Source organism: Cucumibacter marinus DSM 18995, assembly GCF_000429865.1.
GTDB lineage: Bacteria > Pseudomonadota > Alphaproteobacteria > Rhizobiales > Devosiaceae > Cucumibacter > Cucumibacter marinus.
Map to the genome: position 1 here is coordinate 189,108 of NZ_KE386978.1, position 225,952 is coordinate 415,059.

A 225,952-nucleotide genomic window follows, 5' to 3' on the forward strand; every position below is an offset into this window, starting at 1 on the left:
TATTTCCCGGCACTCGAAGATGCCGCCGGTGAGCTCATCCGTAACGCGGCTGTCACCGGCCAGCTCGACGAAACCCGGCTGGTCGAGCATCTCGAAAGCCGGTTCGGGGTGCGGGTCCTGCGCGGCACCAGTGGCGGCGACCGCCCCGGCGGAGCGGGCCAGGTGCATTACGATGCGGATGAAAAGGTGTTGTGGTTCCAGGCCAACACCATGGCCTCGACACGCCAGTTCCAGCTCGCCCGGCTCTATGGGGAATTGGCCGCCGAAGGGGTCCTGTCGGCGCTGATCGACGATACGCGCCTGACGACCGCCGATTCGCGGCGGCTGGCCTATCGGGCGCTTTCCTCCTATCTCGCCGGGGCCATGCTGATGCCCTATGAGGCGATGTATGAGCGCGCGGAGGCGGCGCGGTACGATGTCGACTTTCTGGCGCAGAGTTTCGGGACGAGCTTCGAGCAGGTCGCGCACCGCATCGTTTCGCTCAAGCGGCACGGGCAGGCCGGTGTTCCGTTCGGCTTTTTGCGCGCGGACCCGGCGGGGAGGTTGACCAAGCAGTTCCCCCTGCCCGGTCTTTTGTTGCCCAATGCCGGCCATGCCTGTCCGCTGTGGACGATCTACTCGGCTTTTCGCAGCCCGGGCGCCGTCACCCGGCAGATTGCGCGTTTCCCGGACGGGTCACGTTATCTGTTCATCGCCAAGACGTCGGCCCGCCGGGCGGCCACTTATCGCGACCAGCCATTCTACACCGCCATCATGCTCGCCTGCGACGCGCTCGAGGCCGACCGCACCATTTACGGGCAGGGGCTGGCGCTGGGCGATGATGACATGGACACGCTTGTCGGTCCGGCCTGCCGGCTATGTACGCGGCGCGACTGTGCCTATCGCCAGGAGGAGGCGATGCCGGGGCTCGACGGACACAAGGACGTGCGTGCACCTTTCACCCGCGACGATTTCGAGCGTGACGCTGCGCCGAACCGCTCATCAACACCTGCGCCGCGCGCCGATGGGGCAGAGCTTGGCGAAAGCGTGAAATAGGCATTAGATTGGGTGCAAACCGGCAGCAAGACCGGAACATGGGAGGAAGTGCCGGTGTCAGTGGACGTTCTGATTGCCGAAGACGAACCGAGCATTCTCGATTCGCTTGAATTCATTTTTCGCCGCGCCGGGTGGTCGATCTCCTCGGTCGCCGATGGCGAGGCGGCGATTGCCGCGGTGGGGGAAACCGCGCCCCGGGTGCTGGTGCTCGATGTGATGCTGCCCAAGCGCTCAGGCTTTGAAGTGCTCAAGCATATCCGCTCGCAGGCGCGCACCGCGGGTCTGCCGGTGCTGATGCTCACCGCCAAGGGCCAGCAGCAGGACCGCCGCACCGCCGAAGCGCTGGGAGCGAATGGTTTCGTCACCAAGCCCTATTCGAACGCGGAGGTGGTCGATGCGGTGCGCAAGCTGATGGGCGGTACGGCCTGAGCATGACCAATCGGCGCAAGTTCGAATCGATCGCGTTTTTCATTCCCGTGCTCGGCGCGGTCGTGATCATGCCGCCGATCGTGTTGATGTTCGACAGGTCGCTGCATGTATTCGGCTTTCCGATGATCATCGCCTTCCTGTTCACCGTGTGGATGGCGTTGATCGTTTCGGCCTGGGCGCTGAGCCGGGCCGCGCCCGAATTCGGTCGCCGACAGCGCGCCGACAATGAACCGACCCGAGAGGCGGACGAATGATCTCCGCCAATGTGGCGATTGCGACGGCGGTCGCCTATGTGATCGTGTTGTTCGCGCTTGCCTATTTTTCGGACCAGCGGGCCCGGTCAGGGCGGGGCAAGTTCCTGCGCTCGCCGCTGATCTATACGCTCGCCATCTCGGTCTATTGCACGAGCTGGACCTTTTACGGCGCGGTCGGTTCGGCGGCGCGCAACGGGCTCGAATATCTCGCCATCTATCTGGGACCGACGCTGGTTTTCACCGGCTGGTGGTTCGGGCTGCGCAAGCTGGTGCGCATCGGGCGCAGCCAGCGCATCACCTCGATCGCCGACCTTTTGTCCTCGCGGTTCGGCAAGTCGGGGCGTATCGCGGTGCTCGTCACCCTGATCGCGGTGACCGCGACCACGCCCTATATCGCGCTGCAACTCAAGGCCATCACCTCTTCACTGCAGGTGATTACCGGCGCCTCGGCCGTCAACGGGGCTGCCACCGGCGCCTTTGACGAGGTGCAACTGGCCCTTGTCATCGCCGCCTCGATGGCGGTCTTCACGATCCTGTTCGGCACCCGCAATGTCGATGCCAATGAGCAGCATCACGGGGTGGTCGCCGCCATCGCCTTCGAGGCCGTGGTCAAATTCCTAGCCCTCGCCGCCGTCGGCATCTTCGTTGTCTTCGGGATCGGTGGCGGATTCTCCGAGGTCTATTCGCGTGCCGCTGAGGCCGGCGTCACCCTTGAAGGCTCGGAGATGTTCTCCTCCCGCTGGGTCGCGATCAATGTGCTCGCCGCTGCCGCGATCATCTGCCTGCCGCGCCAGTTTCAGATCACCGTTGTGGAGAATTCGGACGAACGGCATCTGCGCACCGCGAGCTGGGCGTTTCCGCTCTATTTGTTCGGGATGAGCATCTTCACCATGCCGATCGCGATTGTCGGGCTGTCGATGCTGCCCGCGGGCGCCAACCCGGATCTGTTCGTGCTCACCCTGCCGCTCACCTTCGATCAGGATGCATTGGCGCTGTTCGCCTTTATCGGCGGGTTTTCCTCGGCCACCTCGATGATCATCATCGCCTCGATCGCGCTGTCGATCATGGTCTCGAACCATATCGTCATGCCGCTGGCGCTGCGCACGCCGAACAGCTTCGGGCTCGGGGACGGCAAGGGCGTGACGACGCTTTTGCTGAACAGCCGGCGCGCGGCGACCGTGTTCATCCTGGCGCTCGGTTTCATCTATTTCTGGGCGACACAGGAATCCGCCGCGCTTGCCGCGATCGGGCTCATTGCCTTTGCCGGGGTGGCCCAGTTCGTGCCGGCGCTGATCGCCGCACTCTACTGGCGCGAGGCCAATGCCAAGGGCGCGCTGGCCGGACTGGTCATGGGGTTCGCGCTGTGGGGCTACACGCTGTTCCTGCCGAGCTTTGAAAGCTCAAGCCCCTGGGTTGCCGATATCGTTGCCAATGGCGCGTGGGGGATCGCGCTTTTGAAACCGCAGGCGCTGTTGGGCATGCACGGGCTCGATCCGCTGGTGCATTCGGTATTCTGGAGCCTGTTCGCCAACACCTTCGCGCTTGTCACCATCTCGCTCGCCACAAAACAGTCGGCGCTCGAGCAGTTGCAGTCGGCGCTGTTCGTTGATGCGTTCCGGCGGCCGCCGGGCGGAGAATCCCGCTTTGCGCGTTCCTCGGCAGCGATCAACGATCTCTTCTTCGTCGCCCAGCGGGTGCTCGGTTATGAACGGGCGGCGGCCCTGTTCGACGAATTCGCGGCCCATACCGGGGTGCAGCGCCGGGCGCTGGAGCCCACACCGGAATTCATCTCGATCCTCGAAAAGGAACTCGCCGGCTCGATCGGCGCCGCCTCGGCGCATGTGATGCTGTCCCAGGTGGTGTCGGGCGACAATATCTCACTCGAAGAAGTCATGCAGATGGCCGACGAGACCCAGCAGGCCATCGAATATTCGCAGCAGCTCGAGCAGACCTCGGACGAGTTGCGCTCGACTGCGCGCAAGCTGCAGCGCGCCAATGAACGGCTGCGCGAGCTCGACCAGCAAAAGGACGAGTTCCTCTCCCAGGTCAGCCACGAAGTCCGCACGCCCATGACCTCGATCCGGTCGTTTTCCGAAATCCTTCTCGATCACCAGGATCTCAGCAACAAGGAACGCGAGCGGTTCCTGACCACAATCCACACTGAAAGTCTGAGGCTTACCTCGCTGCTGGACGAAATCCTCGATCTCAACGCGCTCGAGCGCGGGGAGCAGAAGTGGATCAACTCCCCGACCAGTGCGAACGCCGCACTCGAGCGGGCCATCGATGTGTGCACTCCGCTGATCCGGAAGCGCGAGATGGAGCTCAAGCTCGGTCCGCCGCCTGCCGAGGTTCACGTTAATGCCAATCCGGACCGGCTGTGCCAGGTGTTCATCAACCTGATTTCGAACGCGGCCAAATATAACGACGCGGACGAACCGTTCATCGAGGTGAAGCGGTCGGCGGACGGGCAGCAATTCCGGGTCGATATCCGCGACAATGGCCCGGGTATCCCGGCGAGCGAACAGAAACGCATCTTCGAGAAATTCTCGCGCGGACGGCGCGGCTCGTCGAGCGATCAGACCGGGGCCGGGCTTGGCCTCGCCATCAGCCGTGAGATCATCTCGAACATGGACGGCAAGCTCGAACTGGTGCGCCGGCGGGGACGCGGCGCCTGTTTCCGGGTCACCCTGCCGGTCATCGCCGAGGTTGAAGCCGCCGAATGAGTCTCATGCGTGCCGTGCTTTTTGCCGCCCTTGCGCTGGCGCTTTGTGGTTGCGACCAACCGCCATCCGAAGCCGCATCCGGCAACACCGCCGAACGGCCTCAAACCAGCACGTTCAATGTGCTCGCGGTGAGCTGGCAGCCGGCGTTTTGCGAGACCGCGCCAGGCAAGCCGGAATGCCAAAACCAGAACCCGGACCGGTTCGAAGCCGACCACTTCGCCCTGCATGGGCTGTGGCCCGGAGAACGGGGTACCGAATATTGCGGGGTGAACGAAGCCAATGAGACGGCCGACCGGCGCGGTCAGTGGGATCGTCTGCCGGCCCCTTCGCTGACCACCGCCACCGCCCGCGAGCTCGAAACCGTGATGCCAGGCACCCGATCGGCGCTCGAACGGCATGAATGGATCAAGCATGGCACCTGTTATGGCGGCGGGGCGGAGCTCTATTTCGCTGACAGCCTGGCCCTGTTGGCGGCGCTGAACGAAAGCGGCGTCCGCGATCTGTTCGCCGGCTCCATCGGATCGACGCTTCAGGCGGACGACATCCGAGCCGCGTTCGATGCCGCGTTTGGCGACGGTACCGGAGACCGGGTCACTGTCGAATGCGAAGACGATGGAGATCGTCGGCTGGTCGTTGAGTTACGGCTTGCGCTCACCGGCAGCATCGGCGCTCCACCCGCTCTCGGCGCATTGCTGCGCGCCGGCCCCACCCGCTCCCGGGGCTGCCCGCAGGGAATCGTCGATGCGGTGGGGCTGCAGTAGAGCTGCCGCCCCCCGGGGTGTTCTCCTGCCTCGCGCCGGCGGGCTGGTCAGGACAGGGCGAAGATTGCAGCTGTTCAACCCTTCGAGCGTAGCTCTCAGGGTGTTCGGGCGCTGCCGAGGCTCCACCGGAGCCTCGGCTTGGCTGCGCCAACCGCTTCTCACTCCCTCGCGCCGGAGGGCTGGCCGGGACAGGGCGGTGTGTTTGTATGGCGTTGCTGCACACTCTCCCTCATCCTGAGCATGTCGAAGGATGAGCCACTCGGGCCACCCTCGCCCTTCGAGGCTCGGTTTCACGTCGCACCTCAGGGTGAGGGCTTGGGGGTGCATCCTCCCGGGCCGCCCCGGACCTGATCCGGGGCCTAGACATTACACGAGGTCCCGGCTCTCTCTTTGTCTCACGGCGCGTACCGCTCCGGTCACGACGCTGGTCGCTGTGACCTCCGCTGCGCCTGCGACGGCGCGGCCAAAAAGTTGGCCGACAGCCCAGCGCGCGTAGCGCTCCGGGCGTTCTTCCCTTCAATCGGTTCACCGGACCGATTGCCCCGCAAGGCGGGACGGTCATAACTCCGCGGCTCTAGTGAGCCTCGTCCTTCTTCTCCCACGCTGATCTCCCCTTGTTTCCATCAGACACCCCAACAGGCCCGGCAGGCTGATGTCTCCAGGGTTTCAAATCAGCAGAGCGGGAGAGAGGCGCAGGGCGTCTCGTCGCAAAACTAAAACAATGAGACGGCCAGCGCCTCTCTCACCCGGGATTTTGGGCTTGGACTGCGTCAACGGGCTGGGGTCAATCCCCGCCATGTTTCCACGGTGCGCTGCCGCCGTAACGGCAGCCGGCTCCGACACAGTTTTGGCCTCCCCTGAAGCGACCCCCATCGAACCCGGACCCTTTCCGGCGGAAGGCTCGTATGCATCCTCGCTCCGTGCCGGCAGGTGGGTGGATGATAATCGGGTGTCAGAGGGCGGGGATAACTTTCGAGCGTTTGCCGATGGCAACGCAAAGCTCCGATGGAGCTTTGCGAGCGAAGAAAGGCCATGAGAGCTACGCTCGAATGGCGGAAACACCACCCCCACCCGTTCCAGCACTACCAAGGTTCCACCGGAACCTCGGTTTGGGCTTCGCCCAACCGCTTGTCACCCCCCGTCAAGGGGGAGGTGACATTGGGGCCAGCTCATTGGTCCCTTAACTCCATTGGTGAAGCGGGCACCGCCCAAACCCTCCCCCTTGCGGGGGTGAAGCGGAACCAGCAATCTCTCCAGTGGAGAGATTGCCCGCTGAACGGACCGGCATAGCCGGGCCGGGTGGGGGGCACACGCCAACCACGCCCTCGCCCTTCGAGGCTCGGTTTCACCTCGCACCTCAGGGTGAGGGCTTGGGGTAGTATCCTCCCGGGCCGCCCCGGCCTCCGAGCCGGGGCCTGGTTGCATTTGGCATCTTGCCATTCGAGCGTAGCTCTCATGACCTGCTCGCCTCCAATCGATCCACCGGATCGATTGGCAAGACGGCTCGCAGTCCCGGATCAAGTCCGGGACAGCGCAGAGCGTGTGGCACTGGTCACCTCCAACCCCCTCGTCACCCTCGGGCTTGCCCTTCGACAGGCTCAGGACGAGGGTCCATGACGCCTCTCAATCTGGCAATGTGCGCGTGGGTTTACATCATGGCAAACAAGCCGAGGGGAACGCTTTATGTCGGCGTCACCGGCGACCTTGTGCGGCGTGTCTGGCAACACCGCGAAGGTGAGATGGAAGGCTTCACCCGCCAACACGGTGTGAAGATGCTGGTTTATTTCGAAGAACACCCCACCATGCCGCTGGCCATTCAACGGGTGAAGAACCTCAAGCGCTGGGTTCGGCAATGGAAACTCGACCTGATCGAGGCATGAACTCGAAATGGGAGGATCTGTGGCCCCGCATCTTAGCGTAGCGGCGCGTTCCTCCACAGGCCCATTTCCCGTGCGTCAGCTCATCATGGACCCTCGGGTCCAGCCCGAGGGTGACGAAGGAGGGGAGGCAGGGCCATCACCCAATCTCCGTGTCACCCCCACCCTGTCTCGCGACGGATTTGGCAAGCCAAATCCTGCTCAACGTCCCTCCCCGCAAGGGGGAGGGAAAGGCAGATCACAGGCGCTGTCACATTCCGCCCGCGCCCTTCGTGGTTCGACACGCTCACCACGAGGGCTCAGGGTGAGGGCGTAGATGAGCATCGGCATCGGTCCACCACCCACCCACGTCACCACCCGGTTTATCCGGGTGGTCCATTCTGGATTGCCCGAACAAGTCGGGCAATGACGGCGGAGAGTGTGGCACTGCGCACCTCCACCCACCTCGTCACCCTCGGGCAGCCCGCCGGCGCGAGGCGGGTAAGACCCGAGGGTCCATGAGGCGCTGCAAGGGATTCAATGGTCGTGGATAGTCACAACGGCTTCCCGCGATGCACCTCATCATGGATGCTGTTCATGCCCAGTAGAGGCCCCCTCACCCGATCCTTCGGATCGACCTCTCCCCCAAGGGAGAGGTGAAACCCGTGCCAGCCTGGCAGAGGTCCGGGACAGCGCGAAGATTGCAGCTGTTCAACCCTTCGAGCGTAGCTCTCAGGGTGTTCGGGCGCTGCCAAGGCTCCACCGGAGCCTCGGCTTGGCTGCGCCAACCGCTTCTCACTCCCTCACGCCGGCGGGCTGATTGCCTCGCGCCGGCGGGCTGGTTGCCTCACACCGGCGGGCTGGTCCGGGATGACGGCGGAGGGGTTGGCACCTGGAGTACAGCAACGCCAGGCAGCCAGGACCACGGGTTCCTGTCACGTCAATTGACAAATTTCTTTTTCTATTCAAATCTGGGTGGTGATACAGTCCAATCAGGAGGCAGGGAATGGCCGCACCGATCGTGTTTTTTGATATCGCCGCACCGCAAGACGACGCACTCAAGGATTTCTACAAGACCGTCTTCGACTGGGAGACCGGCGGGCCGGAATTCTCGGTGCCGGTAATCACGCCCCTAAGCGGCACGATCCGCAAGGATCCGGCTGAGAAGCTCCTCTATGTCGGGGTGCCCGACATCAATGCGACGATGGAGGCCATCACCGCGAATGGCGGCAGCATTGATGCTCCGCGCTTCGAGGTACCAGGACTGGTCGTGCTTGGCCTGTTCAAGGATCCGGCGGGCAATCGCATGGGCCTTGTGGAAATGGATGGCGACAAACCAAAGGTGCCGTAATGGCCAGCCAGGCACTGATCTCTGACCCTGAAGCGGCGCTGGCGGCGCTGACGCCACTCCGGCAACGGATACTGGCGGCGCTCAGGGAACCCGGTTCCGCAGCGAGCCTTGCCGAGACGCTTTCCGCGTCCCGGCAGCAGCTGGGGTATCACCTCAAGGCGCTCGAGAAAGCCGGTCTGATTGCGCGGGCGGGCACGCGGCAGCGGCGCGGATTCATCGAGCAGCTCTTTCGCGCCTGTGCGGATGATTTCGTTCTCGATCCTGGGCTGATGGCCCGCTCGCTCGATGCCATCGACGCACAGGACAAGCATGCCGCCAGCCATCTGGTCGGCGCTGCCGCAACGCTTGTGCGCGAGGTCACCCGCATGCAATCGGCGGCGGAGGCCGAAGGCAGCCGGCTGCTGACCTTCACCATCGAAGCGGAACTCGGCTTTGCTGATCCGGCTGAACTCGACCGGTTCACCACCGGGCTGGCCGAAGCGATTTCCGAACTGGCAAAGAAGTTCCCGCCCGGCGAAGGCCGAAGGGGCTATCATCTGGTGGCGGGCGCACACCCTGCGGCCGCCCGCGGCAAGACATCAACCCCGAACTAGAACGCAACAATAGCGGGCAACAAGACATGGCGGACAACAAGGATACCGACGGCCCCACCGAAGAAAAGGTGATCATCGACATCACCATTTCCGCGCCGATCGCCGAGGTCTGGCGGGCGGTACGCGACCCGGGTGAGATCGCCAATTGGTTCGGTTGGGATGCGGACACCCTCGCAGACGAGATTACCTGGATCTTCGCCGATCACGTCGCGGTCGACGAGGTGGAGCATGTGCTCAATTTCGAGAGTTTCGGAGGGCTCGAGGACCGGTTCGAACTCAGCAAAACCGAAAACGGCACACGGTTGCGCGTGGTCAGGTCGGGTCCTGCGGGGCACGACTGGATGGGGATCTATGAGGATGTCAGCCAGGGCTGGATGAGCTTTCTGCAGCAATTGCGGCTTTGGCTCGAAAAGGCCGGCAGGACCGACCGGCGCACGCTCTATGTCTCGGGCGGGGCGACGGAAGGCGGGGCATTGCCGATTGCGGCCACCGGATTGCCGGCAAGGGCGGCCGCCGAACCGGGCGCGCCGGCACGCTTTTACCGGCCGGATGGCACAGCCATGACCGGCACGGTCTGGCATCGCACCGATTTTCAGACCGGGGTGATGGTGCCCGAATGGGGAAACGGGATGATCATCGCCACCGACAAGCCGGTCTCCGAACGCTATCCGCGTGGCGGCGGATCGCTGATGATCACGACTTTCGGGCTCGATCAGGCCACGTTCGACGCGTTGGTGGCCGAGTGGCATGACTGGTTCGCGGCGCGCTTTCCGACCGACCCGGTGTTCGAGGCGCCCAAGGCCGCCAGCAAGCCGGCCTGATCAGCGGTCGATACGGGTCGACAGGATGATCGAAGACAAGGTGCGTTCCACCCCTTCGAGCAGGCCGACCCGGTCGATCAATTCATCAAGCGCCTGGATCGACTGGGCCTCGACAATGACGATCATGTCGAAACTGCCCGAGACCGAATGCAGGGTGCGCACACCATTGAGTTGCCGCAGACCGGCCTCGACCTTTGCGGCCAGCTTGGGCGCGACGGTGACCAGCAGATGGGCGCGCACCGCCTGGGTCAGATAGTCTTCGGACAGGCGCAGCGTGTAGCCGGCGATCACGCCCTTTTCCTCGAGCCGGTCGATGCGGGATTGGACCGTGGTGCGCGACAGGCCAAGCCGCCGCGCTATCTCGGCGGTCGAGAGGCGGGCATTCTCGCGCAGGATGGCAATCAGGGCCTGATCGGATTCGGTCGTCGACATCGCGTCATGCTAGAGCATCGTGCGATTGTCTGGATACCGGATTCTCGCAAATGCGAAGTGGGGACAGGCCCGCCAAGACCTGTCCCCTTCCCCGCCGCCCGTCCGGCAAGACCGGATGGGCGTTCTTGCCGGCGCCCTCACTCAAAGCGGCCGGCAAGCTCGTGACCGGAAGCGTTTGTCCCGCCAAAGGAAAGGCGGTTGGCTCCGGGCCTGTGTTTGTCGCGTTTCCGAGCGGCGGACCGATGTCCACTTCACCTCGCAACGCTCAGAGCGTCTCCACCAGGGTGACGCGAAACGTGTGCATCTCGCCTTCCGCGTCGGCGAGCGAGACATATTCGCCCATCACGAACCGTTCTTCGCCGAAGCGGTATCCGGTCTCGTCATCATCATCGCGGTCGGGGTCATAGTCGAAGTACCAGCGCCCGCCGGGGCCATGGCGCAGCAGGCCGACGGCATCGGTCTCGCCATCGATGAACCGGCGCACCCGGCAGGCACCCGCATGGGCCTTCTGGGTATCGGTGTCGATGCGGTAATCCCCGTCGAGCGGCGCAAGGATATCATAGCCGTGTTCGGCATCGCCCTCGGGATTACCCGGCTCACGGGCCAGTTCGAGACGGATGTGGCGGAAGGATTTCGGCAAATCGTTCATTTGGCGGTCTCCGGGGAAATTGGCGGTTACGGGGGTCGAAAACTCAGTGTGCGATCAGCACCGGCACATGGGCGTGGGACAGGATCTGGCGGGTGGCGCCGCCCAGCACCAGTTCGCGGAAACGCGAATGGCCGTATCCGCCCATGACCAGCAGCGTCGCGCCTTCATTGTCGACGGCGTTGAGCAGGGCCTCACCGGCATCCTTCCAGCCGCCGATGTGGCGCAGTTCGGCCTTGGCGCCATGGCGGGCAAGGTAGCGGGCAATGTCGGCACCCGGCTCGCGGTGCTCGCGTTCGGGGGAGCCGTTTTCATCGACCAGGGCAACGACGGTCTTGTCGGCACCGGTGAAGAAATCCATGCCTTCCGAAACGGCGCGGGCGGTTTCCCGACCCGGCTTCCAGCCCAGAACGACAACGTCGAAATCCCTGGGCTTGCCATCGGGCGGGGTCAGCAGCACGCCGCGGCCGGAGTTGAACAATACCGCTTCCATCAAACCCTCGATGGCTTCGGAATTGGCGTGGTTGTAGGGCCGCGTGCCGATGAAAATATCTGCGGTCTGGGCTTCGTCGGCCATGGCGTCGCGGGCCTGGGAATACATCAGGTCCCGGTGGCGCAATTCATGCGGGCCAGCCAGCCGGTCGAGCTTATCATTGAGTTTGGCGGCGAGTTCGGCACCTTGGTCGACGGCTTCCTTCTGCATGGCGGCGATGGCTTCGCCATCGGGCAGATAGGCGCTGGAGACGGTTGTCACCTCTGGCAGGATATTGATGTAGAGACCGGTGATATGCGCGTTGTTGCGCGCCGCGATCTGCTCGGCATAGCCCAGGCGCACATCGTCCTGGTCGCTGCCATCGAGAAAAACCAGAATATCCTTGATCATTGTCGCGTCCTTCACCGTTCCGGCTGTGCGGGTGCCCATAATCAAGCAAACGCGCAAAGCCCTTGCGTTGATCCATGTCAATCGGGGGTGACGACGTCGCAAATGCCTTCAGGCCAAAAGAAAAAGGCCCCCCAGGCCAAAGCCTTGAGGAGCCTTTCCCGCGCCAGCCGGCCGTCCGTCATGCCTCGGACAACCGGCAGCGCCGTTCGGTTGAAGACAGGTTTAGATCGGGTAGTGCAACTCGCCTTCGGTGATGGTGATCCACCTCAGATCGGTGAATTCATGGATGCCGGCCTCGCCACCGAACCGGCCATAGCCGGAGGCCTTGACGCCACCAAAGGGCATTTGCGCTTCGTCATGCACGGTCGGGCCGTTGACATGGCAGATGCCGCTTTCGATACGGCGGGCGACGCCGAGAGCGCGGATCGCGTCCTTGCCGAAAACCGCCGCGGACAGCCCGTATTCGGTGTCATTGGCGACACGGACAGCCTCATCGACGCCCGACACGCGGACGATGGCGACGATCGGTCCGAAGGATTCCTCGGAGTAGATGCGCATCGCCGGGGTGACGTGATCGAGGATGGTTGCCTGCATGATTGCGCCTTCGCCCTTGCCGCCGGCGGCGATCACGGCGCCCTTCCCGACAGCATCATCGATCAGTTCGTTGATGCGGGTCACCGCCGATTCGTCGACAAGTGCACCGAGCGGGCACGAGCCTTCGCGCGGATCGCCGGCCTTGAGGGTCTTGGCCTTCTCGGCAAAGGCCGCCACGAACTCATCGGCGATCTTTTCGTCGGCGACAATGCGCTCGGTCGACATGCAGATCTGGCCCTGGTTCATATAGGTGCCGAAGGCGGCAGCGGCGACGGCCTGTTCGATATCGGCATCGTCGAGCACCACGAAAGGCGCCTTGCCGCCCAGTTCAAGCAGGGCGGGCTTGAGATGGCGGGCGGCGGTCTCGGCAATGATCTTGCCGACACGGGTCGAGCCGGTGAAGTTGACGCGGCGAACCGCCGGGTGGGCGATCAGGGCATCGACGATTGCAGCCGCATCGTCTGGCGCGTTGGAGATCACGTTGACCACACCTTCGGGCACGCCGCCTTCGCGCAGCGCCTCACCGATCAGGGCATGGGTCCTGGGGCAGATTTCCGAGCTTTTCATCACCACGGTATTGCCGCAGGCGATCGGGGTGGCCAGCGAACGGGTGCCGAGGATGACCGGCGCGTTCCAGGGGGCGATCGACAGCACGACACCGGCGGGCTGACGGATAGCCATGGCCATGGTTCCGGGTCGATCCGAGGGGATGACCTCACCCTTGATCTGGGTGGTGAGCGCGGCAGCCTCGCGCAGCATGTCGGCAGCGAGCCCGACATTGAACATCGCCCAGCCGGCGGTCGCGCCGATTTCGGTCGCCATGGCGGCAACGAAATCATCGGCCTTGGCCATCAGCGCATCGGCCGCGCCAAGCAGTGCCTTGCGGCGTTCGCCGGGCGAGGTTTTGCTCCAGGTGCCGAAGGCTTCCGCCGCGATATCGGCGGCATGGTTGGCATCGTCGACGGTGGCGGCGGCCGCAGTGGTCGCCACCTCGCCGGTCAGGGGGTTGCGGCGCTCGAAAGTGGCGCCGTTCGAAGCGCCGTCATGGGCGCCGCCGATAAGCAGACCAAGCTGATCCATTGTTCCTCTCCTCATTGTCCGACCCGCCGGATGCCGGGGAACGGCCGGGATGGCGGCCCCGGACGCACCTCGGGAATGAAAGGGGCAAGGGGTCGGGCCGATCCGGCATCCGGTCGGAATGCCCGCGGGATGAACGGGCATTGTTGCCATCACCTTACTGCGGTGTCCTGCCGGCTCAAATGGACAAAACCCATAGAAACTTGTACTTTCTGTGAAATTGGTCCGGTTAGTGCGCCCGCGCCCTGCCTCACCGACAGAAAGTCTCGATGAGCAATCCCAAAGTCAGCACGCCGCAGCGCCCGCCCGACCTGTTGCCGCCCAATCCGGGCGCGCTGCCCGACACCGAGTTCCATGCCCTGCAATCGACGCTGACCGAGACCGAATGGCGGTTTTCCGGCCGGCGTAACCGCGCCTTTCTGCTTGAAGCCGGCAAAGGCCGGCTGAAGGTGGCGCAAACCGAAACAGAACTCGCCGGGCCGTGCCTTATCTGGTTGCCGACCGGCCAGGAAGCAGTAATGGCGCTGAAGACAGGCTCGCGCGGACTGTCGCTCGCAGTCAGCGATGTGGCGCTCGGGCGGGCCATGCCGATGGGGCCGCTCTTCGCGCGGATCCGGCATATCGTTTATCGCCCGCTGCTGGGCGTGCCGGTCAGCGTGGCGGCGCAGAAGCGGCTGTCGGGCAGCTTCTCGGCGATCGAGAGCGAACTCAAAGGCAATGCGCCCGGCGCCGAGGACGCGGTGCGCTATCACATCGGTCTGGCGCTGATCGAGTTGTGGCGGCTCTCCAGTCCTGACCCGGTGGGCCAGCGCCCTTCCCAACGGATGATCCTTCATAATTTCCTGCAGCTGGTCGATCTGCATATGCGCGAACACTGGACGCTGGCGCGTTATGCCCGGCAGTTGGGGATATCGACCGAAAGGCTGTCGAGTGCGGTGCGGCGGGCCACGGGACAGCCCCCGCTCAAACTGGTTCATGCAAGGCTGATGCGCGAGGCCGAACGGCTGCTCGACGGGCCGGAACTGCAGATCGCGGAGATCGCCGAAACGCTCGGTTTCCGCGATGCGGGGTATTTCAACCGGTTCTTCAAGCGCAACAAGGGGATGGCGCCGGGCCAGTATCGCCGGGCACAGGAGCGGCGGCCGGGGGTGGCCGGGCCCAGCTTCGCCGACTGGCCTTAGGAAACCCCGGGTAACCACCCGCCCGGAAATGGCGGTTGCCCTTGATCGCCAAGCCGCCTATTTCCACCTCATCCTGACCGCCGGAGCTCCACCATGACCAGCCGCAATCTTGTGCTCACCCTCTCCTGCGTTGACCGGCCCGGCATCGTGGCCGCGGTCACAAGCGAACTGGCGGCGGCGGGCGGCAATATCGCGGAAAGCGCTCAATACTGGGACCGGCAGACAGGCAATTTCTTCATGCGGATCGCCTTCACGGTGCCGGGTGACGTCAACCGCAGTGCGATCCGCGAAAAACTACAGGATGCCATCGACCAATTCGGCATGACGCTCGATATCGTCGATACGGCGCACAAGCCGAAAATCCTGGTCATGGTCTCGAAATTCGACCATGCGCTGTTGCACCTGCTCTATCAGATCCGTGTCGGCTGGCTCGAGGCCGAGGTCGTCGCCATCGTCTCCAACCATGCGGACAGCGCCCGCACTGCGGAGATCGAAGGCATACCGTTCCATCACCTGCCGGTGACCCGCGACACCAAAGCCGAGCAAGAACAGGCAGTGCTCGACCTCATTGAGGCGACCGGGGCCGACCTCGTTGTGCTGGCCCGCTATATGCAGATCCTGAGTGATGATCTCTCCTCGCGCCTGTTCGGGCGGGTGATCAACATCCACCACTCCTTCCTGCCGAGCTTCAAGGGTGCCAAGCCCTATCACCAGGCGCATGAGCGCGGGGTGAAGCTGATCGGGGCGACAGCGCATTACGTCACCCCGGATCTCGATGAAGGCCCGATCATCGAGCAGGAAACCGCACGGGTGACCCATGCGATGACCCCGGACGATCTGGTGGCCGCGGGACGGGACGTCGAATCCCAGGTGCTGGCGCGGGCCGTGAAGTTGCATCTCGAACGCCGCGTGATGCTCAATGGGCACAAGACCGTGGTGTTTTCCTGAGAACCCCGAGATGGTTCGAATTGCGCACAAGTTCGAACAGCTTATGAAAGATGCGCCCCTTACTGCGACAACCGGACCGCAGAACAAGGGGAATCATATGAAGTTCGGATTTGCCGCCCTCGGGGTTATCGTCGCCGTGATCATCGCCGGCATCTCGATCGATTTCGCCGCCGATACCGGGCCGGCCGGAGCCAACGATCCCACCGCCGTCAGCAGCCACGTTACCGACTAGTCGATACGCCTGCCGGTGCCGGCATCGAATTGGTGCAGGGCGCCGACCGGCAAGTGAACCGTAAGGTCTGCAGCGAGGCTGACGCCTTCGTGACCACGCACGACCAGGATCATCACCCGATCGGTCTTCGGTAACCGCAAATAGACATGGCTTTCCCCGCCCACCGGTTCGATCAACTCGATGGTGCCGGTGACCGCGATGGCGGGGTTGCCATTCGCAGAGAGGGTCACCGCGTCGGGCCGGATGCCGATGGTGCCGGTATTCGCGCCAATGCTTTCAGGCAAGCTGCCGCCTGCCTCGGTCTTCAGCTCATCGGTCCCGAACAGGTTCATGGGCGGTGAACCGACAAAGCCGGCAACGAAGAGCGAGGCCGGGCGCTCATAGACCTCGGTCGGCTTGCCGATCTGTTCGATGCGACCGGCGTTCATCACCACCACCCGGTCGGCAAGGGTCATGGCCTCGAGCTGGTCGTGAGTGACGTAAACACTTGTCGTGTTGAGGCTGCGTTGCAGGCGCTTGATCTCGACCCGCATCTGGCCGCGCAGCTTGGCATCGAGGTTGGAGAGCGGCTCATCGAACAGGAACGCCTTGGGGTGGCGCACGATGGCGCGGCCCATGGCGACGCGCTGGCGCTGGCCGCCCGAGAGCTGGCGCGGCTTGCGTTCGAGGAAGGGGCCGATCTCGAGAATGCGGGCAGCCTCTTCGACACGGGCATCGATCTCGGCCCGCGGGGTGCCGCGGTTCTTGAGCCCGTATTCGAGGTTACCGCGCACGCTCATATGCGGATAGAGCGCGTAATTCTGGAACACCATGGCGATGTCGCGTTCGGCGGGTTCGCGTTTGTTGACCGGCCCACCGCCGATCATCACTTCGCCTTCGGTGACGGTCTCGAGCCCGGCAATCATACGCAACAGGGTCGATTTTCCGCAGCCCGAGGGGCCGACGAGCACCAGCAATTCGCCATCGGCGATGTTGAGATCGAGGGGATGGATGGCGGTGACATTGCCCGGATAGGTCTTCTTGACGCCCGCAAGATCGATGGCGGCCATGGCCTATTTCTCCGTTTCGACGAGGCCTTTGACGAAAAGGCGCTGCATGAGAATGACGACGAGAACCGGGGGCAGCATGGCAAGGGTGACGGTGGCCATGACGAAGTTCCAGTTGGGCTGGCTGTCGGCGACCTGGACCATGCGTTTGATGCCCATGACGATGGTGTAATAGCTCTCGTCGGTGGTGATCAGGAGCGGCCAGAGATACTGGTTCCACCCATAGATGAAGAGGATGACGAACAGGGCGGCGATGTTGGTCCGGCTCAAGGGCAGAAGGATATCGCGGAAGAATTTCATCGGCCCGGCGCCGTCGACGCGGGCGGCCTCTGTCAGTTCGTCCGGCACGGTGATGAAGAATTGCCGGAACAGGAAGGTTGCGGTCGCCGAGGCGATCAGCGGGATCGAGAGACCCGCATAGGAATTCAACAGCCCGAGATCGGCGACCACCTTGAAGGTTGGCAGGATGCGCACCTCGACCGGCAGCATCAGGGTGATGAAGATCGCCCAGAATGCGAGGAGCCGGAAGGGGAAGCGGAAATAGACGATGGCGAAGGCCGACAGGATCGAGATGATGATCTTGCCGATAGCGATCGAGAGCGCCATCACGAGCGAATTCCACATCATCACCCCGAGGGGCGGGGCACCGGAGGTGGAGATGCCGGCATCGAGCATGGTGCCGTAATTCTCGATCATCCGGTCGCCGGGCAGGAGCGGCACCAGCCCCGAGATGAACGCGTTTTGCGGATGGGTCGAGGCGATGAAGGCCAGATAGACCGGGAACGCCACGGCCAGCACGCCGAGGATCAGAATGGCGTGGGAGAAGAAGGTGAGCCAGGGGCGATTTTCAACCATCACTGCCTCCTAGTAAGCCACGCGCCGCTCGACGAAGCGGAACTGGATGACCGTGAGGCCGATGACAATGACCATCAGGATGACGGACTGGGCCGCAGAGGAGCCGAGATTGAGTCCGATGAACCCGTCCTCGAAGACCTTGTAAACGAGGATATTGGTGGCCTGGGACGGCCCGCCTTCGGTGGTGGCGTGGATGATGCCGAAGGTGTCGAACATGGCGTAGACGATGTTGACGACCATCAGGAAGAAGGTGGTCGGGGACAGGAGCGGCAGAACGACGGTGAAAAAGCGTTTGACCGGGCCGGCACCGTCGATGGCGGCGGCCTCGGACAGGGAGTGCGGAATCGACTGCAGTCCGGCAAGGAAGAACAGGAAATTGTAGGAGATCTGCTTCCAGGCGGCGACGATCACGACCATGATCATGGCATCGGTGCCCGAGAGCCGGTGGTTCCAGTCATAACCGAGCTGTTCGAGCAGGTAGGACATGATGCCGATGGTGGGGTTGAACATGAACCACCACAGCACCCCGGCGACAGCGGGGGCGACGGCATAGGGCCAGACCAGCAGCGTCGTATACGCATCGCGTGAACGGATCATCCGGTCGGCGGCAGCGGCCAGCAACAGCGCCAGCCCCATCGACAGGACCGTGGTCGAGACCGCAAAGACGCCGGTCACCGAAAGCGAGTTGAGGTAGTCGGGTTCGCGCAAAAGGCGAAGATAGTTCTCGACACCGACAAAGCTCGTCTTGAGGCCGAAGGCATCCTCGCGCAGGAAGGACTGCCAGATCGCCTGCCCGGCAGGCCAGAGGAAGAACACGAAGGTGATCGCGAGCTGGGGTGCCAGCAGGGCATAGGGCAGGCCGCGATTGGAGAAGACGACGCGCTTGGTTTGCATGCTTTGTCCGGATGGTGAGAGCCCGCACCGGGTTGGCGCGGGCCCTGCGAGACTTATGGGTGAAGGCGCTTACTTGTTGGCGGCTTCGAAATCGCGGATCAGCGCATTGCCGCGCTCGACCAGCGCATCGAGGGCGCCCTGGGCGTCCTTGCTGCCGGCGAGGAGCTGCTCGAACTCTTCGTCGATGATCGAACGGATCTGGACATAATTGCCGAAACGCAGGCCCTTGGAATTGGCGGTCGGGGCATTCAGCGTGATCTGCTTGATGGCAACATCCGAACCCGGATTGGCGGCATAGTAGCCCTGCTCCTGGCCGAGGTCATAAGCAGCCTGGGTGATCGGCAGATAACCGGAGAACTGGTGCCAGTCGGCCTGGACCTCGGGCGAAGACAGGTAGGAGAAGAAGTCGGCGACGCCGGCATATTCTTCGTCCGCATGGCCCTGCAGCACCCAAAGGGTCGCACCGCCGATGATCGAATTCTGCGGGGCACCTTCGACATCGTCATAATAGGGCAGCATGCCGAAGCCGACTTCGAAATCGGAGGCATTGGCCAGAACGCCGGCGCGTGAAGCGGAGGAGTTCATGTACATCGCGCATTCCTGAGCATAGAACTTCGGCGCGGAATCCGCACCGCCGCCCGGGCCGCCATACTGGAACAGGCCTTCGTCCTGCCAGCGCTTCATGTTTTCCCAATGCTTGACCTGGACCGGACCGTTGACGGTCATTTCGGTCTCAAGACCGCCAAAGCCGTTTTCCAGCGTGCCGATCGGCTGGTTGTGCCAGGCCGAGAAGTTCTCGAGCTGCACCCAGGAAATCCAGCCCGAGGAGAAGCCGCATTCGGCAGCGCCCGATTCCATGATGGTATTGGCGAAGCTTTCGAGCTCGCCCCAGGTTTTGGGCGCGGTTTCGGGGTCGAGGCCGGCTTTCTCGAACACGTCCTTGTTGTAGTAAAGGATCGGGGTCGAGGAATTGAACGGCATGGAGAGCATGTTGCCATTGGTGTCGGTGTAATAACCGACGACGGCAGGCAGGAAGCCCTCGGGATCGAAGTCCTGACCGGTATCGGCCATGAGCTCATAGACCGGGTAGATGGCGCCTTCGGCGGCCATCATGGTGCCGGTACCGACTTCGAAAACCTGCACGATGTGCGGCTGTTCATTGGCCCGGAACGCGGCGATGGCGCCCGTCATGGTCTCGGTATAGGTGCCCTTGTAGACCGGGGTGACAGTGTATTCATCCTGGGAGGCGTTGTAGCCGGCCACGATTTCTTCGAGCTTGGTGCCAAGCTCGCCACCCATGGCGTGCCACCAGGTGATTTCGGTCTGGGCGAAGGCGGTGCCCATGGTGAGGGTGGCGGTGAGGGCTGCAAGCCCGGTCGCGGCAAAAATGCGTGCCATCTTGATCTCCGTTGTTGCGGGAAACAGGCGACGGCACTGGTGATCCAGCGCGCCCCCGAACGCAGGAAAATGGCGTTAGCAATGGCGCTTGACGGGTAGATGAAGGTTCAACTGCAGATATATGACAGCGCCAGGCGAAGGGCATGGCCCGCCAAAGCGGCCACCCCGGGAATCCGGGCATAAGCGCCCGAACATGACCGGACCGGGTTAACGGCTTGTTTGCCATGTTTCCCCTAATGTTTCGCCCATGGGCGCGGATCGCAGGCTGCGATGAGGTTCCGCGCGGGTTTGGGGAAATTGAGGAGAGACCCGGCGATGACCAATTCGCACGGTGTGCAAGGCCGCAACCTTGCCGACGATCTTGAGACATTCGAATTCGACGAACACAGCAGCGCCGCCATAGCAGCCATCGGACCATCGATCGAGGCGCATCTGGGCGAGGCGCTGGAGCACTTTGCCGACAGCGGTGAGGCCCGCGCCAGCATTTGCGAGCGCGAAACAGCCAAATGGACCGGCTTCGCCGCGGGCAAGCCCGGTGAGGAAATCCTCGCGGCTGCCGCATCGGCCGGCCAGCATTACGCGGAAGCCGGCATCGAACCGCGCCAGGTCATCGCCACCTATGCGATTGTGGGCGAACAGGTCATCAAGAGCGTGATCGCCGACGCTCTGGCCGAAGGTGGTTCAAAATCGCGGTTCGGCTTCGGCAAGAAGGCCAAGGGCCCTGATGCCAAGGTGCTGGCCGAAGGGGTTGGCGCCGTGTTCAAGGCGATGCTGCTCGATCTGGAGCTCACGCTGTCGACGGCGCGCCAGTACCGTGACGTGCAGACCAAGGCCGCCCAGACCCGGGAGGCGGATGAGCGCTTCAACACCAAGGTGCGCCAGATGATCGACGCCACCGGCGGGGCGCTGAGGAAGATCGCCGATGGCGATCTGACCGCGCGCATCACCGAGGAACTCGATCCCGAGTTCGAAAGCATCAAGGCCGATGTGAATGCCGCCGCCGAGAAAATGGCGCATGTGATCGGCCAGGTGCAAACGACCTCCTCCGCGCTCAAGACCGCCACCGGCGAAATCCTCGCCGGGGCCAATGACCTTTCAGAACGCACGACCAAGCAGGCGGCGACGATTGAAGAATCGGCGGCGGCCATCGAGCAGGTGGCGGCGACCGTGGGCAAGAACACCGAACGCGCCAAGGAAGCCAGCTCGAACTCCGCCAATGTGGCCCGCACCGCGCAGGATGGCGGCGCGGTGATGGTGCAGGCGACCGAGGCGATGGAGCGGATCACCAGTTCCTCATCCAAGATCTCCAACATCATCGGCATGATCGACGACATCGCCTTCCAGACCAATCTGCTGGCCCTCAACGCGTCGGTCGAAGCAGCCCGGGCCGGGGAGGCCGGCAAGGGGTTTGCCGTGGTCGCAATCGAAGTCCGGCGGCTTGCACAGTCGGCTGCCGAGGCGTCGTCCGAGGTCAAGGACCTGATCTCGAAGAGCGCCGACGAAGTCGAAAGCGGATCGAAGCTGGTCGGCGAAGCCTCGGGCAAACTCAACGCCATGCTGGAAGCGGCGCGCGACAATGCCAAGCTGATCGAGGACATCGCCCGCGACAGCCAGGAGCAGTCGACAGCGATCGACGAGATCTCCATCGCCATCCGGCAGATGGACGAGATGACCCAGCACAACGCGGCGCTGGTCGAGGAGACCAACGCGGCCATCGAGCAGACCGAGGCACAGGCCGTGCAACTCGACGATATTGTCGATGTGTTCGTGATCGGCGGCGCGGGCGGCATGGCAGAGAAGACGCCGAGCCGGCTGGCCCCAGCGGCCAAACCCGCGCCCGCGAAACCCGCAACCAAGCCCGGCTATGCGGCGACCGCAGGCAACACCGCGCTCGATACCGATTGGGAAGAGTTCTGATCGGGAGCGGCACTCCAACCCGTTCCCCATCAATACTGGGGCCGCTCTGGCGGCCCCTTTTTCGTTTCAGACGAGCTTGTTGACGCCCTTGAGGTTGTCGAGGTTCTTGGCGGTCTTGGCCCTGGCCTCATTGAGAAGCCGGTCGAGGGCGGTGCGGGTTGCGGTCTGCGACTGGGCGACCGACTGCGACGTGAAGGTATTGGCGAAGGCCGAGGCGATACTGGCCATGCGCGCCTGATGTGCCTCGAAGCGCTGGCGACGGCGCAAACGCGTTTCCTCAAGCTGGTGCCAGAGGGACTGGCGCCGAAACAGACCGAATTTCCTGGAGCCAACGGAAAGCGCTGGCATTTTGCACCGCAGGACTGACGACCTGTCCATGATAGGGACAGGTGCTTAACGAAGCCTCAACACTTCAGCGGTGATTTTCCGATTATCGAGGCCCTGTCTCAGCCTGCTCCAATTCGATCAGCGTGCCGTTGAAATCCTTGGGATGCAGAAACAGCACCGGCAGGCCGTGGGCGCCGGTCCTGGGCTGACCATCGCCCAGCACACGGGCACCGTCCGCGGTCAGTTTGGCAGCAGCGGCGGCGATGTCCTCGACTTCGAAACAGATGTGGTGCATGCCACCGGCCGGGTTCTTTTCGAGAAAGCCGGCGATCGGCGAGCCTTCTCCAAGCGGCTCGAGCAGTTCGAGCTTGGTATTGGGCAAATTGACGAAGACCACCGTCACCCCATGCTCGGGCAGGGATTGAGGCGCCGAGACTTCGGCGCCGAGCGTGTCGCGATATTGCGCCGTCGCGGCATCGAGGTCCGGCACGGCGATGGCGATATGGTTGAGACGGCCGATCATCGGTTGACGGGCCTTCCTTCGATGCGGGCAAGGGCGGCATTGGCGGCTTCGAGCACATTGGTGCCGGGCCCGAAGATCTCGGCGACGCCGGCCTGGCGCAAGGCCTCATAGTCGCGTTCGGGGATCACCCCGCCGGCAAAGACCAGAATGTGTTCAGCCCCCTGAGCCTTGAGGGCCTGGATCAGCTCAGGCACCAGAAGAGTGTGCCCGGCGGCGAGAGACGAGGCGCCAATGGCATCGACGCCGCGTTCGACCGCATGGGCGGCAGCCTCCTGAGGCGTTTCGAACAATTCGCCCATCTCGACCCGAAAGCCGAGATCGGCAAAGGCGGTGGCGATCACCTTGGCGCCCCGGTCGTGCCCGTCCTGCCCCAGCTTGGCGATATAGATCGCCGGCGGGCGGCCATTGGCTGTTGCGAAGCCCGCAATCTTGTTCTGCGTGGCAGCATATTCCGGATCGCCGCGATAGGCCTCTGCATAGACCCCGGACACCACGCTGGTGGTCGCGTGGTGGCGGTCGAACGCCTTTTCCATGGCCATGGAAATCTCGCCCAAAGTCGCGCGGGCCTTGGCGGCGGGGATGGCCAGTTCAAGCAAATTCCCCTCGCCGCTTCCCGCCGCGTCCTCAAGCGCCTTCAGGGCCGCATCGCAGGCCGCCGCATTGCGGGTGGCACGGACTTGCTCAATGCTGGCTATCTGGTCGGCACGCACCTTGGCATTGTCGATATTCAGGGTCTCGATGGCGTCCTGCTTGTCGAGGCGATAACGATTGACGCCGACAATCACATCCTCGCCCTTGTCGATCCGGGCCTGCCGCCCGGCAGCGGCCTTTTCGATCTCGCGCTTGGGAAGACCCTGTTCAATGGCGTGGACCATGCCGCCATTGGCCTCGACCTCCTCGATCATCGCGCCGGACCTGGCGACCAGTTGCGCGGTGAGCGCCTCGACATAGTAGGAGCCACCCAACGGGTCGACGACATCTGAGACGCCGGTCTCATGATCGAGGATCAGCTGGGTGTTCCTTGCGATGCGAGAACTGGTCTCGGAGGGGAGCGCGATGGCCTCGTCGAAAGAGTTGGTGTGCAGCGACTGGGTACCGCCGAGCACCGCCGCCATCGCCTCATAGGCCGTGCGCACCACATTATTGAGCGGGTCCTGCTCGGTCAGCGAGACGCCCGAGGTCTGGCAATGGGTGCGCAGCATCATCGAACGCGGATCCTTCGCGCCGAGATCGCGCATGATGTCGGCCCACAATTTGCGCGCGGCGCGCAGCTTGGCCACTTCGACAAAGAAGTTCATGCCGATGCCGAAAAAGAAGGAAAGGCGTGGGGCGAAGCTGTCGATATCAAGGCCCCGGTCCATCGCGGCGCGGACATAGGCGACGCCATCGGCCAGCGTATAGGCCAGCTCCTGGATCGCGGTCGCCCCGGCCTCATGCATGTGATAGCCGGAAATCGAGATCGAATTGAATTTCGGCATATGCGCGGCGGTGTGGGCGATGATGTCGCCAACGATCCGCATCGAGGGTTCGGGCGGGTAGATATAGGTGTTGCGGACCATGAACTCCTTGAGAATGTCATTCTGGATGGTCCCCGAAAGCCGGGCCTGATCGACCCCCTGCTCTTCGCCCGCGCCGATGAACATGGCCAGCACCGGGATGACCGCGCCGTTCATGGTCATGGAGACGCTCATTTCGCCAAGCGGAATGCCGTCGAACAGGGCCTTCATATCCTCGATGGTGTCGATGGCGACCCCGGCCTTGCCGACGTCACCAACCACGCGCTCATGGTCGCTGTCATAGCCGCGATGGGTGGCGAGATCGAAAGCCACCGAGAGACCGCGCTGCCCGCGCTCGAGCGCCTGGCGGTAGAAGGCGTTGCTCTCCTTGGCGGTCGAAAAGCCGGCATATTGCCGGATCGTCCAGGGCCGGTTGGCATACATCGTCGCCCGCACACCGCGGGTATAGGGCGCCTCGCCCGGCATGGCGCCTGCCGCCTCCTCGGGCAGGTCGCCGGCGAAATAGGCGGGGCGGATGTCGAGACCGCCATAATCGTGCAGCAGTTCATCGAGCGGCTTGCCGCGCAGCTCGGTTTCGGCGAGCGCGGCCCAGGCCTCATAGGTGGCAGGTTTGATGCTCATGGTGCTTCGAACTCCATGATCACCTCGTCGACCGCCAGGATGGCCCCGGCCTCGCATTTGATCGAAGCGACGCGGGCACGTTTTTCAGCGCGCAAGACGTTTTCCATCTTCATGGCCTCGACAATGGCGAGCACCTGACCGTCTTCGACCACATCGCCTTCGGCCACATCGATGCGCACCACCTGGCCTGGCATCGGGCAAAGCAGGAGCTTGGAGAGATCGGGCGGCGCCTTGACCGGCATCAGATGCCAGAGGTCGGCGATATGCACCGGCACGACCTTGAAGGCGAGGTCAGCGCCGCGCCAGCGAATGCGAGCACCCGATGTCGTGAGGCTCAAACGCGCGGTGATCTCCTCGTCATTGACGATGGCTGTCATGGTGGCATCGACCGGCGTCCAGCCGGTGCGCAGGATGATCGGCTCATGATCGTCGTGGAACAGGGTCAGCTTGCCGGCCTCTTCCTCGACCGCATAGTCCCAGCGCGCGTCGCCCACCATGACCGCCATTTCCGGTAAATCGGCATTGGTATGGGCGCGGCGCTGGCGCTGATGCACTGCGGCGAGCGCCATGGCACCGAGTTTGCGCAGGGATTCGGGGTCGTGCTCGACCCCGGAGAACCCGTCAGGGAATTCCTCGGCGATATAGCCCGTGGTCAGCGCCCCGTCACGGAACCGGGCCTGGCTCATCACGGCCTGGAGGAAGGGCACATTGTGCCCGATCCCTTCGAGCTCGAAGCCGTCGAGCGCCTTTTGCATCACGTCGATGGCGGCGATCCGGTCCGGCGCCCAGGAGCAGAGCTTGGCGATCATCGGATCGTAAAAGGTCGAGATTTCCCCGCCCTCAAACACCCCTGTATCATTGCGGACGATCTCGGTGCCCGAGGCCATTTCGGCGGGTGGGCGATAGCGGGTCAGCCGGCCTGTCGAGGGCAGGAAGTTCCGGTACGGGTCCTCGGCATAGATGCGGCTTTCGATGGCCCATCCATTGAGCTTCACATCGGCCTGGGTGACGGGCAGCTTTTCGCCGGCGGCGACGCGCAGCATCAACTCGACCAGATCGAGACCGGTGATCAGTTCGGTCACCGGGTGTTCGACCTGCAGGCGGGTGTTCATCTCGAGGAAATAGAAGTTCTTGTCGCCATCAACGATGAATTCAACCGTTCCGGCGCTCTGATAATCAACGGCCTGGGCCAGCGCGACCGCCTGCTCGCCCATGGCCTTGCGGGTCGCCTCATCGAGGAAAGGTGACGGTGCCTCTTCGATCACCTTCTGGTTGCGGCGCTGGATCGAGCATTCGCGTTCGCCGAGATAGACGGCATTGCCGTGCCCGTCGGCCAGCACCTGGATTTCGATATGGCGGGGGTTGGTGACGAACTTCTCGATGAAGATGCGATCGTCGCCAAAGCTCGAAGCGGCCTCCGATTTCGAGCGCTCGAAGCCTTCGCGCGCCTCCTCATCGTCCCAGGCGATGCGCATGCCCTTGCCACCACCACCGGCACTGGCCTTGATCATCACCGGATAACCGATCTCATTGGCGATTCTGACCGCCTCATCGGCATCCGCGATCAATCCCATATAGCCGGGCACGGTGGAGACGCCGGCCTCGGCGGCGATCTTCTTACTGGTGATCTTGTCGCCCATATCGGCGATGGCGCCGGGGGGCGGGCCGATAAAGGTCACGCCCGCCTTGGCACAGGCCTCGGCAAATCTGGTGTTCTCCGAGAGGAAGCCATAGCCCGGATGCACAGCCTCGGCGCCGGTCTCGGCGCAGGCCTTGAGGATCCGATCCCCGAGCAGATAGCTCTCGGATGCCGGCGAGCCGCCGATATGCACGGCCTCGTCGGCCATTTTCACATGCAGCGCTTCCCTGTCGGCATCGGAATAGACCGCGACGGTGGCAATGCCCATCTCGCGCGCGGTCTTGATGACCCGGCAGGCAATCTCGCCCCGATTGGCGATGAGAATCTTGGAGAACATCAGAAAGGCTCCTTGGTGACTTGTGCGCCCTTCGGGCCGACCCCCAAGCATCCTTGAGGGCCGTCCTCCACGCTTCCTTGCGGGCCCTTCGGGCCAACCCCCACCCCAGCCCTCCCCGCAAGGGGGAGGGAGTTGGGCTGTGCCGAATGGGAAGCGTATACGGACCCATTTTCAGATCTGGTTACGCCGACCATCACGGCTTCTCCGGAGGCAATTGAGTGTTTTCGCTGTTGACGACACCCGCTTCCCCTCCCCCCTGCGGGGAGGGGTCAGGGGTGGGGGTACCAGAGAATAAGTCGAGTTCGGAAAACCGCTCCTCCAGAGCGGCAAACACGCCTTCTGGATTATTCAGCACGTCCCGGTTTGAGAAGCGAAGGACCGTGAAGCCACGCTCCTGCAAATAGGCGTTTCTGCGCGCATCGTGCTCCGGTCCACCTGCAGCGCTGTGAGTATCGCCGTCGACCTCGATCACCAGCTCGGCCTTGTGAGAGGCGAAGTCGGCGAAGTAGGGACCGAGTGCCACCTGGCGCCGAAAATGCAGTTCTCTGAAATTGTGGAGCAGTCGCCACATCGCTCTTTCCGCAGGTGTCGGGTCGTTTCGCATCTGGCGTTGGCGGGTGACGGACATCACAATATTCCCCCGCTCTTTGGTCGGTCCTTCGGGCCGTCCCCCACGCATCCTTGCAGGCCCTTCGGGCCGTCCCCCACGCATCTTTGCAGGCCCTTCGGGCCGTCCCCCACCCCAACCCTCCCCGCAAGGGGGAGGGAGCTGGGCCGTGCCGATTGGCAAGCGACAAGCATTTGAGCGATGACGTGTTTGCGAGAGACCATCAACTTCTTCCTCGTCGGCATGTGGGGCTTCGAGGCGGTGGCGGCACCAGCTTCCCCTCCCCCTTGCGGGGAGGGGTCAGGGGTGGGGGTTCCAATGGCACTCATCCCCTCCCCCTCACAGCGGAATGTTGTCGTGTTTCTTGATCGGTGTGGTGGCGCGTTTGTTCCTGAGGGTGCGCAGGGCGCCGATCACCCGGCGGCGGGTGTTGTGGGGCATGATGACATCGTCGATGAAGCCGCGCTCGGCGGCGACGAAGGGATTGGCGAAGCGGTCTTCGTAGTCCTTTGTGCGCCTGGCGATCTTGTCGGGGTCGCCCAATTCGGAGCGGTAGAGGATTTCGGATGCGCCCTTGGCGCCCATCACCGCGATCTCGGCGGAAGGCCATGCATAGTTCACATCGGCGCGGATATGCTTTGAGGCCATGACGTCATAGGCACCGCCATAGGCCTTGCGGGTGATGACGGTGACCTTGGGGACGGTCGCCTCGGCATAGGCGAACAGAAGCTTGGCGCCGTGCTTGATGATGCCGCCATATTCCTGCGCGGTGCCGGGCAAGAAGCCGGGTACGTCGACAAAGGTCAGGATGGGGATATCGAAAGCGTCGCAAAAGCGGATGAAGCGGGCTGCCTTTTTCGAGGAGTCGATATCGAGGCACCCGGCCAGCACCATGGGCTGGTTGGCGACCACGCCCACCGTTTCCCCGTCGAGCCGGACAAAGCCGGTGAGGATATTGCGCGCATGCTCGGCCTGGAGTTCAAGAAACTCGCCCTCATCGGCGATCTTGCGCACGACCTCATGCATGTCATAGGGCGTGTTGGCATTGGGCGGGATGATGGTGTCGAGGCTCGGCTCGGCCCTGTCGGTGACATCGACCGTCGGCCAGGCGGGCGGCTTCTCGCGGGCGCTCAAGGGCAGGTAGGAAAAAAGACGCCGCACTTCGAGCAATGTCTCGATGTCATTGTCGAAGGCGGCGTCGGCCACGGAGGAGACCCGTGTGTGGGTGGAGGCGCCGCCCAGTTCCTCATGGGTGACGGTTTCGTTGGTGACGGTTTTGACGACATCGGGACCGGTCACGAACATGTAGGAGGTGTCGCGGACCATATAGATGAAGTCGGTCATGGCCGGGGAATAGACCGCGCCGCCCGCGCAAGGCCCCATGATGACCGAGATCTGGGGCACAGCGCCGGAAGCCTGGACATTGCGCCAGAACACTTCGGCATAGCCGCCGAGAGAGGCCACACCTTCCTGGATGCGGGCGCCGCCTGAATCGTTGAGCCCGATCACCGGGGCGCCGTTTTGCACCGCCAGATCCATGATCTTGCAGATCTTTTCGGCATGGGTTTCGCTCAGCGAGCCGCCGAAGACGGTAAAATCCTGGGAGAAGACATAGACCAGCCGCCCGTCGATGGTGCCCCAGCCGGTCACGACCCCATCGCCCGGCACGATCTGTTCGCCCATGCCGAACTCGGTGGTCCGGTGGGTCTTGAACATGTCGTATTCCTCGAAGCTGCCGGGATCGAGCAACACCTCGATGCGTTCGCGGGCGGTGAGCTTGCCCTTGCCGTGCTGGGTGTCGATGCGTCTTTGGCCGCCTCCTAGTCGGGCCCCTGCGCGGCGTTCTTCGAGTGCCTTGATGATTTCCTGCATAGCAGCTCCCCCTTAGTGCTCGCGCTGCCGAACCGGCGAACCGGTTCCCACTTCGCCTGGCAGCGCTCGGGAGCCACCTCCGAGCCGTGCCCCGGCGCGGCGTTCTTCGAGTGCCTTGATGATTTCCTGCATGAAACAGCCTCCCCACAGCGCGCTACGGGAAAGCCTAGCGGTTTGTACCGGTCAGACCGAGACGGAAACAGGTCAATGTGTTACAATCACACCGGGTTTATCCTGTAACAATGTGAAATTGTGAAAGACCAAGACCATGAGCAAGCGCAAGGTCTTTGCCGGCGCCAAGCTAAGGGCGCTGCGGACGCAGAACCGGCTGACCCAGACCCAATTGGCCGAACGGCTCGAGGTCTCGCCCTCCTATGTCAACCAGATGGAGAGCAATCAGCGCCCGATCACAGCCTCGGTCATGTTGAGCCTTGTCGAGAAGTTCAATCTCGATCTCACCGATCTTTTGGCCGACAATGCCGACCGGATCGTCAAGGATTTGCGCGAGGTGATGGCGGACCCGGTGTTCGGCGATGCGATCCCCGGGTTGCAGGAGCTCAAATCCGTGGCCTCCACAGCACCCGATACGGCGCAGGCGCTGTTGCGGCTCTATGAAGCCTATCGCAAGGGCACAGAGCGGCTGGCGAGCCTTGATGCAGCGATGACGGGGCCAGGCGGCGAGCCCATGAAAAGCCCCTATGAAGAAGTCCGGGACTTCTTTCACTACGCCAACAATTATGTGGATTCGCTCGACCGCGCGGCCGAGGCCCTGGCCGCCGAGATCGGACTTGAAGCGGGCGACCCGCTGGACCGGCTGATGGCCTATGTGGCTGAAACCCATGAAATCCGGATCGAGACCATGGCCCCGCGCGGGGCGATGCTGATGCGCGATTTCGACCGCGGCACCCGGGTGCTGCGGCTGAATGGACGGCTCGAAGAGCCCAGCCGGTTCTTCCAGATCGCGGCGCAACTGGCGCTGATGGAACAAAAGACCGCCATTGACCGCATCGTTGAGGAAGCTCGGTTCAAGACAGAGGAAGCGCGCGACATCGCGCGTTTGGGGCTCGCCAATTATTTCGCCGGGGCGCTGAGCATGCCCTATGGCCGGTTTCTCAATGCCGCCGAGGCGCTACGCTACGATATCGAGGAGCTGAGCCAGCGATTCTCGGCCAGCCTTGAACAGGTCGGGCATCGCCTGTCGACGCTGCAACGCACCGGGCAGCGCGGGGTGCCGTTCTTTTTTGCGCGGGTCGATGCGGCAGGTACCATCACCAAGCGCCATTCGGCGACACCGCTACAGTTCGCGCGGTTTGGCGGCGCCTGCCCCCTGTGGAACGTCCATCGGGCCTTCGAGGCGCATGGGCAAATCATCCGCCAGCGGGCCGAGACCCCCGATGGCCAGCGCTATCTGTGCCTGGCATGGGCGCAGGAAAAGCGGCTCGGAGGCTTTCGCGGCCCTGTCCGGCGCTATGCCTATGCGCTTGGCTGCGCGGTCTCGGATGCCGACCGGCTGGTCTATGCCGAAGACCTCGATCTCTCGAGCGAAGCGCGGTTCGACCCCATCGGTATTTCCTGCCGCATTTGCGAGCGGCGCGACTGCGCGCAGCGCTCGGTGCCCCCGGTTGCAGCCCGGATCGAGATCACACCCGATCATCGCGAGATCGTGCCCTATACGATCGTCTAGATGGTGGTGGCGGGCACCCAACCCCTCGGCTAATCTGCCTTGTCTCAAGGGAGAGCCATCATGCCGTCATTCATTCGCTTCGCCGCTATTGCCCTGTTGGCGCTCGTTTCCGCCCTGCCTGCCCAGGCGCAGCAGATCGGGGTCGGCGTGGCCCAGGCGCCGGAGGCCGGCATGGGCGTGTGTTTTGGCGAAGGGGCGGACGCCACCCTCGCCTGTGCGCGGCAGGCCTGCATGGAGGAAAGCGGGCTCGGGCCCTCCGATTGCCTGAGGACAAACTGGTGCTACCCGGCGGGTTGGACGGCAGACATCTTCATGCAGCACCAGGAGGGCCTTCACTGGCATGAAGTGGCCTGCGGATGGAACGACCGGGCACAGCTCGAGAAGGCGGTGGCGGTCAAGTGCGAGAGCGAATGGCTGATCGAGTGTTCGATCGTGCGCATGTGGGACAATCAGGGCGAAGAGATCACCTTCGACTGAGTGTTCCGCCGTCGGATCGGGCCTTCGTTAAAGCTTTATCAGTTCAGGTTAACAAGGGGTTAGCGTTTCTCGAGGTCCCCGCGAGGCCTATGGTGCGGTCAAACAGCTGGCGGCGGCACCATGCTCAAACCTTACTTGACCTCGACGGATTCCTTTTCCGACCAAGCCGGTCTCGCACCGCTTGTGCTCGACGTCGACAACACCCTCATCAAGACCGATATCCTGCACGAATCCGTGGTCGCCTATATCAAAGGCAACCCCTTGCGGATCTTCAAGGTGTTCGGCTGGCTGATGCAGGGCAAGGCGATGCTCAAGCGCAGGCTGAGCGAAAACGTGCCCCTGTCGACAGACCATTTGCCGGTCAATGAAGACCTGGCCGAATATGCCAAGGACGCCCATGATCAGGGCCGCAGGGTCGGGCTGGCCACCGCTGCCGACGAACTGGTCGCCCGGCGGCTGGCGCGGCGGTTCGACTTTGTCGATTTCGTCATCGCCAGCGATGGCACCACCAATCTCAAGGGCGCCTCAAAGGCCAGGGCACTGACGGAACATTTCCCCGCCGGGTTCGCCTATGCAGGAGATTCGCCAGCGGATCTGACCGTGTGGCCGGAGGCCAGCTCGATCATCCTGGTGGGCACCTCGGCCACCACGACCCGCCGTGCCCTGACGCTGGGCAAGCCGATCGAGGCCGTCTTCGAACGCCCCAAGGTCGGGCTGCGGCAATGGGCCAAGGCGCTGCGGGTTCATCAATGGGCCAAGAATGCCCTGGTTTTCGTGCCGCTGGTGCTTTCGGGCATGGCGACAAACCCGGCCGCGCTCATCCAGTCGCTGATCGCCTTTGCGGTCATGTCGCTGATGGCGTCCGGGACCTATCTCGTCAACGATCTGGCCGATCTGGCCGACGACCGGGCGCATTGGAGCAAGCGTAATCGCCCGCTCGCCGCCGGGGTGATCGCGCTCAAGCACGGCGTGGTTGCGGCCGCCGGGCTGATTGCCGTGGCGCTGGCGCTCGCCAACACGCTTGGCCTGCCCGCGCTCGGGCTGATCGTCGGCTATATGGCGCTCACCTTGAGCTATTCGTTCTATTTAAAGCGCCAGCCCATCGTCGATGTCTTCGCGCTGGCGGTGTTGTTCACCCTGCGCATCGGCATCGGCATTGCGGCGATCGCGGTCGAGCCCTCGCCCTGGCTTCTGGTTTTCTCGATGTTCCTGTTCGGCTCGCTGTCGTTTGCCAAGCGGCAGACCGAAATCCAGCGCTCGGTGGCCAATGGCCGCAAAGCCGTCAATGGACGCGGTTATCTCGGGACCGATGCAGGCTTCGTTCTTTCCATGGGGATTGCCGCGGGCATGGGCGCGGTCTCGATCATGGTGCTCTACATCATGAACGATGTGTATGCGGCCACGATCTACAAGACCCCGGTCATGCTCTGGGTGTTCCCGGCGGTGTTGTTCATGTGGATCTCGCGGATCTGGCTGTTGTGCCACCGCGAACAGCTCAATGACGATCCGGTCGCCTTCGCTATTCGCGACAAGGTCAGTATCGGGCTGGGCGGCATCATGGGGGCGGCCTTCCTCTGGGGTTGGCTGATATGAGCGGGCCGATCGAGCGCCTTTTCCAGAACCAGGTCATTCGCTTCCTGGCGCTGGGCGGGTTCGCGGCGGCGGTCAACTGGCTGATCCGCATCCCTCTGTCGCTGGCGCTGCCGATCGAGGCGGCGGTGATCCTTGCCTATGCCATTGGCATGTCGGTGGGCTTCACGCTTTACCGGCAGTTCGTCTTTCCAGGATCGAGCCGACCCGTCACCCAGCAGGCGACGATCTTCCTGGCGGTCAACCTGGTCGGCGCGGTTGTGGTGCTTGCCCTGACCCTGATGCTGATTTCCGCGCAGACCGGCATGCCCTATGCGGAACCGATCCGCGAAGCGCTGGCCCATGGCATCGCCATCGGGGTCGGCGCCGTCGTCAACTTCTTCGGCCACAAGACGCTGACTTTCTCGCTCAGCGCGGGCCAGCGTGAAGGACGCCTATCATGACCCTCAAACGCGTGACCCTGATCGGCGTGCTTGGCGCCCTCGTTCTCGCCTTTCTGGCGATCTTTGCGCTCGCCGTGCTGCGGGAAGCGCCGGGCAGCAATTCCTATGCGTTGATGGCTGATGCCTGGCTGCAGGGCCGGTTCGATGTCGAGGCATGTTTCGATGCTGATTGCGCCGCCTTCGACGGCAAGACCTTCATCATCTTCCCGCCCATGCCGGGGGTCATCGCCCTGCCTTTTGTGGCGCTGTTCGGGGTCGATTTTCAGTTCTTCGTGCCGGTGTCGCTTCTGGGCTTCGGCCTCATTGCCCTGATGTGGTGGCGGATCGGTCTCAAGCTCACCGACCATCGGTCGCTGACCTCGGTCATCATGCTTTTGACCTTGTTTGCGACCCCGCTCGCCTTCGTGACCATACGCGGCGATCATGTGTGGTTCTTTGCCCAGCTCTGGGGGTTCGTGTTCGTCTCGGCGGCGCTGTTCTCGGCGCTCAATCTCAGAAGCGCGGTACTGACCGGGCTGTTCATCGGCATGGCGTTTTTGTGCCGGCAGATGTCGATCCTCTACCTGCCGTTTCTCTATGTGCTGCTGCTCGATGACGAGACGCCGCTGTTCCGCATCGACTGGGCGACCATCGGACGCGGGCTCAGGCTTGCCGCCTTCCCGCTCGCCGCCATCGCGGTCTACCTGACCTATAACTATCTGCGCTTCGGCGCACCGATGGAGACCGGGTACCAATATATGGACCCGACGCTTTTCGGGGAGACCAACGAGATCAACTCGTTCATCAACGGACGGGTCCAGGATATCGGGCTGTTTTCGCCCGCCTATTTCCTGTTCAACGCCGTCTACATGTTCATCTCCGGCCCGCATATCCAGTTCGGCGGCCCCTATCTGACCGAAATGACCGGGTTCGATTCAAACGGCGCGTCGGTGTTCCTGGTCGCCCCGGTGCTGCTGCTGGCGTTCCTGGCGCCCTGGGACCGCCGGTTCCTCTTCGGGTTCGGGACCGCCGCGCTCATTCTAGGACTGACCCTGTTCTATCATTCGAACGGGTTCTCGCAGTACAGCGCCCAGCGCTATGCGCTCGACTGGTTGCCGATCCTGTTGATCTTCGTGGCCCGCGGGCTGAAACCCGAGCATACCGGCGCCGTGGCGGTACTGACCGGCTATGCTATGGCGGTGACGCTCTCGATGCTAGCGGTTGGCGGCTTGCTGGCCGGAGCCTGACACCGGCCCTCACGAAAGCCTAGCCGCCTCACACGCTCGCGGCGATCAGGTCGCGGGTGTACTGCTCTTTCGCCTCGCCCGATCTCAGGGTCTCGCGGTCCATCACCTCGACAATCTCGCCATGGGCCATCACCGCCAGGCGCTCACACATATAGCTGACGACGGCGAGGTCGTGGCTGACGATCATGAAGGTCAGCCCCAGCTCCTTTTTGAGCCGGTTGAGAAGGTTGAGAATCTCGGCCTGGATCGACACATCGAGCGCCGAGGTCGGCTCATCGAGCAACAGTACCTTGGGATCGAGCGAGAGGGCGCGGGCGACCGCCACGCGCTGGCGCTGACCGCCGGACAGCTCGTGCGGATAGCGGAAGCGATGCGCCGGGGTCAGCCCGATCGCTTCGAGCAGCCGGTCGGTGCGCGCCTCGGAGTCCGGGATCTTGTTGATGCGCATGGGTTCGGCAATCGCCTCGCCGATCACATAGCGCGGATGCAGCGAGGCATAGGGGTCCTGGAACACCATCTGCACCGTCTTGAGGAATTGCCGGCGGTCGCCCGAGCGGGCGTCGATGCCGCCGATCGAGATGCGGCCCGACCAGGTTGGGGCCAATCCCATGGCGGCGCGCAAAATGGTCGATTTTCCCGAACCGGATTCCCCGACAAGCCCGAAGCTTTCACCTTCACCCACGGAAATGGAGACATTCTTGACCGCATCGACACGGTCGGGCCCCTCGCCGAACCAGACATTGAGGTTTTCGATCTCGATCACTTGGCGCCTCCGGTTTCGGCCAGCCAGGCGGGGTCACGGTCGAGCACGGGCAGCGGCTCGAGCGACCCGTTGATCCGCGGCATGCAGTTGAGCAACCCTTGGGTATATGGATGCGTGGCGTTTTCGAGGTCCTTTGCCGCGATCTCCTCGACCACCTGGCCCGCATACATGACGATCACCCGGTCGCAGAACCGGCTGACAAGCCCGAGGTCGTGGGAGATGAAGATGAGCCCCATATTCCGGCGGGTCACCAGTTCATCGAGAATATCGAGCACCCGGGCCTGTACGGTCACATCCAGCGCCGAGGTGGGCTCATCGGCGATCAGAAGGTCCGGCTCGCGCACCAGCATCATGGCGATCATGACGCGCTGGCCCATGCCGCCCGACACCTCATGCGGATAGGCCCGGAAGACCCGCTCGGGATCGCGGATCTGCACCGCCTCGAGCATGTCGATGGCGATTTTTTCCGCATCCGTCTTGCCGATCTTCGGGTCACCGGCGCGGATCGATTCAACGATCTGGCGGCCGACCCGCATGACGGGGTTGAGCGAATATTTGGGGTCCTGCAGGATCATGCCGATGCGCGAACCGCGCAGCTTGCGCATGGTCTCGGCGGGCGCGCTCAACACATCGTTTCCGTCGAAGCGCAGGGTCCTGGCGCTCACCCTTGCTGTCTTGGGCAATATGCCCATCAGCGAACGCCCGGTCAGGCTCTTGCCGGAACCGGATTCGCCGACGATGCCGAGCTTTTCGCGTCCGAGCGTGAAGCCGACCCCGCGCACGGCCTCGGCATAAGAACCGTCCTCCTGGCGGAAGGCTACACGAAGATCGTCGATTTCCACGAGCTTGCCGGTCATGGGCGTTGCCTCAAATGCGGATCGAGCAGGTCACGCAGCGCGTCGCCAAGAAGGTTGAAGCCAAGGCAGACGATGAAGATCGCCAGACCCGGCATGGCGGCAACCCACCACTGATCGAAGATGAATTTGCGGCCGGTGGCAATCATCGCCCCCCATTCGGGCAGGGGCGGCTGGGCACCCAGGCCGATAAAGCCGAGACCCGCTGCAATCAGGATGATGCCAGCCATGTCGAAGGTCATGCGCACAATGACCGAAGACAGGCACAAGGGCGCCACATGACGAACCATGATGCGGAGCGGCGAGGCCCCCGCGAGCCGGATCGCGGCCACGTAATCGGAATTGCGGATCATCAGGGTTTCGGCGCGGGCGAGGCGTGCATAGGGCGGCCATGCGGTCAAGGTGATCGCCAGTGCCGCATTGACGATGCCCGGGCCGAGCACAGCGACAAAGGCCAAAGCCAGCAGGAGTTTCGGGATGGCGAGGAACACATCGGTGATGCGCATGAAGATGCGGTCGGTCCAGCCGCCGAAATAACCCGCGGTGATGCCGACCAGAAGCCCGATCGGTGCGGAAGTGACGATGACCAGCAACACGATGAACAGGGTCAGCCGCGCGCCATGCAGGATCCGCGAGTATATGTCCCGGCCCAGTTCGTCCGAGCCAAGCCAGTATTCGGCGCCCGGCGGTGTGAGCCGTGCGGTCAGCGAAGGCAAATAGGGATCGTGGGTCGCAAGCCAGGGCGCCAGCGCGGCGGCGACGACCAGCAACACGGTGATCGAAAAGCCGATCATGCCGAGCCGGTTGCGGCCAAAACGCTTTGCAAAGCTCTTGAATTCGGCCCAGCGCGCTTCGGCGAGGGAGGCGCGGGCGCCGGTCTGTTCGGGGGTCAGGTCAGCCATTTTCCCCTCCTATCGCGAACGCGGGTCGAGCACGCGATAAAGCGCATCCGACGCGACATTGAGAAACACGAAGATCGCCCCGACAACCAGGGTGCCGCCGAGCACCGCTTCCATGTCACCGGATAGCAGCGAGGAGGCGATGTAATTGCCAAGGCCGGGCCAGGCGAAGACCGTCTCGATCAGCACCGAGCCTTCGAGCAGCATGCCGTAGCTGAGCGCAATCACGGTGACGAGCGGGATGGCAGCGTTCCTGAGCGCGTGACGGGTGACGACCACCGCCTCGCGCAGGCCCTTTATGCGGGCAGTCAGCACGTATTCGGCGTTGAGCTGCTCGAGCATGAGCGAGCGCGTCATGCGCGAGATATAGGCCATGGAATAGTAGCCCAGCAGGATCGCGGGCAGGATGATGTGGCTCAGCGCATTGGCGAAGACCGCGAAGTCGCCGGACATAGCGGTATCGACCAGCACGAGCCCGGTAACACGGGTATAGGAATACTGGTAGGAGATATCGAGCTGGCCGGGGCCGCCGACCCATTCGAGGCGGGCGTAGAAGACCAGCAGCGCCATCAACGAGAGCCAGAAAATCGGCACGGAATAGCCGATCAGGCCGATGACACGGATCAGATGGTCGGGCCATTTCTCGCGGTTGACCGCGGCAACGACGCCGGCGGGCACCCCGAGGATGATGCCGAGCACGATGCCGAGCGTGGCCAGTTCGAACGTGGCGGGGAAGAACCGCCCGATATCGACGATCACGGGACGCGTGGTCACGAAAGAGGTGCCGAGATCGCCGCGGATAACCTCGCCGAGATAGACGAAGAACTGTTCGTAAAGCGGCTTGTCGAGCCCGAGCTCGATAAAGACCCGGTCATAGACCGCCTGGGGCGCCTTTTCCCCCACAATGGTGAGGACAGGATCGATCGGCACGATGCGGCCGATGAAGAAAGTCAGCGCCACCAGCCCCAAAAGGGTGATGGCCACGGTCAGGGCGCCATCCGCCAGACGGCGCACCGCCCGCCACAGTCGCGATTGTCCCATAGTGAAGTTCCGCGCCGGCAGGGATTGAAAAAAGCCCCGGCGGGCACGCGGCCCGCCGGGACACTCGCCAGGATCAGCCTAGCTTATTTGGTCACGTTCCAATAGCGGTCGTCTGCGAAGGTGGTGCCGAGCACGATGCCTTCGACATTCGAGCGCACGCCGACGGCCCGAAGTTCCTGGAACATGTAGAGGAAGGGCGAAGTATCGGTATGCTCCTTCTGGATTTCCTCATACATTTCCTGGCGCTTCTGGGTGTCGAGCTCACGCACCGCTTCCATGGTGCGCGGCGAGAGATCGCCCGCATCCCAGCCGAAGCGGTCGGCCAGACCTTCGGACCCGTCCGGGGCATCCTCGACATTGACCGAGAAGGCCTTGGCGTTGGAATGGGGATCGGGATAATCCGGGCCCCACAGCCCCATCCAGATGTCGAGGTCGGCATTGCGGTAGCGCGAAAGCCACTGCGAACCGTCGACGACTTCGAGATTGAGGTTCACGCCCGCCGGCGCCATGGTCGCCTGGGCGGCCTGGGCAAAGTCCGTGTACGGGGGCGAATTCCAGACGACGACACCGAGATCGACCGGGGTTTCAAGACCGGATTCCTCAATGAGAGCCTTCGCCTTTTCAAGGTCGTAGCTATAGGGGTTGTAGTCGGTCGCCCCCAGGAACCCGCGCGGGATCATGGTCTGGTGAACTTCCATGGTGCCGCGGGAGATGGTGTCGACAATGCCTTGATAATCGACGAGGTACTTCATGGCCTCGCGGAACTTGTCATTGCCGAGTGCTTCGTTGCGAACATTCAGACCCATATAGTAGATGGTCGCCGACAGACCCTCGAGCTTCTTGATCTCGTCATTCGAGGCCAAAGCGTCGTGGTCATCCGGGGTCAGCTTGTTGGCGATGTCGATATCGCCCTGTTCGAGCAGCAGGCGCTGGGTCGCGCTTTCACCCACATGGCGGATGATGATGCGCTGCAGCGGTGCGGGCTCGCCCCAGAAATTGTCGTTGCGTTCGAGAACGATGGCTTCCTTGGGGTCCCAGCGTGAGACGATATAAGGGCCGGAGCCGACCGAGGGCACGCCGTTCTTGAGCCAGGCGTTACCGAAATCGTCGCCTTCGACATGCTCTTCGACAGCCGCCTTCTCGACAATCGCCGAGGCATAGGAGGACAGGCAATAGAGCAGGAAGCTCGGAGCGTAGGGTTCGGCGATCTTCACGACGAGAGTGTTCTCGTCGGTCGCCTTGACCCACTCATCCACATTTTCCGGGGTAAAACCGAACTGGGTGATGATGAAGGCGGAACGCTTGTTCATCTTCACGATGCGGCGGATCGAATATTCCGCATCCTCGGCAGTAACCGGATTGCCGGAAGCGAATTTGGCATCCGGGTTCATGTGGAAGGTGAAGGTCACCCCATCTTCGGCCACTTCCCAGCTTTCGGCGAGCACGCCGAAGATCTGGGTGGGATCGTTGACGTCATAGCTGACCAGGGTCTGATAGACCTGATTGGTGGTCAGAACACCGCCGATCTCGCTGACTTCATGCGGGTCGAGGGTGATGACATCGTCGATCACGTCGGCCACGACCAGCGTGTCCGCAGGCGTTTCGGCGAATGCCGGACTGAGAGCGGCCGGCGCTGTCGACAGGGCCAGCCCCAGCATGAGGGCAGGCAGCAGGCGCTTTACTTTCATAACCTCCTCCGTGTGGTGTTTTCCGGGGCGCACGAGGTCCCTGTTACGGCCCGGTCTTTGGTGATTGCTCCGATCAGGATGCAGGGATCGCCGGGCCCGGACGGGTCCGGCGGGCGAGTTTATCCTCCGTCATAGAGCGGCATGGTGCCGACCCATAGTTCCACCGCCGGTTTGTCGCCGACCGTCGAGATGTGCTGGCGTATGGACTGGAAATGCAGCGTGTCGCCAGCGTGGAGGAAGTATTTCGTGCCGTCGAGCTGATAGGTGATCTCGCCTTCGAGCAGGTAGACGAATTCCTCGCCTTCATGACTGAACAATTCGGACGCATGGCCCGGCGGGCGATAGACGAGGCAAGCGTTGATGATGGCGCCGGGGAAGCCCGGACCCAGCTTTTCGTAGAAGCGATCCTTGTCGCCAAGCGAGAAGGCGGTGCGTTCGCCCTTGCGGGTCACGGGCTGGGTCTGATCGGCCAGGCCGAGCAAGGTGTCGGTCGAGGCGCCAAGGGCACGGCACAGCCGGCAGAAAGAGGCAAGCGAGGGGGTCGAGCGGCCGCGTTCGATCTGGGAGATGAAGGATACAGACAGCCCTGTTTCGTTGGCGACCTGCTGGATGGTCTTGTCGGCGGCGCGGCGGAAACGGCGCAGTTTACGGCCCACTTCGGCGTCAAATTCGCCCATTTCCTGGTCTGTCTCGACTGGCGGCACCGGCTCGTCCATGTTCCCTCCCTGCAGCCCGTAAAGGACGCAGCGCAATACCTTCACCCGGTCCCTGGCCGGCACTCCGCTTCGGAGTTGTGTGGTATCACTTCACATTTTTCACTATTCGTACATATCCCAACAGGTCTTGGCAATGGGGTGAAAGGGAGTGGACCCGCCCGGAGTCGATGTTTGGGGTTTTCGCCGCGGCCTTGCCTCGGCTATCAAGCGCTGTCATCAACCTGCAGGGGACGGGGCCATCACAACGCTCAGGGATCTGATGGGAGCGCCGCGCTGGCTGATCGGATCGGCGCTGGTGCTGCTTGCACTCAAGCTCTGGTTGTTCTTCTCCCTCGCGCCGGTCGGGGACGAAGCCTATTACTGGCTCTGGGGTCTCAATCCGGACTGGTCCTATTTCGACCACCCTCCTCTCAATGCCTGGGTTTTGGGTCTGTCACATGCGGTTGCCGGCTGGTCGCTCTTCGCGCTCAGGCTGCCTGCCATCGTGGCGCTTTTCGGATGCTTTTTCGCCTTCTGGCTCTGGGCCCGGAAGCTGACCCCACAAGATGCTTCGCGCACATTCTGGATCGCGGTCATCCTGTTTCTGGGGTCGACAGGTTTCTTTGCCACCACCGTGCTGGTGTTTCCCGATTACCTCGTGGTGCTGCTGATCCTTTTCAGCGGCTATCTGTTTTCGCTGTTCCTGTCGGGCGATACGGCGGGACGATCTGCGCTTTTTGCGCTTTATGGCGGGGCCGCGACGCTGGGCCTTGCAGTGCTATCCAAATATAACGGCGCGCTCTTCGGCTTTGCGCTCGGGGCGGTGATTGTCCTGATGCCGCGATATCGGCACCACCTCACCAATCCTCATCTCTATCTTGCCGCCTTGCTGGCAATATTGCTGCAGGCGCCGGTCCTGATCTGGAATTTGTTGCACGCTCAGGCCTCGTTTGCCTTTCATACGAGCGAGCGGTGGGAGGGAGGCGCGGGTCTGGCGCTCTCCCAGGTTCAGCTCTGGCTGCTGATTTATGTGCTCCTATCAATCCTGTTCTACACGCTTCCGGTCATGTTCCCGGCCCTGTTCGGGATGGCCGTCAAGCGCGCGGGCAACCGCTTCGCGGGAGCCGGCAAATCGTTGATGTACGGAACCTTCACGGTGTCCACGCTGGCCATCTCGGCATTGGGAGTCTTCGTCCGCGTGGCGAGCTACTGGAACGTGGTTGCCTACATTCTCTTGGTACCGCTGGCCGCAGCCCACATCCGGTCGCGGATCACGATCACGGTTGCTGTCGCTTTCGGCGTGGCCATGAATATCCTGCTTTCGATCAATTACGTGGTTGTCCCCATCGCGCCTTACTTTTTCGAGGAGCACGACTGGGAAGCCATCGTGGTGCATGGCTGGGACGAAGTCGGGGAAGCCGGACGGGCGCTTCAGGCGGAGCTCGATCCCGACTTCCTCGCCGGCACACGCTACACGCTTGCCTCCCAATTCGCCTTCCAGCTTGAAAATCCTGTCGTGACGGACCTGCAAGACCGGCACTCCCAGTTCGATTACTGGCAAAATCCGGCAATCGCGGAAGACGCTTCGGCGCTGATCCTGGCAGAGGGTGACTTCACCATCGAGCCCTATCGCGACCGATTCCTGTCGCTCGAAGAAGTCGCCACGATCCCGGTCGAACGGTTTGGTAAGCGGCTCAACACCTTCCGGATCTATTATGGCACGGGCTACCGGCCCGAGGGCGAGGCCCCGCCGGCGGAGTAACCGGCAATGCTGTTCAAAGCAAAGTACCAGGTCCGAACCGGAGTGAGTAGCCGTCCCGCCGTTCGAGCATAGCTCTCATGGCCATCCTGCCTTCAATCGATCCACTGTATCGATCGATGCGCTGGCGCAAAGCGGATGCGGAGTGGCAGAGAGTCCGGGAGAATGTGCAAATGTGACGCCAGGAGCGTGACAGCGCGACCGGGCTTTCGCCCGCCCTGTGGCAGCATGTGAGCCCAGCGAACAAAGCGTAAGACAGGGAATGGCGGAGAGAGGGACGAAGTTCGAACTCGGAGATTTTTGCATTCCTGCCATTCGAGCATAGCTCTCATGGCCTTCCTGCGCTCGCAAACCTCCACCGGAGGTTTGCGTTGGCAAATGCCAACCGCTTGGAAGTGGCGGAGAGAGAGGGATTCGAACCCTCGAGACGGTTACCCGCCTACACGCGTTCCAGGCGTGCGCCTTCGACCACTCGGCCATCTCTCCGCAATTGGCGCAAGGCGCCGGCGGGCGAAACGGAAGTCCCGTCTGGCCCGGGCCGGCAATATACCGAGACCGGGCCCGACCGCAAGAGGGCGATCACCCGTTTTGCCGCAAAATCCGAATGAACCGCACAACCGACCGCCTGAGGCCGCGCCGGCGGCGTGCATCCAATCGCCGCGCTGACGCGTTCAAGGATAGCGCCAAGGGTGCACGAGCAGGCCCGCATGGCTTGCGCAGCGCATTTGCGGCGCCTAACTAGTGGCTGCGCGCCACGCTCGAGCTGTGCTAGAGGCGAAGAGCGGCGGGCGCGAGGGACGCGCATATGAAGTTGATTTTTCGCATTCTGGCGACCTGGCTGATCGGGTTCGCGCTGATATTGCTGGTCGTTGACGGCACACGCATGCTTGCCGCGGAGGCTTTTGTGGTGACACCGTTCATCGAAAGCTGGCGCGGGGTCGACGCCAATGGCGTTGCCGGATTCGAAAGCTTCATTCGCGGGCAGGCAGGCGACTGGCTGTGGATCGGCGTTGCCGCGCCCCTGCTGGCCCTGCCCGGCTGGGTGCTGTTCGGCGTGCCCGGCCTGCTGTTTGCCCTTGCCGGCAGCCGGCGGTCCTCGCGGCGCTATAGGAAATTCGACCAGTTGTGAGTATGGTTTCACCAGATGCCGCCCTTCCGGGTGGCGGGCGGATGCGGTCAAAAGACTGGTCCGGGCGGTGACAAGGCCAATCGCAAAGGGTGACATCAATGGCGGTGATCAGGGTTCTGTTCCGTATCATTGGCACGATCATCCTGGTGATCGGGCTGGCGGGTCTTGCCGGGCTCGGCGCTGCCATTTTCCACGATATGTGGCGGGCCCCGCTGGGGCAGGTCTGGGTGGAGCAATCCTGGCTCGGCACCAACAGCCTTTTCACCATCGGCTCGCTGTTGAGCGGCGGCGAACAGGACCCGGCGCAATGGCATCCGGGCGTTGTCACGCTTCTGGGCTGGCCGGCATGGCTGGCGCTTGGGCTCGTGGGGTTTGCGGCGCTGTTTCTGGGCGGCGTTCTCCTCAAGTTCACCCGCCGCCGCCAACGTCAAAACAACATGCTTTGAGCCGGGGCCGTGATTTCGCGTTCCGAGTTCGAGGCGATCTGCAGCGCCCTGCCCGGCACGAGCCATGTCGTGCAATGGGGTGGGGCGAGCGTGTTCAAGGTCGGCGGCAAGATCTTTGCCATCCAGAACCAGTGGAATGATCCCGCGATCGCCTTCAAGGTTCCCGATGAGAGCTATGCGATGCTGACCGAGCAAGCCGGGATCCACCCCGCGCCCTATCTGGCGCGCGCCAAATGGGTGCAGGTCTCCGCAGAAGCCGGATTCACCAGCGCGGACTTCAAGGCCTATCTGACCCAGGCTCACAGCCTGATTGCCGCCAAGCTGACAAAAAAGCTGCGCGAGGATCTGGGACTTGGCTGACGCTCAGCGCGGCGCGGGCACGAACCAGCGCAGCCTCGCCCCCGGATCACTCTTTTCTTCCAGCCAGTCCGGCAAATGGCCCTGCCGCAAAGCAACTGCAATGCTGTCTTGTGCCGCACCCGCGAGGCCGTCGAGTTCGGGCACACCTTCACAGATCACGATGTAATCCGCCTTGCGCCTCTCGAACACTGCACGGGCTTCCGCCTCGGTGCCATTGAACACGGTGAAGGTATCGCGAATCGAAGCGGCATTGCGATGATAGGGCGCGCCGAGCGCCTCATGCGGGGTATAGATGAGGATGTGCGGTCCGAGATCATTGGGCGCAATCACGCGGGATTTCGGCAGCGCGGCGAGATCGGAGTAGGTGTCTTGCATCAGGCAGGCCGCGCGATCGGTCGGCGTGCCGTCCGCATGCCCGACAATGCGCTGGTCCTGGGGCGGCGCCAGCGTGTTGATCGCCAGCCCGACCGGCAGGCCGGCAAACAGCAGCCATGCGCCGGCAAGACCGAGAACCGGCAGAACGCCGCCCTTGTTCTGATAATGGGCGCGGGCAGCCAGAATGACCCAGGCGCCTGCCGGTACCGCAAGAATGGCGGCGAGGCGCGAGCCCCGCATCTGGATCACCATGACCAGAACCGCCAGCAGCAGGAAGCCAAACAGGATCAGCCATTCAGCGCGGTTGGCGCGCTCGCGCCACAAGATGACGCTCATGACCAACACCCCGGCGAGCGGCGGCAAGGCGACCGAGGCCGTGAAGCCGGGTTGGGTTTCGAAGGACTGCCAGATCGGCATGGCCTCGGTGATGCGGGGCAGCCAGTTTTCGCTCAGCCAGGGGTCGAGCCCGGCATAGGGCCCACCCAGACATTGGGGATAGAGCCAGACCGTAGCCGCGATGACGACAAGCCCCAGCGCCGCGGTGACCGCGAACCGGCCGATCCAGCCACCGGGTGCAGGAACCAGGGTGGCGAGAAACAGGGCCAGCCCTGCCCCCCCGGCAGCGACGAGATAGGTGGCGGAAAGTGCATCGCACGCCCCGACAAACCACAAATCGTTTGGCATTGTCGTGACCATGGAAACCACAAGCCCGGCCAGGAGCGCGAGACCGAAACCGCGCACCGCGCCTGAATGATCCGGCCGGAACACGTGGATCAGGCCGAAGGTCAGAATGGCCATGGCCACAAAGGGCAGCGTCTCGGTGCCGATGGCGATGGTAAGCGCAGTCGCAAGGCCGCTGATGATGGCAAAGCCACGCACCCGCCAACTGGCGACCGCGGCGAAGGCAATCAGCAGCGTCAGCACGGCCTGGGCGTTGTGGTGATCGACCCGGCCCGGGGAGAACTCGACCATCAGGGTCAGCGACAGGGCCGGCAGTATGTAACCGGGCAGTGCGCCATCCGGTCCCAGCAGCCATGTGCACAGGCGAGCCGACAGGGCGAGAAGCGCACCGAGCAGGATCAGCGGCCAGGCATAGGCGGCGAACACGATCGCGCCATCGCCGAGAAAAGGCCGCGAAATCAGGATGAGAAGGGCAATCGGCGCATCGATGAAGCGGGACCAGTGAATGATGGCACCGGCATCGCCGCCAAGCCGGTATTGGGTGGTGTCGAACCAGTTCTGACCGCCGAGGAGATCCAGGGCCTGGGTGATGCGCAGCGCATCGTCGGTGTCGCCGAAAAGCGGGGTTCGCGGCGCCTGAATGACCTCGCGAATGATGAAGAAGGCCGCGATCGCCAGATAAAAAAGCGCAAATCGAAGGATTTGTTGCGCCACAGGGCTGGCATTGGGCTGCCGGGTGGCCGTATGGGAAGGCATCGTCACGGTGGCATCCTGCTGCCGGTGCGCATGAGAAGACCAAGGCTTACGCCTCAGGGCTTAAGATCGGCTAAACCATGGACCCATCACACGAGACCGAAACCGCAACGCCCTTGCCCGTCAAACACCCGTTGCTCCGCCGGCTTACGGGCTTTGTGATCGCGGGCGGCACCGGCTTCACGGTCGATGCGCTGGTGCTGACGCTGCTGAATTCGGGCTTCAGCATCGACCCCTTCAGAGCCCGCATCGTGGCGATCGCGGTGGCCGCCTTCGTGACCTGGCAGATCAACAGGAACTTCTCCTGGGGACGGGCGAAGGACGGAGCCGCGCGGGAGGGCTCGCGCTATTTCGCCGTGGTGATCGCGTCAGCACTCGTCAATTACGGCGTCTATTCGGCCGCGCTGCTCATCGTGCCCGGGCTCTGGCCGTTCATCGCGCTTGTCATCGGTACCGCGGTGGCCATGTCGGTTTCGTTTTTCGGGTTCGACCGCTTCGTGTTCAGGCAATAAAAAAGGGCGGCACCGAAGCACCGCCCCTTGCAAGGTCGCGTCAGCCAGCCGGTTACGCGCCGGGCTGCTTGACGATGCGCAGATAGGGCCGCACGGCGTTCCAGCCATCGGGGAACTGGCCCTTTGCGTCTTCGTCCGACACTGCGGGGACGATGATCACGTCTTCACCGTTCTTCCAGTTCACCGGGGTTGCCACCTTGTGCTTGGCGGTGAGCTGCAGGCTGTCGATGACGCGGAGAACCTCATCGAAATTGCGGCCGGTCGAGGCCGGATATTCGATCTTCAGCTTGATCTTCTTGTCCGGGCCGATGACGAAGACCGAGCGCACGGTCAGGCTGTCGTCGGCATTGGGGTGAATCATCTCGTATTTGGTAGCCACAGCGCGATCGTGGTCGGCGATCAGCGGGAAATTGAGGGCGGCACCCTGGGTGTCCTCAATGTCCTTGGCCCAGCCCGCATGATCTTCGATCTTGTCGACGGAAAGGCCCATGACCTTGACGCCGCGCTTGTCGAATTCGGGCTTGAGCTTGGCGGTGTAGCCGAGCTCGGTGGTGCAAACCGGGGTGTAGTTCTTGGGATGCGAGAACAGGACGGCCCAGTGACCGTCGATATAGTCGTGGAAACGGATCCGGCCTTCGGTGGTGTCCGCTTCAAAATCCGGCGCTGTGTCGCCAATCAGCAAAGCCATTGGTTCGTCCTTTCATGGCGCTATCAGGTTCAACACTATTATCGGTATTCCCGGACGCGATTTAAATCACTCCTCGGGAAAACTCTTTTCTTCTTCTAGCGCTTCGGGGTGGGTTGCCGTTGCGCCAAATCGACGCGATGGCGCATGGCTTTCCGGGACGGGCCACAGCCTAGTTGAGAAAGGCGAGTGCGCCGGTCGATTGGGCATTGTCATAGGCCCAGGCCAGGATGAGCGGCGAGAAGGCAAAGGCAAGAGCGACGGGACCGCGCGCGGACAGGAGCCGCGCGGCGACATAAAAGATGAGGACCACGGCGATGTTGAACAAGACCGAGGTCGATCTGAACTCTAGCAGGTTCGCAAACAGGTCCATGCCCATTGGCGGTCCGTTACCGGCCGCGCTTCCTCTCATGCCCCCCGCGCGCGAGTTTGCGCCCGCCGTTTTACCGATCCGTTAATTCACCTATTCGGGGTTTAGCCTGCCCGACATGGATTTGTTACCGATCACTCCCGGCTCACGGGGGCGTCATCGGTTGGACGGGCACGCGTCACACTGTTTGCCGCCAGATTTCAGCGCCCTCACGCGGTTCCCGCCGGCCAATCAGTGATCAGTGTTGAGACGGCGTGAAGCGGGTTTGATTTGCTCGCACCCCGGACTTGGTTCCAGTTGAATGCTCAACAATCGCGGGAGGTAAATATCATGAGAATTGGACTTGCCATGACAAGCGGGCTCGCGGCCTGTGTTCTGGTCGCCGGACTGGCAGGAACTGCCCTGTCGCAGGACGGTGAAGATGCCATGATGGAAGACAGCATGATGGCGGACGATATGGCTCCGTTCGGGGGTCCTCATGACGTCGATTTCGCGTTGACCCTGTGGGACAAGATGGCCGCTGCGAGGCTGGTCGGTGATGACCGGATGGTCTCAAGGCCCTTTGAAGGCAACGAACCGCATGGCGCCATTCAGGAAGTGGTCGCCACAACCGTTGAAATGGATGGCCGGTCGGGCCGGCTTCTGGTCAAGCAGAACCATATGGGCGAGGGCGCGGATCGGGACAGTGTCTATGAAAATCCCGATGAATGGTTGCAGGCCGTAACCATCATGTTCAAGCGCGAAGAAGGCTACGATCCGGATAACCAGGACTGGTTCTGGGCCAAGTATCTTCCGGACGGCACCCTCGACAAGAACCCGGCAGGCGTACAACTCGCAGGGCGGGTCGCCAAAGGCATGGATGCGGGGTGTATCGCCTGCCACAGTGCTGCCGGCGGCGCGGACCTTGAAGTCCTGACGTTCAGCGACTGAAGGTGATCACAGGATTGACCGCGGCACCCGGGCGGCTTCGGCCGCCGGGGTTTTTATGCTGATTTTACAGAATTTTACTGCCGATCCCGTTCACACAAACCGCAAGCTCTTGTGAGCGGGTGTGACGGGCATGCGAGCGCGTCTGGCCCTAGGGTTCGTTTGCGAATTCACACAAACCGTCAGGAAACGGAACATGAAACCCACAAGCAAGATTCTCATCGCAACGCTGTTCACCACCGGGCTCATGCTGGGGAGCGCAGCAGTGCCCGCCATGGCCCAGGACGGCGACATGTATGGCGGCCTCTCCGAAGAGGAGTTCATGGCCAAGTGTGACACCCTCATGCATGACGACATGATGATGGAAGAGGACTCCATGAGCGAAGACGACGCCATGATGGAGGACGATGCCATGATGGAAGAAGAGCATGACGACGCCATGATGGAAGATGATGCCATGATGGAAGAAGGGCACGACGACGCCATGATGGAAGACGATGCGATGTCGGAAGACGATGCGATGTCGGAAGACGATGCCATGATGGAAGAGCATGACGACATGATGCTGTCGGACGAGGACTTCATGGAGCTTTGCAAGGCCGCCGAAAGCGCGATGTAAGCCAGGCCCTTCAGGAGGACGGGCTCACCGCTCTCCTGCCCAGACCAAAATGCAAGGCCCGCCGGTCACCCCGGCGGGCTTCTCATTTGTCGACCAAGATCCCTTGGCTGGCCAGGCGGCGCTGTCAGTGCTGGTTGCGCACCCTGTCGGCCTTGCCAAGCACGCTTTCGAGCCAGCGCACGGCGAGCGAAAGGGTGATGGTCAGCACCAGATAGAGATAAGCGACGATGTTGTAGGTCTCGAAAAACTTGAAGGTCGAAGCCGAGTAGACCTTGCCGAGCTGGGTAATGTCCTGCACCCCCAGAGCCGACACGAGCGCTGAATCCTTGATCATCGCCACCAATTCGTTGCCCAGCGGCGGCAGCACGGTGCGCGCGGCCTGCGGAGCGATCACGAAGCGGAATGTGTGCCAGCGTGAAAGACCGAGGGCCCGGGCGGCTTCGACATGGCCCTGATCGACAGACTGGATACCGGCCCTGAAAATCTCGGCGATGAAGGCGGAATAGGAAATGGTCAGCGCGATGATGGCGCGCCAGGTGAAGTCGAACTGACGCACGGTCAGTTTGCCGATCAGCCCCAGTTCGCGCAGCGGGGTAAGCACCCAGTTGACCCCCTCGACAATCGCGGGGGCGCCGACAAAGGCGATGTAGAACAGCAAGACCAGCATGGGCACGCCGCGCACGATCTCGGTATAGAAAATCGCGACCTGCCGGACGGGTTCCAGCTTGGAATTGCGCGCCAGCGCGACGATAGCGCCCAGTAATACCGCCAGGGTGAACGCAACCGCGGTGACGAACAAGGTGGTCCCGATACCCCCGGACAGCGCCCTGAAGATCAGCGCATAGTCGGCGTCGACGGTAATCGCCCACAACCCGAGCAGGCCCAGGAGCGCCGTTGCCAGCAACCACCAGGGCAAGGGTCGGCGCTGCTTGCGCGGGCGATAGGCTTCGGGCTGGGGGGTGGCGTCGGGCATGAGCCTTTTGGGGAATGGCCCGCGCCGGAAGCCGGCGCGGGTGCGCATTTAGGGAAACATGCCTGCGCCGATGCGTGACGCAGGCGTGGCGCTTATTGCGCGGCGTTGTATTCGAAGAACCATTTCTGGTTCAAGGCATCGAGAGTGCCGTCTTCACGCATCGAGGCGATCGCCGCGTTGACCGGTTCGACAAGATCGGAACCCGGGGTGAAGATGAAGCCGAACTGCTCGGTGCCGAGTGCGTCGCCCACCTGTTTGAAGGCACCGGGATTAGCCCCGATATAGCCGCGGGCCGAGGTAGCATCCATCAGCACCATGTCCACATCGCCCGATTTGAGGGCCTGCACGGAGGCGCCGAAAGTCTCGAACAGTTTGATGCGCGGATTGGCTTCGTCACCGTCGAGGACTTCATAGACCGCGACATAGAAGTTGGTGGTCCCGGCCTGGGCACCGATGGTCAGGCTTTCATCGGCGGAAAACGAAGCCGGGCCTTCGATGCGCTCCTCATCGGCGCGCACCAGCATGAATTGCTGGGAGGTCATGTAAGGCGCAGAGAAGTCGATCTGCTCTTCTCGCTCCTCGGTGATGGTGATGCCGTCCATGCCGACATCATACTGGCCCTCGCGCACGGCCTGGATCATGGTGTCCCAGCTCGCAAGGTTCCAGTCGACAGTGGCGTTGAGACGCTTGGCGATCTCGTTGAAGGCATCATATTCCCAACCGATGCCTTCGCCCGTCGCCGGATCGGCGAAGTTGAGCGGGGTGTAGGCATTTTCGGTGACCGCAACGATTGTGCGGCCTTCGAGGTCCGGCAGGGCATCCTGCGCGTTTGCCGGCAGCGCCAGCGCGGCGCCAAGGGCAAACAGGACCGGGGCAAGGGTAAGTTTCATCATGGGCTCCCTGTGATGGTCTTGTTGTTTGATGAATTCCGATCAGACAGCGGTGATGCGCCGCCGGGCTTACCCGCCGGCGCGGATCGATCGCGATTGCAGCCGGGCCGTGGGGTCCGGAAAGAAATCAGCTTTCGTCTTCGACCGGTGCGCCGGGCGCGTTCTTCTTGACCGACTCGACGCAGTTCTTGGCGCTCGACTTCGAGGTGTAGGTCTCGGAGCGAACCATGGTTTCGCCATTCGAGGCAACGAACCGCACGAAGAACTGGTCGTCCTTGGAGGCGACGATCTCGAAACGGTAGCCTTTGGCGTCCTCGTCCTTTGTGAGATCGGCAACCGCAGCGTCGGGTGCGTTCTTCTTGATCGAGTCGATGCAGTTCTGGGCGCTCGATTTCGAGGTGTAGCTTTCCGACCAGACCATGATCTCGGCGTTGTAGACGAACTGGACGCCGAACTGGTCGTTCTTGCGGGCGACGATCTTGAATTTATGCATGGCGATTCCCCTCTGGGCATTTGTCCCGGAACGATAGCGGACTGACGCCCAAGCGCAAGCGGGAGCTTGCAAATGGTGAAATCCGACAGGTGTGGTGCGTGTCGATCAAGGCCGGTCCGTGTGACCCAGATCGCGGGAAGGATCGACGATGTCGCGCACGCGCTGTTTGAGCGTCTTGATGTCGGGGAAGCCGCCATCGGTCACCCGGTTCCAGATGACGTTGCCATCGACCTCGATGACGAAGACCCCGCCGGTGCCAGGGACCAGGCGGACCCCGCCGAGGTTCGAATGAAAACTGGACAGCAATTCCTGCGCCATCCAGCCGGCACGCAGGAGCCAATTGCACTGGGTGCAGTAGGTGATGGTGATCTCGGGCAGCCTCCCGGCTGTGCTTTGGCTCATGACGGGGTCTCCGGTGATGGGCGCAAGACGGTAAGCGCCTGTTGCTCGATCTCGCATGTCACCGGTGCCTCGAGCCGCCGGCGCTCCCCGTCAACGGTAACCGAAAGGACACGCTTGCGGCCACCCAACACCACCTTGTGCGCCGGATGGGGCTCGAGCAGATCATTGGTGTTCCAGCGGCCAACCATGGCTTGAAGAATCATCCAGGCGACCTGCCAGGACGCGTTGAGCTTGGTCACATAGACAACCAGCCGCCCGCCCTGGGGGTCTTCGGCAACGGGCAATTGCCCGGGTGCTTCGGCGAGGCCGTTGACCGTGACGGCATAGCCTGCGGTCCGGAAATCGAGCGGGGTGCCATCGATTTCGATGCGCATTCGCCGGCGCGGCAGGGTGCGCGCGGCCCGGTGCAGGGCCCGCACACCGGCCAACATCTTGCCCAGCCGGCTGGCATAGGGCACCGCATCACGAAACCTGACGAAGCGGGTGTGCAGGCCCCCCGAGACATGGTGCAGAAACACCTGACCATTGACCCGGCCAACATCGATGCGGTCAGCATGATAGGTGTCTAGCGCGGTCAAGGCCGGCTCGGGATCGGGCCCGATTCCGATGGCGCGGGCAAACAGATTGAAGGTCCCGAAGGGCAAGGGCAAAAGCGCTTTGCCGGTCTCGACGCAGTAATGGGCGCAGGCCGAAACCGTCCCGTCACCGCCCGCCGCAACTACAAGATCGGTTCTCTTGTCGGCGAAGACTTCTTCGAGCGTCTTTCGAAACGACTTTCCGTCCGGTTGGACGACACTGACGACTTCTCCCAGAGGCGCCAGGGTTTCGGCCCAGTCGCGTTTGCCGCCATCGAGATTTCGCCCGGCGGCGCCATTGGCGACAACAGCGATGGTGTAGGCGTGTTCCGAAGGAGAAGTCATTGATGGCCTGTCACGGATTTGCCTTTATCGTTATGCCTTTGCCCCGAATGGGCCGGTAACGGGAAAGCCGTCTTTTTCCCGGGCCTCCGCCACCTATCTATGCGTCGACACTCAGACGGGAACCAGTCCGAATGCGCAACACCATCGTCAATCTTATCGCCAGGCGCGAATGGGAACTCGCCGTGATCCTCGTCATCGTTCTCAACGCCATCACGCTCGGGCTTGAGACCTCGGATGCGGTCATGGCGCGATGGGGCGGCATCCTGCATGTGATCGACCGGGTGGTGCTGGGCTTGTTCGTGATCGAGATCTGTCTGCGGATCTACGCCCATCGGCTCAAATTCTTCACCGATCCCTGGGGGGTGTTCGATTTCACCATCGTTGCCATCTCGCTTTTGCCCGCGGCCGGGGCGTTGTCGATCCTTCGCGCCTTCCGCATTCTGCGCGTGCTGCGGCTGGTTTCCATGGTGCCCTCGCTGCGCCGTGTGATCGGCGGGCTGATCGGCGCATTGCCCGGCATGGGTTCGGTCGTCATCCTGCTGAGCCTCATCTTCTACGTGTTCGCGGTCATGGCGACCAATCTGTACGGCGAGGATTTCCCGGATTGGTTCGGCACGATTGCCGCCTCGCTGTACTCGCTGTTCCAGATCATGACGCTTGAAAGCTGGTCGATGGGCATCGTCCGCCCGGTCATGGAAGCGCATCCCTATGCCTGGGCGTTCTTCGTTCCGTTCATCATCTCGACCGCCTTCACCGTGCTCAACCTTTTCATCGGTGTGATCGTTGCAGCCATGCAGAAAGAAACCGATGCGCTGGCCGAGGCCGATCGCCAGGCGCTGCATTCAGAGACCGAAGTGGTACTCACCGAAGTGCGGGCGCTGCGTGAGGAAGTCAGTGCCCTGAAGGACGCGCTGCGCGAGAACCGCCACTAGCAAGCCTCTCCCGTTCCGGCGCGGCATCGATCGCGGCTTGACGCTTCGCCCGGATTTTTCTATAACCATTTTGTTCTAAAACTATTTAGTTATATAATATGACCGAAGCCCAACTGGACGCCACATTCGCTGCGCTTGCCGACCCCACACGCCGTGCAATCCTCGCCCGGCTGGCCAAGGGGGACGCGTCGGTCAACGAACTGGCCGAGCCCTTCGCCATGAGCCAGCCGGCGATCTCGAAGCACCTCAAGGTGCTGGAGAAGGCCGGGCTGATCTCGCGACAACAGATCGCCCAAAAACGTCCCTGCCATATCGAGGGGGAAGCGATGGCGGGCGCCGTGAGCTGGCTCGAGCGATATCGGGAAATCTGGGAAGGCAATTACCGCCGGCTCGACGCCCTGCTCGCAAGCATGCAGGCCTCATCCGGGACCGGGTCCAAAGACGCCTGAGCGGCACAAAGGGAGCATTCCATGCCCAAGATCACCACCTGTCTTTGGTTCAACTTCAACGCCGATGAGGCCATCGCCCACTACCTCAATGTGTTCGGGGACGGTGAGATCCTCAGTGAAAGCCGCTATGGCGACGCCGGTCCGGGACCGTCCGGTAAGCTGATGACCGCGAGCTTCCGGCTGTTCGACCAGCACTTCATGGCACTCAATGCCGGCCCGGATTTCCAATTCTCTCCTGCGATCTCGCTGTTCGTCGATTGCGCCGACCAGGCTGAACTCGACCGATATTGGGACCGGATGATCGCGGCGGGCGGCACGGCAGGCCAGTGCGGATGGTTGACCGACGCGTTCGGGCTCTCCTGGCAGATCATTCCCAGGCGGCTGGGCGAGTTGATGGGCCACAGCGACCCGGCCATTGCCGGCAAAGCGGCTGCGGCGATGATGCAGATGCAGAAAATCGATATCGCGGCGCTCGATGCAGCCGTAGAAAGGTGAAGCCATGATCCCCGTCACCACCCGCTATCCAAGCGTCGCCGTCACCACTCCGACGCCCCGGAGCATCGAGATCAAGCGGGACTTCGCCGCGCCGCCCACGCTTGTGTTCGACGCCCACACCAAGCCCGAACTCGTGCGGCAATGGCTATTGGGTCCGGACGGCTGGACCATGCCGGTCTGCGATATCGACCTCAGGGTTGGCGGCGAATACCGCTATGTCTGGCGCCGTGCCACCAGTGGCGACGAAATGGGCCTCAGCGGCCGGTTCACCGCCATCGAAGCTCCTCACCTCACCCGGGGTGTCGAGCTGTTCGACGAGGACTGGACCGGCGGTGAGGCCGAGGCCGAAACCCGGTTCGATGCCATCGACACGGGCACGCGGATGACGCTGACCATCACCTATGCGAGCGAAGAAGCACGGGATGGCGCGGCGGCGTCAGGCATGGCTGACGGACTTGAGGCCGGCTATGCGCGGCTCGATGCGGTGCTGGAAGGCTGAGTGAATTGCCAGCGAGGGCAAAAACGACGCAAAACAGAAATCTGTGCGATTCAGAGAATTGAGGTTTGCGCAAGCCGGGATTTTTCTTGCCCCGGGCTTTTTCGCCTTCTGCCCGATTCGCCGAGACGGTATGTTCAAGTGATTCGCCTGCTTTGGCGGGCTCACCGGCGGATCCATTTGTGAGGCAAGGGCATGGTGCCGGAACGGTTCCGGACGCGCACAGTATTACTCGGCGGCGCTAGTTTAACGACTATTCTGGGTGCTTCGCCGGCCTTTGCGCTGAACCTTGCGTCAATTTCATCCAACCAGATTCTTTCTGTCACACCTTTTGCCATTGCAGGCGGGGCGGCGGCCTTTGGCGCGGTGTCGGCGTTCTTTGCCTACCGGGCGCGGCGGCGCGGCAATGCGCTCGCCAATTATGCGCGGCGGCAATTGCGGGACATGCGGGCCCATCTCGACGAGCTCGAGGGCCTTCTGGCCGGCATGCGAGAGGTCACGCTGATCTGGCGGGAGCATGCCAGCGAGCCCCAGGTTTTCGGACCGGTCAGCCTGATCATTGACGGGGAGAACGACCCCGCCGCCATCCTCGATCTCGAACGCTGGCTGCCGCGGGACAGCGTGACCGGGCTTTCGGCCCAACTGGCAACGCTCAGGGCTGCGGGCGTCGAATTCTCTGCCGGCGTCAGGGCGCTTGGCGGGGCGGAATTCGAGATCACGGGCCGGCTGGTGGCCGGCGCGCCGGTGGTACGCATTTCACCCAAGCGAGGTATCGAGGCCGAACCCTTTGCGCTGGCCGGCAGCTTGAGGCGGCGGCCCACCATTGAGAGCTGCACGGCGCTGATCTCCTGCCTCAACCATCCCGCCTGGATCCGGGACAGCCGGGGCGCACTGGCGTTTGTGAATGCGCCCTATCTCGACATGCTCAAGACGCTGGGCAAGACGCCGGGACCGGACGGCCAACTGCCGGAACTGTTCGACCGCGCCTCCATCGAACGGCACCGCAAGGCGCGGCGTGAAGGAGAAGGACCGGTTTCGCTCAGCGAAACCCATCCCCAGGCCGGGCCGCTCGATGTGACGCTTTTCTCGCTCGAGGACGGCGCTGCAGGCTACGCGGTTCAGGGCGCAGCCTCCAACGAAGCGCAGAACGATCCCGCGCTCAGTTTCCTCACGGCGGCCATCAACGAGCTGGCCACGCCGGTCGCGGTGTTCGATGCGGATGGCAAGCTCACCCACTACAACAAGGCCTTTGCCGATCTGTGGGGGCTCGATCAGGCCTGGCTCGAAACCGGACCCAATGAAGGGCAGATCCTCGACCGGCTGCGCACCAGCGACATGCTGCCGGCGGAAGCCGACTACCGCGCCTGGCGCAAGGAGCATCTGAAATCATACGGGCTCGAGGCACCGCGCGAATCCATGTGGCATCTGCCCAATGGCCAGGTCCTCAACGTCATCGCCTCCCCCGCGCCCAAGCATCGCGGGGTGATCTATGTCTATGAGAACGTCACCGAACGGCTGGCGCTCGAAAGCCAGCACAATTCGCTCATTGAAGTGCAGCGCGAGACGCTTAACGGGCTTTCCGAGGCGGTGGCGGTGTTCGGCACGGACGGAAAGCTGAAGCTGCATAACCCTCAGCTCTCCGGGCTCTGGGGCGTCGACATGAAAGCGCTGTCGACCCATCCGCATATCGATGCGATCGCCAAGGCCTGTGCCGAAGTCATGCCCGAAGATGGTGCCCGGATCTGGGGCGAACTCAAACAGGCGGTCATCGACATGGACCCCAACCGGCGCGACGCCCATGGCCGGTTATCGCGCGCCGATGGCAAGTTGATCGACTACGCGATCGTGCGTCTGCCCAACGGACAATCGCTTGTCAGTTTTGTCGATGTCACCCAGGCCGCACAGTACGAACAGCTCCTGAAGGAGCGAAACGAGGCGCTTGAGACCGCCGACAAACTCAAGGACGCCTTCGTCCAGAACGTCTCTTATGAATTGCGTTCGCCGCTGACCAATATCATCGGCTTTTCCGATCTCCTCGCCAATGAAGAGCTCGGGCCGCTCAATGACCGCCAGCGTGAATATACCGCCTATATCCGCTCCTCGAGCGAGGCGCTCGGCATCCTCATCGACAATATCCTCGATCTGGCCAGTGCCGACGCCGGCATTGCCGAATTGCAGCCGGAAATCCTCGACATCGAGAAGCTGATCGAAAAGGCCCAGGCCGGTGCACTGGCAACGTCGGGTAGCGAAAGCCCGGTCAATATCGAGGTCGACATCGCCGACGATCTGCCGGTCTTCATCGCAGACGAGACCCGGATCGTGCAGGTCCTCTATAATCTGCTGTCCAACGCCGTGCGCTATTCCGATCCCGGCGCGACGGTCAAAATCGCGGTGTCATCGCGCGGGGGCGAGCGCATCATCTTCACCGTGGACGATGAGGGTGCAGGCATTCCCGAGGAGCTCGTGCGCTCGGTCTTCGACCGGTTCGAAGGTCATGCGGTGCAAGGCCGGCAACGCGGCGCCGGGCTCGGGCTCGCCATTGTGAAAACCTTCGTGCACCTGCATTCGGGCACGGTCCAGATTGCCGCGCGCGAACCGCGCGGCACACGGGTGATCGTCAACCTGCCGGCGCGGCAAAGCCGGGTGGTGCCCGCCGAAGGCGCCAGCCCCGCCGAATAGGCGCGGCATCATGTTCTGCGTGATCCTTGCCGGTGAAGCGCAGACCGCGGCGCTGGCCGCGGCTCTTGTGCCCCATCTTTCATCAGGCGAACGGATCCTGCTCGAGGGCGGGCTGGGGGCAGGAAAATCAAGTTTCGCCCGTGCCCTGATCCGACAGCTTGCGGGCGATCCCGAACTCGACGTGCCAAGCCCCACCTTTGCGCTGGTTCAACCCTATGACACCCCCGCGGGTCCGGTGATCCATGCCGATCTCTATCGCCTCGGCGATCCGGACGAAGCCATTGAGCTTGGCCTGTTCGAAGACCGGAGTGCCTTGCTGATCGTCGAATGGCCGGAACGCCTGCCCGGCCTGTTCGATGAACCGCACTGGGTCATCCGGTTCGATCTCGCATCGGACCCGGCGGCGCGACGCACGGACATCATTCCCCCGCCCACCACTGACCGGGACCGGCTTGCCCGAAGCCTTGCCGGCTTTCCCCCGCCAGTATGACGGTGATGCCGGATGCGATCCTGCTTGCGGCCGGGCGTGGCACGCGCATGGGCGCGCTGTCGGATCAACGTCCCAAACCGCTCACCCCGGTTGCCGGGCAGCCTGTCCTTGATCGCATCGCTGCCAATCTCGCCGCGGAGGGCATCACCCGTTTCACGGTGACCGCACATCACCTTGCCGCACAGATCACCAGTCATATCGAGGCGGTTGCTGCCAGCCATCCCGATCTTGCCTTTGAAGTTTCTGTCGAATCCGAGCTGTTGGGGGTTGGCGGTGGCATCCGCCATGCCCTGCCGAACACATCGAGCGATCCGGTGCTCATTGCCAATACCGACGCGTTCTGGCCGGCAGGCAGTGATCGTCCGGTCGCGCGGATGACCACCGTGAGCCGTGACGGTCCTGTGCTGCTTTGCGCCGAACCCGCGCGCGCCGTCGGGCATCGCGGCGCACACGATTTCGTGCTCGACACCAATGCCCGTCTTTCCCGGGAAGGCAGGGGCAAACCGGTGATCTATGCCGGGATGATGCTGGCGCCGCGTGCGTTTCTCATGGCCCTGCCGCAAGGATATGGCCCGATCACTCCGCTCCTCGATCAGGCGTTGGCCGAGCATAGCCTTCACGGCGTCATGCTTGAGGCGCCGTGGTTGCATATCGGGGACCCCGAGGCCATTGTCGAGGCCGAGCAATGCCTTGTGAGGGGACGCGGTTGATGCGCCGCCAAGCGCTTTTTACCATCGCGCCGCACGCGCCGTTTCTGCCGACGCTGGTCGAGCGGATCTGCGATGGCACGCTGACCGGCGGGGCAATTCCCACCCCGCCCTTCGGGCTGGCGGACATCACCGTGTTCGTGCCTTCCCAGCGCGTGCGCCAAGCGCTGATCGCCACCTTCACCGACAGGCTCGATGGTGGCGGATTGCTGCCCGATATCCGCCCGCTGGGGGAATCAGATCCCGAGGAAGCGGCGTTCCTCGATACCGACTGGCCGCTGCCCCCGGCCACCCATCCATCTCTCAGACAGCTCACCCTGGCCCGGCTCGTGGGGCGCTGGGTCGAGGTCAATCCGTCAGGCTTTGCCAGCCCGCCCAGCGCCGCCGAAATCATTTCGCTCGCCGGATCGCTCGGTCAGCTCGTCGACCGGCTGCATATCGAAGAGATCGATCCTTCGGTGTTTGCCGGGCTTGTGCCCGAAGACCGGGACGTCGCCGTTCACTGGCAGGAGACGCTGGCGTTTCTCTCGATCGCGCTGACCGCATGGCCCAAACACCTCGAAGACATTGGCGGGGCGGATCACGCAGACCTGCGTCGGCGGAACGTCGACAATGAAGCCGAAAATGCGCTTAGCCGCTTCGGCGAACGCCCCGTCATTGCAGCCGGTTCGACGGGTTCGATGCCGGCCACCGCAAGACTGCTCGCTGCCATTGCCGACCTGCCAAACGGCGTGGTGGTCCTGCCCGGGCTCGATACCGACCTCGGGCCGGACGATCATGCCGCGCTTTTGAACAAGCAGGCCAATCCCGAAACCAACAGCCAGTATGCGCTGATGCGGCTGTTACGGGTCTTCGATTCCGGGCCCGGCGCTGTCGAAGAACTGGCCGACACCATCGCGCCGCGTACGACCATCGTGCGGCAGGCCTTGGCGCGCTCAGAGATGAGCGGCGCATGGTCGGGCTGGCGGGCGGCGCATGGCGACAAAGTGATTGCAGAGGCATTTGGATCGGTGGCCCTGATCACGGCGCCCAACCAGCACGACGAAGCGCGGGCCATTTCCGTGGCGGTTCGCGAAGCGCTGAACGAAAACCGGGGCCGCATCGGCATCATCGCGCCCGACCGCGATCTCGCCCGCCGGATCGCACGGGAGCTCGAACGCTTCGGGATCGAGATCGACGACAGCGCCGGCATTCCTCTCAGCCAGTCGGGTGCCGGACGGCTGGTGCGTCAGATGCTGGCGCTGGCGGGGACGAATTGCGGCCCGGTGGAGCTTGTCGGGCTGCTGGGCGCAGCCCCCGTCACCCTGGGGTTCGAACGCAAGCACCTCGACGACCTGCGCCGCGCCCTCGACAAGGGCGTCCTGCGCGGCCGGCGGGTACCGCCCGGCCTTGAGGGTCTCACCAGGCTGATCGCCGACAATGCCGGCAAACGGCTGGATCACGCGGCCATGCAATATGACGAGGCGACCGCAGAGCAGTTGACCGAGCTCGTTGGGCGACTGGATGCGGCCCTGTCGCCACTGCTCGAAGTTTTCGCAGAGCAGCGCCCGCATCTGCCGGCTCTTGCCCGCGCTCTTGGCAAGGCGCTCGACGCATTGCGGGTGCCGGCGGATGGCATTGCGCGGGCTCCGCTCGATGGCGGGCCGGAACTCGTTGCCCTCATCGACAGGCTGAGCGCAGGAGAGGACGGGTTTACCGCCACCGCGCCGGCCCTTGGCGACGCTTTCGTCACCCTGATGGGAGCGGAAAAGGTTCATCCCCCCGCGCCAGCGCGGCGGGATGTCTCCCTGTGGGGCCGGATCGAAGCGCGGTTGATGAGTGCCGATCTGATGATCCTTGCCGGGCTCAATGAAGGCGCCTGGCCGGACGACGCCGATCCCGGCCCGTGGCTGTCACGCGGCATGCAAGTCGATGCCGGGCTCGAGCCACCCGAATTCCGCATCGGGCAGGCGGCCCATGACTTCGAAATGGCGCTTGGCAACCGCAACGCCATTCTCACCCATGCCATCCGCGTTGGCACGTCGCCCGCCGATCCCTCGCGGTTTCTCAAACGGTTGACCGCGTTTGTCGGGAAGCCTGCGAGCGAGACCATGCAGGAACGCGGCGCACGCTGGCTCGATTTCGCGGCGCGGCTCGACGATGCCGGTGCGCCGGTCCCCGCCAAACGCCCGGCCCCCTGTCCGCCGGCCGCGCTGCGGCCCAAACGTCTCTCCGTGACCGAGATCGAACCGCTCATTCGCGACCCTTACGAGATCTATGCCAAGCGGGTCCTGCGCCTCACAAAGCTGCCTGGGCTCGGCGAGGTGATCGATGCAGCGGAACGCGGTACGCTGATCCACGGCATATTGGGGGATTTCATCGAGAAGGGGCACGACCCGGCCGCACCGGATGCGGAGGTCGTTCTCAACCGGTTGGCCGCCGAGCGGTTTGAAGCGCTCAATGACGTCCCGGCACAACGTGACATCTGGCTCAGGCGATTTTCTGCCATCGGCACGGCCTGGCTCGATTGGGAGCGGGAGCGGGCGGCCAATGTCGACCAACGCTTTGCGGAGACGAAGGGGGAGACAGCGCTACAGGTCTCGGGCGCCGACTTCACGCTCTATGGCCGGGCCGACCGGATCGACCGGATGAAGGACGGGCGGATCGAAATCCTCGATTTCAAGACCGGCTCTATTCCCGACAAGAAGACGATGACCGGATTTCTGGCACCCCAGCTTCCGATCGAGGCGCTGATCGCAAGGCGGGGCGGGTTCGATACAAAGCTTACCGGCGCGCCGGCGCGGCTGGCCTTTCTCAAGCTGGCGCATGGTCCGGTGCCGCTCGCGGTCACCGAATTCGCGACGGACGGCCAGCCGCTCGACAAGATCGTCGATGACTATTGGCACCTCCTGCAGGCGCATATCGCGCATTTCCTCTTCTCCGATACGACGCCGATGATCGCGGGGCTGATGCCGGACACCAAGGCGCGCTATGTGCGCGACTACGCCCATCTGGCCCGGGTCCGCGAATGGGGCGGGACGGAGGGCGAGGACGAATGAACGACAAGCTCGCCATCCCCGACGATACGCGGCATGCCCAGGCCCGGGCCGCCGACCCCACGTCCAGCGTCTGGGTGTCGGCCAATGCCGGGGCCGGCAAGACCTTCGTTCTGACGCGGCGGGTGCTGCGGCTTCTCTTGGCGGGGGTCAAGCCGGACGAAATCCTCTGCCTCACCTATACCAAGGCCGCCGCCGCCGAGATGCGCGGGCGCGTTGCCAAGGCGCTCGGTGAATGGGCCCTGATGGCGGATGAAGCGCTCGTTGCAGAGCTCGCCAGTGTCACCGGCCAGCCGCCCGACCGGGTCACGTTCGAGCGCGCGCGGCTGTTGTTCGCGCAGGCGCTGGAGACTCCGGGCGGGCTCAAGATCAACACCATTCACGCCTTTTGCGAGGCGGTGCTGCACCGTTTCCCGCTCGAGGCGGGCCTGCCCTTCGATTTCACCGTGATCGAGGATGCGGAGAAAGCCGGGCTCGTGCACGCCGCGCGGCAATCTGTGCTGGCGGACGGGCTCAATGGCGACGTAGCGCTCACAGAAGCCGTCGAGACCCTGTTTGCGGCGGCCTCGGACACGCGGCTCGAAGACGTACTCGATGCAGCCCTCGCCTTCGGACCGCGCCTCACGCGTGCGCTGTCCGACCCGGCGCGGGCCGAGGCCAATCTGCGCAATTTGCTGGGATTGAGTGCCCAGGACGATGCGGCCAGCATCGCGAAGCGCATCACCGGCGACGCGATCATTCCGCACAGCGAATTTGCAGGGGTCGCGGCGCATCTCGATCACCTTGGCGGCTCCAAGACGCTGGCGGGCAAGTTTGCCGCCGAAAGCGAAATGCCGGAGAGCCCGGAAGCCGTTTTCGCGGCGTTTCTGACCAAGGCCGACCTCGCTGCCCCCAAGAACGAGAACGTCACCGCCGCGCTGCAGAAAAGCGACCCCGATCTCGCCGACCGCATTCGCGCCGAGACAGGGCGCGTGGCCGGACTCGTGCCGGTCTACGCCGCAGCGACCGCTTTCGAACGGTCCCGCGCCCTGATGTCGATTCTCAAGGCCGTGCTCGAACGCTACGAGGCAATGAAGCGCGGGCGGGCGCTGGTCGATTTCGACGATCTGATCGACAAGCTGCGCGACTTGCTGACCATCCGCTCGGTCGGGGCCTGGGTGAGCTACAAGCTCGACGCCGCGATCACCCATATCCTGGTCGATGAAAGCCAGGACACCAATCCCGAACAATGGGACATCGTCAGTGCGCTGACCGAGGAGTTCTTTTCCGGGGACAGCGCCGTCCAAAAGCCGCGCACCGTGTTCGCGGTGGGCGACGAAAAGCAGTCGATCTTTTCGTTCCAGGGCGCCGCGCCGCATCTGTTCGCGGAAACCGGCAAGCGGCTGGCCGCACGGGCGGCGGATGCCGGGGCCAGGTTCGAGCGCCTCGAGCTCAAGACCAGTTTCCGCACCGTTTCGACCGTGTTGAGCGCTGTCGACCGTGTGTTTGCGGCCGGGGAAGCCCATGCCGGGCTCGAAGCCGATCCCCGTCCGACCCGGCACATCGCCGCGCGGACCGATCGCGGCGGGCGGGTGGAACTGTGGCCCCTGGCCGCGCGCGCGGAGGCGCCTGAAGAACTCGATCACTACCCGACAGAACCGATCGACATGCGCAGTCCCGAACGGCGGCTCGCCGCCGATATCGTGGCGCGGATCGGGGTATGGCTGGCTGAGAGACGTCCCCTTGCAGGGCGCGGGCGCGCCATCACGCCGGGCGATGTGATGATCCTTGCGCAGAAGCGCGGTACGCTGTTTCACGAGATCATCCGTGCGCTCAAACAGGCCGGCATTCCCAATGCCGGCGCCGACCGGCTTTCGGTCACAAGCCATATCGCGGTCGAGGATTTGCTGGCGCTCGGGGATGTGCTGATCAATCCCGGGGACGATCTCAACCTGGCGACCGTTCTGCGGTCGCCGCTGTTCGGCATCTCCGAAGCGGCGCTTGAAGCCCTGTGTGCCGGTCGCGGCGACAGAACCGTTTGGCGTCAGCTGGGGGAATTGGCGCAAACCGAAGACTGGGCCGCGGCGGCCCATGCGCGCCTGCGTGCCTGGCGGGCGCGGCTCGACCGGCAGCGGCCTTATGATTTCTTCGCCCGGCTGTTGTTCGCCGAAGGCGGGATCAAGCAGTTCCATGCCCGGCTCGGCATCGAGGTCGATGATGTGCTCAATGAATTTCTCGATATGGCGCTCGATCACGAGCGGACGCGCGATCCGTCGATGGTCGCCTTCATTGCCGGGCTCAGGCAGACCGAACGCGGGGTCAAGCGCGAGTTGAGCGAAGCGGGCGACACGGTGCGGGTGATGACCATTCACGGGGCCAAGGGGCTCGAAGCGCCCGTTGTCATCCTGGCCGATGCGGCCGATGTGCCCGCCGGGCGCAACCTTGCCCATCCGGTCGCGGTCAATGCCCCGCAGGACGATCCGAGCCGGCACTTCGTGCTCTGGCTCGGGGGTGGCAAGGGCTGCGCGCCGATCGACATGGTCAAACAGGCGCGGCGCGATGCCGAGTTCGACGAATACCGGCGCAAGCTCTATGTCGCGCTGACCCGGGCAGAGGATGAACTTTATCTCACAGGCAAGGCCGACAAGGATGGCGGCGCACCGGCAAAGAGCTGGTACGGGCTGGTCAAGGCGGGCCTCTTGCCCCATGGCGAGGAAACCCATGATGCTGAAGGCCGACCGGGTCTGGTTTTCGCGGGCAGCGTTGGAGCACAGGAAGCGGGGCAAGGCGGGGCCATTGCTGGCAGCGATCCCGCCCCCCTGCCCGGCTGGCTCACCGAACCGGCGCCTGCGCCCTTGAGCATTCCGGTGGTTTCGCCTTCTCTTGCGGGCGATCACGACCTGAGGACAGCCGGTGGAACCGGTGACGCGGAGGCGGCGCGCCGACGGGGGATCGCGGTGCACGCGCTTCTCAACCAGCTGCCCGCCATTGACCCCGCTGAACGCGGGTCCGTCGCGCGCAAGGCGCTTGGCGCGTTGTTGCCGGATCAGTCCGAGGCCCATGAGGCCCTGATCGACAAGGCGCTGGGGTTGATCGAACATCCGCCCGTCGTCGGCTTGTTCGGCCCGCAAAGCCGGGGTGAAGTCACCATTTCCGCTGATTTGTCCCTTCCGCAGGGACCGGTGCGCCTGTCGGGCCGGATCGACCGGCTCATCGACAGCAGCACGCTGACCATCATCGATTTCAAATCCGATGCCGCCCCGCCCGACGATGGCATTCCCGCTGCCTATCTGACCCAGCTGGCGCTTTATCGCGCCGCGCTTGAAAAATCCTTCCCGGGCCGCGCGGTTTCCGCAGGGATTTTGTGGGTCGAAACCGGCGCGGTGATAATGGCGAATGCGCCGGAGATGGATGCGGTGACAAATTCGTTCACCCCCGCGTGACGGCCTTGAACCGCCCGGCGACTCTGCCTAGCTTATCATTAAACGCGTTTCGAAAGGATTTTCTTATGACGCAGCAGGTCACCGAACAGAGCTTTGCGCAGGACGTACTTCAGTCCGACGTGCCCGTGCTTGTCGATTTCTGGGCCGAGTGGTGCGGCCCGTGCAAGGCCATCGCCCCGGTTCTCGAAGAGATCTCGACCGAGATGGCAGGCCGGGTGAAGATCGCCAAGCTTAATGTCGACGAAAACCCGGGTATCGCTGCCCAGTTCGGCATTCGCTCGATCCCGACCATGATCCTGTTCAAGGATGGCACCGCGGCCGACATGAAGATCGGTGCGGGCGAGCCCAAGGCCGGGCTGGTCAAATGGCTGGAAGGCCACGCGGCCTGATGGGCCTCAAGGCAGTCAGTGACGGCGACTTCGACAGCGAAGTCATGGCCAGCGACGTTCCGGTGCTCGTCGATTTCTGGGCCGAATGGTGCGCGCCCTGCAAGGCGATGGACCCCGTACTGGAAGACGCCCAGTCCGAACTCGGCGCGCGGTTGAAAATCGTGAAGCTGAACTCGGAAGAGAATGTCGGCACGGTCACGCGCTTCAATGTGCGTTCGATGCCGACCTATCTGGTGTTCAAGAATGGCGAAGTGGCCGACATGCATGTCGGCGCGACGCTGTCGCGCGTGGCCATGATCAAGTGGCTCGAGGGTCACGCGGCCTGACGGCCAGAAGAAGTTTTGCTTATCGCAAAAGGGCGGGTCACAGGACCCGCCCTTTGTTTTTGGTCACACGGAGGCGGCAAATGCCGAAAAATCGCGCCGCAACACAGCCAGCTTGGGATCGATATAGGCCCTGCAGAACGGCTTGCCCTGGTTCCTGACCGCATAGTCGCGGAATTGTTCAGGCGAAGGTTCGAACACCACAAACGGCAGGACGCGCGTCACCAGCTTCTCGTCAAAGCCGGCTTGCAGGTGCGAGAGCATTTCTTCGGCCTCGCCGCGCTGGGCGTCACTCGTTGCGTAGATCGCGCTGCGGTATTTGCCGCGCATGGTGTGGTTGGAGGTGCTTGAATGGGTGTGCAAATGGACCTCGACCAAGACCTCGAGCGAAATGGTTGCCGGGTCGAAATGAACGATCACCGCCTCGGACAGCGCCTCATCAGGCGGAACCGAGGCGATATAACCCTGTTCCACGTCTGAAACGCCCTTGAGCGCGGCAAAGACCGCCTCGGTGCACCAGTGGCACCCGCCGCCAAAGCCGATGGTGTGAGAGTTGGCGATCGCCATTGGTGGCCTCACTTTTGCATAGGTATGGGCGCTTTTCCCTCAGAGCGCGCAACTCTCAGGGTGTTCGCGCCGAGAAAGGCTCCACCGGAGCCTTTCTGCCTTGCGGCACGGCGCTCACTCGGCCGCGTCACGCTTCGGCAACACCCAGCCGGCGCGCGGGAAATGGCAGGTATAGCCACCCGGATTACGCACCAGATAGTCCTGGTGTTCGGGTTCGGCTTCCCAGAAGTCGCCAACCGGCTCGACCTCGGTCACCACTTTGCCAGGCCAAAGGCCCGAGGCTTCGACATCCTTGATGGTGTCGAGGGCGACCCGCTTTTGCTCATCGTCTTCATAGTAAATCGCCGAGCGATAGCTCATGCCCACATCATTGCCCTGGCGGTTGCGGGTGGTGGGGTCATGGATCTGGAAGAAGAATTCGAGCACGGCGCGATAGCTCGTCACCTCGGGGTCGAAAATAATCTCGACGGCCTCGGCATGGGTGCCGTGATTGCGATAGGTCGCATTGGGCACATCGCCGCCGGAATAACCGACCCGGGTCGAGACGATGCCGGGCTGCTTGCGGATCAAATCCTGCATGCCCCAGAAGCAGCCGCCAGCGAGTACAGCACGTTCAGTCATGTCACATCCTCCACTTGGTCGAGATAGTCGCCATAGCCCTCTGCCTGCATGTCGTCGCGATGAACGAACCGCAGCGAGGCCGAATTGATGCAATAGCGCAGGCCGCCGCGATCGACGGGGCCATCGTTGAACACATGGCCGAGATGGCTGTCACCATGGGCGGAGCGCACCTCGGTGCGGACCATGCCGTGGCTCATGTCCCGCAATTCGCTGACATTGGCCGGTACGATGGGCTTTGTGAAACTGGGCCAGCCGCAGCCGGAATCGAACTTGTCTGCGGAAGCGAACAAGGGCTCACCCGAAACGATATCGACATAGATGCCCGGTTCCTTGTGATCGTCATATTCACCGGTGAACGGACGCTCGGTCCCGTTCTCCTGGGTCACCCGGTACTGTTCCGGGGTCAGGCGGGCAATGACGTCGGGGTTCTTGTTGTAGCTTGTCATTGTCTCCCCTTTCTCGGTGGATGGTGAGCTCTTCGTGCGCGCCGCTCAGAGCGCTTCTCTCCTAATGGTAACGCGCAATGGTCTTGACCAGTAGCGTCAACGCGATTGTGAGGAAGATGGATGTCGCCGTGAACGCATCACGTGAAGTCAACGCGGCAGCGTGCCGTTCTGTTTCAGCACCGCGCCGGCGAGATAAAGCGACCCGCCAATCACCACGCGCTTGGCGCCCGGTTCGAGAGAGCCCAGGGCTTCGGAGATCGAGTTCGCGGCGCGGGCCTCGAACCCCCCCTTGCGCGCCACCTCGGCCAGGTCTTCCGCCGGAATGGCGTTGGGCTCATCGGGAATGGTCACGGTGACGATCTGTTTGGCAAGACCGGTAAACGCAGCCACATAGCGGGCGGCGTCCTTGGTCGAGAGCATGCCGAGAACCAGGGTCAGCGGCAGGGAGCGCTTCTCATTGAGATCGCTCAGCGCCCGAGCCAGGGCTTCGGCGCCGGCCTGGTTATGGCCGCCATCGAGCCAGAGCTCGTCTTCAGCGCCGATCAGGGATTTGAGCTCGCCTTCGAGCGGCATCATGCGGGCGGGCCAGTCGACCTGCCTCAGCCCGGCGGCCATGGCGGTACCATCGACCGGCAGGTTGAAATGCCGGATGGCGGCGACGGCCAGCGCCGCATTGTCGATCTGGTGGGTCCCCAAAAGGCGGGGACGCGGCAAATCCTCGAGTCCGTCGAGATCCTGATAGACGAACCGGCCGGCCTGTTCGTAGCCATCGAAATCATGACCGGCGACAAACGGAGCTATGCCGAGATCGAGACAGCGGGCCTCGAGCACCTTGAACGCTTCCTCGGGCTGGCGGGCAATCACCGCCGGGCTGCCCGGCTTGAAGATACCCGCTTTCTCGCCGGCGATATCGGCCAGGGTCTCGCCGAGAAACTGCATATGGTCGAGCGAGATCGAGGTGATGATGGTGCCAAGCGGATGGTCAACCACATTTGTGGTATCGACCCGACCCCCAAGCCCGGTTTCGAGCAGCAAATAGTCGGCGGGGGTCTCCGAGAAGAGGATATAGGCCGCCGCCGTGGTGATCTCGAAAAAGGTAATGCCTTGCCCGGCATTGACCGTTTCGGCGCGCTCGAAAGCCTCGATCAGCTTTTCATCCGGGACCAGTTCGCCCGCAAGCCGGATGCGCTCATTGAAGCGCACCAGATGGGGGGAGGTGTAGACATGCACCGATTTGCCCGCCGCCTCGAGCATGGCCCGCAGATAGGCGACGACCGAACCCTTGCCATTGGTGCCTGCCACATGGATCACCGGCGGCAGCCGGTCTTCGGGATGACCGAGATCGGCCAGGAGCCGCTCGATCCGCTCGAGGCTGAGATCCATCAATTTGGGGTGGAGCGCGGTGAAGCGCTCCAGAAAGGCATCGATGCGGGACAAGGCGGGTGAACCGAAACTGGCGGCCGGGCCCGTCGGCCCGGACCGGTGATTGGGGTGTTATTCGGCGTGGGCGCCGATCGGGGGATTGTCGAGCAGCTCGTCTTCTTCCGCATCCCCTTCGGCGGCGACAACCACGTCGCGCATATTGACGACATTGGCCGGCTTGTCGCCGATCTCGTCAATGGCCGGCGCCTTCATGAAGATGCCGGTCAGCGAACCGATGACATTGCGCATGTTGTGGCGGTGCACGACCATGTCGACCATGCCGTGTTCCCGCAGATATTCGGCAGTCTGGAACCCCTTGGGCAGCTTTTCGCGGATCGTGTTCTCGATCACACGGGGACCGGCGAAGCCGATCAGCGCACCGGGCTCGGCGATGTGCACATCACCCAGCATGGCGTAGGAGGCCGTCACCCCGCCGGTGGTGGGATTGGTGAAAACCACAACATAAGGCAGGCCGGTTTCACGGAACCGTTCGACGGCAACCGTGGTGCGCGGCATCTGCATGAGGGAAAGCATGCCTTCCTGCATGCGCGCGCCGCCGGAGGCTGCGAACAGCACGAACGGGGTCTTGCGTTCGCGGGCACGGTCGAGACCGGCGACAACCGCGGAACCGGCGGCCATGCCGAGTGTGCCGCCCATGAAGTCGAAGTCCTGCACCGCGGCAGTCAGATCGCGGCCGAACAGCTTGCCGTCCGCCACCAGGACCGAATCCTTCATGCTCGTCTTGGTGCGGGCATCGCGGAGCTGATCGGTATAGCGCTTGATGCCGCGGAACTTGAGCGGATCGACAGGTACGTCGGGCACCTCGACCTCGGTGAAGGCGGCATCGTCGAAGAAATGACCGAGCCGGTCGCGGGCCTTGATCTTCATGTGGTAGCCGGAATTCGGCACCACCCACTGATTGGCCTCGAGATCGCGGTAGAACACCATCTCGCCGGATTCGGGGCATTTCACCCACAGATTCTCGGGCGTGTCCTTCTTGTTCAGAAAGGAACGAATCTTCGGCAAAACGCCGTCATTGATCCAGTTCATGCTTGCGCCTTCCTGTTACGCGATACGCTTGTCGCCCGCCATTGCTGCAGGCTTGGCACGGGCGCGGTTCAGGCCCGCGCGTGCAGTGTGCCCCTAATATAGGCAATTTTTAGCATCTTATCAGCTTCTGGCGCGTTTTACACCCGCGCTCAGGGTCCGGATCAGGTCGTGCACCGCCGTTACCGTACGGTCCGACCCCTTGCCGTTCTCATCGAGATTCTTCTCGACTTCACGCACGATCGCCGTGCCCACGACCACGCCATCCGCGGTGCGGCCAATCGCTTCGGCGTCTTCGCTCGTCTTGATGCCGAAACCGACACAGACCGGCAGGGCGGTGTGGCCCTTGATGCGGGAAACCGATTTCGCCACCGTTTCCGTGTCGGTCAGCGCGGCGCCGGTGATCCCGGTCATCGAGACGTAATAGACAAAGCCCGAGGTGTTGCGCAAAACGACCGGAAGCCGCTTGTCGTTGACCGCGGTCGGCGGCACCAGCCGGATGATCGAGAGGCCAGCGCGCAGGGCGGGCACGCACAGTTCGGCATCTTCCTCCGCCGGCAGGTCGACGACGATCACCGCGTCGATGCCGACTTCCAGCGCATCGCGGACGAAAGCCTCGACCCCGTAGATGTAGATGGGATTGTAATAGCCCATCAGCACGATCGGGGTGTCCTGGTCCTTCTCGCGGAAGGCGCGGACCATGCCGAGCACTTTTCTCAGCGTCGTGCCAGCCTTCAATGAGCGGTGGCCGGCGAGTTGAATTGCCGGGCCGTCGGCCATGGGGTCCGAAAACGGCATGCCGAGCTCGATGATGTCGGCGCCGGCCTCGGGCAGGCCATCAAGGATCGCCTGGGAGGTTTCCATATCGGGGTCGCCCCCCATGATATAGGTCACAAGCGCCGGGCGGCCCTGTTTCTTGAGCGCTGCGAAGCGCTTGTCCATGCGGTCGGTCATATCCGAAGTCCCCGAAAACGGCCCGCAGCATGTAGGAGGCAGCCTTGCCGGCTGTCAACTCGCGGGCCGGCGCCTTGCGCCTTAGCTAAAGTTCCACACCCAGATGCTTGCCGACGGTGAAGACGTCCTTGTCGCCCCGGCCGCACAGATTCATGATGATGATCTGGTCCTTGTCCATTTGCGGCGCGCGCTTGATCACTTCCGCCAGCGCATGGGCCGGTTCGAGCGCGGGAATGATCCCCTCGAGCCGGGTCAGGGCCTGGAACGCATCGAGCGCCTCGGTATCTGTGATCGGCACATAATCGACGCGGCCGGTGTCACGGAGCCAGGAATGCTCCGGGCCGATGCCCGGATAATCGAGACCGGCGGAAATCGAGTGGCCTTCGAGAATCTGTCCATCCGCGTCCTGCAGGAGATAGGTGCGGTTGCCATGCAGTACGCCGGGCTTGCCGGCGCTCAGTGACGCGCAATGCTCATCGCCCTCAAGGCCCTTGCCGCCCGCCTCGACACCGACGATCTGAACCTCGGAATCGTCGAGGAACGGATGGAACAGGCCGATGGCGTTGGAGCCGCCGCCAACACAGGCAACGACCATGTCCGGCAGCCGGTCTTCCGCCTCAAGGATCTGTTCGCGCGCCTCGGTGCCGATGACCGACTGGAAGTCGCGCACCATTTCCGGATAGGGGTGCGGGCCGGCGGCGGTGCCGATCAGATAGTAGGTCGAATCGACATTGGTGACCCAGTCGCGCAGGGCCTCGTTCATCGCGTCCTTGAGCGTGCCGTGACCGGCTTCGACCGGTATGACCTCGGCGCCCAGCAGCTTCATGCGGAACACGTTGGGGGCCTGCCGCTCGATATCGGTGGCGCCCATATAGACCACGCAAGGCAGGCCGAACCGCGCGCAGACCGTGGCCGTCGCCACCCCGTGCTGACCGGCACCGGTCTCGGCGATGATGCGGGTCTTGCCCATGCGCCTGGCCAGCAGGATCTGCCCCAGGCAGTTGTTGATCTTGTGCGAACCGGTGTGGTTGAGCTCGTCTCGCTTGAAATAAACCTTGGCGCCGCCCAGCTCCTCGGTCAGCCGCTCTGCGAAATAGAGCGGCGACGGCCGGCCGGTATAATGCTTGCCGAGATATTCGAGCTCCTCGATGAAGGCCGGGTCAGCCTTGGCATCCTTATAGGCGGCCTCGAGTTCGAGGATCAGCGGCATCAGGGTTTCGGCGACGAAACGGCCGCCGAACAGGCCAAAACGGCCACGCTCGTCGGGCCCGTTGCGCAGGCTGTTGGTTCCCAGTTCACGGTTCATAACGCTTCCGCCTTCCTCGCATCGGTCGGTTCAAGGGCCGCTTCGGCGCTGCGGACGGCAGCCATGAAGGCCCTCATCAATTCGTGGTCCTTGATCCCTTTTTCGCGCTCGAGCGCGGAGGAGAGATCGAGGCCGAAGGGTCTGACCATCTCGATCGCCTCGCCCACATTGGTGAGGCTCAAGCCTCCTGCAAGCATGAAGTCGAGATCGGGGTCAACGTTTTCCAGCAGCCCCCAGTCGAAAACATTGCCATGGCCGCCCGGCCGGTCAGCACCCTTGGGCGGCTTGGCATCGAGCAGCAGCCGGTCTGCGACCGTCGCATAATCGGGCATCGGCTCGAGGTCGGCAGCTTCGCCCACCTTGATGGCCTTCATCACCTTGAGCCCGGATTGGTCGCGGATTTCGGTAACACGCGCGGGCGTTTCGTCGCCATGCAATTGCAGCCAGTCGGGGCGCAGGGCGGCGACTTCGGCGACCAAGGCATCATCCGGGTTCACCAGCAGCACGCAGCTCTCAGCCCTGTCGCGGGTGGCTTCGACCAGCGCGCCGATATCGGCAAGCGGCAGCGCGCGCGGGCTTTTCGGAAATTGCATGAAGCCGACCATATCGACACCGAGCGCGACGGCAAGATCGAGATCGGCCGGGGTCTTCAACCCGCAATATTTGATCGTCAGGGCCATCATGCCCTCGCTGGGAAGTTCAGGAACGGAAGGGGTTGTTTACTCTTCCTGCTCGCTTTCGAGCAAGCCGAGAGTGTCGTTCTGACGCTGGTCGCGCCTCATGCTTTCGGCTTTTTCCCGCCAGCTCTCGGCTTCGCGGCGATAGCTGCGCTCGGCCTTTCTGTGCCGGCCCTGTCCGAACCAGTCGCCAATCCCGCCCAATAGGACGCCGACAACCAGGGTCGCATAGACCAGAAGAAACAGCGGCATCTCGAACGGCGCGATCAGGGGAGCATCGGGCGCAATAGGATCGAGCCCCACCGCCACGGTGTGGCGATTGGCCAGTGCGAACACAACCAGAATGATGCCAAGCGGCACCAGGACCAGCCAGCCCACAACGCGTTTCCACATATCAAACCCCTGCCTGCCTGGCGCGAGCGCTATTTGTTGAGGCGCTCGCGGATCTCCTTGCCGGCCTTGAACTGGGGCACGTGCTTTTCCGCCACGGCGACCTGTTCGCCGGTTCGGGGGTTCCGCCCCATACGGGCGGGACGGTTTTTCACCGAGAAAGCACCGAAACCGCGCAATTCGACACGGTCTCCACGCGCCAGCGCGCCTGTGATTTCATCGAGGATCGCATTGACGATATTTTCAACGTCCCGTTGAAACAGATGCGGGTTTTCCTCGGCGAGTTTCTGGATGAGTTCGGACTTAATCATACCGGCCTCCCTAATCTGACGCTAACTCTCTGAGAGATCGCGCAGATTGGCTAACGTGAAGGGTGCCAAACCGATTGCAGGCCGTCAAGCGCGGTATAGTCCTCGCCCCTTACCCCCAACCATTGCGCAACCCCAGCGAGCGCCTGAATGCGGAAGGCCTCAAGCGGACCAGGGGGCAGTGGATAATGTGTGAGTACCGGCAGACCCTGCGGCACCTGGCGCTCTTCGGCCAGCCAGTCGAGAGCCTCGATCTCGCCACCAATGGCGTCAATCAACTTTTCCTGAACCGCCATCTGGCCGGTCATGACACGCCCGTCGGCCAGCGCCAGAACGGCATCGCGGTCGAGCCCGCGGCGCTCTGCGACAAGATCCACAAACCAGTCATAGCCATCATCGACCACCGCCTGCAGGCTGCGGCGGACGGCAGGGCTCATCGGTTCGTCGGGTTCGGGTTCGGCCTTGAGCGGGCCGGTCGCCACCTTGTCGAGATCGATGCCGATGGTGTCGAGCAAACGCGAGGCGTCAACATGACGGAACAGGACGCCGATCGACCCCACCACCGCCAGGCGGCGGGTGAAGCTGCGGTCGGCAGCAATCGCAGTCATATAGGCCGCCGACGCCCCGGTCTGGTTGATCACGGCAACGACCGGTTTGGTTTCGGCCACCGCGCGCAGGCCCTCATAGAGCTCCTCGCCGCCGGCGGTCGCCCCGCCGCCACTATCGATATCGACGATCACGGCCTTGACCTGATCCATCTGCGCGAGCGCGCGAATGCTTTCGCGGCGCGCCCGGTCGGGCATGATGGTGCCGGTCACCGAAATGCGCGCGATATGGTCGCGGTCGATCGGATCGCCAAAGGTGCCCAGCGCACGTCCCGCGAAGGCGAGAATGGCGATGGCGATGGCGATACCGGCAACGACACGCCAGCGCCGGCGCGACGCGCGCAGGTCGCGCCGCATCATGATCTCGTCGAGGGTGCGCGTCTCGGGCGCTGAACCGGATGGTGTGGCCCCACCTGTTGGTTGCGTGTCGCTCATATTGCCTTCCATCGCCGCTTCGCCATTCCCTTAGCGGGAATTGGCGGGAGGCGAAACCGCAAAGCGGGGAGACGCGACGCCGCACATCCCCTCGGGCAAACGAAAAGGGCGGCCCGAAGGCCGCCCTTGTTTTTTGGTCGTGAGGCCTGAACGGCCTACTTGTTTTGTCGTGAAGCCTTGGCGGCTTACTTGTCGTCTTCGTCGTCGCGGCCCTTGAGCGCAGCGCCGAGGATGTCCCCGAGCGATGCACCGGAATCGGACGAGCCGTACTGTGCGACCGCTTCCTTCTCCTCGGCGATTTCCAGCGCCTTGATGGAGAGGGTGATGCGGCGGGTCTTCTTGTCGAACTGGACGACGCGGGCGTCGACCTTTTCGCCGGCAGCGAAGCGTTCGGGACGCTGATCGCCACGGTCACGGCTGAGATCCGAGCGCTTGATGAACGCAGTCATCTCGGTGTCGCCGACCTGGACCTCGATACCGCCGTCCTTGACCGCGGTCACGGTGCAGGTGATGACGGCGCCCTTGCGGATGCCCGAAGAGGCTTCCTCGAAGGCTTCCGAGCCAAGCTGCTTGATGCCGAGCGAAATACGCTCCTTGTCGACATCGATGTCGAGCACCACAGCCTTGACGACGTCGCCACGGTTGTAGTCCTCAAGCGCTTCTTCGCCCTGACGGTTCCAGTCGAGATCGGAAAGGTGGACCATGCCGTCCACATCGCCGTCGAGACCGATGAACAGACCGAACTCGGTCTTGTTCTTGACCTCGCCCTCGACTTCGGTGCCGATCGGGTGGCTGGCCGCGAACGCATCCCAGGGATTGTCGAGGCACTGCTTGAGACCGAGCGAGATGCGGCGCTTTTCCGGATCGACCTCGAGCACCATCACTTCCACTTCCTGAGAGGTGGAGACGATCTTGCCCGGATGGACGTTCTTCTTGGTCCAGCTCATTTCGGAAACGTGGATCAGGCCTTCGATGCCCGGCTCCAGTTCCACGAATGCACCATAATCGGTGATGTTGGTCACCCGGCCAGTGAACTTGGCGCCCACCGGATACTTGGCTTCGATGCCTTCCCACGGGTCGGCCTGAAGCTGCTTCATGCCCAGGGAGATACGGTGGCTCTCCTGGTTGACGCGGATGATCTGCACCTTGATGGTCTCGCCGATCGAGAGAACCTCGGTCGGGTGATTGACGCGGCGCCAGGCGATGTCGGTGACGTGCAGAAGCCCGTCAATACCGCCAAGGTCAACGAACGCACCGTAATCGGTGATGTTCTTGACCACACCTTCGACGACCTGACCCTCTTCGAGCTGCTGGACGATTTCCGAACGCTGCTCGGCACGGCTCTCTTCGAGAACGGCACGGCGCGAGACGACGATGTTGCCGCGGCGCTTGTCCATCTTCAGGATCTGGAAGGGCTGCGGCACGTTCATCAGCGGGGTGATGTCGCGGATCGGCCGGATATCGACCTGGGAACGCGGCAGGAAGGCAATCGCGCCGTCGAGATCGACGGTGAAGCCACCCTTGACCTGGTTGAAGATCTGGCCTTCGACCTTTTCGTTCTTTTCGTAAAGGGCCTCGAGACGGACCCAGCTTTCTTCGCGGCGGGCCTTCTCGCGGCTCAGTACCGCTTCGCCCATCGCGTTTTCAACGCGGTCGACATAAACTTCGACATCGGAACCGACATCGAGAGTGCCGTCACGGCCAGCGGCGCCGAATTCCTTCAGCGGCACGCGGCCTTCGGTCTTGAGACCAACGTCGATCACCGCAAGATCCTTTTCGATCGCGACGATCTTGCCTTTGACAACGGTGCCTTCAAGCGGCTCGTTGTCCTGGAAACTTTCCATGAGCAGGGCTTCGAAATCTTCCTTCAAAGCCTGTTGCGTTTCAGCCATGTGAACTCCTGGTTCGCGCCTTGGTTCGAGTGTTGGAAACGCCCACAAACGGGAAATGCCCAAATACCGGTCACCCGGCATTCGGCGCGAGGGGCATTACAGCCCGCCTGTCAGCGATAGATCCCGCGCCGTGCCAACCATTCTGGCCGATCGTGTGCGCATCGCGGCAAGGTTTGGATTTGACGGTCCCGGTCAGTCCCGGGTGTCGGCCTTGCGCGCTCCGGCATCCTCAACAATCGCGAGGGCCGCGCGGAACGCGGCTTCTATATCCAAATCCGTCGTATCGAGCAAGTGCGCATCGTCAGCGGGTTTCATCGGCGCATCGGCGCGGCCGGCGTCACGTTCGTCGCGGCGGCGGAGATCGGCAATCATATCGTCAAGCTCGGTGATCTCTCCGGTGCCGCCCAGTTGAGCCAGCCGGCGGCGGGCGCGTGTCTCCACATCGGCGGTGACGAACAGTTTCACATCCGCCTCGGGACAGATCACCGTACCGATGTCGCGCCCGTCGAGCACGGCGCCGCCGGGTTGATGGGCAAATTCGCGCTGCAGGTGCAAAAGTGCCTGACGCACGGCGGGCATGGCCGCAACCTGGGAAGCAGCCTGTCCGATCCCTGCGGCGGACAGCGCATGCGGTTCGATGCTGTCGACATCGAGATGGCGGGCCAGCTCGACCGCGCGGCGGGTCGAATCCGGGGCGTCTTCGTAAAGCAGCCAGGCCCGACCGACCGCTCGATAAAGAAGCCCGGTATCGAGATGGGGCAGCCCCAGATGACGGGCGAGCCTGGATGCGATGGTGCCCTTGCCCGAGGCAGCGGGACCGTCGACCGCGACAATCATGCGCCGGTGCCTGTGTCGAAGCGGGCGCCCATCGTCTCGAACAAGTCAACAAAGCCGGGGAAACTGGTATCCATCACGCGGCGATTGTCGATCGAGACGGGCTGTTTCGCAACCAGGCCCAGGATCAGGAAACTCATGCCAATGCGGTGATCGAGGCTGGTGGGCACCATGCCGCCGCCGGGCACCGGTCCGCCCCGGACCGTCAGTGTGTCCGGCCCTTCGGTGCAATCGACGCCATTGAGCTTGAGCCCGCGCGCGGTCGCGGTCAGCCTGTCGCTTTCCTTGACCCGCAACTCCTCGAGCCCGAGCATGACCGTTTCGCCTTGCGCGCAGGCGGCGGCAATGGCCAGAATCGGGTATTCGTCGATCATCGAAGGGGCGCGGTCGGCGGGCACGGTGACGCCTTTGAGGGCGCTCGATTTCACCCGCAGGTCGGCAATGGTCTCGCCGCCGGACACCCGTTGGTTGGAAAGTGTGATATCGCCGCCCATCTCGATCAGCGTGTCGATCAGCCCGATCCGCGTGGGGTTCATCATGACGTTTTCGATGGTGATGTCGGAGCCTGGTACGATGAGCGCAGCCACGAGCGGGAATGCCGCCGAGCTCGGGTCGGCAGGCACCGTCACCCTCTGCCCCGTGAGTTTGGGCAGGCCCTCCAGTGCAATGCGGCGCGAGCCGTCCGGCTGGTCGATGATCTCGAGCTGGGCGCCGAAGCCGGTCAGCATGTTTTCGGTGTGGTCGCGGGTGCGGACCGGCTCGATCACCACCGTGGTGCCGGGAATGGTGAGACCGGCCAGCAGCACGCAGCTTTTGACCTGGGCCGAGGCCATGGGCAGGGCGTATTCGATGGGTACAGGGGTTTTCGGACCACGCAGCGCCAGGGGCAGCTTGTCGTCCTCTCCTTCGATGACCTCGGTCCCCATCAGCCTGAGCGGATCGAGCACCCGGCCCATCGGGCGGGAGCGCAGGCTGGCATCACCATCGAAGCGGGTGGTGAAGTCATGGGTGCCGACGAGCCCCATGCACAGGCGCACGCCCGTGCCGGCATTGCCAAAGTCGAGCACCTCTTCCGGCTGTCGGAAAGCGCCGAGCCCGGTGCCGGTGACGTGGTAGCGGCCGTCGATCTTCTCGACGCTGGCGCCGAGCTGCCGCATCGCCGCCGCGGAAGCGAGGACATCCTCGCCCTCGAGCAGTCCCTCAATGATGGTTTCGCCTTCAGCGATTGCGCCCAGCATCAGCGAGCGATGGGAAATCGACTTGTCGCCGGGGACGCGCACATTCCCGGTCAATGGCCCCGAACTCGCTGATGCGAGGGGTTCCAAGGTGGTGTGGGCGGACATGGTTTGAATTGCCTGATAGAGCCACGGGAAGCGGTCCCTGCCTTAGCATGCAGGTGCCAAAATGCAAAGTCGGGCCGGATCGCCTGCCTTTACCGCATTTTTGGGTTTGACAGAGACAAATCGAATCCGTAACCCAACCCACCACATTCAATCGCGCGACGCGCTCAACAACTGGCTGAGGAAGCAACATTGGCCAAGACCGACCGTGGAACCAAGCGCCACTGCCTGAACTGCGGGTCCAAATTCTACGATCTCAATCGGGACCCGATCGTGTGCCCTGTCTGCGGGACGCCGTTTGAGGTTGCGACCGCCAAGGCCAGCCCGGCCAAGGCGCGCAAGGAAGAAGTCGTAGAAAAAGAGACCGTCGAGGAAGAAGAACCCGTCACCACCACGACCGGGCCGGAAGTGATATCGCTCGATGAAGCCGGTGCCGGTGACGATGGCGACGACGACGATGATGACGACACCGACAACATCCCGGATGTGGATGATGTCGACGATGTCGATGATCTCGGCGACGATGACGACGACACCTTCCTTGAAGACGATGATGAAGACGACGGCATCGGCATCGACGTGCCCGTCGACAAGGACGACGAAACCTGATCGCAGGGGCCGGCAGCCGCCTCCTGGCGGGTGCGACCGCCGGTCACATTTTTAGGCTTGCGTCCGAGGCCGGACCTCATTAGGTTCCGGCGCGCTGGCACCGGGGTTGCCCGGTCCGGCACACTGGGCAGGGGCGATCCCCTGCTGATACCCGATCCGGAAACCGGATCATGATGGGGCCATAGCTCAGCTGGGAGAGCGCCTGCATGGCATGCAGGAGGTCAGCGGTTCGATCCCGCTTGGCTCCACCAAACTACTTCTTCGCAGCATCATGAATTTCTGGCGCGGCTCTGCGGTCGACCCGGCTTTTGCTTGCCGATTCTGGTTTTGGTTAAATACCCAGAACGCGTACGCGGCAATTTACGCCTCGATTTCCTGAGACCGTTTGTTATGGTCCACCCATGAGCGAGAGACGCAAAGACATCCACAATTCGGACATTCCTGTGGTCTGCCGAAGCTGCGAGGCCCGGCACAACGGGATTTGCGGCGCGCTCGATCCGGGGGAACTCAGCCAGCTCGCCAAGCATACCCGCATGGCCCGGCATTCCTCGGGCAGCGAACTTGTGGGCGACGAAGAAGAGGTCACCTCCTATGCGAGCGTGATGAAGGGCGTCGTCAAGCTCACCAAGGTGCTCAAGGATGGCCGCCAGCAGGTTGTCGGGCTGCAGTTCGCGCCGGATTTCCTGGGCCGGATCTTCGGGCATGAAAGCCATGTGAACGCCGAGGCGGCGTCGGATGTGGATCTATGTCACGTGCCCAAATCGGCACTCGAATCGATGATGAAGGAAAACCCGGCGCTCGAGCACAGGCTGATGCAGCAGGTGTTACGCGAGCTCGACGAGGCCCGCGACTGGATGGTGACGCTGGGGCGCAAGACCGCGGCTGAAAAGGTTTCCAGCTTTCTTTACCTGATCGCCACGCATATGGACCCGGCCATCGACGCGCAGGGGCGGAAAAGTGCGACATTCGACCTGCCATTGTCGCGGGCCGATATTGCCGATTTTCTCGGCCTGACCATCGAGACCGTCTCGCGCCAGATGACCAAATTGCGGTCTGATAATGTGATCGAGGTCACCAATAACCGCCATGTCGTGGTGCCGGATCTCGAGCGGCTCGAGCTGCGCTGCGGCTGAACCGCAGGCGCAGTCAGTTCTCGCCCTATTCGATGGCCCAGCGTTCGCGCCAATCACCGCCGGTGGCGTTGTGATTGTCGTTTGACTGTACCAGCGCCGGCCACAGCACATCTCGTTCCATGGCGATGTGGCGGCGCAGACCTTCGAAGAACCCCCTGAGCACATATCCAAGCGCGTCGGGCGAGAGGTTCGCTTCGCCTTCTCCGAGCTCGAACAAGGCCAGCTGCACTTCTTCGGCCAGGTACTGGTCGGAGCAATGATCGAGCTTGAGGTGTTCGATCATGCGATGGATGACCGGATCGCGGGCACCGCGCTCCAGCTCGGGAAACACGACCTCTTCCTCCAGAGCGTGCCAACGCTGCATGAGGGTTCCAAGCGCCCGCGCGGTGCGAACGCAGCGTTGCCGATCGACACTATCGGGCAGGGAATCGGCGATCTCCTCCAGCGCCGTGCACAATGCGTCCTGTTCCGCATGTGCCTGCGCTAGTCGATCCAACATCTCGATTTTCGACTCACCGGTCATGCCCTTTTGGTCCTGGCTGCTATTCTCATACTGATTCGTGGCCCCGCTTGCGGCATTGAGACCGGGTGTTCGGATCACCGCCGCCAGGGTTGCGAGTTCGAAGTTGAACATGGCCGGACCGGTGCGACCTTGATCTGGGTCAAAGCACCCGGAGGCAGTCCGGCTTAGGAAGACATGCAATTGAGGCGAGGCGGACCGATTCACGCGAACCGGGCCGCCCCATTGGGGATTAGCCATGAAAAATCTGTCCGAGACCGTCTTTTTGGCGCTCGCGGCCTTCTTGGCCTTGTTGGGAGCCGCATTCGCGCAGGACGATCTGTTCCGCGCGCATGCCTGGATCCTGTTCTTCGTTCTGGCCGGTGCCACCGTCTATGTGATGCGCAATGTGCGCTTCGCCGTGACGGCGCCGGCTGCCGCGCCAACCGAATACATGGACGGTCCGATCAAGCTCGGCTCGATCCTGACCATGTTCTGGGGGATTGTGGGCTTTCTGGTCGGGGTGGTGATCGCCGCGCAGCTGGCGCTGCCCGCTCTCAACTTCGAACCGTGGTTCAATTTCGGCCGCATGCGCCCGCTGCACACCTCCGCGGTGATCTTCGCCTTCGGGGGCACGGCGCTTCTCACCACCAGTTTTTATGTCGTGCAGCGCACCACGCGCGCACGCCTGTTCGGCGGCAATCTCGCCTGGTTCGTCCTGTGGGGCTATCAGCTGTTCATTCTGCTGGCCGCCACCGGCTATCTGCTGGGCGTGACCCAGTCGCGCGAATATGCCGAGCCTGAATGGTATGTGGATCTGTGGCTGACCATCGTCTGGGTCGCCTATCTGGTCCTCTATCTGGGCACGCTGATCAAGCGCAAGGAGCCGCACATCTATGTGGCGAACTGGTTCTACCTCGCCTTCATCGTCACCGTGGCGATGTTGCATGTGGTCAACAACCTTTCGCTTCCGGTATCCTTTTTGGGTGCCAAGAGCTACTCGGCGTTCTCCGGGGTCCAGGATGCGCTGACCCAATGGTGGTACGGGCATAATGCGGTCGGGTTCTTCCTCACCGCCGGCTTCCTTGGGATGATGTATTACTACATGCCCAAACAGGCCAACCGCCCGGTCTACTCCTACCGGCTGTCGATCATCCACTTCTGGGCGCTGATCTTTCTTTACATCTGGGCCGGTCCGCATCACTTGCACTATACCGCCCTGCCCGACTGGGCGCAGACCCTTGGCATGGTGTTCTCGGTGATGTTGTGGATGCCGTCCTGGGGCGGGATGATCAATGGCCTCATGACGCTGCAAGGTGCCTGGGACAAGATCCGCACCGACCCGATCATCCGCATGATGGTCATCGCGGTCGCCTTCTACGGCATGTCGACCTTCGAAGGACCGATGATGTCGATCAAGTTCGTGAACGGTCTTTCGCACTATACCGACTGGACCATCGGCCATGTGCACTCGGGTGCGCTGGGCTGGAACGGCATGATCACCTTCGGTGCGCTCTACTTCATGGTGCCGAAGCTGTGGGGCAACCAGCTCTACTCCATGCGCATGGTCAACTGGCACTTCTGGCTCGCCACCCTCGGTATCGTCGTCTATGCGGCGGTGATGTGGGTCGCCGGGATCACCCAGGGCCTGATGTGGCGCGAATATGATGACCAGGGCTTTTTGGTCTACTCCTTCGCGGAAACCGTCGCGGCGCTGAAGCCCTATTATGTGCTGCGCACGTTCGGGGGGCTGCTCTATCTCTCGGGCGCTCTTCTGATGGCCTACAACCTCTACATGACCATCCGCGGCAAGGTTCGGAACGAAAAGCCGATCGCCGGCGCCGTCGTTGCCCAACCCGCCGATTAGGAGTGCGCGTCAATGTCATTGCTTGACCAACACAAGAAACTCGAACGCAGCGCCACCCTGTTGCTGGTGGGGTCCCTGGTCGTCGTCTCGATCGGCGGGATCGTGGAAATTGCGCCGCTGTTCTATCTCGACAACACCATCGAAGAGGTGGAGGGCATGCGGCCCTACACCCCTCTCGAGCTGGCCGGCCGCAACGTCTACATCCGGGAGGGATGCTATGTGTGCCACTCCCAGATGATCCGGCCGTTCCGCGACGAGGTGGAGCGCTACGGGCATTATTCGCTCGCCGCTGAATCGATGTACGACCACCCCTTCCAATGGGGGTCGAAACGCACCGGACCGGATCTGGCACGGGTGGGCGACCGTTACTCGAATGAGTGGCATGTCGAGCACCTGGTCGATCCGCGGGCATTGGTGCCTGAATCGATCATGCCGTCCTACGGGTTCCTGCTGAATGCCGAGCTCGACTATGAGCAGATGGCGCAGCACCTCAAGACCCAGTCGATGGTCGGCGTGCCTTATTCCGAGGCCATGATCGAGAACGCGGTGTCCGACCTCGTGGCGCAGACCGATCCGTTCGGCGACCCGTCCGGGCTCACCGAGCGCTATGGCGAGGTCCGCATCGAGGATTTCGACGGCAATCCCGACGAGATCACCGAGATGGACGCACTGGTCGCCTATCTGCAGATGCTCGGCACGCTGGTGGATTTCTCCGCCTATGACGCGCCGGCCAATTACCGCTAAGGGAGGGGCAAATGAGCTACGACACTTTTCGTCACTTCGCCGACAGCTGGGGACTCATCTATCTGTTCGTGCTGTTCGTGGGCGTGATCGTGTTCCTGTTGCGGCCAGGTGCCCGACAGAAGGCGGACGACGCGGCCCAGATCCCCTTCCGTGAAGACTGAGCCGTTTGAGGGCAAGATAATGAGCAAAAAAGAAATCGACGAACTCAGCGGCACCCAGACTACCGGACACGAATGGGACGGTATCAAGGAACTCGATACGCCGATGCCGCGCTGGTGGCTGTGGACCTTTTACGGCACCATTGTGTGGGCGATCGGCTACTGCATCGCCTACCCGGCCATCCCGCTTGTGAATTCGGCCACATCGGGGCTGCTTGGCTATTCGAGCCGCGCCAATCTGGAGGCCTCGCTCGACGATGCGCAGGCCGCGCAGGTGAGCTTCATCAACGAGATCAACACCTCGGAGCCGAGCAAGATCATCGCTGATGAAGAACTGGCACGCTTTGCACGGGCGGGCGGGCGCTCGACCTTCAAGGTCTATTGCTCGCAGTGCCACGGCTCGGGGGCCGCAGGCTCGGAAGGCTATGCCAACCTCAATGACGATGAATGGATCTGGGGCGGCACGGTCGAAGAGATCTATACCACAATCGCGCATGGCGTGCGGTATGCCGGCGACGATGCAACCCGGTTCAACGAGATGCCCGCCTATGGCGACGGTATCCTGACCAATGAGCAGATCGGGCTGATGGCCGACTATGTCTTAAAGCTCTCGGAAACCGGCACACAGCCCGTGGAGATGGCAGAAGCACACACCATCTTCGCGGAGAATTGTGCGGCCTGCCACGGCGCCAGCGGTGCCGGCGAACCTCAGCTCGGTGGTCCGGCGCTCAACAATGGCATCTGGCTCTATGGCGGCGACCGGGACACCATCGTGGCGCAGATCAGCGCGCCCCGGCACGGGGTCATGCCCGCCTGGGAAGGCCGGCTGTCCGATGCGACCATCAAGCAGCTCGCGGTTTATGTGCACGGGCTGGGCGGCGGCCAGTAAGGCACCGCCTCACCCACGAAATCAAAGGGGCCGCCCGGATGGGCGGCCTTTTTCAGTTCACGTGTTGAGTTCGGCAAGCGCCGCCAACAGAGCCTTGAAGGCATCCTCCCCGAGGCGCTGGCGGTATTCCGCCTCGATCCTGACCTTCACCCGGTTGCGCTCGGCGAAATCGCGTGCACCGAGTTCGGTCAATTCAATGCGCCTGGCGCGCTTGTCTGTCGGGTCCGGCACCCGGCGCACAACGTCAAGCACCTCGAGCTGATCGACGAGTTGCTGCACGGCCTGCTTGCTCATCCCCATGCGTTCGGTCAATGCGCGCTGTGAAAGCCCGTCAGGGCCGAGATGGGCGAGGACCTCGCCCGCGGCGCTCTGGTGCCAGGGATAACCACGCGCCGCCATCTCCGCTGCCATACGCGAGCGCCAACGGCGCGCCGCCCGCCACAGGGCGATGCCGACATGATCAATGACCGCCAGATCCGATCCTTTTTCCTCGGCTCGATCCATTTCCCCTGCGTCAGTTTCGTTAGTCAAGTTTCTTGACTTTCCTTGCATTCCGCCATTTAGTCAATGCGCTTGACTATCAGGCCGGCGCGCGGGGCGCCACGCGCCGGCAGATTCACACCACAAGGAATTCTCATGAATATCGCTGCGAACGCTACCCCTCTCACACCTCAGACCATTTCGGTCATTCTCACCGGCAACACCGTTTATGCGCGCCGGACCGACGGCGCAGAGGCTCCAATCCACTATGGCGCCGATGGCATCGCCCATATGCGCCATTTCGAGCATGGGTTGATTTCGGGACCCTGGTCGGTGACCGAGGATGGCTACAAGGTCGAGTGGAACAAGGGTGTCGGGATCATGGAATGGCATCTGACCCATCGGCCGGGCGAAATCGCCTATCGCACCGATGCCGGTGAATTGCGCGCTATCGTCACGCGAATCATTGCCGGGGATACTGAAGCGCTGGCTGGCTGAGACACTTCTGGGCTCGTGCCAGTTGGCCGCCTTCCGCCGGACACCGAAATTCCGCCCGGCGCTCAAAAATTTCTCCCGATCTTGACATGGATCAACCCGGCCAACGGTGTTTCGTGGCACTCAGGATCAGCAGCACCGGGCAGGCGGGTCCCCCTGATCAGCTAATCCGGAGCGGGACAAGGCGCGGCGGATGCGGCGTCCAGGCCGCGCGCTTGCAGGGTCCGGTCCGTTTTTTCCCGTTTACGGTCCGGGCCCACAATCAGGGCTGTCCGTGTTGCGATGGGGGTCGGCGCGGACAGCCTTTTTGTTTTCTGTCTCGATTGCCACTAGACTCGAATTCGCGCTGCTTCGCCGGTCGGTCTTGACCCAGATCAAGGCCGAGAGGGACGCTGAGGCGCTAGAGATGGAGCACCGCCGCCCAAACCGCCAAAAAGGCACCGGATATGCTCGACACCCCCTCCAAGAAGTCCGCCGGTATCGAAGATTTCGATGTCGATGCCGTCAACAAGGCCGGCACGCGCCAGCCTCTCTATACCGCTCGCAAAAAGATCTTCCCCAAGCGGGCCAGCGGCAGCTTCCGCCGATTCAAGTGGCTGGTGATGCTGCTCACGCTGACGGTTTATTACGTCACGCCCTGGCTGCGGTGGGACCGCGGCGACTTCGCGCCCGATCAGGCCGTGCTGGTCGATCTGGCCAACCGGCGTTTCTATTTCTTCTTCATCGAGATCTGGCCGCAGGAATTCTATTATGTCGCCGGCATGCTGGTGATGGCCGGGGTGGGCCTTTTCCTCATTACCTCGACCGTCGGGCGCGCCTGGTGCGGCTATACCTGCCCCCAGACCGTGTGGGTCGATCTGTTCCTGGTGGTGGAGCGCTTTTTTGAAGGCGACCGCAATGCGCGGATCAAGCTCGACAAGCAGAAGATGAACCCCAACAAACTCGCCCGGCGGCTGGCCAAGCATTCGGTCTGGCTGTTGATCGGGGTGGCGACCGGCGGGGCGTGGATATTCTATTTTGCCGATGCGCCAACCCTTCTGGGCGATCTGGTGCGGTTCGATGCGCCCTTTATCGCCTATGGCACCATCGCGATCCTGACAGCGACGACCTATACTTTCGGCGGGCTCATGCGCGAACAGGTGTGTACCTATATGTGCCCCTGGCCGCGCATCCAGGCGGCGATGCTCGACGAGCATTCGCTCACCGTCACCTATAATGACTGGCGCGGCGAACCGCGGTCCAAGCATGCCAAGAAGGCCGCCGCCGAAGGCAAATCGGTCGGGGATTGCGTCGATTGCAATGCCTGTGTCGCGGTGTGCCCGATGGGGATCGATATCCGCGACGGACAACAGCTCGAATGCATCACCTGCGCCTTGTGTATCGATGCTTGCGACGATGTGATGGACCGGCTCGGCAAGGAGCGCGGTCTGATCTCCTATGCGACGCTGAACGACTACAACATCAATATGCGCCTTGCCATGGACGAAGGAGATCGCATCGATCCCAACCGTGTGCTCAAGGAAGGCGGCGGCTTCATCGACAAGGTGAAGCTGACCAACTGGCGGTCGATCATCCGGCCGCGCACCATTGCCTATTTCATGGTCTGGGCGGCGATCGGTCTTGGCATGCTCACGGTGCTGTCGTTGCGCGCGCGGCTCGATGTCAATGTGCTGCACGACCGCAATCCGCTTTATGTGGCGCTGACTGACGGCACCTATCGCAATGGCTATGACGTCAAGATTCTCAACATGACGCCCGAACACCGCGAGGTGACGATCACCCTTGAAGGGCTGCCGGGCGGTGAGATGTGGCTTGCGGGCCAGGCCAATGAGCCGCAGCAGGCGATCACCATGACGCTGGAACCCGACAAGGTGCTGCCGGTGCGGCTCTATGTTGCGGCCGACCCGGCCTTGCTGGACGGTCCCCACACCAGCTACACCATACATGTCGACGATGCGACGCGCGGCGAAACCGCGTCGGCCCGACTGAAGTTCGAAGCACCCGAGGAGGCATTCCAATGAGTGCCGGGACACGCAAACCGATGCAGTTCACCGGCTGGCACATGCTGGGCGTGATGGTGCTGTTCTTCGGAACGATTGTCGGGGTCAATCTGTTCATGGCGACCTCGGCCTTCCGAACCTGGACCGGACTTGTGGTGCAGAATTCCTATGTGGCGAGCCAGGGCTTCAACGAGCGGCTGGCGGCCCAGCGCGAGATCGAGGCGCTGGGCTGGACGCCGGACCTCACCTATGACGGAGAGACCCTGCGGTTCACCCTGACTGCTGGGACTGGCCTTCCGCTCGACATCGCCGGCCTGACTGCCGACATTCATCGCCCGGTCGGCGTCCGCGGCGAACAGATCGTTACCCTCAAGACCGATGGACGCGGTGGCTATGTGGTGCCGGTTGAGCTGGCCGACGGTGTTTGGAACGTCCAGCTGCGCGGTGAAGTGCCCGGTTATCCCGAATATGAGCATTATGCCCGCCTTACGGTTGGCGGAGGCGCGTAAATGACCTGCTGCGCGCCGGGAGCCGAAAGCGCGGCGGAAGCGCTTGGCGATGGGCCGGAGAATGACGACGCGGCGCTGATGAGTGCTTCGAGCCGGCTTTCCGAAGGGCGTTACCAGCTCGAGCTCGCCGTGCCCGACATGCATTGCGCGGCCTGTATCCGAACGGTCGAGACCGGGCTCAAATCCTTGCCCATGGTGGAGACAGCGCGGGTCAACCTCTCGACCAAGCGCGTGCGGGTGATCTTCGACCCGGCGAAGGGCGAACCCAGCCGGCTCACCTCAGCGATATCGAAAAGCGGATACGCGCCGCTGCTGCTCGATCCGGGCATGGCAGGCGGCGGTGACAAGACCCTCAAGACGCTTACCCGTTCACTGGCGGTTGCGGGCTTCGCAGCCGGCAATATCATGCTGTTCTCGGTTTCGATCTGGTCGGGCGCCGATGCGGTCACCCGCGACATGTTCCACTGGATTTCGGCGCTGATCGCGGTGCCGGCAGTCGCCTATGCCGGACAGCCCTTCTTCCGCTCGGCGCTCCGGGCGCTACGTGGAGGCCATCTCAACATGGATGTGCCGATTGCCCTGGCCGTGTTGCTGGCGCTGGGCATGAGCATCGTCGAGACCATTGCCGGTTCGCCCCATGCCTATTTCGATGCCTCGGTGACCTTGCTGTTCTTTCTGTTGATCGGACGGACGCTCGATCACCTGATGCGTGAGAAGGCGCGCAGCGCCGTGACCAATCTGGCCCGCCGGGCTCCCCGCGCGGCCATGCTGATCCGCGATGACGGGCAGCATGAGAAGATCGAACTCAAGGAAGTCGTGCCGGGGATGCGGCTGTTGGTGGCCGCGGGCGAGCGCGTGCCGGTCGATGGCCGCGTCGTCTCAGGCCGCAGCCAGATCGACATGGCGCTGGTCTCGGGCGAATCGGTGCCCGAAGCCGCCGGCGAAGGCACCGTGTTGCTCGCCGGTGCCACCAATCTCGACGCGCCGCTGATCATCGAGGCCGAACGGCCCGCCAGCGAGAGTTTCCACGCTCGGATGATGGCGCTGATGGAAGCCGCCGAAGGCAGCCGGGCCGGTTATCGCCGCATTGCCGACCGCGCCGCGGCCATCTATGCCCCTGCAGTTCACCTTCTGGCCCTGGGCACATTTGTCGGCTGGGGCCTGTTCTCGGGCAATTGGCACACCGCAACGATCAATGCGATTGCGGTGCTGATCGTCACCTGCCCCTGCGCGCTGGCGCTGGCCGTGCCGATCGTTCATATCGTTGCCGCCGGGCGGCTGTTTGCGCATGGCATTCTGATGCGTGACGGCGCGGCGCTCGAACGTATGGCGGAAACCGATCTCGTGTTTATCGACAAGACCGGCACGCTGACCGAGGGCCGGCCGGTGCTGACCAGCCAGTCGCTTGGCGGGGTTACGGAACTGCGGCTCGCTGGCGCGCTGGCCGCTCAATCCCGGCATCCCTATTCGCGGGCGATCGCCCAGGCTGCAGGCCCGGTGCCGGCGCTTGAAGGCGAGGTTCGCGAAGTGCCGGGAAAAGGCATCGAGGCTCACACGCCCGAGGGCATTCTGCGGCTTGGCGGCGCGCATTTTTGCGGTGCTGCGATCATGGAAGAGAGCAACAGCGCGTCCGGCGAGAGCACTGTCTATCTCAGCCGGGATGGGGCGCTGATCGCGGCCTTCTCGCTGGCTGACGAACCGCGGCCCGATGCCCGCCCTGCCATGGCGGCGCTTGAGGCGGCCGGCGTGCCTGTCCGCCTTATCTCCGGCGATCGGCCGGGGCCGGTTGCGGCGCTGGCACATCGCGTGGGAATTTCGGACTTCACCGCCGGCATGACCCCGGCAGACAAGCTGGCGCTCATCGAACAGGCCAAGGCCGAAGGCAAGCATCCCCTCATGATCGGTGACGGGATCAATGATGCGCCTTCCCTCGCGGCCGCCCATGCCTCCATGGCGCCGTCCTCGGCGGCCGATATCGGTCGCAATGCAGCGGATTTCGTGTTCACGCGTTCGGGCCTGTCGGCCATTCCCTTCGCCCGCGATCTCGCGCGCCGTTCCGCACGCACGGTAAAGCAGAATTTCGGGCTGGCTGTCGCCTATAATTGCGTGGCGGTGCCACTGGCGATTTCGGGCCAGGTCACCCCGCTGATCGCGGCACTCGCCATGAGTTCGTCCTCAATGCTGGTTACGCTGAACGCCATGCGGCTGAGGCTCGGCAGCGGACCCGCCAATACGCCGGATACAGCCGAAGAGACCCAACCCGCCGAAGCCGGGGTTCGCACCCCGGTGGCGGCCTGAGGGGTCATATGAGCGGGTTGCTGTTTCTCATACCCATTGCGCTATTGCTTGGTGCGCTTGGCCTTGGCGCCTTTTTATGGAGCCTCAAGAGCGGGCAGTTCGAGGACCTTGAAGGTGCGGCCCACCGCATTCTTGACGAAGAAGCGGACGATCATCCCGAACCGGACCGGGAAGAGGAACGCTAGGCCTTGGGTGGTGATATCGCGATATATCTCGTTCTCGGCGTCATGGTGGTGGCGCTCTATTTCGTCTCCGGGGCCAGCAAGCGGCTTGTGGGGCGGGCGGACAGTGCCGGCCATTCGGCCCTTTCCGGAATGCCGGGCTTCAAGCCCGAAGCAGGACATGTGTCGGGTGACGTGGGGCTGGCAATCAATCGCGAGACCGGGCAAATGGCCATCTGGCGCCGCGAAAGCGGCCCGCGCATGGTTGCCCTGTCCGAGGTTGCGGGATTTCAGGTCGGCACCGATCCGCTGACGGCCAAAACGTGGAAACTCACCCTGATCTCGTCACAGAGCGGGGAAGCCTTTTTCCAGATCGACCTGCCTTCGGCCGACGAGGCCATGCAGTGGGATGCCGCGCTCGAGCAATTACTCGGTGCGACCCACCGGCGATAGATTCTGGGTCCCCGCCTGGCCGGTTCCCCGCCGTCCCCAGGGAATGAGCGCCCATATCCGCTCATGGACGATGAAGAACACGAAGCCCGTGGCCGCGGCGCTCAGCGCAAAGCCACCCGCCATGGCAATGTCTCCCGACAGCAGGAACGCCAACCCGGTCATGGTGACCAGACCCATGGCCTGCCAGGTGAATGCCTTGACGATCGAACGCAGCGGGGAGTCCATAACCTAACCTGTTGTACCTCTTTGATTTCCGACGCCCATCAGATGCGCCCGACGGCTCGGTTTTGACAAGGTGAGCTTGGTGACGGTATGAAGCGCTTGGACAATTTTTTCGGCAAATGGTGATGTTTCTCACCAGTTGTTTGAGGTTTCACCATGGACAAGCGCGAACGGGCCGAGCTCTTTCGAATCCGGCTCAAAGAGGCGATGGCGCGACGCGAACTCAACCAGTCGGGCCTTGCCCGTGCTTCCGGGCTTGACCGGTCGACCCTGTCCCAACTCCTCGTTGCCGACGAACCGCGACTGCCCTCAGGCCAGGCGCTCGGTGAAATCGCGTCGGCATTGCAGGTGTCGGCAGACTGGCTTTTGGGCCTGACCAGCCATCGGGGCGTGGCGAGCGAGATTCTCGAACAGGCCATGCAGGTGACCGAGGCCGCCCGGCACCCGGTCGATCAGCAGGTCTTCACCTGGATGGCAGAAGCCGCTGGCTCAAAGGTGCGGCACGTGCCCGCGGGACTGCCGGATATCTTCAAGCAGGATGCGGTGTTCGATTTCGAATATGCGGAGCCCGTGCGCCGCACTCCGGCACAGGCGATCACCGATGCGCGCGACCAGCTCGATCTGATCAGGCGGCCCGATTACGACCTCGAGATCTGCCTGTCGCGGCAGACCATCCAAGGATTTGCCCGGGCCGAAGGGCGTTGGCAGGGCCTGCCCCTCGAGGCCCGAATCAGCCAGCTGGAGGGCATGGCCGAGCGCGTCGACAGCTTCTACCCCGCTGTGCGGTTCTTTGCCTTTGATGCGGGCACTCATTTCTCGGTGCCGTTCTCCGTCTATGGCCAGAAACGGGTGGCGATCTATATCGGCCAGCGCTATCTCGCTTTCACCGCCACACGCTATGTGCGCGAGATGTCACGTCATTTCGACGATCTCGTTCGTTCGGCCACCATCCATGCCCATGAAATGGCGGATTGGCTGGCGGCCGAAGCGAAAGCGATTCGTTGAACACCCGCAGATCAGTCGATCAGCTCGTAGCGGATGGTGGTGACCACCCGGACGTTCTTCTCGATCTGCGTGTTGGAGCGCGCATTGGGGATTTCGACAGCATCCGAGATCTGGAACACGCCCTGATTGGCATCGAGAATGCCGCCGACTTCAGCCTCGGATTCGGTGGCGAACTGCTGGGCCGCCTCACGGGCGCGCTGGGTGGCCTCGGTCAGCATTTCGCCCTTGAGGTCGTTGATGCCGGTAAACACGAAGCTCGGTCCGGCATTGTAGCTGTCCGATGAGAAGACCACGCCGGCGCGGATGAGATCGCCCACGGCGCGCGCCGCATCGGCGAGCTTTTCGACTTCCTCGGAGGTGATCAGCAGATCCTCGGTCAGCACGAAACGCACGGCGTCGGGGGTGTTGCCGCCATTATAGCCGGCGAAGCGGTCTTCGACGGCGATGTTCTGCACCGAGATGTCTCCCTCGGCGAAACCCTGATCGCCTGCGAACTGACGAACCGCGCTTTCGGCGGTCTCAAGCGTCGCGCGGGCATCGGCAAGGGTCGGACCGCTGGCGACGAACCGAATCGGCCAGAAGCCGATATCGGCGGTGACAATGCGCTCGGACAGCCCCTTGACCGTCACGGCGCGCTGGGGTTCACGAGACTTGACGAAGCCTTCGGCGACGAACCAGCCCGACAAGGCCAGCCCGACAGCGATAACGAGAGCCGAAATCAGATAGACGATACGCATGGATAAGGTCCCCTCGACCGGTAGCCCCCCGGTCGAACCCTACTCCACGCCTCAAATATGGTGCGATTGCGGCATCGGAAAAGACAGACGGCGCGCCGGGTTGGTTCCCGACGCGCCGTCCGCTGTTTGCGTCCCTGTAAACGCAACTCAGGCCGTATCGCGCCCTTCCTCGACCGCATGGCAGGCCACGGTGGCCCCGCCAGCCGGCAGCATTTCCGGCGTTTCGCTGCGGCAACGGTCATTGGCCAGCGGGCAACGCGGATTGAAGGCGCAGCCCGGGGGCGGGTTGAAGGGCGACGGCAATTCACCTTCGAGCTTGATGCGCTCGCCCCGGCGCTCAGGATCGGCGACCGGGGTCGCAGACAGGAGCGCCTTGGTATAGGGGTGACGCGGATGGGCGAAGATCTCGTCTTTCGAGGCCTTCTCGACCGCCCGCCCCAGATACATCACCATTACGTCGTCGGCGACGTGGCGCACGACCGACAGATCGTGGCTGATGAAGACATAGGTCAGCCCCATCTTGTCCTGCAGGTCTGCCAGGAGGTTGAGGATCTGGGCCTGGATCGAGACGTCGAGCGCAGAGACCGGTTCGTCGAGCACCAGCACCTTGGGATCGAGCATCAATGCGCGCGCCACCGCGATACGCTGGCGCTGACCGCCCGAGAACATGTGCGGGTAACGCCCGTAGTGTTCGGGCCGCAGGCCCACCTCCCGCAGCATGTCGAGCGCCTTGATGCGGCGTTCGTCTGCGGAGAGCGAAGTGTTGATCTTGAGCGGTTCCTCGAGAATCGTTCCGATCTTCTGGCGCGGATTGAGAGCACCATAAGGGTTCTGGAAGACGATCTGGACGAGCGAGCGCAAGGCCCTGAAATCGGTGTCCTCGGTGCCGCTGACAACGCGTCCGTCAATCGTGAGGCTGCCGTCGGTCGCCGGCTCGATCATCGTGATCAACCGAGCGAGGGTGGACTTACCGCAACCCGATTCACCCACGACAGCGAGGGTCTTGCCGGCGTCGACGGTAAAACTGGCGGTGGCCAGTGCCTTGAGGATGAGCGGAGGCGAGAACGGCCCGCGCCGAACCTGGTAGTGCCGCGCGAGATTGGTGGCTTCGATGATCGGGCTCATGCGGCGGCGCCCTTCCTGTTGAGCGGATAATGGCACAGGGCCTGGCCGAGTTCATCGGACTGATGCGGCGGTACGACCTTGCGGCAGGTATCGTCGGCAAAGGCGCAGCGTGGATTGAACAGGCACCCTTCGGGCCGGTCCCCCTGCCCTGGCACGACACCGGGGATCGAAGGCAACCGGTCACCGGTGGCCCGGTCGGGCAGCGCATCGAGCAGTGCCGAGGTATAGGGATGGTGCGGGGTACGGAACAAACCCTTGACGTGCTGACGCTCGACCTGCTGGCCGGCATATTGCACCACCACACGCTCGGCGGTCTCGGCAACCACGCCCATATCGTGGGTAATCAGGATGAGGCCCATGCCGTGATCGCGCTGCAGATCGCGCAGCAGATCGAGGATCTGGGCCTGGATGGTCACGTCGAGGGCGGTCGTGGGTTCGTCCGCAATCAGCAATTTGGGCTGGCAGGCGGTGGCCATGGCGATCATGACGCGCTGGCTCATGCCGCCCGAGAGCTGATGGGGGAAGGCGCTCATGCGCCGTTCCGGCTCGGGAATGCCCACCGTCTTCAACAGATCGACCGCCCGGGTTTTCGCCTTGCCACGGTCCATGCCCATATGCTGGCGCAGCACCTCGGTAATCTGGAACCCCACCGTGAAACAAGGATTGAGGCTGGCGATCGGCTCCTGGAAGATCATGGCGATTTCCTTGCCGATGATCTTGCGCTGGTCGCGCCTGGGCATTTTCAGCATGTCCTTGCCTTCAAAGGTCAGGACATCGGCTGTCACCGTCGCGGTGTTGGGCAACAGGCCCATCAGGGCGAGCATGGCAACCGATTTGCCGGAGCCCGATTCGCCCACAATGGCGAGAATCTCGCCCGTATCGACACTGATATCGACGCCGTCAACGGCCTTGAACGGGCCGGAAGCGGTGTCGAAGGTGACCGAGAGATTGCGAAGTTCAAGTAAGGCCATGGGCTCAGCTCCGCTTGAGTTTCGGATCGAGCGCGTCGCGCAGGCCGTCACCAACCAGGTTGATCGCGAGCACCGTGATCAGAATGGCGAGGCCCGGGAAAGTTACCACCCACCAGGCGCGCAGGATGAATTCGCGCGCTTCGGCGAGCATGGTGCCCCATTCCGGGGTCGGCGGTTGGGCGCCCATGCCCAGGAAGCCGAGCGCGGCCGCATCGAGAATGGCGGTCGAGAACGACAGGGTCGCCTGCACGATGAGCGGTGCCAGGCAGTTGGGCAGGATGGTGACGAACATCAGCCGCAAATGACCGGCCCCGGCCACGCGGGCCGAAATCACATATTCGCGGTTGATCTCGCTCATCACCGCGGCGCGGGTCAGTCGGGCAAAATGCGGCTGCAAAACGAGCGCGATCGCGATCATCGCATTGGTCAGGCCCGGCCCGAGAATGGCCACCAGCACCAGGGCCAGCAAGAGCGAGGGAAAGGCCAGGATGATATCCATGACGCGCATGATCACCGAGTCGACCCAGCCCCTGAAATAGCCGGCAATCAGACCGATCAGAATGCCGCCGGTCAGGGCGATGGAAACGACCACCACACCGATGAAAAGCGAGAACCGGGCGCCGTGCATCAACCGCGAGAGAATATCGCGGCCGACCGCGTCGGTGCCCAGGATGAAGGCCGCATTACCCCCTTCGGACCAGAAGGGCGGTGTCAGCAGCGCGTCGCGATATTGCTGATTGGGCGCGTGCGGTGCAATCACCGGCGCCAGCAATGCGACAACGACCAACAGGACGAAAACGACGAGGCCGATCACGGCACCGCGGCTTTCGGCGAAATAGTGCCAGAACTCGCGCAGCATCTGCATGCGCGCCTGGCTGGCGGACAGCTTGGCAGGGTTGAGGGCAGCGGTTTCGGCGGTGGTCGCCGCGGTCTGCGCGTCCTGACCCTTGCTGTCTGCTTTGAGGCGTTCAGCCATGAGCGTTTCCTATCTGTGCCGGATGCGCGGGTTGATCAGCCCGTAAAGGACGTCGACCGTGAGGTTGACCAGCATGACAAGCCCCGCGATCAGGACGAGACCGCCCTGCACGACCGGGTAGTCCCGGCGCGAGATGCTGTCGACCATCCACTTGCCGATACCCGGCCAGGAAAAGATCGTTTCGGTCAGGATGGCGCCCGCCATCAGCACCCCGACCTGCAGGCCGATGGTGGTGATCACCGGGATCATCGCATTCCTCAAGGCATGCAGGCCAACCACGCGGCGCGGCGCGAGGCCCTTGGCGCGGGCGGTGCGGACATAGTCCTCACCGAGCACTTCGAGCATGGCCGAGCGCGTTTGGCGCGCGATCACTGCCAGCGGGATCGTGCCCAGCACGATGGTGGGCAAAATCAGATGCGAAACCGCCGATTGGAACGCTCCCTTTTGTCCCGACAAAAGGCTGTCGATGGTCATGAAGCCGGTGACCTGCGGGAAGAAATACAAAAGCGAGATCCGCCCGGAGACCGGCGTCCAGCCAAGGACACCCGAGAACAGGATGATGAGCAGGAGCCCCCACCAGAAGATCGGCATGGAATAGCCGGTCAGCGCCGCGCCCATGGTGACCTGGTCAAAGACCGAGCCGCGCTTGAGGGCCGCGAAGATGCCCGCCGGAATGCCGATGACCAGCGCGAAGATGATCGCGAAGATGGCCAGTTCGAGCGTGGCGGGGAACAAGGTGAGAAACTCACCCAGAACATCGCGCTTGGTGGAGATCGATGTGCCGAAATCGCCCTGCAGAAGCCCCAGCACATAATTGAAGTACTGGATGAACATGGGCTGATCATAACCGAACTGTTGCTGCAGCGCGGCATAGCGGTCGGGGTCCATGCCCCGTTCGCCGGCGAGCAGCAGGATCGGATCACCGGGCAGCACGCGCACGAAGCCGAAGGCAACGACGGTGATGCCGATGAAGGTCGGCACGATGAGAAATAGCTTGGAGAAGAAAAAGCGCAGCATTGGCGTCTTTATGGTCGAGGGGCGCCGGAAGACCGGCGCCCCAGGAGAAGTTCGAGGTTCTTATTCGGCGATATCGACGCCGTCGAACCAGTGACCGCCGAGCGGGTCCATGATGTAGCCCGACACGCTGTCGACCATCGGCATGAACACGACCGAGTGGGCAATCGTGGCCCAGGGCGCTTCGCGCTTGAACACGACCTGCGCTTCTTCATAAAGCGGAATACGGTCGGCCTGCGAAGACTGCACCTTGGCGTCCTGAATGAGGGATTCGAATTCCTCATTGCACCACTGAGCGCGGTTGGAACCACCGACACCATCACAGCCAAGCAGAACGGCCAGGAAGTTGTCCGGGTCACCATTGTCACCGGTCCAGCCCAGAAGCACTGCACCGTCACGATCGACGGCAGAGGAGCGGGCCAGATACTCGCCCCATTCCATGGAGACGATTTCGACGTCCACACCGACTTCGGCGAAGTCAGCCTGGATCAGTTCAGCCATACGGCGAGCGTTCGGGTTGTACGGACGCTGCACCGGCATCGCCCAGATCTTCATCGACAGATCGGAAACGCCGGCTTCATCCAGCATCGCCTTGGAGGCTTCCGGATCATACGGATCGTCTTCAATCGCGTCGTTGTAGGACCACATGGTGGGCGGAATCGGGTTCTTGGCAGCGTCGCCCGAGCCCTGGAACACGGCGTCGAGAATGGCCTGCTTGTTGATGGCCATGTTGAGCGCCTTGCGGACCTTCGGATTATCGAAGGGTTCCTGCTGGGTGTTGTAGGCGAGATAGCCCACATTCAGACCCTGCTGTTCCATCACGGTGATGCCGTCAGCCGACTTCAGGCCTTCGATATCGGCCGGGGCCGGATAAGGCATGACGTGGCATTCGCCGGCCTGCAGCTTCTGGGCGCGAACGGCCGGATCGATGGTGATCGCGAAGACCAGGTCATCGATGGGCTGTTTGCCGTTCCAGTAGTCCGCGTGCGCCGCATAGCGGATCGCAGCATCCTGCTGATAGGCGACGAACTTGAACGGACCGGTACCGATCGGCTGCTGGTTGAGCTGTTCCATCGCACCGGCTTCTTCGAGCTGGGCGGCATATTCAGCCGACATGATCGAAGCGAAATCCATGGCGAGGTTGGCAACCATCGGGGCTTCCGGCCGGTTCAGCACGAACTTGACCGTCATATCGTCGACCTTGACGATATCCTTGATCAGGCTCGGCATGGACATGCCGTTGAAGTATTCCCAGGAGATGCCAGCGGCATATTCGTGCCACGGGTGATCGTCCTGGAGCTGACGGTTGAAGGTGAACAGCACGTCGTCCGCATTGAAATCGCGGGTCGGGGTGAAGTAGTCCGTGGAATGGAACTTCACGCCGGGACGCAGATGGAAGGTGTATTCCAGCCCGTCCTCGCTGACATCCCAGCTCTCGGCCAGACCCGGAATGGTTTCCGAAGTGCCGCGCTTGAATTCGACGAGACGGTTGTAGATGGGCTTGGAAGAAGCATCGAAGGTGGTACCGGCGGTGTAGGGTGCCGGGTCAAAGCCTTCGGGCGAGCCTTCCGAGCAATAGACGAGTGTTTTCGCCATTGCACCGGTCGCCACTACGCTAAACAGCGCTGTCGCGGCGAGCAGTTTCCCGTATTTCAGCATGAAAGGTTTCTCCCTCTTTTGTCGCGGTGATGTTTCCGCGATCTGGCGACAACAAAGCGAATTTTTGTCGCAAAGACAATCGTTGCGGAAAAGAAATTCGCTTTTATCTCAAGTAGTTCAGCAATGCTGTCCCATCTTGAAATGAAGTCAAAGAGATATTTCACACGTTCACTAATCCGATATTTGCACGTCACGTGCAAATGGATCTGGGATCGTGCCGATGACTTGCATTGGATACGGGATCCGCCGTCATGCCTTGCAATCAGGACATGACGGCAGGAATTCCATTTCATCGGAGGGAGGGGAACCCGTGGCAGCGCTATGCGTTAAATTATCGCGCAGCGGGCATCACACCTTGGTGATGCAGACCGGAACATGGCCGTCATTGAGGAAGCCGAGCCGATGCGCGGCGGCCTTGGACACATCGATGATGCGGCCGTTGATGTAGGGACCGCGGTCGTTGATCCTCAGAACCAGGGTCTTGCCATTCGCCCGGTTGGTCACCTTGACGCGGGTGCCGAAGGGCAGGGTCTTGTGAGCGGCGGTCATGGCACCGGGATCCATGATCTCGCCATTGGCGGTCTTGTTGCCGGGAAGGGAGTACCAGCTCGCACCACCACATTGATCGCCCCCGGCGGACTGAGCCATGCTGCCGGAAGCAAATACGCCGATCGCCGCAACTGCGGCGAGCAAAGTTCTGTTCTTCATAATCGTCCAAACGCTGTTCAAATCAGCGCGGGCGCTAGAGGTGGGATGGGGCGAGAGCGTGGACAGAATCAGGCAAGAATAGGGCAATAGCCCTTACCTATGAGCCTGTTGCCTTCAAGCCACAGAATCGGCGCTGAGACGAGCCTCAAGATGATCCTCGAACAACAGACCGGGCTTTGAACCCGATGCGCGCGGGTAATCCTGTTCGGCGCTCAGGGATAGGGTGAGAAAGTTGACGAATGATTGAGACGCCAGGCGATCGGCAAAGCGATAATGTCCGGTGTTGATGCGATCGATCAATCGTTGCTTTGTAAGCGAGAACTTGTTGCTTGCGCCGGGTCCGTTTGAGATCGAAACGGCCTGTTTGTAGTAAAGATGCAGCGGCGCCCCGAGATGAAAAGCGGCTTCGGTAAATTCAAAGGCCTTCATCACCAGGTCAAGATCGACAAGGCAAGGCAGGTCCGGGTCATAAGCGATATCGACCGCCTCACGGTCCCAGACCAGCATGGAATCCATGGAGAGATTGGTCCGCTTGTAGCGGTGCGCCGGCAGCAAAGCGTCCTCTCCGGTGACACCGACCGTACGCGGATAGCCCCCGCCACCATCAACGATCTGCAGGCCGGTCGACACCAGCGGCCCGTGGGATAGCGCCTCGCGAACCCGTTCGAGCTTTTGGGGGTGAAAGGCGTCGTCCGCATCGAGAGGCCCGACAAACCGACCGGTCGCCTTGGCGTGACCGGCGTTGCGGGCATTCGAGGAGCCGGAGCCGGTCTTGCCGGTGGTCCCGAATCTTATTCGCGGATCGTTCAGGTCTTCTTTAGCCAATTGCGTGGCATAATCGGCCCCGTCATCGGATATGATGATGAGTTCCCAGTCCGGTTCCGACTGTGAAAGCACGCTGCGCACCGCCCGGGAGATGGTCGTTTCGGCCCGGTATGCGGGCATAATGATCGAAAATGCTGGCATCGGCCCACCTCTCGTACACGCCCGCGCGCCCTTGAACCGCGGCACGGACCGGACCATATCTGTAGGCGTCCGGCGGCGCCGAAACAATTGGGTCCCGGATTACGTTGCTTAGAATAAGGACGGGAGCCCCTGATGAGGGGTCATGTAAAATGACGCGTATGTCGCTGTTTTCCTCGCCATTCATGCTCGGCTTCGACGAGATCGAAGCCCGCATCGACAGGCTGGCCAAAGCCGCCGATGGCTATCCTCCGTACAATATCGAACGGGTCCAGGACCGCGATGGTTCTGAAACCTATGTGATTTCGCTTGCTGTCGCCGGATTCTCCGAGACCGAGCTCGAGATCACGGTCGAAGGCCATCAGTTGACGATTGCCGGTCGACAGAAGGACGATGCCAGCCGGGAGTTTCTGCATCGCGGCATTGCCGCGCGGCAATTCCAGCGCAGTTTCGTGCTGGCCGACGGCATGGAAGTCGAGGGCGCCGAACTGAAGGACGGCATGCTGACCATCTCGGTGACCCGCCCGCAAGCGGAAACCGCCGCGCGCCGGATTGCAATCCGGACCGGCCTGCCCGGAACCGAGCCCGCCAAGAACTAGGGGCCAGAAGTGAGGGGCAAAGAGTTAGGAGTGCGACATGAATACGCGTGACAGAAACGATATCCATTTTGCCGGTCCGCAGGACGACAAGCCGGTCGGGAATGATTTCGACGCCTCGGTCGAAGACATCCTGCGCAGCCTGAGCGCCGACGAGTTCGCCGCGCTCGGCGACGATGAGGTCGTCTATCGCCGGGTGATGAACGGCACCGATCTCAAGGCGCTGTTCCCACAGGCCGCTGAAGCGCCCGACGGGCAGGACTTCTTCGTTCTGTTCGGTGCTGATGGCACGCCACGCTTCGTGACCAACGATCAGGGTCAAGTCTATGACTGGCTCGAACAGTCCGGCCTCGAAGTGGCGACCGTCCAGTAACGGCGCCAATCGGCAAGAGACGAGGCGCTAGACACAAAGCGCAAGACACCAGACACAAGAGCGGGGCCGGTCCTCGGCCCCTGGCGTTGTTGAAACGACAAAACCCGCCTTGCCGGGCGGGTTTTTGGTTTTCAGCACTGCCGCTGGTTCGGTGTCGATCAGGCGGCCGAGTGGGCCGGGTCCTGACGCGACAGCAGGTCGTAGAGCCGGTCCGTGTCGCGGGTGGCCCGCAGTTCCGAGACAAAGCCGTCGGCGCGCATGGCACGGGCGATGCGCGAAAGCGCCTTCAGATGATCGGCGCCGGCGCCCAGGGGCGCCAGCAGCACGAAGGCGAGATCAACCGGCTGGTCGTCGAGCGCATCGAAATCGATGGGCTCGTCGAGCCGGAAGAACAGGCCCGTCAGCTTGTCGAGGCCCTTGAGGCGCCCATGCGGCACCGCAATCCCCTTGCCAAGACCGGTGGTCCCGCATTTTTCGCGATCGACAAGGGTATCGAAGATCTCATGCGCCGGCAGGCCGGTCTTCTCGGCGGCGCGTTCCGAAGCGAGCTGGAGGAGCTGGCGCTTCGAGGACACATGCGCACACGGCACGACGCAATCCTTTGAGAGGATGTTCTCGAGTTCCATTGAAAACCTTTGGCGATGGGTGCTTCGGTCAGGCGCTACTGGGCGCTCAGGGCTGGGTCAATCCAGCCGATGTTTCCGTCGGTGCGGCGGTAAACCACATTCACGCCGCCATGTCCAGCGTGGCGGAACACAACCACGTCAGACTGTGCGAGGTCGAGTTCCATCACCGCTTCGCCGACTGACATCATTCGCAGATTTCCCGTCGCCTCCGCGATGACGGGCGGGGAAAAGTCCTCGTCCCACTCTTCTTCGCTGGGAGCCGCGAGGACGTAGGTCTGGGCCTCCAGGGCGTCCTGATTCGGTCCGCGGCGATGGGATTTGAGCTTCCGCTTGTATCGTCGCAGCCTTTTTTCAATGTGTCCGGCCATATCCTCATAGGCCGACGTGGCGTCTCCGGCGGTCGCACCCGCCTGCAGCATGACACCGGTATCGAGATGCACCACGCATTCGGCTTTGTAGCCGCTTCCTTCATGTACAAGGGTCAGGTGGCCGTCATACCCGCCGTCAAAATATTTGCCGACCATGGCCTCGAAATGGTCCTCGGCCTTTGAACGCAAGGCGTCGCCGATATCCATATTTTTTCCTGAAACACGAAGGCTCATATTGGTTCTCCCAATGCGTGGCATTGCTAATCGCGGAACGGCGCAACCGACCCGCCGGGACCGAGTCTAGCCCTCAGCCGATAGGCTAGGCAATCGCCTGTGATGCTGTGCATAATTGAGGGGTTAGCCACCCGCCTTGACCGAGGTCAAACCCGATGCGTGCGGCTAACCAGCTGCGCGCGAACGCTTTTCGCGCCGGCGCTGGACAGAGGACCCAAACCCCATCGCCTCGCGGTATTTGGCCACAGTGCGGCGCGCAACCGCGATTCCCTGCTTGGATTGCAGGATTTCGGCTATCGCATCGTCGGAGAGAATCTTGCGCGGATCTTCAGCTTCGATGAGCTGGCGGATGCTATGGCGCACCGCCTCGGCGGAATGGTCATCCCCGCCACTGGCCGAACCGAGAGCCGTTGTGAAAAAATATTTCAGTTCAAACAGGCCGCGCGGCGTGGCGACATATTTATTCGAGGTGACCCGCGAGACGGTCGATTCGTGTACCTCGACGGCATCGGCCACCATTTTGAGCGTCATGGGCCGCAAATGCGTCACCCCGTGGCGCATGAAGCCGTCCTGCTGCTTGGCGATTTCAGCCGTGACCTTCAGAATCGTCTGGGCGCGCTGATCGAGGCTTTTGGTCAGCCAGCTGGCGGTCGACAGACAATCGGTCAGAAACTGCTTGTCTGCGCCTTCGCGGGCATGCCGGCTGACCTCGGCGTAATAGGTCCGGTCAACGATCAGGCGGGGCAAGACCTCTGCGTTGAGCTCAACCTGCCAGCCGCCGTCCCGGCCGGGCCGGATGAAAACATCGGGCACCACCACATCCACCGGCGCACCGTCATAGGCGAGGCCGGGGCGCGGATCGAGTGCCCGGATTTCCCCCAGCATATCGGCGATATCATCGTCGTCGGCGCCAAGCAGTTTCTTGAGCCCGGCAATGTCATGGCGCGCGAGCAGATCGAGATTGTCGATCAGCCCGGCCATCATCGGGTCGAGGTGATCGCGTTCACGCAGCTGGATGGTGAGGCATTCGGGCAGAGTGCGGGCGAACACGCCCAGCGGCTCACACCCCTGCACGGCGCCGAGCACGGCCTCAATATCCTCGAGATCGACCTTGAGCTGGGTGGCCAGCGCGCCGAGGTCGGCGCGCAGATAACCATCATCGTCGAGACTGTCTATGAGCGCCCGGCCAATCTGCCGGTCGCTTTCGGTCCGCAGGATCAGGGCGATCTGGTCGGCAAGGTAGTCGCCAAGCGAGGGCCGTGAAGCGACATAGGAATCGATTTCGGGGGATTCCCCATCGTAAGACCCGGCAGGTTCGCGCAAGCGATTGAGACTCTGGCGGAAGGAATCCTGCCCGACCTGCTCGGGAAACAGATTCGAGACTTCGGTATCGAGCACATCGGCGATGTCTCCTGCCCGGCCGATCTCGCCGCGCTCGGGTTGACGCGGCGCTTCGACGCTGATCGCCTCGGCGGCCTCACGTTCATCACGTTCGAGCAGAGGGTTGCGCTCGAGTTCGGCATCGACAAAGGCATTGAGTTCGAGCTGGGAGAGCTGAAGGAGCTTGATCGACTGCATCAGCTGGGGGGTCAGCGTCAGCGTCTGGCTTTGGCGAAGGTCAAGCCGCGGCGAAAGCGCCATATGGTCTCCGTGCACCCTTATCCGGCGCGGCCCCCAATTGGCGCGCCCGGCGCGAAGATGGCATGATTTGCCAGCCGTATACAAGTTTCGTGCCAACCAGCAAATCGCTGGATCGGATCAGCTGTCGAGGGAAAACCGTTCACCGAGATAGACACGCCGCGCGTCTTCGGACTGGGCTATGGTGTCGGGGCGTCCCTGCACCATGACCTTGCCGTCATGAATGACATAGGCACGGTCGACCAGGCCCAGGGTTTCGCGGACATTGTGGTCGGTGACCAGAACGCCGATACCGCGCCTGGTCAGGTGTTTGACCAGTCCCTTGATATCCCCGGTGGCGATCGGATCGACGCCGGCAAAGGGCTCATCCATCAACAGGTAGCGCGGCTCGGCTGCCAGGGCCCGGGCGATTTCGACGCGACGGCGTTCACCACCGGACAGGGTCATGGCATTGGCCTTGCGCAGCGCCTCGAGCGAAAACTCCTTCAACAGCGCATCGAGCCTCTGCCGGCGCTCCTTTCCGGACATCCGTCGGCCTTCGAGAATGGCGAAAATGTTGTCCTCGACACTCATGCCGCGGAAGATCGAGGATTCCTGCGGGAGATAACCGATACCAAGCCGGCCACGCTGGAACATCGGCAAGCCGGTGATCGGGCGCCCGGCCAAAAGGATTTCGCCGGCATCGGGCCGCACAAGCCCCATGATCATGGCAAAGACCGTGGTCTTGCCGGCACCGTTGGGGCCGAGCAGGCCCACGGCCTCGCCCCGCTTCAGCGCCACCGAGACGCCATCGATCACCCGGCGATTGCGAAATCGTTTTTCGAGCCCGTGGGCAATCAGCCAGGCCTCGGTTTCCTGACCGGTGTCGGGGCGCACGCCTCCCGGAATCGCTTCTGTGTTTGTGGATTGATCCGCCACGTTCAGCCGCCGCCGAAAATGCCGGTGACACGGCCGCCGGTGCCATCGCCCGCGAACCGCGAAGTGCCGGCGCGGATATCGATGACCAGCTTCGGGCCGGTGACGGTGGAATCATCGTCGACGACCTTGACGTTGTCCAGCAGCGTCAGCACGCGATCCTTGACCGCAAAATTGGCGCGCTTCGAGGTCGCGGTCTGGCCGTTCATCTCGATGCGGACGCCGCCATTCGCATCGACAGTCTTAAGATCGGTGGTACCGCCTTCGCCGTAGCGCACCTCGGCGCGCGGCGCCCACATGTGAAAATTGCCCTGTACGATGACGACATTGCCGGTGAAGACCGCGAGTTTATTTTCCTCGAAAATCTCGAAGGTGTCGGCATCGACGCGGATCGGTTCGTCGGCCTGATCAGCAAGTGCGCCAAATCCGCCGACATTCTGGGCGGCCGCCGTGCCGGCCTGCAGGCCGAGACCCAGCCCGATGACCAGGGCGAAAAGCGCGCTTCTGGTCATGATGTTTCGAACTCTAGCGAATTGAGAAACACGGTTCACGGCGCTGCGGTCTCCTGATCGGCGGTCGGTTGCGCTTCAGCTTCTTGGGCTTCGGCTTCTTGAGCTTCGGTCTCTTGTGCATCGGCCTGCCGGGTTTCCGGCATGATCACCAGCTTGACCCGTTTGAACAGCCATTCACCCTTGTTGGCATCGTACCGCATCGAGGCAGCATCAAGGCTCGAGCCGTTTTCGAAGCGCATGGCGACGGTGCTTTTTGCGGTGAAGACCTGATCCGGCAGCGACAGGGTGGACTGTTCGAACCGGCCTTCGAGCCCGTCAGTGGTGATCAGATCAACAGGCGCGGTGAAATCGAGCACCTCACCCGCCATGTCGAGCATTCCGCTGTCAGCACCGGCGAAGGCGCGGTCACCGGCGCCGAAATGAAATTCGGCACTGATGCCGGACAATTCGGTGAATTCGGTCGAGGCGACCGCCGTGCGCGCATAGTCGGCTTCGAGCTCATAGGTGCCACCGTCGGACAAGGCACCGGCAAGCCTGGGCCTCTCGATGACCAGCTTGCCGCTTTCGACCCGCACGCTACCGAAGCCGAAACCGCCGATTATGAAGCCGATCCAGCTCGGGGCCGTGATTACCAGAAGCACCACAAGACCGAACGCCGGTACCGCACCCCGCAAGATCTGCACGAGCCGTCGCCGCGCGGCGATGCGCGAAAACTGACGGTCGAGCGGGATGTCGGCGGTGCTCATGGGTTCTGGGAAACGGGCTCGGGTTCAGCGTTCGGGATCAGCTATGGGCGAAGATGTCGGTTTCCGGCCAGCCGGCGAGGTCGAGCCTGGCCCGATGGGGCAGGAACTCGAAACAGGCCCTGGCGATGTCCGCCCGTCCTTCGCGCCGCAGCATGCGGTCGAGATGGCGCTTGATGTCATGCAGGTAGAGCACGTCGCTCGCGGCATAATCGAGTTGGGCCTGGGTCAGAGTGTCGGCACCCCAGTCGGAGCTCTGCTGGACCTTGGACATGTCGACATTGATCAGTTCGCGCGCGAGATCCTTGAGCCCGTGCCGGTCGGTATAGGTGCGCACGAGCTTCGACGCGATTTTGGTGCAATAGACCGGTTCGCACATCACGCCGAAGGCATTGTAGAGCGTGGCAACATCGAATCGCGCGAAATGGAAGATCTTGGTGACGCCGGGATCGCCCAGCAGTTTCTTGAGATTGGGCGCGTCCGTCTGGCCGAGTTCGATCTTGACCACATCCGCGCTGCCATCGCCGGGCGAAAGCTGAACCACGCAAAGCCGGTCTCGCAGGGGGTTGAGACCCATGGTCTCTGTGTCGATGGCGACTTCGCGGCCGTAATTGGACAAGTCGGGCAAATCGCCCTGGTGCAGTCTGACAGTCATAGGGGGCCCATTCGCGCCGGTGTTGCAGGACTTGTTGCATGACTTGTTGCAAGTCGTATTGCATGACTTGTTGCAAGTCGTATTGCAAGACGCGTTCCAGCCATGGCAACAAGGCTGGCCGCGTTCGCGCATTGTGATGCCACAGACGGCGGGTGCAAGGCAAAAAAACCTTGCCGCCTCGAACCTTCTCTCAAAAGTCGGGAAGCCGCACATGTATGTCCTGGGTTCGATCAATCTCGATATCGTCTTGTCGGTCGAGACGTTGCCGGCCCCTGGTGAGACGGTCTCCGCCAGCGGCATGGACCGGTTTTCCGGCGGCAAAGGCGCCAATCAGGCGATCGCCGCTGCGCGGGCCGACGCGAAGGTCAGCCTGTTTGGCGCCGTGGGGGAAGACGAAGCCGGCGCCACGCTTGTGGCCTATCTCGAGGACACTGGCATCAACACGGAAGGGGTCGTCCGGCTTGCGGATACGCCGACCGGGCAGGCCTATATCGGGGTCTCGGCCAAGGGCGAGAACGCGATCATCGTCGTGCCCGGCGCCAACCACGCCTTTGACAAAAAGCCTGGCGCGTTTGAACTGCATACCGTCTTTCTCAGCCAGCTCGAAATGCCCGTTGCAGCCATCAAAGCGCTGTTCGAGGCCGCAGCGGGACGCGGGCTCCGGGTTCTCAACGCTGCCCCGGCCATTGATGAAGGGCGGGACCTGTTCGCGCTGACCGATGTTCTGATCGTCAATGAGACCGAACTGGCGCATTACGCCAATGCCGCCGAGGTCTCGGCGCGTGACGGGGATGGGCTGGTGGCGCAGGCGCGGGCACTGATGGTGCGGGACGACCAGACGGTCGTCATCACGCTCGGCGCCGAAGGTGTTCTGGCGGTCACCGCCGATGATGCGATCCGCGTGGAAGGACGCAAGGCCGATGTGGTCGACACGACCGGGGCCGGGGATTGCTTCTGCGGCACCCTTTGCACGGCGCTTGAGGAAGGTCAGACCCTCAAGGACGCAATCCGTTTCGCCAATGCCGCGGCAGCAATCGCCGTCACCCGGCGTGGGGCCGGCCCCTCCATGCCTGCGCGCGCCGAGATCGAAGCCTTGCTCGCAAAAGGCTAGAGCACATCCGGTCCGACGGCATCGTGGTCGACATCCTTGACGTTTTCCATCGAGACATAAGTGCTGGTGTGCGCGACATGCGGCAGGGCCGAAATCTTCTCGCCCAGAACGGCGCGATAATCGGCAATATCGCGGGTGCGCACGCGCAACAGATAGTCGAATGACCCTGCGATCATGTTGCACTGCTCGATCTCGGGCATCTTCATGACCGCCTTGTTGAAGGCGTCGAGCGCGCCAGCGCGAGTATCGGTCAGCTTCACCTCGACAAAAGCGATATGGGCGCGGTCGAGCTTCTCCGGATTGATGATCGCACGGTAGCCGAGAATGTAGCCCGCCTGTTCCAGCCGTTTGACCCGGGCTTGACAAGGGGTCTTCGACAGGTTCACCCGCCGTGCCAGCGCGGCAATCGAAAGGCGCCCATCGGCGCTCAGTTCCTTCAGGATCCGTTCGTCAATCCGGTCGAGCCGTTCGATATCAGTCATTCTTGGTCCATTCGTCTTCCAACATGCGACAGAAACAGGCGAACAACCTACCCAGGAGCATATTTCAGGTCGAAAGACTATGTGGTGAAACGGCATAATGGTTCAAGTCCGGTCGTGATGCGCGCAAGGCGCCGGCCGTCAGACCCCATGCAGTTCAAACCGCCCCGAAAAGGCGAGAACGAGAGAGCCCCGATGGACCTGCCCGCAAGCCTCGCTGAATGCCGCGCCCGCCTCCGGGCCCTTCACCGGCCCGACGAGGCCGCAACCGTCAGAGGGCTGATTGAGGCAGCGAAATTGTCGCCGGAAGCGCGTGAAGCGATCACGGTGCGGGCAATCGATCTGGTCGAGACTGCGCGCAAGGCTGACCGACCGACAATCATGGAGGACTTCCTCGGGGAATATGGGCTGGGCACCAAGGAAGGCATCGCGCTGATGCAGATCGCCGAGGCGCTCTTGCGCGTGCCCGACGACCGCACCGTCGATGCGCTGATCGACGACAAGATCGGGTTCGGCGACTGGGGCGCGCATTGGGGACGGTCGGGCTCCCCGCTCGTCAATGCGGCGACCGGGGCGCTGATGCTGACCGGCGGCCTGATGTCCCGCGATACCGAAAACCCGCTGCAGGTGCTCAAGTCGCTTGTCAAACGGCTGGGCGAACCTGTGGTGCGCGCTTCGGTGACCCAGGCGATGCGCATCATGGGTGGACAATTCGTTCTCGGGCGCACGATCGACGAGGCCATGAAGCGCGCCGAAGCCAATGAAAAGATAGGCTATTCCCACTCCTATGACATGCTGGGGGAAGCCGCCCGCACGGCAGCGGATGCAGAACGCTATTTCGAAGAATATGCCAAGGCCATCCGCGCCATCGCCAAGGGCTGCAAATCAGGCGAGGTGCGTCAGAACCCCGGGGTTTCGGTCAAGCTTTCGGCTCTGCATCCGCGCTATGAGGTTGCCCAGCGGGACCGGGTGATGGCCGAACTGGCTCCACGCTGCCTGGCGCTGGCGAAAATGGCCGCCGACGCGAATATGGGCTTCAATATCGATGCGGAGGAAGCCGACCGGCTCGACCTTTCGCTCGATGTGATCGAGACGGTTCTGCGCGACCCTGCCCTTGAAGGCTGGGACGGGTTCGGGGTCGTGGTGCAGGGCTATGGCCCGCGCTGCGCGCCGCTCATTGACTGGCTCTATTCCCTCGCCTCTTCGTTCGACCGCAAACTGATGGTGCGCCTCGTCAAGGGCGCTTATTGGGACGCGGAGATCAAGCGCGCCCAGGTCGAGGGTGTCGAAGGTTTCCCGGTCTTCACCCGCAAGGCGGCGACCGATGTGTCCTACATCGCCTGTGCCCGGAAGCTGATGCGCTATCGCGACCGGATTTATCCGCAGTTCGCGACCCATAACGCGCATTCGGCCGCCGCAATCCTGCATCTCGCCGATGAGGAAGGGCTCGACCGCACCGAGTATGAATTCCAGCGCCTGCACGGCATGGGCGAGCGGCTGCATGAAGCGCTTGTCGAAGGCGAGAAAGTCAATTGCCGGATCTATGCGCCGGCCGGCCAGCACCGCGACCTGCTCGCCTATCTCGTCCGTCGGCTTCTGGAGAACGGGGCCAATGGCTCCTTCGTGCATCAGATCGCGGACAAGAACATCCACGCATCCGATGTGGCGCGCGATCCCTTCTCGGTGATCGAAGAACTCGGCGACGCCATCCCGCACCCGGCCATCACGCCGCCGCCCAACCTGTTCGCGCCGGAGCGCGCCAACGCCAGGGGCTGGGACCTCACCGATCCGGACACGCTCTACGCGCTTGATGGCGAGCGCGGGCCCTTCCGTACTCATCGGTGGGAGGTCACTCCGGACCTTGCCGGCGCCTATCCGGATCTCGCCTCTTCGAATGCGCCCTCCGAAGTGCGCAATCCCGCCAATCCCGAAGACATTGTCGGCACGCTCATCGAGGCCGATACCGACACCGCCGAAGCCGCCATCGCGCTGGCGGAAAAGGGCTTTACCAAATGGACTGCCACCCCGGTTGCCGAACGCGCTGCTGCCCTTAAACGCGCTGCCGCGCTATATGAGAAGCACGCACCCGAGCTGTTCGCGCTGGCCGCACGGGAAGCGGGGAAATCCCTGCCCGACGCGGTGGCGGAAATCCGCGAGGCGGTCGATTTCCTCAACTATTATGCGCATCAGGCCGAGACCGCCTCACCGGCACCGGAAGGCCGCGGCGTGTTCGCCTGCATTTCGCCCTGGAACTTCCCGCTGGCGATCTTTACCGGGCAATTGACTGCGGCGCTCGCCGCCGGCAATGCCGTGATCGCCAAGCCCGCGGAACAGACCCCGCTGATTGCGGCGCGGGCCGTTCAATTGCTGCATGAGGCGGGTGTGCCCGCCGAGGCGCTGATCTATCTGCCGGGCCGGGGCGAAGTGGTTGGCGCCGCGCTCACCGCGGATCCGCGCATCGCCGGGATCTGCTTCACCGGTTCGACCGATACTGCCAAGCTGATCGACAAGTCCGCTGCCGAGCACCTGGCGCCGGATGCACCGCTGATCGCGGAGACCGGCGGTCTCAACGCCATGATCATCGATTCCACCGCGCTGCCCGAGCAGGCTGTCGATGATGTGATCGCCTCGGCCTTCCAGAGCTCGGGGCAGCGCTGTTCGGCACTGCGCATTCTCTACATCCAGGAGGATATCGCAGACCGGTTCCTGTCCATGCTTTACGGCGCGATGGACGAGTTGCGGCTCGGCGACCCCTGGCTGCTTTCGACCGATATCGGCCCGGTGATCGATGATGAAGCCTTCACCGACATCACCGGTTACCTCGAAGCCCACAAGAGCGCGATCGTCAATCAGATCGACGTGCCCGAAACGGGCACCTTTGTCCCACCCAGCGTGATTGAGGTGTCCGGCATCGAGGCGCTCGAGCGCGAGGTGTTCGGTCCCGTGCTGCATGTGGCGCGTTTCGCCGCCAAGGATCTCGACAAGGTGATTGCGGCGGTCAATGCCAAAGGGTTCGGGCTGACCTTCGGGCTTCATTCGCGCATCGCGCGGCGGGCCGACAAGGTCGCGATGTCGGTCAAGGCCGGCAATGTCTATGTGAACCGGAACCAGATCGGGGCGATCGTGGGGTCGCAGCCCTTTGGCGGCGAAGGCCTTTCCGGCACCGGCCCCAAGGCGGGTGGTCCGCACTATTTGCCGCGTTTCGCGCGCCCCGAGCCCCGCAAGGACACAACCGCCGAAGGCCCGGCCGCCTCGCGCGAGCGGCTGGACCTGGCGCTCGCCGATCTTACTCGTCGCAAGCCTGCGGACGCCCCCGTCGATGCCACGCATCTGCCTGGCCCGACCGGGGAAAGCAACATATTGCGGCTCTTCCCGCGCGGTGTCGTGCTGTGTCTGGGCCCCGATGCAGAAAGCCTCACCGTTCAGGCAGAGGCGGCGCTGAGCCATGGCAATGTTGCCATTTTGTGTGCGCCGGGGGCGGGCGAAGTGGCGCGGAGCCTGCCGGCGGATGCGGCGGTGGTTGCAGTCGATGGCAGTTTCGATCCGGCCATGCTGGGCGATTTCGACATCGAGGCCGTCGCCTGTTTCGGCAGCGATGCGATGCTCAAGCCGTTGCGGGTGGCACTCGCGGCGCGCCAGGGGCCGATCCTGCCGCTGATCACCGATCATGCCGACCTCACCCGCGTTGCGTTCGAGCGCCATTGCTGCATCGACACCACGGCATCGGGAGGCAATGCGGCGCTTCTGGCGAGCCTGTAATCGGGGACACTGTCACCGGCCTGTCAAAATTATCTTGGTCCTATCAAAAAAATTTTGATAGACACGGATATGGCCTCGACGACCCCCGGCGCTGAGCGCGTCATGAGCGAGAATACCGGCAACGAGCCCGCCCCGGCGGGTCATCCCCGTGTCGGTCCGCTGATCCGGTCTTTGCGCAAGAAGCGGCATCTCACGCTTGCCCAGCTGGGTGAGGCCGCCAGCCTGTCTGTCGGGTTCCTGAGCCAGGTCGAACGCGACCATGCCTCGCCTTCCCTGACCGCACTCAACCAGATCGCCAAGGCTCTCGGGGTCGGGATCGACTATTTTGTCGCCGCCCCCGCCACGCAGAGCGCGCTGACCCGCGCCGGCAGGCGCGAGGCGTTCTGGGTCGATGAGGACGGCATGGTCTATGAGCGGCTGAGCGCCAGTTTTCCGGGCTCGGAAATGACCTCCTACATCATCACTGTCCCACCCGGTTTTGCTTCGGAAGTGTCGCGGCATGAAGGCGAGGAAATCGCCTATCAGCTCTCGGGCCATGTGCATTTCACCCTCGAAGGGCGCAGCTTTGTCATGCAGCCGGGAGACAGCCTGCATTTCGTTTCCACCCGCCCGCATCGCTGGGCCAATACCGGCAGTGAGCCGGCACGGGTGTTCTGGTCGGGCACTGCGCCCATCGACCAGCGCGAAGATATCGAGGCGGCGGGCGGCTCCATCGAGCGGCTGCCCGGCACCTCCAAATCGGAGAAGCGGCCATGATCGGCTATATCATCCGGCGGCTTTTGATGATGATCGTGACCCTGTTCGCGATCATCACGCTGACTTTTTTCCTCATGCATGCCGTGCCCGGCGGGCCGTTCACTTCGGAAAAGCAGGTGCTGCCTGAAATCCAGGCCGCGCTCGATGCGAAATACCACCTCAACGACCCGATCTGGCTGCAATATTTCAATTATCTCAAGGGTATCGCCGTCCTGGATCTGGGGCCGTCGTTCAAATATCCGGGCCTGACGGTCAATGAAATGATCGTTGAGGGCCTGCCGGTCACGATGAAGACCGGCGTGCTGGCTCTGCTGTGCGTGGTCGCGCTCGGGGTGCCGCTCGGCATCGTCGCGGCGCTGTTCCGCAACAAATGGCCGGACACGCTTGTCATGGTTTTCGCAACCATCGGGGTCGCCATTCCCTCTTATGTGGTGGCTACCGTCACGCTTTATATCTTCGCGCTCCGGCTCGGCTGGGTGCCAACCTTCGGGCTCGACGACTGGCGCGGGTTCATCCTGCCGGTTCTAGCCCTCTCCGGGTTCTGGCTCGCCTTTATCGCGCGGCTGTCGCGCTCGAGCCTGCTCGAGACCCTCAACGAAGACTACATGACCACCGCCAAGGCCAAGGGGCTGCATCCGATGCAGGTCCTGTTCAAGCACGGGCTGAGGAACTCGCTCATTCCGATCGTCACCGTTCTCGGGCCGGTTGTTGCCAATCTTCTCACGGGTTCCTTCGTGATCGAACAGATCTTCGCCCTGCCGGGCATTGGCCGGCATTTCGTCCTGTCGATCACCAATCGCGACTACACCACCATTATGGGCATCACGATCTTTTACGCCGCCTTTCTCATGGTGATGATCTTCATCGTCGACATGATCTATCTGGCGCTCGATCCGCGCATCAAGCTTGGAAAGGCATCGTCATGACCGACACGATTCCTTCCGAAGTGGCCAGCAAGGCGCCCGCCGCCCCGCCATCTGTCAGCCAGATCCCGGCCGACAAATGGCTCAAGGTCGGCCCCGATGCCGGAGACGCGGAATATATCGCCGCGCCAAGCCTCACCTATTGGCAGGACGCCCGGCGGCGGCTTTCGCGCAACATCCCGGCCATGCTGTCGCTGGCCTTTATCGTGCTGTTGCTGGTCGCGGCGATCATCGGTCCGTGGTTCTCGCGCTATTCCTATTTCGAGCAAGATCTGGCGCTGTCCAACATCCCGCCCTTTTTCGAGACCTACGAGGTCGAAACGGGCACCGGCGAGACGGCACGCTTCTTCCTCAATTCGGGGAACTTCAAGGTCTATGGCGTGGGTCCGGGTGGCGAGGTCGAAGGGCTGTTGCGCGCCACCAAGAAGGACCTCATCAACAAGCAGCACCGCTATGAGTTCGGCGAAACCGCTGTCCTGATGGATTTCAAATCCCTGCCCGCCCGCATGCTCGACGCGGAAACCGGCGAAGTGATCGGCACCTCGGGCTGGTCATGGAACGCCACCAACTGGTTCGGCACGGACCAGCTCGGCCGCGATTTGCTGGTTCGCCAGCTTTATGGCGCCCGGATTTCACTCACGGTCGCGTTCGTCGCCTCGCTGGTCAACTTTTTCATCGGCGTCTTCTATGGCGGGATTTCCGGCTATTTCGGCGGTGCGGTCGACAGTGTGATGATGCGCATCGTCGAGATCATCGCCACGATCCCGCTGACGCTCTATGTGATCTTGATGATGGTGGTGCTTCAGAACGGGCTGCTATCCGTCGTCGTCGCTATCGGCACGGTCTATTGGGTGGATATGGCGCGCATTGTGCGCGGGCAGATCCTGTCGCTCAAACAGGCCGATTACGTCGCCGCGGCCCAAACCATGGGCGCGAGCACAAGGCGGATTCTCACCCGGCATCTGTTACCGAACACGATGGGGCCGATCCTTGTGACGCTGACCATGCTGATCCCCTCGGCGATCTTCATCGAAAGCTTCATGAGCTTCATCGGGCTCGGGGTCACGCCGCCGCTCGCCAGCTGGGGCACGCTCACATCCGAAGCCGTCGAAACGCTTCGCGCCTATCCCTATCAGCTCTTCTTCCCTGCCGCCGCGATCTCGCTGACCATGTTCGCCTTCAACTTTTTAGGCGACGGGCTGCGTGATGCGCTCGATCCGAGGTTGCGCAAATGACCATCACCGCTGCGCACACAAGCGAACCGATCCTGTCGGTCAAGAATTTGTCGACGAGCTTTTTCTCCGACCGCGGGGAAGTCAAAGCCGTGCGCGGGGTCTCCTTCGACGTCTATCCCGGCGAGATCCTCGGTATTGTCGGGGAATCAGGGTCCGGCAAGTCGATCACCTGCATGTCGGTACTCAGGCTGTTGAAGGCCAATGGCCGGGTGCTCGACGGGTCTGCCGTGTTTGAAGGCAAGGACCTCACCACCCTGCCTTCGCGCCAGATGCGGGCGCTGCGCGGGAACGACATTTCGATGATCTTCCAGGACCCGATGACCTCGCTCAATCCGACGCTTACAGTCGGCGAGCAGATCATCGAAACGATCCGAGCGCACCGTCAGGTTTCGCGCGCCGACGCTGCAAAGCGCGCGATCGAACTGTTCGACCTTGTGAAAATCCCCTCACCATCCAAGCGGCTTAAATCTTATCCGCATGAATTTTCAGGCGGCATGCGCCAGCGCGTGATGATCGCGATGGCGCTGTCTTGCGATCCGAAGCTTCTGGTCGCGGACGAACCCACCACTGCGCTCGATGTCACCATCCAGCGCCAGGTGCTGCAGCTTCTCAAGGAGCTGCAGTCGCGCCTTGGCATGGCGGTCATCCTGATCACCCACGATCTTGGCGTCATCGCCGAGGTGACCGACAGGATCCTGGTCATGTATGGCGGCATGGTGATGGAGACGGGCCGGGTCGCGGACCTGTTCGAAAGCCCGCGCCACCCCTATACGCAGGGACTTCTCAAATCCATTCCAGACCTTTCGAGCGGCGAGCATCAGCGCCTGAGCCCGATCCCGGGCTCACCGCCCGACATGCTGCATCCGCCTGCGGGGTGCCCGTTCGCGCCCCGCTGCACCCATGCCATGGGCATCTGCACCGAGGCGGTGCCACAGCTCTACTGCGCCGGCGATACGCCGGTCCTGCGGGCCGGGCAGGCCGCGCGCTGCTGGCTGCATCACGCTGACGCACCAGAAGTGCCCGAGGTCAACGCGAGAGAGCATGAGGGGGCGGCATGAACGAGATCGCGAAGACTGACACGCCGAAAGCCGAACCGGCCGCCACCCCGCTCGTCACGCTCAAGGGCCTTGAGAAGCATTTTGATGTCACCAGCGGCCTGCTGGGACGTCACAAACAGGTGCTCAAGGCTGTCGACGGAATCGACCTCGAAATCCGCCGCGGCGAGACGCTGGGGCTGGTGGGTGAATCCGGCTGCGGGAAATCGACCCTCGCCCGTGCCCTCATCCGGCTTTACAGGCCGACCGGCGGCAGGATCGAGTTCGATGGCACCGACATTGCCGGGCTCGACCGCCAGGCACTGATTCCCTATCGGCGCCGCATGCAGATGATCTTCCAGGATCCCTATGCCTCGCTGAACGGGCGCATGAGTGTCAGGGACCTGATTGCCGAGCCGCTTGAGATCAATCGCATCGGCACCGAGAAATCGCGCACCGAACGGGTGCACGACCTGCTGACGCGGGTCGGGCTCAACCAGAGCCACGCGACACGTTTCCCGCATGAGTTTTCAGGCGGCCAGCGCCAGCGCATCGGTATTGCCCGGGCGCTTGCGCTCGAGCCAGAGCTGGTGATCTGCGACGAGCCGATCTCGGCGCTCGACGTGTCGATCCAGGCGCAGGTCGTCAACATGCTCGAGGACCTGCAGGAAGAGTTCAAGCTCACCTATTTGTTCATCACCCACGATCTGTCGATGGTCCGGCACATCTCGGACCGGATCGGGGTGATGTATCTGGGCAAGCTGGTCGAACTCGCCGACCGTGACGCGCTCTATGAGGGCCCCAAACACCCCTATACGCAGGCGCTGCTCAAATCGATTCCGGTGCCTGACCCCAAACGCAAGGGCGCAGATGAAGGCATGCGCGGAGAAATCCCCAGCCCGATGGATATCCCCTCGGGCTGCCGGTTCCGCACGCGCTGCCCGCTTGCGACCGACAAATGTGCGGCAGAAGAACCGCCGCTCAAGGAGATGGGAGGCGGTCACCTGGCTGCCTGCCATTACGCCGAATGAAGAATCACAGGCCGCGATAACGATAAGGGGCCAAATGGCCCGAAAAGCGGTCTTGATAAGCGTGAGGGGGGAAACCCCTCGAACACAGAGGAGAGAAGCATGTTCAAGCGCTTGATAGGCTTGACGGCAGTCGCGGCCTTCGCCCTTGGTGGTGCGGCCGTCGCCCAGGACAATACCCTGGTCTATGTCGTCAACAATGAATCCGACACCTATGATCCGGGCACGACGACGGAAACCTTCGCCACGCCGATCATCGTCAACACCTTCGAAGGCCTGGTGCGCCGCGACGAGAACGGTGCCGTGGAGCCCGGCCTCGCGGAAAGCTGGGAAATCTCGGATGACGGGCTGACCTACACCTTCCACATTCGCGAAGATGCGAAATGGTCGGATGGCGAGCCGCTCAATGCCCATGATTTCGTGTGGGCATGGAAGCGTGTTCTGACCCCGGCCGCGGGCGCCAAGAACGCCGCTCAGCTGTTCCTGATCAAGGGCGGCGAGGAGTTCTACAATAATGGCGGCGAAGGCGACGTCGCGATTTCGGCACCCGACGACCGTACGCTGACCTTCACGTTGAACCAGCGCGTCCCCTACATGATGCAGCTCCTGCCGTTCTCGGTGTTCCATCCCACCCGTGAGGATGTGGTGACCGCCGATCCGGATGGCTGGACCCGCGATCCCGAGACCTATATCGGCACCGGCGCCTTCCGCGTCGCCGAATTCAATCTCGGCGAATCCGTGGTTCTCGAAAAGAACCCGAACTACTGGCAGGCGGATTCGGTCGAACTCGACAAGATCGTACTGCGCCTCATTCCCGAGCCCTCCACCGCCCTTGCTGCGATGGAAGCCGGTGATGTCGACGGCATCGAATCGGTGCCCGCTTCCGACATTCCGCGCCTTTCGGTCGAAAGCGATGCGTTCATGGTCGTGCCCGCGCTCGGCACCACCTACGCCTTCTTCAACCCGAACCAGGCTCCGCTCGATGACGTCAAGGTCCGTCAGGCCCTCTCGATGGCCATCGACCGCGAGCAGATCGTCGAATTCGTGCTGCAGGCCGCCGATACCCCGGCGATCTCGCTGGTGCCTTATGGCATGAGCGTTGCGGGCGAAGACTTCCGGGATGCCGGCGCCGATTTCGGCCTGTCGACCACCGCCGATGTCGAAGGCGCGAAGGCCCTGTTGGCCGAGGCCGGTTATCCGGATGGTGAAGGCTTCCCCGAAACCATCTTCGTGACCTACACCTCGCCTCCGATCCAGAAGCTGCTGGAAGCCATCCAGCAGATGTGGAAGGAAAACCTCAACATCGACGTGAAGATCGAGGCCACCGAGTGGCAGGTCTACTACCCTGAAGTGCAGAAAATCGAATACCAGATCGCACAGATGGGCTGGGGCGCCGACTATCCGCACCCGATGACCTTCCTCGATAATTTCACCTCCAACAGCCCGAACAATCTGGCTGGCTGGAAGAACGAGGACTATGACGCGGCCATCGCGGCGGCCAAGGCCACTGCCGAGCCCGCCGAATCGCTGGCGGAGATGCGCAAGGCTGAGGCGATCATGATGAATGATCACGTCATCCTGCCGATGTATCACCGCAACCAGTACATGATGATGTCGCCCGCGGTGAAAGGCTTCTGGCGCTCGTCGCTGAATGAGCCGATCTTCCGCAAGGCCTCGATCGAGCGCTAGGCACTCACTTTCCGATCGCTCAATTCCCTTGACGATCGCGGCCGCCGCCCGGGCCTCCCGGGCGGCGGCTTCTTTTCTGGGCGGCGGTTTCCTTTCTGGGCGGGTTCCACCCGAGGCGCCCGGGCCTCCCGGACGGCGGTTTCTTTTCTGGGTGGGTTCCACCCGAGGCGCCCGGACCTCCCGGGCGGCGGTTTTCTTTTTGACCGCAGGGGTTTATCGTAGTCCCGGCGATCATAAATAAACCGCAATCAAAGCGCGGAATCGATGCCGGTGAGCGTTGTTCCGGCAGCGCCCCACGCGAGCGAGCCAAGCCCGCCAAGCGAAAGGCCATACCGCCCGTCAGTCCCTTGCAGGTGAGACGCGCCGGCCAACCTCAGCCAGCAGACTTGTGCCCTGATAGTCCCCGCGCGCGGGGCGGGTTACCGGATGAGCGCGGCACCGCAATCAGGCGTGACGCCTCTTCACTGGAGTGGGAAATGGCCAAGGACAGCAAGTCCGGCAAGGCCGGCGGCAAATCGGGCGCAAGCTCGATCAAGGTGCCCGCCGGCAAATCCGGCAAGAAATAATTTCTGCCCTATCGACAGCGGAGGGCGCCGCAAGGCGCCCTTCTTCTGTTTCACAATGAGCTTTCGAGACCAGTGCCGCCTTACATATAGGCGATCACCAGTCCGGCAAAGATCACCGCGACCGTCACGGTCGAGATGACCAGAACAGCCAGAACAGGAAAGCCTTTTCGGGCCTGTTTGGCCTCGGTTTCCGTGACGCGGACGCCATCGCCCTTTTGGGTTTCTTGCGCAGCCATGGTGCTTTCCTTTCCGCCGGCCCTGATGCCGGCTAAGGGGTCAACGCATCTGTTCGCGCCAAGTTCCAACACCAATACTCGCCTTCCAACATCGATACTCGCCATCAATCGCCGTTTTTGCGGCCATAGACATAGCCGGCGACTGCCGCCGGCAGCAGCGAGGCGGCGAGCGGATGACGGCGGATCAGCCCCGCGGGTACCGCATCGATCATGTCGCGGGTCGCCGCATAGGGTGCAATTGCGCCGATCCGGGCAGAACGCCGGCGCACCCGCGACCAGAGTACGAAGCGCGCGATGATCAGGAACAAGGCGCCGATCACCGCCGTACCTCCGGCGAAATAGAGCGCTGCCATGACGGGGCCGACACGCTCAGCGACAGCGAGGTAGCCGGCACCGATGCCAAAAGTGAGCGCCAGTGCGCCCATCAGCCCGGCGACGCCGTAAAGGGTCACCATCGCCTTGACGCTTTGGCTCAGGGCGCCGGCTTCTGCCTGGATCAGCCATTTCAGTCTTTCGGCGGCCATGGGGTTCACCGGGTCAGAAGCGCAAGGACAAAACCGAGGCCCGCTGCGGCCGCCATGGCGGTCACAGGTTTATCGCGGACATTTTCGATCAGGTCGCGTTCGAGCCCGCCAACGCGCCGGCCAAGCTCCTCGGCAACATCGTTGCCGGCGTTGAGCACGTCGTCCGTGCGCTGACGCGCCTCGCGCTCAGCCTGTTTGACGCCATTGGTGCCGAGTTTGCCTACCGAGGCATTGAGCGCCTTGAAGTCGTCCTGGAGCTTGTCGAAATCGGCACGCAGCTTCTCATAGTCTTCATGAAGGCTGGCCGCGCCATTGCCGTTTCTGGCCTGGTTCTGTGCCATGACTTTTACTCCTTTGGCGGTTTGCCGTTTGGGTTGCAAGACAAACGCCGCCCGGGCCCTCAGGGTTCCAAGGCGGAACCACGAAGGTGACTGGGGCGTTGCTTGAGGGCAGTTGAAACCAGCCAGCAGGCACTCCCCATGCAAATGTCACCGCGCACTACCGCCCGGTTCAGCCGGGGGTTCGACCCCGATTTGACTCTTCACCGCGCAAGCCAACTCGCCATGCTGGTAGTGGGGCTGGCCGCGTTTGCGGGGGTTCTGTATGTGGGTCGCTTCGTGCTGGCGCCGATGGCGGTGGCGGTGGTTGTGGGGCTGATGCTCGGGCCGCCCGCGGCCCGCCTCGAGCGGATGGGTGTGCATTCGCACGCCGCCGCGGCGCTTGTCGTTGTGGCATCGCTTCTCGTTATCGCGGGCGCGCTTACCGCTTTTGCCGAACCATTGCGCCAGTGGGTCGTGCGGGCACCTGCGATCTGGGCCGAGCTCAAAAGCGAATTGTCGTCGCTGCGCGAGCCGCTGGCGATCATCTCGGGCCTTCAGGACCAGATCAAGGAAGTCACCGGCGCCGACAGCACACAGATGACAGTGGCCCTGGAAGACAACAGCACGGTGACCGGGCTCGTTGTGTCGGTGCCTGCCATTCTGGGCCAGATCGGCATCTTTCTGGTCGGTCTGTTCTTTTTTGTCGCCACCCGGAACCAGATCCGCGACGGGGTGCTGCGCATGTGCCTCCAGCGCCGGTTGCGCTGGCGGGTGGCGCATGTGTTCCGCGATGTCGAGCGCTATGTGTCCCGCTTTCTGATCTCGATCACGCTGATCAATATCGGGGAAGGCATCGCGGTGTGGCTGGCGCTTTCCGCCTATGGCGTACCCGCCGCCCCGCTCTGGGGGGCACTGGCGGGCCTTCTCAACTATATTCCCTATATCGGGCCGGCCGCGGTCGCGCTGATCCTGTTCGGGGTCGGGCTGTCGACCTATGACGGCATCGTCAACTCGCTTTGGCCGGTCATCATCTATCTCGGCATCAATTTCATCGAAGCGCAGTTCGTGTTTCCCGCCGTGATCGGGCGCACGATGACGCTCAACCCGTTCATTGTCTTCTTGAGCCTGACCTTCTGGTTGTGGATCTGGGGTCCTGTCGGCGGGTTCGTCGCGGTTCCGGCGCTGCTGGTGACATTGGCCGTGTGGCGGCACATCATGCCGCAAGCCAGACCCGTCACTATGGAGAACATTCATGTCCCCGAACGACGAACACGCATCAACGCCGCGCCCTGAGGCACCAGATTACAGCGACCTTGGACTCACGGCCTGCCTCATCAATACCACGCTCAAGCGGGCGCCCGAGCCTTCCCACACCGCCCGTCTCCTCGCCAATGTCGAGGCGATCCTGGCTCATGCCGGGGTCGCGGTGACCTCGCTCAGGGCCACCGACTACGACATCGCCTTCGGGGTCCAGCCGGACATGCGTGAGACCGGGGTGGCCGACGAATGGCCGGACAAGGTCTGGCCGCATGTGCGCGACGCGGACATCCTCATCATCGGCACTCCCTTGTGGCTGGGTGAGGAGTCCTCGGTCTGCCGTGTGATCATCGAGCGGCTTTACGCCCATTCCGGCCAGCGCAATGAAAAGGGCCAGTACCGTTTCTACGGCAAAGTGGGCGGGGCGGTGATCACCGGCAATGAAGACGGGGTCAAGCACGCCTCGATGACCGTTCTCTATGCGATGCAGCATGTGGGCTACACCATTCCCCCGCAGGCCGATTGCGGCTGGATCGGGGAGGCTGGGCCAGGGCCCTCCTATGGCGATGATGGCGCGGGCTACGACAATGATTTCACCCGCCGAAACACTACCTTCATGACCTGGAACCTCATTCACCTCGCCGCGATGCTGAAGCAGGCTGGCGGCGTCCCGGCTTATGGCAATCAGGTGCCGGCCTGGGACGCGGGAGAACGCTTTGGCCACCCACCCATTCCGGGCAAGGGCTAGCCTTTGAGGCGACGGGTTCAGATGAAGGGGCGCGGCGTGTCACCAAGGCCCTGCCAATCGGCCAGATCGGCCAGCTTTTCCGGCTCGAGAATGACGCAGCCGTCCTCGGTCCATTTGACCAGTTGGTCGGTGGCGAGTTTCTTGAGCGTCTTGTTGGTATGCACCAGCGAAAAGCCGAGCGTGTCGGCAACGTGTTGCTGAGTAAGGGGTAAGGCACCGTCGCGCCCGAGCGACAGACCGCATTGCAGCCGGCGGTCATTGAGAAAACACAGCAGATAGGCGGCGCGCTGGCGGGCGCTGCGGCGCCCAAGGCTGAGAATATTCTCGTCGAGCATCTGCTCTTCACGGGCGGCAAGCCAGGTCACATCGAAGGCAAGGCCCGGATGGGACCGGTAGAGATCGAAAAGTTCCCGGCGGTCGAAGACGCAAAGGGTCATCGGCTTGAGCGCCTCGACCGAATGCTGCATCTCGTTCATCACTGCCGATTGGAGGCCGACAAGGTCGCCGGGCATGACATAGTTGAGGATCTGGCGGCTGCCGTCCTCAAGGGTCTTGTAGCGGAATCCCCAGCCTTCCAGCACCGTGTAGAGATGCGGTGAGTTGGAGCCTTCGGTCAGCACCGTGGCGCCGGGCGCCACCGTCAGCTCGCCGCGCTTGAAGCGGGAGACAAAATCGAGCTCTTCATCGCAGAACTCGCGAAATGCCGGAATCTTGCGCAATGGGCAGTGAGTGCAGTCGCGCGCCCTCAAACCTGGTCCATTGGTGATCTCACCATTGGTGGTCACATCTCTTCTCCCGCCCGTTGTGGTGAGCAAAAAACTTGTCGTTGCTATGTCTTAGTTTAATGACAGGGCGACGATCGGGGCAGAAGCTGGCGCCATGTCTATTGAACTCACTCCCGATCATGGCCTTGTTGAGGACCCCGTCTTGCCCATTGAGAGCCTGAGAGGCAAATCCATCCTTGTGCTTGAGGACGAGGTTCTGATTGCGCTCGATCTCCAACGCGCACTCGAGGATGCCGGTGTGGGCCGCGTCCTCACCTTCGACGATCAGGAGGCTGCGCTTGCGCAGGCGATCCTCGAAGAACCGATCGATCTGGCAATCATGGAAGTCAGAATCCGGGGTCTGCCCTGTTTCGAAACCGCCGAGGCCCTTCGCGCCCGCAAGATCCCGTTCATCTTCGTCACCGGCTATGGAGCTGAAATCGAGGAACATGGCGGGTTCGAGGATATCGATGTCGTGGCGAAACCGTTCAGGGACGAGGAAGTCACCGGCGCACTCGAACGCAGTCTCAAGCGTGCCGGTCAGATCTAACGCTGAAATCCACTTTGCAGTACCTGCTCGGCGACGGCATCCGGCCCGTAGGGGCTGGCTTCGCTATCGTCGAGGCCAAGGATTTCCTTGAGCCGGATGCGGGCACGACTGACACGGCTTTTGACCGTGCCGACGGCACAACCGCAGATCTCGGCGGCCTCTTCATAGGCAAAGCCCGAGGCACCGACGAGAATGATCGCTTCACGCTGATCATCGGGGAGCTGGGCAAGCGCCTTGCGGAAATCCTCGAGGTCCATTGCGCCGTCCTGGCCGGGATGGGTGGCCAGCTTGGCGGTGAAAGCACCGTCGGGGTCGCCGATCTCACGACCGGCCTTGCGCATCTGGGAATAGAACTCATTGCGCAAAATGGTGAAAAGCCAGGCCTTGAGATTGGTCCCGGGCGCGAAGCTGTCGCGCTTGTCCCAGGCTTTGACGAGGCATTCCTGTACCAGATCGTCTGCCCGGTCGGGCTTACGGCACAGTGACACCGCGAAGGCGCGGAGATTGGGAATGACCTCGATCAGACCGTCTCTGAAACTGGGGGTTTCGGTCATCAGGAATCAATCCTCTTTGTCCTGGGAGGTGCCGTCGGCGTCTTCTGGCTGCTGGCTCCCGCTGGACTTTTCCGCGTCTTCGAGACGGCCGAGGAGGTCCATGAAGCGGTCAGGCACTTCTTCGGACATCACATCGTCATAAAGCGCACGCAGCTTCTTTCCGATGGCCGAGTTGGGGCCCAGCGCATCGTCCTGCCGCCCGGGCGGGGCGGCAACGGGTTCGTTTTTGGTCTCCGGTTTTGAGCTCATATGGTCCTGGTCCGCTTGTTGGGTGGTGTTCCCGCATTTAGGCTTAAACTCGCCACCGCGAAAAAAGTTGCATGCCCTCGGAACTTTTTTGACCCCACACCGTTTTGGATACGTTGCCGCGCGCGAGCGTGGCCTTTCGGTGATGATGAAGGAGCACCTGATCTATGTCACTTTCCTTGCGAATTGCGCCGCATTTGCCGTATCTGCGCCGGTTCGCGCGCGCGGTCACCGGTTCCCAGACCAGCGGCGATGCCTATGTCTCAGCGGTGCTCGAAGCGCTGATTGCCGATGTCGATCTGTTCCCCGAAGCGTCGAATGACAGGATTGCGCTGTACAAGGTCTTTATCGCCTTGTTCGATCGGCTCAATGTCGAGATCGATCAGCAGCAGGACAGCTTCGGCTGGGAGAAGCGCGCCGCCAGTAATCTCGCCCATATCGCCCCTGCCCCGCGCCAGGCCTTCCTGCTCGAGGCGGTTGAAGGGTTTTCCGCCAAGGAAGCCGCCGAGGTCATGGATATCGACGATGCGGCGTTCACCGCGCTGATTGACGAGGCAACCCGGGATATTTCCGATCAGATGCGCACCGAAATCCTCATCATCGAGGACGAGCCGCTGATCGCCATGGATATCGAACAGCTCGTTGAAGGTCTCGGGCATTCGGTGACCGGCATTGCGCGGACGCGCGACGAAGCACTCGATCTGTTCCGCAAATCGCCACCGAAAATGGTGCTTGCCGATATCCAGCTCGCCGATGGCAGCTCGGGTATCGATGCGGTCAAGGACATGCTAGCCGATGTCGCCCTGCCGGTGATCTTCATCACCGCATTCCCCGAACGGCTTTTGACCGGCGAGCGGCCGGAACCGGCATTCCTGGTGACCAAGCCGTTCAATCCCGACATGTTGAAGGCGCTGATTTCGCAGGCGCTGTTCTTTGAGACCCAGGCCAAGCAACTGGCGTGAAAAGCGTAAGGGGACGCGCCGGAATCAGGGAACCAGAAGGGCGTCAAAGCGTTTTTCCTGGAGGTTACAACCCGGAGAGATCCAATGCTTTATTACGCACTCGTTTTTCTCGTCATTGCCCTGATCGCGGGCGTTCTCGGCTTTTCCGGGGTCGCCGGTGCCGCTGCGGGTATCGCCCAGGTGCTGTTCTATGTTTTCCTGGCATTCCTCGTGGTGTCCCTGGTCATGGGTCTATTCCGCCGCAACCGGAGCCTCTAGGCGCGGCGGCTCGCTTCTACCCGGCCAATCGCCGGGACATTCATGCCCGTTGCGCTTCCCCATGGCGGGGGAGCGCAATTGTTTCGAGTAACCGCGATGTCTGATCCCAAGCCGGAGGAAATCGGCAAGCTGCTTTACAGGGCCCTCGCCGGCACAAAGGTCGGCGTCGTCTATCTCGATGCCGATGGCCACATTGCATGGGTCCACAATCTGCCGCCTGAATTCAGTTCCGGCAATGTCATAGGCAAGTCCCTCTCCGATCTGTTCGGCGCGCCAACGGCCGAGCATCTCGACGCGGTCCTGACCTCATTGGAACCCGGTCAGAAAGCGCAGCGTACCGAGATCGCCACCGATCTCGAAAATCGATCGGCCTGGTTCGAATTCTATGTCGAACCTGACGAGGCCGACGATGGCGGCCGCCCCGGCACGCTCATCACGCTTCTGGACGTCACCGAAAACCGTCGCCGCGAACACGCGGTGCGATCCCTGCTGCGTGAGGTCAGCCATCGTTCGAAAAACCTCCTGGCGATCATTTCCAGCATTGTGTCGCAGACCGCACGGCATGCACCGAGCCTAGACCGGTTCCTCATCGATCTGAGGGGGCGCATCCAGTCGCTGGCCGCCTCCCAGGACCTGATCACCAATTCGGACTGGCGCGGTGCGCGGCTGTCCGAGCTCGTCGATCACCAGGTCGCGGTCTATGCCGAGGATGCCCGGCATCAGGTCACCAGCGAAGGTGCGAACCCCTATTTCGTGCCCGGGGCGGCTCTGCATATCGGGCTGGCCCTGCACGAACTGTCCGTCAACTCGGCGCGCTATGGCGCCCTTGGCAATGGTCGCGGTTCTGTGAGCATCACCGCCCGGCTCGGGCAAAGTGCGAACGGGAATCCGCCACCGCTGATCCTGCGCTGGCACGAACAATCCCCTGGGGCGGAAAGCCCTGGAGCAGTGCGGTTCGGCATGACGGTCTTGCGCAAGGTGACCCCCGCCTCGGTGGACGGCGATGCGCACCTGTCGATCGGTAACGGCACGGTCGATTACGAGCTGACCGTTCCCGCACCCTATTTCGAGCTCTAAGGGTCCGAACCGTCGGATCCGCCCACATTAAACGCCCCGCCGGAAACCCGGTCGGGGCGTTCAACTTGTCAGGGGCAGCCCGGGAGGAGCCGCCTGGTCTATTGGCGGTTCTGCCATTCGTCGATTTCGCGCTCGGCTTCATCGATGGTCTTGCCGTAGCGCTCCTGGATCTTGCCGGCCAGTTCGGTGCGTTTGCCCTTGATCACGTCGAGATCGTCATTGGTGAGCTTGCCCCAATGGGACTGCACCTGGCCGCGGAATTGATCCCACTTGCCTTCAATCTGATTCCAGTTCATCGCGTTTCTCCGTTTGTTGATCGCTCTATCGGGAGGGACATAAGAGAAACGCGCCGAGACCCTCTCTCGTTCCAATGAGGGAACCATAATCGGGGCTGTCGCATTCATCCTGCGACCGGATTGCAGGGCCCTAGAAGCCGGGGCTGTCCGCTATCCACCAACCAAGGAGAGCTTCGATGACCCTTTCGACGATCCTCATCATCATTCTGATCCTGGCCGTTCTCGGTGCGATTCCGAGCTGGCCCTATGCGCGCGGCTGGGGCTATGGCCCGTCCGGCGTGCTGGGCACGATCCTGGTGGTCGTGATCATTCTGGCTCTATTGGGTGTCTTCTAAGGCCGGAGAAACCGACAGGACGAAACGGGGCGCCGACGGCGCCCCTTTTTCTTTGCCGATCAACCCGCGCTTTCGGGATTGGCCCCCGGATTGTCGCGATGGGCGCCAGCCTTGTCCTGCCCCTTCCTGCCGCGCCGCCGCCGCGGTTCGGGCTCAGGTGCAGCGAAAGGAACACGCATTTCCACGCGCACGCCCTTGTTTGCAAATTGCACGTCCAGACGACCTGAGAGTTCACCTTCGAGATTGGCGCGAATGAGCTGTGAGCCAAAGCCTGTGCCGCTCGGCGCCGTGATCTCGCTGACCCCGATTTCCTCCCAGACCAGTTCAAGTTCGGGCGAGTTGCGGCCACCGGTCATCACCCAGCCGACATTGAGCCTGCCCTCGGCCTCGGAGATCGAACCGTATTTGAGCGCATTGGTCGCCAGTTCATGGAAGGTGAGCCCGAGCGCCTGGGCATGGCCGGGCTGCAGCATCACCCGGGGACCTTCGAGCTTGCATTGATCCATCTGGCTGCCAAAGACCTGCTCGAGCTCCGCAGTGAGCAGATCGCGCAAGGGGATCTGTTCCCAACGGGACCGCGTCAGCATGTCCTGTGAGCGGGCCATGGCTTCGAGCCGCTCCGAAAAGGACCGGATAAAACCTTCAGTCGTTTCAGCGCTTCGGGCGGTATGCCGCGCCATGGCCAGGATGCGCGAGATCGAATTCTTGATCCGGTGCTTCATTTCCTGAAGCAGCAACTCCTTGTCGGCCAACGATTGGGCATTGACCTCGGCCAGCTTGGAGGCCGTGGAAATGGCTTCAGCCTGGATGCGCGCAAGAAGCGCAAGCGAACCGGCCAGCAACAGTCCCACAATCGCCACCAGCCCCGCCGTCACGCCCGGTGTGCGCGGCGAAAATGCGGTGGTCGGTCGCATACGCAGGTGCCAGGTGCGGCCGCCGACGACGATGTTGCGCGTCACGGTGGCGATGCGCCCGCCTTCGGGCTGCACCCGCGTGCTCGACGAATAGAGCAAAGGCGCGTCGGCATCAGGACCGTCAAAGGCTTCGACGCTCACCGGCAACAGCAGGGGCCGTTGAAGCGCGGCATCGAACAGGTCCCCGGCCCGGAAGGCCTCATAGACAAAGCCGCGTACCCGCCAGGGCGCATCCGAATCTCCCGCGGTGAGCGGATCCACATAGACCGGCAAATAGACCAGGAAGCCGTTTTGCGGGTCTTCGCCGTTCTCCTGGCGCAGCACCACCGCGCCGGTTGCGACGTGATTGTCCTCGGCGATCGCCTGTCGCATCGCGGCCCGGCGCACCGGCTCGGCGAACATGTCGTAACCCACCGCTTGGGCATTGCGGTCATTGAATGGCTCGAGCAGCACAATGGGAAAGCGGAAGTCTTCGGTGGTGGGCGGATAGACCTTGAACTCGCGCCCGTAATTGCGTGCGATCTGGGTTTCCGCGACTTCTTCCTGCCCGACCGGAATCATGCGCGCGAAGCCTATGCCCTGCACCCCGCGATGCAGGTTTTCGAGATTGAGATCGGTGACGAACTTGGCAAAGGCGGGCCGATCCACGTCAGCGCTCGAGGCGCGGAACATGGCGCGGGTGGCCGTCAGGATCGAGAAATGCTGTGCGATCCTGCCTTCAACCGCCTGGGTCGCTTCGTCAGCAAGCGATTCGAATTTGAGCTGGTCGGCATGGCGCTCCGACATCTCGATGGTGATCGCCAGGCTACCGGCGGCGGCCAGCACGAGCAGAAAGATGATGATCGGCACAAAGCGGTTCATTGAGTGTCCGTATCGAGCGTTATCTGGCCTACCGGGCGGCCGGTCGACAAGCTCTAGCAGCAGAATATGGAAATACAATCGCTGAGAGGCCAATCAGTTGCACTGCAAGGCGGAACTGAATCGAAGCCGCTTCGTTTATCGGTAGAAGCGGCTGCCTCCCCGTCCGCGTCTGGCAACGTAATCGGGGGAAGCAGTCGCCTACATCAACGATGCAAAGGAATACTAGCATGATGAACAAGCTGATTGCCAGCACGGCACTGGCGGCGATCATGATCGCCGTCCCTGCTTATGCGCAGGACATGAACCAGAATATGGACGACGCCAATCAGCCGATCTTCCAGACCGAGCCCGGCACTCCGATGGAAAGCGTGGATGGGTTCTTCTCCCCGAGCGAAGACCAGATCCTGGCTTCCGAGCTGCTTGGTCAGGGCGTGTTCAGCGGCGTGGATGAGAATGCCGAGCGTGTCGGCGACGTCAATGACGTCGTGATGGGCCCGGGCGGCCGCGCCGAAGCAGTCGTGATCGGGGTCGGCGGTTTCCTCGGCCTTGGCGAAAAGAATGTCGCGGTCGATTTCAGCCAGCTGACCTGGACGGTCAATGCCAATGGCGACCAGGTGTTGATCACCTCGATCACGCGCGAACAGCTTGAAGCCGCCCCCGGCTTCGACGTCGCCTCGGTCGGTCCGCAGGACGATACCCAGATGGCCACTGATCCGATGACCACGGATCCGATGGAACCTGCCGCTGCCGAAGACCAGATGGCTGAAGACCAGATGATGGAAGAGCCCATGGCCGGCGGCAACAATGGCGGTGAGGTGGATTCCATGGCCGACCAGGATATGGCCGACCAGGATATGGCCGACCAGAACGACGACGCCATGATGTCCGAAGACTCCATGTCGGAAGACGACGCCATGATGGAAGACGACACCATGATGGAAGGCGACATGGGTGCCGACTGGCAGCCGGTCACGCTCTCCGACATCAGCGCCCGGGACTTGCTGGGTGCCGCTGTCTATGGCGGCAATGACGAGGATCTCGGCGAAATTTCCGACATCATTCTCGATGCTGAAGGCAATGCGAACGCCTTTGTGGTCGATGTCGGCGGCTTCCTCGGCATTGGTGAAAAGCCGATCGCGGTTTCCTTCGAGGAACTCAAGATCATGCAGGACGGCAATGGCAACCTTTCGGTCCACACGCCGTTTACCCAGGAAGAGCTGGAAGGCCAGGAGGCCTATGACCAGACCACCTATGTGGACAATCCCGAAGGCCAGACCCTGACGGTCCGCTAACCGGGACTGCACGGCGGCCCTGCCGCTCACCACGATCTGCCGCATCCGGGGGGTTACCTTCCGGGTGCGGTCCGGCGCCTCAGTCGGGCGCCAGCAAAGGAGGAACCCATGAGTTTCCGCAATCCCCGCCATGTGACCACAACCGGTGAGAACCGGCGTTTTCCGATGAGCCCGCTGACCATCATTTCGGGTCTGGTTCTGCTCGGCGTTTTTGCCGCGATCGGCATCCTGCTGCTGACGGCGGTCTAATCAGGGGCTCTCTCAGCGGCGCATCCGCCTTTCGAAAAGTCGGATCATGGCGAGCGTCACAACGATCTGCCAGACAACGCCGATCCCCCACAGAATGGGCCATCCCGCTGATCCCTCGAGCGCCAGCCAGTAGGCCTTGTGCACGAGGAAGGGCGGGAACAGCGCCAACCCCCATTGCCAGGGCTCGGGCACGAAAAAGCCGAACAGGATCAGCAACCCGCCCAGGCCGACGAATTTGGCCATGGCAAAGCCCTGGACCTTGTTTTCCGCGGCAATGGCATAAAACAGAACGATCAGCGGTGTGGCGAGGCCTGCCCCGATTCCGAACAGGATCAGCGACACGCCCCCAACCACTGCCTGATCGATCACCAGGATCTGGATCGGCACCACGATGGCGGTCAGCAGCGAGGGCAGCACAACGCGATAGCCAACATAGCTGCGCAGGCGCACCGGGGTGACCATCAGCGCCTGGAGCGTATGGCCATCCTTTTCATCCAACAACACGAAGCCGAAAATCGCGCCGGTGATCAGCGCACCGTCGAACAACGTCATGTAGCTGACGATCACCGGGTAATAGGCACTCAGCGAATTGGCCACATAGGCATTGGGCAGCAGTCCCGCCTCCGCCAGATACACATCGGCCCAGGGCAAGAGAAACCGCAACACGATGGCGATGACCGCAAGGACAGCTGCCATCATGATCAGGAACCCGTCACGGCGAATGAGCCGCGCATCGTTCGTCAAAAGTCCGGTCAGAAGTCTTTGCGTGGTACCGGCCATGATGGCCTCCTTTTGAGCCCCGTCAGGCGTTTTTGGCGACATGCCGGTCGAAAGCGGCGCGGGCCCAGATGGCCACGACCGCCAATTGCAGCGCCGAATAGCCGAGCGCGTAGACGAGTTCCCAGGTCTCGAGCGGTCGAAACGCGCCCAGCATCAGCATAGTCGGGGCGCCGGTCGGAATGATCAGAAACGCCCAATGGGTAAACACGCCCATGAAGTAGAAGAGCGGCAGCTGCAGCACGGTCGCGACGGCCGACATCGGCACGAGATAGGCCGTGATCGAGGTGTAGCGAGCGGCCATGATCACCCCCATCAAGGTGAAAATGACCCCGATCAGCACAACGGCCAGGGCAAGAACCGGTAGGTTGGGCAAGGTCACCTCACCCCCCTTGAAAGCGATATAGGCCATGGCGCCGCCGATCATGACGACGGCCTCCAGACTGGCGAGAACGGTCAGCGAGACGATCTTGGCGCCGAGATATTCATCCATGTTGAGGGGCGAGGCGATCAGCGCCCGCAAGGTGCCTTCATCGCGCTCGAACATCTGCATGGCCCCGACATAAAGGAATGTCGAGCCGCCGACCGCCAGCAGCATGACCGCGGCGACCGCGATGGCAAGGTGTTCGGCCGGGGTGAGGTAACCCAGCGCCAGTGCCGAGAGCACGGCAGCGCCGATGCCGATCACATAGAGCCCGGTGCGCCACTGAACCAGCATGTCGTTGCGGATCGCGGAGACTAGCCGGGTCATGCCACAAGCTCCCGGCCGGTGACGTCGATGAACACTTTCTCGAGGGTGGTTTCCTGGCTGTGCACCGTCTCGAGCCGGGCGCCCGATCTGAGAAGCGCGTTGAATTCATCATTCTCCCCCAGCCCGTCGAGGGGAAACTCGGCGGCCTCGGGCGCTTGGGCGCCGTTGGTGTATTCGACGCGCAGCATGCGCCGGCCATGGGCCTTTTTGAGCGCCTGGGGGCTGTCGACGGCCTCAATGGCGCCGTCGGCGATGAAGGCGACGCGGTCGCACAATTCGTCGGCAAGGTTCATGTTGTGGGTGGTCACGAAAACGGTGGTGCCCGTTTCGCGCAATCCCAGCACGAGGTCCTTGATCTTGCGGCCATTGACCGGGTCGAGCCCGGAGGTGGGCTCGTCGAGGAACAGCAGTTTCGGAGAATGGATCAGCGCGCGGGCGACGTTGAGCCGGATCTTCATCCCCTTTGAATAGTCGGAGACCCGCTTGTCGGCGTCCGCACTCAGTCCGACCATCTCGAGCACTTCGTCGGGGCTGCGGGTTTCGCCGGCGTAAAGAGAAGCGAAGAAACCGAGGTTCTCCCGGGCGGTCAGCTTGAGATAGTGATTGGGGAACTCAAAGCTCACCCCGATATGCTGGTAGTAGTCCTGCCCCCAGTCCGAGAGCTCGCGGCCCATCACTTCGATCGAGCCGCGGTAGCCCGACAACAGGCCGATCAGAATATTCTGGGTTGTCGATTTGCCAGCGCCGGAGGGGCCGAGAAATCCCAGGATCTCGGCGTCTTCGATAGCGAAGTCGATGCCCTTGAGCATGTCGGCCTGCGTGCCAGGATAGCGATAGCTCAGATTTGAGACACGGATCATGGTCTGCCCTTTGTCAGCCTCAGAATGAACAGGTCGCGCAGCATGGCGCGGGTGCCTTCATAATCCTCGGGCTGCAATTCGAGGTGGTGGATGAAGGTCATGATGATGAAAGTGAAAAGCGCCTTGAAATCGCTTGTCGTGACTGGCGGCCCCACTTCGAGCGCGTTCCATCGCGCTGCGAAATCCACGAGCCGCGCTTCCTTGCGGGCATAGCCCTCAGCGATCACTTCGGCGGGCAGGCGGCGCACGAACTGTTCGACGGCCCCGGCTTCGGTGACCATGCGGACCATGGGGTCGTTCTCGACCATTTCGACCGAAGCGTCATAGAGCCGGGCGGCCGGGTTGGCGCCGGGATTCTCGAGTACGCCGGTGATCTTTGCCCAGGCTTCGTCCTCCCGCGAGACGGCGATATCGGCGAACAACGCTTCCTTGTTTTTGTAAAAGGCATAAAACGCGCCTTTCGAAATGCCGACATCGCGCGCCAGATCGTCAACCGTTGTGCCCTTGAGCCCCTGGCGCTGAAAGCGCTTGAACCCCGCCGTGATCAGGGCGGCGCGGATACGCTGTTTTTCCGTGTCGGTGAAGGCGGCGGGCATGGAGTGCCTTTTCGATTCCTGGTTGCGGTCAGGCCAAGGGGCCCGGTCGGTGCGTCTGACTTTCCGGAAGACAATACTCGCCATACTGAATTACGCAATGACCATTTTCATCTTTTTCGTCATTGCGTCCGTTGCAGGACGATCTGGTGGCACGTTTCGGTTCGGAAACATCGGATTTCGGGATAGGGCTATATTGAAAGATGCCCAGGAATCCGGGCGATACCGGTTCGGGTCCGTCTTGCGCCTGCGACCGGTCGACAGTCCTCATACCGGCGACCTTGAAGGGACGCCGCTCGTCGTCGCCGCCAGTCCAGGCCAGGAGTGACCGGTGTGCAATCGGCCAAAACTGCTTTGGGATTCAGGCTGGAAGCAGCTAAGAGCAGTGTCTCACCCTCCTCTTGCGGCAGGAAAAACCATGCCCTCACTCCACAAAGGCAGCTGCCAATGCGGCGCCGTCCGGTTCGAGATCGCCGGTGAATTCGAGCATTTCTTCCTGTGCCATTGTGGCCGCTGCCGGAAGGACACCGGTTCCGCCCATGCGGCCAACCTGTTCTCGTCGCAGGCAAATCTCACCTGGCTGTCCGGCGAGAAGCTGGTGAAAACCTATCGGGTGCCGGGCAGCCGGCATGAAAAGAGCTTTTGTACCGAATGCGGGGCCGCAATGCCCCGGCAGCAAACCGATGGCGCAATGCTTGTGGTGCCTGCCGGCAGCCTCGACACGCCCGTTAATCGCCGGCCCACGGCGCATATCGCGATGGCCGATCGGGCCGATTGGGACAACGGGCTGGAGACCGTTCGCAAGCTCGAGGGCATGCCCGGCTGAGCCAGAATCGAGGTCAGAACCGAACGTCGAGATTCATCTCTATCCCGATGCTTGTGGTGTCGCCCAACCGGTCGAGTTGCACGAGCCCCGAGACCAGGCTGGCATCGGCATCGAAACTGTGGGTGTAGCCGATTTCCGCGCCGGTGCCGCAAGCCCGGTCAAGGGTCTCGACATAGACGAACTCGCATGCGAGGCGCGGGGCCAGCGACATCACCGTGCCGCTTTGAGCCACCGGCAAACCGTCGAGCGGCAAGAGCATTTCGGGGCGTAGCATGATCGTGCCGATGGTCACCGCATCCGCATCAAGGGTCAGGGTCTCATCGATCAGACCATAGGCGGTGCCGGTGAAGCCGACATCGCCAAGCCTTGTGTGACCGAGCGAAGCGGAAATCTCGGGCCGGATCTCGGCACGCGGCATTTCGATCACCCCGGTCAGGGCGGCGCCGATGGTGCCGGTTGTCGACAGATAATCGCTGACGAGATCGAGCGTCCCATCGCTCAGTTCGAGATGGTTCTGCGCCAGCCCCAGCGTGACAAACCCGTCGAGGTAAAGGCCTTCGGCCAGGGCCGCCACCATGGTGCCGCCAACCGTCACCCCGATTGTGTCCTGCCCGCCTGAATAGGTGCCCTCAAGCGCTGACCGGCCGAGCTCGATCCCCATGAACGCGCCGAGCATCAGGTCGTTGCCGATCATCTGGTCGCGGGAAAGGCGCCCGGTGAGCTGACCGGAAATCGAGCCGTCATCGTCGCGGCTCAGGTTGAAATCGCCGAACAGGCCCAGCGCCGCACCGCTGTCGGTTTCAAGGAAGGGCTGGAATGCCGCGAGATTGCCGCTGGCGGCACCGTTCGCCGCCGAGAAGGTGCCGTCGATCATCGCCGCATAGCTGTTGAGCATCGGCATGGTGTCTTCGCCGCCGCCATTGCCCTGCTGACGATGGTCGATGAACCGGTTGCGGGCGCCGGTGGAGGCCCGGCGATTGGATTTGAGCGTGTTGGCAAGATTGCGGATCGCTTCCTTGCGTAGCGTCTCCCGGATCACCGCCTCATCATCCTCGAACCTGGTGGCGGGCGAACCGGCCTCAACCACAAAAGGTGTCGCGGCAGTGTTGAGATTGCCTGCCATATCCATCGTCACCCCTTCGGATACCGACACGGTGACCGTGCCGCCGCCATCGGGTTCGACGGTCACGGTCCAGACGCGGTTGGTTGTGGTCTCCACAAAACCCGTGATCGTGCCCCCGGTGACGCCGACATCGCCTGCAACGATCGGATCGACGTCTTCTGTAAACGTCACGGTGACGGTGAACGCCGCGGTCACGCGGTCCGTTGGACCATCGAGGCTGACACCGGGGCGGGAGCCATCGACCTCGACGCCGGCATCATCGGTCGAGGCCGAGGCGAGGTAGTAGTCGTCCCCGCTATAGCTGGCGGCAATGGTGCGATTGCCGGCGGTCAGCGCCGAGGTCTTGAGTTCCGCGGTCCCGCCGGGGCCGACCGGCGCACTCCCAAGCCCAACAGATCCATCGGCGGTGAAGGTCACCGTGCCGGTGGGGGTTCGGCCACCATCCGCGGGTGCCACCGTCGCGGTCAGGGTCAGTTCCTCGCCCTCTCCGATCAGCACCTCGTCGGCGGCAAGGCCCGTCGTGCTGGCCTGTTTGTCGACCCTCAGCGTGCCGGCGATGGCGTCGCCGAGATAGGTGTCGTCGGCAGCCTGGGTGACGTTGATCGTGGTGGTGCCCGGCTTGAGGAAACTGAGCGTGCCGCCGCTCTGGCCAGCAATGGTGGTGTCGCCGATGACATAAGAAAGAGTGCCGGTATCGGTGTTGTCCGAGGTGAGCCAGGTACCGAAGATCGTTGCCGGATCATTCCCATATGTCGCAACGATCTCCGGAGACCCACCCAGCCAGCGTAAATTCGGATCGGCTTTGATCACCTCGATGTCGATGGTGTCTTCGGCGGTTTCACCGGAATCGAGGGTATTGGTCGCAGTGACGGTATAGGTCGCGCTCGCGGTCGCGGCCGTCGGTGTGCCCGAAATGCTGCCATCCGCGGGATTGATCGCGAGGCCGGCGGGCAGCGCCGGATCGACGCTGAACGCGATTATGGCGCCATCACTGAAATTCGCCGCTTCGGCGGTGACCGGGGTAATCGCGGTGCCGATGACGGCATCAAGGGAGTCGGTTGAAAAAGTCAGCTCGGGCGTCAGCGGCACTCCGATCGGCATCGTTGTGCCGGTGCAGCTCCCCTCCACGACCGCCAGAATGCGAGGATTGGTGTCGTCGCCTGCAACATAGCCGCTGACAGTGCCACCCGCAGGGATGACCCCCCAGGTTCCATAGCCGCTCGGGCTCGGCCAGGCCGTGAATTCGTAGGTGTGCAGCCGGATATAGTTATCGTTGATGACCTGGTTGACATAGTCGATGGTGAAGGTCGCAATCTGCTCCCTCGTCAGGCTCGTCGGGGTTATGTTTTCCGAATACCAGGGTGTCGCGGTCACGACCGGCAACAGGTCGGCCATCGTGCCGGCGCAGAACTCGATATCGACCTCCCCGATCAAGCCGGCATCAAGGTGGATCGTATAGACTTCCTCATATGCCGGCGCGGCATATGCCGGCGCCGCACCCAGAAACTGCGCGGCGGCGATTGCCAACACGGCAAGCCCGGTTTTCAGCCGATTTGATCGATTCATCGTCCCCACATCCGGTGGATAGCGCCGGGCCGCCACCGCGATTGCCCCCAATTCCGAATCGCACAGAGGGCTCGAATCTAGGCATTGCCGATTCCGGGGACGTGGGACGTTTGTCCGATGGCAATCGGTTTTCTGTTCATAATCGGCACCTTGACCAAGCAATCGGGCGGGTGACCCTAGCAACGCCAACAAAGGGCCGAATATCGTAGCCCTCGATGTCCGGTCCGTTTCGGGGCGCTTGCTTCGGGCGCTTGGCGTTGGCTGACCGGCGCTGCGGGGGAAACACAATCAGTTCTGATCTCGAGGAGATAATCGAGAGAATCTATTCGGCGGCGGTCGGCGATACCGCGTGGCCGGATCTGTTGTGTAACATTGCCGATCTCGGCGGCATGGAGCACGCCATGCTGGTTGCCGTCGATCCGGAAATGGACCGCGCCTCGGTGATGGCACCCCGCGCCGATACAGCGCATATCAGCGCCTATGTGGATCACTGGTGGCGGCATGACCCGGCCTCGCCAAGGGCGGGCAAGACCGCCAACCCGGTACCGACACAGGGTGAAGCCTCGATCGAGGCCGAAAAGCATGCCGGCTTCTATTTCGAATTCCTGCGCCCCGCCGGACTGGGAGTGCAGGCCATCCTCGCCAATCTGGTGCGTGAAGAGCGCGCTTTCGTCAATTTCGCCATGCCCGCCTCAGTCGGCGATGATGAAATTCACAGTCAGGCGCTTTCGACCGCGCGCTTGTTGAGCCCTCACCTGAGGCGATCAGCGCGGATTTCGCGGCGGCTGCGGATGATGCGGGCGGAATGGCGCGCAGTCACGGCGGCAACGCCGGTCATCGAGCAAGGCGGGGTGTTGATTCTCGACGCTGCGCGCCGCGCCCTTTTTGCCAGCCCCATGGCCGAACGGATGATGATTGATCCGGCCTGTCCCCTGCAGTCAAAGGACCAAAGCATCGGGTTTGTGGACCCGCGGGCCGATGCCGAGTTCGGGGCGGCACTCAAGACACTACTTGGGGGACGGATGCCGGTGGCGGCGGCGCGGCGCCTGCGCGTGCACGGGACCGGTTCGCAACGCTTTGAAATCGACATTCTGCCCAATCGCTGGAACAGCGATTGCCCCTTCGGTTCGCGTCCTTGCGCCATGGTCACGATACGCGCGATCGCCGAAACACAAGACGCGGGCGGCCAAAGGCTGATGGCGCAATTCGGGCTGACGCCGAAAGAAGCGGAAATTGCCATCGAAGTGATGAAGGGCGACGGGCGCGCCGCCGTGGCTCAGCGATGCGGCATCTCGGTGAACACGGTGCGCACCCATCTCGAACGGATCTTCGGGAAGACCGGGGTGCGGCGCCAGGCCGAGCTCATCGGCGTGCTGATGAACGCGCTCCACGAGAAAAAAGAAGCGCCACCGCCTGCGCAGTGACGCCCCTCGCCGGTCGTCTGCCGTTGGGCAGCCCGTCTATTGGCCAAGTTCAGCGAAAAGGTCGGCCATGCGCGCCTTGGCCTTGCCGGGATATTTGCCGGCCTTGACCGCATCGAGATTGCCCAGGTCACCGTCAACCACGATCAGAGCGACCATGCCCATGGGGTAATGCGGTGTGCATTTGACAGCATAGACGCCCGCGGCATCGACGGTGACCGTGAAGTCCTTGCCAAAGGCGCTTTTGAACGCTTCGGCCCCCTCGGGGATGAGACCCTTGATGGTTTCCGCATTGTGTCCCTTGTCCGTGGCCACGAAGGTGACCGTGTCGCCGGGCGCGGCCTCGATAAGCGCCGGTTCGAAAACCATCGCACCGGCCTCGCCCTTGTTGAGCATCTGGACCTGGTGATCGGCCGCCATGGCCGGGGTCAGGATCGCCGGGGTGAGGGCGGTCAACAGCGCGAGGGCGGCGGCAGCGATGGGCGTCGTCAGTGTGTTGCGGGTCATTGGTCTTCTCCTTGGGTACCACGCGCCGCTTTCGTTCAACCCATCGGGCAATACGCTTGCGGGTAATGCCGTTTGGCCGGCGCGTCTTGAGCGTGCTGATAACCCCGCACCGGCAGCGCTTCTTTGATGAAGCGCAAACACGGCGTGCACCGAGAAGGGCCCGGGGAAATCAACCTGCCGTTGTTTGCGCTTCATCAAAGACCGTTGCCTTCAAGAGGCCTAGGAACAGTCTCGTTCGGACCCGAACGGGGTCCGTTTGGCCAAGGAGAAGAAAGATGACCAATACCAACATCCGGCGCCGGACGTTTTTGACCGGCAGTGCTGCCGTGCTCGGCGTTACCGCCGCCGCCATGGCCACCAAGCAGGCCTGGGCCGACGAAGACGTCGCCGGGCTCGAGACCGAAACCATCGAACTGGCGCGGCCGCCCTTCGTGCATGCGCATAACCAGACAGCGCCCGGCGCACCCAAGGTGAAAAAGTTCACCATGACCATCGAGGAAAAGAAGCTGGTCATCGACGATTACGGCGCCACCGTGCAGGCGATGACCTTTGACGGGTCGGTGCCCGGTCCGCTGATGGTTGTGCATGAGGGCGACTATGTCGAGCTGACGCTGGTCAATCCCGACACCAACACCATGCCGCACAATATCGACTTCCACGCCGCGACCGGCGCGTTGGGCGGCGGCGCTCTGACCTTTGTCAGCCCGGGCGAAAAGGTTGTGTTGCGCTTCAAGGCCACCCGGCCCGGTACCTTTGTCTATCACTGTGCCCCGGGCGGTCCGATGATCCCCTGGCACGTTGTGTCGGGCATGAATGGCGCCATCATGATCCTGCCCCGCGACGGGCTGAAGGATCCCGAAGGCCGGGCCGTGCGCTATGACAAGGTCTATTATATCGGCGAACAGGACTTCTATATCCCGCGCGACGCCGACGGGAACTTCAAGGAATACGATACGCCGGGCGATGGCTATGCCGATATGGTTGAGGTCATGCGCACGCTGATCCCGACCCATGAAGTGTTCAACGGCGCTGTCGGCGCGCTGACCGGCGACAACGCGCTCACCGCCAATGTCGGGGAAACCGTGCTGTTCGTTCACAGCCAGGCCAACCGCGACACCCGCCCGCACCTGATCGGCGGGCATGGCGACCTCGTGTGGGAGACCGGCAAGTTCCGCAACCCGCCGCAGCGCGACCTCGAGACCTGGTTCATCCGGGGCGGATCAGCGGGTGCAGCGCTCTACACCTTCCTACAACCCGGGCTCTACGCCTATGTGAACCACAACCTCATCGAGGCCGTGGAACTGGGCGCCACCGCCCATGTGCAGGTCGAGGGTGAATGGAACGACGATCTGATGACCCAGGTCCTCGAACCGAGCCCGATCAACTGACCGCACAGAGGCCGGCCCGCTGTTCCCGCGGGCCGGCCTTCTTCCCCATGGGAGGCGATGATGACAACGGCTCAACCAACTGCCCGGATTTTTCCAGGTGCCCTGCGCGGGCTGACCGCGCCGCTGATTGCGCTTGCCGCGGCCTCGGTGCTGTTGGTCGCCATCGTCCTGCCGGATACAAGACAAACAACGGACAGCGGCATCACCGCCCCCGAAACCGTCACGCTCGCACCGGCCAGCTTTACCTACCGGCCGGCAGGGGCCTGGCTCAAGGAAGGCGATCCCGTCGACGCCCCGGCGGTCAGCCATTCGCTCACCGCGCCGCTGGTCATCACCCGGCACCTGATCGCCGCGACAGACTATGCGCTGTGCGTCGCCGATGGCGGCTGCGCGGATAACGGGCTCAAGCAAAGCCTGAGCAGCGACGGGCGCCCCCTGCCCGCCACCATGATCAGCTATGACGATGCGACGGATTATGCGCGCTGGTTGTCGGTGCAAACCGGCGAGCGCTGGCGTTTGCCCACCGATGCCGAGTGGAGTTTTGCCGCCGGCAGCCGCTATCAATTCGAAGGGCTCGACGAGACCTCGGATATCGACAATCCGGCCACGCGCTGGCTCGCCGGTTATCGCCAATCGGCGGAACGGCAAGCCGACGCCCAACCGCAACCGCTCGGGCATTTCGGGAAGAACGAGCACGGGCTTACCGATATGGCCGGCAATGTCTGGGAATGGACCGACACCTGCTTTGCCCGGGTGCGGCTCGATGCGACCGGCGCGGAGCTTTCGGTCGTCAAGAATTGCGGCGCGCATGCGGTGGCGGGCGAACACCGCACATCGATCACCAATTTCATCCGCGACGCGCGAGCCGGCGGCTGCGCCGTGGGTGTGCCGCCGGACAATCTCGGTTTCCGGCTGGTGCGCGAACCGGTCGGGACGTTCGACCGGCTGACCGCGGGGTTACGCCGGCTCTGGGACTAGTGTCCGCACTCAATAAGGTTGCGGGTGTGGTGCGAGCCGGATTTCGCCTTTGGCAGGGCGCGGATTGCACCGGCAAATCCGTGTGATACCCTGCCCGCATTCCTCGCCGCCACACAGTCCCGGGCTCTCTGTCATGCCAGCACTCGACCGCAGCCTGATCCGCTCCATGGCGCTGTTCGAGCGCATGAGTGATGACGAACTCGACGATGTGCTCTCCAAGGCCAATGTGCGGCGGGTTCCCTCGGGCCAGGCGGTGTTTGAACAGGGCAAGACCGCGACCGAGTTCTTCGTTCTGCTGAATGGCCGGCTCAAGGTCAGCCGCGTGACCCCCAATGGCCAGCAGGTCATGGTGCGTGTCGTCAATCCCGGCGATCTTTTCGGCATCGCCAAGGCCCTGCAGCGGCCCGATTATCCCGGCACCGCCGTCGCCGCCGGGGAGAGCCTGGTTCTGGCGTGGCCCATGGCAAACTGGGATTTGTTCGTCGATCATCATCCGAGCCTGGCGGTCAATGCCATGCAGACGATCGGGCAACGCCTGCAGGAGGCGCAGACGCGCATTCTCGAAATGGCAACCGAGGACGTGGAACGCCGCGTCGCCCATGCGGTTCTCAGGCTGGTACAGCAATCGGGAAAGAAGGAAGCCGAGGGCATACGCATCGATTTCCCGGTCTCACGGCAGGATGTCGCAGAGATGACCGGTACAACGCTGCACACCGTCTCGCGGCTGTTCAGCGCCTGGGAGGCGCAGGGGATCGTCAAGGGCGGGCGGCAGAAGCTGCTGGTGCGCGACCCGCACGGCTTGATGCTGATCGCCGAAGGCCGCGAGCGCTAGGCCCGGATTTCAGGGGCGGCCAAAGGGCCACCAGCGCGGGCCATTGTCCGGTTTCGGCATGGTGGTGCCGAGATCGATCGCCTCCCGGATCTGCTCTTCAAGCCATTCAAGCGCAATGCCGTGTTCTTCGGCCGCATCGACAAGCGTGTGAAAGCCGCCGATCGGGCAGCCCACACAGAGCAACCGGAGATCGAGAAACACGCGCACCGTCTGCGGCCAGCGGGTCATGATCTCGGAAACGGTCATATCGTCGAATGCGTCTGCCATCGGTGCGGCCTCCTCACCCTCTTCCTAGCGCGGGCGACCGGCGCGTACTTTGCGGCGGCGCAAAGAAGACGCGCGAAGGACCGGCTAGCAAGAGCGGGCAAAAGGAGTTGTGCCATGACTGTCCCCGCCGCCCGTTCCCATACCGAGGCCAATCTGCGAGCCGAGCTCCGTCCGCCAAACGAAAGGGCCCCCCGCGCCGGCATTCCGCGCGGCATTGCCCGTCAGGGTCCGGCCATCCTTTCCTATGGATTTCGGCCGTTCTTTCTCGGGGCCGGGGTCTGGGCGATGCTGGCCATGATCCTGTGGACCGGCGCCATCGCCGCGGGCTGGCCCATTGGTGGTGCCTATGGCGCCATTCACTGGCATGCCCATGAGATGCTGTTCGGTTATGCGGGGGCCGCGCTCGCCGGGTTCATGCTGACCGCGATCCCGAACTGGACCGGACGGCTGCCGGTTTCGGGCGCACCACTGCTGGTTCTGGTTCTGCTGTGGCTTGCCGGACGGTTGGCGCTGCTGGCCCCGACCGAGGCGGCGCTGTGGCCCGCCATTTCCGTTGACCTCGCCTTCTTCCCGCTGCTCGCGGCGATTGCCGCCCGCGAGATCGGGGCAGGACACAACTGGAAGAATTTGCATGTGGTCGCGGGTCTCGGGCTTTTGACCATTGCCAATGCATGGTTCCACTGGGCCGTGATCGGCGGCGGGGACACAGGCCCCGCTTATCGGCTGGCGATTGCCGTCTGGTTGCTGCTGATCTCGCTGATCGGGGGGCGGCTGGCGGTCAGCTTCACGCGGAACTGGCTGGCCCGGCAGGGCGACGCCAAATTGCCGGCCTCGTTCGGTCGGTTCGACCGGATGGTGCTGCTTGTCGGGCTTGGTGCCTTCGGGCTTTGGATCGCCATTCCCGAGAGCCTGTGGACCGGGGTGCTTGCCGGAACCGCCGCGATCCTCCACGCCTTACGGCTTTTGCGCTGGCGCGGGCTCGCCGCGTGGCGCGAGCCGCTGGTCCTGGTACTACACGCCGCCTATGGGTTCCTGCCGCTCGGGCTGGCCGCGATATCGGCTGCCGCCTTCGGTCTGATCGGCCCGGTCACCGGCCTGCATGTGCTCACGGTCGGCGCCATCGGCACCATGACCCTTGCGGTCATGACCCGCGCCACGCGCGGCCATACCGGCAATCCGCTCGCCGCGAGCCCGGTGACGACGCTGGCCTATTCGGCACTGATCGCCGCCGCCATCTTGCGTTTCGCGGTCGATTTTGCGCCCGATGCCTATCTCACGGTGCTGACGACCAGCGCGCTTCTCTGGCTCCTCGCCTTCGGGCTGTTCCTTGCCGAATACGGTCCGATGCTGATCCGCCCGCGGCGGCAGGGGCGGTGAAGCGCGCTCCGACAGGATGGCATCACGACGCCGATGCAGCGTTCAGCCCCCCAACCAGGCGGCCAGGCTGTCCAGCGTCTGCAGGCCATATTCCACCGCGCCGAAGCCGACGACTGTCTGGCGGCGTTCACGGCTCGGATGAAGCTGGCGCATCGTCAGCACGGTCTTGCCGTCGGCCTGCTCATCGAATGTGACCGTCAAATAGAAGCGGTCCGGGTCGTTCGGGTCCGGACTACCGTAGTCCGCAACGATTTGCTCATCCGGCACGATCTTCAGAAAGCGCATGAGGCAGGGGAACCGCTGCTCCCGGCCTTCAAATACGCCTACCATGTCGAAGCGCCATTCCCCGCCCTCGCGGATATCCGTCTTGTGGTTCTCGATGCTGAGGCCTTCGGGTCCGTACCACTGCGCGAGCGCCTCGGGATCCATCCACGCGGCAAAAACCTTGTGGCGCGGGTGCTTCAGCACCTTGACCAGCACGATTTCACGGTCGAGCGACCACGTCTCGAACAGCTTGTCCATCGTCATTCCCTTCGGTCTTGTCGAGGTAGGCTTCGAGCCGGTCGAGCCGCTGGGCCCAGCGCCGGCGCTCCGCTTCCATCCAGTTCGCCGCCTCCTCGAAGCGTTCCGGCTCCAGCCGGCACCAGCGGCTGCGCCCCCGCTTTTCGGTGGCGATCAATCCGCAATCCTCCAGCACCTTGAGATGCTGCGCGAAAGAGGGAAGTGCCATGTGGAAAGGCTCGGCCAGCGCGGTCACCGGCAGTTCGCCTTCCGCCAATCGCGACAGCACCGCGCGGCGGGTCGGGTCGCTGAGGGCGTGGAAGGCCAGGTCGAGGGGGGATGAATGGTGGGGCATATGACGGGGGTAATGCGGCAGCCTGTCCCGGTCAAGGATAAAAAGGCACTTGCCTTAGTGTTCGAGTTTTTATAGGAAGGCACTTACCTTAGTATTATTCAGGAGCGCACCAGTGGCAGTTCGCATCGACCTCCTCATCTCGCTCGACGGGTTCGCAACGACGACGGACCAGACCCCTGAAAATCCCTTCGGCCCAGACTGGTCGCGTCTCGTGGGAGCCTATGTCGCCACAAGGACGTTCCGAGAGCGCGTCTTCAAAGACACGAGCGGCAAAGGCACGACCGGTATCGATGACAAATATGCCCAGGATTATTTCGACAATATCGGCGCAGAGATCATGGGAGCCGGCAAGTTCGGCCTGCATGACCATCCTAACGATCCGGATTGGAAAGGATGGTGGGGCGACGAGCCGCCATTCCACTGTCCGGTCTTCGTGCTGACACACACGCCCAGGCCATCATTGCAGATGGCTGGCGGCACCACGTTCCATTTCCTCGCAGCCGATCCGGGCGAGGCGCTGGAGCGGGCGACGCGGGAGGCGAAAGGCAAGGATGTGCGGATCGGTGGCGGACCGACCATGGCCCGCGACTATCTCGAGGCCGGGCTGGTCGACCATTTGCATGTGGCCATCGCGCCAATATTGCTCGGGCGCGGCATTCGCCTCTGGGACGATCTGCGCGGCCTCGAGGAGGGCTATTCGGTGACGTCGGAAACCGCCGAGAGCGGCACCATTCATCTCACATTCCAGCGTTGACTGACCGGCGTGACGTTGATCGTCAACTCTCAATCGGCCCCTATGCGTCAGGCAGCCTCGCTTCTTATCGCAATGACAACGACGTTGCGGCGAATATAGGAATTGAAATGGTATCCTCGCGCCGAATAACAACTTGTTAAATATCCATCGAATTCGGCTTCACCGCCATCAGAATATACAAGTTCTGATAGGCGCGAATAGAAATACCACTCCACTCAATTCATGTATTATCTCCGTGCATAGTTTTGAGCGGATATCGGTTGTATGTTGAGAAATGACGCTCAAAAACTTCTTCTGCGATTAGGTCCACATAAATTGACAATTCATCATTATACATACTTCGATCTAACGTAATATGCGAAATAATATCGAACTTATGAGCTTCAAAATCGACTGAACTTAGCTTGAAAACAGGACGATTATTATAGTATTTTGTCGTTATACAATATCTATATCGATAAAGTAAAGAAACACCCTTCGCACAATCCGTTCTGGAGGACAACTCACGATCTATATTTTCCGTATTTTCAACAATTATGCCATAATATTCGCCGCTATTTATAGATATACATTGAATATCAATCGGACAATCACGTTGAACGGAGTAAATAGTAGCGTCTTCAAAAGAATTGGACGTAGTATATATTATATCCAATTTATCTAAATAAATATCCCTAAAACAGTAAGAGCATATTCTATCTTGATCGGTCTGAAGCGATATAGGCGCGACAAAAGGAAAATATATCTCTTTTACATCATGATATATTTGTTCATGAGGCACCAACTCATGCCGAACCCGATCAAAACTTATTGATGTAGCAATGTATCTTAATGCAACTTCTCCAACAATAAAAGAACACATTACCACGAATATTGAAATAAAGAAGCTTTTGTTGTTCATTTTGTTTACATAGCACCTTCTTTGAGAATCTTTCTTTTTTAAATTATCTCTATTTCTGATTCGAATGGAGTCTTTTGTCAGAATTCGAGTCCTATGATATTTGCGTGCTGTGTGAGCAGATTGTTCGATATTACATTCACTCCGATAACCTTCCCTCCCTTGACCATGCGCGCGACCATGCCGTTGGTGCCGTGGATAGTAAGGGAGATGGCGTTGTTGTTCTTGACCCGGTTCTTGACCCGGTTCTTGGCCCTGTCTTTGGCCCAGTTCCTGACCTGGCGGATGAGGATCGCGGCAACACGACCGCCCAGCAAAGATTTGCAGATATCGGGCATCACAAAGAAGCGCATGCAGGTCGCGATCAGGCCCTCATCGCTCAGGTGGTGCGGTCCAACGGCCAGGTCGAAAATGCCGACCAGATCAGGGCGATATGGGCGACCATAGCAGGCGTCAAGCCTGCCCGGACCGAGGCTTTCCTCATCCTGATCGCGCATTATGGCATTCCCTCATCCCCGATACATCGAGGTTAGACAGCCATATTGCGTTTGTCTTCCGTCTATTCCGCAAGATCTGACGCCGAAGCCCGAAGAGATCGGTGGCCCGACATTGCGTGGCCAGCCCCCGCAATTGTGGCTCTCACCCGGCAGGCTCGCCTTCGGGCTGTGCTCAAGCCACGACGCCCCGATGCTGATCCGCCCGCGGCGACAGGGGCGGTGAAGCGCGCCCCACAGGACGGCATCACGCAACTGATGAGGGAATTTGGCGATCTCGGCCGGCGTCCCGTGGCAACAGGCAGCATGTGTGCTGCATCAGACAGACCCGCATCAGATTATGGTCTGCCCCGTCGACTTCCAGTCTTCGACAAACTGCTTCAATCCCTTGTCTGTCAAAGGATGATGAGCCAGCTTTCGAATGACCGTGGGTGGGATGGTCGCTACATCTGCTCCGGCGACAGCAGACTGCGACACATGGTTCACCGACCTGATCGATGCCGCCAGGATCTTGGTTTCAAAGGCGTAATTGTCGAATATTGCCCGGATGTCCCGGATCAGTTCGATGCCATCGATATTGATGTCGTCCACGCGCCCGATAAACGGCGAAACATAGGTGGCCCCGGACTTGGCGGCCAGAAGGGCCTGATTGGCCGAAAAGCAAAGCGTCAGATTGGTTTTGATGTTGATGCGGCTGAAATGGGCGCAGGCGCGAAGACCGTCAAAGGTCAGGGGTAGCTTCACCACGACATTTGGCGCAATGGACGCCAGATAGGTCCCTTCCTCGATCATCGCTTCCGTCTCGGTCGCGGCGACTTCGGCGGAAACCGGGGCGTCCGTGATGCTACAGATTTCGGCGATCGTCTTTGTGAACTCCTGGCCGGATTGTGCCACCAGGCTCGGGTTGGTCGTGACCCCATCCAACAGGCCGGTCTCCATCAGCTCCCTGATTTCCTCAACGTTTGCAGTGTCGACGAAGAATTTCACGGCGTTCTCCATTTTTTGCATGATGCGTACGGTAGCGGCATGACGTCCTCGCTGGGGCTCTTGGCTCTGCCCAGGCTCGTTGCCGTTGGCCGCAGGGCGGGGTTCACAAACGTGTTTGAACGAGGCGCCGTGGCGGCTTGGCACCGGGCACTTGCCGCAGGGTTCCGGACCTTTGGCTCAGATCAACGCACGCGCCGCCCGTGGTGCAGGCCCTGCGCGGCCACTTGTGACGCTGCTGGCCGACAGCCGTTTCAATCCCCGAACTCATTGAAACTTTGGGTCAATTCAATATCTGCTCGGATGCTGTTTCGCAGGATGAGCTGGGCATTGACGAGGTCATTGCTCTCCGCCCGTCGCAACGCGGCTTCCTCATCCAGTCCGTATTTGGTCCATCGATGCAGGAGCCGCTTCTTCAGCTCTTCCAAAGTGGGACGGACGAACACCGTCAATGCGAAGGCCTCATTCAACTTTGACCAGGGATCCGAGTTGAGAAGCAGATAGTTGCCCTCGATGACGACAACCGGGGTCTCCGGGTGAATTGCGATCGAGTTGGCGATGGACAGGTCCAGTTCCCGATCGAACTTCGGATGGTAGGTTTCGCGTCGACAGTCGGAGAGGTTGGCGACGGCCTCGCAGAACCCGTTTGCGTCAAAGGTTTCCGGCGCACCCTTTCTCGAAAGCAGGCCCCGGGATTCCAGCAATGCATTGTCGAGGTGATAGCCATCCATGGGTAGAAGCGTCGCGAAAGGTGGTTTGACCGGGGCGTTGTTGTTCAATTGATCGACCACCAACTGAGCCAAGGCGGATTTTCCTGACGCCGGGGGGCCGGCAATGCCGACCACCGTACGGACGCCAGCCCGCATTCGCTCACGAACATCGCGGCATACCCGCTCAGCATCCCGGGCCAGCGTTGTCTGCTTCATGAGGCTATCGGAACGTCGGCGGGCTTCATGGCGCCGGTCATCAAGGCGACGGCATCGGACATGGAAACGTCCTTGGGATTCACAACGCACAGGCGGCATCCCAGCCGATGAACGTGAATCCTGTCCGCAATCTCGAAAACATGCGGCATGTTGTGCGAGATCAAGACGATCGGAATTCCGCGTGATCGAACGTTTTGAATGAGCTCCAGCACGCGGCGGCTCTCCTTCACGCCAAGGGCCGCAGTCGGCTCGTCCAGTATGACGACATTTGAACCGAAGGCAGCAGCCCTCGCCACAGCGACGCCCTGCCTTTGCCCCCCGGACAAGGTCTCGACCGTCTGATTGATATTCTGAATGGTCATCAGGCCCAGCGCAGAGAGCTTCTCGCGCGCGATCTGACGCATTCGTTTCTTGTCGAGCTGACGAAAAACCTGACCCATCAGGCCGGGTTTGCGGAGTTCGCGTCCCATGAACATATTGTCGGCAATGGACAATGCCGGCGACATGGCCAGGGTCTGGTAGACGGTCTCGATTCCGTGTTCGCGCGCATGAATTGGCGAACCGAATGACACCACCTTCCCTTCAAGTCTTATTTCGCCCTGATCGGGCCGGATCGCCCCGGAAAGTGCCTTGATCAGCGTGGATTTTCCCGCGCCGTTATCGCCTATCACTGCCAGGATCTCACCGGGTCTCAGATCGAAGTCGCAATTGTCCATGGCAGTGACGCGGCCGTATCTTTTCGTCAGCCCGCGTGCCGAAAGTACAGTTTGGCTCATCACACACTCTTCCTGATGTATTGATCCACGGTTACCGCCGAAATGATGAGAATGCCGATCAGCAGATAGGTCCATTGAACGTCGGCACCAAGTAACCGAAGCCCGAGGGTAAAGACGCCGACAATGAGCGCGCCAAAGAGCGACCCCGCCAGGGACCCTCGACCGCCAAACAGGGAAATGCCGCCGATCACCACCGCGGTAATGGATTCAATATTGGACAGTTGGCCGGCTTGCGGTGAAACGGAGCCAAGCCGTCCGATCAGGACCCAGCCCGCAAACGCACATATGAGGCCTGCCAGGGCATAAACCGAAACCCTTGTGAACTTGACATTCACGCCGGACAATTCGGCCGCTTCGGGATCGTCGCCGATGGCATAGACATGGCGCCCCCAGGCGGTTTGCGACAGGACGTAGCTGAGGACTGCAACAAGACCGAGCATGAAGATCACGCCATAGGTGATCGCCGCGCCGCCAATCCGGATCGTCCCCCCGAAGAACTGAAGAAAGGCAGCTTGCTGGGCAATGTCCTGGCTTCGAATGACTTCGCTGCCTGAGTACAAGAAGTTGGCCGCCAGCGCGATCTGCCACATGCCGAGCGTCACAATGAATGGCGGAAGCTTCACGAAAGCCACCAGCATGCCGTTGACGGTGCCGATCAGGGTTCCGCAAAGCAGGCCGCAAAGCGCCGAAATTTCGGGTGGCAGACCCAGGTCAAAAGTGAATTTCCCCATGATCACCGAGGACAAGACCATGATGGCGCCGACCGACAGATCGATCCCGGCGGTGAGTATGACAAGCGATTGGGCTGCGGCAATGATTCCGATTATGGAGACTTGCTGCAAAATCAGCGTCAGGGCGAAAGGAGAGAAGAAGCGGCTGCCATTCAAAATGCCGAAGATCACCATCGAAGCGATCAAGACGATCAATGGCACCGTCGCCGGATTATTGTGAAGGAAATGGGCAACCCGGGTGCCGAAGGAATCGTTGAAACCCGAGAAGTCGGCAACGGATTCCTCCTCAGATTGACCGAGGTTTTCTTGATCTAGAGCTTTGGGCAACGGTCTCCTCCGATCGCTGGAATGTACGGGCCACTATGCGGCCCGCACACAACGTTTGTGTACTAGCCCCAGCAGAGTTCGCGGCCCTGTTCGACACTGAGCTGGTCGAGGCCGTCCACGGGTGCGTCCGTGACGAGCCCAACGCCGGTGTCAAAGAAGTCCTTGCCCTCGGTTGCAGCGGGAAGTTCGCCCGACGCAGCGTATTCGGCAATCGCCTCGACGCCGAGGCTGGCCATATCCAGGGGGTATTGCTGTGCCGTTGCGCCGATGACGCCCGATGCGACATCCTCAATGCCGGGGCAGCCGCCATCGACCGAGACGATCAGCACATCGTTCTCGCGGCCGACCGACCTGAGGGCCTCATAGGCCCCAGCGGCCGCAGGCTCGTTGATGGTGTAGACCACGTTGATCTCAGGATCGATCGCCAAGAGGTTCTCCATCCCCTCGCGGCCACCCTCGGCGTTGCCATTGGAGAGTTCCTGGCCGGAAATGCGACTGTCGGTCTCATCGCCCCACTTTGAGGGGTCCCCGATCTCAACGCCAAAGCCCGTAAGGAAGCCCTGGTTGCGCAAGACACCGACCGTCGGCTGGCTGATGTTGATGTTCAGAAGGCCAATCCGGGCATCGGAGGTGTCACCCATGGTTTTGGCCGCCCACTCGCCGATCAGGACGCCGGCCTGGAAATTGTCGGTGGCGAAGGTCATGTCGGCCGCATCCAGCGGGTCGAGCGGCGTATCGAGGGCGATCACGGCGAGGCCCGCATCACGCGCTTGCTGAACCGAAGACGTGATCGCCTTGGTGTCTGACGCCACCAGCAGGATTCCGTCGACGCCCTGCGCAATGCAGGTTTCGATCGCAGCGACCTGGGTTTCATGGTCGCCGTCGAACTTTCCGGCGTAGGAGTACAACGCCACGCCGAGTTCGGCAGCTTTCTGGAACGCGCCCTCTGCCATCTTCACGAAAAATGGGTTGGTGGCATCCTTGGTGATCAGGCAAACGCTCGAGTCCGAAATACTCGATTGCGCGAATGCCGATCCAGCCAGGCAGGTCGAAGCCACCAGCGCAGCGACCCCGGTTCGGATGTATTTCATGGTTCTCTCCCTTTGGTTTCAGATTCCATCGCCTTGAGCCCCGGATTCGAGTGACTTGGCGATGTGCGAAAGCGAAGTTCCCAGGCGCTTTGCGAGCGCTGTGCTCGGGGCCTGCAATTCGGAATTTCCTCCCTGCGACGGACGTCCGCCTCGATCACCTAGCGCCTTCAACCATCGCCTGTCAATAATTACTTCTCTATGAATTAATAATTGATCGAGCAGGCCGGTCGGGCAGGGCAAAGGCCGAGGGCCGGGCTCATATGGTGTTTCCAACCAGCTCTGATTTTCTGCTAGAGATACGGAATGGATGACGCGGAAAAAGAGAAGCGGCTGCTTTCTCACCCTCAAAAAGGGTCAAACCAGATTGCGGTGAGAAGTTACAATGAGCGGCTGGTGCTGCAGTTGATACGAGAGCACGGCAGGTTGACCAAGGCTGAGGCAACTCGTGCCACGGGCCTGTCCGCAAACGCAGCGTCTGTCATCTTCCGGGCGCTTGAAAGCGAAGGGCTGGTTCTGCGGGAAGAACCCATTCGCGGGCGCATCGGTCAGCCCTCTACGCCGCTTCGCATTAATCCTGAAGCGCACCACTATGTGACGTTGCGCATTGGCCGCCGCAGTCTGGAACTGGCCGTGGTGAACTTTGCCGGCCAGATCGTCTCGCGGAAACACACGCGACAGCCCTTCCCGACTCCCAAACTGACATTGGATTTCCTCGACACCGAACTCGCGGAGGTTCTGGCCAACGCCAAAGTCAGTCGCGAGTCGGTGGCCGAGATGGCCGTCGTGATGCCCTATGAGCTTTGGAGCTGGACCGAGGAGTTTGGCGCCCCAAAAGCGGAGATGGAGGCATGGCGGCGTTTTGACCCGGTGAAGGAAGTGCAGAACCATGTGCCCTGGCCGGTTGTCGTCGAGAATGACGCAACCGCGGCCTGCCGGGCCGAACTCATTTTTGGTTCTCACACGGACAAGCGGGACTGGATCTACTTTTTCGTCGGCACGTTCATTGGCGGCGGGGTGGTGCTGAACAGCAGCGTATTTTCGGGACGGCGCGGAAATGCCGGCGGGTTTGGTCCGATGCGCGTGCCCGACAGCGAGGGCGGTGATCGTCTTGTGGACCATGCGTCTCTCGTCGTGCTGGAGAGGGAAATCGCCGCGAAAGGGGGCAACCCCTTCGATCTATATGATGCGGAGAAGGGCTGGCACGCTTTTGAGGACGAGGCGCAACGATGGATAGGCCAGGCGGCCACAAATCTCGCACATGCGATCGTTTCCTCCCTGGCGATCATTGATTTCGAAGCCGTCGTGATCGACGGTGTTTTACCGGCAGCAATCAAGAAACAGCTGGTCGATCAGATCAGGCAGGAACTGGAAAACTCTGATCTGCAGGGCGTCCACATGCCACGCGTCGAGGCAGGACAGATCGGCGCCGATGCGCGGACCATGGGCGGGGCGGCTACGATAATCAATGCGAAATATATGAATAATCAAAATATTTCAATGAATTAACTCGTGATCGAGTAATCGGCCGCGCCGACGCGCTTTCGATGATTTTCGTGAAACCTGAAGACCCTGGGTCTTCTTATCCGGTTTGATGGCCGGCTCGATCCTTCGATATTCGGCACTCTGCCGCCTTTTTTCGCTCAGTGACAGCAGGGCTGACCTCGACGCGTTCACCCATCCAGCTGACTTGCGAGGGATTGCGACGCGAAACGGCTTGCGCCTGCACAGCCATGTCCATGTCAGGATCAGAAATCGCTGATTGCGCAGAATCCGAGAGGGATCCCGCTTCCCCTCGGCGTCCCCCAAACGCAAAAAACTCACAGGTCCGGCGTTGGCACCGGTCTGTCTTCATCTATGAGAAGGGAAACGACTACGTTCAATTGCAGCAAAGCTGGCCCCACTATCAGGCCCCATAATCGGCAGCCTGGACAGAACGGGCACCATCAGAGGCTGAGCGATATGCGACCTATTCACAGTTGTTTGGCGGAGTCGTCGCAAAATACAGTGGTTTTTGTAGTCTAGCTAAGTGACGGCCCACACCCAACAAGTGTCCGGGCACGATTGTCTGCTACTTGGAACCGCCTTCGCCGAACGGCACGTTTTGGCCTCCATAACGCCGAACACGGATGTTGCACTGCTCTGCGTGGCCAACAAATCCTTCCAGCATGCACAGCCGAGAGCCATATGAGCCCACCAGCGCAGCTGCTTCATCGGTCACGACTTCCTGGTAGCTGTGCGTCTTGAGGAACTTGCCGACCCAAAGTCCGCCCGTGTACCGGCCGGCGCGGCGTGTGGGCAATGTGTGATTGGTCCCGATCACCTTGTCGCCAAACGCAACATTCGTCCGCGGTCCGAGAAACAGGGCACCGTAGGAGTGCATCCGCTCGAGATACCAATCATTACGGTCCGTCATAACCTGAACGTGCTCGCTGGCGATTTCATTGGCGAGTGCGAGCATCTCTTCGTGATCCTGGCACAGGATGATTTCGCCATGGTCTTCCCAGCTGACCCGCGCCGTCCCGGCGGTGGGCAGTGTGTCCAGCAACCGATCGATTTCTGCGAGTGTCTGGCGAGCCAGTGTCTCCGAGGTGGTGAGCATCACGGCAGGCGAATCGTAACCGTGCTCGGCCTGCCCGATGAGATCGACAGCACACATTTCCGCGTCGACAGTCTCGTCGGCGATCACCATGGTTTCGGTGGGTCCGGCGAAAAGATCGATTCCAACCCGCCCGTACAGCTGGCGCTTCGCCTCGGCGACATAGGCATTGCCTGGCCCGACGATCATGTCACACGCATCAATGGTTTCGGTCCCCAGCGCCATTGCTCCGATCGCCTGGATGCCGCCCATGACATAGATCTCATGAGCACCTCCCAGATGGATCGCCGCGATGACCGCAGGGTTGGGTTTTCCCTCGAATGGGGGCGTGGCAGCCACAATTCTCGGCACGCCGGCTTCGTCCGCGGTGGCCACACTCATATGTGCCGACGCGACCATGGGAAACTTGCCGCCGGGAATGTAACAGCCGACGGAGCGAACCGGGATATTGCGATGGCCCAAGATAACCCCGGGCATGGTCTCCACGCGGAGATCTTGCATGGTTGCACGCTGCGCCTGTGCGAAGGTGCGGACCTGTCTCTGGGCGAAACGAATATCGTCCATGTCGCTTTCGGAGACCTGAGATACCAGCGCCTCGATCTCGCTGCCGCTGAGGCGATAGCTTTCCGGCGTGTAACGATCAAAGCGATCAGACATCTCGCAGACGGCCACGTCGCCGCGCGCTTCGATATCCCTAAGCGCCGTTTCAACCGTGTGCCGGACACGAGCGTCCTCGTCAGCTCCATTCCCTGCCGGTCTGGCTGATTTCAAGTGTTTTGCCATGTCGAATTCCTTGTCCTCGCGCCACCCAGATCAGGCGGGATCGATGCCCATCATCTTGCGCAGCTGGCGCCGTTCCAGGCGCGGTGCTGCGAAATCATCAAATGCCCGGTCGGTCAGTTCGATGATGTGATCGCGGATGAAAACGGCACCTTCGCGGGCGCCAGCTTCAGGATGCTTGAGGAAGCACTCCCATTCGAGCACCGCCCAACCTTCGAAGCCGTGAGCGGTCAGCGCTGAAAACACAGCCCGGAAATCAATCTGACCGTCCCCCAGCGAGCGAAAACGTGCCGCACGATTGTGCCAGGACTGAAAGCCGCCATAGACGCCGCGGCGATCGTCTGTTCGCAATTCCGCATCCTTCACATGAAACATCCCGATGCGTTCGGCATAGGTCTCGATGAAACCCACATAGTCCATGCCCTGCAGAAGGAAGTGGCTCGGGTCATAGAGGATCTGGCACCGGGGATGCTCGCCGACGCGCTCGAGAAACATCTCGAACGTAATACCGTCATGGACATCGACACCCGGATGAACCTCGAAACACAGGCCGACGCCTTGCTCGTCATATGCATCGAGAATGGGTCGCCAGCGACGCGCGAGCTCGTCGAACGCCTCTTGGGCCAAATTGGCGGGAGGTGTGGGCCAGGGATAAAAATACGGCCATGCCAACGCGCCCGGAAACGCCGCCTGATGCGTCAGCCCCAGTCTCGCAGATGCTTGCGCCGCGAGATACATCTGGTCTACCGCCCATTCCTGCCGCGCGGACGGTTTGCCTCTGACCTCGGATGGAACAAGTCCATCGAACAGTTCGTCATAGGCCGGATGCACCGCCACGCAATGGCCCTGCAAGTGTGTCGAGAGCTCGGTGATCTCGACCCCTGCCTCACTCGCCACACCCAGAATTTCGTCGCAATAGTCATGGGACGATGCCGCTAATCCGAGGTCGATGAGCTCAGTGCGCCAAGTCGGAACCTGCACTCCGACAAAGCCCTTGTCTGCCGCCCAACGACAGATCGAAGCGAATGAATTGAATGGAACCTGGTCTCCTGCAAACTGCGCAAGGAACACTGCGGGACCCTTAATGGATTGCTTCGCGCTCATGATGCGGTCTCCCGGTTGGACTGCGGGGAAACGGTGCCCAGTCCCGCGGATCGGGCGGCACCAAGGGCAGCGCCGAATGGACCGGCTTCTGGTCCCAAATAAATTTCGAATCCCGGCATTCTTTGCCGGCGCGCGTCAGTGAAGGGACGGTGGGTACGCCATCCCCCGGCCATGACAGTGCATCGGGCAGGTCCACAGGCCCGTTCGAGTCTCTGCGCCATCTCAAGTGCCGAATCTGCGACTGCGCCGTTTGCGGCGCACCAGATCTGCTTGAGGTCACCTTGCAGCACTTCGCCTGTGACGTCCGATACCAGCGGATTGGGCAGTTCGACTTCCGGGGTTGAGGGGCACTGATGGTCCGAAAGGCTTCGGAAGTCGATGCCGGCGGCATCAGCAACCCTCATCAAGGCGCGCGTGGTGCCCTGGCTGGCCGTGACAGCAAGGTGGGAATCGAGGACATGGCGTCCCACCATGAGACCCTGCTCCACCATGCTTGCAAGATCGTCCCGGCTCACACCTGCCGGAATACTGCGCACCAGCGTCTCCGCGGTGCCGCAGGAATCGAACATGACATCTGGATCCAAGGCACCCACCCCCGCGCAGGCCACGGCGTGATCGTGCCCGGCAATGAAGACTGCAGTCTGATCAAAGCCGACACTTGCTGCGCGCCCGACCTGCTCGGTTGAAGGCCCGATTGCGGGCAACACTGTACGACCGTATCCGGTCCAATCCGCCAGGAGTGGCGACCATTCGGCATCGAGAACGTCGACCAGTCCTGACTGGCAGGCAAGGGAATACTCAGCACGCGGGCACCCCGTCAGCGCAAAAGCCGCCAGGTCCGCCATACCGAGCCAGACAGCGCCGCGGGGAGGCCGAAAGCCCTCGTCATGCAACTGGCGCAGCCGACACAGGCTCCAGGACGGATCGATCGGCAAACCAGCAATGCGTGCGAAACGCTCCTGTCCAATCTCGGATTCGAGCCGGTCCGAGAACGGCGCCGTTCGCCTGTCGTCCCAGGAGATTACAGGAGTCAGGCAATCACCAGACCGAGTGTCGACGAAAGCGCCCGACTGACCCATGCTGGTAATGCCGAGTGCACCGACCCGGCTGCCGTGGCGCAGCTTTTCTGCTGCTTCGAGCGTCCCCGTGACCAGAGACTTCACTTGGTCGACCAGAACACCGCCATCGAGCTCGCGACCCGACCTGGACTGCACCCAGGGCGTTGCGAACCGGTCTTCCGCGACGACGGTCCCTTCCATGTCGACCACCATGCATTTGGTGGCCGTGGTCCCGATATCGAGGCCTGCAGCAAGAGGGTCGCGTTGGTTCATGAAGCCCACTTCGCGGCCACCCTCACCCTGTCCGCCGCCTCTGACAGGCGCTCGGCAGGCAAGTCTCCTTTGCGTACGGCTTCAAGAACATATGCCACCAGGTCGGGCAGATGCGGTCCCGATGCCACCAGCAACAGATCACTGCCGGCCTTCAGGGCATTGACCACACAGGTCTCGAGGGGGTCGTCGCGCATAACGGCGGCGGAATCGAGATCGTCGCTGATGATCAGACCGCCGAATCCAAAATCGCCGCGCAACATGTCGTGCACGACAGGGGAACAGGATGCCGCCTGGTCCGGGTCAATTTCGGGAAGCGGTGCGGGGCCGACCATGACGGCTTTCACACCCGCCTGGATGGCGGCCCGGAACGGTGCGGCATTGGCAAGTATCTCACTCCTGTCCAAGGTTGTCTTCGCGGTCTTGTCGATTGCCGGATCGCCCGAGATGTCGGAAAAGCCCGGGAAGTGCTTCGCGGTCGCGACGACATGTTGGGACTGCACGCCTTCGATGAACCCGATGGCAAGGCGCGAGATCGTTTCGATATCGTCTGCCATGGTTCGGCCATCAAGCCAGACGTTGCGGCCCGTCACCCGGTCAACGATCGGCGCCAGGAACAGATTGACGCCGATTTTCCGGGCTGCCTGCGCCGTCTTCGCGCACTGGTCACGCAGTTCCTGATCCGAAAGTGCATGGGCCTCGGCCCGGCCGGGCAGGTCTGGCACAAGGTGCTGCAGACGCCGAATGCCGGCCAGCTCCTGATCGACCGCCAACAGCAACGAGCCTTCTGTCATCGCGGCGGCGGTATCGGCAAAATCACGGATGTGCTGTGCGGTTTCACCCGACTGCCGCTCCTCGGACATCTCTCGCGCGACATATTCTTCCCGCCCCTCACCAGCGAGGAGCGAGCATCCACCACGAGCGATGTGGTTCTTCAAGACAGAGGTTAGTTCCAAGTCCGCAAATGCAGGCAGAAACACTGCATGCGCATCAGCTGCCAGGTCACGTGTCATATGTCCGTTCTCCGTTTCGGCTTCAACGCTTGGCGCCGGTAAACACCGTTGCGAAATGCTCAAAGGTGTCCGCAATGTCTGTCACTGCCTGTGCAGCCGTCCATGTGCCTGATGAACGGTTCTCGATGCCACGCGCCCAGCAACTGCGACCGACCGCGAAGCCGACATAGCCGTCCGTGCCTGCGGACATGCGCAACCAGCCGTCGACCGTCTCGGTATCGGCACCGCCGCCCAGCACCACAGCCTTGACGTCATCACGTCCGGCTGCCCGCATCTGTTGCATCGACTGTTCATAGGCTTCAGGCGATCCCATTTGCTCCAGTTTCCAGAGTTCGGGATTGGCGCCAGCCTGTTGAAGTTCATCGATGGCCCTCAGGATGAGCCCTGGACGCTCAGCCGCAACGAAATGATCCTTACCCGCGGCCAGCTGTTCGTTGGTGGGCAGAACCTGCAGTTCGAGCATGAACGGGCGCGGATTTTCCGAAAGCCAGTCGAGCAAGGGCTTGATTCTGGCCATCTGGTCGGACGCGTTGGCCGCAACCGGGTTGTAGTTGATCAGGGTTTGAACGAAGTCGGGATCAACGGCGGTGACATGCGCGGGCATGTCAGTGCCGTACTGAATGGTGTAGTCGCCGACGGTTCCATCATCGACCGGCATGAAGCGCAGAATGCCGTTGTCGCGCGCGCGTTCCAATACTGGTGCGCCCAGTTCCTCGTCCATCAACAGGGCTACTTCGTTGCGCGCAATTCCCCGATTGACCGCTTCGAGGAGCCCATCAAGGATCAGATGCTTGGCATAGGTAACCCACTGATCACCGTCGGTGAAGCCTGTCGGTGTGTTGGTGTCCCACAAGCCCCGCAGAATATCGCGGTGATCGCAAGGAAGGACAAAGAGTTGCTCTCCGAGAGATGCGTTCATAGCCCTAGCAAGTCTCCAAAAATGTGTTGGTTAAACGTATCACCATATGGCATGAAGGACGAAGTGATGTCAACGCCTCCTATGGCGGCGATGGCGGACTCCGAACGGGAAGGCTGGAGCAGAGACACGCCTCCGCCTTCTCTGCGATATTGAGAAGACGACTGCAGGAGACATTCAGATGAGCCATTCAGGCGATCAAATCGGATGGGGCATGGTGGGCGCCAGCTTCATGGCTTCCGAATATGTGATCCGCGATCTTGAGAAGCGCGACGACTCGAAGGTTGTCGGCTTCCTCAGCGGGTCACCGGAACGGGCCGCTCAGTTCTCGGCGAAGACCGGCGTCGAGCAAAGCTACTCCACTCTCGACGAACTGCTGGCAGATGAACGGATCGATGCCGTCTACATCAGCACCCAAAACCATCTTCATGCGCCCCAGACGATCGCAGCGGCGCAAGCGGGCAAACATGTTCTGTGCGAGAAGCCACTTGCGACGTCCCTGGCCGAGTGCCGCGAAATGATCAATGCCTGCAAGGACGCCGGCGTCGTGCTGGCCACTTGTCACCACCTACGCGGCAGCGCCGTGATCATCACAGCCAAGCAGATGGTGGACGCCGGCGAGATCGGTGAGATCGTCGCCATGCGCGTCTTCCACGCGGCCTATCTGATCGAGAGGCTGCAAACCTGGCGGCTGCATGACAAATCCGCAGGTGGGGGCGCCATTCTGGATCTCACACCGCACGACGCGGACCTCGCACGCTTCTTCACCGGAACCGAGGTGGAAAGCGTCACCGCATCGGCGTCCAGCTTGGGCATGGCTACAAACGGTATCGAAGACAATGCGGCCGGCGTGATGACGCTCACAGATGGTCGGCAGGTTCTGTTTCACGATGCTTTCACCGTTCCCCACGCCGGATGCGGCTTCGAGGTGCACGGTACCAAGGCCAGCCTGATCGTTCATAACTCGATTAATCGCGAAGGATCGGGCGAGTTGACCCTGCGCGAGAACGGCCGGACCCTGCGCGAGATAAAGCCGGATGCATCCCTTGCCGCACTCGAGCCGTTCCAGCGGACACTTGATCACGTCGCGGGCGCAATCTCGGGAAATGCCCGGGTTTTGGCAACGGGCGAAGACGGCATGAAATCCCTCGCGGTGGCGTTGGCAGCAAAGAAGTCCGCCGAGTCCGGCCGACGCGTACTCCTGTCCGAACTGGACTGAGCAGCAGGCCTTCAACGCAAGCGCAGTGCCGCGACTGAACTCAGTCGCGGCGCAGACTCTTCCCGCTTTCGACATCGAAGAGGTGAAGGTTGGCGGGGTCGAACTGAATCGCAACGTTCGATCCGAGCTCCGGCACCGGTGTCGATCGCGACAAACGGATCTGCAGCATCATATCGTCGGGGATATCATTGCTGCCCGTTTCCGTGCGGTCGAATTTAATGGCATCGCCGAACCCAACGTGAGCGATGCGCTCCGCACCCAGGCTTTCAACAAGTGAGACCCGCAAGTCTTTGAGCGTTCCGGCTGCCGCATCGACGACTATGTCCTCGGGTCGCAAACCGACGATGACCTGTTTGCCTGCACCGTTGGCAATGTTGAAGTCCGTGCTCAATCGGCCATCGAATTTCATTGTTTGTTCGCCGACCACCAGAACCGGAGTGGTGCCATCCTGAGTCAGGCCAGCCCTGAACAGGTTCATCGGAGGCGCGCCCATGAAGCCGGCGACGAAAGCGTTTGCAGGACGATCATATATGTCGTCCGGCCGCCCGTATTGCTGAAGTACACCGCCGCGCATGACTGCAATGCGGTCCCCCATGGTCATCGCTTCAACCTGGTCGTGGGTCACATAGACCGTCGTGGTGCCGACCTCTTGCTGCAAACGGCGAACTTCGACCCGCATGTGAACGCGCAGTTTGGCGTCGAGATTGGATAGCGGCTCATCCATCAAGAATGCATTCGGATTCCTGATCAGGGCCCGTCCCATCGCGACGCGCTGGCGCTGGCCGCCCGAAAGCTGGGATGGCCTGCGGTCGAGGTATTCCTCAAGACCAATCAACTTAGCCACTTCATCGACGCGCTGTGCGATCTCCGACCTGGCAAACCGGTTGATCTTCATTCCGAATGCGAGGTTGTTGCGCACGGTCATGTGCGGATAAAGCGCGTAGTTCTGGAAAACCATCGCGATATCGCGCTCACCGGGATCTGCCTGCGTCACGTCCCGATTGGCCACGGTAATCCGCCCGCTGGTGACGGTTTCGAGCCCTGCGATCATCCGCAGCGCCGTCGTTTTGCCGCAGCCCGAGGGGCCAACGAAGGCAACGAACTCACCTTCGCCGATCTCGAGGCTGAGATCGCTCACCGCGTGAATATCGCCCGCGAAGGTTTTTGTTACGTTTTCGAGCTTGATCATATGTCTATCCTTTGACGGCGCCCGCAAGCATTCCGCGTACGAAATAGCGCTGAAGCGCCAGGAACACGGAGACGGGAACGATCATGGTCACGAAGGCGGCCGCAGCGAGCAGATGCCAATCGCTACCCCTGGCTGCCAGCAGTTTTTGAAGGTTCATGGTGACGACCTGCACATCGGGATTGCCACCAAGGAACACCAGAGCGACGAGAAAGTCGTTCCAGATCCACAGGAAATGGAACACACCGAACGCCGCGATGGCCGGAAGGGCCAACGGAAACACCACCCGCCAGAAGATCTGGAAGTGATTGGCGTTTTCCATCTTGGCCGCCTCGATCAGCTCCGCGGGAAGTGCCGCGATGAAGTTTCGCAGGATCAATAGTGCGATCGGCATGGCGAAGCCGGCATGGGTTATCCAGATTGCGATCAGCGAATTCGACAGGTCGAGCGCTGTCCAGGCCCGCAGCAAGGGAATGAAGGCGAGCTGCAAGGGCACCACGATCATCATGATGAAGAGCGCAAAGAAGAATTCACGGAATCTGAACTCGATCCAGCTGAAGGCATATGCGGCGTAAGCGGCCACGAGTATCGGGAAGACCACCGCCGGCACGGTGACGGCAATCGTGTTGACAAAAGCCTGCCCCATGCCCTCGCCGGTGATCACGCGAGCATAGTTGTCGAGGGTCCACTGCGCGCGATTAAAAGGATCAAGCAGGGTGGTCCACCAGCCGCTGGTCTGGATCGCGAACTCTGTCCGAAACGATGAGACAAACAGGCCAAGCGTCGGCGTTATCCAGAGTACGCAAAGAACGATGATGGCCAGGCGGACCGCTATTGTTCCGCCAATCCGTCGTGCGCGCTTTGATGGCAACTCGGCTATGTCGGCCATCAGTTATGCCCTTTCGAAGAAAACTGTTTCAGATTGGCGATCATGACCGGGATCACGAGCAGCAACAGGATTACGACCAAGACGGCGGCCAATGGCCGATCCCGGAAAGTGAAGGCAAGCAGGTAGAACCGGTTGCCGATCACGTCCGTGTCGAAGCGACCGCCGGTCAGTGAATAGACAACATCGAACACCTTCAGGGTCAGCAGTGCGATCGCGGTCACCACCGTGAAGATCGTCGTCTTGATCTGCGGCACGATAATTCGCCAGAAGATCGTAAACCCAGAAGCACCTTCCAGACGTGCGGCCTCGATGGTCTCATCCGGCACACCCTTGATCGCTGCCGACAGGTTGACCATCGCAAATCCCGCGAACAGCCAGACCATGATGAACATCAGTGCGAAGGTATTCAGCTTGTAGTCGCTGACGATCAGCCAGGGCCTCGGTGTGCCTCCGAGCATCACGACAATCTGGTTGATCAGTCCAACCTGGGGCGTGTCCGGTGGCGAGAATGCGTAGACAAGCCCCCAGATCGTGGCGGCCCCGACAAAGCTGATCGCCATGGGCACGAAGATGATGGTCTTCACGAAGCTCTCGACCCGGCGCGACAAGCGGTCGGTCAGACCGGCGGCCACGAGGCCGATGAGCACACAAGCAAAGGGGACGAAAACGATCCAAAGCAGCGTGTTGAAGATCGTGGCGCGGATGGCAGAACTGTTGAATGCGCGCTGATAGTTGGCGAGACCAACCCAGTCTCCCGAGCGGGGGTGCTGGAACGACTGGAGAATGGTGAGTGCCGTCGGCAAGAGATAGAACAGAAACAGTAGAATGACGGCCGGGCCAGCGAAGACGAATGGGGTCGCGAACTTCTGGGCGCGCGGGCTCAGCCTCTCCACCAGCCATCTCGAAATGACAAAATACAACAGCGTGACCGCCAGCGCCGCGACGGTCCAAAGCAATGTGATTAAGATACGTTCCATCGAGTATGCCGCTCTTGATCTTTCGTTCGCCTGGCGTCTGGTTTTCGAGTGCCGGGCGAGCAAGTCTACTACGTGCGGGAGTAATCTTTGCGCTGGAAAAGGAGCCGGGCGGCGGCGCGGGGAGGAGTGCCGCCGCCGCCCGTACCGGGTTAGTTCGCGAAGGAAGCGTCAATCTCGGCGAGGATCTCGTCGAGGCCTTCACCGCCCTGCTCGATCCAGCGGGCAATGCCACCCCAGGTCGCCAGCTGCGCCTGTGGCGGGAACTGGTCGACGGCATTGTCACGCACGGTCGGGGTGTTTGCGAACCATTCGGCGTGCTTGCCGATCATGTCGACCGGGTACCATGCCGGGTCGGTATCGGCATTGATGGCCAGGAACCCGGCGCCACTTTCAAGGAAGGGCTTCAGGGCTTCAGGCTGGGTCAGGAAGCGAGCAAACTCACGCGCTTCGGGGGTATCGTTGAGGATGCCCACGAAGTCCGAGTTGGACACCAGCATGTCGGGAAGTTCGGTGTCCGCCTTGGGGAACAGGAACTGGCCGAGCACATCGCTGGGTGTCTTGTTGTAGGGCTCGGGGAAGACCGAGATGCCGAATGTCGGGATATGGCTGATGACGCAATTCGGCTCATCAAGGAACATGGGCGTCGACTGCTGATCCCAGGGGGTCGAGAGCATGCGGTCGCTTCCGCCGAACACCGCATCGTTGTCGAGCAGGATCTTGCCCACTTCTTCGAATGCAGCCTTGATCCGCGGATCCGAGAATTTGATCTCGTTGGTCGTCCAGCCCTCGTAGACCTCAGGTGGGTACATGGCCAGGATCATGTCCATGACCCAATCCGCGCCAATCCAGCCGGTGGCAGCAGAGCTTTCCATGGCAACACACCAGGGCGTGTAGCCGTCGGCCTTCATCTCGTCGGTGAGGGCCAGCAGGCCTTCCCAGGTGTCGGGGATGCTGTATCCCTCATCTGCGAAGACGTCTTTGCGGTAGAATATGGAGCTGTTGACCAGCCCCCAGAATGCAAAGCCGGGGCGACGATCGGGAAGATTGGTCATGTCCAGCAGAGATGCGGGGAACTTCTCTTCAACATAGGCCATGTCGAGGACGTCGTTCAGATCCACATGCGGCTGAATCTCGTCCACTGCCAGCATCGTGCCGCTCTGCGGATACAGAACCAGATCGGGGGCGTTGCCGCTTTCTACACGCGTGAAGATCTGGGTTTCGAAGTCACCCAGGCCCTCATGCCGAACCACAATGCCGGTCTGTTCAGTGAACTGGTCAAAGGCCGCCTGCAGTTTCTGGCCATCCTCGCCCGAAATCGAGGACATGATCGTTACCGTCTTTTCCTGTGCGAACACGGGACCGGCAAGGGCAGCAACCATCAATGTCGCGAGCGCCCCTTTTGTAGTCGTTGATTGTAAGTAGTTGAATTTCATCTCGTTTCTCCCTGATCTTCCGGACAGGGGCGATTTGCCCCTGCATCATGTCTCCCGGATCACCCTGAACGCTCGACCACGCGAGTCGACCCGAACCTGCCCCTTCCTGTGGGGTTGAGCCTTCGGATCTCGCTCATTAGTTTATCGTATAACCTGCGTTGCGATTGTTGTCAACAAACCGGGCGGTCATTGGACATCACGTCGATGATAAGGCTATTAAGCCGTACTGGCTGGATGAGACATTAGAACCAAGGTTGGACCAAGATGGTCACTATGAAGGACGTGGCAAAGGCGGCTGGCGTTTCTCAAGCCGCTGTATCCTATGCCTATTCCCGACCTAACAAGGTTTCGAAGGAACAACGCGAACACGTTCTCAAGATCGCCCATGAGCTTGGATATGCCGGCCCCAACGTCTTTGGACAAAGCCTTCGACGTGGTCGAGTGGGCGCGATTGGCGTGATCGTTCCGGACTCGCTTGCTTATACGTTTGAAGACCCGTCGGCGTTTCTCATCCTCAAGGGCATATCGGAGACCGGTGATCTGGCCAACGTTCCCCTGACTGTCCTGCCCATCGCCCATGCGCACCAGGGACAGAGTATCGAGGTGAGCTCGTTTGCAGGCCAGCCCCTGCCCGAAACCAGCCCGGCGCTACGCGGTCTGGTCGATGGCCTGGTCGTTTTTGCCCTGTCCGATGACGATCCGGTCGTGGCGGAACTTGCGCGGCGGGGCACGCCCCTTGTCACGATCGATTCACCCATTATCGAGGGAGTGCCCTACATCACCGTTGATGACCGGGGCGGCATGAGAAGCCTTTTCAGCCACGTGATCGAAGTTGCGACCTCAGACATCCTGATCGCGATCGACAAGCTTTCTCCGAACTATCCGAGCGGACCGGTATCGCTCACCGAGGTGTTCGAGCAGAGCTATCGTGTGCCTCGAGAACGTCTCCTCGGTATCAGGGATGCGGCACTTTCGGCCGGGTATGACCTGTCGAAAGCCACCTTCTTCAACATCGGCAGCTTTCACGCGTCGGACGCGGCCGATGCATTTGACGGCCTGTTGTCCAAGCACTGCCCCTCGGCCATTGTGGGGATCAACGACGTCGTTGCCCTGGCAGCAATAGAAAGCCTGCAAAGGGTCGGCCAGTCGGTTCCGGGCGGCGTAGCTGTCGCCGGCTTTGACGGCAGCGCTGCGGCGGAAGCCGCCCAGTTGACCACCGTACGCCAACCGATGGCGGAGAAAGGGCGACTTTCGGCGAGAATGCTCCTCGAGATCCTCGATGGTAAGGAAACCTTCTCGCGCGAACTACCTGTCGAACTTTTGATCCGCGACAGCACACGTCTGGCACGGGCCGATTAGCGCTCGCGATCGGCGCACCCAAATTTGCCCTGATCGCATCACTGCGGGTGAAGTTCCACGGCCAGCCAGACGCTTTCAGTATCTGTATAGTAGCGATGCCAGGGATAGACCCACTGGTTGGGGCCGCCCACGGTACAGAAGGCCTCATGGGTGAATCCGGGCGTCATGATAACGTCCTCGTAGATAGTCGAGGCTTTCCGGTCCCGGAACTTCTGCATGCGGCCCTGCCCCATGATCTGCGTATGCACCTCCAGGAACGGGTGCTCGTTATGAATGAAGCAGTCGGTCTCGTTCGGAGACCACCAGCATTTCAGCTTGATCTCGAAAAGCTGCTCCCGTCCTCCGCCGCATGTCTCCCGCGTGAACTGTCTCGGGTCGACCTTCACCTGCCCAACACTGTCGGAGGGTGAAAGATAGAGAGGCGTCTGCCGCGGAAAACCGTCAAAGACATCGCCAAACCATTGCCAGCCTCGCAGCATCACGCCTCCGAAATTTTCAAGTTCCGAGATCTTGAGCACCGCGATCCGTTCGGCTGAGCCGATCAGCTCGTTGACAAGCATCGTTGAACGCCAAGGATGGAGCGCCGTCGGCACTTGCTTACCGATGAGAACTGGCTCGGCCGACAGGTTCACCACGATGCCATCTGCGACGTAATCCTCGACATTCTCGACGATGCGCGCATCGAAGTGACGATCCGCAAAGGCGAGATCCCTTTCACGGTTCTTTTCGATCATGGACGAACGCTCCCTTTTTAGTTTAACGTATAAGTAGCACGATTCTGCTGAGTGGCAAGCCACAAGCTGCAAGTGCTGGAATCCAATCACTTCAAACGCCGGCACAGGCCCGACCGAAGCCGGCATCATCAAATTTGCCCAAGATCGATCGGGAAAGACCATGACAAGATCAAAACTGACCGGTGGCGAAGTCGTCGCCAAAGCACTCAAGGAGTATGGTGTCGAGTATGTTGCGGGCATACCGGGCCATGGCAATTGGAGTCTGACCGACGCCTTCCTGCAGGAAGACTGCCAGATCCCGTTTATCCAGGTGATGCACGAGCAATCGGCAATTCACATGGCGGACGGCTATTGGCGGGCCAGCGGCAAGCCCATGGCGGTCACGACGTCTGTTGGGCCGGGCGCAGCCAATACCGTAATCGGCCTCGCGACCTGCTTCGCCGACAGTACAGCCGTTTTCTATATCAACGGCAGTCCGGCCACCCACATGAAGGGTCACGGCGTAATGCAGGAGATCGACCGGCACAACGAGAACGCCTTTCCCCGCATCATGGAACAGGTCACCAAGCGATCCTACAAGCCGGCGCGCGTCGACGAAGTGCCTTTCGTCATGCACCGGGCCTTCAACACGATGCTTTCCGGACGTCCCGGACCGGTTCATGTCGAACTTCCGATGGACACGCAGTGCGAGGCCGACGAGGTCGCCATCCATCCCCTTGCCGAGCGCATGGCCATGGGCGTGGCCTATCCCGACCCGCGCGCGATCGAAAAGGCCGTCTCGCTGCTGCTGAGCGCCGAAAGGCCGGTGATCTGCGCCGGCGGCGGGGCGATCTCTGCGGGCGCTTCCGAAGCCCTTACGGCACTGGCGGAGCGGATTGGCGCTGCCGTCAGCTTCACCTGGAACGGCAAAGGGGCGATCAGTGAAGACCACGCCTTGTGCGTCGGCGCCGTCGGTCAGACCGGCACCAGCTCGGGCAACGGGATTACAGCGAGCGCCGACCTGGTGATTTCGGTCGGCTGCCGGTTCACCGACTGGTCGGCATCGAGCTATGCGAGGGGCGTCAGTTTCTCGATTCCGCCGGCGAAGCTGATTCACATCGATCTCGATCATCACGAAATCGGCAAGAACTATCCCACAGAGGTCGGAATCGTCGCGGATGCCCGCGTAACCCTCGAAGCAATGCTGGCCATGATTTCCGATGCCGACTCCGCCAAAGCGGTCGAGAAGAAGGCGGTTTTCCTCGCGGATATTGAATCGGCCAAACAGGCTTGGGCCGAAAAGCTGGCCCCGCGCCTCAACAGCCGCGAGGCGCCCTTTACCTCGCAGTTCCCGCTGAAGGTTCTTCGGGAAGTGATGGGGCGGGATGGCATCGTGGTCGCGGGATCCGGCAATACCCAGGGCGCGGTCAAGCAGAGTTTCCCCGTCTATCAGCCCCGCACTCATCTGACCTCCGGCTCGTACTCGCCCATGGGCTGGGCCGTGCCTGCAGCCTTTGGTGCCAAGCTCGCTATGCCGGACCGGCAGGTCGCGGCAGTCGTCGGTGACGGCGATTTCATGATGTGCGCGCCGGAACTGGGTGTCGCACAGATGCACAAGATCGGCACTGTGATCATGGTTCAGAACAATTCGGGCTACATGTCGATCCGTGGTGGACAGCGCAAGTTTCAAGGCCGGCATATCGGGTCCGAGTTCAATCGCGATCATGGCAATGGCGAGCCCTATAGCGCGGACATTGCCGAACTCGCCGAAGCGTTCGGGGTGCCATCCTGGAAAGTGACCGAAGCGGACGATCTCAAGCCTGCGCTGGAAAAAGCCTTCGAAACCGACGGCCCCGCCTTGGTCGAGGTCATTACATCACGCGACGCTGCGGGTCCCTTCGCCGATGGCTGGTGGGACTTCCCCTCCCCTGCCTACTACGAGAAGGAACAGGCTGCCTATGAAGAGATGCGCCGCAAGGAACAGCATCTCTAGCCTGCGTTGGATGGTTCACCGTCGCGGGAGGCGGTGAGCCATCCATGATCGACTGGGCGGGGTACCGGCATTAGCCGCACCCTGCCTTTTCAACGGGAGAAGGGGTTCAACTGCGGGCCCCTTCTGCAGATCGCCGCGCTCTGCTGTTTCCACATGTCCTTGGGATAATACGAACAGATCCTGCCTGGTGCTTCTCCGGCGTGCAACGCCTGGCATGAAAAAGCCCGCACAGGCAAAGAGATCAAAGATCGGAGCCGGTGCGGGCAAGCTGAAAATGGCAGAGGGCGATCAGCTCTTGCCGCCTCTCCAGGCGGGACCATGCCCAAGCGCTGATGAGTTCGCGTCGGCAGCGATGATCGCGTCCCTCACCATCTGCGTCGAAAGGGGCACGGATGTGCGCAGCGTCGAAGCGCCAGCCTTCAGCGCGACTTCTGCCACAAGGTCAAGGTCAGCATCGCTGGCGTCGATCAGTCCCACGTCCTCGAGCCGTGTCGGCAGGCCGACGCTCTTGAGAAATTCGGCTGCTTCGACAAACTCCTCATGGGGCCGGCCCTCGAGCACCAACATGCACAGGACACCAAACGCCACCTTCTCGCCGTGTAGATAGGCATGTGCCGCATCCAACTCAGTCAAGGCATCACTGATGCCGTGCGCAGCCGACACGCCACAATTTTCAAAGCCCAGACCACTTAGAAGCGTATTCGCTTCGATAATGGCTTCCACCGCCGGCGTGAGCGCGCCGCGCTCCACGGCCTGCCGGGCGGAAAGCCCATCCCGGAGGAGGATCTCATGACATTTTTGCGCAATCGCGATACCGGCCGCCGTTGGCGGATGACGATGTCCAATGAAATTGTCACATCGCGCCTCGAGGTTGGAACGCGCCTCGAACCAGGTCGAGAACGCATCACCGATACCGGAAATGAGATAGCGCGGAGGCGCGGCGGCGACGACTGCGCTGTCGACCAGAACGAGGTCTGGATTGCGCATCAGAAACAATCCTGTATCGAGCACGCCCGCTGAAGTGTACCGCACCGCAATGGCACTGCAGGGCGCGTCCGTGGAGGCAACCGTGGGCGCGATGATCATTGGCAGTTTCAAATCGACCGCAACCACCTTGGCGGTATCCATGGTCTTGCCGCCACCAATACCAACCACGGAATGGCCACCGGCATTCTTGGCAGCCGTAACGGCCCTATCGATTTCTTCTGCGCTGCATTCGCCACCAAACAGTTCGAAGTGCGCCGTCACACCTGCCTTTGCGAGCGATTCGCGAAGCTCTGCACCCATCAAGTCATCAATGAAACGATCGATAAGTATGAAAGTGGTCGGCCCATAGGCATTCAGATACTCGCCAAGTGCCCGCAGTGCGCCCGGTGCCTGGACATATTTGCCCGGACCGCCAAACCCGCGTCCGAGCGACGCATTGGATGCGCTTTGTTGAATCATCACTCTCTCCAGATTGTTTGTGATAGGTATAACCAACCTTGAGATCGGTGTCACGACGCTTGTATGTCCGTGCCACCAAACAAGTGGATTCTGAAGTTGTTTTTGCATGTGTAGGCAGCGTTCTGGCACCGGTGAACACTGTTTTGGTGGCCTGCAATGGGCTTCTTCGCTAGGAGATCGCGGCCGCGTTGGGGAGTGACTGAAGACGAGTACTGCGGACACTTTTCAGGCATTCAAGAGCAGCTGGAACCACGCTCAAGTCGAGCTTGTGCGGCCGGCTGCGTAACCAACGCGGTGATGACTCCTGCAGGAGTATGCGATCGCCAGCACTCGTCGACCTCAGGTATTTGTCCCGCGCGAAGTTCAGCGCCACCGGGCTCGCAACTCGAATGCGTCTCACGCAACGCCATGCGGCGTGTACTCGATCTGATCGAGAAGGCGGCGCGAGTGCAGATTGTCGGCGTCGGGGCATCGTCGCTGGTTGCCCGCGATCTCACCTACAAGCTGCAAAGGCTCCACCGCATGGTGATCTTCGATGCCGACAGCCATGTGCAGGTGGCCAATGCCGCCACTCTGACGGCAGGTGATCTGGTGATCGCGCTATCGCAGTCTGGCGACAGCCTCGAGACCCGCCGCATCGTGGAAACCGCAAGCAAGAATGGCGCGGGCGTGCTCACGATCACCGGTGCTCAGCCCAATCGGCTGGCCGAACTTGCCGATGTACAGCTTTATGCCGTTGCCGAAGAAGAGCGTCACCGCTCCTCGGCCATCTTCTCACGCGATGCGCAGCTCGCACTGATCGATCTGCTGTTCATTCAACTGGTTCAGACAAGCGATGCCGCCGGCCCGCTCATTCGCGCCGCCGAAGAAGCCGTGTCCATCCTGAAGAAATGAATCTGCCCGATACCCCCTACGATACCCGCACTCATGCGAAACAAGGGTTAGGAGCGTTCGCTATGTTCACATCTATCCCGCGGAAATGCCTAGAAACCTGGCACTTTCGAGGATCTATGTTCATCTGTGAGAAGGGTGGATGGTGCCCAGGAGAAGACTCGAACTTCCACTTCCATACGGAAACTAGCACCTGAAGCTAGCGCGTCTACCAATTCCGCCACCTGGGCACGCCGGGCTCACGCCCGGAATGGGGTGCATGACTATTGCGGGTTCAGGAGTTTGTCAATCAGGGTTTGGCGGTCAAATCGCGCAAACCGGCAATATTTTTCGGGCCGTGCCGGCGCCTGCCGGACGCCCTCGCTGGACGGGCAAAAAACAGGACGGTCCGGCCCCGGCACCGGCGCTCCAGAAGGGGGCGGAGGCGCCGATGTGAAGGTTCGGGACCGGACCGCCCCAGTCAAACGCAAGAGCGCGTCAAAGGCTCCGTCCGTCCCAGTGATGAATCCTGCCGCGGTCGATTTCGACCCCCTCGAGGCAGTTCACATTGACCATATAAAGCGCCTGACCCTCCGCATCGGTGCCGCGGGCAAAGCTTTCAATGCCGCAGACCGCGCAGAACAGATGCTCGATCCGTTCGGTATTGAAGCGATAGGGGGTCAACGCCTCTGCCCCGCTGATCAACCTGAAATCGCGCGCGGGCACCGACTGCATGACCCAGCCGAGCCGGGCACAGCGCGAACAATTGCAGTCGCCCAGGCTGTCGAGCGCGGTCACCGCCTCGAAACGCACCGCCCCGCAATGGCATCCGCCATGGACGGTTTCGGCCTCGGTGAACGGTGCGGTTCTGGTGTCGGTATCAGGCATGGGACAATCTCATTGGCGTGGCATCCTCCGGGACAGCGGCGGATGCGAAAAGATCTTGCCGCGACGTTCTTGCCGCGACGTTCTTGCCGCGACGTTCTTGCCGCAAGCCAGTGAACGCCACCGGACGCACCCGCCACGCAAGGTGCAAGGCGCAGCGGGCCGCCGGTGACAATGGCCTAAAGCAGGTCTCAAAGTACGCGAACAAATCAAGAACATTTGCCGATGCGAGTCAAGCCGGCATTGCCGGCGAACCGGGCGCTCATGACAACCCCTGCCAGTGCCGGCCCGAACGCGCGTCGTTGCCTGTGCCACAGGCGTTGCCCAAAGCACCGCGCGCCGCTTGAACGCCCCTCTTGCCCGCGCCCCCGGCTCTATGACAAAAGAGCCCCAACGCACGGGGCGGCGCGTCCTGTGATACAGTCAGCCTTGTCGGCATATAGTCAGTCTTGTAGTCAGTCTTGCCGGTCAGCCGACCGGGACATGAGGAGCAGCAACCATGGCGCATTCGGGCATTGACCACGCGGACCGGGGTCTGGTGACGGTCTTTGGCGGATCCGGGTTTATCGGCACTTATCTCGTGCAGAAGCTGGCGCGGGCCGGCTACCGGGTGCGGGTCGCCGTGCGCCGTCCCGATCTGGCCGGACATGTGCGCCCGCTGGGCGCGGTCGGGCAGGTGCAGCCGATCCAGGCCAATCTGCGCTATCCCGATTCGGTGCGCCGGGCGGTCGAAGGCGCCGATATCGTCGTGAACCTCACCGGGGTTCTGGCCGAAGCCGGCAAGCAGAAGTTCCGGGCCGTGCACACCATGGGTGCCAAGACAGTAGCCGAAGCCTCTGCGGCGGCGGGCGTATCGACGCTGGTGCATATGTCTGCGCTCGGCGCCGACAAGGAGGCCGCTTCGGCCTATGCGCGCTCGAAAGCGCTCGGCGAGGAAGAGGTGATGAAGGCCTTCCCCAAGGCCGTGATCGTCCGCCCCTCGATCGTATTCGGGCCGGATGACGGGTTCTTCAACCTTTTTGGCACGCTGGCGCGGCTTTCCCCGGTGCTGCCCCTGATTGGCGGCGATACGAAATTCCAGCCGGTCTATGTCGGCGATGTCGCCGAGGCGCTGTTCCGCGCCGCCACGGGCCAGGTGAAGACCGGCCAGATTTACGAGCTCGGCGGCCCGGAAACCGAGACCATGAAGCAGCTGATGCAGCGGCTGTTGAAAGTGATCGGGCGCAAGCGGATCCTTTTGCCGATCCCGTTCGGTCTGGCAAGCCTGATGGGGTCTGTGCTCGGGCTGCTGCCCTGGAAACTCCTCACGCGGGATCAGGTAACCCAGCTGCAGAGCGACAATGTGGTCTCCTCGGAGGCCGTTCGCCAGAAGCGCGATATCGATGCGTTCGACATTGAGCCGGCGGCGATGGATGCGATCCTGCCGACCTATTTGTGGCGTTTCCGCAAGCACGGTCAGTTCGAGACCAGGAAGACCGGCTCCCCGGCCACGCTCGACCAACAGGGCTGATCCTCTTCCCTCAAACTGAGTCGAGAATCGCCTTTTCGTCGATGCCGCCGGGCAGCGCGCCATAAAGCGTGCCGCCCTCGCCGGCGAGCCTTGCGCGGATGAAGCCGTCAGCGGCGACATCGCCGGATTTCAGGAGCTGGCTGGCGGCAAACAGCAGTGCCAGTCTTTCGGTCAGCACCCGCGCCTCGCGCTCCCCGATCCCGCGATGGACAAGGGCAAAACAATCGGTCATCGCCGCATCGAACCCGTGATGGGTGCCGACGGCCAATTCGATTTCGGCGGCCAGCGCATCGAGGGTTTCGGGCGCCTTTTCGATCGAGCGCAGCACATCGAGGCAGATGATGTTGCCCGAGCCTTCCCAGATGCCGTTGAGCGGCGCCTCGCGGTAAAGCCAGGGCATGGGGCCGTCCTCGACATAGCCTGAACCGCCAAGGGTCTGCATGGCTTCGAGCACAAAGGCAGGACAGCGCATATTGGCCCAGAACTTTGCCAGCGCCACGCCAATCCGGGCGAGCGCAGCCTCCGCCTGATCGCTCCCGGAATTGTCAAAGGCGCGGGCGACCCTGAGGCCCATCATCAGCGCGCCACGCCAGTCGAGCGCCAGATCCGCCAGCACGGCGCGCATCAGGGGCTGATCGGCAAGCGGCTTGCCGAAGACGATGCGATTGTCGGCCCACCATTTCGCCTCCACCAATGCCCGCCGCATCAGCCCGGCCGGGGCCATGGCCGTGTCGAGCCGGGTGTGGTGGACCATTCTGAGGATGGTGCGGACGCCGTCCCCTTCCTCGCCGAGCGGGATCGCGAAGGCGCCCTCATAGCGGATTTCGGCCGAGGCGTTAGCGCGGTTGCCGAGCTTGTCCTTGAGCCGGTCGATCGCAATGGCATTGCGCGTGCCATCGGGCAGGATGCGCGGCACGAGATAGCAGCTCAGCCCTTTCTCCGCCTGGGCCAGGGTCAGGAACCCGTCCGAGGCCGGGGCGGAACAGAACCATTTATGGCCATAGAGCCGCGCGTGTTCCCCGTCCCGTTCGGCGCGGGTGGTGTTGGCGCGCACATCGGACCCTCCCTGCTTTTCGGTCATGGCCATGCCGATGGTCAGGCCGGACTTGTCCACCGCCGGCCTGTCGGCTGGATCGTAGCGCGCGGCAAGGCACCCTTTGACCCAGGCACTGAACGGCGCGCCACCGGCCTCAAGCACAGGGATGGCAGCATAGGTCATGGTCATGGGGCAGCACGTGCCCGGCTCGATCTGGCTGAGGAGATAGACCATGGCCGCATGCGCGCTGTGACTGCCCGGTTCGGTGGCAGTGTGCGCCAGCGCCGCGTACCCCACCTCGAGCCCTTCACGCATGAAATGATGATAGGCGGGGTGGAAGTCGATCCTGTCTATGCGGTTGCCGAAGCGGTCGAATTGCGTCAGCTGCGGCGGGTAGCGATTGGCGTCACGTCCCAGCGCCAGCGCCTCCTCGGTGCCGATCGCCTCTGCAAAGGCCTTCACCCGATCCGCATGGGCCGGCGCTATGCGCTGGATCTCGGCACGCAGCAGCCCGTCACCATCCCAAAGGGCAAGGTCGCCATAGGGCGCGGGCTGGTTATTCGCCGTCGGCCAATCGGGTGTTCCGGTTTCCGGCATGAGCGGACCTCCCTCCGGCGGCCATTTCGCGCCCGGGGAGCCTGCCCTGTCAATTCCGGCTTTTTGTCCCGTGTTCTACCTGCCTTGTCGGTCAGCCGCCCCAGCCCAGTGCGACGATGCCGATCAGCCCGATGCCGCCAACCAGGATCCGCCAGATGGCAAAGGGGGTGAAGCCAAAGCGTGAGACGAAGGCCAGCAGGTAGCGCACCACCAGCGCCCCGGCAGCGAAGGCGGCGACAAAGCCGATCAGGATATTGGTCCCGACATCGGCGGTGATGACGTCGATATTCTTATAGAGGTCGTAGACAAAGGCCCCGGCCATGATCGGCAGGGCGATGAAAAAGGTGAATTCGGCCGCCGAGCGCTTGTCGGTGCCGAACAGGAGCGAGCCGACAATGGTTGCACCCGAGCGCGAAACGCCGGGCACCAGCGCCAGCATCTGGAAGATGCCGATCACCGCATAAAGCCAGACCGGATAGGTGTAGATATCGTCATAGCGCGGCCTCAAGGGCAGGCGGTCGACGATCAATAGGATCACCCCGCCAATGACCAGCATCAGGCAGATCACCAGCATCGATTCCTGCAGCACCGACTTGATGAAATCATGCGCCAGAACGCCCGCCAGCGCGGCGGGGATCGAGGCCAGCGCCACCCCCAGCGCAAAGCGCCAGGCATAACCCTTACCGGAGAGCGCATCGCGCAGAAGCGTCCACAGACGCGCGAAATAGACGGTGATGATGGCAAGGATCGCTCCGAGCTGGATCAGAACCGCGAAGGTGTTGGCCGGGTCCTTGAAGCCAAGCAGTTCGGAAAGCAACAGGATATGGGCGGTCGAGGAGACCGGCAGGAACTCGGTAAGCCCCTCCACAATGCCCAGAATGAGCGGCACAAAAAGGCCTTGATCCGCGTCCATGAGTTCCCCTATTGCAATGAAATCAGGCGCGAAGCCGGCCCGAGATGCGCTTGTTCTAGCTTGATTTGCGCCGGCTTGTCATCGCGCTAGAGTGCCCCATTGGCGGCAAGCTGTCCGTCTCCGGGCACCTTCGTTCCCGCCCCGGCCGGCCCGGCCCGAACACTGGAAAGACCTGACCCCGCGCAAATGCCCCAATTGCTCTGCTATCGGCTCCAGCCTGCCGCCCGCCTGATCCGTCTGATGCTCGCGGAATACGAGATCGATATCGAGATCAAGGAAATGCGGCCCTGGCGGCGCGACACGGCCTATCTCGAGATCGACCCGGCTGCCGAAGGCCCAGTGCTGATGATCGAGGACCACGCGCCGATCGTGGGGCTGACGGCCGTCTTGATGTATGTCGAGGAAAACCTCTCGCTGACCGAACCAGGGCGGGCGCTGATGCCGGCCACCGTCGAGGCACGGGCGGAAACAAGGCGGCTGATGGACTGGGTGCAGTTCAAGCTCAATGACGAGGTCTCCCGCTATGTGATCGAGGAGAAATTCGTGCGCCGCGACACCGGCGGCACGCCCGACCCTTCGGTGCTGCGCGCGGCCAAGGCGAATTTCAACGAGCACCTTCACTATTTCAGTTTCCTGTTCGCCACCCGCCGCTGGGTCGCGGGGGACGCGATGACGCTGGCGGATTTCGCGCTCGCCGCGCATATCTCGGCGCTCGATTATCTCGGGGATGTGCCCTGGGATGATGTGCCCGAGGTCAAGGGCTGGTATCAGCGGATCAAGTCCCGCCCCGCCTTCCGCACCTTGCTCAACGACCGGATCGGTGCCCTGCCCGCGGCAAAGCACTACGCCGATCTCGATTTCTAGCCCTCAAATGGCTGAAACCGGCGCTGCACTGCTCGAAGAGATCAGGGGCCGGGCCGAGGCGCTCGGCTTCACCGCTGTCGGGGTCACTGGCCCCGATGCACGGCCCGATCTGCGCGAACGGCTCGATCATGCGCTCGAGGCTGGGTGGCAGGACGGTATGGACTGGATGGCGGACACCGCCGACCGCCGCGCCGACCCGAAAACCCTTTGGGCCGATACCCGCTCCATCGTCATGCTGGGCATGAATTACGGACCGGATCGCGACCCGCTCGAAATGCTCGATATGCCGGGTGTCGGGGTCATTTCGGCCTATGCGCGGCACCGGGACTATCACGACATCATCAAGGGGCGGCTGAAGGAAATCGCGGGGCTGATCGCCCGGCGCGCCGGGGCCGAGGTCAAGGTCTTCGTCGATACCGCGCCGGTCATGGAAAAGCCCCTGGCCGAGGCCGCCGGGATCGGCTGGCAAGGCAAGAACACGGTTCTGATTTCCCGGGACGCAGGCACCTGGTTGTTTCTCGGCGCGATCTTCACATCGGCCGAACTGCCGCGGTCGGAACCGCATGACGAGCAATGCGGCACCTGCACCCGCTGTCTCGATATCTGCCCCACCGATGCCTTTCCGGCCCCGTTCCGGCTCGATGCGCGGCGCTGCATCGCCTATCTCACCAATGAGCACCAGGGGCCGATCCCCGTCGAATTCCGCAAGCCGATGGGCAATCGCATCTATGGCTGCGACGACTGCCTTGCGGTCTGCCCCTGGAACAAGTTCGCCAGCGCCACGCAGGAGGCCAAGCTCGCCGCCCGCTCCGATCTCAACGCCCCTTCGCTTTCCGAACTCGCCGGGCTCGACGACCAGGGGTTCCGCCGCCTGTTCGCCGGCTCGCCGGTCAAGCGGATCGGGCGGGCGCGGTTCCTGCGCAATGTGCTGATCGCCATTGGCAATGACCGGGAGAATGCGGAGGCCGAAAACCTGCTGACGCCCCACTTGAATGATGACAGCCCGCTCATTCGGGGCGCGGCGGTGTGGGCATTGATGCAACAGGTGCAGACCGACCGGTTTGTCTCCCTCAAAGAGGCCCATATGCCGCAGGAAACCGATCCCGATGTGTGCGCCGAATGGTTGGGCGAAGCGCCATAATGGTCGCCGAGGAAGTGAACCCATGAAGATGATGATATTCGGGCTCGGCTATTCGGGCCGCGCCATTGCCGAAAAGCTCAACACCGAACAGGGCGCTGGTACTGTCATGGGCACCACGCGCAGCGCCGAGAAGGCCGAGGCACTGTCGCAGGCCGGCACCGACGCCTTCATCTTCGACGGCGTCCTGACCGAGGACCTCAAACAGGCGCTGACCGGGGTGACGCATCTGTTGTTAAGCGCAGCGCCCTCGGAGTCTGGCGATCCGGTGCTGCCGGCGCTTGGGGACGACCTCAAGGCACTCATGCCGGACCTTCAGTGGATCGGCTATCTTTCGACTGTCGGGGTCTATGGCGATTTCGGCGGCGCATGGATATCGGAAACTGTCGAACCGGCGCCGGTTTCGAAGCGCGGGCAATGGCGGGTCGACGCAGAAACTGCGTGGCGGGCCGCGGCGAAGCAGGCCGGGGTTCCGTTCGCCATTATCCGGCTGGCCGGAATCTACGGGCCCGGCCGTTCGCCGCTCGACAAATTGCGCCAGGGCAAATCACGCCGCATTCTCAAGCCGGGGCAGGTCTTTAATCGCATCCATGTCGCCGATATCGCGCAGATCGCTTCTGCCGCGGCGCTCAAATCGGCATCCGGGGTTTTCAATGGCGCCGATCACGAACCCGCACCGCCGCAGACCGTGATCGAATATGCGGCGAGTCTTATCGGCATGGATCCGCCGCCCGCGGAGAATTTCGACACCGCCGAGATGACGCCGATGGCGCGCAGCTTTTATTCCGACAACAAGCGTTGCGGGAATTCGCGGCTATCCAAGGATCTCGGGATGAGCCTGACCTATCCGACCTATCGCGAAGGGCTTACGGCTATTCTTGAGGCCGAAGCATCGCGCTGATCGCCGCGCGCAGCCGGTCGAGATCCTCAGGCGTCGACAACCGATGATCGCCTTCAGGAACCAGCGTAAAGGTGACCGGGTCGAGCATGAGATGGCTCAACAGCTTGATCGCATGATCTGCAGGCACATCGGTGTCCCTGGCGCCTTGCAGGATATGGACCGGGCAACCGGTCTCGATCGGGGCACCGAACATCAGATGCTTCTCCCCGTCCTCGATCAGGTCGCGGGTCAGCACATAGGGCTCGTCCGAATAGTCCGAGGGTTGTTCGACGCGGCCCTTTTCCACAAGGTCCCTGCGTTCCTGATCGGTGAAGGTCGCGCGCATCAAATCCTGCGTCATGTCGATCGCCGGCGCGATCAGCACGATGCCGGCAATGCGGGTCTCGCCCGCCTCCCGCAGGGCCTTGTTGAGCAGCATGGCGAGCCAACCGCCCATGGACGAGCCGATAATGATCTGCGGCCCCTCGGTCTGCGCAAACACGGCCAGGGCTTCCTCGAGCCAGCGCGAAATGGTGCCGTCGAGGAAATCGCCGCCCGAAACCCCATGACCCGAATAATCAAAGCGCGTGCAGGCAAGGCCCTTGTCTTCGGCAAAGGCATCGAGCGCGATGGCTTTTGAGCCTTCCATGTCGGACTTGAACCCGCCCAGCCAGAAAAGGCTGGGCGTGTCGCCAGGACGTTGCTTGACTGCGATTTCACGGTCCCCGACCGCGATTCGACGTGAGGTTATGGGGTCGTTCACGGGCTCTGGCTCGCTGTTCGGATGCACCCTGTGTGGAATGCGCCACGTTTTCGCTCAGCTTTGCCTATCAGCTTGCCAAACGGCGGCGCAAGCGGGACCGGGGCCGAATGGCTGTTGACTTTGACCCCGTTTGACCAGATTTTATGCGCGCTTAGCCCAAATCGCGAACAACGCAAGGATTGAACGCCATTCGTCGACCGATCAGAAAGGTGCAGCCCCAGAAAACGGGCCCGCGCGCCAATGAGGATATTACCGTTTCAGAAGTCCAGCTTATCGATGCCGAAGGGGAAAACCACGGTATCATCAGCGTAGCGAAGGCCATGTCCATCGCCGCCGAGCAGGGACTGGACCTCGTCGAAGTCTCGCCCAATGCGAGCCCGCCGGTCGCCAAGATCCTGGATCTCGGCAAATACAAGTACCAGGCGCAGAAAAAGGCCAATGAGGCCCGCAAGAAGCAGAAGACCATCGAGGTCAAGGAAATCAAGATGCGCCCGAACATCGACACGCATGACTATGACGTGAAGATGCGCTCGGTCACCAAGTTCCTCGAAGAGGGCGACAAGGTGAAGGTCACCATGCGCTTCCGCGGCCGTGAAATGGCGCACCAGGAACTTGGGCTGGAACTCTTGCACAAGGTCCGCGACCAGGTCGTGGAGCTTGGCAAGGTCGAGGCCGCGCCCAAGACCGAAGGCCGCCAGATGGTCATGGTGCTGGCACCGCTCAACGCCAAATGAACTGACGCGGCCAAATGAACTGACGCGGCCAAATGAACTGACGGGAATCGGGCCGACAGCGGGCGCGTCCCCTCAATCACGATCAAGCCAAAGGCGGGTGTTCACCCGCCTTTTTGTTTGCCCGACGCCACGCCCGCGTTAACGCTCGGCACACGCCCTGGCGCTAATCTGGCCTGCGGTCACCTGATTTCCGATGAAGGGAGTGGGCCATGGTCAAGATCAGACGTGCGGGCATGAAATTGCACGAGACCCCTGCCCAGCAGGGTCCGGCATGGTTCGGCTGGCTGTTCATGGCGGTCGGGATCGGGGTCATGATCATGATGACGCTCGACCCCACCGGCCTCAATGCGCCTTTCTGGGTGGCGCAGATCGCGGCGTCCTGCTTTGTCTTCGCGGGTCTGTCCGTCGTCCTGCAGGCGGCAGGCACGCCGCTCCTGGCGCGGGCCGCCGGTGTGCTCACCGTGTTCGCGCTGGCGACACCCGGCATCTGGATCATGCTCGGGGAAGGCGATATGAGCTGTTCGTCTTCCATGGGGTTCATCTCGGGGACGATCTCGGGCTTCACCTCCCGGCAGGCGGGCGATCTCGAATGCCGGCTGGTTTTCGGGATCGGCGGCATCATCACGGTGCTGGTGGGCTTTCTGGCCCTCTATAGCCTTCTGCAATTTGCCCGTAAGAGAAACTCCGGGGCGGCGCCCGACCATCCTGACCAATAGGTCAAAAAACACCCCTTCAGGCATTTCCAAACCGCGCCCGGCGTGATTTTATTAATGCCAGTGACGGCCCGGTGCGCCTTAAAATGCGCCGGGTCGTTTGAGCTTTGAGTACCCCGACGATGACCGAAATCGATCAAAACCTGCCTGAGAGCGCCGCCATGCCCGCGTCGAGCTGGGGCACGGAGCTGCGCGCCACCCTGGCGCTGGCCTGGCCGCTTGTGGTCTCGCAGATCGCCCAGATGGCGATCGTCACCACCGATGTCGTCATGATGGGGTGGCTTGGCGCCGAAGCGCTGGCCGCGGGCACGCTGGCCACGTCCTTCATGGTCCCGTTTCTGCTGTTCGGGGTGGGTGCAACGACAGCGGTTGCCCCGCTCGTGGCGCAGGCGCTCGGATCCGGCGACCACCGTTCGGTGCGGCGGTCGACGCGACAGGGCTTTTGGGTTTCCATCGTCATCGCGGCGGTGCTGATCCCCTTCGTCTGGCAGATCGAGCATATTCTGCTGGCGTTGGGGCAGGACCCCGAGATCGTGCCGCAATCAGGCATCTATATCCGCTTCGCGGTGTGGATGGTGCTGCCGGCGCTGATGATCAACGTCCTGCGCGCGTTCCTGTCGGCGCATTCGAACACCACGATCATCCTGTGGATCACCTGCGCGGGGATCGCGATCAACGCTTTCACCAATTACGGGCTGATGTTCGGCAATTTCGGCCTGCCGCGCATGGAGCTGGCGGGCGCCGGGCTGTCCTCGACGCTGGTCAATTTTCTGATGCTCGGGCTGACGCTGTTATATGTGCTCACGCACAAGCGCTATCGCCGCTATGCGCTGATGATCCGCTTCTGGCGGCCGGACTGGCAGAAGTTTTTCGAGATCTTCCGCATCGGGGTGCCGATCGGGCTGATGATCCTGGCCGAGGTCGGACTGTTTTCGATCGCCGCGCTCTTGATGGGGCTGTTGAGCACCGAGGAACTGGCCGGACATGCGGTGGCCGGGCAATGTGCGGCGATCGCCTTCATGGTGCCGCTGGGGGTCGGTCAGGCAACGACCGTTCGCGTGGGGCTGGCCGCCGGCCGGCGGCATGTGGAGGGGGTCAAGCTCGCGGGCTGGACCGGCATGGCCATCGGCACCGGCTTCATGGCGCTCAGCTGCCTGGCGTTTCTGCTGGTGCCGGCCGTGTTCGTGCGCTTCTATCTCGATCCGGGCAACCCCGCGAACCAGGCGGCGTTCGGCTTTGCGGTCACCTATCTCGGGGTCGCGGGAGTGTTCCAGACCGTTGACGGACTGCAGGCCTGCGCGGCGGCGGCATTGCGCGGACTGTCCGATACCCGCATCCCGATGATCATCGCGATTGTGGGCTATTGGCTGGTCGGCATGCCGGTGGCGTGGTTCTTGTGCTTCGTGCTCGAATGGCGCGGGGTCGGGCTCTGGTTCGGGCTGGCTGCGGGGCTCGCGGTTGCCGCAGTGGCGCTGACCTGGCGCTTCGCCTGGCGCGAACGCCTCAACCTGGTGCGGTTCGCGCCCTCAAGCTGAGCCGGCAATCAGCGGCCACAGGCTCTCTGCAAGGATAAACAGCCCCACGGCGATAACGACGCCGGCAAAGGCGAGCTTGAGACCGTTCTTGCCGCGGCTCAATAGCTTGCCGAGGCCCATGCCGGCCAGTCCGCCCAGTGCGCCGCCGCCGATGAACAGGGCGGCCAGCGGCCAGTCGACCAGCCCCGAAATCGCATAATTGGCTGCCGTGGTCGCGCCGAAGGCCGCGACCGCGATCAGGGACGTGCCGATGGCAAAGGCGATCGGCATGCCGGTCGCCAACATCAGGCCCGGCACGATCAGGAAGCCGCCGCCGATCCCGAAAAAGCCCGACAGCAACCCCACGGCAAATCCCGCCGGCAGCAGCCTTGGCAGGAGAATGCGGGCGGTTTCGACGGTCAGATGCACCTCGGGATCGCCCAGGCCGTCGCGGCGCACCACCATCACGCCGCCAACGACCAGCATCAAAAGCCCGAACAGGGCCAGCAGCCAGTCGCCGTCGACGAGCTTGGCCAGGCTCGAGCCGGCCCAGGCGCCAAGGATCCCTGCCCCGGCGAAAACCAGCGCGCAGCGAAACTTGACATGGCCGGCGCGCCAGTGGGGCACCAGATTGGCCAGTGCGGTTGCGGCCACCGCCACCGCGGAGGTGCCGATCGCCATATGGGTCGAGGGAATGCCCACCAGATAGATCAGCAGCGGCACGGCGAGGATCGAGCCGCCGCCGCCGACAAGGCCGAGGAACAGCCCGACAACGGCACCGGATAAGACCGCAAGGACGATGAAGGTCATGGTTTGCGCCTTTCAGCGCTCGACCCGGACGCGGCCAATCGGTTGGCGGCCGGCCCGGTCACGCGGGATCGCAATCACGCGCAATAAAGACGATAAAGGGTCGCAATCAGCTCTTCGATGCGCGGATCGGCGACCCGGTACCACATGGTCTGGCTTTCGCGCCTCGCATCGACCAGGCCTTCATTGCGCATCTTGGCGAGGTGCTGGGACAGGGCCGACTGGCTGAGGTCGATCATTTCGGAGAGAGGGCCGACGCGCACCTCACCATGCTCGACCAGCTTGCACAGGATCAAGAGCCGCTTATCGTTACCCATGGTCCTGAGCATGGCCGCAATCTCGTCGGCCTTTGCCGCGAGAGTGGGCAGATCCGGCGCCGCGATCTCATGGTCACGCATGGTCTGCGCGGCCTGTTCGCGACCCGATAAATCCGGGGCTTGACTTTTCATTAGCGTTTCCTAATTTAGTGCTTGCTAATGTAATGCGGTCACGCCACGGCGTCAAGCACCGGCCAAACCGAACCACACAACCCAGAAGGCATATGATCATGGCTGTTCCCGCCCCGCAAATCGAAGCCTTTTTCGACGACCCGACCAATACCATCAGCTATCTGGTGTCGGACCCCGAAACCAGGCAAGCGGCTGTGATCGACCCCGTGCTCGACTATGACCACAAGTCGGGCGAGGTCGATATCCGCTCGGTCGAGGCGATCCTCAAGCGCGCTGCCGAGGAAGGTCTTACCATCGTTTGGGCGCTCGAAACCCATGCCCATGCCGACCATCTGTCCGCCGCACCCTACGTCAAGGCCAAGACCGGCGCGAAGATCGGCATCGGCGAGCATATCAAGGATGTGCAGAAAATTTTCCGGCCGGTGTTCAACGCCACCGACCTCAATACCGACGGCAGCGATTTCGACCATCTGTTCGTCGATGGCGAGACGTTCAAGATCGGCAATCTGACGGTCGAGGTCATGCATACGCCGGGCCATACCCCGGCGGATCTCAGCTACAAGATCGGTGATGCCGTGTTTGTCGGCGACACCATCTTCATGCCCGATTTCGGCACCGCACGCGCCGATTTCCCCGGCGGGGACGCCAAGCGGCTGTTCAACTCGATCCAGAAGCTTCTGACCTTGTCGGACGAGACGCGGCTGTTCATGTGCCACGACTACAAGGCGCCGGGGCGTGACCATTATGCCTGGGAAACCACGGTCGGCGAGCAGAAGCGCAACAATGTGCATGTGGGAGAAGGGGCCAGCGAGGAAAGCTTCGTTGCCATGCGCGAAAAGCGCGACGCCACGCTCGCCGCGCCGACGCTGCTGCTGCCCTCGATCCAGGTCAATATCCGCGCCGGGCGGTTCCCGGAGGCCGATGCCAATGGCGTTCACTATCTGATGGTGCCGGTCAAACCCAAGACAGACGCAGCCGGGCACGCGCTCGGGCTCTGACCTCTAACGACGACGAAACCTCCAAGGATACGCTTTCATGTTCTTCTCCCGTCCCAAGGTGAAAACCCTTTCCGCCAATGATGCGCTGCAATTTGCCGGCGACCCGTCGACCGCCATCATCGATGTGCGCGGTGCCGACGAAATCGCCCGCTCGGGCACCGTCAAGGGCGCGGTCCGAGCGCCGCTGCCGGCGCTGGCGGCAATTGCCGACCAGTCCAATACGGGCCGGCATCCGCGGCTTGCCTCCGCACAGCAGGTCCTTTGCATCTGCGCTTCGGGCAACCGTTCGGCCATGGCGGTGAAGGTTCTTCAGGATCTCGGCTATGCCGATGTCGGGCATATTGCGGGCGGCTTCGGTGCCTGGGCGGCAGCAGGCGGTCCGACCGAGCGCTAGGCTTTCCGCAAAGCCCAATCCCCAGCCTCATCATCGGCACGAGAACGGCCCCGGTCATCCGGGGCCGTTCTTTGTTCTGGCCTGACGTAAAGTCAGACGCCTCAGGCGGCGATCGCCGACCAGGCCGGGGCGATGCCCTGACCGCGTCCTTCGAAATAGCCGAGACGGATATTGAGCATGCCGAGCGCCTCGACATAGCGGGCGGTTTCGAGCGGCCCTGTCTTCTCCGCCGCAAAGCCGGAAAGCCCGACCACTTCAATCGCCCGCTCGACAGCGACAGCGTCATCGCCGGCGACAAAGACCTGGAAGTGAGCAGTCTCTTCGACCGGCTTGGTCAGGAGATCGGCGAAGATGGTGTTGAACGCCTTGACGATCTTGGCGCCGGGTGCCGCCTTCTGGATTTCCTCGGCTGCAGAGCTCGAAAAGCCGATGGTCAGGCCGGAATAATCGGCTTTGAGCGGGTTGGTGATGTCGATCACCGGCTTGCCGGCAAGGGCGGTGTTGGCGCCGGCTTCGGCAAGTGCTGCCTCATAGGGCAGAGCGAGGATGACGATGTCGGCTGCCTCCGCTGCGCCATGATAGTCGGCGACGGCAACGTCGCCGGGGAGCGCACGGGCGAAATCGGCGGCGCCGTCAACGTCGCGGGTGCCGAGACGAAGCTCTGCCTTGCCGGCGAGGCGTGTGGCGAGGCCGCGGCCCATATTTCCAAGTCCGAGAATGGCGATACGCATGGTCTGTCTCCTTCATGTCGGGCCGTTTCGGGCCCGATTGCTGATTGGCGGTTGCGATGGAGGAGAGATATTCGATACAAATCATTCGATAAATGGCGCGTATTGCGTTTTATAATTGCAGAAAAGTATCGATTGTGTTTGCCAATATCGAGACCTTCATTGCCGTGATCGAGGCGGGCAGCTTTGCCGGTGCCGCCCGCCGGCTCGGCCTGTCACCGGCGCTGGTGGGCCGCCGCATCCAGGCGCTGGAAGAGCATTACGGGCTCAAGCTTATCGAGCGCACCACGCGCAGCCAGCGGCTGACGGCAGACGGTGAGGCCTTCCTTCCCAGAGCCGAGCAATTGGTGGCTGCAGCCGAGGCGCTGGAGGAAACCACAAGGGGCGAACGCGCCGCGCTTGAAGGCCGGATCCGGATCTCGGGGCCCCTCACCATCGGCATCAGGCGGGTGGCGCCGCTGATCGCGGGGTTCCGGCGTGATCATCCTGGGGTGACGGTCGAACTCTCGCTCGCCGACCGGCGGGTCGACCTGATTGCCGAAGGATTCGATTTCGCGATCCGGGTCGGAGAATTGCCGCCATCGAGCCTGATAGCGCGGCGGATCGGGACATATCGCTTTGCGGTCGTCGCCTCGCCGGATTGGGTCACCCGGCACGGCGCTCCCGTTCACCCCGAGGATCTGCAATCCGCCGATTGCCTGATCAATCTCAACATGCGGCCCCGCAATGCGTGGCCCTTCGAGGGGCCGGAGGGGCGCATCGAAGTGTCCGTGTCGGGCGGGCTGCAGATCGATAATGGCGAGGCGCAGCGCGCGGTGGCGGTCAAGGGTGCCGGTGTCGCCTATCTCCCGGTCGAGGAAGTCGGGGCAGACCTGGCTGCCGGTCGGCTCGTCAAGCTGCTGCCGGACTGGCCGACCATGACCATGCCGGTCTATCTGGTGCATCCCACAAGACGGCTGGTGCCGGCGCGGGTCTCCGCGCTGATGGACGCCATTGCCGGCGGGTTGGGGCTGAGGTAGTCACCCACGGGCAGGCGGGATTCGCCTTGCCCCTGGGCTTCGGTGCCAGAGGCGACTCTTTGCCGGGGACAGGGCACCTCGCCGGGGACAGGGCACCTCGTCCGGGGCACAAAAGGGACTTGCACGCAGGCCCACCTCCCCCTATAATGCCCGCTCCACCGGGCCAGCCGGCCGAAAGGCATGCCGAGTTGGCCTTTGAATGCGACCAAGAAAAACGCTGCCTCCTTTTGGAGAGTGGCGAAAAAGGAAAGCAAAATGCCGAAGCTGAAGACCAAATCGGGCGCCAAGAAGCGCTTCAAGATTACCGCGAGCGGCAAGGTCAAGGCCGGTGTGGCCGGCAAGCGCCACCGCCTGATCTCGCACAATGCCAAGTACATCCGCCAGAACCGTGGCACCGATGTCATGTCCGAACCTGACGCGAGAATCGTCAAGCGCGCCTACATGCCGTATTCGCGCTAAACGCAGCTTCAAGGAGAGATTGACATGTCCCGAGTGAAACGCGGCGTAACCTCACACGCCCGCCACAAAAAGGTTCTCAAGGCTGCCAAGGGCTATTACGGCCGCCGCAAGAGCACCATCCGCACCGCCCGCCAGGCCGTCGAAAAGGCCGGGCAATACGCCTATCGCGACCGCAAGGCCCGCAAGCGCAATTTCCGTGCGCTCTGGGTGCAGCGCATCAACGCCGCTGTCCGCGAGCACGGGCTCACCTATGGCCGATTTATCGACGGCCTCAGCAAGGCTGAGGTTGCCGTCGACCGCAAGGTGCTTGCCGATCTGGCGGTGCATGAACCCGAGGCTTTCAAGGCGCTGGTCGACAGTGCCAAGGCTGCCCTGGGCTACCTCAAGGATGTCGAAGCGACGACCCACGCCCGGGTTTCCGCCTAACCATCCCACCCTCGCCTTTCTGAGGCCGAATTCTCAAGCCTTGCGCCCGCCATGCCTGACGGGCGCGGGGCTTGTTTCGTTTGTGCTTTCGTTTTTTCGTTCGCGCAATCGCTTGTGCTTTCAAGCCGGGACGTTAGAACAGGCACCCGACGCCGCCCATTCGACACAATGATTACTGGATTTGTTATGGCCAATACCGCCGACCTTGACGCGTTGCGTGCGCAGATCTCCGCCGACATTGCCAGCGCGGAAACGCTGGAGAGCCTCGATGCGGTGCGCGTGGGCGCGCTGGGCAAGAAGGGCTCGATCTCGGCACAGCTGGCAACGCTGGGCAAGATGACCCCCGAGGAGCGCAAGACCGCCGGCCCCGCGATCAACGGTCTCAAAAACGAGATCGCCGGCCTGATCGAAGAAAAGGCCGCCGAGTTGCGGGACAAGGCGCTCGAAGAAAAGCTCGCCCGCGAAAAGGTGGATGTCACCCTGCCGCTGTCGCCGGCGCCGAGCGCGGCGGGCCGGGTGCACCCGATCTCCCAGGTTCTCGACGAGATCACCGCGATCTTTTCGGATATGGGCTTTGCCATCGCCGAAGGTCCGGATATCGAGACCGACTATCTCAACTTCACCGCGCTCAATTTCCCCGAGGGGCATCCGGCGCGCGAAATGCACGACACCTTCTTCATGAAGGAAGACGAGAATGGCGAGCGCAAGGTGCTGCGCACCCACACCTCGCCGGTGCAGATCCGTACCATGCTGAGTGAGGAGCCGCCGATCCGCGTCGTGATCCCGGGCCGCACCTACCGGCATGACAGCGATCAGACACACACCCCGATGTTCCACCAGCTCGAAGGGCTGGTGATCGACAAGTCGAGCCATATCGGTCAGCTGCGCTGGGTGCTTGAAGAGTTCCTCAAGGCGTTTTTCGAGGTCGAGAACGTGACGACCCGGTTCCGCCCGAGCTTCTTCCCCTTCACCGAACCCTCGATGGAAGTCGATGTTCAATGCGACCGGTCGGGCAAGGATGTGAAGATCGGGGAAGGCGAAGACTGGATGGAGATCCTGGGCTGCGGCATGGTCCATCCCAATGTCATCCGCAACTGCAAGCTCGACCCCGATGTCTATCAGGGCTTTGCCTGGGGCATGGGGATCGACCGGCTGGCCATGCTGAAATATGGCATGCCGGACCTCAGGGCCTTTTTCGACGGCGACAAGCGCTGGCTCGACCATTACGGCTTCAAGCCCTTCGAGATGCCGACGCTGTTTGGCGGGCTGACGAGCTGAAGGCTCGGGCCTCAGGGTGCGCTTGCCGGACCACGAGGGGAGCCAATCGCACTCCGGTCCTCGTCTTTCGGCAAGCTCAGGATGAGGACTTGGCCGGATGAGGACTTGGCCGCATGAGGACTTGGCCGCATGAGGACTTGGCCAAAAAAAGCATTGGCCGGATGGCCACTTGAATACCGGGCAGCATGAGAACTCAGCTTGAGGAGAGGTATCGATGACCCTGCCGGAAAAATACAAGAATGCGCCCGCTTATCCCTTCGGCGACAGCCCGGAGCTGGCGGATCAGCTTCTGGCGCTGATCCTGTCGGGCAAGAAGACCGCGACCTGCGGCGCGCTGCGCGATTATGGCGAGGGCGAGGGTCTTGAGCCCATGCCCTATCCCGGCCGGCAGGATGTGGTGCTCGACGGCCGTGGCCGCCCGGCCTGCGTGATCGAGAATGTCTCGGTCACCATTCGCCGATTCGACGAGGTCGATGAGGATTTCGCCGTCGCCGAAGGTGAAGGCAGCGCAGCGGACTGGCGCCGTTTCCATGAAGGTTTTTTCGGGCGCAATGGCGGGCACAGCCCGGACATGGAACTCGTTTGCGAGCGTTTCAAACTGGTGGAGGTGTTCCCCCGCGATGACGCTTAGGGCCGCATCCCTCGGGGCCTTGCCCCTTGCTGTCCTTTTGAGCGTTGCCGGCCCCTCTGTGGCCGGCGCGACGGAACTCTATTGCCTGACCTTTGATGCCCGGACCTATGGTGACGGCTGGGTGCGCCCCGGTCCGAATGACGAGGACTTCACGCCACCGCCCGCGCTGCCGCTGACGCGTAGCCTGTCGGCGCTTGAAAAAGACCTCGGCCCGTTCCCGCCCGGTCTGCCGGGCGAGGGCAATGTGTTCGAATTCTGGGTCGACATCGAAACCGGCGAGTGGACCGAGCGGGTCATTCATGGCCGCGCCGGCACGACGGATGGCGGGACGTTCGAGATCCTGACCGACGGCGCCGGCTATGGCGCCGACTGGGTCGGGGTGACGACCGAGCTGGCCGAAATGCTGCGCATCGATCTCAAGTCGATGCCCATGGCGTTCCTGCGCACCCGCCAACACCAATGGCTTGAAACCGGCACCTGCATCGACACTGAAGGGCGTCAGTTCTTCGACGGGCAGGAGGTGGTGGAATGATCGCACGCGCCACCGCAACCCTCATGGCCCCCACTGCCCTCACCGCAGGCGCCTGCCCCGCCCTCACCCTGAGCACCCTTTCCGCCCTCACCCTGAGCTTGTCGAAGGGCGAGAGCGGCCACAGCCGCTCAGCTCATTCCCCGTCCCTCGTGGTTCGACAAGCTCACCATGAGGGACTCAGGATGAGGATTGATCCAGTTATCGCCGGCTGCGCCTGCCCCGATGTCACCTCCCCCCTTGCGGGGGAGTGCCTAGCGCTTGGGCCAAGCGCAAGCCGGGACGAGCGGTCCCGGCAGCGTAGGCACGGGAAGGGGGTGTCCAGTTGACTGAGCAAGATTTCGCCCAAAACGTCGTCACGCCCGAAGACGTGACCTATGTCGTGACCGATATCGAGACCGATGGGCATTCGCCCTTGCGCAATTCGATGCTGAGTTTTGCCAGTGTCGCAGTGGCGCGGGATGGCTCGGAACGCGGCGAGTTCGAGGCCGTGCTGGCCCCGCTCGACGGCCGCGAACCCGATCCGCGCACCATGGAGTGGTGGAAGGGCTTTCCCGAGGCCTATGCCGCCGCGACGACCGATCCCGAGCCCGCCGAGACCGTGATGGCGGAGTATGCGGACTGGGTTGAAGCCTTGCCCGGCGAGAAGGTCTTTTGCGCCGCGCCGATCATGTTCGACGGGCCGTGGATGGATCACTATCTCGACCGTTTCGCCGAGGCGCGGGCGCTGGGCGGCCCCTTTGCCGGGCGGCAATTGTTCCGCGGCGGCGGCATCTGCCTTTACACCATGGCGGGTACGCTGCGCGGCGCGCCTTATCTCAACTGGGGCATGCAGCGCCTGCCCACATGGTGCTATGGGGACATCCCCCACACCCATCATGCCATCGACGATGCGCGGGGCTTCGCCCAGGTGCTCGTCAACCTGTTCAAGATCGCGGGCGAGCTGCCCGGTATTCCGGAAGCGGCACCGGCCACAGGAGGCCCGGCATGAGCGAGATCGTGACCTATGTCGTCACCGATATCGAGACCAACGGGTTGAGCCCGATCCGGCACTCCATGCTCAGCCTTGCCTCGGTCGCCATCGATCAGGACGGCAACACGCTCAGCGAATTCGAGGCTAATCTCAGCCCGTTGACAGACCGGACCACCGATCAGGTGACAGATGAATTCTGGACCCGCCAACCGGAAGCGCATGCGGCCGCGACAACAGGTGCCGAACCGGCTGACAATGTGATGGCGCGCTATCGCCGCTGGGTCGAAGGCTTGCCGCGCCCACGGCTTTTCGCGGCCCGGCCTCTGGCCTTTGATGGCGGATTTGTCGACCACTATCTAGACCGGTTCACGGGCTGCCGCACCTTTTGGGGCGACGAGCATACCACGCCGCTATTCGATGGGGCCGGACTCGATATGGCGAGCTTTGCCGCCGCGCTGATGGGCCCCGAGCATGTCACCAAGACCCGCGCCAGCTTCGAGACAAGCTGGTATGGCGGGCACGATCATTCCCATAAGGCAATCGAGGATGCGCGTGGCTACGCCGCCGTGCTCGGCCGCCTTCTCAAACTGTCCACCGGCGCCCGAGGCGCCATTCAAACCGCATAGGCTGGCGAGATGAAATTCACCATCGATTGGCTCAAGGACCACCTCGACACCGAGGCAAGCAATGCCGAGATCATCGACACCCTGACCATGGTCGGGCTCGAGGTCGAGGAGGTTGAAGACCAGGCCAAGGCGCTCGCCCCGTTTGTCACCGCCTATGTGATCTCGGCGGAAAAGCACCCCAATGCCGACAAGCTGAAGCTGTGCAAGGTCGATACCGGCTCTGGCGAGCCGGTACAGGTCGTTTGTGGCGCGCCCAATGCACGCACCGGCATGAAGGGCGTGTTCGCGGCGCCGGGCAGCTATATTCCGGGCTCCGATTTCACCCTGCAAAAAGGCGTCATCCGCGGCGAGGCGAGCAATGGCATGCTGTGTTCGGAGCGCGAATTGCTGCTCTCCGAAGATCATGACGGGATCATCGAACTGCCCGAGGACGCGCCGGTCGGCGTGCCCTATACCGACTATGCCGGGATCGACGGCGTGGTGATCGATATCGCGATCACCCCGAACCGGGGCGATTGCACCGGCGTCTATGGCATCGCCCGCGATCTGGCCGCCGCCGGCATCGGCGAACTCAAGGACGGGTCGGTCAAACCGGTCCCTTCTTCTTCGGCCGAAACCCCCTCGATCGAACTGCGCTTCCCCGGATCGGACAATCCGGCCTGTCTGATGTTCGCGGGCCGGCTGGTCAAGAACATCAAGAACGGCCCCTCGCCCGATTGGCTGCAGCAGCGCCTGATCGCCGTCGGGCTGCGGCCGATCAATGCGCTTGTCGATATCACCAACTATGTCTCCCTGGACCGGGGCCGGCCGCTCCACGTTTATGACGCCGACAAGCTCAAGGGCCAGATGCATGTGCGCATGGCCGAAAACGGCGAGAGCTTCCTCGGCCTTGACGGCAAGACCCACACCCTCGACGAGACCATGTGTGTGGTCGCGGATGATAATGGCGTATTGGGCCTTGGCGGCGTGCTTGGCGGTGAGGACACCGGCTGCACCGAAGAAACCACCAATGTGTTGATCGAATGCGCGTTCTGGGACCCGATGTCGATCGCCCAGACCGGGCGCAAGACCGGCATCGTCACCGATGCGCGCTACCGGCTCGAGCGCAATGTCGACCCGGCCTTTGTCGAGCCGGGCCTTGAACTGGCCACCCAGCTCGTGCTCGATTTCTGCGGCGGCGAAGCGGCGAAGCCCTTCATCGCGGGCAAGGCGGAAGCGCCCGAGACAATCATCGATTTCCCGCTTTCCGAAATCAAGCGGCTGACCGGGCTCGATATCAAATTCCCCGAGATCAAGGCGTTCCTCACAAGGCTCGGCTTCTGGGTCACGGGCAGTGGCGATGTGGTCAAGGTGGCGGTGCCGTCCTGGCGTGCCGATGTCGAGCAGAAGGCCGATCTGGTTGAAGAGGTCATGCGCATGGCCGGGGTCGACCGCGTGCCGGTCGATCCGCTGCCGCGCCTCTCTTCGGTCGCCCCGAAAATGCTGACTGTCATCCAGAACCGGCGGCGCATCGCCCGGCGGGCGCTGGCGGCGCGCGGGCTCGACGAAGCGGTCACCTGGTCGTTCATCGAGCATGAGCATGCGGTCGCGTTTGGTGGCGGCGGCCAGGATCTGCAGCTTGCCAACCCCATCGCCTCCGAACTGACCGATATGCGCCCCTCCCTCCTGCCGGGGTTGATCAGCGCAGCGCGGCGCAATTCTCATCGCGGCTTTGGCGAGTTGGGGCTGTTCGAGGTCGGTCAGGTGTTCGAAAACGACACCCCCGAAGGCCAGCACAATCATGCCACGGGCCTGCGCACCGGCACGGCGCGCTTTGGCGCCACCGGCCGGCACTGGCGCCACAAGGCGGAAAAGGTCGATGTGTTCGAGGCCAAGGCCGATGCGGCCGCGGTACTCGAGGCGCTGGGCTTCGACACCTCCACCGTGCAGGTGGTCGCCGAACCCGCCACCTGGTCGCATCCGGGACGGGGCGGACGTTTCCAGCTTGGCCCCAAGCGCATCATCGCCTGGTTCGGCGAGGTGCACCCCAGGCTGCTTGCCGAAATGGACATTGCTGGGCCGGTTGCCGCCTTCGAGATCGATCTCGACGCCATCCCCGAGCCCAAGGTCAAGCCGACCAAGGCCAAGCCGGCGCTCGACGTGTCCGATCTGATGGCGGTGAAGCGCGATTTCGCCTTCGTCGTCGACCGCTCGGTCGAGGCGGCGAAGATCGTCAAGTCGGCACGCGGGGCCGACAAGGGGCTGATCACCGATGTGACCGTTTTCGACCTGTTCGAAGGCGCTTCGCTCGGCGAAGACCGCAAATCGGTCGCCATCGAGGTGACGCTGCAGCCCAAGGACAAGACCCTCACCGATGCAGAGATCGAGGCCGTGGGCAATTCGATTGTCGCGGCAGTCGAGAAAGCCACCGGCGGTGCGCTGCGCGGCTGATACGGGTCACGATTGTCGAATCACAAAGGCAGGGGCACGCCCCTGCCTTTTTGCTGCCGGTCAGTCGAGGCCGCGCTTGGCCAGCTCCTGAGCAAAGAAGCTGCCCGGCGCCGGGGCCCGCAATTCGCTCGAGCCGCGCCCGGTCAGCGCGCTGCGCCACATGTGAACGCCGAGGGTTCTCTCAGTCACGACCCCTTCAATCCCCGTACCCGGTTCGAGCAGATCCGCCGCACGGCCATATCCGAGGGGGTAGAAGACGTCGCAGGGTTGCGCCCTGCCGATCAGGCCCTGTTGCCTCAGGAAATGAGTGAGCGGTGCCGGTCCGGTCACCCCGAACTGCATGTGATGCAGCGGTACGTTCTGGCCGAAGGCCTTGCGCAGCCCGATCTCTGCCCGCCGCCAGAACGGGACGCCGGGCGGTATGGCATCGCTGTCGAACAGGGCCAGCATGGCGGCGAGCACCGGGCTGTCCGCGGGCAGGCCCAGCACCGCGTTGTTGATCTCGGCCCGCCATAGATTGCGCCAGCCGGGGTCCTCGGCGATGCCATAGACATGATCACTCAGACCGGCAAAGGGGCGGATGCAGAGCATGTCGCAATCGGCCCACAGCCCGGCGCCGCGTTTCAACAGTTCGAGCCGGAAAAGGTCCGAGAAGACCGCAGGGCTGCGATTGTCCTTGTAAAAGAACATGCGGTCGCGTCCCGTCACCTCGCCGGCATCGCGCCAGTTGATACCGGCGGGCAGGTCGTCGGGGCGATCATAGGCATAGAGGTCGACCCTATGGCCCTGTTCGGCGAAGCTTGAAAGGCAAAGTCTTTCAAGCCAGCCCAGCGGCCCGTGCCAGAACGAGCAGATGACCGGCAGATCGTTCCCCTCGCTCCCGCTCATTTCATCCCGAGACGCTTCTTGAAGAAGTCGATCCACCATTTTTTCCACCGGTAGCGCATGTAGCGGTAGAAGAGCTCGTTGGTCATGGTGTGCCGGTACATGCCGGCAAAGGCCACGCCCGAGACCAGGTTCCACGGCCGGAACTCACCGGTGTAATGCAGGATCGCGACATTGTGGACGTGGGAGGTCGAGCGCGGATTGAGCAGGTTCCAGATCGGCTCGAGCGCCAGCCAGTTGTCCATGAAGATCAGGTTCAATAGATCCTGGTCGTAATAGAGCCGGTCAGCGGCACCGTTCTCCACCAGCTTCTCATAGACCTTCATCGGTTCGGCTTCGCGCCAGCCTTGGCGGTCGATCACCAGCATGCCGGAATTGAAATAGCGGTCCGCGGGGTCGAACAGATCGGCCTTTGTCTTGTGGGCCATGTCGCGCCCGGAGATGATCGAGACCGACCAGGGGTCGGCGACCGCTGCGATGGGATGACCTTCGAGGTCGAGCTCATAGAGCTGCTCGATGGGGGCGCGCACCATCATGTCGCAATCGAGATAGATCACGCGATCGATTTCGGGCGGCAGGATCTCATCGATCATCAGCCGGCCATAGACGATCAGCGGCCAGCGCTGATGGGCGCTGGCATTGCCGAAGCGCTCGAGAAAGACCGCGTTTGTGTCGAGATCATAATAGTGCAGGGCGGCGCCGAACTCGGGGGGGATCTTGTCGAGATCGGCGCGCTGCACATCGTTGAGCGTCTGGTGGAACAGGTGGAAATTGAGGTCTCCCCGCCTCTTGGTGGACAGACAGATCGAGCGCATCAATGCATAGGCTGGCGCCCAGAAATGTCCGTCAAATGCCAGAACGATGTGGATCGGCTTGCCGCTCATACTGCCCTCTCAGCCCGGAGGCCGTTCCTTATCACATTGACCGCCGGCGGCAATGGCGACGGCCCGGTTCCAGCCCATAGGATTTGAGCGGACTTGCACCCGCTTGTCGTGCAGGCTAACCCTCACCTGCCTGTAGCCGTTCCGGCCCGCACCAAAGGGGTATTTGTGAGTCATCGAGCCATCTTCGGCTGGCTGTTCCTTCCGGTCGCAACGCTGAGCCTGGCGCTGTTCAACACGATGAGCGCCTATGTGCTGATGCTGATGGCGCTGCTGGCTCCGCTGGTTGTGCCGGGCCTGGCGCCCTGGCGCGCTGCCTGGGGTAATATCGCGGTCAAGGGATTCATCCTCGCTTTCGGGCTGGTCGGGCTCGCCTCGGGGCTGAGGGCCGTCGTTGCAGGAGACGTTGAAGCGCTTTCCGCGCTCGTCAATTTCCTGCCCTTTGCCCTGGCGCCGCTTGCCGCCATGGCGATCGTTCAGGCTGGGCACGCCAATGCATCGCGATGGCTCAGCATTCTCAGCCTGCTGGCGGTCCTGGCCGGGTTTGCGGTTGGCTTGGAGCAAGCCCTGATCGAGGGTGCGCGCCGTTCCAGCGGCTTTGACGACAATCCGATATGGCTCGGGGATTTCGCCGTCCTGTTCGGCTTCCTCGCGGCCACGGGCGTCTTCGCCTTCCGCCCCGTCTGGCGTTTCTTGTTCCTTGCCGGGCCAGCCATAGCCGTTGTGACCGTGGTGCTATCCGGCACGCGCGGCGCGGCCCTCGCCTATGCCGCAGGGCTTGTCGTCTTTGCCGGCTTCTCGGCCATTGCGCTGCGCCGCCATCCCGGGCGCTGGCCGGTACTCGGTATTGCGGCAGTGGCGATTGTCGGCGCAGCCCTGATTGCCGTCCCGCGGCTGGATCTTGACCGGTTCACGGCCATCCCTTCGCTGATCACGACCGGATTGACCGAAGGCGCGACAGAGGACCGTTCCGCCAACCACCGGCTCGAGTTCCTCAAGGCCGGTGCAGGCGCGTTCGCCCAGTCCCCGGTCTATGGCCATGGCTGGAACGCCAAGTTTTCCGCCGCCGAGCCGATGATGGCGGAGTTCGCGCGTCAGGAGAATGACGGTGCGGGCTTCATGCATCTGCATAACGACCCGCTCAACTTCGCGGTCGGGCTGGGGCTGATCGGATTGCTCGGATATGCGGTTGTCATGCTGGCGCCGCTGATCGCGGTCTGGCAGTCACCCCGCGACAGTCAATTCTTCCAACGCAGCTACGCCATGGTCAGCCTCGTTGCCATTATCGGCGCTGCCGGTATGACCGACTCCATGTTCCAGTTCGAGGCACCAAAAGTGCTTTATGTGACGATGGCGATGATCATCCTGTTCGGGCTCAGGGACGAGCCGGTCCGGCCCGCCCCCAGAATCGAGACCGGTTAGCGCAGCCAGCCCTGCGGGCGGGGATGCAGTTCCATCAGCCCATTGATGGTCGCAGCATCGATCTCGGCGATTTCCTCGTCGCTCAATGTCAGATTGTCGAGCACGCCGAGATTGTCCTTGAGTTGCTCGAGCGTGCGCACGCCGATAAGCGCCGAGGTCATTTCGGAGCGCCGCAGCACCCAGGACAGGGCCAGCTGCACCATGGACTGGCCGCGCCGTTCGGCGATGGCGCCGAGGTTTTCGACCGCCTCGAGCACATTGGGTTCGATATGGCTCTGGCGCAGGGACGAATTGGCCTCCTCGGCGCGGGTGCCGGACTTGGCGCCACGATTATATTTGCCGCTCAACACCCCCTGGGCCAGCGGGGAGAAGGCGATCATGCCGATACCCAGCTCGCCACAGGCATCGATGGTCTTGTCGTCCTCGATCCAGCGATTGAGGATCGAATAGGACGGCTGATGGATGGTGAGCGGCACGCCCATGTCCTTGAGGATCTGGTGGGCCTTGCGGGTTTCGGCCTCCGGATAGCTCGAAATCCCGACATAAAGCGCCTTGCCCTGATGCACGAGACTCGCCAGCGCCCCCATGGTTTCCTCGAGCGGGGTTTCGGGGTCATAGCGGTGGGAATAGAAGATATCGACATAGTCGAGCCCCATGCGCTTGAGGCTCTGGTCGCAGCTGGCGATCAGATATTTGCGCGAGCCGAATTCGCCATAGGGCCCCTCCCACATCTCGTAACCGGCCTTGGATGAAATAATCATCTCATCGCGATAGGGCTTGAAATCGCGCGCCAGCACCTGGCCGAACAACTCTTCGGAAGAGCCGGGAGGCGGGCCGTAATTGTTGGCGAGATCGAAATGGGTGATGCCCTGGTCGAACGCGTAGCCGAGGATTTCGAAGGCGGAGGGATAATCGCGATTGCCGCCGAAATTCTGCCACAGCCCAAGCGAGACGACAGGGAGCTTGAGGCCCGAACGGCCTGAATAACGGTATTGCATGGCATCGTAACGCGACGCAGCGGCGCGGTAAGTCATTGGGGCATCTCCGAGAAAGAACCGGTAAACTCTGGCACAGGGCCAGAGCCGCATCAAGCAGACCAATTCTGCCCTATGCCTCCGCCCTTCCGCACCCAGGCCTGCGGCAAGGGGTGTCTTGGCGCGGGCAATCGAGGAGTGATATGAGCGGCACAACACCCAGCAAGGCCGCCATTCCGATGCCCGCACAATGCCCCGTCACCATCGTTGCGCTCTACAAGTTCTGTCCCTTGCCGGACAGCGAGGCGCTGCGCGCACCCCTGCTGGCCCTGTGCGAAGCCGAAGGCATTCGCGGCACGCTCCTGCTGGCGCCCGAAGGGATCAACGGCACGGTCGCGGGGCCCGACACGGGCATCAGAAGACTGATCACTCATCTCGAGACGGACCCGGCCTGGGCCGGGCGGTTCGAAGGCGCCGAGGTCAAATATTCCCACGCCGAGACCATGCCCTTTCCCCGGCTCAAGGTGCGGCTCAAAGCCGAGATCGTGACCCTCAGGGCACCCGAAGCCGATCCCAACACGCTTGCGGGCACCTATGTGGCACCGAAAGACTGGAACGCTGTGATCAGCCGGGACGATGTCGTCGTGATCGACACACGCAATGATTACGAGGTGGCGATCGGCAGCTTCGCCAATGCCCTTGACCCCGGAACCAAAAGCTTCACCGAGTTCAAGCAATATGTCGAAGACGAGCTCGACCCGCGCTCGAACAAGGCGGTGGCGATGTATTGCACCGGCGGCATCCGCTGCGAGAAGGCCTCGGCCTATCTGAGGCATAAGGGATTCGAGACGGTCTATCACCTCAAGGGCGGCATTCTCGCCTATCTCGAACAGGTGCCCGAAAATGAAAGCCTGTGGGACGGAGCCTGTTTCGTGTTCGACGAGCGGGTCTCGGTCACCCATGGGCTCAAGCCCGGCGAACATCAGCTGTGCCGCGCCTGCCGCATGCCGCTGACCGAACAGGACCGCGCCCATCCCGACCATGTCGAAGGCGTGCAATGCGTTCACTGTGTCGGGGAGAAGGGCGAGAGGGCCCGTCGCCGCGCCCGGGAACGCCAGCGCCAGATCGAGATCGCCCGTGCGCGCGGCCAGGCGCATATCGGGGATGACGCCAGAACCGCCGCTGAAAAGAACAAGGCCGCCGCCAAGCGCAAGCGCGCCGCCGACCGGGCCCGCGCCACCAGGGCTTAGAGTTCAGGTCAGAATCCCTGCCTCACGCGCCGCCTCGAGCCGGCCGCGGCTGATCGGCAATTCGCGACCATCGGTCAGCACCACAACCGCCGCGCCCTTGTGGCGGCGGGCGCTCCGGATCGCGTCGAGTGCCACCCAGTGCGAGCGATGCAGCTGGATGCCGGGAATGGGCGCGGCCTCGTCGATGGCATCGCCGAGCCGCATCAGCAACAGCGTCTTGCCCTTGTCGGTGACGACTTCGACATAGTGGTCGGAGACCGACAGGCTCAGTAATGCTCCGCGGTCCTGCACCGCCAGCCGGTCGAGCAGCTTCGGCCGTGGTGGCGCCTCGGCCACCGCACCCGCCTCACCGGCTTCCGCCACGGTGCCGGCGCGGGATTCGACCATGGCAAAGCCCGCCACCACCGCGATCGAAATGATGACGCAATAGACCGTGTTAAGCAGCAGCGCGGCGGGGTCTGCATAAAGAACCCCGAAGGTCATGGCGTTGATCGCCCAGACGACGAAAGAGACCGGCAGGCCGGCGGCGACGCCGCCCACAACCACGCCCAGCATCATGGATTTGAACCGGTGTTCGACGAGGCGGAGCGTAAAGGCCCCGAAAAAGTGCCCGGTGACATAGGCGGTGGCGAGAAGAACAACCCAATAGACAAGGCGCGGGCCGATCGGGAGGTAGTCGAACGTGCCGAACGGCCCCGATAGCCCGAGGATCAGCGCCACAAGCACGAAGATGCCCGCAAAGGCCGGCTGGGTCATGGAGCTGCGCATTTCGCGAAGCGTCAGTTGCAATGCGTTGTCGCCCACGTAGCCGGTCCTCAGTCCGCGAATGGCGGTTTGCGGTTGCCCGCCTTTTTGCGCGAGCTCGCTCCCACAGTCAATTGCACGGGCCGCCTGCCGGTCCCGAGACAAACGGGAGACCATGATGAACCTTGCACCGCTGATGACCGCTTCACCCGCCGTCCAGATCCATGTCGCCTCCGCTGTCGCCGCCATGGCGCTGGGCGCGCTCGTCCTGTTCCGCCGCAAGGGTGGCCGTCATCACAAGCTGATGGGCCGCGCCTTCGGGATTGCCATGCTGATCGCCGCGCTGAGCTCGTTCTGGATTTCCGGCATCAGAATGGTCGGTCCGTTCAGCCCCATTCACCTCATCTCGGTGTGGACGCTGATCGCGGTGGTGCTGGGCGTGATCCAGGCGCGCCGCGGTGATCTGCAGGCGCATCGCGGCACCATGGTCGGGCTTTATGCCGGCGGCATCGGGGTCGCGGGCGGGCTCAGCCTGTTGCCGGGCCGGGTGATGAACGAGATCGTGTTCACCTCCGGCACCGGGATCCTGGTGTTCGCCGCCGGTGCGGCCCTTGTCGGCGCTGCTCTTTATGTCGGCGGACGCCGCCGGCGGATCCGCGCGGCCTGAGGCGTTTCGACCATTAGCATACGGGTTCGCGATATTGCCAAGGCCACCGATCCTCCATATGACTCGCGCAGGGAAGTGCATAGTATGCATGTGAGTGCGCGTTGCGGGCCGTAACGCCAAGCGGTGAGGATAGTTGGCGTGGCAAAACGCAAGCCGGGAAGCGACATCGTGATTGTCGGAGGCGGCGTTGCCGGGCTTTATGCGGCCCGTTGCCTCGCGGATGATTTCGGCTTCACCGTCACCCTTGTCGAGGCCGGCTCCGCCAATCCGCACAAACCGGGCGTGGCGCCCGGCGCCTGGCAGGCAGCGGCAGGTGAAAGCGCGCCCGGCCTGCCGGTACACCTTTCGGCGGAAGGCGAGGACACCGCGCCATTCGGCGTCCATACCGCGTCAGGGCTTGGTGGCGGGCTCAGCCAGTCGGGCCAGGATTACCTGGTCGGACAGCGCCAGGACTATTTCTCCTGGTCCCATTATATCGGCACCGGACGGGAATGGTCCTATATCGACCTGCTGCCGCATCTCAAATCTGTCGAAACCAACAGGGTGCTGGCCAATTCCTATCATGGCGCCAAGGGGCCGATCGCGGTCGATCTGCCCGGCTATCTCTATCCGGGCACCCGCGAATTCCTGCTGGCAGCACAGTCGCGCGGGCACGGGGTCAATCCCGATTTCAACGGCGAAATCCAGATGGGCTCGGGGCTGGTGCCGCAAATGCGCGCCAAGAGCGCCGATAGGCCCGAACGCTTCGACCCGGTCGAAATGGTTGCCGGGCTCGCCGACAAGAAAGGCCCGGTCCACATCGTCACCGATGCGGTGGTCACCGGCCTGACCTTTGAGGGCAACCGTGTCACCGGGGTCGAATACCGAAAAAAGGGCAAGGGCCGGTCCCGCGAGATCGTGGCCGAGCGCGAAGTGCTGCTTGCTGCCGGTGCCATTGCCAATGCCAAGCTGATGCTGTTGTCCGGCATCGGACCGGGAGACGAACTCAAGCAGATCGGGGTGGCCCCGCGCGTCGAGCTCAAGGGGGTGGGCGACAATCTTCAGATCCACCCGATGATCCCGCTCGTGACCCGCGCGCTCGACGGGGTGCCCCATGTCGATCCGGTCAAGGCGGCCAAATCCTGGCGCGACCGGCTCAATTATCGCTGGTTCGGGGGCGGCCCGCTTTCGGTCGCCGGCGACGAGGCGGCGGTGTTCTTCGATCCGCTCGGCAATGAACGCCCGGGCATGGAAATGCGGTTTGCACCGTTCCTGCACCGGGCGCTTGCAGGCAGCGGCGTGGCGCGCGACGGGGCGATGAGCCTCATGGTCTCGCTGTTGCGCCCCCGGGCCCGGGGGCGGGTTCAGCTGTCGCATTCCGATCCCGCCCGTCCGGCGCGCATTACTTACGATGCGCTGGGGAACGAGACCGACGCCAAATTGCTGATTGCCGGGCTCAAGCGGGCCCGCGAGATCTTTCTCGCCGACCCGCTGGCGAGCCTTGTCGAGCCCGATTTCGCGCTCGGACCGGAGAACTGGCACGAGGACAGCGAGATCGCCGAGTACTGCCGGGCGCAATTGCGCTTCACCGGCATGCCGGCGGGCACCGCCCGCATGGGCCCCGATCACGATCCGCTCGCCGTGCTCGATCCGCAATTGAGGGTGCGCGGCACCGAGGGGCTGCGGGTTATCGATGCCAGTGCCATGCCGTTCCTCACCTCGGGTGCCGGGGTCGTGCCGGCGCTGGCGATTGCCGGGCGCGCCGCACAGGTCATCGCCCGCGCCCATGGCCGCGAAACCCGCAAGCCGGTGGAGGAACCGACAAAGCCCGCGCCGAAGCGCAGCGAAACGCCGCCGCCCGCCAAGCCGCGTGATACCGGCACCGGCAGCACCCGCCCCTCGCTCAAGCGCCGCTTCGGGAACCTCGGCAAAGCATCGGCAACAACCACATCGGCGGCAGCCGCAGCCGCGGCGGCTGACACCGCGCCGCCCGACACGCCGAACCCTGACAAACCGCCGGTCGAAAAGCCCGCTGCGCCCGGGACTGCCATTCCGGCCCAGCCCGCAGCGGAGAAGCCGGGACCGGAAGAAGCGGCCAAAGTGGAAACCGGCAAGGCACCGGCGTCGTCTGAAACAACCGCCGACGCCGCGCGCACCGAACCGGTCTTCGAGGGTGAAGAGACCAGGGTCACGGCAAGCGAAGAGCCTGCCCCCATCGAGGTGACTGCTGCTGAACCTGCCGCCGATGCGCCTTCGGTCGCCATTGCGGGCGAATCGCCGGATGCCGATAGCGCACCCAGGGTGGAGGGGGAAACCCGGGACAAGCCGGGCGAAGACCACACGCCTTCTGCCGATGCCGGGGAAAAGCCGTCACCCGAAACGCACACGGAAGAGACACCGACTGCCAAATTGGCGCAGGATCCGGCGGCGCAAGATCCAGCGGTCCGAGATCCAGCGGTCGAAGTTCCAGCGATCGAAGAACCGGCGACCGAAGAATCGGAGGCTAAAGAATCGGAGGCTGAAGAATCGGCGGTCGATGCGCCGGTTGACAGCGCTCCCGCATCTGCGCCCGCGGATCAGGGCGAGCACGAAGCCGAGGAACTGGCCAGTTTGCCGCCCGAGACCACGGCGCATGAAGAAAAGGCCGAGTGGAACAAGCCGGCAGCGCAGCCCGAGCCCCCGCAGGAGCCTGCCGCCGCATCGGACGAACCGCCCGCCTCCGACGCAAGCGATGAGACCCGCGACGCCGAGGAGCGCGTCTCCCTGCCGCCGGAAATGACGCCGCATGACGAATTGGAGGCGCTGGTGGCCAAGGCGGCGCTGCGCAATGTGCAAAAGGATGTGCCCGACGCAGTCTCGACGACAGCGCCCGCGGCGTCGCCTGAAACACCGGCAGCATCTGAAACACCGGAACCGTCCGAGGAGCCGGCCGCGCCTGTGGCGGCCGAAGATGAAGCGCCGGCCGAACCGGCCGCACCACCCGAGTCGGAGGCCCCGGCTCAGGAGACGGTGGGCGGGACATCGGCAATGACCGAAGTCTCACAAGAGCCTGAGACACCTCAAGAACCCGAGGCTGAAGCGGAATCTCCTGCCGAGCCGGAAACCGCTGAAGCACCGCCCAGCATTCATGCCAGCCCTTCGGCGGAAGCCGCCGAGACCGCACAGACAGAAGCGACCGCTCCGGAAACGGTAACGGAAGAACCGGCGCAGGCGCACGAGGCGGACACCGAGCCAACACCGGAACAAAGGGACGAGCGGGAAGACGAACCTGAAGAACTGGTCGGCGCCAAGGACATCGCCAATTCCACGGATGCGGGAGAGCCCACAGAGCAATCCGAATCCGAAAAGACAGCTGAGTCCCAAGACACGCCCGACTCACAAGACACGTCCGAGTCTCAAGAGAAGTCCGAGACACAAGAGCCGCCCAAATCCGAAGACGATCCCGAGCCGGAAGCAGAGCAAAAGCCCAAACGCCCGATTCCCGACGAGCTTTTCTAGAGCCGGGCAGGGCCGGATCGAGGCCGGCAGCGGGCGTTCGAGATGCATCGGCTCACCATCATGCCGCCGCAATGGCCCGTCAAAAGGCGCGAAACTGGTGTGCCGGAACAGGTGTCGATGCGGGCGATCCTTGTCATATATCTGCTGTTTGCTGCGGTGGCGTGTTCGCCGTCTATCGGCCCCGGCTCTTCGAGTGGCGGATCGGGGATCATCGCCACCCTTACAGCGCCCGATTTCTCCCAGCCCAACAATCCCGGCTCCCCCGAGGTCAACCGGCTGATCGCCAAATATGCCGCGATCTATGATGTGCCGCCCTCGCTGGTGCATCGGGTCGTCAGACGCGAGAGCACCTATAATCCGGCGGCGCGCAACGGCCCCTATTACGGGCTGATGCAGATCCTGCCGCAGACCGCCCAGACCATGGGGTATCGCGGCCCGCCCTCGGGCCTGCTCGATGCCGAGACCAATCTCAAATATGCGGTCAAATATCTGCGCGGCGCCTATATCGTGGCCGAAGGCGACCACGACCTTGCGGTGCGCTATTACGCTTCGGGCTATTATTATCACGCCAAGGCCAAAGGCCTGTTGGTCGAGACCGGTTTGCGCCCGGCAAGTTAGTCGGCTTTTGGGGTCGGCGTGAAGACGTCCGCCCCGCCCGGGCCGTTGCCATAGGCCTCGCCCATCTCCCGGATCTCGGCGATTGCTTCCTCGAAGGCAGTCCAGTCGTCATCCTCGGCGATCGGCGCCCAGATCGCTTCCATTTCCTCGATCACCATCGAGCGCGGTTGGGGCCGCGTGAAATAGGCATGATCGAGCCTGAGACCACCGCGCGGTTCATGCGCTTCAAGCGCCATGCGGAACGGCACGAAACTGCCGCCGCGATAGGCCGCTGCGAGCGGGCCGGCGAGTGCCCGCTCTTCGCTCCTGAGCCCGCCATACCAGTCGAAAAACACCTGTTCGAACGGTGCCTGGCTGGCTTCGAGAAACCCGAAGAGGCCGGTCACGGTGGCCGTATCTGCTTCTTCGCCTGCCGATTTGAGCCCCAACCGGGCCAACACCCGCGCGCGGAATTCGCGCTGGAAAGCAGGCCAGAACGCGTTGAGCGCCGGTTCCAGCGTTTCGCGGTCGGACAAGGGCATCAGGCATTCGGCAAGCCGGGTCAGGTTCCAGGCCAGCGCCTCGGGCTGGCGGCCATAGGCATAAAGCCCGGTCTCGTCGAAATAGGCGGCGGTGAAGCCGGGTTCGTAATGCGGCAGGAACCGCCAGGGGCCATAATCGAAGCTTTCCCCGGTGATGGTGATGTTGTCCGAGTTGAGCACCCCATGCACGAAGCCCGCCGCGACCCATTGTGCGCCAAGCCGGGCGACATGAAGCGCCACCGCCTCGAGCAGCGCCGCGGCGGTCTCGCTCACCGAACCGCGTTCGGCCTCGGGCAGGTAGTGGGTGACGCTATGCGCCACCAGTTTTTCGAGCGCTTCGGTGTCTTTCTCAAAGGCAAGACGCTGAAATGTGCCGATGCGGATATGGGAATGGCTCAGCCGTGTCAGCACAGAGGAGCGGGTCGGCGAGGGTTCGTCACCGCGCAACAGCTGTTCGCCGGTCTCGATGAGCGAAAAGCTCTTGGAAGTATAGACCCCGAGCGCTTCGAGCATTTCGCTCGCCAGCACCTCGCGCACCCCGCCCTTGAGCGTCAGCCGTCCGTCGCCGCCACGCGAAAACGGGGTCCGGCCCGACCCCTTGGTGCCGAGATCGAGCAGGCGGTTGTCCTCGAGGTCGCGGAGCTGGGCGAACAGGAACCCGCGCCCGTCCCCGATCTCAGGGTTATAGGTGCGGAACTGGTGGCCGTGATAGGCCAGCGCCAGGGGCTTTTCGAACGTGCCCGCAAGCGGTTTGAAGCGCCCGAAACGCTTCTGCCATTCGGCTTCGTTCAGCGCGCCCAGCCCGACCCGCTCGGCCCAGCGCTGATTGCGGAAGCGGATGTCGGTTTTCGGGAAATCGGCCGGTTCGACCGGTACGAAGAATTTGTCGCCAAGATCGGCATGAATGGTTTCAGGCTTGGGGGCAGACGCCATCAGCGCTCCGGGCCGGGGTGCACCGGCAGTTCGATGACAAAGGCTGCCCCGGCCTCGCTTTGACCAAGGGCAATGGTACCGCCATGGCCTGCCACAAGCGCGGCGGTGATGTCGAGGCCCATGCCGGTGCCGCCCTTCTCGCGCCTTGTGGTGAAGAAGGGCTCGAAAATGCGCTCGCGATTGCCCGGGGAAACGCCCGTGCCATTGTCGGCGATGCGGATGATGCCGCGCAGGCCTTCGCGCGTGACGGTCACCACCAGGCTGTTCGCGCCGTGCTCGGCAGCGTTCTCGGTCAGATGGGTGAGGATCGCGGTCAGCGCCGCCTCACCGATGGCGAGCGGCAGATTGGCGGGACCGTTGACGGTGATGGCGAGCCCGTCAAACCGCTTTTCGAGCCCGCCCATGATCATGGCGATATCCGCCGGGCCGGGGGTTTGTTCGGCCTCGGCCATGGCGATCGCCCGCAGCCGGGCAAGCAGCGCCTCGAGCCTTGCGGTGTCGGCGATGATATTGGTGAGGAACCGTTCGCGCTCCGCCTCGGTCATGCCGGCATCGCCGGCCTCGCGCATCAGCTCGGCGGCCCCGCGAATGGCGCTGACCGGGCTCTTGAACTCGTGCGAAACGTGAGCGGCGAAACTCGCCGCGCGGTCACGGCGGTCGACAAGGTGTCGGGCGAGATCGAAAAAATGCTGGGACAGGGCGGCGATCTCCGCCGTGCCATAGGCGGGCAAGGGCGTGATGGCGGCGCGGCCGTCGCGGCGGATGGCGGTGCTGGCGCGGGTGAGGTCGCGCACCGGACCGGTCAGGGTGCGGGCGAAGACGAAGCCGATAACAACAGTCGCGACGATGACCCCGAGCGCCACAAGGCCAAGGCTCAGAAGCTGCCCCACGCCACGGCTTTCGGTGAGCACAACATAGACGCCGACCCCGCCGAGCGACAGCGCCAGCACACTGCCGAGCACGGCGGCAATCACCAGCGGCAGGGACGGCCGCCATTTGCGGGTCACGCGGGGAGTGTCCGTCACGCGCCAATACCGTTCGGCCCGCCCAGCCGGAAGCCGATGCCATGCACGGTTGTGATGGCCTCGGAACAGCCGGCGTCAGCCAGCTTGGCGCGGATATTGCGGATATGGCTGTCGACGGTGCGGTCTGAGACTGCGAAATCGCCACCATAGGCCGCCTGCATGATCTGGCCGCGGGTGAAGACCTGGCGCGGCCGGGCGGCAAAGATCGAGAGGATCTCGAATTCGAGCCCGGTCAACGCGACCGGATTGCCCTCAAAGCTTACCAGCCGCGCTTCCGCTTCGATCGTCAGCCCCGGCAGGGCCTGTTTGCCATGGGCAGCTTCGGTCGACGGGGCGGCGACATAGCGCTTGAGAATGGTCTTGACCCGCGCCACGACTTCACGGGGGCTGAACGGCTTGGTGACATAGTCGTCGCCGCCGATCTCGAGACCCAGAATGCGGTCGATTTCCTCGTCGCGGGCGGAAAGGAACAGGATCGGCACTTCGGACACCCGCCGGATGTCGCGGCAGAGTTCGAGCCCGTCCTTTTCCGGCAGGCCGACATCGAGGACGATCAGATCGATCCCGCCGCCACCGAAACGCGCAAGCGCCGACGCACCATCCTTCGCCGTCTCGGTGGCCATGCCGGCCCTGTCGAGCGCAAAGCACAGCACCTCGCGGATATGGGGGTCGTCATCGACCACCAGGATGGTATGTCCCGCCATCTGTTTCGCCCCCTGCCGCAGTCTCGTCTTGCACAGTCTCGTCTTGCACGGTCTCGTCTTGCGCGGTCTCGTTTCGCGCTGTTGACGGTGCCCTCACCGGTTTGTCGCGCACCGGTTCCGCGTCTTCCGGTGCCGGTGCTTCACTGTCATCCGGCTTTGTGGCGGCTTCGCGGTCCGCCTCCGCCTCAAGCCCTTCGACATAGCGCATCATGCGCCAGTCGCGAAAGGTCCAGAGCCGCCAGTCGGCCTGGCGTTCGGCCAGAAGCCGTTTCTGGATCCCCACGCGGCTGCCGGCGCCAAGGTCGCTGATATGCGCAATCAGATAGGCGCCATCAGGCACATCGCCGGCTTTGTAATGGTTGTGGTCGAGATTGTAGCGGGTGATGAGGCTCGAAAAGTCGACGAAGCAGGCGCCATAGATCAGCGCCATCGCCGCGAGTCCGTTGACCCCGATGAGCCAGGCGAGAGCATAGGCGCGGCTCAGCTTGACGATGATCAGCACCAGCCCCAGCGCCACCAGCCCCATCCACAAGAAGGCGGCGACGCGCAGATGGGTCAGGCCGTAAGCTTCGACGTAAAGCCCGAGCCGGGTCATCGCCGAAGCGACCAGCAGCACATTCTGGGCAACCCAGATCATCGTCAGCCAGCGGATCGGGCGCGAGGCCGCCGCGGTGCTGCCGGGCCGGGTCGAGAGAATGACGAAGCCCGCCGCCAGCAGCGCGGTCACGATCAGCGGATAGGCACCGCGATGGGCGTATTGGGCATAGGTCAGGCCCTCGGGCAGCGCCGCACCGCCCCAAAGGATCGCAATGTCTGAGACCGATTGCAGCGCGAACAACAGGTTGAACACGATCAGCGATCTCAGGATCGAGGCATCGTTGAAGAGCGCCTTGCCCAGCATCGCTTCGGCAAGTGGCGCCTCTGCCGCCTTTGCCTTTGCGCGACGCCGCATGGTCATGGCGATGAACGGCCAGACCAGCGCGCCGGCGACCAGAAACTCGATGGCATGCACCGGGGTCAGCCAGGAGAGATTGACGAAGGTCCAGATATTGACGGTCGCCAGCTCGAACACCGGATTGGCGTTGACGAACAGCGCCGCGAAGATCAGCGCCACACCCAGCGGCAGGATCCAGCCGGTCAGCCCGCCGGGTTTCAGGTGGATCTGGGCCGGCAGGACGATGATGGCCACGAGCCCGCGGAACCATTGGGCGGGCACCGACAGCACGAAGCCGATCAGCGCGCCCGGCGCGGCGACCGGTCCGCCATCCAGCCGGCCGGCGGCATAAAGCGCCAGAAGCCCGAGCATGCCGAGGGAGGCCAGCACCGAAAGCGAGCTGACATTCTCAACCAGGGGCAATGTGGCGCCGACAAGCAACAGACCCGCCGGCCAGGTCGGGCGGTGCCGGAGGCCGGGCCAATGCGCCGCGATGACGGCCAGACCCGTCAGTGCCACGAACAAGGTCGCCGACAGCCCCAAGCCAAGGGGCGAGTAGACATGGCCGCCGAGAAGGAAAGGAATAATGAGCAACACGCTGAGGATGAAGCTGATGCCGACCGGCGTACCCTGCCCGGTTGTTTCAACCGTCATAAACATCAAGGGGCTCGCCGCCATCAGTGCGATCAGGGCTGCGAGGCCGAAGCGGCGAAGGGTGCGGTTCGGGCGCTTGGGCAGGCGTGCTGCCGGCGGTGACGTGATGCGGCCAGCCGGTGCATCCATGGTTTCATCGCTCATGATGCTCTCCCCCGTCAGTGCCGGGTTCGGGCCAGCCGACATGAAAGCGGGCCCGCCGGCGTTCGGCAGGAGGCAGAAGGGCGGCGTGGCGGGCAAAGGCCGAACCGGCCTCCGTCAGCCACCAGCTGTCTGTGGCGATGCGCTCAGGCATCGGCGCGCCGCGAGGGGGAAAGCCCGCGGGACGCAAGCGGTGTGAAGGGTGGGAATATGCAGCCTTTGTCATGCCGGTGATGATGCCGGGCCAATCGGCACATCATCGCGGCGGGTTTGCGCAAGCCTTGCGCATTCATGTGCAGAAAGCGCGCAGCCGAATACCCGTCGCGCGCAGCCTATGGGTTCTGACCCTGCCCTCGAACGCCCATCCGCCTTGATTTCGACCCGTTTTGCCCTTTTTCAGAGATGGGGCGACTGATAAACCCCGTGAAGTGTTCGCCCCCAGCTCTTGGAGAATCCCCGGATGCAGCGCCGTGTTCTGATCGGATTATTTGCCTCAACGCCGTTTCTCACCGCCTGCACCTTTGGCAGTAGCAGTGATTTCGATCCGGTCTCGGTCGATCAGCGCGCCGCCGAAGCCGCGATCAACGAAATCCGGCGTCAGCACGGGCTTCAGGAGCTGCATCATGACCGCGTCCTGCAGATCGCGGCCAATAACCAGGCCCGGCTGATGGCCGAGGCCGACACGATGAGCCACAGCGTATCAGCGGGCAATGATTTCGGCGCGCGGATCAAGCGCACCGGCTTTTCCGGTCCGGCAGCCGAGAACCTTTCTGCCGGCCGGGTTTCGGTGTCCTCGGCGCTTGGCGGGTGGATGCGGTCGCCAGGCCATCGGCAAAACATGCTCAATCCGGCCTTTGACGCCTATGGGCTGGCTGCCGCCCGTGTTGGGCCGGAGCGCGACAGCCGCTACGGTATTTACTGGGCGATGCTGCTGGGCGGCCCGCGCCCGCAATTCGTGCCGCGCAGTGTGTGATCTTCTCGCGGGTTTTTCAGCGTTTAGAACAGGGTAACTCCACACTGGTATCGTTCGGGATCGTTTGAAGGAGGCACCGTGCCCCTCGATCCTGTCCCCGTTCTGTTTGCGACCAACTGCCTGTTTGCGCTGGTCGCAGCGCAGATGATCTATTTCTGGCTACAGAACCGCCACGCCATCTGGCTGCTGTGGTGGGCTGCGCCGTTCCTGATCGCCATCGCGGCACTGGGTGCCTATGGCAGCGGCCCGGTTGCGGGCGAGGCCCTGGACCTCGCCTGGCCGCAGGCCGTGTTGCTCACCTGTTTCTGGTGCCTGTGGCAGGGGGCGCGGCTGTTCGAGCGGCGCCGGATCACGGTCTGGCCAATCCTTGTGGCGGCAGGGGGCTGGGTGCTCGCCTGCCAGATCCCCGAATTCGCTCAGAGCGTGCCGCTGCGGGTCTCGACGTCTTCAGTAGCGCGGGCCGCTTTTCTTGGCATGACCGCGTTCGAATTCTGGCGCGGCCGGACAGAACGCCTGCCGTCCCGGCGCATGGCCATCATCATTGCCGGTTCGCTCGCCGCTTTCAGCGCCTTCCGGGTGTTTGCAGCCTTTTTCCTGCCCTTCCCGCTTGGCGGTCTTGAGCCGACCCAGGCGGCCTTCGTCATTCAGACCGGAATCGTGATCGCGCATGGTGCCACGCTGACCTTGCTGATCGTGTCTCTTTCAAAGGAGCGCGAAGAACGCACACAGCGCCAGTTCGCCGCCCACGATCCGCTGACCAGCCTCAGAAACCGCCGCGCCTTCGAGGAGGACGCGCCTGCGATTGCCCGGCGGCAGGCGAGGCGCAACGCCCCGCTTTCGGTGTTGATGTTCGATCTCGATCACTTCAAGAAAATCAATGACCGGTATGGTCACAGGGCCGGTGACATGGCGCTCATCGCCTTCGGGGCGATCGCCGAGGCGCGGCTGGGGGCGCAGCACTCGCTTTACAGGCTTGGCGGGGAGGAGTTCTGCGCGCTCTTGCCCGGCACGACCGACCGAGGCGCGCGCAAGATCGCCAATCGTATCCGCCGCGAATTCGCCGACAGCTTCGAGACCTTCGATTTCGTGCCGCCCCTGCCCAGCGTCAGCGTCGGTATCGCAACCTCCATCGCGGGAGAGGTCAGTCTCGAAACCCTGTTGCAGCGCGCCGACCGGGCGCTTTATGTCGCCAAGGCGCGAGGCCGCAACCGGGTGATCCTGGCCCGCGACCAACTCGGGCTGCGGCTGCGGGCGCCGGTGACCGGACCGGAGACCGCGGGGGCCTGACCGCCCTGAAACCGGTTAAAGTACCAATTTCATACCGGCTGGTCCCGGGAGACGCTTTCCCGGTTTGAAATCCTGCAGATATTTGCAGCTGGCGTTCAATTGTTTAGATGCCGGTAACCGGCTGGATATAGGGTTTTCCCCTATTCAGGGGGGATGCGCTTGCCCGTTGATTTCTACACATTGAGGCTGCTGGGCACGGTCATCATTGCCCTTGTATCGCTTCAGCTGGTCTATTTCTGGTCTCAGAATCGACGCGCCACATGGCTTTTGTGGTGGGCGGCGCCGTCGGCCATGGTGGCGGGCACCTTCTTCGCCTATCGCGATGCAACGCCCAAGGGCACGCCCATCGACATGATGGTTTCGAACGCGCTGGTATTTGCCACCTTCTGGTGCATCTGGCAGGGCACGCGCACCTTCGAGCGGCGCCAGGTCTCGCCATGGCCGCTGGTGGCGGTGATCGCCCTGTGGTCCGGTCTCGTGCTCTTGCCTGGCTTTGCCGACAGCGTGCCGCTGCGCGTGGCCCTGGCCTCCATGGTGATGGCCGGGTTCTCCGCCCTCGCGGCGCATGAACTCAAGCGCGGACACAAGGAAGATCTGCCGTCGCGCCGGGCCGCCACGCTGGTCATCAGCGTCCTGGCGGTCTTGTGCGGGTTCAGGGTGCTCGGGGCGTTCTTTCTGCCCTTTCCGCTTGGCGGGTTGCCGCAGACCAGCGATGCAGCCTCGCTCTATGTCATGGTGATCCTGATCGTTGCCGGTTCGGCGACGGTCCTGATGGTGTCGATGAGCAAGGAGCGGCTCGAGATCGTTCAGCGCGACCGGGCCCTGCGCGATCCCCTGACCGGGCTGCGCAACCGCCGGGCGCTCGAGGAAGATGCCCACAGTCTGATCCGGGCCGGGGGCAACCGGGAACCGGTCTGCCTGATGATCTGCGATCTCGACCTGTTCAAGGTGATCAACGACACTTATGGCCACAGCGCCGGGGATGCGGTGCTGGTCGCTTTCGGCGCCATCGCCGGCTCGCGGCTGCGCAAATCCGACGGGCTCTACCGCCTGGGGGGCGAGGAATTCTGCATCCTGCTGCCAGGCTGCGACGGCACCGCGGGCGCGGCGATCGCCGAGCGCGTCCGAAGTCATTTCGCCCAGTCCTTCCGCGGGCCCGATCTGGCCCCGCCCTATCCGAGCGTCAGCATCGGGGTGGCGGCGGGCACCGCAGGCAAGACCGATCTCGAAACCCTGATGCGGCGGGCCGACCGGGCGCTTTATGTCGCCAAATCGCGCGGCCGCGACCGGGTGGTGCTGGCGCGGGGCCGCCGGAAGGCCTCGGCCAGGCCGGCCGATGGCCACCGGGAACCGGATCCGCCCACGCCATGCGCCTTGCCGGCGCCGGCGCCCGCCACTTCAGCCGCGTGAACCGTCAGCCGGGGTCAGCAGACAACCGGGCATGGCTGCAGTTCGGGTGTTGCCCTCATTTCGGGTTTTGCTTGGCCGGTGCCATCGGATAGGCTCGCCCTCCCGATTGCACACAAAATTGTTGCCCGCCATGCACCTTGTTCTCGTCGACGGCTCGACCTTCATTTTTCGCGCCTTTCATGCCCTGCCGCCCCTGTCGCGCAAGTCGGACGGGTTGCCCGTCGGCGCCGTCTCGGGCTTTTGCAACATGCTGTTCAAGCTGACCGAGGACCTCAAGGGTGCCGACGAGCCGACCCATATGGCGGTCATATTCGACCATTCGGGCAAGAGCTTCCGCAACGAGATCTATCCCGACTACAAGGGCCACCGGCCGGATGCGCCCGAAGACCTGATCCCGCAATTTCCCCTCACCCGCGAGGCGACCAAGGCCTTTTCCATCTCCTGCATCGAGCAGGAAGGCTATGAGGCCGACGACATCATCGCCACCTATGCCACCCAGGCCGCTGAAGCGGGGGGCAAGGTGACCATCGTGTCGACCGACAAGGATCTCATGCAGCTGGTGTCCGATCAGATATCGCTGCTCGATACGCTCAAGAACCGGGTGATCGATGCCGAGGCGGTGTTCGAGAAATTCGGGGTCGGGCCCGACAAGGTGATCGAGGTGCAGTCGCTTTCCGGGGACAGCGTCGACAATGTGCCCGGCGTGCCGGGGATCGGCATCAAGACCGCGGCCCAGCTGATCAATGAATATGGCGACCTTGAAAACCTTCTCGCGCATGCCGCCGAGATCAAGCAGAACAAACGGCGCGAAAACCTCATCGAATTCGCCGAGCAGGCGCGCATTTCGCATCAGCTCGTCACGCTGAAGAAAGACGTGCCGGTCGAGCACCCGATGGAGGACCTCGCCCGTCAGCCGATCGATGCCAAGGCGCTGATCCCCTTCCTCAAGGCGATGGAGTTCAACACCTTCACCCGCCGGGTAGCCGGGCTGCTCGATGCCGACCCCAATGAATTCGACGCCGACGACACGCTTTCCGCTGATGGCGGGGCGGCGGACGGGGCCGAGGCCGGGCGCACCGACATCGCCAATTCGGGCGGCGACCCGACCCCGGAGGAATTCGCCGAGCGCCAGGCTGCGAAGATCGCCGAGATCCCGGTCGATCACACCGGCTATGTGGCCATCACCGACATGGCGGTGCTCGAGAGCTGGATCGAGACCATCCGCTATCAGGGCTTTGTTTCGATCGATACCGAGACCACCGGGCTCGACAATCAGCGGGCCGGGCTTGTCGGCATCTGCCTTGCCACCGCGCCGGGCAAAGCCTGCTATATCCCCCTCGAACACACCGAGGGTGCCGACGATCTGCTCGGCGGCGGCCGTGCGCCGGACCAGCTCGACACCCGCGCCGTGATCGAGGCGCTCAAGCCGGTTCTCGAAGACCCCGGCATTTTGAAGATCGGGCAGAACCTCAAATACGATATGGGCATTCTCGCCCGCTACGGCATCGATCTTGCGCCCATCGACGACACCATGCTGATCGCCTATGCGCTCGATGGCGCGCGCAACAATGGCATGGATGCGCTGTCCGAGCGCTGGCTCAAGCATTCCCCGATCCCGTTCAAGGAGATTGCGGGCTCGGGCAAATCGATGAAGACCTTCAATGAGATCGACATCGAGACGGCGACGAAATACGCCGCCGAGGATGCCGATATCACCTTGCGGCTGTGGATGGTTTTGAAGCCCCGGCTGGTCGCGGAAGGCGCCACCACGCTTTACGAAACCCTCGAACGGCCCCTCGCCCCGGTGCTGGCGCGCATGGAGCGGCGCGGCATTTCGGTCGACCGGCAGATCCTCGCCCGGCTGTCGGGCGATTTCGCCCAGCGCGCCGCCGCGCTCGAAGCGGAAATCCACGAGCTGGCCGGCGAGAAGTTCAATGTCGGCTCGCCCAAGCAGTTGGGCGACATCCTGTTTGGCAAGATGGGGCTTGAAGGCGGCAAGAAGACCAAGACCGGCGCCTGGGCTACCGGCGCCAGCGCGCTCGATACCCTCGCCGCGGAAGGGCATGAACTGCCCCAGCGCGTGCTCGACTGGCGCGGGCTCACCAAGCTGAAATCCACCTATACGGATTCCCTGCCCGAACACATCAATCCCGAGACCAAGCGGGTGCACACTTCCTATTCGCAGGCCGCCGTCATCACCGGGCGGCTGTCCTCGAACGATCCCAACCTGCAGAACATTCCGGTGCGTTCCGAGGACGGGCGCAAGATCCGCACCGCCTTCGTTTCCGCGCCGGGCAAGAAGCTGATCTCGGCGGACTATTCCCAGATCGAGTTGCGGGTGCTGGCGCATATCGCCGATATCGATGCGCTCAAAAAGGCCTTCGAGGACGGTCTCGACATTCACGCCATGACCGCGTCCGAGATGTTCAACACCCCGGTTGAGGGCATGGATCCGATGATCCGCCGGCGCGCCAAGGCGATCAATTTCGGCATCATCTACGGCATTTCGGCCTTCGGTCTGGCCAACCAGCTCGGCATCTCCCGCAGTGAGGCCGGGGATTACATCAAGACCTATTTCGAGCGCTTTCCGGGCATCGAGGACTATATGGAAGCGCAAAAGAAGTTCGTGCGCGAGCATGGCTATGTCGAGACGATCTTCGGGCGCAAATGCCACTACCCCGACATCAACACCTCGAACCCCAATCACCGCGCCTTTTACGAGCGCGCCTCGATCAACGCGCCGATCCAGGGCTCGGCGGCAGACATCATCCGCCGCGCCATGATCCGCATGGAAGGGGTGCTGGAGAAATCATCTGTGCCCGCCGAAATGCTGTTGCAGGTGCACGATGAACTGATCTTCGAGGTGCCGGACGATGCCACCGACAAGGCCATCCCGCTGATCACCGAGGTGATGATCGGCGCCGCCGAACCGGCGGTGAAACTGCGCGTCCCGCTCCAGGTCGACGCCAAGGCGGCGGACAATTGGGAAGCGGCTCACTGAGTGAGGCGTGGCTGCTGCAGGTGTGCCTTCCACAAGAAATACTTTTCGGCACCCTTGAATAGTCCTCGGCAACCACTATCTTATTGCGGCCCTAGGCGCCCGGCCTAGGCGGCGTGTGTTTAGGACGGCAAGCGCAATTCGCGTTGCCGCCGCGAGTACAGTGGCGAAAGCCATCTCGTCTCCTCGACACATGGTGCTACTATAGCACACTAGGTAAGCAGCGAACGGATGCCTCGCATCGCGGAGTTAGGTAACAGAGCCGGGTGTCAGATGAACGGTATCACAGATGCCCGGCTCAGACCTACTTGATGATCTAGACAGCTTCGATCCCGAAACCGATGAATTCGTTCATCACGCGCTGACCAAGTCGAGATCTTACAAACATTTTGACGATCCACTCTCGGGCGACGACCTGGTATTGGATTTGTCTTCACACGACCCAACTCACAGATTCTTGCCGTTGTTGGGATTTACCGATTTTAGACGTCGCGTTGTTCGTAAATCCAATGGCTCTCTTGAAGTAAAAACGAAGCCGCGGCTCATTCGTTTTGCGTCTCACGGTGACGCTTCTTATCTTCAGGCATATTCAAGCTATCTTTCCGAGAAGTATGAGGCAGCTCTCCGAGAATTCGGGCTCTCGGAGAGAGTGCTGGCATATCGCCCAACTGGCAAGACGAATATCCATCATGCCAAGTCGTTATTCGATGAAATACGGAGCAACGAGAGCTGCGCCGTTATTGCAGTGGACATTTCGGGATTCTTTGATTCAATCAATCATACAATATTAAAGAATTCCTTGAAGTTCATATTAAAAACAAATCGACTTCAAGGTCATGACTGGACCGTTTTTAGGAATATTACCAAATATTCTTGGGTCGAATCGGAAGATCTTGACTTCATACTCGGCGCTAACCGATCGCGATTTGGACGCGTATGTAGTCAGTCAGACTTTAAGACACACGTGCGGGGTGTGAAGAATGGGTTAGTCCGGGTTCATGACCAACCATTCGGTATTCCTCAAGGTACACCCGTGTCAGGTCTCTACGCCAACATATACATGATTGAGTTTGACCGGATTATGGAAGATTTGACCAGCCGGGCTGGTGGATCATACAGACGATATTCAGATGACATTGCACTTGTACTACCCTCCAAAATAGACACGAAGGAGTGGATTGGATTAACTGAGAAAATTATTGCTGACTTTGAACTATGTTTATCTCCAGACAAGAGTGAAGTTTCACATTTTAGTGATCTTGGACAGAGTTGTGATCACGCAATTCAATACCTCGGGTTTACTTTTGATGGAGCGTCCACGTTGATTCGACCATCATCTATTGCCCGGTATCGAAATAAGATGGCGCGAGGCATTCATGCAAAGATGGTGGCTGCTAAGCTGAATAATGTGCCGCCCTCCAGGGTGTTCCAGCGAGAGGCACGCAGTAAGTATACACACCTGGGTCTGAGACGTAATTTTCTAACCTATGCGTATAGGGCTTCACGAATACTGGGTGCGCCAGAAATTCGGCAACAGGTCAAGCATCATGTTCGATGGTTTAATCGCGCATGGCAAAGGGAACAGCGCAGGGTATTTCGCTGATTCTGTCCGGCACATTTGAAGCATCGCAATGACTAAGACGGCTGAACTAAGCGGAGAAGCTGCGTCGCTCGTCACCCTCGGGCTTGCCCTTCGACAGGCTCAGGACGAGGGTCCATGATGAGGTGACGCGCGGGAAGCGGGCGTGAGTTCGTGCTTGCGCCCATCACTATCCCGAAATCCGGGGCCACAAATCCTCCCATTTCGGGTTCATTCCCTCGATCAGGTCCAGTTTCCATTGCCGAACCCAGCGCTTGAGGTTCTTCTCCCGCTGAATGGCCAGCGGCATGGTGGGAAGTTCTTCGAAATAGACGAGGGTTTTCACACCGTGTTGGCGGGTGAAGCCTTCCACCTCGCCTTCGCGGTGCTGCCAGATGCGACGCACGAGGTCGCTGGTGACGCCTACGTAGAGCGTCCCCCTCGGCTTGTTGGCCATGATGGTGACCCACCCGCTCATTGCCAGATTGAGAAGCGTCATGGACCCTCGGGTCTTACCCGCCTCGCGCCGGCGGGCTTTATTTTGCCTCGCGCCGGCGGGCTGCCCGAGGGTGACGAGGTGGGTGGAGGTGCGGGATGACAGTTTCACCGCGCTGTCCCGGCCTTGAGCCGGGACCTCGCGGAAAATGGTCCAGGCCCCGGATCAGGTCCGGGGCGGCCCGGGAGGATGCATCCCCAAGCCCTCACCCCGAGCCCTCATGGTGAGCGTGTCGAACCACGAAGGGCGAGGGCGTGGTTGGCGTGTGCCCCCACTTTCCCTCCCCCTTGCGGGGAGGGACGTTGAGCAGGATTTGGCAAGCCAAATCCGTCGCGAGACAGGGTGGGGGTGACTCTGCATGCTTCGCACCGGACGCGACTGGGTCTTTCCTTGAACCCCCCACCCGGCCCGGCTATGCCGGTCCACCCTCCCCGCGTTGGGGGAGGGTCTGGGCTGTGCCCACTTCACGGATGGAGTTGAGGGAACAATGAGTGGCCCCAATGTCACCTCCCCCTTGATGGGGGAGGATGGGTGGGGGTGGTGTTTCAGCCATTCGAGCGTAGCTCTCATGGCCTTTCTTCGCTCGCAAAGCTCCACCGGAGCTTTGCGTTGCCATCGGCAAACGCTCGAAAGTTATCCCCGCCCTCTGACACCCGATTATCATCTTCACACCTGCCGGCACGGAGCGAGGATGCATACGAGCCTTCCGCCGGAAAGGGTCCGGGTCCGATGGAGGTCGCTCCAGCGGAGGCCAAAACTGCGCCGGAGCCGGCTGCCGTCAAGGCGGCAGCGCACCGTGGAAACATGGCGGGGATTGACCCCAGCCCGTTGACGCAGTCCAAGCCCAAAACCCCGGATGAGAGAGGCGCAATGCGTCTCACTACTAATATTTGAGACGAGACGTTTTGCGCCTCTCTCCCGCTCTACCTGTTTGAACCTTGGAGACGTCAGTCTGCCGGGCCTGTTGAGGTGTGCACACGAAGCCAGGAAGCAGCGAATGGCGGAAAGCGATACCCCACATGTCTTCGTCATGCTCGGGCAGCCTGCCGGCGTGAGGCAGTCAAATTCGCGAGCATCCATGATGAGATGCCACGCGGGAGACGCGTGCGACCAATCGGTACCGCCGAACCACATGCGATGCCTCATGGACCCTCGGGTCTTACCCTCCTCACGCCGGCGGGCTGCCCGAGGGTGACGACGAGGGAAGCGGTGCCCAAATCTCCACCCTCACCCTGAGCCCTCATGGTGAGCCTCCTGAGCCTGTCGAAGGGCGAACCACGAAGGGCGAGGGCGGAGACAAGGAAACAGGAGACCGCCAGGGTGCCCGAAAGGAGACCAGTGCCCGCGGCACAAGCGCCGGTCCGTAAATAGCCGGATCGCCAATTTCCTTGCCGGGACGTTAACGTGAGGGTCAACCAATGAGTTGATCCCGCTCGCTTTCCGGTTGAGCTAGGTTGTGGTCATGACGTTGGCCCGCGAGCGCCCGAGGGCACGAGCATGCAGATGCAGATCAAGCGGGACATCAAATCCGGCACCAGGATCGTGAGCGGACCCCGCACGCCATGCGACGAGTGGAGGCAGATGAGCAGTTCAGCCAGCGCGCGCCTGACCCGCCCGGCCTATGATTTCAGCCATTTTCTCACCGCGCAGGACAAGGTGTTCGACACGGTGATGAAAGAGTTGCGCGCGGGGAAAAAGCGCAGCCACTGGATGTGGTTCATCTTTCCGCAGATTGCCGGGCTCGGCGGCTCGCCGATGTCGCAGCGGTTCGCGCTGCACAGCCTTGCGGAAGCCGGGGCGTATCTCGATCATCCGGTGCTCGGCGCGCGGTTGCGGGCGGCAACCATGGCGGTTCTCGCCCATGCGGGACCGGCGGATGGCGACGGGCCACCCGAACGCCGCGCCAATGAGATATTCGGCTCTCCCGACGATCTCAAATTCCAGTCCTCGATGACGCTGTTTCATCGGGTCGTGCCCGATGACGGGATGTTCTGGAAGCCGCTGGCGGCGTTCTATGACGGGCATCAGGACTATGCGACATTGCGGCGGCTGGGGCTCGAATAGGGTCGGGGGGCCTTGTCCCCTCGGGCAAGGCCGGTGTTAATCTCGTGAGCGGCAGACTGGCGTTGGTCAGGTGGCGGCCCCACATGGATGCGAGGATCAGGGTGGCAGGCAGGGACCGGGCCCTCCCCTCGACACAAGGCCGCCGTCGCGGTAACAGGCCGCTTGCCTGATCTGTCTGCCTGATCTGCTCGCCCGATCTGCTCGCCTGATCTGCCTGCCCCGACCCGTAAGGACCCGCCATGCTCAATGATATCGACGCCGCCGTTTTCGACATGGACGGGGTGCTGATCGATACCGAGCCGCTCTATCAGCGCGCCGAGATCGCCGCGGCGGCCGAGCTCGGCTTCGAGATGAGCGTGGCGCTGTCGGAAAGGATGATCGGCGCGCCGCACGATGTGGGCCGGGCGCTGTTGACCGACGCGTTTGGCGCCAATTTCCCGGTCGATGAGTTCAACCGGCTGTGCCATGCCGAGGTCGAGGCGGCTTTCCGGGAGACCCTGCCGGTCAAGCCCGGCGTCATCGATCTGCTCGAGGCGCTCAAGGCGAGCGGGTTCGGGCGGGCTGTCGCCACCTCGACCGCCTCGCCCGCGGCGCCCGACCGGCTGCGCGCCGTGGGGCTGTTCGATTATTTCGACACGGTGGTGACGCGCAATGACGTCAGCCGCGGCAAGCCGCATCCCGATCCGTTCCTGACCGCCGCGGCGCGGCTCGGGGTGGAACCCGGGCGGTGCCTCGCCTTCGAGGATTCGCATAATGGCGTGCGCTCGGCGCATGCGGCGGGGATGCGGGTGATCATGGTGCCGGACCTGTTGCCCGCCACCCCCGAGATCCGGGCGATGTGCCACGCGGTGATGGACAGCCTCACCGCCTTCCGGCTTGCCGCGTTCGAGGCGGCGGAGTAAGGCGCGAGCGGAGACCGGGCGTGAAACTCACCCCCGGATCGATTTGACCCGCGCGGCGAGCCTTGGCCCGAGCGCCAGGTAGACCCCGGACACCGCGATGCAGTAGATCGCGAAACCCGGGCCCTGCTGCGGCAGGGTTGTCCCCGCATCCATCAGCACCCCGACAATCCCCGGCCCGAGCGCCGAGGCGAGCACCATCGCCGATGTGGCGAGCGCACGAATGGCGCCGAGATGGGCGGTGCCGTAGACCTCGGCCCACAGCGCGTTCATGGTCGAGCCGACCATGCCACCCGAGGCGCCGGCCAGGGCAAAGAAGACCGGGATGCTGGCGGGGTGATCGGTGGCCCACAGCACGAGGCAGGCCAGCGAGAAGGGCACAAGCAGGAAAGGCAGGAGCCGGTGGGCGCCATAGCGGTCGATCAGGCTGCCGGCAATGAGCCCGGAGACCACCGCGACCCCGGACATGACCGGGATCGAGCCGGTGAACAAAAGAAGCGACCAGCCCTTGGAGACGACCAGCGAGGACTGGTGGAAGAAGATCGCGGTCGACAGCGCGGGCATGGCCACCACGCCGGTGAGCACCGGCCAGAACAGGGGATCGCGCAGCACCTGGCCGCGGGTCCACTGGGCGCCGGTCGGGGCGCCGGTGTCCGCGGCGTCGGGGTTGATGTCGCCACGGGCCTTGGCGCGCTTGCCGTCGGGCTCATCGGAGAACAGCCACAAGAGCAGCGGGATGAAAACGACGATCAGGACGAGGCCGGCAACCAGCCAGACATTGCGCCAACCCAAGGCGACGATGCCGAGGGCCAGCAGGAAGGGCAGCGTCGCCTCGCCGGTTGAAAAGCCGAGCTGGGCCATGGCGAGGGCCCGCCCGCGGAAGCGATTGAACCAGCGGGTCATGGTGGTGGCGGCGACATGGGCGGTCATGCCCTGGCCGAAAAACCTTAGCGCGAAGATGGCAAAGCCGAGTGCGAAGATCGAATTGACCTGGGTCATGCCGAAGGCGGTCAGCCCGAGCCCGCCCACGGTGATGGGGAGCAGAAGGCGCGGAGAGAATTTGTCGGCCAGCGTGCCGGCCCAGACAAGGCAGATCGCCGAACCCAGGGTCGCAATAGTGTAGAGGAAGCCATATTCGCCCGCGCTCAGCCCGAACTCGCCGCGGATCTGGGCGCCAAACACGGCGATAAAGACCGTCTGCCCGCCCATCGAGGCGAAGGCGCCGGTGAACCCGCCGGCGATCCACTGCCATTGACGGCGGGTCAGTTCGCGAAGCGGGGGAGAAGGTGCGGCGAGGGACATGGCTGTTTCCGAGGCGTTGGCACCGGCTTTCGGCGCAGTGTTGCGTTGTCAGCGCGGCTTTGCCACTCTTTGCGATACCGGCAAGATCCGGCGGCAAGACCGGACGGCTGGTATCAGGGAGGAGAGACCATGCATCCGTTCGTGGCCGCGGCGGCAGGCCTTTGGCTGGTGGCAGCGCTGAGCGCTTCGGCCACCGCCGTGGAGCTGACGCCTGTCAGTGAGATCTTGACGCAAACGCCCGGCGCGGTGGCTGACTTCGCCCATGCGCCGGATGAGAATGCAGTCTACGTGCTGGACGGCCCGAAACAGGCCGTAACCCGATATAAGCTTGAGCCCGGTGGATTGGTCAAGAGTGCTGCCTGGCCTTTGACGGGGAAAGGCACGGCCATCGCCACCGCGCCCGGACGGGTCCTGGTGACCGAAGCGGGCGAAGGGCCCGCCACGGCAGGTCGGCTGGTGGCTTTCTCCGCCGAGGGCGAAATGGTCGGCAGCGTGCCCGCCGGCATCAATCCGGTGGACATCGCGGTCTCGCCCGACGGGCTTATGGCAGCGATTGCCAACGCCGGCATCCGCCTGCCGGATGGCACGGATCCGGAAGGCTCGATATCGCTGATCGATCTGGGTGCCATGACGGGAACCGAAATCGGTTTCGGCGATGTTGACCCGGAGGCGTTCGATATTTCGATTCACCGTGCGGCCCCGCAAGGCACGGAGTGGGCCGCGGCGCTCGAACCGCGCAGCGTGAGCTTTTCGCCGGACAGTGCGCGTGTGCTGGCACTTCTCCCCGCCAATAATGGCGCGGTTATCATAGACGCCATGACAGGTGACAGAAGCGCTCCCATCGGCCTCGGCTTTCAGGATTTTTCCGGGTTTCCCGCCGATCTCTCCGACCGGGACGACCGCATCCGGCTGACCAACTGGCCGGTGCGGTCCATGCGCCAGCCTCTTGCCGCGGCGGCGCTTTCCCATCGCGGCCGATCTTATTTCGTGACCGCCAATACCGGCATGCCGCGCACAGGAGAGGTCTATGACGAAACGGTCCGCGCAGGCACCCTTCAAATCGACCCCGTGATCTTTCCCGGTCCCGATGCGCTGTTGAGCGAAGAGCAGCTCGGCCGGCTTATGGTCAGTGCCGAGCGCGGCGATCAGGACGGGGATAGCGACAATGATACGCTTTATGCCTTTGGCGGGCGGTCCTTCTCGATCCTGTCGGCAGACGGCGCCATCACCTTTGACAGCGGCGCACGGATCGC

General features: G+C 62.5%; 225 protein-coding genes, 3 tRNA genes and 1 pseudogene (2 of these 229 only partly in view). 112 read left to right on the forward strand and 117 right to left on the reverse strand.

Translation table 11 applies throughout. The features are described 5' to 3' along the window. The 9 genes from G489_RS0114230 to G489_RS0114275 form a co-directional block, all read left to right on the forward strand. A protein-coding gene (locus G489_RS0114230; RefSeq protein ID WP_029042095.1) for a helix-turn-helix domain-containing protein crosses the window boundary here: on the forward strand, positions 1 to 1,035 show its 3' portion. The gene continues 651 nt to the left of window position 1, outside the view; the window shows 1,035 of its 1,686 coding nt (coding positions 652–1,686); the start codon falls outside the window, past its left edge; its stop codon occupies positions 1,033 to 1,035. A gap of 54 nt (positions 1,036 to 1,089) precedes the next feature. Further along, complete coding sequence (locus G489_RS0114235) at positions 1,090 to 1,464, forward strand: response regulator transcription factor (RefSeq protein WP_035872823.1); 375 nt, start codon at positions 1,090 to 1,092, stop codon at positions 1,462 to 1,464. Between the two features lie 2 nt (positions 1,465 to 1,466). After that, positions 1,467 to 1,718, forward strand: a complete 252-nt coding sequence (locus tag G489_RS20720) for a hypothetical protein (protein WP_035872824.1) — start codon at positions 1,467 to 1,469, stop codon at positions 1,716 to 1,718. Continuing rightward, on the forward strand, positions 1,715 to 4,441 hold the full coding sequence (locus tag G489_RS0114245) for an ATP-binding protein (protein ID WP_029042097.1): 2,727 nt from the start codon (positions 1,715 to 1,717) through the stop codon (positions 4,439 to 4,441). The genes G489_RS20720 and G489_RS0114245 overlap by 4 nt, the downstream gene beginning before the upstream one ends. Beyond that, the gene (locus G489_RS0114250; protein WP_155889409.1) at positions 4,438 to 5,202 is read left to right on the forward strand and encodes a ribonuclease T2 family protein; all 765 of its coding nucleotides are present in this window, start codon (positions 4,438 to 4,440) and stop codon (positions 5,200 to 5,202) included. The genes G489_RS0114245 and G489_RS0114250 overlap by 4 nt, the downstream gene beginning before the upstream one ends. Before the next feature lie 1,655 nt (positions 5,203 to 6,857). Then, entirely contained in the window at positions 6,858 to 7,082 is a 225-nt protein-coding gene (locus G489_RS20730; RefSeq protein WP_342667644.1) for a GIY-YIG nuclease family protein, read from the forward strand. A gap of 982 nt (positions 7,083 to 8,064) precedes the next feature. Continuing rightward, the gene (locus G489_RS21985; protein ID WP_051332669.1) at positions 8,065 to 8,409 is read left to right on the forward strand and encodes a VOC family protein; all 345 of its coding nucleotides are present in this window, start codon (positions 8,065 to 8,067) and stop codon (positions 8,407 to 8,409) included. Next, a complete protein-coding gene (locus tag G489_RS0114270) occupies positions 8,409 to 9,002 on the forward strand; it encodes an ArsR/SmtB family transcription factor (RefSeq protein WP_029042099.1) in 594 nt (197 codons plus the stop codon). The genes G489_RS21985 and G489_RS0114270 overlap by 1 nt, the downstream gene beginning before the upstream one ends. 26 nt (positions 9,003 to 9,028) lie before the next feature. After that, entirely contained in the window at positions 9,029 to 9,823 is a 795-nt protein-coding gene (locus G489_RS0114275) for an SRPBCC family protein (protein WP_029042100.1), read from the forward strand. Here G489_RS0114275 and G489_RS0114280 read toward each other — a convergent pair whose 3' ends face one another. From G489_RS0114280 to G489_RS0114295, 4 genes are all read right to left on the reverse strand, one after another. Next, complete coding sequence (locus tag G489_RS0114280) at positions 9,824 to 10,255, reverse strand: Lrp/AsnC family transcriptional regulator (RefSeq protein WP_029042101.1); 432 nt, start codon at positions 10,253 to 10,255, stop codon at positions 9,824 to 9,826. It lies immediately after the preceding gene. Positions 10,256 to 10,520: 265 nt separating this feature from the next. Further along, a complete protein-coding gene (locus tag G489_RS0114285; protein WP_029042102.1) occupies positions 10,521 to 10,904 on the reverse strand; it encodes a hypothetical protein in 384 nt (127 codons plus the stop codon). Positions 10,905 to 10,947: 43 nt separating this feature from the next. Continuing rightward, the gene (locus tag G489_RS0114290) at positions 10,948 to 11,784 is read right to left on the reverse strand and encodes a universal stress protein (protein ID WP_029042103.1); all 837 of its coding nucleotides are present in this window, start codon (positions 11,782 to 11,784) and stop codon (positions 10,948 to 10,950) included. A 222-nt stretch (positions 11,785 to 12,006) separates the two neighbouring features. Further along, on the reverse strand, positions 12,007 to 13,458 hold the full coding sequence (locus G489_RS0114295; RefSeq protein WP_029042104.1) for an aldehyde dehydrogenase: 1,452 nt from the start codon (positions 13,456 to 13,458) through the stop codon (positions 12,007 to 12,009). Between the two features lie 266 nt (positions 13,459 to 13,724). Between G489_RS0114295 and G489_RS20740 the strand changes: the two genes are divergently transcribed. The 3 genes from G489_RS20740 (at position 13,725) to G489_RS22850 (ending at position 15,816) form a co-directional block, all read left to right on the forward strand. Continuing rightward, positions 13,725 to 14,636 (forward strand): helix-turn-helix transcriptional regulator, encoded by a 912-nt coding sequence (locus G489_RS20740; protein ID WP_051332670.1) that lies wholly within the window; start codon positions 13,725 to 13,727, stop codon positions 14,634 to 14,636. Positions 14,637 to 14,729: 93 nt separating this feature from the next. Next, positions 14,730 to 15,584, forward strand: coding sequence for a formyltetrahydrofolate deformylase (purU, locus tag G489_RS0114305; protein WP_029042105.1), 855 nt, complete (start codon positions 14,730 to 14,732; stop codon positions 15,582 to 15,584). Between the two features lie 97 nt (positions 15,585 to 15,681). After that, the gene (locus G489_RS22850; RefSeq protein ID WP_281173319.1) at positions 15,682 to 15,816 is read left to right on the forward strand and encodes a hypothetical protein; all 135 of its coding nucleotides are present in this window, start codon (positions 15,682 to 15,684) and stop codon (positions 15,814 to 15,816) included. On the opposite strand, the gene G489_RS0114315 is transcribed toward G489_RS22850, so the two are convergent. From G489_RS0114315 to ugpB, 4 genes are all read right to left on the reverse strand, one after another. Next, on the reverse strand, positions 15,813 to 16,865 hold the full coding sequence (locus G489_RS0114315) for a sn-glycerol-3-phosphate import ATP-binding protein UgpC (protein ID WP_029042107.1): 1,053 nt from the start codon (positions 16,863 to 16,865) through the stop codon (positions 15,813 to 15,815). The genes G489_RS22850 and G489_RS0114315 overlap by 4 nt on opposite strands. 3 nt (positions 16,866 to 16,868) lie before the next feature. After that, a complete protein-coding gene (gene ugpE, locus G489_RS0114320; RefSeq protein ID WP_029042108.1) occupies positions 16,869 to 17,717 on the reverse strand; it encodes a sn-glycerol-3-phosphate ABC transporter permease UgpE in 849 nt (282 codons plus the stop codon). Positions 17,718 to 17,726: 9 nt separating this feature from the next. Continuing rightward, positions 17,727 to 18,611 carry a sn-glycerol-3-phosphate ABC transporter permease UgpA gene (ugpA, locus tag G489_RS0114325; protein WP_029042109.1) on the reverse strand — a complete coding sequence of 295 codons (885 nt, stop codon included), beginning with the start codon at positions 18,609 to 18,611 and terminating at the stop codon, positions 17,727 to 17,729. A 69-nt stretch (positions 18,612 to 18,680) separates the two neighbouring features. Further along, positions 18,681 to 20,009 (reverse strand): sn-glycerol-3-phosphate ABC transporter substrate-binding protein UgpB, encoded by a 1,329-nt coding sequence (gene ugpB / locus G489_RS0114330; RefSeq protein WP_029042110.1) that lies wholly within the window; start codon positions 20,007 to 20,009, stop codon positions 18,681 to 18,683. A 315-nt stretch (positions 20,010 to 20,324) separates the two neighbouring features. On the opposite strand from ugpB, the gene G489_RS20745 reads away from it, so the two are divergent. Further along, the gene (locus G489_RS20745) at positions 20,325 to 21,926 is read left to right on the forward strand and encodes a methyl-accepting chemotaxis protein (protein WP_051332671.1); all 1,602 of its coding nucleotides are present in this window, start codon (positions 20,325 to 20,327) and stop codon (positions 21,924 to 21,926) included. 66 nt (positions 21,927 to 21,992) lie between these two features. Here the strand turns inward: G489_RS20745 and G489_RS20750 are convergent, their stop codons facing one another. The 7 genes and pseudogenes from G489_RS20750 to G489_RS0114375 form a co-directional block, all read right to left on the reverse strand. Beyond that, on the reverse strand, positions 21,993 to 22,193 hold the full coding sequence (locus G489_RS20750; protein ID WP_035872828.1) for a hypothetical protein: 201 nt from the start codon (positions 22,191 to 22,193) through the stop codon (positions 21,993 to 21,995). A 163-nt stretch (positions 22,194 to 22,356) separates the two neighbouring features. Beyond that, complete coding sequence (mce, locus tag G489_RS0114345; RefSeq protein WP_029042112.1) at positions 22,357 to 22,776, reverse strand: methylmalonyl-CoA epimerase; 420 nt, start codon at positions 22,774 to 22,776, stop codon at positions 22,357 to 22,359. Further along, the gene (scpA, locus tag G489_RS0114350; RefSeq protein ID WP_407059836.1) at positions 22,773 to 24,908 is read right to left on the reverse strand and encodes a methylmalonyl-CoA mutase; all 2,136 of its coding nucleotides are present in this window, start codon (positions 24,906 to 24,908) and stop codon (positions 22,773 to 22,775) included. Before scpA ends, mce begins: the two co-directional genes overlap by 4 nt. Positions 24,909 to 24,910: 2 nt before the next feature. Beyond that, positions 24,911 to 25,156 (reverse strand): acetyl-CoA carboxylase biotin carboxyl carrier protein subunit, encoded by a 246-nt coding sequence (locus G489_RS22915; protein ID WP_455423264.1) that lies wholly within the window; start codon positions 25,154 to 25,156, stop codon positions 24,911 to 24,913. Beyond that, a pseudogene (locus G489_RS0114355) lies at positions 25,157 to 26,890 on the reverse strand (acetyl-CoA carboxylase biotin carboxylase subunit); the annotation flags it as partial. It abuts the gene before it with no gap. A 193-nt stretch (positions 26,891 to 27,083) separates the two neighbouring features. After that, the gene (locus G489_RS20755; RefSeq protein ID WP_035872829.1) at positions 27,084 to 27,518 is read right to left on the reverse strand and encodes an endonuclease domain-containing protein; all 435 of its coding nucleotides are present in this window, start codon (positions 27,516 to 27,518) and stop codon (positions 27,084 to 27,086) included. A gap of 318 nt (positions 27,519 to 27,836) precedes the next feature. Continuing rightward, positions 27,837 to 29,369, reverse strand: coding sequence for an acyl-CoA carboxylase subunit beta (locus G489_RS0114375; protein ID WP_029042117.1), 1,533 nt, complete (start codon positions 29,367 to 29,369; stop codon positions 27,837 to 27,839). Positions 29,370 to 29,637: 268 nt separating this feature from the next. Here G489_RS0114375 and G489_RS0114385 point away from each other — a divergent pair, with 268 nt between their 5' ends. The 5 genes from G489_RS0114385 to G489_RS0114405 all read left to right on the forward strand — a co-directional run bounded on the left by G489_RS0114385 (position 29,638) and on the right by G489_RS0114405 (position 34,789). Further along, the gene (locus G489_RS0114385; RefSeq protein WP_029042118.1) at positions 29,638 to 31,053 is read left to right on the forward strand and encodes a helix-turn-helix domain-containing protein; all 1,416 of its coding nucleotides are present in this window, start codon (positions 29,638 to 29,640) and stop codon (positions 31,051 to 31,053) included. 60 nt (positions 31,054 to 31,113) lie between these two features. Beyond that, positions 31,114 to 31,530: a hypothetical protein gene (locus tag G489_RS0114390; protein WP_035872830.1), complete on the forward strand. Its 417-nt coding sequence runs from the start codon at positions 31,114 to 31,116 to the stop codon at positions 31,528 to 31,530. 120 nt (positions 31,531 to 31,650) lie between these two features. After that, complete coding sequence (locus G489_RS20760; RefSeq protein ID WP_051332672.1) at positions 31,651 to 33,123, forward strand: UbiA family prenyltransferase; 1,473 nt, start codon at positions 31,651 to 31,653, stop codon at positions 33,121 to 33,123. Further along, complete coding sequence (locus G489_RS20765) at positions 33,120 to 33,563, forward strand: GtrA family protein (RefSeq protein ID WP_035872831.1); 444 nt, start codon at positions 33,120 to 33,122, stop codon at positions 33,561 to 33,563. Before G489_RS20760 ends, G489_RS20765 begins: the two co-directional genes overlap by 4 nt. Next, positions 33,560 to 34,789, forward strand: a complete 1,230-nt coding sequence (locus G489_RS0114405; RefSeq protein ID WP_035872832.1) for a hypothetical protein — start codon at positions 33,560 to 33,562, stop codon at positions 34,787 to 34,789. Before G489_RS20765 ends, G489_RS0114405 begins: the two co-directional genes overlap by 4 nt. A gap of 28 nt (positions 34,790 to 34,817) precedes the next feature. Here G489_RS0114405 and G489_RS22615 read toward each other — a convergent pair whose 3' ends face one another. The 6 genes from G489_RS22615 to G489_RS0114435 all read right to left on the reverse strand — a co-directional run bounded on the left by G489_RS22615 (position 34,818) and on the right by G489_RS0114435 (position 40,750). Further along, positions 34,818 to 35,552 (reverse strand): ABC transporter ATP-binding protein, encoded by a 735-nt coding sequence (locus tag G489_RS22615; RefSeq protein WP_029042121.1) that lies wholly within the window; start codon positions 35,550 to 35,552, stop codon positions 34,818 to 34,820. Then, a complete protein-coding gene (locus G489_RS22620) occupies positions 35,549 to 36,409 on the reverse strand; it encodes an ABC transporter ATP-binding protein (RefSeq protein ID WP_029042122.1) in 861 nt (286 codons plus the stop codon). Before G489_RS22620 ends, G489_RS22615 begins: the two co-directional genes overlap by 4 nt. Further along, complete coding sequence (gene nikC / locus G489_RS22495; RefSeq protein WP_029042123.1) at positions 36,406 to 37,308, reverse strand: nickel transporter permease; 903 nt, start codon at positions 37,306 to 37,308, stop codon at positions 36,406 to 36,408. The genes G489_RS22620 and nikC overlap by 4 nt, the downstream gene beginning before the upstream one ends. A gap of 9 nt (positions 37,309 to 37,317) precedes the next feature. Further along, entirely contained in the window at positions 37,318 to 38,346 is a 1,029-nt protein-coding gene (locus tag G489_RS22500; RefSeq protein ID WP_051332673.1) for an ABC transporter permease, read from the reverse strand. 83 nt (positions 38,347 to 38,429) lie between these two features. Next, positions 38,430 to 40,034 (reverse strand): ABC transporter substrate-binding protein, encoded by a 1,605-nt coding sequence (locus G489_RS0114430; RefSeq protein WP_035872833.1) that lies wholly within the window; start codon positions 40,032 to 40,034, stop codon positions 38,430 to 38,432. 119 nt (positions 40,035 to 40,153) lie between these two features. Beyond that, positions 40,154 to 40,750 (reverse strand): helix-turn-helix domain-containing protein, encoded by a 597-nt coding sequence (locus G489_RS0114435; RefSeq protein ID WP_081691596.1) that lies wholly within the window; start codon positions 40,748 to 40,750, stop codon positions 40,154 to 40,156. A gap of 259 nt (positions 40,751 to 41,009) precedes the next feature. Here G489_RS0114435 and G489_RS0114440 point away from each other — a divergent pair, with 259 nt between their 5' ends. Further along, on the forward strand, positions 41,010 to 42,491 hold the full coding sequence (locus tag G489_RS0114440; RefSeq protein WP_029042126.1) for an ArnT family glycosyltransferase: 1,482 nt from the start codon (positions 41,010 to 41,012) through the stop codon (positions 42,489 to 42,491). Between the two features lie 393 nt (positions 42,492 to 42,884). On the opposite strand, the gene G489_RS0114445 is transcribed toward G489_RS0114440, so the two are convergent. Beyond that, positions 42,885 to 42,974 (reverse strand) — tRNA-Ser (locus tag G489_RS0114445). Positions 42,975 to 43,293: 319 nt separating this feature from the next. On the opposite strand from G489_RS0114445, the gene G489_RS0114450 reads away from it, so the two are divergent. From G489_RS0114450 to G489_RS0114460, 3 genes are all read left to right on the forward strand, one after another. Further along, the gene (locus G489_RS0114450) at positions 43,294 to 43,617 is read left to right on the forward strand and encodes a hypothetical protein (RefSeq protein ID WP_029042127.1); all 324 of its coding nucleotides are present in this window, start codon (positions 43,294 to 43,296) and stop codon (positions 43,615 to 43,617) included. 98 nt (positions 43,618 to 43,715) lie between these two features. Then, entirely contained in the window at positions 43,716 to 44,063 is a 348-nt protein-coding gene (locus G489_RS0114455; RefSeq protein WP_029042128.1) for a hypothetical protein, read from the forward strand. Between the two features lie 12 nt (positions 44,064 to 44,075). Next, positions 44,076 to 44,423 carry an MmcQ/YjbR family DNA-binding protein gene (locus G489_RS0114460; RefSeq protein ID WP_029042129.1) on the forward strand — a complete coding sequence of 116 codons (348 nt, stop codon included), beginning with the start codon at positions 44,076 to 44,078 and terminating at the stop codon, positions 44,421 to 44,423. A 3-nt stretch (positions 44,424 to 44,426) separates the two neighbouring features. On the opposite strand, the gene G489_RS0114465 is transcribed toward G489_RS0114460, so the two are convergent. Then, positions 44,427 to 46,241: a hypothetical protein gene (locus tag G489_RS0114465; protein ID WP_155889410.1), complete on the reverse strand. Its 1,815-nt coding sequence runs from the start codon at positions 46,239 to 46,241 to the stop codon at positions 44,427 to 44,429. A 71-nt stretch (positions 46,242 to 46,312) separates the two neighbouring features. Here G489_RS0114465 and G489_RS0114470 point away from each other — a divergent pair, with 71 nt between their 5' ends. After that, a complete protein-coding gene (locus tag G489_RS0114470; RefSeq protein ID WP_051332674.1) occupies positions 46,313 to 46,744 on the forward strand; it encodes a GtrA family protein in 432 nt (143 codons plus the stop codon). A 52-nt stretch (positions 46,745 to 46,796) separates the two neighbouring features. Here the strand turns inward: G489_RS0114470 and G489_RS0114475 are convergent, their stop codons facing one another. Both G489_RS0114475 and G489_RS0114480 read right to left on the reverse strand, forming a co-directional pair. Next, entirely contained in the window at positions 46,797 to 47,432 is a 636-nt protein-coding gene (locus G489_RS0114475; protein WP_029042132.1) for a peroxiredoxin, read from the reverse strand. Positions 47,433 to 47,601: 169 nt separating this feature from the next. Further along, complete coding sequence (locus G489_RS0114480; protein WP_029042133.1) at positions 47,602 to 47,808, reverse strand: hypothetical protein; 207 nt, start codon at positions 47,806 to 47,808, stop codon at positions 47,602 to 47,604. A 321-nt stretch (positions 47,809 to 48,129) separates the two neighbouring features. Between G489_RS0114480 and G489_RS0114485 the strand changes: the two genes are divergently transcribed. Further along, positions 48,130 to 48,729 (forward strand): hypothetical protein, encoded by a 600-nt coding sequence (locus G489_RS0114485; protein WP_210162615.1) that lies wholly within the window; start codon positions 48,130 to 48,132, stop codon positions 48,727 to 48,729. A 193-nt stretch (positions 48,730 to 48,922) separates the two neighbouring features. Next, complete coding sequence (locus G489_RS20775; protein ID WP_051332675.1) at positions 48,923 to 49,345, forward strand: hypothetical protein; 423 nt, start codon at positions 48,923 to 48,925, stop codon at positions 49,343 to 49,345. A 124-nt stretch (positions 49,346 to 49,469) separates the two neighbouring features. Here G489_RS20775 and G489_RS0114495 read toward each other — a convergent pair whose 3' ends face one another. The 5 genes from G489_RS0114495 to G489_RS20780 all read right to left on the reverse strand — a co-directional run bounded on the left by G489_RS0114495 (position 49,470) and on the right by G489_RS20780 (position 53,023). Continuing rightward, positions 49,470 to 50,318, reverse strand: a complete 849-nt coding sequence (locus G489_RS0114495) for an amino acid ABC transporter permease (protein ID WP_051332719.1) — start codon at positions 50,316 to 50,318, stop codon at positions 49,470 to 49,472. A 92-nt stretch (positions 50,319 to 50,410) separates the two neighbouring features. Continuing rightward, positions 50,411 to 51,208 (reverse strand): substrate-binding periplasmic protein, encoded by a 798-nt coding sequence (locus tag G489_RS0114500; RefSeq protein WP_029042136.1) that lies wholly within the window; start codon positions 51,206 to 51,208, stop codon positions 50,411 to 50,413. Between the two features lie 127 nt (positions 51,209 to 51,335). Then, a complete protein-coding gene (locus tag G489_RS22900) occupies positions 51,336 to 51,701 on the reverse strand; it encodes a YegP family protein (RefSeq protein WP_029042137.1) in 366 nt (121 codons plus the stop codon). 105 nt (positions 51,702 to 51,806) lie between these two features. Further along, positions 51,807 to 52,103: a SelT/SelW/SelH family protein gene (locus G489_RS0114510; protein ID WP_029042138.1), complete on the reverse strand. Its 297-nt coding sequence runs from the start codon at positions 52,101 to 52,103 to the stop codon at positions 51,807 to 51,809. After that, the gene (locus tag G489_RS20780) at positions 52,100 to 53,023 is read right to left on the reverse strand and encodes a diacylglycerol/lipid kinase family protein (RefSeq protein WP_051332676.1); all 924 of its coding nucleotides are present in this window, start codon (positions 53,021 to 53,023) and stop codon (positions 52,100 to 52,102) included. The genes G489_RS0114510 and G489_RS20780 overlap by 4 nt, the downstream gene beginning before the upstream one ends. 131 nt (positions 53,024 to 53,154) lie before the next feature. Here G489_RS20780 and G489_RS0114520 point away from each other — a divergent pair, with 131 nt between their 5' ends. From G489_RS0114520 to trxA (G489_RS0114570), 11 genes are all read left to right on the forward strand, one after another. After that, positions 53,155 to 53,955: an ion transporter gene (locus tag G489_RS0114520; protein ID WP_029042139.1), complete on the forward strand. Its 801-nt coding sequence runs from the start codon at positions 53,155 to 53,157 to the stop codon at positions 53,953 to 53,955. Between the two features lie 98 nt (positions 53,956 to 54,053). Beyond that, on the forward strand, positions 54,054 to 54,404 hold the full coding sequence (locus G489_RS0114525) for an ArsR/SmtB family transcription factor (protein ID WP_029042140.1): 351 nt from the start codon (positions 54,054 to 54,056) through the stop codon (positions 54,402 to 54,404). A 21-nt stretch (positions 54,405 to 54,425) separates the two neighbouring features. Next, on the forward strand, positions 54,426 to 54,899 hold the full coding sequence (locus G489_RS0114530) for a VOC family protein (protein ID WP_029042141.1): 474 nt from the start codon (positions 54,426 to 54,428) through the stop codon (positions 54,897 to 54,899). Positions 54,900 to 54,903: 4 nt separating this feature from the next. Beyond that, positions 54,904 to 55,398 (forward strand): SRPBCC domain-containing protein, encoded by a 495-nt coding sequence (locus tag G489_RS0114535; RefSeq protein ID WP_029042142.1) that lies wholly within the window; start codon positions 54,904 to 54,906, stop codon positions 55,396 to 55,398. 363 nt (positions 55,399 to 55,761) lie between these two features. Next, a complete protein-coding gene (locus tag G489_RS20785) occupies positions 55,762 to 58,074 on the forward strand; it encodes a sensor histidine kinase (protein ID WP_051332677.1) in 2,313 nt (770 codons plus the stop codon). Positions 58,075 to 58,084: 10 nt separating this feature from the next. Further along, the gene (gene tsaE, locus G489_RS22855) at positions 58,085 to 58,564 is read left to right on the forward strand and encodes a tRNA (adenosine(37)-N6)-threonylcarbamoyltransferase complex ATPase subunit type 1 TsaE (protein WP_051332678.1); all 480 of its coding nucleotides are present in this window, start codon (positions 58,085 to 58,087) and stop codon (positions 58,562 to 58,564) included. A 5-nt stretch (positions 58,565 to 58,569) separates the two neighbouring features. Beyond that, positions 58,570 to 59,274: an NTP transferase domain-containing protein gene (locus tag G489_RS21990; RefSeq protein ID WP_162142440.1), complete on the forward strand. Its 705-nt coding sequence runs from the start codon at positions 58,570 to 58,572 to the stop codon at positions 59,272 to 59,274. Continuing rightward, positions 59,274 to 62,309, forward strand: coding sequence for a double-strand break repair protein AddB (gene addB / locus G489_RS0114555; RefSeq protein WP_029042143.1), 3,036 nt, complete (start codon positions 59,274 to 59,276; stop codon positions 62,307 to 62,309). Before G489_RS21990 ends, addB begins: the two co-directional genes overlap by 1 nt. After that, entirely contained in the window at positions 62,306 to 65,728 is a 3,423-nt protein-coding gene (gene addA / locus G489_RS20800) for a double-strand break repair helicase AddA (RefSeq protein WP_051332680.1), read from the forward strand. Before addB ends, addA begins: the two co-directional genes overlap by 4 nt. A 65-nt stretch (positions 65,729 to 65,793) precedes the next feature. After that, a complete protein-coding gene (gene trxA / locus G489_RS0114565; protein ID WP_029042144.1) occupies positions 65,794 to 66,117 on the forward strand; it encodes a thioredoxin in 324 nt (107 codons plus the stop codon). Continuing rightward, the gene (gene trxA, locus G489_RS0114570; protein WP_029042145.1) at positions 66,093 to 66,443 is read left to right on the forward strand and encodes a thioredoxin; all 351 of its coding nucleotides are present in this window, start codon (positions 66,093 to 66,095) and stop codon (positions 66,441 to 66,443) included. The genes trxA (G489_RS0114565) and trxA (G489_RS0114570) overlap by 25 nt, the downstream gene beginning before the upstream one ends. Before the next feature lie 63 nt (positions 66,444 to 66,506). Here trxA (G489_RS0114570) and G489_RS0114575 read toward each other — a convergent pair whose 3' ends face one another. The 14 genes from G489_RS0114575 to aroA form a co-directional block, all read right to left on the reverse strand. Then, positions 66,507 to 67,007 carry a peptide-methionine (S)-S-oxide reductase gene (locus G489_RS0114575; RefSeq protein ID WP_029042146.1) on the reverse strand — a complete coding sequence of 167 codons (501 nt, stop codon included), beginning with the start codon at positions 67,005 to 67,007 and terminating at the stop codon, positions 66,507 to 66,509. 114 nt (positions 67,008 to 67,121) lie between these two features. Continuing rightward, positions 67,122 to 67,628 (reverse strand): peptide-methionine (S)-S-oxide reductase MsrA, encoded by a 507-nt coding sequence (gene msrA / locus G489_RS0114580; protein ID WP_029042147.1) that lies wholly within the window; start codon positions 67,626 to 67,628, stop codon positions 67,122 to 67,124. Continuing rightward, complete coding sequence (msrB, locus tag G489_RS0114585; RefSeq protein ID WP_029042148.1) at positions 67,625 to 68,074, reverse strand: peptide-methionine (R)-S-oxide reductase MsrB; 450 nt, start codon at positions 68,072 to 68,074, stop codon at positions 67,625 to 67,627. Before msrB ends, msrA begins: the two co-directional genes overlap by 4 nt. A 147-nt stretch (positions 68,075 to 68,221) precedes the next feature. Then, positions 68,222 to 69,511: a bifunctional folylpolyglutamate synthase/dihydrofolate synthase gene (locus G489_RS0114590; protein WP_029042149.1), complete on the reverse strand. Its 1,290-nt coding sequence runs from the start codon at positions 69,509 to 69,511 to the stop codon at positions 68,222 to 68,224. Positions 69,512 to 69,568: 57 nt separating this feature from the next. Further along, positions 69,569 to 70,546 (reverse strand): acetyl-CoA carboxylase, carboxyltransferase subunit beta, encoded by a 978-nt coding sequence (accD, locus tag G489_RS0114595; protein WP_029042150.1) that lies wholly within the window; start codon positions 70,544 to 70,546, stop codon positions 69,569 to 69,571. A 120-nt stretch (positions 70,547 to 70,666) separates the two neighbouring features. Continuing rightward, positions 70,667 to 71,497, reverse strand: a complete 831-nt coding sequence (trpA, locus tag G489_RS0114600) for a tryptophan synthase subunit alpha (protein WP_029042151.1) — start codon at positions 71,495 to 71,497, stop codon at positions 70,667 to 70,669. 85 nt (positions 71,498 to 71,582) lie between these two features. Then, entirely contained in the window at positions 71,583 to 72,803 is a 1,221-nt protein-coding gene (trpB, locus tag G489_RS0114605) for a tryptophan synthase subunit beta (RefSeq protein WP_029042152.1), read from the reverse strand. After that, on the reverse strand, positions 72,800 to 73,483 hold the full coding sequence (locus G489_RS0114610; protein WP_029042153.1) for a phosphoribosylanthranilate isomerase: 684 nt from the start codon (positions 73,481 to 73,483) through the stop codon (positions 72,800 to 72,802). The genes trpB and G489_RS0114610 overlap by 4 nt, the downstream gene beginning before the upstream one ends. A gap of 39 nt (positions 73,484 to 73,522) precedes the next feature. Beyond that, positions 73,523 to 73,873, reverse strand: coding sequence for a LapA family protein (locus G489_RS20805; RefSeq protein ID WP_051332681.1), 351 nt, complete (start codon positions 73,871 to 73,873; stop codon positions 73,523 to 73,525). Positions 73,874 to 73,902: 29 nt separating this feature from the next. Then, positions 73,903 to 74,181, reverse strand: a complete 279-nt coding sequence (locus tag G489_RS0114620; RefSeq protein ID WP_029042154.1) for an integration host factor subunit beta — start codon at positions 74,179 to 74,181, stop codon at positions 73,903 to 73,905. A gap of 50 nt (positions 74,182 to 74,231) precedes the next feature. Beyond that, entirely contained in the window at positions 74,232 to 75,218 is a 987-nt protein-coding gene (gene sppA, locus G489_RS20810; RefSeq protein ID WP_162142441.1) for a signal peptide peptidase SppA, read from the reverse strand. A gap of 185 nt (positions 75,219 to 75,403) precedes the next feature. Next, entirely contained in the window at positions 75,404 to 77,110 is a 1,707-nt protein-coding gene (gene rpsA, locus G489_RS0114630; RefSeq protein WP_029042155.1) for a 30S ribosomal protein S1, read from the reverse strand. A gap of 192 nt (positions 77,111 to 77,302) precedes the next feature. Beyond that, positions 77,303 to 77,947, reverse strand: a complete 645-nt coding sequence (gene cmk, locus G489_RS0114635) for a (d)CMP kinase (protein ID WP_029042156.1) — start codon at positions 77,945 to 77,947, stop codon at positions 77,303 to 77,305. Then, positions 77,944 to 79,287, reverse strand: a complete 1,344-nt coding sequence (gene aroA, locus G489_RS0114640) for a 3-phosphoshikimate 1-carboxyvinyltransferase (protein ID WP_029042157.1) — start codon at positions 79,285 to 79,287, stop codon at positions 77,944 to 77,946. The genes cmk and aroA overlap by 4 nt, the downstream gene beginning before the upstream one ends. A gap of 189 nt (positions 79,288 to 79,476) precedes the next feature. Here aroA and G489_RS0114645 point away from each other — a divergent pair, with 189 nt between their 5' ends. The 3 genes from G489_RS0114645 to G489_RS0114655 all read left to right on the forward strand — a co-directional run bounded on the left by G489_RS0114645 (position 79,477) and on the right by G489_RS0114655 (position 81,026). Continuing rightward, the gene (locus G489_RS0114645; protein ID WP_029042158.1) at positions 79,477 to 79,893 is read left to right on the forward strand and encodes a TIGR02300 family protein; all 417 of its coding nucleotides are present in this window, start codon (positions 79,477 to 79,479) and stop codon (positions 79,891 to 79,893) included. 175 nt (positions 79,894 to 80,068) lie between these two features. Continuing rightward, positions 80,069 to 80,144: transfer RNA gene (locus tag G489_RS0114650), tRNA-Ala, on the forward strand. Between the two features lie 150 nt (positions 80,145 to 80,294). Next, positions 80,295 to 81,026, forward strand: coding sequence for a Crp/Fnr family transcriptional regulator (locus tag G489_RS0114655; protein ID WP_029042159.1), 732 nt, complete (start codon positions 80,295 to 80,297; stop codon positions 81,024 to 81,026). Between the two features lie 25 nt (positions 81,027 to 81,051). On the opposite strand, the gene G489_RS20815 is transcribed toward G489_RS0114655, so the two are convergent. Then, the gene (locus G489_RS20815; RefSeq protein ID WP_051332683.1) at positions 81,052 to 81,660 is read right to left on the reverse strand and encodes a hemerythrin domain-containing protein; all 609 of its coding nucleotides are present in this window, start codon (positions 81,658 to 81,660) and stop codon (positions 81,052 to 81,054) included. Between the two features lie 124 nt (positions 81,661 to 81,784). On the opposite strand from G489_RS20815, the gene ccoN reads away from it, so the two are divergent. Genes ccoN through ccoP form a run of 4 tightly spaced genes read left to right on the forward strand, consistent with a single transcriptional unit; the run spans position 81,785 to position 85,183 of the window. Continuing rightward, positions 81,785 to 83,392 carry a cytochrome-c oxidase, cbb3-type subunit I gene (gene ccoN / locus G489_RS0114665; protein WP_029042160.1) on the forward strand — a complete coding sequence of 536 codons (1,608 nt, stop codon included), beginning with the start codon at positions 81,785 to 81,787 and terminating at the stop codon, positions 83,390 to 83,392. A 12-nt stretch (positions 83,393 to 83,404) separates the two neighbouring features. After that, on the forward strand, positions 83,405 to 84,136 hold the full coding sequence (ccoO, locus tag G489_RS0114670; protein WP_029042161.1) for a cytochrome-c oxidase, cbb3-type subunit II: 732 nt from the start codon (positions 83,405 to 83,407) through the stop codon (positions 84,134 to 84,136). Between the two features lie 11 nt (positions 84,137 to 84,147). Next, positions 84,148 to 84,297, forward strand: a complete 150-nt coding sequence (locus G489_RS21995; RefSeq protein WP_051332684.1) for a cbb3-type cytochrome oxidase subunit 3 — start codon at positions 84,148 to 84,150, stop codon at positions 84,295 to 84,297. A gap of 19 nt (positions 84,298 to 84,316) precedes the next feature. Continuing rightward, complete coding sequence (ccoP, locus tag G489_RS0114680) at positions 84,317 to 85,183, forward strand: cytochrome-c oxidase, cbb3-type subunit III (protein ID WP_029042162.1); 867 nt, start codon at positions 84,317 to 84,319, stop codon at positions 85,181 to 85,183. A gap of 57 nt (positions 85,184 to 85,240) precedes the next feature. On the opposite strand, the gene G489_RS20820 is transcribed toward ccoP, so the two are convergent. Next, positions 85,241 to 85,714, reverse strand: coding sequence for a MarR family winged helix-turn-helix transcriptional regulator (locus G489_RS20820; protein ID WP_162142442.1), 474 nt, complete (start codon positions 85,712 to 85,714; stop codon positions 85,241 to 85,243). A gap of 105 nt (positions 85,715 to 85,819) precedes the next feature. On the opposite strand from G489_RS20820, the gene G489_RS0114690 reads away from it, so the two are divergent. The 6 genes from G489_RS0114690 to G489_RS0114715 all read left to right on the forward strand — a co-directional run bounded on the left by G489_RS0114690 (position 85,820) and on the right by G489_RS0114715 (position 91,579). Further along, positions 85,820 to 86,161 (forward strand): hypothetical protein, encoded by a 342-nt coding sequence (locus G489_RS0114690; protein WP_029042163.1) that lies wholly within the window; start codon positions 85,820 to 85,822, stop codon positions 86,159 to 86,161. A gap of 443 nt (positions 86,162 to 86,604) precedes the next feature. Beyond that, positions 86,605 to 88,179: a cytochrome c oxidase accessory protein CcoG gene (ccoG, locus tag G489_RS20825; RefSeq protein WP_035872840.1), complete on the forward strand. Its 1,575-nt coding sequence runs from the start codon at positions 86,605 to 86,607 to the stop codon at positions 88,177 to 88,179. Next, complete coding sequence (locus G489_RS20830; protein ID WP_051332685.1) at positions 88,176 to 88,667, forward strand: FixH family protein; 492 nt, start codon at positions 88,176 to 88,178, stop codon at positions 88,665 to 88,667. Before ccoG ends, G489_RS20830 begins: the two co-directional genes overlap by 4 nt. Beyond that, positions 88,668 to 90,965, forward strand: a complete 2,298-nt coding sequence (locus G489_RS0114705) for a heavy metal translocating P-type ATPase (RefSeq protein ID WP_029042164.1) — start codon at positions 88,668 to 88,670, stop codon at positions 90,963 to 90,965. Between the two features lie 8 nt (positions 90,966 to 90,973). After that, a complete protein-coding gene (gene ccoS / locus G489_RS22320; protein WP_081691602.1) occupies positions 90,974 to 91,150 on the forward strand; it encodes a cbb3-type cytochrome oxidase assembly protein CcoS in 177 nt (58 codons plus the stop codon). A gap of 3 nt (positions 91,151 to 91,153) precedes the next feature. Then, positions 91,154 to 91,579, forward strand: a complete 426-nt coding sequence (locus tag G489_RS0114715; protein ID WP_029042165.1) for a hypothetical protein — start codon at positions 91,154 to 91,156, stop codon at positions 91,577 to 91,579. Here G489_RS0114715 and G489_RS20835 read toward each other — a convergent pair. Continuing rightward, positions 91,553 to 91,804, reverse strand: coding sequence for a DUF2061 domain-containing protein (locus G489_RS20835; RefSeq protein WP_051332686.1), 252 nt, complete (start codon positions 91,802 to 91,804; stop codon positions 91,553 to 91,555). The genes G489_RS0114715 and G489_RS20835 overlap by 27 nt on opposite strands. 153 nt (positions 91,805 to 91,957) lie before the next feature. Between G489_RS20835 and G489_RS0114725 the strand changes: the two genes are divergently transcribed. After that, positions 91,958 to 92,806 carry a helix-turn-helix domain-containing protein gene (locus G489_RS0114725; RefSeq protein WP_029042166.1) on the forward strand — a complete coding sequence of 283 codons (849 nt, stop codon included), beginning with the start codon at positions 91,958 to 91,960 and terminating at the stop codon, positions 92,804 to 92,806. Positions 92,807 to 92,817: 11 nt separating this feature from the next. Here G489_RS0114725 and G489_RS0114730 read toward each other — a convergent pair whose 3' ends face one another. The 8 genes from G489_RS0114730 to G489_RS22000 all read right to left on the reverse strand — a co-directional run bounded on the left by G489_RS0114730 (position 92,818) and on the right by G489_RS22000 (position 101,019). Beyond that, positions 92,818 to 93,543: an SIMPL domain-containing protein gene (locus G489_RS0114730; protein WP_029042167.1), complete on the reverse strand. Its 726-nt coding sequence runs from the start codon at positions 93,541 to 93,543 to the stop codon at positions 92,818 to 92,820. Between the two features lie 147 nt (positions 93,544 to 93,690). Next, complete coding sequence (locus G489_RS0114735) at positions 93,691 to 94,668, reverse strand: dipeptide ABC transporter ATP-binding protein (protein ID WP_029042168.1); 978 nt, start codon at positions 94,666 to 94,668, stop codon at positions 93,691 to 93,693. Next, a complete protein-coding gene (locus tag G489_RS0114740) occupies positions 94,665 to 95,639 on the reverse strand; it encodes an ABC transporter ATP-binding protein (protein ID WP_029042169.1) in 975 nt (324 codons plus the stop codon). The genes G489_RS0114735 and G489_RS0114740 overlap by 4 nt, the downstream gene beginning before the upstream one ends. A 4-nt stretch (positions 95,640 to 95,643) precedes the next feature. Next, a complete protein-coding gene (locus G489_RS0114745; protein ID WP_051332721.1) occupies positions 95,644 to 96,504 on the reverse strand; it encodes an ABC transporter permease subunit in 861 nt (286 codons plus the stop codon). A 120-nt stretch (positions 96,505 to 96,624) separates the two neighbouring features. Further along, complete coding sequence (locus G489_RS0114750) at positions 96,625 to 97,632, reverse strand: ABC transporter permease subunit (protein ID WP_029042171.1); 1,008 nt, start codon at positions 97,630 to 97,632, stop codon at positions 96,625 to 96,627. A gap of 60 nt (positions 97,633 to 97,692) precedes the next feature. Beyond that, entirely contained in the window at positions 97,693 to 99,288 is a 1,596-nt protein-coding gene (locus G489_RS0114755) for an ABC transporter substrate-binding protein (protein WP_155889411.1), read from the reverse strand. 348 nt (positions 99,289 to 99,636) lie between these two features. After that, positions 99,637 to 99,996, reverse strand: a complete 360-nt coding sequence (locus G489_RS0114760; RefSeq protein WP_029042173.1) for a septal ring lytic transglycosylase RlpA family protein — start codon at positions 99,994 to 99,996, stop codon at positions 99,637 to 99,639. A 114-nt stretch (positions 99,997 to 100,110) separates the two neighbouring features. Then, positions 100,111 to 101,019: a glycosyltransferase gene (locus G489_RS22000; protein ID WP_081691604.1), complete on the reverse strand. Its 909-nt coding sequence runs from the start codon at positions 101,017 to 101,019 to the stop codon at positions 100,111 to 100,113. Between the two features lie 92 nt (positions 101,020 to 101,111). Between G489_RS22000 and G489_RS0114770 the strand changes: the two genes are divergently transcribed. Together G489_RS0114770 and G489_RS22005 are read left to right on the forward strand one after the other, a co-directional pair. Beyond that, a complete protein-coding gene (locus tag G489_RS0114770) occupies positions 101,112 to 101,558 on the forward strand; it encodes an Hsp20 family protein (protein ID WP_029042174.1) in 447 nt (148 codons plus the stop codon). 37 nt (positions 101,559 to 101,595) lie between these two features. After that, positions 101,596 to 101,928: a DUF1150 family protein gene (locus G489_RS22005; protein ID WP_051332688.1), complete on the forward strand. Its 333-nt coding sequence runs from the start codon at positions 101,596 to 101,598 to the stop codon at positions 101,926 to 101,928. 158 nt (positions 101,929 to 102,086) lie between these two features. On the opposite strand, the gene ptsN is transcribed toward G489_RS22005, so the two are convergent. The 7 genes from ptsN to G489_RS0114810 all read right to left on the reverse strand — a co-directional run bounded on the left by ptsN (position 102,087) and on the right by G489_RS0114810 (position 107,619). After that, positions 102,087 to 102,554 carry a PTS IIA-like nitrogen regulatory protein PtsN gene (gene ptsN, locus G489_RS0114780; protein ID WP_029042175.1) on the reverse strand — a complete coding sequence of 156 codons (468 nt, stop codon included), beginning with the start codon at positions 102,552 to 102,554 and terminating at the stop codon, positions 102,087 to 102,089. A gap of 35 nt (positions 102,555 to 102,589) precedes the next feature. Further along, positions 102,590 to 103,156, reverse strand: a complete 567-nt coding sequence (gene hpf, locus G489_RS0114785; protein WP_081691605.1) for a ribosome hibernation-promoting factor, HPF/YfiA family — start codon at positions 103,154 to 103,156, stop codon at positions 102,590 to 102,592. Between the two features lie 165 nt (positions 103,157 to 103,321). Next, the gene (rpoN, locus tag G489_RS0114790) at positions 103,322 to 104,797 is read right to left on the reverse strand and encodes an RNA polymerase factor sigma-54 (RefSeq protein ID WP_029042177.1); all 1,476 of its coding nucleotides are present in this window, start codon (positions 104,795 to 104,797) and stop codon (positions 103,322 to 103,324) included. Positions 104,798 to 104,914: 117 nt separating this feature from the next. Further along, entirely contained in the window at positions 104,915 to 105,712 is a 798-nt protein-coding gene (gene lptB / locus G489_RS0114795) for an LPS export ABC transporter ATP-binding protein (protein WP_407059835.1), read from the reverse strand. A gap of 2 nt (positions 105,713 to 105,714) precedes the next feature. After that, positions 105,715 to 106,221: an LptA/OstA family protein gene (locus G489_RS0114800; protein ID WP_029042179.1), complete on the reverse strand. Its 507-nt coding sequence runs from the start codon at positions 106,219 to 106,221 to the stop codon at positions 105,715 to 105,717. 35 nt (positions 106,222 to 106,256) lie between these two features. Then, positions 106,257 to 106,967: a hypothetical protein gene (locus G489_RS0114805; RefSeq protein ID WP_029042180.1), complete on the reverse strand. Its 711-nt coding sequence runs from the start codon at positions 106,965 to 106,967 to the stop codon at positions 106,257 to 106,259. Positions 106,968 to 107,004: 37 nt separating this feature from the next. Beyond that, complete coding sequence (locus G489_RS0114810; protein WP_029042181.1) at positions 107,005 to 107,619, reverse strand: ribonuclease D; 615 nt, start codon at positions 107,617 to 107,619, stop codon at positions 107,005 to 107,007. 211 nt (positions 107,620 to 107,830) lie between these two features. Here G489_RS0114810 and G489_RS0114815 point away from each other — a divergent pair, with 211 nt between their 5' ends. Beyond that, positions 107,831 to 108,730, forward strand: a complete 900-nt coding sequence (locus tag G489_RS0114815; protein ID WP_029042182.1) for a ribokinase — start codon at positions 107,831 to 107,833, stop codon at positions 108,728 to 108,730. Here G489_RS0114815 and G489_RS20850 read toward each other — a convergent pair. Then, positions 108,727 to 109,212: an Lrp/AsnC family transcriptional regulator gene (locus G489_RS20850; protein ID WP_051332689.1), complete on the reverse strand. Its 486-nt coding sequence runs from the start codon at positions 109,210 to 109,212 to the stop codon at positions 108,727 to 108,729. The two genes, G489_RS0114815 and G489_RS20850, sit on opposite strands and share 4 nt — an antisense overlap. Before the next feature lie 192 nt (positions 109,213 to 109,404). Between G489_RS20850 and putA the strand changes: the two genes are divergently transcribed. From putA to G489_RS20860, 7 genes are all read left to right on the forward strand, one after another. Next, on the forward strand, positions 109,405 to 112,968 hold the full coding sequence (putA, locus tag G489_RS0114825) for a bifunctional proline dehydrogenase/L-glutamate gamma-semialdehyde dehydrogenase PutA (protein ID WP_029042183.1): 3,564 nt from the start codon (positions 109,405 to 109,407) through the stop codon (positions 112,966 to 112,968). A gap of 102 nt (positions 112,969 to 113,070) precedes the next feature. Further along, on the forward strand, positions 113,071 to 113,724 hold the full coding sequence (locus tag G489_RS20855; RefSeq protein ID WP_035873029.1) for a helix-turn-helix domain-containing protein: 654 nt from the start codon (positions 113,071 to 113,073) through the stop codon (positions 113,722 to 113,724). Next, positions 113,721 to 114,650, forward strand: a complete 930-nt coding sequence (locus G489_RS0114835) for an ABC transporter permease (RefSeq protein WP_029042184.1) — start codon at positions 113,721 to 113,723, stop codon at positions 114,648 to 114,650. The genes G489_RS20855 and G489_RS0114835 overlap by 4 nt, the downstream gene beginning before the upstream one ends. Further along, positions 114,647 to 115,882, forward strand: a complete 1,236-nt coding sequence (locus G489_RS0114840) for an ABC transporter permease (RefSeq protein WP_081691607.1) — start codon at positions 114,647 to 114,649, stop codon at positions 115,880 to 115,882. The genes G489_RS0114835 and G489_RS0114840 overlap by 4 nt, the downstream gene beginning before the upstream one ends. Continuing rightward, positions 115,879 to 116,940, forward strand: coding sequence for an ABC transporter ATP-binding protein (locus G489_RS0114845; RefSeq protein ID WP_029042186.1), 1,062 nt, complete (start codon positions 115,879 to 115,881; stop codon positions 116,938 to 116,940). Before G489_RS0114840 ends, G489_RS0114845 begins: the two co-directional genes overlap by 4 nt. Next, on the forward strand, positions 116,937 to 117,947 hold the full coding sequence (locus G489_RS0114850) for an ABC transporter ATP-binding protein (protein ID WP_029042187.1): 1,011 nt from the start codon (positions 116,937 to 116,939) through the stop codon (positions 117,945 to 117,947). The genes G489_RS0114845 and G489_RS0114850 overlap by 4 nt, the downstream gene beginning before the upstream one ends. A 99-nt stretch (positions 117,948 to 118,046) precedes the next feature. After that, positions 118,047 to 119,633 (forward strand): peptide ABC transporter substrate-binding protein, encoded by a 1,587-nt coding sequence (locus G489_RS20860; protein ID WP_051332691.1) that lies wholly within the window; start codon positions 118,047 to 118,049, stop codon positions 119,631 to 119,633. 646 nt (positions 119,634 to 120,279) lie between these two features. Here G489_RS20860 and G489_RS22505 read toward each other — a convergent pair. From G489_RS22505 to G489_RS0114875, 3 genes are all read right to left on the reverse strand, one after another. Beyond that, a complete protein-coding gene (locus G489_RS22505; RefSeq protein WP_155889412.1) occupies positions 120,280 to 120,435 on the reverse strand; it encodes a hypothetical protein in 156 nt (51 codons plus the stop codon). A gap of 104 nt (positions 120,436 to 120,539) precedes the next feature. After that, entirely contained in the window at positions 120,540 to 120,959 is a 420-nt protein-coding gene (locus tag G489_RS0114870; protein ID WP_029042188.1) for a hypothetical protein, read from the reverse strand. 5 nt (positions 120,960 to 120,964) lie between these two features. After that, positions 120,965 to 121,300 (reverse strand): DUF883 family protein, encoded by a 336-nt coding sequence (locus G489_RS0114875; protein ID WP_029042189.1) that lies wholly within the window; start codon positions 121,298 to 121,300, stop codon positions 120,965 to 120,967. Between the two features lie 138 nt (positions 121,301 to 121,438). Here G489_RS0114875 and G489_RS20865 point away from each other — a divergent pair, with 138 nt between their 5' ends. Together G489_RS20865 and G489_RS0114885 are read left to right on the forward strand one after the other, a co-directional pair. After that, entirely contained in the window at positions 121,439 to 122,572 is a 1,134-nt protein-coding gene (locus tag G489_RS20865) for an AI-2E family transporter (RefSeq protein WP_051332692.1), read from the forward strand. Next, positions 122,532 to 123,284: a flavodoxin family protein gene (locus G489_RS0114885; RefSeq protein ID WP_029042190.1), complete on the forward strand. Its 753-nt coding sequence runs from the start codon at positions 122,532 to 122,534 to the stop codon at positions 123,282 to 123,284. The genes G489_RS20865 and G489_RS0114885 overlap by 41 nt, the downstream gene beginning before the upstream one ends. A gap of 17 nt (positions 123,285 to 123,301) precedes the next feature. Here G489_RS0114885 and G489_RS0114890 read toward each other — a convergent pair whose 3' ends face one another. Next, positions 123,302 to 124,069 carry a Crp/Fnr family transcriptional regulator gene (locus tag G489_RS0114890; RefSeq protein ID WP_245578926.1) on the reverse strand — a complete coding sequence of 256 codons (768 nt, stop codon included), beginning with the start codon at positions 124,067 to 124,069 and terminating at the stop codon, positions 123,302 to 123,304. Positions 124,070 to 124,163: 94 nt separating this feature from the next. Between G489_RS0114890 and G489_RS0114895 the strand changes: the two genes are divergently transcribed. Beyond that, a complete protein-coding gene (locus G489_RS0114895; RefSeq protein WP_051332693.1) occupies positions 124,164 to 124,598 on the forward strand; it encodes a response regulator in 435 nt (144 codons plus the stop codon). Here the strand turns inward: G489_RS0114895 and G489_RS0114900 are convergent. Both G489_RS0114900 and G489_RS20870 read right to left on the reverse strand, forming a co-directional pair. Continuing rightward, positions 124,595 to 125,152, reverse strand: a complete 558-nt coding sequence (locus tag G489_RS0114900; protein ID WP_029042193.1) for a sigma-70 family RNA polymerase sigma factor — start codon at positions 125,150 to 125,152, stop codon at positions 124,595 to 124,597. The two genes, G489_RS0114895 and G489_RS0114900, sit on opposite strands and share 4 nt — an antisense overlap. Before the next feature lie 6 nt (positions 125,153 to 125,158). Next, entirely contained in the window at positions 125,159 to 125,401 is a 243-nt protein-coding gene (locus G489_RS20870; RefSeq protein ID WP_051332694.1) for a NepR family anti-sigma factor, read from the reverse strand. Between the two features lie 164 nt (positions 125,402 to 125,565). Here G489_RS20870 and G489_RS0114910 point away from each other — a divergent pair, with 164 nt between their 5' ends. The 3 genes from G489_RS0114910 (at position 125,566) to G489_RS0114920 (ending at position 127,695) form a co-directional block, all read left to right on the forward strand. Continuing rightward, positions 125,566 to 126,360 (forward strand): response regulator, encoded by a 795-nt coding sequence (locus tag G489_RS0114910; protein WP_029042194.1) that lies wholly within the window; start codon positions 125,566 to 125,568, stop codon positions 126,358 to 126,360. 84 nt (positions 126,361 to 126,444) lie between these two features. Then, the gene (locus G489_RS22325) at positions 126,445 to 126,618 is read left to right on the forward strand and encodes a DUF1328 domain-containing protein (RefSeq protein ID WP_029042195.1); all 174 of its coding nucleotides are present in this window, start codon (positions 126,445 to 126,447) and stop codon (positions 126,616 to 126,618) included. A gap of 96 nt (positions 126,619 to 126,714) precedes the next feature. Continuing rightward, positions 126,715 to 127,695, forward strand: coding sequence for a PAS domain-containing sensor histidine kinase (locus G489_RS0114920; RefSeq protein WP_029042196.1), 981 nt, complete (start codon positions 126,715 to 126,717; stop codon positions 127,693 to 127,695). Between the two features lie 98 nt (positions 127,696 to 127,793). Here G489_RS0114920 and G489_RS0114925 read toward each other — a convergent pair whose 3' ends face one another. Then, positions 127,794 to 127,991 carry a CsbD family protein gene (locus G489_RS0114925; protein ID WP_029042197.1) on the reverse strand — a complete coding sequence of 66 codons (198 nt, stop codon included), beginning with the start codon at positions 127,989 to 127,991 and terminating at the stop codon, positions 127,794 to 127,796. Between the two features lie 176 nt (positions 127,992 to 128,167). Between G489_RS0114925 and G489_RS22330 the strand changes: the two genes are divergently transcribed. Next, positions 128,168 to 128,326, forward strand: a complete 159-nt coding sequence (locus tag G489_RS22330) for a DUF3309 domain-containing protein (protein WP_035872841.1) — start codon at positions 128,168 to 128,170, stop codon at positions 128,324 to 128,326. Positions 128,327 to 128,385: 59 nt separating this feature from the next. Here the strand turns inward: G489_RS22330 and G489_RS20880 are convergent, their stop codons facing one another. Next, positions 128,386 to 130,101, reverse strand: coding sequence for a CHASE domain-containing protein (locus G489_RS20880; RefSeq protein WP_051332695.1), 1,716 nt, complete (start codon positions 130,099 to 130,101; stop codon positions 128,386 to 128,388). Positions 130,102 to 130,328: 227 nt separating this feature from the next. Between G489_RS20880 and G489_RS0114940 the strand changes: the two genes are divergently transcribed. Beyond that, a complete protein-coding gene (locus G489_RS0114940) occupies positions 130,329 to 131,393 on the forward strand; it encodes a PRC-barrel domain-containing protein (RefSeq protein ID WP_029042198.1) in 1,065 nt (354 codons plus the stop codon). 108 nt (positions 131,394 to 131,501) lie between these two features. Further along, positions 131,502 to 131,642: a hypothetical protein gene (locus G489_RS22510; RefSeq protein ID WP_155889413.1), complete on the forward strand. Its 141-nt coding sequence runs from the start codon at positions 131,502 to 131,504 to the stop codon at positions 131,640 to 131,642. A gap of 12 nt (positions 131,643 to 131,654) precedes the next feature. On the opposite strand, the gene G489_RS0114950 is transcribed toward G489_RS22510, so the two are convergent. The 4 genes from G489_RS0114950 to G489_RS22010 are packed head-to-tail and all read right to left on the reverse strand — an operon-like array spanning position 131,655 to position 134,626. Further along, on the reverse strand, positions 131,655 to 132,422 hold the full coding sequence (locus G489_RS0114950; RefSeq protein WP_029042199.1) for a hypothetical protein: 768 nt from the start codon (positions 132,420 to 132,422) through the stop codon (positions 131,655 to 131,657). 22 nt (positions 132,423 to 132,444) lie between these two features. After that, complete coding sequence (locus tag G489_RS0114955) at positions 132,445 to 133,170, reverse strand: fluoroquinolone export ABC transporter permease subunit (RefSeq protein ID WP_029042200.1); 726 nt, start codon at positions 133,168 to 133,170, stop codon at positions 132,445 to 132,447. After that, positions 133,167 to 134,030: an ABC transporter ATP-binding protein gene (locus G489_RS0114960; protein ID WP_029042201.1), complete on the reverse strand. Its 864-nt coding sequence runs from the start codon at positions 134,028 to 134,030 to the stop codon at positions 133,167 to 133,169. Before G489_RS0114960 ends, G489_RS0114955 begins: the two co-directional genes overlap by 4 nt. Beyond that, entirely contained in the window at positions 134,027 to 134,626 is a 600-nt protein-coding gene (locus G489_RS22010; protein ID WP_029042202.1) for a TetR/AcrR family transcriptional regulator, read from the reverse strand. The genes G489_RS0114960 and G489_RS22010 overlap by 4 nt, the downstream gene beginning before the upstream one ends. Positions 134,627 to 135,041: 415 nt before the next feature. Here G489_RS22010 and G489_RS0114975 point away from each other — a divergent pair, with 415 nt between their 5' ends. After that, the gene (locus G489_RS0114975) at positions 135,042 to 135,449 is read left to right on the forward strand and encodes a GFA family protein (RefSeq protein WP_029042204.1); all 408 of its coding nucleotides are present in this window, start codon (positions 135,042 to 135,044) and stop codon (positions 135,447 to 135,449) included. A 13-nt stretch (positions 135,450 to 135,462) separates the two neighbouring features. On the opposite strand, the gene G489_RS0114980 is transcribed toward G489_RS0114975, so the two are convergent. Then, positions 135,463 to 138,138 (reverse strand): Ig-like domain repeat protein, encoded by a 2,676-nt coding sequence (locus tag G489_RS0114980; protein ID WP_035872844.1) that lies wholly within the window; start codon positions 138,136 to 138,138, stop codon positions 135,463 to 135,465. Positions 138,139 to 138,395: 257 nt separating this feature from the next. On the opposite strand from G489_RS0114980, the gene G489_RS0114985 reads away from it, so the two are divergent. Then, a complete protein-coding gene (locus tag G489_RS0114985; RefSeq protein ID WP_035872845.1) occupies positions 138,396 to 139,562 on the forward strand; it encodes a helix-turn-helix transcriptional regulator in 1,167 nt (388 codons plus the stop codon). 36 nt (positions 139,563 to 139,598) lie between these two features. Here G489_RS0114985 and G489_RS0114990 read toward each other — a convergent pair whose 3' ends face one another. After that, positions 139,599 to 140,066, reverse strand: a complete 468-nt coding sequence (locus G489_RS0114990) for a pseudoazurin (RefSeq protein ID WP_035872846.1) — start codon at positions 140,064 to 140,066, stop codon at positions 139,599 to 139,601. A 275-nt stretch (positions 140,067 to 140,341) separates the two neighbouring features. Between G489_RS0114990 and nirK the strand changes: the two genes are divergently transcribed. The 3 genes from nirK to G489_RS0115005 all read left to right on the forward strand — a co-directional run bounded on the left by nirK (position 140,342) and on the right by G489_RS0115005 (position 143,264). Continuing rightward, positions 140,342 to 141,454 carry a copper-containing nitrite reductase gene (gene nirK, locus G489_RS0114995; protein WP_035872847.1) on the forward strand — a complete coding sequence of 371 codons (1,113 nt, stop codon included), beginning with the start codon at positions 140,342 to 140,344 and terminating at the stop codon, positions 141,452 to 141,454. Positions 141,455 to 141,514: 60 nt separating this feature from the next. After that, positions 141,515 to 142,432, forward strand: a complete 918-nt coding sequence (locus G489_RS20890) for an SUMF1/EgtB/PvdO family nonheme iron enzyme (RefSeq protein WP_162142443.1) — start codon at positions 141,515 to 141,517, stop codon at positions 142,430 to 142,432. Positions 142,433 to 142,565: 133 nt separating this feature from the next. Next, positions 142,566 to 143,264 carry a Crp/Fnr family transcriptional regulator gene (locus G489_RS0115005; protein ID WP_029042209.1) on the forward strand — a complete coding sequence of 233 codons (699 nt, stop codon included), beginning with the start codon at positions 142,566 to 142,568 and terminating at the stop codon, positions 143,262 to 143,264. Between the two features lie 9 nt (positions 143,265 to 143,273). Here G489_RS0115005 and G489_RS20895 read toward each other — a convergent pair whose 3' ends face one another. Then, positions 143,274 to 143,531, reverse strand: a complete 258-nt coding sequence (locus tag G489_RS20895; RefSeq protein ID WP_035872848.1) for a DUF1858 domain-containing protein — start codon at positions 143,529 to 143,531, stop codon at positions 143,274 to 143,276. A 114-nt stretch (positions 143,532 to 143,645) separates the two neighbouring features. Here G489_RS20895 and G489_RS0115015 point away from each other — a divergent pair, with 114 nt between their 5' ends. Beyond that, entirely contained in the window at positions 143,646 to 144,908 is a 1,263-nt protein-coding gene (locus G489_RS0115015) for an NnrS family protein (RefSeq protein ID WP_035872849.1), read from the forward strand. 42 nt (positions 144,909 to 144,950) lie between these two features. Here the strand turns inward: G489_RS0115015 and G489_RS0115020 are convergent, their stop codons facing one another. Beyond that, a complete protein-coding gene (locus G489_RS0115020) occupies positions 144,951 to 145,430 on the reverse strand; it encodes an SRPBCC family protein (protein ID WP_029042211.1) in 480 nt (159 codons plus the stop codon). Continuing rightward, positions 145,393 to 145,764 (reverse strand): ArsR/SmtB family transcription factor, encoded by a 372-nt coding sequence (locus G489_RS0115025; protein ID WP_029042212.1) that lies wholly within the window; start codon positions 145,762 to 145,764, stop codon positions 145,393 to 145,395. The genes G489_RS0115020 and G489_RS0115025 overlap by 38 nt, the downstream gene beginning before the upstream one ends. Positions 145,765 to 145,876: 112 nt before the next feature. On the opposite strand from G489_RS0115025, the gene G489_RS0115030 reads away from it, so the two are divergent. After that, positions 145,877 to 146,518, forward strand: coding sequence for a dihydrofolate reductase family protein (locus tag G489_RS0115030; protein ID WP_029042213.1), 642 nt, complete (start codon positions 145,877 to 145,879; stop codon positions 146,516 to 146,518). 220 nt (positions 146,519 to 146,738) lie between these two features. Here G489_RS0115030 and G489_RS22515 read toward each other — a convergent pair whose 3' ends face one another. The 7 genes from G489_RS22515 to G489_RS0115060 form a co-directional block, all read right to left on the reverse strand. Continuing rightward, the gene (locus G489_RS22515; RefSeq protein WP_155889414.1) at positions 146,739 to 147,419 is read right to left on the reverse strand and encodes a hypothetical protein; all 681 of its coding nucleotides are present in this window, start codon (positions 147,417 to 147,419) and stop codon (positions 146,739 to 146,741) included. A 77-nt stretch (positions 147,420 to 147,496) separates the two neighbouring features. Then, the gene (locus tag G489_RS0115035) at positions 147,497 to 147,913 is read right to left on the reverse strand and encodes a hypothetical protein (protein WP_029042214.1); all 417 of its coding nucleotides are present in this window, start codon (positions 147,911 to 147,913) and stop codon (positions 147,497 to 147,499) included. Between the two features lie 330 nt (positions 147,914 to 148,243). After that, positions 148,244 to 148,897, reverse strand: coding sequence for a fructose-6-phosphate aldolase (fsa, locus tag G489_RS0115040; protein WP_029042215.1), 654 nt, complete (start codon positions 148,895 to 148,897; stop codon positions 148,244 to 148,246). 251 nt (positions 148,898 to 149,148) lie between these two features. Further along, the gene (locus G489_RS0115045) at positions 149,149 to 149,820 is read right to left on the reverse strand and encodes a nucleoside/nucleotide kinase family protein (RefSeq protein ID WP_035872852.1); all 672 of its coding nucleotides are present in this window, start codon (positions 149,818 to 149,820) and stop codon (positions 149,149 to 149,151) included. Then, positions 149,817 to 150,596 (reverse strand): ATP-binding cassette domain-containing protein, encoded by a 780-nt coding sequence (locus G489_RS0115050; protein WP_029042217.1) that lies wholly within the window; start codon positions 150,594 to 150,596, stop codon positions 149,817 to 149,819. The genes G489_RS0115045 and G489_RS0115050 overlap by 4 nt, the downstream gene beginning before the upstream one ends. Beyond that, a complete protein-coding gene (locus G489_RS0115055; protein WP_029042218.1) occupies positions 150,596 to 151,654 on the reverse strand; it encodes an ABC transporter permease in 1,059 nt (352 codons plus the stop codon). The genes G489_RS0115050 and G489_RS0115055 overlap by 1 nt, the downstream gene beginning before the upstream one ends. A gap of 62 nt (positions 151,655 to 151,716) precedes the next feature. After that, on the reverse strand, positions 151,717 to 152,736 hold the full coding sequence (locus G489_RS0115060) for a sugar ABC transporter substrate-binding protein (protein ID WP_245578939.1): 1,020 nt from the start codon (positions 152,734 to 152,736) through the stop codon (positions 151,717 to 151,719). Positions 152,737 to 153,048: 312 nt separating this feature from the next. Between G489_RS0115060 and G489_RS0115065 the strand changes: the two genes are divergently transcribed. Continuing rightward, positions 153,049 to 154,251, forward strand: a complete 1,203-nt coding sequence (locus G489_RS0115065) for an ROK family transcriptional regulator (protein ID WP_029042220.1) — start codon at positions 153,049 to 153,051, stop codon at positions 154,249 to 154,251. Between the two features lie 562 nt (positions 154,252 to 154,813). On the opposite strand, the gene hisD is transcribed toward G489_RS0115065, so the two are convergent. The 5 genes from hisD to G489_RS0115095 are packed head-to-tail and all read right to left on the reverse strand — an operon-like array spanning position 154,814 to position 160,485. Continuing rightward, a complete protein-coding gene (hisD, locus tag G489_RS0115070; protein ID WP_029042221.1) occupies positions 154,814 to 156,124 on the reverse strand; it encodes a histidinol dehydrogenase in 1,311 nt (436 codons plus the stop codon). A 30-nt stretch (positions 156,125 to 156,154) separates the two neighbouring features. Continuing rightward, positions 156,155 to 157,225, reverse strand: a complete 1,071-nt coding sequence (locus G489_RS0115075; protein WP_035872853.1) for a sugar phosphate isomerase/epimerase family protein — start codon at positions 157,223 to 157,225, stop codon at positions 156,155 to 156,157. Next, positions 157,222 to 158,556, reverse strand: a complete 1,335-nt coding sequence (locus G489_RS20900; protein ID WP_035872854.1) for an FGGY family carbohydrate kinase — start codon at positions 158,554 to 158,556, stop codon at positions 157,222 to 157,224. The genes G489_RS0115075 and G489_RS20900 overlap by 4 nt, the downstream gene beginning before the upstream one ends. Further along, positions 158,553 to 159,566, reverse strand: a complete 1,014-nt coding sequence (locus G489_RS20905) for a glycoside hydrolase family 3 N-terminal domain-containing protein (RefSeq protein WP_035872856.1) — start codon at positions 159,564 to 159,566, stop codon at positions 158,553 to 158,555. Before G489_RS20905 ends, G489_RS20900 begins: the two co-directional genes overlap by 4 nt. Before the next feature lie 22 nt (positions 159,567 to 159,588). After that, positions 159,589 to 160,485: a 2-deoxy-5-keto-D-gluconate 6-phosphate aldolase domain-containing protein gene (locus G489_RS0115095; protein WP_029042225.1), complete on the reverse strand. Its 897-nt coding sequence runs from the start codon at positions 160,483 to 160,485 to the stop codon at positions 159,589 to 159,591. Positions 160,486 to 160,663: 178 nt separating this feature from the next. Between G489_RS0115095 and G489_RS0115100 the strand changes: the two genes are divergently transcribed. Then, positions 160,664 to 161,701, forward strand: coding sequence for a Gfo/Idh/MocA family protein (locus G489_RS0115100; RefSeq protein ID WP_029042226.1), 1,038 nt, complete (start codon positions 160,664 to 160,666; stop codon positions 161,699 to 161,701). 40 nt (positions 161,702 to 161,741) lie between these two features. On the opposite strand, the gene G489_RS0115105 is transcribed toward G489_RS0115100, so the two are convergent. The 4 genes from G489_RS0115105 to G489_RS0115120 all read right to left on the reverse strand — a co-directional run bounded on the left by G489_RS0115105 (position 161,742) and on the right by G489_RS0115120 (position 166,186). Then, positions 161,742 to 162,890, reverse strand: a complete 1,149-nt coding sequence (locus G489_RS0115105; protein WP_029042227.1) for an ABC transporter ATP-binding protein — start codon at positions 162,888 to 162,890, stop codon at positions 161,742 to 161,744. Positions 162,891 to 162,894: 4 nt separating this feature from the next. Then, positions 162,895 to 163,776, reverse strand: a complete 882-nt coding sequence (locus tag G489_RS0115110; RefSeq protein ID WP_081691612.1) for a carbohydrate ABC transporter permease — start codon at positions 163,774 to 163,776, stop codon at positions 162,895 to 162,897. Next, positions 163,776 to 164,753 carry a carbohydrate ABC transporter permease gene (locus tag G489_RS0115115; protein WP_029042229.1) on the reverse strand — a complete coding sequence of 326 codons (978 nt, stop codon included), beginning with the start codon at positions 164,751 to 164,753 and terminating at the stop codon, positions 163,776 to 163,778. Before G489_RS0115115 ends, G489_RS0115110 begins: the two co-directional genes overlap by 1 nt. 149 nt (positions 164,754 to 164,902) lie before the next feature. Beyond that, positions 164,903 to 166,186, reverse strand: coding sequence for an ABC transporter substrate-binding protein (locus G489_RS0115120; protein ID WP_081691613.1), 1,284 nt, complete (start codon positions 166,184 to 166,186; stop codon positions 164,903 to 164,905). Between the two features lie 273 nt (positions 166,187 to 166,459). Between G489_RS0115120 and G489_RS0115125 the strand changes: the two genes are divergently transcribed. Continuing rightward, positions 166,460 to 167,545, forward strand: coding sequence for a LacI family DNA-binding transcriptional regulator (locus G489_RS0115125; RefSeq protein WP_051332698.1), 1,086 nt, complete (start codon positions 166,460 to 166,462; stop codon positions 167,543 to 167,545). Between the two features lie 38 nt (positions 167,546 to 167,583). On the opposite strand, the gene G489_RS0115130 is transcribed toward G489_RS0115125, so the two are convergent. After that, a complete protein-coding gene (locus tag G489_RS0115130) occupies positions 167,584 to 168,279 on the reverse strand; it encodes a hypothetical protein (RefSeq protein ID WP_029042232.1) in 696 nt (231 codons plus the stop codon). A 160-nt stretch (positions 168,280 to 168,439) separates the two neighbouring features. On the opposite strand from G489_RS0115130, the gene G489_RS0115135 reads away from it, so the two are divergent. After that, entirely contained in the window at positions 168,440 to 170,251 is a 1,812-nt protein-coding gene (locus tag G489_RS0115135; protein WP_029042233.1) for a thiamine pyrophosphate-binding protein, read from the forward strand. 288 nt (positions 170,252 to 170,539) lie between these two features. On the opposite strand, the gene G489_RS20910 is transcribed toward G489_RS0115135, so the two are convergent. Then, positions 170,540 to 171,697, reverse strand: coding sequence for a glycerol dehydrogenase (locus G489_RS20910; RefSeq protein ID WP_051332699.1), 1,158 nt, complete (start codon positions 171,695 to 171,697; stop codon positions 170,540 to 170,542). Between the two features lie 408 nt (positions 171,698 to 172,105). On the opposite strand from G489_RS20910, the gene G489_RS20915 reads away from it, so the two are divergent. Continuing rightward, complete coding sequence (locus tag G489_RS20915) at positions 172,106 to 172,591, forward strand: SIS domain-containing protein (RefSeq protein ID WP_051332700.1); 486 nt, start codon at positions 172,106 to 172,108, stop codon at positions 172,589 to 172,591. A gap of 140 nt (positions 172,592 to 172,731) precedes the next feature. Here G489_RS20915 and G489_RS0115150 read toward each other — a convergent pair. Together G489_RS0115150 and G489_RS20920 are read right to left on the reverse strand one after the other, a co-directional pair. Beyond that, positions 172,732 to 172,818 (reverse strand) — tRNA-Leu (locus tag G489_RS0115150). Positions 172,819 to 173,065: 247 nt separating this feature from the next. Next, positions 173,066 to 173,455: a GFA family protein gene (locus G489_RS20920; protein WP_051332701.1), complete on the reverse strand. Its 390-nt coding sequence runs from the start codon at positions 173,453 to 173,455 to the stop codon at positions 173,066 to 173,068. 496 nt (positions 173,456 to 173,951) lie between these two features. On the opposite strand from G489_RS20920, the gene G489_RS0115160 reads away from it, so the two are divergent. After that, positions 173,952 to 174,962 (forward strand): complex I NDUFA9 subunit family protein, encoded by a 1,011-nt coding sequence (locus G489_RS0115160; protein WP_029042234.1) that lies wholly within the window; start codon positions 173,952 to 173,954, stop codon positions 174,960 to 174,962. 10 nt (positions 174,963 to 174,972) lie between these two features. Here G489_RS0115160 and G489_RS20925 read toward each other — a convergent pair whose 3' ends face one another. Both G489_RS20925 and G489_RS0115170 read right to left on the reverse strand, forming a co-directional pair. Next, positions 174,973 to 176,595 carry an acyl-CoA dehydrogenase family protein gene (locus tag G489_RS20925; protein WP_035872857.1) on the reverse strand — a complete coding sequence of 541 codons (1,623 nt, stop codon included), beginning with the start codon at positions 176,593 to 176,595 and terminating at the stop codon, positions 174,973 to 174,975. Positions 176,596 to 176,686: 91 nt separating this feature from the next. Then, positions 176,687 to 177,508 (reverse strand): undecaprenyl-diphosphate phosphatase, encoded by an 822-nt coding sequence (locus G489_RS0115170; protein WP_029042235.1) that lies wholly within the window; start codon positions 177,506 to 177,508, stop codon positions 176,687 to 176,689. A gap of 186 nt (positions 177,509 to 177,694) precedes the next feature. On the opposite strand from G489_RS0115170, the gene G489_RS0115175 reads away from it, so the two are divergent. Genes G489_RS0115175 through G489_RS20930 form a run of 3 tightly spaced genes read left to right on the forward strand, consistent with a single transcriptional unit; the run spans position 177,695 to position 180,411 of the window. Next, complete coding sequence (locus tag G489_RS0115175; RefSeq protein WP_029042236.1) at positions 177,695 to 178,372, forward strand: glutathione S-transferase family protein; 678 nt, start codon at positions 177,695 to 177,697, stop codon at positions 178,370 to 178,372. 7 nt (positions 178,373 to 178,379) lie between these two features. After that, entirely contained in the window at positions 178,380 to 179,513 is a 1,134-nt protein-coding gene (gene queG, locus G489_RS0115180; protein WP_035872858.1) for a tRNA epoxyqueuosine(34) reductase QueG, read from the forward strand. 22 nt (positions 179,514 to 179,535) lie between these two features. Continuing rightward, on the forward strand, positions 179,536 to 180,411 hold the full coding sequence (locus G489_RS20930) for an SDR family oxidoreductase (protein ID WP_035872861.1): 876 nt from the start codon (positions 179,536 to 179,538) through the stop codon (positions 180,409 to 180,411). Here the strand turns inward: G489_RS20930 and G489_RS0115190 are convergent. Further along, positions 180,383 to 181,153, reverse strand: a complete 771-nt coding sequence (locus tag G489_RS0115190; RefSeq protein ID WP_035872862.1) for an alpha/beta hydrolase — start codon at positions 181,151 to 181,153, stop codon at positions 180,383 to 180,385. The two genes, G489_RS20930 and G489_RS0115190, sit on opposite strands and share 29 nt — an antisense overlap. A 188-nt stretch (positions 181,154 to 181,341) precedes the next feature. Here G489_RS0115190 and infC point away from each other — a divergent pair, with 188 nt between their 5' ends. From infC to G489_RS0115205, 3 genes are all read left to right on the forward strand, one after another. Continuing rightward, positions 181,342 to 181,887, forward strand: coding sequence for a translation initiation factor IF-3 (gene infC, locus G489_RS0115195; RefSeq protein ID WP_029042239.1), 546 nt, complete (start codon positions 181,342 to 181,344; stop codon positions 181,885 to 181,887). A gap of 209 nt (positions 181,888 to 182,096) precedes the next feature. Continuing rightward, positions 182,097 to 182,603 (forward strand): hypothetical protein, encoded by a 507-nt coding sequence (locus tag G489_RS0115200; RefSeq protein WP_029042240.1) that lies wholly within the window; start codon positions 182,097 to 182,099, stop codon positions 182,601 to 182,603. Positions 182,604 to 182,722: 119 nt separating this feature from the next. Next, positions 182,723 to 184,135, forward strand: a complete 1,413-nt coding sequence (locus G489_RS0115205) for an MATE family efflux transporter (RefSeq protein WP_245578927.1) — start codon at positions 182,723 to 182,725, stop codon at positions 184,133 to 184,135. On the opposite strand, the gene G489_RS0115210 is transcribed toward G489_RS0115205, so the two are convergent. Both G489_RS0115210 and G489_RS0115215 read right to left on the reverse strand, forming a co-directional pair. After that, positions 184,127 to 184,924: a sulfite exporter TauE/SafE family protein gene (locus G489_RS0115210; RefSeq protein WP_029042242.1), complete on the reverse strand. Its 798-nt coding sequence runs from the start codon at positions 184,922 to 184,924 to the stop codon at positions 184,127 to 184,129. The two genes, G489_RS0115205 and G489_RS0115210, sit on opposite strands and share 9 nt — an antisense overlap. 74 nt (positions 184,925 to 184,998) lie before the next feature. Continuing rightward, entirely contained in the window at positions 184,999 to 185,319 is a 321-nt protein-coding gene (locus G489_RS0115215) for an ArsR/SmtB family transcription factor (protein ID WP_029042243.1), read from the reverse strand. 149 nt (positions 185,320 to 185,468) lie between these two features. Here G489_RS0115215 and G489_RS20935 point away from each other — a divergent pair, with 149 nt between their 5' ends. Then, the gene (locus tag G489_RS20935) at positions 185,469 to 186,368 is read left to right on the forward strand and encodes an MBL fold metallo-hydrolase (protein ID WP_035873063.1); all 900 of its coding nucleotides are present in this window, start codon (positions 185,469 to 185,471) and stop codon (positions 186,366 to 186,368) included. A 37-nt stretch (positions 186,369 to 186,405) separates the two neighbouring features. Next, the gene (locus G489_RS0115225) at positions 186,406 to 186,762 is read left to right on the forward strand and encodes a rhodanese-like domain-containing protein (protein WP_029042244.1); all 357 of its coding nucleotides are present in this window, start codon (positions 186,406 to 186,408) and stop codon (positions 186,760 to 186,762) included. Positions 186,763 to 186,863: 101 nt separating this feature from the next. Here the strand turns inward: G489_RS0115225 and G489_RS0115230 are convergent, their stop codons facing one another. After that, on the reverse strand, positions 186,864 to 187,493 hold the full coding sequence (locus tag G489_RS0115230; RefSeq protein WP_029042245.1) for an NADPH-dependent F420 reductase: 630 nt from the start codon (positions 187,491 to 187,493) through the stop codon (positions 186,864 to 186,866). A gap of 134 nt (positions 187,494 to 187,627) precedes the next feature. Here G489_RS0115230 and G489_RS0115235 point away from each other — a divergent pair, with 134 nt between their 5' ends. From G489_RS0115235 to pheT, 9 genes are all read left to right on the forward strand, one after another. After that, positions 187,628 to 188,509 (forward strand): LysR family transcriptional regulator, encoded by an 882-nt coding sequence (locus G489_RS0115235; protein ID WP_245578928.1) that lies wholly within the window; start codon positions 187,628 to 187,630, stop codon positions 188,507 to 188,509. 255 nt (positions 188,510 to 188,764) lie between these two features. Beyond that, complete coding sequence (gene rpmI / locus G489_RS0115240) at positions 188,765 to 188,968, forward strand: 50S ribosomal protein L35 (RefSeq protein ID WP_029042247.1); 204 nt, start codon at positions 188,765 to 188,767, stop codon at positions 188,966 to 188,968. 24 nt (positions 188,969 to 188,992) lie between these two features. Further along, on the forward strand, positions 188,993 to 189,394 hold the full coding sequence (rplT, locus tag G489_RS0115245; protein ID WP_029042248.1) for a 50S ribosomal protein L20: 402 nt from the start codon (positions 188,993 to 188,995) through the stop codon (positions 189,392 to 189,394). A gap of 186 nt (positions 189,395 to 189,580) precedes the next feature. Continuing rightward, positions 189,581 to 190,672, forward strand: a complete 1,092-nt coding sequence (pheS, locus tag G489_RS0115250; protein WP_035872864.1) for a phenylalanine--tRNA ligase subunit alpha — start codon at positions 189,581 to 189,583, stop codon at positions 190,670 to 190,672. 214 nt (positions 190,673 to 190,886) lie between these two features. Next, the gene (locus G489_RS0115255; protein ID WP_029042250.1) at positions 190,887 to 191,303 is read left to right on the forward strand and encodes an ASCH domain-containing protein; all 417 of its coding nucleotides are present in this window, start codon (positions 190,887 to 190,889) and stop codon (positions 191,301 to 191,303) included. Next, positions 191,293 to 191,835: a hypothetical protein gene (locus G489_RS0115260; protein ID WP_035872865.1), complete on the forward strand. Its 543-nt coding sequence runs from the start codon at positions 191,293 to 191,295 to the stop codon at positions 191,833 to 191,835. Before G489_RS0115255 ends, G489_RS0115260 begins: the two co-directional genes overlap by 11 nt. Positions 191,836 to 192,157: 322 nt before the next feature. Continuing rightward, positions 192,158 to 192,823: a 3'-5' exoribonuclease domain-containing protein gene (locus G489_RS20940; RefSeq protein ID WP_051332703.1), complete on the forward strand. Its 666-nt coding sequence runs from the start codon at positions 192,158 to 192,160 to the stop codon at positions 192,821 to 192,823. Continuing rightward, positions 192,820 to 193,431, forward strand: coding sequence for an exonuclease domain-containing protein (locus G489_RS22015; RefSeq protein ID WP_051332704.1), 612 nt, complete (start codon positions 192,820 to 192,822; stop codon positions 193,429 to 193,431). The genes G489_RS20940 and G489_RS22015 overlap by 4 nt, the downstream gene beginning before the upstream one ends. A gap of 9 nt (positions 193,432 to 193,440) precedes the next feature. Next, positions 193,441 to 195,861, forward strand: a complete 2,421-nt coding sequence (gene pheT, locus G489_RS0115280) for a phenylalanine--tRNA ligase subunit beta (RefSeq protein WP_029042253.1) — start codon at positions 193,441 to 193,443, stop codon at positions 195,859 to 195,861. 60 nt (positions 195,862 to 195,921) lie between these two features. Here the strand turns inward: pheT and G489_RS0115285 are convergent, their stop codons facing one another. Beyond that, positions 195,922 to 196,749 carry a glycosyltransferase family 32 protein gene (locus G489_RS0115285; RefSeq protein ID WP_029042254.1) on the reverse strand — a complete coding sequence of 276 codons (828 nt, stop codon included), beginning with the start codon at positions 196,747 to 196,749 and terminating at the stop codon, positions 195,922 to 195,924. Next, a complete protein-coding gene (locus tag G489_RS0115290) occupies positions 196,746 to 197,630 on the reverse strand; it encodes a glycosyltransferase family 8 protein (protein ID WP_029042255.1) in 885 nt (294 codons plus the stop codon). Before G489_RS0115290 ends, G489_RS0115285 begins: the two co-directional genes overlap by 4 nt. A gap of 165 nt (positions 197,631 to 197,795) precedes the next feature. On the opposite strand from G489_RS0115290, the gene G489_RS0115295 reads away from it, so the two are divergent. After that, entirely contained in the window at positions 197,796 to 199,049 is a 1,254-nt protein-coding gene (locus tag G489_RS0115295) for an O-antigen ligase family protein (RefSeq protein ID WP_029042256.1), read from the forward strand. Here the strand turns inward: G489_RS0115295 and G489_RS0115300 are convergent. Further along, positions 199,046 to 200,083, reverse strand: coding sequence for an aldo/keto reductase (locus G489_RS0115300; protein WP_029042257.1), 1,038 nt, complete (start codon positions 200,081 to 200,083; stop codon positions 199,046 to 199,048). The two genes, G489_RS0115295 and G489_RS0115300, sit on opposite strands and share 4 nt — an antisense overlap. A 143-nt stretch (positions 200,084 to 200,226) precedes the next feature. On the opposite strand from G489_RS0115300, the gene trhO reads away from it, so the two are divergent. Continuing rightward, complete coding sequence (gene trhO / locus G489_RS20950; RefSeq protein ID WP_245578929.1) at positions 200,227 to 201,273, forward strand: oxygen-dependent tRNA uridine(34) hydroxylase TrhO; 1,047 nt, start codon at positions 200,227 to 200,229, stop codon at positions 201,271 to 201,273. Positions 201,274 to 201,276: 3 nt separating this feature from the next. On the opposite strand, the gene G489_RS0115310 is transcribed toward trhO, so the two are convergent. After that, entirely contained in the window at positions 201,277 to 202,077 is an 801-nt protein-coding gene (locus G489_RS0115310; protein WP_029042258.1) for a LytTR family DNA-binding domain-containing protein, read from the reverse strand. A gap of 118 nt (positions 202,078 to 202,195) precedes the next feature. Here G489_RS0115310 and G489_RS0115315 point away from each other — a divergent pair, with 118 nt between their 5' ends. From G489_RS0115315 to G489_RS22905, 3 genes are all read left to right on the forward strand, one after another. Further along, a complete protein-coding gene (locus G489_RS0115315) occupies positions 202,196 to 202,684 on the forward strand; it encodes a DUF2306 domain-containing protein (protein WP_029042259.1) in 489 nt (162 codons plus the stop codon). 138 nt (positions 202,685 to 202,822) lie between these two features. Then, positions 202,823 to 206,161 (forward strand): GMC family oxidoreductase, encoded by a 3,339-nt coding sequence (locus G489_RS0115320; protein ID WP_029042260.1) that lies wholly within the window; start codon positions 202,823 to 202,825, stop codon positions 206,159 to 206,161. A 42-nt stretch (positions 206,162 to 206,203) separates the two neighbouring features. Further along, positions 206,204 to 206,779: a transglycosylase SLT domain-containing protein gene (locus tag G489_RS22905; protein WP_210162616.1), complete on the forward strand. Its 576-nt coding sequence runs from the start codon at positions 206,204 to 206,206 to the stop codon at positions 206,777 to 206,779. On the opposite strand, the gene G489_RS20960 is transcribed toward G489_RS22905, so the two are convergent. The 5 genes from G489_RS20960 to G489_RS22625 are packed head-to-tail and all read right to left on the reverse strand — an operon-like array spanning position 206,776 to position 211,845. Next, positions 206,776 to 208,233, reverse strand: coding sequence for a protein adenylyltransferase SelO family protein (locus G489_RS20960; protein WP_051332705.1), 1,458 nt, complete (start codon positions 208,231 to 208,233; stop codon positions 206,776 to 206,778). The genes G489_RS22905 and G489_RS20960 overlap by 4 nt on opposite strands. Next, complete coding sequence (locus G489_RS0115335) at positions 208,233 to 209,258, reverse strand: sensor histidine kinase (protein WP_029042261.1); 1,026 nt, start codon at positions 209,256 to 209,258, stop codon at positions 208,233 to 208,235. The genes G489_RS20960 and G489_RS0115335 overlap by 1 nt, the downstream gene beginning before the upstream one ends. Beyond that, on the reverse strand, positions 209,255 to 209,962 hold the full coding sequence (locus tag G489_RS0115340; RefSeq protein ID WP_029042262.1) for a response regulator transcription factor: 708 nt from the start codon (positions 209,960 to 209,962) through the stop codon (positions 209,255 to 209,257). The genes G489_RS0115335 and G489_RS0115340 overlap by 4 nt, the downstream gene beginning before the upstream one ends. Next, positions 209,931 to 211,694, reverse strand: a complete 1,764-nt coding sequence (locus G489_RS20965) for a DUF4153 domain-containing protein (RefSeq protein WP_051332706.1) — start codon at positions 211,692 to 211,694, stop codon at positions 209,931 to 209,933. The genes G489_RS0115340 and G489_RS20965 overlap by 32 nt, the downstream gene beginning before the upstream one ends. Further along, a complete protein-coding gene (locus tag G489_RS22625) occupies positions 211,684 to 211,845 on the reverse strand; it encodes a hypothetical protein (protein WP_162142444.1) in 162 nt (53 codons plus the stop codon). Before G489_RS22625 ends, G489_RS20965 begins: the two co-directional genes overlap by 11 nt. 306 nt (positions 211,846 to 212,151) lie before the next feature. Here G489_RS22625 and G489_RS20970 point away from each other — a divergent pair, with 306 nt between their 5' ends. The 5 genes from G489_RS20970 (at position 212,152) to drt2 (ending at position 219,962) form a co-directional block, all read left to right on the forward strand. Then, entirely contained in the window at positions 212,152 to 212,664 is a 513-nt protein-coding gene (locus G489_RS20970) for a CAP domain-containing protein (RefSeq protein ID WP_051332707.1), read from the forward strand. A 78-nt stretch (positions 212,665 to 212,742) separates the two neighbouring features. After that, on the forward strand, positions 212,743 to 213,951 hold the full coding sequence (locus G489_RS20975) for a GGDEF domain-containing protein (protein WP_051332708.1): 1,209 nt from the start codon (positions 212,743 to 212,745) through the stop codon (positions 213,949 to 213,951). Positions 213,952 to 214,110: 159 nt separating this feature from the next. Next, positions 214,111 to 215,361, forward strand: a complete 1,251-nt coding sequence (locus G489_RS20980; RefSeq protein ID WP_162142445.1) for a GGDEF domain-containing protein — start codon at positions 214,111 to 214,113, stop codon at positions 215,359 to 215,361. A gap of 130 nt (positions 215,362 to 215,491) precedes the next feature. Further along, positions 215,492 to 218,362 carry a DNA polymerase I gene (polA, locus tag G489_RS0115370; protein ID WP_035872866.1) on the forward strand — a complete coding sequence of 957 codons (2,871 nt, stop codon included), beginning with the start codon at positions 215,492 to 215,494 and terminating at the stop codon, positions 218,360 to 218,362. 286 nt (positions 218,363 to 218,648) lie between these two features. Further along, a complete protein-coding gene (gene drt2, locus G489_RS22335) occupies positions 218,649 to 219,962 on the forward strand; it encodes an antiviral reverse transcriptase Drt2 (RefSeq protein ID WP_081691619.1) in 1,314 nt (437 codons plus the stop codon). 166 nt (positions 219,963 to 220,128) lie between these two features. Here drt2 and G489_RS0115375 read toward each other — a convergent pair whose 3' ends face one another. Then, positions 220,129 to 220,416 (reverse strand): GIY-YIG nuclease family protein, encoded by a 288-nt coding sequence (locus tag G489_RS0115375; RefSeq protein ID WP_029042264.1) that lies wholly within the window; start codon positions 220,414 to 220,416, stop codon positions 220,129 to 220,131. Positions 220,417 to 222,015: 1,599 nt separating this feature from the next. On the opposite strand from G489_RS0115375, the gene G489_RS0115385 reads away from it, so the two are divergent. Continuing rightward, complete coding sequence (locus G489_RS0115385) at positions 222,016 to 222,498, forward strand: DUF1810 domain-containing protein (protein ID WP_051332724.1); 483 nt, start codon at positions 222,016 to 222,018, stop codon at positions 222,496 to 222,498. Positions 222,499 to 222,737: 239 nt separating this feature from the next. After that, positions 222,738 to 223,400 carry an HAD family hydrolase gene (locus G489_RS20985; RefSeq protein WP_035872868.1) on the forward strand — a complete coding sequence of 221 codons (663 nt, stop codon included), beginning with the start codon at positions 222,738 to 222,740 and terminating at the stop codon, positions 223,398 to 223,400. 27 nt (positions 223,401 to 223,427) lie between these two features. On the opposite strand, the gene G489_RS0115395 is transcribed toward G489_RS20985, so the two are convergent. Further along, complete coding sequence (locus G489_RS0115395; protein ID WP_051332710.1) at positions 223,428 to 224,699, reverse strand: MFS transporter; 1,272 nt, start codon at positions 224,697 to 224,699, stop codon at positions 223,428 to 223,430. A gap of 129 nt (positions 224,700 to 224,828) precedes the next feature. Between G489_RS0115395 and G489_RS0115400 the strand changes: the two genes are divergently transcribed. Further along, on the forward strand, positions 224,829 to 225,952 hold the 5' portion of the coding sequence (locus G489_RS0115400; protein ID WP_029042267.1) for a choice-of-anchor I domain-containing protein. Its footprint extends 361 nt past the window's final position; only the first 1,124 of its 1,485 coding nucleotides appear in the window; it begins with the start codon at positions 224,829 to 224,831; the stop codon falls past the right edge of the window.

Coding starts and splice junctions, on each gene's coding strand:
- tsaE (WP_051332678.1), top strand. CDS start 58,085: ATGTTCTGCGTGATCCTTGCCGGTGAAGCGCAGACCGCGGCGCTGGCC.
- hpf (WP_081691605.1), bottom strand. CDS start 103,156: ATGAGCCTTCGTGTTTCAGGAAAAAATATGGATATCGGCGACGCCTTG.
- G489_RS0114510 (WP_029042138.1), bottom strand. CDS start 52,103: ATGAGCCAAAGCACAGCCGGGAGGCTGCCCGAGATCACCATCACCTAC.
- G489_RS0114610 (WP_029042153.1), bottom strand. CDS start 73,483: ATGGCCCTGACGATCAAATATTGCGGGTTGAAGACCCCGGCCGATCTC.
- G489_RS0114850 (WP_029042187.1), top strand. CDS start 116,937: ATGAACGAGATCGCGAAGACTGACACGCCGAAAGCCGAACCGGCCGCC.
- ccoG (WP_035872840.1), top strand. CDS start 86,605: ATGCTCGACACCCCCTCCAAGAAGTCCGCCGGTATCGAAGATTTCGAT.
- purU (WP_029042105.1), top strand. CDS start 14,730: ATGACCAGCCGCAATCTTGTGCTCACCCTCTCCTGCGTTGACCGGCCC.
- G489_RS20890 (WP_162142443.1), top strand. CDS start 141,515: ATGACAACGGCTCAACCAACTGCCCGGATTTTTCCAGGTGCCCTGCGC.
- G489_RS0114980 (WP_035872844.1), bottom strand. CDS start 138,138: ATGAATCGATCAAATCGGCTGAAAACCGGGCTTGCCGTGTTGGCAATC.
- G489_RS20760 (WP_051332672.1), top strand. CDS start 31,651: ATGCTCAAACCTTACTTGACCTCGACGGATTCCTTTTCCGACCAAGCC.
- ccoP (WP_029042162.1), top strand. CDS start 84,317: ATGAGCAAAAAAGAAATCGACGAACTCAGCGGCACCCAGACTACCGGA.
- G489_RS0115255 (WP_029042250.1), top strand. CDS start 190,887: ATGACCCTGCCGGAAAAATACAAGAATGCGCCCGCTTATCCCTTCGGC.
- G489_RS0114390 (WP_035872830.1), top strand. CDS start 31,114: ATGCCGTCATTCATTCGCTTCGCCGCTATTGCCCTGTTGGCGCTCGTT.
- G489_RS20860 (WP_051332691.1), top strand. CDS start 118,047: ATGTTCAAGCGCTTGATAGGCTTGACGGCAGTCGCGGCCTTCGCCCTT.
- G489_RS0114385 (WP_029042118.1), top strand. CDS start 29,638: ATGAGCAAGCGCAAGGTCTTTGCCGGCGCCAAGCTAAGGGCGCTGCGG.
- G489_RS21985 (WP_051332669.1), top strand. CDS start 8,065: ATGGCCGCACCGATCGTGTTTTTTGATATCGCCGCACCGCAAGACGAC.
- G489_RS0114655 (WP_029042159.1), top strand. CDS start 80,295: ATGAGCGAGAGACGCAAAGACATCCACAATTCGGACATTCCTGTGGTC.
- queG (WP_035872858.1), top strand. CDS start 178,380: ATGGCTGAAACCGGCGCTGCACTGCTCGAAGAGATCAGGGGCCGGGCC.
- accD (WP_029042150.1), bottom strand. CDS start 70,546: ATGAACTGGATCAATGACGGCGTTTTGCCGAAGATTCGTTCCTTTCTG.
- G489_RS22850 (WP_281173319.1), top strand. CDS start 15,682: ATGAAGTTCGGATTTGCCGCCCTCGGGGTTATCGTCGCCGTGATCATC.
- G489_RS20865 (WP_051332692.1), top strand. CDS start 121,439: ATGCAAATGTCACCGCGCACTACCGCCCGGTTCAGCCGGGGGTTCGAC.
- G489_RS0114750 (WP_029042171.1), bottom strand. CDS start 97,632: ATGCTGCGCTTTTTCTTCTCCAAGCTATTTCTCATCGTGCCGACCTTC.
- G489_RS20775 (WP_051332675.1), top strand. CDS start 48,923: ATGAAACCCACAAGCAAGATTCTCATCGCAACGCTGTTCACCACCGGG.
- G489_RS0114885 (WP_029042190.1), top strand. CDS start 122,532: ATGTCCCCGAACGACGAACACGCATCAACGCCGCGCCCTGAGGCACCA.
- G489_RS0114735 (WP_029042168.1), bottom strand. CDS start 94,668: ATGAGCCCGATCATCGAAGCCACCAATCTCGCGCGGCACTACCAGGTT.
- polA (WP_035872866.1), top strand. CDS start 215,492: ATGCACCTTGTTCTCGTCGACGGCTCGACCTTCATTTTTCGCGCCTTT.
- G489_RS0114440 (WP_029042126.1), top strand. CDS start 41,010: ATGGGAGCGCCGCGCTGGCTGATCGGATCGGCGCTGGTGCTGCTTGCA.
- G489_RS0115340 (WP_029042262.1), bottom strand. CDS start 209,962: ATGGCGGGACATACCATCCTGGTGGTCGATGACGACCCCCATATCCGC.
- G489_RS0114840 (WP_081691607.1), top strand. CDS start 114,647: ATGACCGACACGATTCCTTCCGAAGTGGCCAGCAAGGCGCCCGCCGCC.
- G489_RS22505 (WP_155889412.1), bottom strand. CDS start 120,435: ATGGCTGCGCAAGAAACCCAAAAGGGCGATGGCGTCCGCGTCACGGAA.
- G489_RS20745 (WP_051332671.1), top strand. CDS start 20,325: ATGACCAATTCGCACGGTGTGCAAGGCCGCAACCTTGCCGACGATCTT.
- G489_RS0114455 (WP_029042128.1), top strand. CDS start 43,716: ATGGCGGTGATCAGGGTTCTGTTCCGTATCATTGGCACGATCATCCTG.
- rpsA (WP_029042155.1), bottom strand. CDS start 77,110: ATGGCTGAAACGCAACAGGCTTTGAAGGAAGATTTCGAAGCCCTGCTC.
- G489_RS22015 (WP_051332704.1), top strand. CDS start 192,820: ATGAGCGAGATCGTGACCTATGTCGTCACCGATATCGAGACCAACGGG.
- msrA (WP_029042147.1), bottom strand. CDS start 67,628: ATGACTGAACGTGCTGTACTCGCTGGCGGCTGCTTCTGGGGCATGCAG.
- trhO (WP_245578929.1), top strand. CDS start 200,227: ATGAGCGGCACAACACCCAGCAAGGCCGCCATTCCGATGCCCGCACAA.
- G489_RS0114730 (WP_029042167.1), bottom strand. CDS start 93,543: ATGCGTATCGTCTATCTGATTTCGGCTCTCGTTATCGCTGTCGGGCTG.
- G489_RS20985 (WP_035872868.1), top strand. CDS start 222,738: ATGCTCAATGATATCGACGCCGCCGTTTTCGACATGGACGGGGTGCTG.
- G489_RS0114690 (WP_029042163.1), top strand. CDS start 85,820: ATGAATATCGCTGCGAACGCTACCCCTCTCACACCTCAGACCATTTCG.
- G489_RS20965 (WP_051332706.1), bottom strand. CDS start 211,694: ATGAGCGATGAAACCATGGATGCACCGGCTGGCCGCATCACGTCACCG.
- G489_RS0115075 (WP_035872853.1), bottom strand. CDS start 157,225: ATGAGCGCGAAGCAATCCATTAAGGGTCCCGCAGTGTTCCTTGCGCAG.
- G489_RS0114375 (WP_029042117.1), bottom strand. CDS start 29,369: ATGCAGGAAATCATCAAGGCACTCGAAGAACGCCGCGCAGGGGCCCGA.
- G489_RS22325 (WP_029042195.1), top strand. CDS start 126,445: ATGCTTTATTACGCACTCGTTTTTCTCGTCATTGCCCTGATCGCGGGC.
- drt2 (WP_081691619.1), top strand. CDS start 218,649: ATGCCCGGCTCAGACCTACTTGATGATCTAGACAGCTTCGATCCCGAA.
- G489_RS0114470 (WP_051332674.1), top strand. CDS start 46,313: ATGGACCCATCACACGAGACCGAAACCGCAACGCCCTTGCCCGTCAAA.
- pheT (WP_029042253.1), top strand. CDS start 193,441: ATGAAATTCACCATCGATTGGCTCAAGGACCACCTCGACACCGAGGCA.
- G489_RS0114290 (WP_029042103.1), bottom strand. CDS start 11,784: ATGATCAAGGATATTCTGGTTTTTCTCGATGGCAGCGACCAGGACGAT.
- G489_RS0115225 (WP_029042244.1), top strand. CDS start 186,406: ATGTTCTTCTCCCGTCCCAAGGTGAAAACCCTTTCCGCCAATGATGCG.
- cmk (WP_029042156.1), bottom strand. CDS start 77,947: ATGATTGTCGCGGTCGACGGTCCCGCTGCCTCGGGCAAGGGCACCATC.
- G489_RS0114870 (WP_029042188.1), bottom strand. CDS start 120,959: ATGGCCGCCGAAAGACTGAAATGGCTGATCCAGGCAGAAGCCGGCGCC.
- G489_RS20720 (WP_035872824.1), top strand. CDS start 1,467: ATGACCAATCGGCGCAAGTTCGAATCGATCGCGTTTTTCATTCCCGTG.
- G489_RS0114990 (WP_035872846.1), bottom strand. CDS start 140,066: ATGACCCGCAACACACTGACGACGCCCATCGCTGCCGCCGCCCTCGCG.
- rpmI (WP_029042247.1), top strand. CDS start 188,765: ATGCCGAAGCTGAAGACCAAATCGGGCGCCAAGAAGCGCTTCAAGATT.
- G489_RS20900 (WP_035872854.1), bottom strand. CDS start 158,556: ATGAACCAACGCGACCCTCTTGCTGCAGGCCTCGATATCGGGACCACG.
- G489_RS20835 (WP_051332686.1), bottom strand. CDS start 91,804: ATGGACTCCCCGCTGCGTTCGATCGTCAAGGCATTCACCTGGCAGGCC.
- G489_RS0115300 (WP_029042257.1), bottom strand. CDS start 200,083: ATGACTTACCGCGCCGCTGCGTCGCGTTACGATGCCATGCAATACCGT.
- G489_RS0114250 (WP_155889409.1), top strand. CDS start 4,438: ATGAGTCTCATGCGTGCCGTGCTTTTTGCCGCCCTTGCGCTGGCGCTT.
- nikC (WP_029042123.1), bottom strand. CDS start 37,308: ATGGCTGACCTGACCCCCGAACAGACCGGCGCCCGCGCCTCCCTCGCC.
- G489_RS0114920 (WP_029042196.1), top strand. CDS start 126,715: ATGTCTGATCCCAAGCCGGAGGAAATCGGCAAGCTGCTTTACAGGGCC.
- G489_RS0114705 (WP_029042164.1), top strand. CDS start 88,668: ATGACCTGCTGCGCGCCGGGAGCCGAAAGCGCGGCGGAAGCGCTTGGC.
- G489_RS0114480 (WP_029042133.1), bottom strand. CDS start 47,808: ATGGGCATGGACCTGTTTGCGAACCTGCTAGAGTTCAGATCGACCTCG.
- G489_RS22010 (WP_029042202.1), bottom strand. CDS start 134,626: ATGCCCGCCGCCTTCACCGACACGGAAAAACAGCGTATCCGCGCCGCC.
- ccoN (WP_029042160.1), top strand. CDS start 81,785: ATGAAAAATCTGTCCGAGACCGTCTTTTTGGCGCTCGCGGCCTTCTTG.
- G489_RS0115020 (WP_029042211.1), bottom strand. CDS start 145,430: ATGGACAAGCTGTTCGAGACGTGGTCGCTCGACCGTGAAATCGTGCTG.
- G489_RS0115215 (WP_029042243.1), bottom strand. CDS start 185,319: ATGCGTGACCATGAGATCGCGGCGCCGGATCTGCCCACTCTCGCGGCA.
- G489_RS20920 (WP_051332701.1), bottom strand. CDS start 173,455: ATGCCTGATACCGACACCAGAACCGCACCGTTCACCGAGGCCGAAACC.
- G489_RS20805 (WP_051332681.1), bottom strand. CDS start 73,873: ATGTGGAAACGCGTTGTGGGCTGGCTGGTCCTGGTGCCGCTTGGCATC.
- G489_RS0114475 (WP_029042132.1), bottom strand. CDS start 47,432: ATGGCTTTGCTGATTGGCGACACAGCGCCGGATTTTGAAGCGGACACC.
- G489_RS20830 (WP_051332685.1), top strand. CDS start 88,176: ATGAGTGCCGGGACACGCAAACCGATGCAGTTCACCGGCTGGCACATG.
- G489_RS22900 (WP_029042137.1), bottom strand. CDS start 51,701: ATGCATAAATTCAAGATCGTCGCCCGCAAGAACGACCAGTTCGGCGTC.
- G489_RS22905 (WP_210162616.1), top strand. CDS start 206,204: ATGCATCGGCTCACCATCATGCCGCCGCAATGGCCCGTCAAAAGGCGC.
- G489_RS0114270 (WP_029042099.1), top strand. CDS start 8,409: ATGGCCAGCCAGGCACTGATCTCTGACCCTGAAGCGGCGCTGGCGGCG.
- G489_RS0115200 (WP_029042240.1), top strand. CDS start 182,097: ATGGTCAAGATCAGACGTGCGGGCATGAAATTGCACGAGACCCCTGCC.
- addA (WP_051332680.1), top strand. CDS start 62,306: ATGAACGACAAGCTCGCCATCCCCGACGATACGCGGCATGCCCAGGCC.
- G489_RS20915 (WP_051332700.1), top strand. CDS start 172,106: ATGCGGCGTGTACTCGATCTGATCGAGAAGGCGGCGCGAGTGCAGATT.
- G489_RS0115065 (WP_029042220.1), top strand. CDS start 153,049: ATGGATGACGCGGAAAAAGAGAAGCGGCTGCTTTCTCACCCTCAAAAA.
- ccoS (WP_081691602.1), top strand. CDS start 90,974: ATGAGCGGGTTGCTGTTTCTCATACCCATTGCGCTATTGCTTGGTGCG.
- G489_RS0114435 (WP_081691596.1), bottom strand. CDS start 40,750: ATGGACGAGCCGGTGCCGCCAGTCGAGACAGACCAGGAAATGGGCGAA.
- G489_RS21995 (WP_051332684.1), top strand. CDS start 84,148: ATGAGCTACGACACTTTTCGTCACTTCGCCGACAGCTGGGGACTCATC.
- G489_RS20755 (WP_035872829.1), bottom strand. CDS start 27,518: ATGTCCGTCACCCGCCAACGCCAGATGCGAAACGACCCGACACCTGCG.
- G489_RS0115115 (WP_029042229.1), bottom strand. CDS start 164,753: ATGGAACGTATCTTAATCACATTGCTTTGGACCGTCGCGGCGCTGGCG.
- G489_RS0114535 (WP_029042142.1), top strand. CDS start 54,904: ATGATCCCCGTCACCACCCGCTATCCAAGCGTCGCCGTCACCACTCCG.
- G489_RS22515 (WP_155889414.1), bottom strand. CDS start 147,419: ATGAACAACAAAAGCTTCTTTATTTCAATATTCGTGGTAATGTGTTCT.
- G489_RS0114525 (WP_029042140.1), top strand. CDS start 54,054: ATGACCGAAGCCCAACTGGACGCCACATTCGCTGCGCTTGCCGACCCC.
- G489_RS0115095 (WP_029042225.1), bottom strand. CDS start 160,485: ATGAACGCATCTCTCGGAGAGCAACTCTTTGTCCTTCCTTGCGATCAC.
- G489_RS0115125 (WP_051332698.1), top strand. CDS start 166,460: ATGAAGGACGTGGCAAAGGCGGCTGGCGTTTCTCAAGCCGCTGTATCC.
- mce (WP_029042112.1), bottom strand. CDS start 22,776: ATGATCGGCCGTCTCAACCATATCGCCATCGCCGTGCCGGACCTCGAT.
- G489_RS20850 (WP_051332689.1), bottom strand. CDS start 109,212: ATGACTGATATCGAACGGCTCGACCGGATTGACGAACGGATCCTGAAG.
- G489_RS0114285 (WP_029042102.1), bottom strand. CDS start 10,904: ATGAACGATTTGCCGAAATCCTTCCGCCACATCCGTCTCGAACTGGCC.
- G489_RS20765 (WP_035872831.1), top strand. CDS start 33,120: ATGAGCGGGCCGATCGAGCGCCTTTTCCAGAACCAGGTCATTCGCTTC.
- ptsN (WP_029042175.1), bottom strand. CDS start 102,554: ATGGAACTCGAGAACATCCTCTCAAAGGATTGCGTCGTGCCGTGTGCG.
- G489_RS20935 (WP_035873063.1), top strand. CDS start 185,469: ATGGCTGTTCCCGCCCCGCAAATCGAAGCCTTTTTCGACGACCCGACC.
- putA (WP_029042183.1), top strand. CDS start 109,405: ATGGACCTGCCCGCAAGCCTCGCTGAATGCCGCGCCCGCCTCCGGGCC.
- G489_RS0115050 (WP_029042217.1), bottom strand. CDS start 150,596: ATGAGCCAAACTGTACTTTCGGCACGCGGGCTGACGAAAAGATACGGC.
- hisD (WP_029042221.1), bottom strand. CDS start 156,124: ATGGCAAAACACTTGAAATCAGCCAGACCGGCAGGGAATGGAGCTGAC.
- G489_RS22005 (WP_051332688.1), top strand. CDS start 101,596: ATGAATACGCGTGACAGAAACGATATCCATTTTGCCGGTCCGCAGGAC.
- G489_RS0114280 (WP_029042101.1), bottom strand. CDS start 10,255: ATGTCGACGACCGAATCCGATCAGGCCCTGATTGCCATCCTGCGCGAG.
- G489_RS0114485 (WP_210162615.1), top strand. CDS start 48,130: ATGAGAATTGGACTTGCCATGACAAGCGGGCTCGCGGCCTGTGTTCTG.
- G489_RS20970 (WP_051332707.1), top strand. CDS start 212,152: ATGCAGCGCCGTGTTCTGATCGGATTATTTGCCTCAACGCCGTTTCTC.
- rpoN (WP_029042177.1), bottom strand. CDS start 104,797: ATGGCGCTTTCGCCGCGGCTTGACCTTCGCCAAAGCCAGACGCTGACG.
- G489_RS0114805 (WP_029042180.1), bottom strand. CDS start 106,967: ATGAGCACCGCCGACATCCCGCTCGACCGTCAGTTTTCGCGCATCGCC.
- G489_RS0114745 (WP_051332721.1), bottom strand. CDS start 96,504: ATGCAGATGCTGCGCGAGTTCTGGCACTATTTCGCCGAAAGCCGCGGT.
- G489_RS22915 (WP_455423264.1), bottom strand. CDS start 25,156: ATGCCGGTCAAGGCGCCGCCCGATCTCTCCAAGCTCCTGCTTTGCCCG.
- G489_RS0114910 (WP_029042194.1), top strand. CDS start 125,566: ATGTCACTTTCCTTGCGAATTGCGCCGCATTTGCCGTATCTGCGCCGG.
- G489_RS0114975 (WP_029042204.1), top strand. CDS start 135,042: ATGCCCTCACTCCACAAAGGCAGCTGCCAATGCGGCGCCGTCCGGTTC.
- G489_RS0114725 (WP_029042166.1), top strand. CDS start 91,958: ATGGACAAGCGCGAACGGGCCGAGCTCTTTCGAATCCGGCTCAAAGAG.
- G489_RS20870 (WP_051332694.1), bottom strand. CDS start 125,401: ATGAGCTCAAAACCGGAGACCAAAAACGAACCCGTTGCCGCCCCGCCC.
- G489_RS0114275 (WP_029042100.1), top strand. CDS start 9,029: ATGGCGGACAACAAGGATACCGACGGCCCCACCGAAGAAAAGGTGATC.
- nirK (WP_035872847.1), top strand. CDS start 140,342: ATGACCAATACCAACATCCGGCGCCGGACGTTTTTGACCGGCAGTGCT.
- G489_RS0114245 (WP_029042097.1), top strand. CDS start 1,715: ATGATCTCCGCCAATGTGGCGATTGCGACGGCGGTCGCCTATGTGATC.
- G489_RS0114295 (WP_029042104.1), bottom strand. CDS start 13,458: ATGGATCAGCTTGGTCTGCTTATCGGCGGCGCCCATGACGGCGCTTCG.
- G489_RS0114530 (WP_029042141.1), top strand. CDS start 54,426: ATGCCCAAGATCACCACCTGTCTTTGGTTCAACTTCAACGCCGATGAG.
- G489_RS20880 (WP_051332695.1), bottom strand. CDS start 130,101: ATGAACCGCTTTGTGCCGATCATCATCTTTCTGCTCGTGCTGGCCGCC.
- G489_RS0115315 (WP_029042259.1), top strand. CDS start 202,196: ATGAACCTTGCACCGCTGATGACCGCTTCACCCGCCGTCCAGATCCAT.
- G489_RS0114895 (WP_051332693.1), top strand. CDS start 124,164: ATGTCTATTGAACTCACTCCCGATCATGGCCTTGTTGAGGACCCCGTC.
- G489_RS0114495 (WP_051332719.1), bottom strand. CDS start 50,318: ATGCCCGACGCCACCCCCCAGCCCGAAGCCTATCGCCCGCGCAAGCAG.
- rplT (WP_029042248.1), top strand. CDS start 188,993: ATGTCCCGAGTGAAACGCGGCGTAACCTCACACGCCCGCCACAAAAAG.
- G489_RS0115160 (WP_029042234.1), top strand. CDS start 173,952: ATGGCGCATTCGGGCATTGACCACGCGGACCGGGGTCTGGTGACGGTC.
- G489_RS0114740 (WP_029042169.1), bottom strand. CDS start 95,639: ATGGCCTTACTTGAACTTCGCAATCTCTCGGTCACCTTCGACACCGCT.
- G489_RS0115210 (WP_029042242.1), bottom strand. CDS start 184,924: ATGACCTTCATCGTCCTTGCGGTCTTATCCGGTGCCGTTGTCGGGCTG.
- G489_RS0115395 (WP_051332710.1), bottom strand. CDS start 224,699: ATGTCCCTCGCCGCACCTTCTCCCCCGCTTCGCGAACTGACCCGCCGT.
- G489_RS0115385 (WP_051332724.1), top strand. CDS start 222,016: ATGAGCAGTTCAGCCAGCGCGCGCCTGACCCGCCCGGCCTATGATTTC.
- G489_RS20960 (WP_051332705.1), bottom strand. CDS start 208,233: ATGGCGTCTGCCCCCAAGCCTGAAACCATTCATGCCGATCTTGGCGAC.
- G489_RS20855 (WP_035873029.1), top strand. CDS start 113,071: ATGAGCGAGAATACCGGCAACGAGCCCGCCCCGGCGGGTCATCCCCGT.
- G489_RS0114835 (WP_029042184.1), top strand. CDS start 113,721: ATGATCGGCTATATCATCCGGCGGCTTTTGATGATGATCGTGACCCTG.
- G489_RS0114450 (WP_029042127.1), top strand. CDS start 43,294: ATGAAGTTGATTTTTCGCATTCTGGCGACCTGGCTGATCGGGTTCGCG.
- G489_RS21990 (WP_162142440.1), top strand. CDS start 58,570: ATGCCGGATGCGATCCTGCTTGCGGCCGGGCGTGGCACGCGCATGGGC.
- G489_RS0115100 (WP_029042226.1), top strand. CDS start 160,664: ATGAGCCATTCAGGCGATCAAATCGGATGGGGCATGGTGGGCGCCAGC.
- G489_RS0115205 (WP_245578927.1), top strand. CDS start 182,723: ATGACCGAAATCGATCAAAACCTGCCTGAGAGCGCCGCCATGCCCGCG.
- G489_RS0115025 (WP_029042212.1), bottom strand. CDS start 145,764: ATGCCCCACCATTCATCCCCCCTCGACCTGGCCTTCCACGCCCTCAGC.
- G489_RS0115135 (WP_029042233.1), top strand. CDS start 168,440: ATGACAAGATCAAAACTGACCGGTGGCGAAGTCGTCGCCAAAGCACTC.
- G489_RS22000 (WP_081691604.1), bottom strand. CDS start 101,019: ATGGTCCGGTCCGTGCCGCGGTTCAAGGGCGCGCGGGCGTGTACGAGA.
- G489_RS0115260 (WP_035872865.1), top strand. CDS start 191,293: ATGACGCTTAGGGCCGCATCCCTCGGGGCCTTGCCCCTTGCTGTCCTT.
- G489_RS0114430 (WP_035872833.1), bottom strand. CDS start 40,034: ATGAAAGTAAAGCGCCTGCTGCCTGCCCTCATGCTGGGGCTGGCCCTG.
- G489_RS0114770 (WP_029042174.1), top strand. CDS start 101,112: ATGACGCGTATGTCGCTGTTTTCCTCGCCATTCATGCTCGGCTTCGAC.
- G489_RS0114760 (WP_029042173.1), bottom strand. CDS start 99,996: ATGAAGAACAGAACTTTGCTCGCCGCAGTTGCGGCGATCGGCGTATTT.
- G489_RS0115035 (WP_029042214.1), bottom strand. CDS start 147,913: ATGCGCGATCAGGATGAGGAAAGCCTCGGTCCGGGCAGGCTTGACGCC.
- G489_RS0115130 (WP_029042232.1), bottom strand. CDS start 168,279: ATGATCGAAAAGAACCGTGAAAGGGATCTCGCCTTTGCGGATCGTCAC.
- G489_RS22330 (WP_035872841.1), top strand. CDS start 128,168: ATGACCCTTTCGACGATCCTCATCATCATTCTGATCCTGGCCGTTCTC.
- G489_RS22500 (WP_051332673.1), bottom strand. CDS start 38,346: ATGGGACAATCGCGACTGTGGCGGGCGGTGCGCCGTCTGGCGGATGGC.
- G489_RS0114925 (WP_029042197.1), bottom strand. CDS start 127,991: ATGAACTGGAATCAGATTGAAGGCAAGTGGGATCAATTCCGCGGCCAG.
- addB (WP_029042143.1), top strand. CDS start 59,274: ATGCGCCGCCAAGCGCTTTTTACCATCGCGCCGCACGCGCCGTTTCTG.
- G489_RS0115045 (WP_035872852.1), bottom strand. CDS start 149,820: ATGAAGCAGACAACGCTGGCCCGGGATGCTGAGCGGGTATGCCGCGAT.
- G489_RS0115285 (WP_029042254.1), bottom strand. CDS start 196,749: ATGAGCGGGAGCGAGGGGAACGATCTGCCGGTCATCTGCTCGTTCTGG.
- G489_RS20930 (WP_035872861.1), top strand. CDS start 179,536: ATGAAGATGATGATATTCGGGCTCGGCTATTCGGGCCGCGCCATTGCC.
- G489_RS0114955 (WP_029042200.1), bottom strand. CDS start 133,170: ATGACCCGGCTAGTCTCCGCGATCCGCAACGACATGCTGGTTCAGTGG.
- G489_RS0115015 (WP_035872849.1), top strand. CDS start 143,646: ATGACTGTCCCCGCCGCCCGTTCCCATACCGAGGCCAATCTGCGAGCC.
- G489_RS0114960 (WP_029042201.1), bottom strand. CDS start 134,030: ATGATCCGTGTCTCAAATCTGAGCTATCGCTATCCTGGCACGCAGGCC.
- G489_RS0115375 (WP_029042264.1), bottom strand. CDS start 220,416: ATGAGCGGGTGGGTCACCATCATGGCCAACAAGCCGAGGGGGACGCTC.
- G489_RS0114810 (WP_029042181.1), bottom strand. CDS start 107,619: ATGACTGTCAGACTGCACCAGGGCGATTTGCCCGACTTGTCCAATTAC.
- trpA (WP_029042151.1), bottom strand. CDS start 71,497: ATGACCGACCGCATGGACAAGCGCTTCGCAGCGCTCAAGAAACAGGGC.
- G489_RS0114620 (WP_029042154.1), bottom strand. CDS start 74,181: ATGATTAAGTCCGAACTCATCCAGAAACTCGCCGAGGAAAACCCGCAT.
- G489_RS0114940 (WP_029042198.1), top strand. CDS start 130,329: ATGATGAACAAGCTGATTGCCAGCACGGCACTGGCGGCGATCATGATC.
- G489_RS0115005 (WP_029042209.1), top strand. CDS start 142,566: ATGCCAGCACTCGACCGCAGCCTGATCCGCTCCATGGCGCTGTTCGAG.
- G489_RS0115110 (WP_081691612.1), bottom strand. CDS start 163,776: ATGGCCGACATAGCCGAGTTGCCATCAAAGCGCGCACGACGGATTGGC.
- G489_RS22620 (WP_029042122.1), bottom strand. CDS start 36,409: ATGACCGGCAAGCTCGTGGAAATCGACGATCTTCGTGTAGCCTTCCGC.
- G489_RS20905 (WP_035872856.1), bottom strand. CDS start 159,566: ATGACACGTGACCTGGCAGCTGATGCGCATGCAGTGTTTCTGCCTGCA.
- G489_RS20925 (WP_035872857.1), bottom strand. CDS start 176,595: ATGCCGGAAACCGGAACACCCGATTGGCCGACGGCGAATAACCAGCCC.
- G489_RS0115120 (WP_081691613.1), bottom strand. CDS start 166,186: ATGAAATTCAACTACTTACAATCAACGACTACAAAAGGGGCGCTCGCG.
- ugpB (WP_029042110.1), bottom strand. CDS start 20,009: ATGGCACGCATTTTTGCCGCGACCGGGCTTGCAGCCCTCACCGCCACC.
- G489_RS0115230 (WP_029042245.1), bottom strand. CDS start 187,493: ATGCGTATCGCCATTCTCGGACTTGGAAATATGGGCCGCGGCCTCGCC.
- G489_RS0114405 (WP_035872832.1), top strand. CDS start 33,560: ATGACCCTCAAACGCGTGACCCTGATCGGCGTGCTTGGCGCCCTCGTT.
- trxA (WP_029042144.1), top strand. CDS start 65,794: ATGACGCAGCAGGTCACCGAACAGAGCTTTGCGCAGGACGTACTTCAG.
- G489_RS0114520 (WP_029042139.1), top strand. CDS start 53,155: ATGCGCAACACCATCGTCAATCTTATCGCCAGGCGCGAATGGGAACTC.
- G489_RS20895 (WP_035872848.1), bottom strand. CDS start 143,531: ATGGCAGACGCATTCGACGATATGACCGTTTCCGAGATCATGACCCGC.
- ugpA (WP_029042109.1), bottom strand. CDS start 18,611: ATGCAAACCAAGCGCGTCGTCTTCTCCAATCGCGGCCTGCCCTATGCC.
- ccoO (WP_029042161.1), top strand. CDS start 83,405: ATGTCATTGCTTGACCAACACAAGAAACTCGAACGCAGCGCCACCCTG.
- G489_RS0115105 (WP_029042227.1), bottom strand. CDS start 162,890: ATGATCAAGCTCGAAAACGTAACAAAAACCTTCGCGGGCGATATTCAC.
- G489_RS0114500 (WP_029042136.1), bottom strand. CDS start 51,208: ATGAAACTTACCCTTGCCCCGGTCCTGTTTGCCCTTGGCGCCGCGCTG.
- G489_RS20730 (WP_342667644.1), top strand. CDS start 6,858: ATGGCAAACAAGCCGAGGGGAACGCTTTATGTCGGCGTCACCGGCGAC.
- G489_RS0114900 (WP_029042193.1), bottom strand. CDS start 125,152: ATGACCGAAACCCCCAGTTTCAGAGACGGTCTGATCGAGGTCATTCCC.
- aroA (WP_029042157.1), bottom strand. CDS start 79,287: ATGTCCGCCCACACCACCTTGGAACCCCTCGCATCAGCGAGTTCGGGG.
- G489_RS20910 (WP_051332699.1), bottom strand. CDS start 171,697: ATGATTCAACAAAGCGCATCCAATGCGTCGCTCGGACGCGGGTTTGGC.
- sppA (WP_162142441.1), bottom strand. CDS start 75,218: ATGAGCGACACGCAACCAACAGGTGGGGCCACACCATCCGGTTCAGCG.
- G489_RS0115175 (WP_029042236.1), top strand. CDS start 177,695: ATGCCCCAATTGCTCTGCTATCGGCTCCAGCCTGCCGCCCGCCTGATC.
- G489_RS0114845 (WP_029042186.1), top strand. CDS start 115,879: ATGACCATCACCGCTGCGCACACAAGCGAACCGATCCTGTCGGTCAAG.
- G489_RS20740 (WP_051332670.1), top strand. CDS start 13,725: ATGAGCAATCCCAAAGTCAGCACGCCGCAGCGCCCGCCCGACCTGTTG.
- G489_RS0114315 (WP_029042107.1), bottom strand. CDS start 16,865: ATGGCCGCCATCGATCTTGCGGGCGTCAAGAAGACCTATCCGGGCAAT.
- msrB (WP_029042148.1), bottom strand. CDS start 68,074: ATGACAAGCTACAACAAGAACCCCGACGTCATTGCCCGCCTGACCCCG.
- G489_RS0114575 (WP_029042146.1), bottom strand. CDS start 67,007: ATGGCGATCGCCAACTCTCACACCATCGGCTTTGGCGGCGGGTGCCAC.
- G489_RS0114875 (WP_029042189.1), bottom strand. CDS start 121,300: ATGGCACAGAACCAGGCCAGAAACGGCAATGGCGCGGCCAGCCTTCAT.
- G489_RS0114950 (WP_029042199.1), bottom strand. CDS start 132,422: ATGGCCGGTACCACGCAAAGACTTCTGACCGGACTTTTGACGAACGAT.
- trpB (WP_029042152.1), bottom strand. CDS start 72,803: ATGAACCGTGAACTGGGAACCAACAGCCTGCGCAACGGGCCCGACGAG.
- ugpE (WP_029042108.1), bottom strand. CDS start 17,717: ATGGTTGAAAATCGCCCCTGGCTCACCTTCTTCTCCCACGCCATTCTG.
- G489_RS20815 (WP_051332683.1), bottom strand. CDS start 81,660: ATGTTCAACTTCGAACTCGCAACCCTGGCGGCGGTGATCCGAACACCC.
- G489_RS0115170 (WP_029042235.1), bottom strand. CDS start 177,508: ATGGACGCGGATCAAGGCCTTTTTGTGCCGCTCATTCTGGGCATTGTG.
- G489_RS22625 (WP_162142444.1), bottom strand. CDS start 211,845: ATGCCTGAGCGCATCGCCACAGACAGCTGGTGGCTGACGGAGGCCGGT.
- G489_RS0115290 (WP_029042255.1), bottom strand. CDS start 197,630: ATGAGCGGCAAGCCGATCCACATCGTTCTGGCATTTGACGGACATTTC.
- G489_RS20780 (WP_051332676.1), bottom strand. CDS start 53,023: ATGACTTCTCCTTCGGAACACGCCTACACCATCGCTGTTGTCGCCAAT.
- pheS (WP_035872864.1), top strand. CDS start 189,581: ATGGCCAATACCGCCGACCTTGACGCGTTGCGTGCGCAGATCTCCGCC.
- trxA (WP_029042145.1), top strand. CDS start 66,093: ATGGCTGGAAGGCCACGCGGCCTGATGGGCCTCAAGGCAGTCAGTGAC.
- G489_RS22510 (WP_155889413.1), top strand. CDS start 131,502: ATGAGTTTCCGCAATCCCCGCCATGTGACCACAACCGGTGAGAACCGG.
- G489_RS0114755 (WP_155889411.1), bottom strand. CDS start 99,288: ATGCTGAAATACGGGAAACTGCTCGCCGCGACAGCGCTGTTTAGCGTA.
- G489_RS0114815 (WP_029042182.1), top strand. CDS start 107,831: ATGTATGTCCTGGGTTCGATCAATCTCGATATCGTCTTGTCGGTCGAG.
- G489_RS0114800 (WP_029042179.1), bottom strand. CDS start 106,221: ATGACCAGAAGCGCGCTTTTCGCCCTGGTCATCGGGCTGGGTCTCGGC.